At 63.8% G+C, this 229,789-nt stretch carries 202 protein-coding genes, 5 tRNA genes and 3 pseudogenes (2 of these 210 cut by a window edge); 95 read left to right on the top strand and 115 right to left on the bottom strand.

The genetic code is table 11. The annotated features are described in order from the left end of the window. The 12 genes from BEK68_RS09210 to BEK68_RS09265 form a co-directional block, all read right to left on the bottom strand. Positions 1–700 carry the 5' portion of an NADH-quinone oxidoreductase subunit D gene (locus tag BEK68_RS09210; protein ID WP_004630803.1) on the bottom strand. The gene continues 554 nt to the left of window position 1, outside the view, so the window shows 700 of its 1,254 coding nt (coding positions 1–700); it begins with the start codon at positions 698–700; its stop codon lies beyond the left edge, outside the window. A 13-nt stretch (positions 701–713) separates the two neighbouring features. Continuing rightward, entirely contained in the window at positions 714–1,316 is a 603-nt protein-coding gene (locus BEK68_RS09215) for an NADH-quinone oxidoreductase subunit C (protein WP_004630806.1), read from the bottom strand. A gap of 1 nt (position 1,317) precedes the next feature. After that, entirely contained in the window at positions 1,318–1,800 is a 483-nt protein-coding gene (locus BEK68_RS09220) for a NuoB/complex I 20 kDa subunit family protein (RefSeq protein WP_004630808.1), read from the bottom strand. Positions 1,801–1,806: 6 nt separating this feature from the next. Next, on the bottom strand, positions 1,807–2,166 hold the full coding sequence (locus BEK68_RS09225; RefSeq protein WP_004630810.1) for an NADH-quinone oxidoreductase subunit A: 360 nt from the start codon (positions 2,164–2,166) through the stop codon (positions 1,807–1,809). A 163-nt stretch (positions 2,167–2,329) separates the two neighbouring features. Beyond that, positions 2,330–2,414: transfer RNA gene (locus BEK68_RS09230), tRNA-Leu, on the bottom strand. Positions 2,415–2,593: 179 nt separating this feature from the next. Next, on the bottom strand, positions 2,594–2,956 hold the full coding sequence (secG, locus tag BEK68_RS09235) for a preprotein translocase subunit SecG (protein WP_004630811.1): 363 nt from the start codon (positions 2,954–2,956) through the stop codon (positions 2,594–2,596). 62 nt (positions 2,957–3,018) lie between these two features. After that, entirely contained in the window at positions 3,019–3,765 is a 747-nt protein-coding gene (tpiA, locus tag BEK68_RS09240) for a triose-phosphate isomerase (RefSeq protein WP_012436066.1), read from the bottom strand. A gap of 79 nt (positions 3,766–3,844) precedes the next feature. Continuing rightward, positions 3,845–4,849, bottom strand: a complete 1,005-nt coding sequence (locus tag BEK68_RS09245) for an NAD(P)H-quinone oxidoreductase (protein ID WP_012436067.1) — start codon at positions 4,847–4,849, stop codon at positions 3,845–3,847. A 38-nt stretch (positions 4,850–4,887) separates the two neighbouring features. After that, positions 4,888–5,841 carry an HAD family hydrolase gene (locus BEK68_RS09250; RefSeq protein ID WP_004630818.1) on the bottom strand — a complete coding sequence of 318 codons (954 nt, stop codon included), beginning with the start codon at positions 5,839–5,841 and terminating at the stop codon, positions 4,888–4,890. Between the two features lie 100 nt (positions 5,842–5,941). After that, on the bottom strand, positions 5,942–8,116 hold the full coding sequence (gene pnp, locus BEK68_RS09255) for a polyribonucleotide nucleotidyltransferase (protein ID WP_012436068.1): 2,175 nt from the start codon (positions 8,114–8,116) through the stop codon (positions 5,942–5,944). 318 nt (positions 8,117–8,434) lie between these two features. Continuing rightward, the gene (gene rpsO, locus BEK68_RS09260) at positions 8,435–8,704 is read right to left on the bottom strand and encodes a 30S ribosomal protein S15 (protein ID WP_012436069.1); all 270 of its coding nucleotides are present in this window, start codon (positions 8,702–8,704) and stop codon (positions 8,435–8,437) included. Positions 8,705–8,862: 158 nt separating this feature from the next. Further along, positions 8,863–10,122, bottom strand: a complete 1,260-nt coding sequence (locus BEK68_RS09265) for a branched-chain amino acid ABC transporter substrate-binding protein (RefSeq protein ID WP_012436070.1) — start codon at positions 10,120–10,122, stop codon at positions 8,863–8,865. Between the two features lie 183 nt (positions 10,123–10,305). Between BEK68_RS09265 and BEK68_RS09270 the strand changes: the two genes are divergently transcribed. Then, positions 10,306–10,758, top strand: coding sequence for a membrane protein (locus BEK68_RS09270; RefSeq protein WP_012436071.1), 453 nt, complete (start codon positions 10,306–10,308; stop codon positions 10,756–10,758). A 244-nt stretch (positions 10,759–11,002) separates the two neighbouring features. Here BEK68_RS09270 and BEK68_RS09275 read toward each other — a convergent pair whose 3' ends face one another. The 6 genes and pseudogenes from BEK68_RS09275 to BEK68_RS09300 all read right to left on the bottom strand — a co-directional run bounded on the left by BEK68_RS09275 (position 11,003) and on the right by BEK68_RS09300 (position 17,880). Beyond that, on the bottom strand, positions 11,003–12,544 hold the full coding sequence (locus BEK68_RS09275; RefSeq protein WP_004630827.1) for a 2-isopropylmalate synthase: 1,542 nt from the start codon (positions 12,542–12,544) through the stop codon (positions 11,003–11,005). 316 nt (positions 12,545–12,860) lie between these two features. Next, a complete protein-coding gene (pssA, locus tag BEK68_RS09280) occupies positions 12,861–13,733 on the bottom strand; it encodes a CDP-diacylglycerol--serine O-phosphatidyltransferase (protein ID WP_004630829.1) in 873 nt (290 codons plus the stop codon). Positions 13,734–13,746: 13 nt separating this feature from the next. Next, positions 13,747–14,394 (bottom strand): phosphatidylserine decarboxylase, encoded by a 648-nt coding sequence (locus BEK68_RS09285; RefSeq protein WP_004630830.1) that lies wholly within the window; start codon positions 14,392–14,394, stop codon positions 13,747–13,749. Positions 14,395–14,540: 146 nt separating this feature from the next. Continuing rightward, complete coding sequence (ilvC, locus tag BEK68_RS09290; protein WP_004630832.1) at positions 14,541–15,557, bottom strand: ketol-acid reductoisomerase; 1,017 nt, start codon at positions 15,555–15,557, stop codon at positions 14,541–14,543. Between the two features lie 75 nt (positions 15,558–15,632). Further along, entirely contained in the window at positions 15,633–16,124 is a 492-nt protein-coding gene (gene ilvN, locus BEK68_RS09295) for an acetolactate synthase small subunit (protein WP_004630835.1), read from the bottom strand. After that, positions 16,124–17,880, bottom strand: a pseudogene (locus BEK68_RS09300) (acetolactate synthase 3 catalytic subunit). The gene ilvN and the pseudogene BEK68_RS09300 overlap by 1 nt, the downstream one beginning before the upstream one ends. 359 nt (positions 17,881–18,239) lie before the next feature. On the opposite strand from BEK68_RS09300, the gene BEK68_RS09305 reads away from it, so the two are divergent. From BEK68_RS09305 to BEK68_RS09355, 11 genes are all read left to right on the top strand, one after another. Continuing rightward, positions 18,240–18,806, top strand: coding sequence for an RNA polymerase sigma factor (locus BEK68_RS09305; RefSeq protein WP_004630839.1), 567 nt, complete (start codon positions 18,240–18,242; stop codon positions 18,804–18,806). Next, a complete protein-coding gene (locus BEK68_RS09310; RefSeq protein ID WP_012436072.1) occupies positions 18,803–19,243 on the top strand; it encodes a DUF3619 family protein in 441 nt (146 codons plus the stop codon). The genes BEK68_RS09305 and BEK68_RS09310 overlap by 4 nt, the downstream gene beginning before the upstream one ends. Before the next feature lie 11 nt (positions 19,244–19,254). Further along, the gene (locus BEK68_RS09315) at positions 19,255–20,109 is read left to right on the top strand and encodes a DUF3106 domain-containing protein (protein WP_012436073.1); all 855 of its coding nucleotides are present in this window, start codon (positions 19,255–19,257) and stop codon (positions 20,107–20,109) included. A 96-nt stretch (positions 20,110–20,205) separates the two neighbouring features. Then, the gene (locus BEK68_RS09320; protein ID WP_004630846.1) at positions 20,206–20,730 is read left to right on the top strand and encodes an RDD family protein; all 525 of its coding nucleotides are present in this window, start codon (positions 20,206–20,208) and stop codon (positions 20,728–20,730) included. Positions 20,731–20,760: 30 nt separating this feature from the next. Continuing rightward, on the top strand, positions 20,761–21,777 hold the full coding sequence (locus BEK68_RS09325; RefSeq protein ID WP_012436074.1) for an alpha/beta fold hydrolase: 1,017 nt from the start codon (positions 20,761–20,763) through the stop codon (positions 21,775–21,777). A 243-nt stretch (positions 21,778–22,020) separates the two neighbouring features. Then, the gene (locus BEK68_RS09330; RefSeq protein ID WP_012436075.1) at positions 22,021–22,971 is read left to right on the top strand and encodes a UDP-2,3-diacylglucosamine diphosphatase; all 951 of its coding nucleotides are present in this window, start codon (positions 22,021–22,023) and stop codon (positions 22,969–22,971) included. Between the two features lie 86 nt (positions 22,972–23,057). Then, positions 23,058–24,101 carry a glycosyltransferase family 4 protein gene (locus BEK68_RS09335; RefSeq protein ID WP_024541931.1) on the top strand — a complete coding sequence of 348 codons (1,044 nt, stop codon included), beginning with the start codon at positions 23,058–23,060 and terminating at the stop codon, positions 24,099–24,101. Between the two features lie 12 nt (positions 24,102–24,113). After that, positions 24,114–24,578, top strand: coding sequence for a diacylglycerol kinase (locus tag BEK68_RS09340; protein ID WP_004630853.1), 465 nt, complete (start codon positions 24,114–24,116; stop codon positions 24,576–24,578). 137 nt (positions 24,579–24,715) lie between these two features. Next, entirely contained in the window at positions 24,716–25,426 is a 711-nt protein-coding gene (locus BEK68_RS09345; protein WP_004630855.1) for a TetR/AcrR family transcriptional regulator, read from the top strand. Beyond that, positions 25,423–26,007: a TIGR00730 family Rossman fold protein gene (locus tag BEK68_RS09350; protein ID WP_004630857.1), complete on the top strand. Its 585-nt coding sequence runs from the start codon at positions 25,423–25,425 to the stop codon at positions 26,005–26,007. Before BEK68_RS09345 ends, BEK68_RS09350 begins: the two co-directional genes overlap by 4 nt. A 6-nt stretch (positions 26,008–26,013) precedes the next feature. Beyond that, complete coding sequence (locus BEK68_RS09355) at positions 26,014–26,610, top strand: LysE family translocator (protein WP_012436077.1); 597 nt, start codon at positions 26,014–26,016, stop codon at positions 26,608–26,610. A 20-nt stretch (positions 26,611–26,630) separates the two neighbouring features. Here the strand turns inward: BEK68_RS09355 and BEK68_RS09360 are convergent, their stop codons facing one another. The 4 genes from BEK68_RS09360 to BEK68_RS09375 are packed head-to-tail and all read right to left on the bottom strand — an operon-like array spanning position 26,631 to position 31,391. Then, the gene (locus tag BEK68_RS09360; protein WP_004630862.1) at positions 26,631–27,209 is read right to left on the bottom strand and encodes a DUF924 family protein; all 579 of its coding nucleotides are present in this window, start codon (positions 27,207–27,209) and stop codon (positions 26,631–26,633) included. A gap of 49 nt (positions 27,210–27,258) precedes the next feature. Continuing rightward, the gene (locus BEK68_RS09365) at positions 27,259–27,663 is read right to left on the bottom strand and encodes a group II truncated hemoglobin (protein WP_012436078.1); all 405 of its coding nucleotides are present in this window, start codon (positions 27,661–27,663) and stop codon (positions 27,259–27,261) included. A gap of 36 nt (positions 27,664–27,699) precedes the next feature. After that, positions 27,700–30,234, bottom strand: coding sequence for an ABC transporter permease (locus BEK68_RS09370; RefSeq protein ID WP_012436079.1), 2,535 nt, complete (start codon positions 30,232–30,234; stop codon positions 27,700–27,702). A gap of 56 nt (positions 30,235–30,290) precedes the next feature. Further along, complete coding sequence (locus BEK68_RS09375; protein WP_012436080.1) at positions 30,291–31,391, bottom strand: substrate-binding domain-containing protein; 1,101 nt, start codon at positions 31,389–31,391, stop codon at positions 30,291–30,293. A 158-nt stretch (positions 31,392–31,549) separates the two neighbouring features. Here BEK68_RS09375 and BEK68_RS09380 point away from each other — a divergent pair, with 158 nt between their 5' ends. Continuing rightward, positions 31,550–32,398, top strand: coding sequence for a substrate-binding domain-containing protein (locus tag BEK68_RS09380; RefSeq protein WP_012436081.1), 849 nt, complete (start codon positions 31,550–31,552; stop codon positions 32,396–32,398). Positions 32,399–32,442: 44 nt separating this feature from the next. Here the strand turns inward: BEK68_RS09380 and BEK68_RS09385 are convergent, their stop codons facing one another. Beyond that, on the bottom strand, positions 32,443–33,390 hold the full coding sequence (locus BEK68_RS09385) for a LysR substrate-binding domain-containing protein (protein WP_004630872.1): 948 nt from the start codon (positions 33,388–33,390) through the stop codon (positions 32,443–32,445). A 213-nt stretch (positions 33,391–33,603) separates the two neighbouring features. Between BEK68_RS09385 and xdhA the strand changes: the two genes are divergently transcribed. The 6 genes from xdhA (at position 33,604) to BEK68_RS09415 (ending at position 41,741) form a co-directional block, all read left to right on the top strand. Continuing rightward, positions 33,604–35,118 (top strand): xanthine dehydrogenase small subunit, encoded by a 1,515-nt coding sequence (gene xdhA, locus BEK68_RS09390; RefSeq protein ID WP_012436082.1) that lies wholly within the window; start codon positions 33,604–33,606, stop codon positions 35,116–35,118. Between the two features lie 4 nt (positions 35,119–35,122). Further along, on the top strand, positions 35,123–37,489 hold the full coding sequence (gene xdhB / locus BEK68_RS09395; RefSeq protein WP_012436083.1) for a xanthine dehydrogenase molybdopterin binding subunit: 2,367 nt from the start codon (positions 35,123–35,125) through the stop codon (positions 37,487–37,489). Between the two features lie 16 nt (positions 37,490–37,505). Further along, positions 37,506–38,540 carry a xanthine dehydrogenase accessory protein XdhC gene (gene xdhC, locus BEK68_RS09400; protein WP_012436084.1) on the top strand — a complete coding sequence of 345 codons (1,035 nt, stop codon included), beginning with the start codon at positions 37,506–37,508 and terminating at the stop codon, positions 38,538–38,540. A gap of 2 nt (positions 38,541–38,542) precedes the next feature. Next, complete coding sequence (locus BEK68_RS09405; protein ID WP_012436085.1) at positions 38,543–39,580, top strand: adenosine deaminase; 1,038 nt, start codon at positions 38,543–38,545, stop codon at positions 39,578–39,580. 16 nt (positions 39,581–39,596) lie between these two features. Then, positions 39,597–40,931, top strand: coding sequence for a guanine deaminase (guaD, locus tag BEK68_RS09410; RefSeq protein WP_012436086.1), 1,335 nt, complete (start codon positions 39,597–39,599; stop codon positions 40,929–40,931). Between the two features lie 237 nt (positions 40,932–41,168). Beyond that, complete coding sequence (locus BEK68_RS09415) at positions 41,169–41,741, top strand: TMEM165/GDT1 family protein (protein WP_012436087.1); 573 nt, start codon at positions 41,169–41,171, stop codon at positions 41,739–41,741. A 43-nt stretch (positions 41,742–41,784) separates the two neighbouring features. Here the strand turns inward: BEK68_RS09415 and BEK68_RS09420 are convergent, their stop codons facing one another. From BEK68_RS09420 to uraH, 5 genes are all read right to left on the bottom strand, one after another. After that, positions 41,785–43,380 (bottom strand): hypothetical protein, encoded by a 1,596-nt coding sequence (locus BEK68_RS09420; RefSeq protein ID WP_012436088.1) that lies wholly within the window; start codon positions 43,378–43,380, stop codon positions 41,785–41,787. 10 nt (positions 43,381–43,390) lie between these two features. Then, positions 43,391–45,715 (bottom strand): T6SS effector phospholipase Tle3 domain-containing protein, encoded by a 2,325-nt coding sequence (locus tag BEK68_RS09425; RefSeq protein WP_012436089.1) that lies wholly within the window; start codon positions 45,713–45,715, stop codon positions 43,391–43,393. Between the two features lie 30 nt (positions 45,716–45,745). Then, the gene (locus tag BEK68_RS09430) at positions 45,746–48,334 is read right to left on the bottom strand and encodes a type VI secretion system Vgr family protein (RefSeq protein ID WP_012436090.1); all 2,589 of its coding nucleotides are present in this window, start codon (positions 48,332–48,334) and stop codon (positions 45,746–45,748) included. Positions 48,335–49,268: 934 nt separating this feature from the next. After that, entirely contained in the window at positions 49,269–50,525 is a 1,257-nt protein-coding gene (locus tag BEK68_RS09440; RefSeq protein WP_012436091.1) for a urate hydroxylase PuuD, read from the bottom strand. A 17-nt stretch (positions 50,526–50,542) separates the two neighbouring features. After that, positions 50,543–50,896, bottom strand: coding sequence for a hydroxyisourate hydrolase (gene uraH, locus BEK68_RS09445; RefSeq protein WP_004630888.1), 354 nt, complete (start codon positions 50,894–50,896; stop codon positions 50,543–50,545). Between the two features lie 377 nt (positions 50,897–51,273). Between uraH and BEK68_RS09450 the strand changes: the two genes are divergently transcribed. From BEK68_RS09450 to BEK68_RS09475, 6 genes and pseudogenes are all read left to right on the top strand, one after another. Continuing rightward, positions 51,274–52,032, top strand: coding sequence for a GntR family transcriptional regulator (locus tag BEK68_RS09450; protein ID WP_012436092.1), 759 nt, complete (start codon positions 51,274–51,276; stop codon positions 52,030–52,032). 216 nt (positions 52,033–52,248) lie between these two features. Continuing rightward, entirely contained in the window at positions 52,249–53,658 is a 1,410-nt protein-coding gene (locus tag BEK68_RS09455; RefSeq protein ID WP_012436093.1) for a nucleobase:cation symporter-2 family protein, read from the top strand. A 4-nt stretch (positions 53,659–53,662) separates the two neighbouring features. Next, positions 53,663–55,081 carry an 8-oxoguanine deaminase gene (locus BEK68_RS09460; RefSeq protein ID WP_012436094.1) on the top strand — a complete coding sequence of 473 codons (1,419 nt, stop codon included), beginning with the start codon at positions 53,663–53,665 and terminating at the stop codon, positions 55,079–55,081. A gap of 111 nt (positions 55,082–55,192) precedes the next feature. Then, positions 55,193–56,155, top strand: coding sequence for an allantoinase PuuE (gene puuE / locus BEK68_RS09465; RefSeq protein ID WP_004630895.1), 963 nt, complete (start codon positions 55,193–55,195; stop codon positions 56,153–56,155). Next, positions 56,152–56,675, top strand: a pseudogene (gene uraD / locus BEK68_RS09470) (2-oxo-4-hydroxy-4-carboxy-5-ureidoimidazoline decarboxylase). Before puuE ends, uraD begins: the two are co-directional and overlap by 4 nt. 152 nt (positions 56,676–56,827) lie before the next feature. Then, positions 56,828–57,898, top strand: coding sequence for a porin (locus tag BEK68_RS09475; RefSeq protein ID WP_009241107.1), 1,071 nt, complete (start codon positions 56,828–56,830; stop codon positions 57,896–57,898). 98 nt (positions 57,899–57,996) lie between these two features. Here BEK68_RS09475 and BEK68_RS09480 read toward each other — a convergent pair whose 3' ends face one another. Next, positions 57,997–60,318, bottom strand: coding sequence for an NADP-dependent malic enzyme (locus BEK68_RS09480; RefSeq protein WP_009241108.1), 2,322 nt, complete (start codon positions 60,316–60,318; stop codon positions 57,997–57,999). Positions 60,319–60,613: 295 nt separating this feature from the next. After that, the gene (locus BEK68_RS09485) at positions 60,614–61,282 is read right to left on the bottom strand and encodes a DUF4136 domain-containing protein (protein WP_009241109.1); all 669 of its coding nucleotides are present in this window, start codon (positions 61,280–61,282) and stop codon (positions 60,614–60,616) included. Between the two features lie 152 nt (positions 61,283–61,434). On the opposite strand from BEK68_RS09485, the gene pepN reads away from it, so the two are divergent. The 3 genes from pepN (at position 61,435) to BEK68_RS09500 (ending at position 65,352) form a co-directional block, all read left to right on the top strand. Then, positions 61,435–64,137, top strand: a complete 2,703-nt coding sequence (gene pepN / locus BEK68_RS09490; protein WP_009241110.1) for an aminopeptidase N — start codon at positions 61,435–61,437, stop codon at positions 64,135–64,137. A 46-nt stretch (positions 64,138–64,183) separates the two neighbouring features. Beyond that, entirely contained in the window at positions 64,184–65,200 is a 1,017-nt protein-coding gene (locus BEK68_RS09495; protein WP_004630909.1) for a class 1 fructose-bisphosphatase, read from the top strand. 76 nt (positions 65,201–65,276) lie between these two features. Beyond that, a tRNA-Thr gene (locus tag BEK68_RS09500) sits at positions 65,277–65,352 on the top strand. Positions 65,353–65,421: 69 nt separating this feature from the next. Here BEK68_RS09500 and lysM read toward each other — a convergent pair. Further along, complete coding sequence (gene lysM / locus BEK68_RS09505) at positions 65,422–65,907, bottom strand: peptidoglycan-binding protein LysM (RefSeq protein WP_009241111.1); 486 nt, start codon at positions 65,905–65,907, stop codon at positions 65,422–65,424. 302 nt (positions 65,908–66,209) lie between these two features. Here lysM and BEK68_RS09510 point away from each other — a divergent pair, with 302 nt between their 5' ends. Further along, positions 66,210–67,244, top strand: coding sequence for an extracellular catalytic domain type 1 short-chain-length polyhydroxyalkanoate depolymerase (locus BEK68_RS09510; RefSeq protein ID WP_009277481.1), 1,035 nt, complete (start codon positions 66,210–66,212; stop codon positions 67,242–67,244). A 7-nt stretch (positions 67,245–67,251) separates the two neighbouring features. Here BEK68_RS09510 and BEK68_RS09515 read toward each other — a convergent pair whose 3' ends face one another. The 3 genes from BEK68_RS09515 to gcvA form a co-directional block, all read right to left on the bottom strand. Further along, on the bottom strand, positions 67,252–67,557 hold the full coding sequence (locus BEK68_RS09515) for a hypothetical protein (protein ID WP_009241113.1): 306 nt from the start codon (positions 67,555–67,557) through the stop codon (positions 67,252–67,254). Between the two features lie 104 nt (positions 67,558–67,661). Continuing rightward, the gene (locus BEK68_RS09520; protein WP_009241114.1) at positions 67,662–68,099 is read right to left on the bottom strand and encodes a YXWGXW repeat-containing protein; all 438 of its coding nucleotides are present in this window, start codon (positions 68,097–68,099) and stop codon (positions 67,662–67,664) included. 74 nt (positions 68,100–68,173) lie between these two features. Further along, complete coding sequence (gene gcvA, locus BEK68_RS09525; protein WP_009241115.1) at positions 68,174–69,109, bottom strand: transcriptional regulator GcvA; 936 nt, start codon at positions 69,107–69,109, stop codon at positions 68,174–68,176. 148 nt (positions 69,110–69,257) lie between these two features. Here gcvA and BEK68_RS09530 point away from each other — a divergent pair, with 148 nt between their 5' ends. Next, on the top strand, positions 69,258–70,091 hold the full coding sequence (locus tag BEK68_RS09530; RefSeq protein WP_009241116.1) for a DMT family transporter: 834 nt from the start codon (positions 69,258–69,260) through the stop codon (positions 70,089–70,091). A 9-nt stretch (positions 70,092–70,100) separates the two neighbouring features. Here BEK68_RS09530 and greB read toward each other — a convergent pair whose 3' ends face one another. Further along, positions 70,101–70,664 (bottom strand): transcription elongation factor GreB, encoded by a 564-nt coding sequence (greB, locus tag BEK68_RS09535; protein ID WP_004630922.1) that lies wholly within the window; start codon positions 70,662–70,664, stop codon positions 70,101–70,103. 118 nt (positions 70,665–70,782) lie between these two features. Here greB and BEK68_RS09540 point away from each other — a divergent pair. Next, positions 70,783–70,859, top strand: a tRNA-Arg gene (locus tag BEK68_RS09540). Positions 70,860–71,015: 156 nt separating this feature from the next. Here the strand turns inward: BEK68_RS09540 and BEK68_RS09545 are convergent. Then, positions 71,016–73,436 (bottom strand): RelA/SpoT family protein, encoded by a 2,421-nt coding sequence (locus BEK68_RS09545; protein WP_009241117.1) that lies wholly within the window; start codon positions 73,434–73,436, stop codon positions 71,016–71,018. Here BEK68_RS09545 and BEK68_RS25730 point away from each other — a divergent pair. After that, entirely contained in the window at positions 73,435–73,605 is a 171-nt protein-coding gene (locus tag BEK68_RS25730) for a hypothetical protein (protein ID WP_009277478.1), read from the top strand. The genes BEK68_RS09545 and BEK68_RS25730 overlap by 2 nt on opposite strands. 96 nt (positions 73,606–73,701) lie before the next feature. On the opposite strand, the gene rpoZ is transcribed toward BEK68_RS25730, so the two are convergent. The 3 genes from rpoZ to BEK68_RS09560 form a co-directional block, all read right to left on the bottom strand. After that, positions 73,702–73,905: a DNA-directed RNA polymerase subunit omega gene (rpoZ, locus tag BEK68_RS09550; RefSeq protein WP_004630929.1), complete on the bottom strand. Its 204-nt coding sequence runs from the start codon at positions 73,903–73,905 to the stop codon at positions 73,702–73,704. A gap of 136 nt (positions 73,906–74,041) precedes the next feature. Next, positions 74,042–74,707 carry a guanylate kinase gene (gene gmk / locus BEK68_RS09555; RefSeq protein WP_004630931.1) on the bottom strand — a complete coding sequence of 222 codons (666 nt, stop codon included), beginning with the start codon at positions 74,705–74,707 and terminating at the stop codon, positions 74,042–74,044. Positions 74,708–74,729: 22 nt separating this feature from the next. Beyond that, positions 74,730–75,665, bottom strand: coding sequence for a YicC/YloC family endoribonuclease (locus tag BEK68_RS09560; RefSeq protein WP_004630934.1), 936 nt, complete (start codon positions 75,663–75,665; stop codon positions 74,730–74,732). A gap of 151 nt (positions 75,666–75,816) precedes the next feature. On the opposite strand from BEK68_RS09560, the gene BEK68_RS09565 reads away from it, so the two are divergent. The 6 genes from BEK68_RS09565 to BEK68_RS09590 all read left to right on the top strand — a co-directional run bounded on the left by BEK68_RS09565 (position 75,817) and on the right by BEK68_RS09590 (position 80,732). After that, positions 75,817–76,842 carry a serine/threonine-protein kinase gene (locus tag BEK68_RS09565; RefSeq protein WP_004630936.1) on the top strand — a complete coding sequence of 342 codons (1,026 nt, stop codon included), beginning with the start codon at positions 75,817–75,819 and terminating at the stop codon, positions 76,840–76,842. Positions 76,843–76,947: 105 nt separating this feature from the next. After that, entirely contained in the window at positions 76,948–77,862 is a 915-nt protein-coding gene (locus BEK68_RS09570) for a PP2C family protein-serine/threonine phosphatase (protein ID WP_004630938.1), read from the top strand. 96 nt (positions 77,863–77,958) lie between these two features. After that, the gene (gene rph, locus BEK68_RS09575) at positions 77,959–78,675 is read left to right on the top strand and encodes a ribonuclease PH (protein ID WP_004630940.1); all 717 of its coding nucleotides are present in this window, start codon (positions 77,959–77,961) and stop codon (positions 78,673–78,675) included. An 11-nt stretch (positions 78,676–78,686) separates the two neighbouring features. After that, entirely contained in the window at positions 78,687–79,292 is a 606-nt protein-coding gene (gene rdgB / locus BEK68_RS09580) for an RdgB/HAM1 family non-canonical purine NTP pyrophosphatase (protein ID WP_009241118.1), read from the top strand. A 7-nt stretch (positions 79,293–79,299) separates the two neighbouring features. After that, entirely contained in the window at positions 79,300–80,568 is a 1,269-nt protein-coding gene (gene hemW, locus BEK68_RS09585; RefSeq protein ID WP_009241119.1) for a radical SAM family heme chaperone HemW, read from the top strand. A 74-nt stretch (positions 80,569–80,642) separates the two neighbouring features. After that, positions 80,643–80,732, top strand: a tRNA-Ser gene (locus BEK68_RS09590). A gap of 108 nt (positions 80,733–80,840) precedes the next feature. On the opposite strand, the gene BEK68_RS09595 is transcribed toward BEK68_RS09590, so the two are convergent. Continuing rightward, positions 80,841–81,158, bottom strand: coding sequence for a hypothetical protein (locus BEK68_RS09595; protein WP_009277476.1), 318 nt, complete (start codon positions 81,156–81,158; stop codon positions 80,841–80,843). Positions 81,159–81,947: 789 nt separating this feature from the next. On the opposite strand from BEK68_RS09595, the gene BEK68_RS09600 reads away from it, so the two are divergent. From BEK68_RS09600 to BEK68_RS09615, 4 genes are all read left to right on the top strand, one after another. Further along, positions 81,948–82,532 carry a PAS domain S-box protein gene (locus BEK68_RS09600; protein WP_009241120.1) on the top strand — a complete coding sequence of 195 codons (585 nt, stop codon included), beginning with the start codon at positions 81,948–81,950 and terminating at the stop codon, positions 82,530–82,532. A 314-nt stretch (positions 82,533–82,846) separates the two neighbouring features. Further along, the gene (locus BEK68_RS09605) at positions 82,847–83,254 is read left to right on the top strand and encodes a hypothetical protein (RefSeq protein WP_009241121.1); all 408 of its coding nucleotides are present in this window, start codon (positions 82,847–82,849) and stop codon (positions 83,252–83,254) included. A 35-nt stretch (positions 83,255–83,289) separates the two neighbouring features. Then, positions 83,290–83,922: a DUF2968 domain-containing protein gene (locus tag BEK68_RS09610; protein ID WP_009241122.1), complete on the top strand. Its 633-nt coding sequence runs from the start codon at positions 83,290–83,292 to the stop codon at positions 83,920–83,922. 195 nt (positions 83,923–84,117) lie between these two features. Then, the gene (locus BEK68_RS09615; protein ID WP_232295853.1) at positions 84,118–84,843 is read left to right on the top strand and encodes a ribonuclease E; all 726 of its coding nucleotides are present in this window, start codon (positions 84,118–84,120) and stop codon (positions 84,841–84,843) included. A gap of 25 nt (positions 84,844–84,868) precedes the next feature. Here BEK68_RS09615 and pcp read toward each other — a convergent pair whose 3' ends face one another. From pcp to BEK68_RS09655, 8 genes are all read right to left on the bottom strand, one after another. Then, positions 84,869–85,516, bottom strand: coding sequence for a pyroglutamyl-peptidase I (gene pcp / locus BEK68_RS09620; RefSeq protein ID WP_004630986.1), 648 nt, complete (start codon positions 85,514–85,516; stop codon positions 84,869–84,871). 78 nt (positions 85,517–85,594) lie between these two features. After that, complete coding sequence (locus BEK68_RS09625) at positions 85,595–86,620, bottom strand: TRAP transporter substrate-binding protein (RefSeq protein WP_024542209.1); 1,026 nt, start codon at positions 86,618–86,620, stop codon at positions 85,595–85,597. Between the two features lie 141 nt (positions 86,621–86,761). Next, the gene (locus BEK68_RS09630) at positions 86,762–87,718 is read right to left on the bottom strand and encodes a DUF979 domain-containing protein (RefSeq protein WP_004630990.1); all 957 of its coding nucleotides are present in this window, start codon (positions 87,716–87,718) and stop codon (positions 86,762–86,764) included. A 3-nt stretch (positions 87,719–87,721) separates the two neighbouring features. Next, positions 87,722–88,459: a DUF969 domain-containing protein gene (locus BEK68_RS09635; protein ID WP_004630992.1), complete on the bottom strand. Its 738-nt coding sequence runs from the start codon at positions 88,457–88,459 to the stop codon at positions 87,722–87,724. Between the two features lie 55 nt (positions 88,460–88,514). Continuing rightward, positions 88,515–89,258, bottom strand: a complete 744-nt coding sequence (gene pxpA / locus BEK68_RS09640; protein ID WP_004630994.1) for a 5-oxoprolinase subunit PxpA — start codon at positions 89,256–89,258, stop codon at positions 88,515–88,517. A gap of 19 nt (positions 89,259–89,277) precedes the next feature. Next, positions 89,278–90,327 carry a biotin-dependent carboxyltransferase family protein gene (locus BEK68_RS09645; RefSeq protein WP_004630996.1) on the bottom strand — a complete coding sequence of 350 codons (1,050 nt, stop codon included), beginning with the start codon at positions 90,325–90,327 and terminating at the stop codon, positions 89,278–89,280. Next, positions 90,324–90,971 carry a 5-oxoprolinase subunit PxpB gene (gene pxpB / locus BEK68_RS09650; protein WP_009277474.1) on the bottom strand — a complete coding sequence of 216 codons (648 nt, stop codon included), beginning with the start codon at positions 90,969–90,971 and terminating at the stop codon, positions 90,324–90,326. The genes BEK68_RS09645 and pxpB overlap by 4 nt, the downstream gene beginning before the upstream one ends. 275 nt (positions 90,972–91,246) lie before the next feature. Beyond that, complete coding sequence (locus BEK68_RS09655; protein ID WP_024542211.1) at positions 91,247–92,461, bottom strand: multidrug effflux MFS transporter; 1,215 nt, start codon at positions 92,459–92,461, stop codon at positions 91,247–91,249. Positions 92,462–92,948: 487 nt separating this feature from the next. Here BEK68_RS09655 and BEK68_RS09660 point away from each other — a divergent pair, with 487 nt between their 5' ends. The 5 genes from BEK68_RS09660 to BEK68_RS09680 all read left to right on the top strand — a co-directional run bounded on the left by BEK68_RS09660 (position 92,949) and on the right by BEK68_RS09680 (position 98,196). Beyond that, entirely contained in the window at positions 92,949–94,463 is a 1,515-nt protein-coding gene (locus BEK68_RS09660; RefSeq protein WP_009241126.1) for an ABC transporter ATP-binding protein, read from the top strand. Further along, on the top strand, positions 94,456–95,565 hold the full coding sequence (locus BEK68_RS09665; RefSeq protein WP_009241127.1) for an ABC transporter permease: 1,110 nt from the start codon (positions 94,456–94,458) through the stop codon (positions 95,563–95,565). The genes BEK68_RS09660 and BEK68_RS09665 overlap by 8 nt, the downstream gene beginning before the upstream one ends. 13 nt (positions 95,566–95,578) lie before the next feature. After that, on the top strand, positions 95,579–96,499 hold the full coding sequence (locus tag BEK68_RS09670; RefSeq protein WP_004631004.1) for an ABC transporter permease: 921 nt from the start codon (positions 95,579–95,581) through the stop codon (positions 96,497–96,499). A 79-nt stretch (positions 96,500–96,578) separates the two neighbouring features. After that, a complete protein-coding gene (locus tag BEK68_RS09675) occupies positions 96,579–97,736 on the top strand; it encodes a BMP family ABC transporter substrate-binding protein (RefSeq protein ID WP_009241128.1) in 1,158 nt (385 codons plus the stop codon). A 163-nt stretch (positions 97,737–97,899) separates the two neighbouring features. Then, on the top strand, positions 97,900–98,196 hold the full coding sequence (locus BEK68_RS09680) for a YkvA family protein (RefSeq protein WP_009241129.1): 297 nt from the start codon (positions 97,900–97,902) through the stop codon (positions 98,194–98,196). A 9-nt stretch (positions 98,197–98,205) separates the two neighbouring features. Here the strand turns inward: BEK68_RS09680 and BEK68_RS09685 are convergent, their stop codons facing one another. The 4 genes from BEK68_RS09685 to BEK68_RS09700 are packed head-to-tail and all read right to left on the bottom strand — an operon-like array spanning position 98,206 to position 101,385. Further along, complete coding sequence (locus BEK68_RS09685) at positions 98,206–99,186, bottom strand: quinone oxidoreductase family protein (RefSeq protein WP_009241130.1); 981 nt, start codon at positions 99,184–99,186, stop codon at positions 98,206–98,208. Beyond that, complete coding sequence (locus tag BEK68_RS09690; RefSeq protein ID WP_004631008.1) at positions 99,183–99,623, bottom strand: methylglyoxal synthase; 441 nt, start codon at positions 99,621–99,623, stop codon at positions 99,183–99,185. The genes BEK68_RS09685 and BEK68_RS09690 overlap by 4 nt, the downstream gene beginning before the upstream one ends. A 10-nt stretch (positions 99,624–99,633) precedes the next feature. Next, entirely contained in the window at positions 99,634–100,425 is a 792-nt protein-coding gene (locus tag BEK68_RS09695; protein ID WP_004631009.1) for an SDR family oxidoreductase, read from the bottom strand. Positions 100,426–100,467: 42 nt separating this feature from the next. Then, on the bottom strand, positions 100,468–101,385 hold the full coding sequence (locus BEK68_RS09700) for a DMT family transporter (RefSeq protein WP_009241131.1): 918 nt from the start codon (positions 101,383–101,385) through the stop codon (positions 100,468–100,470). Positions 101,386–101,569: 184 nt separating this feature from the next. Here BEK68_RS09700 and BEK68_RS09705 point away from each other — a divergent pair, with 184 nt between their 5' ends. After that, positions 101,570–103,048, top strand: coding sequence for an NCS1 family nucleobase:cation symporter-1 (locus tag BEK68_RS09705; protein ID WP_009241132.1), 1,479 nt, complete (start codon positions 101,570–101,572; stop codon positions 103,046–103,048). Positions 103,049–103,113: 65 nt separating this feature from the next. Next, a complete protein-coding gene (upp, locus tag BEK68_RS09710) occupies positions 103,114–103,764 on the top strand; it encodes a uracil phosphoribosyltransferase (protein WP_009241133.1) in 651 nt (216 codons plus the stop codon). A gap of 69 nt (positions 103,765–103,833) precedes the next feature. On the opposite strand, the gene BEK68_RS09715 is transcribed toward upp, so the two are convergent. Next, on the bottom strand, positions 103,834–105,396 hold the full coding sequence (locus tag BEK68_RS09715) for a helicase HerA-like C-terminal domain-containing protein (protein ID WP_009241134.1): 1,563 nt from the start codon (positions 105,394–105,396) through the stop codon (positions 103,834–103,836). Between the two features lie 173 nt (positions 105,397–105,569). On the opposite strand from BEK68_RS09715, the gene BEK68_RS09720 reads away from it, so the two are divergent. The 8 genes from BEK68_RS09720 (at position 105,570) to rng (ending at position 112,842) form a co-directional block, all read left to right on the top strand. After that, complete coding sequence (locus BEK68_RS09720; protein WP_004631018.1) at positions 105,570–106,295, top strand: YebC/PmpR family DNA-binding transcriptional regulator; 726 nt, start codon at positions 105,570–105,572, stop codon at positions 106,293–106,295. Between the two features lie 95 nt (positions 106,296–106,390). After that, complete coding sequence (gene purD, locus BEK68_RS09725; RefSeq protein WP_009241135.1) at positions 106,391–107,659, top strand: phosphoribosylamine--glycine ligase; 1,269 nt, start codon at positions 106,391–106,393, stop codon at positions 107,657–107,659. A 156-nt stretch (positions 107,660–107,815) separates the two neighbouring features. Then, positions 107,816–108,724, top strand: a complete 909-nt coding sequence (hemF, locus tag BEK68_RS09730) for an oxygen-dependent coproporphyrinogen oxidase (RefSeq protein ID WP_009241136.1) — start codon at positions 107,816–107,818, stop codon at positions 108,722–108,724. Then, a complete protein-coding gene (locus tag BEK68_RS09735) occupies positions 108,721–109,431 on the top strand; it encodes a nicotinate-nucleotide adenylyltransferase (RefSeq protein WP_009241137.1) in 711 nt (236 codons plus the stop codon). Before hemF ends, BEK68_RS09735 begins: the two co-directional genes overlap by 4 nt. Positions 109,432–109,502: 71 nt before the next feature. Next, on the top strand, positions 109,503–110,120 hold the full coding sequence (rsfS, locus tag BEK68_RS09740; RefSeq protein ID WP_004631022.1) for a ribosome silencing factor: 618 nt from the start codon (positions 109,503–109,505) through the stop codon (positions 110,118–110,120). 21 nt (positions 110,121–110,141) lie between these two features. Further along, entirely contained in the window at positions 110,142–110,612 is a 471-nt protein-coding gene (gene rlmH / locus BEK68_RS09745) for a 23S rRNA (pseudouridine(1915)-N(3))-methyltransferase RlmH (RefSeq protein ID WP_004631023.1), read from the top strand. Beyond that, a complete protein-coding gene (locus BEK68_RS09750) occupies positions 110,609–111,232 on the top strand; it encodes a Maf family protein (protein WP_004631024.1) in 624 nt (207 codons plus the stop codon). Before rlmH ends, BEK68_RS09750 begins: the two co-directional genes overlap by 4 nt. 140 nt (positions 111,233–111,372) lie before the next feature. Then, positions 111,373–112,842 carry a ribonuclease G gene (rng, locus tag BEK68_RS09755; RefSeq protein WP_009241138.1) on the top strand — a complete coding sequence of 490 codons (1,470 nt, stop codon included), beginning with the start codon at positions 111,373–111,375 and terminating at the stop codon, positions 112,840–112,842. 26 nt (positions 112,843–112,868) lie between these two features. Here rng and BEK68_RS09760 read toward each other — a convergent pair whose 3' ends face one another. Together BEK68_RS09760 and msbA are read right to left on the bottom strand one after the other, a co-directional pair. Further along, positions 112,869–113,468 carry a peroxidase-related enzyme gene (locus tag BEK68_RS09760; protein ID WP_009241139.1) on the bottom strand — a complete coding sequence of 200 codons (600 nt, stop codon included), beginning with the start codon at positions 113,466–113,468 and terminating at the stop codon, positions 112,869–112,871. A 51-nt stretch (positions 113,469–113,519) separates the two neighbouring features. Next, entirely contained in the window at positions 113,520–115,244 is a 1,725-nt protein-coding gene (msbA, locus tag BEK68_RS09765) for a lipid A export permease/ATP-binding protein MsbA (protein WP_009241140.1), read from the bottom strand. Between the two features lie 232 nt (positions 115,245–115,476). Here msbA and BEK68_RS09770 point away from each other — a divergent pair, with 232 nt between their 5' ends. Further along, positions 115,477–116,259 carry a glycosyltransferase family 25 protein gene (locus tag BEK68_RS09770; protein WP_009241141.1) on the top strand — a complete coding sequence of 261 codons (783 nt, stop codon included), beginning with the start codon at positions 115,477–115,479 and terminating at the stop codon, positions 116,257–116,259. A gap of 15 nt (positions 116,260–116,274) precedes the next feature. Here BEK68_RS09770 and BEK68_RS09775 read toward each other — a convergent pair whose 3' ends face one another. The 5 genes from BEK68_RS09775 to dnaE all read right to left on the bottom strand — a co-directional run bounded on the left by BEK68_RS09775 (position 116,275) and on the right by dnaE (position 123,836). Further along, on the bottom strand, positions 116,275–117,117 hold the full coding sequence (locus BEK68_RS09775) for a glycosyltransferase family 2 protein (protein ID WP_009241142.1): 843 nt from the start codon (positions 117,115–117,117) through the stop codon (positions 116,275–116,277). Further along, positions 117,104–117,877: a glycosyltransferase family 2 protein gene (locus tag BEK68_RS09780; RefSeq protein WP_009241143.1), complete on the bottom strand. Its 774-nt coding sequence runs from the start codon at positions 117,875–117,877 to the stop codon at positions 117,104–117,106. Before BEK68_RS09780 ends, BEK68_RS09775 begins: the two co-directional genes overlap by 14 nt. 12 nt (positions 117,878–117,889) lie before the next feature. Beyond that, positions 117,890–118,939 carry an O-antigen ligase family protein gene (locus tag BEK68_RS09785; RefSeq protein WP_232295858.1) on the bottom strand — a complete coding sequence of 350 codons (1,050 nt, stop codon included), beginning with the start codon at positions 118,937–118,939 and terminating at the stop codon, positions 117,890–117,892. Between the two features lie 227 nt (positions 118,940–119,166). After that, positions 119,167–120,234 carry a glycosyltransferase family 4 protein gene (locus BEK68_RS09790; RefSeq protein WP_009241145.1) on the bottom strand — a complete coding sequence of 356 codons (1,068 nt, stop codon included), beginning with the start codon at positions 120,232–120,234 and terminating at the stop codon, positions 119,167–119,169. Between the two features lie 83 nt (positions 120,235–120,317). Further along, positions 120,318–123,836 (bottom strand): DNA polymerase III subunit alpha, encoded by a 3,519-nt coding sequence (dnaE, locus tag BEK68_RS09795; RefSeq protein WP_009241146.1) that lies wholly within the window; start codon positions 123,834–123,836, stop codon positions 120,318–120,320. 150 nt (positions 123,837–123,986) lie between these two features. On the opposite strand from dnaE, the gene BEK68_RS09800 reads away from it, so the two are divergent. Further along, the gene (locus BEK68_RS09800) at positions 123,987–124,835 is read left to right on the top strand and encodes a sulfurtransferase (RefSeq protein ID WP_024542212.1); all 849 of its coding nucleotides are present in this window, start codon (positions 123,987–123,989) and stop codon (positions 124,833–124,835) included. A 186-nt stretch (positions 124,836–125,021) separates the two neighbouring features. Here the strand turns inward: BEK68_RS09800 and BEK68_RS09805 are convergent, their stop codons facing one another. Further along, positions 125,022–125,594 carry a flavodoxin family protein gene (locus BEK68_RS09805; protein WP_004631035.1) on the bottom strand — a complete coding sequence of 191 codons (573 nt, stop codon included), beginning with the start codon at positions 125,592–125,594 and terminating at the stop codon, positions 125,022–125,024. A 78-nt stretch (positions 125,595–125,672) separates the two neighbouring features. Further along, positions 125,673–126,371, bottom strand: a complete 699-nt coding sequence (locus BEK68_RS09810) for a pirin family protein (RefSeq protein ID WP_004631036.1) — start codon at positions 126,369–126,371, stop codon at positions 125,673–125,675. 106 nt (positions 126,372–126,477) lie between these two features. Between BEK68_RS09810 and BEK68_RS09815 the strand changes: the two genes are divergently transcribed. Beyond that, positions 126,478–127,380: a LysR family transcriptional regulator gene (locus BEK68_RS09815; protein WP_009241148.1), complete on the top strand. Its 903-nt coding sequence runs from the start codon at positions 126,478–126,480 to the stop codon at positions 127,378–127,380. 62 nt (positions 127,381–127,442) lie between these two features. Continuing rightward, positions 127,443–128,387 (top strand): tRNA glutamyl-Q(34) synthetase GluQRS, encoded by a 945-nt coding sequence (gene gluQRS, locus BEK68_RS09820; RefSeq protein ID WP_009241149.1) that lies wholly within the window; start codon positions 127,443–127,445, stop codon positions 128,385–128,387. Between the two features lie 39 nt (positions 128,388–128,426). Here the strand turns inward: gluQRS and BEK68_RS09825 are convergent, their stop codons facing one another. Then, positions 128,427–129,908: a DEAD/DEAH box helicase gene (locus BEK68_RS09825; protein WP_009241150.1), complete on the bottom strand. Its 1,482-nt coding sequence runs from the start codon at positions 129,906–129,908 to the stop codon at positions 128,427–128,429. A gap of 254 nt (positions 129,909–130,162) precedes the next feature. Between BEK68_RS09825 and BEK68_RS09830 the strand changes: the two genes are divergently transcribed. Next, positions 130,163–130,978: an MBL fold metallo-hydrolase gene (locus tag BEK68_RS09830; RefSeq protein WP_009277467.1), complete on the top strand. Its 816-nt coding sequence runs from the start codon at positions 130,163–130,165 to the stop codon at positions 130,976–130,978. On the opposite strand, the gene BEK68_RS09835 is transcribed toward BEK68_RS09830, so the two are convergent. After that, positions 130,962–131,672 carry a TetR/AcrR family transcriptional regulator gene (locus tag BEK68_RS09835; protein WP_004631041.1) on the bottom strand — a complete coding sequence of 237 codons (711 nt, stop codon included), beginning with the start codon at positions 131,670–131,672 and terminating at the stop codon, positions 130,962–130,964. The two genes, BEK68_RS09830 and BEK68_RS09835, sit on opposite strands and share 17 nt — an antisense overlap. Positions 131,673–131,873: 201 nt before the next feature. Between BEK68_RS09835 and BEK68_RS09840 the strand changes: the two genes are divergently transcribed. The 3 genes from BEK68_RS09840 to BEK68_RS09850 are packed head-to-tail and all read left to right on the top strand — an operon-like array spanning position 131,874 to position 138,206. Beyond that, positions 131,874–133,577 (top strand): AMP-binding protein, encoded by a 1,704-nt coding sequence (locus BEK68_RS09840; RefSeq protein ID WP_009241151.1) that lies wholly within the window; start codon positions 131,874–131,876, stop codon positions 133,575–133,577. A gap of 14 nt (positions 133,578–133,591) precedes the next feature. After that, positions 133,592–136,903: a carboxyl transferase domain-containing protein gene (locus BEK68_RS09845; RefSeq protein ID WP_009241152.1), complete on the top strand. Its 3,312-nt coding sequence runs from the start codon at positions 133,592–133,594 to the stop codon at positions 136,901–136,903. A gap of 25 nt (positions 136,904–136,928) precedes the next feature. After that, positions 136,929–138,206, top strand: a complete 1,278-nt coding sequence (locus BEK68_RS09850; RefSeq protein ID WP_009241153.1) for a branched-chain amino acid ABC transporter substrate-binding protein — start codon at positions 136,929–136,931, stop codon at positions 138,204–138,206. Positions 138,207–138,222: 16 nt separating this feature from the next. Here the strand turns inward: BEK68_RS09850 and BEK68_RS09855 are convergent, their stop codons facing one another. The 7 genes and pseudogenes from BEK68_RS09855 to rpoD all read right to left on the bottom strand — a co-directional run bounded on the left by BEK68_RS09855 (position 138,223) and on the right by rpoD (position 147,153). After that, positions 138,223–139,233, bottom strand: coding sequence for an MBL fold metallo-hydrolase (locus BEK68_RS09855; protein WP_009241154.1), 1,011 nt, complete (start codon positions 139,231–139,233; stop codon positions 138,223–138,225). A gap of 215 nt (positions 139,234–139,448) precedes the next feature. After that, positions 139,449–139,937 (bottom strand): annotated as a pseudogene (locus BEK68_RS09860) (hypothetical protein); the annotation flags it as partial. Positions 139,938–140,049: 112 nt separating this feature from the next. Further along, a complete protein-coding gene (locus BEK68_RS09865) occupies positions 140,050–140,874 on the bottom strand; it encodes an OmpW/AlkL family protein (protein WP_009241156.1) in 825 nt (274 codons plus the stop codon). Positions 140,875–140,948: 74 nt separating this feature from the next. Further along, positions 140,949–142,208 (bottom strand): DUF2957 domain-containing protein, encoded by a 1,260-nt coding sequence (locus BEK68_RS09870; protein WP_012436176.1) that lies wholly within the window; start codon positions 142,206–142,208, stop codon positions 140,949–140,951. An 86-nt stretch (positions 142,209–142,294) separates the two neighbouring features. Further along, positions 142,295–143,890: a DUF2957 domain-containing protein gene (locus BEK68_RS09875; RefSeq protein WP_009241158.1), complete on the bottom strand. Its 1,596-nt coding sequence runs from the start codon at positions 143,888–143,890 to the stop codon at positions 142,295–142,297. Between the two features lie 745 nt (positions 143,891–144,635). Beyond that, positions 144,636–144,723: transfer RNA gene (locus BEK68_RS09880), tRNA-Ile, on the bottom strand. 108 nt (positions 144,724–144,831) lie between these two features. Beyond that, positions 144,832–147,153 carry an RNA polymerase sigma factor RpoD gene (rpoD, locus tag BEK68_RS09885; RefSeq protein ID WP_232295854.1) on the bottom strand — a complete coding sequence of 774 codons (2,322 nt, stop codon included), beginning with the start codon at positions 147,151–147,153 and terminating at the stop codon, positions 144,832–144,834. On the opposite strand from rpoD, the gene BEK68_RS26125 reads away from it, so the two are divergent. Beyond that, on the top strand, positions 147,146–147,526 hold the full coding sequence (locus BEK68_RS26125) for a hypothetical protein (RefSeq protein ID WP_232295855.1): 381 nt from the start codon (positions 147,146–147,148) through the stop codon (positions 147,524–147,526). The two genes, rpoD and BEK68_RS26125, sit on opposite strands and share 8 nt — an antisense overlap. Before the next feature lie 108 nt (positions 147,527–147,634). On the opposite strand, the gene dnaG is transcribed toward BEK68_RS26125, so the two are convergent. From dnaG to BEK68_RS09900, 3 genes are all read right to left on the bottom strand, one after another. Further along, the gene (gene dnaG, locus BEK68_RS09890) at positions 147,635–149,446 is read right to left on the bottom strand and encodes a DNA primase (protein WP_009241160.1); all 1,812 of its coding nucleotides are present in this window, start codon (positions 149,444–149,446) and stop codon (positions 147,635–147,637) included. Positions 149,447–149,486: 40 nt separating this feature from the next. After that, the gene (locus BEK68_RS09895) at positions 149,487–149,936 is read right to left on the bottom strand and encodes a GatB/YqeY domain-containing protein (protein WP_024542213.1); all 450 of its coding nucleotides are present in this window, start codon (positions 149,934–149,936) and stop codon (positions 149,487–149,489) included. A gap of 132 nt (positions 149,937–150,068) precedes the next feature. Further along, positions 150,069–151,292, bottom strand: coding sequence for an NAD(P)/FAD-dependent oxidoreductase (locus BEK68_RS09900; protein ID WP_009241162.1), 1,224 nt, complete (start codon positions 151,290–151,292; stop codon positions 150,069–150,071). Positions 151,293–151,387: 95 nt separating this feature from the next. On the opposite strand from BEK68_RS09900, the gene tsaD reads away from it, so the two are divergent. Continuing rightward, positions 151,388–152,431, top strand: coding sequence for a tRNA (adenosine(37)-N6)-threonylcarbamoyltransferase complex transferase subunit TsaD (tsaD, locus tag BEK68_RS09905; RefSeq protein ID WP_009241163.1), 1,044 nt, complete (start codon positions 151,388–151,390; stop codon positions 152,429–152,431). Positions 152,432–152,477: 46 nt separating this feature from the next. Here tsaD and folE2 read toward each other — a convergent pair whose 3' ends face one another. From folE2 to BEK68_RS09925, 4 genes are all read right to left on the bottom strand, one after another. Beyond that, positions 152,478–153,284, bottom strand: a complete 807-nt coding sequence (folE2, locus tag BEK68_RS09910) for a GTP cyclohydrolase FolE2 (RefSeq protein ID WP_004631071.1) — start codon at positions 153,282–153,284, stop codon at positions 152,478–152,480. A gap of 249 nt (positions 153,285–153,533) precedes the next feature. After that, a complete protein-coding gene (dxs, locus tag BEK68_RS09915) occupies positions 153,534–155,444 on the bottom strand; it encodes a 1-deoxy-D-xylulose-5-phosphate synthase (RefSeq protein ID WP_009241164.1) in 1,911 nt (636 codons plus the stop codon). Positions 155,445–155,500: 56 nt separating this feature from the next. Then, positions 155,501–156,412 (bottom strand): polyprenyl synthetase family protein, encoded by a 912-nt coding sequence (locus tag BEK68_RS09920; RefSeq protein WP_009241165.1) that lies wholly within the window; start codon positions 156,410–156,412, stop codon positions 155,501–155,503. Beyond that, complete coding sequence (locus BEK68_RS09925) at positions 156,409–156,693, bottom strand: exodeoxyribonuclease VII small subunit (protein ID WP_009241166.1); 285 nt, start codon at positions 156,691–156,693, stop codon at positions 156,409–156,411. The genes BEK68_RS09920 and BEK68_RS09925 overlap by 4 nt, the downstream gene beginning before the upstream one ends. Positions 156,694–157,107: 414 nt before the next feature. On the opposite strand from BEK68_RS09925, the gene BEK68_RS09930 reads away from it, so the two are divergent. From BEK68_RS09930 to BEK68_RS09940, 3 genes are all read left to right on the top strand, one after another. After that, entirely contained in the window at positions 157,108–158,205 is a 1,098-nt protein-coding gene (locus BEK68_RS09930) for an aromatic ring-hydroxylating oxygenase subunit alpha (protein ID WP_004631080.1), read from the top strand. A 98-nt stretch (positions 158,206–158,303) separates the two neighbouring features. Next, the gene (locus BEK68_RS09935) at positions 158,304–159,293 is read left to right on the top strand and encodes a DMT family transporter (protein ID WP_004631081.1); all 990 of its coding nucleotides are present in this window, start codon (positions 158,304–158,306) and stop codon (positions 159,291–159,293) included. A 21-nt stretch (positions 159,294–159,314) separates the two neighbouring features. Continuing rightward, positions 159,315–160,202 (top strand): sulfurtransferase, encoded by an 888-nt coding sequence (locus BEK68_RS09940; RefSeq protein ID WP_009241167.1) that lies wholly within the window; start codon positions 159,315–159,317, stop codon positions 160,200–160,202. Positions 160,203–160,271: 69 nt separating this feature from the next. On the opposite strand, the gene BEK68_RS09945 is transcribed toward BEK68_RS09940, so the two are convergent. The 4 genes from BEK68_RS09945 to polA all read right to left on the bottom strand — a co-directional run bounded on the left by BEK68_RS09945 (position 160,272) and on the right by polA (position 166,570). Beyond that, positions 160,272–161,078, bottom strand: a complete 807-nt coding sequence (locus BEK68_RS09945) for a ZIP family metal transporter (RefSeq protein ID WP_009241168.1) — start codon at positions 161,076–161,078, stop codon at positions 160,272–160,274. Between the two features lie 149 nt (positions 161,079–161,227). Further along, positions 161,228–162,106 carry a dienelactone hydrolase family protein gene (locus BEK68_RS09950; protein WP_009241169.1) on the bottom strand — a complete coding sequence of 293 codons (879 nt, stop codon included), beginning with the start codon at positions 162,104–162,106 and terminating at the stop codon, positions 161,228–161,230. Positions 162,107–162,214: 108 nt separating this feature from the next. Then, positions 162,215–163,549, bottom strand: a complete 1,335-nt coding sequence (locus tag BEK68_RS09955) for an NAD(P)/FAD-dependent oxidoreductase (protein ID WP_009241170.1) — start codon at positions 163,547–163,549, stop codon at positions 162,215–162,217. 207 nt (positions 163,550–163,756) lie between these two features. Beyond that, positions 163,757–166,570 carry a DNA polymerase I gene (gene polA, locus BEK68_RS09960; protein WP_009241171.1) on the bottom strand — a complete coding sequence of 938 codons (2,814 nt, stop codon included), beginning with the start codon at positions 166,568–166,570 and terminating at the stop codon, positions 163,757–163,759. Between the two features lie 4 nt (positions 166,571–166,574). Between polA and BEK68_RS09965 the strand changes: the two genes are divergently transcribed. From BEK68_RS09965 to BEK68_RS09980, 4 genes are all read left to right on the top strand, one after another. Beyond that, a complete protein-coding gene (locus BEK68_RS09965) occupies positions 166,575–167,528 on the top strand; it encodes a TIGR00730 family Rossman fold protein (RefSeq protein ID WP_009241172.1) in 954 nt (317 codons plus the stop codon). 94 nt (positions 167,529–167,622) lie between these two features. Beyond that, a complete protein-coding gene (locus BEK68_RS09970) occupies positions 167,623–168,051 on the top strand; it encodes a hypothetical protein (RefSeq protein ID WP_009241173.1) in 429 nt (142 codons plus the stop codon). 84 nt (positions 168,052–168,135) lie between these two features. Next, a complete protein-coding gene (locus tag BEK68_RS09975; RefSeq protein ID WP_009241174.1) occupies positions 168,136–169,140 on the top strand; it encodes a homoserine kinase in 1,005 nt (334 codons plus the stop codon). Further along, a complete protein-coding gene (locus tag BEK68_RS09980; RefSeq protein WP_004631101.1) occupies positions 169,131–169,928 on the top strand; it encodes a BPSS1780 family membrane protein in 798 nt (265 codons plus the stop codon). Before BEK68_RS09975 ends, BEK68_RS09980 begins: the two co-directional genes overlap by 10 nt. A gap of 24 nt (positions 169,929–169,952) precedes the next feature. Here the strand turns inward: BEK68_RS09980 and BEK68_RS09985 are convergent, their stop codons facing one another. Continuing rightward, the gene (locus BEK68_RS09985; protein WP_009241175.1) at positions 169,953–172,313 is read right to left on the bottom strand and encodes a UvrD-helicase domain-containing protein; all 2,361 of its coding nucleotides are present in this window, start codon (positions 172,311–172,313) and stop codon (positions 169,953–169,955) included. A 150-nt stretch (positions 172,314–172,463) separates the two neighbouring features. Here BEK68_RS09985 and BEK68_RS09990 point away from each other — a divergent pair, with 150 nt between their 5' ends. Beyond that, positions 172,464–175,340, top strand: coding sequence for a valine--tRNA ligase (locus BEK68_RS09990; protein WP_009241176.1), 2,877 nt, complete (start codon positions 172,464–172,466; stop codon positions 175,338–175,340). A 33-nt stretch (positions 175,341–175,373) separates the two neighbouring features. Beyond that, positions 175,374–176,246: a UTP--glucose-1-phosphate uridylyltransferase GalU gene (gene galU / locus BEK68_RS09995; RefSeq protein ID WP_009241177.1), complete on the top strand. Its 873-nt coding sequence runs from the start codon at positions 175,374–175,376 to the stop codon at positions 176,244–176,246. Between the two features lie 131 nt (positions 176,247–176,377). Here the strand turns inward: galU and BEK68_RS10000 are convergent, their stop codons facing one another. The 3 genes from BEK68_RS10000 to BEK68_RS10010 all read right to left on the bottom strand — a co-directional run bounded on the left by BEK68_RS10000 (position 176,378) and on the right by BEK68_RS10010 (position 178,704). Further along, positions 176,378–177,373 (bottom strand): hypothetical protein, encoded by a 996-nt coding sequence (locus BEK68_RS10000; protein WP_009277459.1) that lies wholly within the window; start codon positions 177,371–177,373, stop codon positions 176,378–176,380. A gap of 471 nt (positions 177,374–177,844) precedes the next feature. After that, the gene (infA, locus tag BEK68_RS10005) at positions 177,845–178,063 is read right to left on the bottom strand and encodes a translation initiation factor IF-1 (protein WP_004631109.1); all 219 of its coding nucleotides are present in this window, start codon (positions 178,061–178,063) and stop codon (positions 177,845–177,847) included. A 347-nt stretch (positions 178,064–178,410) separates the two neighbouring features. Next, positions 178,411–178,704, bottom strand: coding sequence for a hypothetical protein (locus BEK68_RS10010; RefSeq protein WP_004631110.1), 294 nt, complete (start codon positions 178,702–178,704; stop codon positions 178,411–178,413). A gap of 305 nt (positions 178,705–179,009) precedes the next feature. Between BEK68_RS10010 and BEK68_RS10015 the strand changes: the two genes are divergently transcribed. Continuing rightward, positions 179,010–180,119, top strand: coding sequence for an endo alpha-1,4 polygalactosaminidase (locus BEK68_RS10015; protein WP_009241178.1), 1,110 nt, complete (start codon positions 179,010–179,012; stop codon positions 180,117–180,119). Here BEK68_RS10015 and pobA read toward each other — a convergent pair. Beyond that, the gene (pobA, locus tag BEK68_RS10020; RefSeq protein ID WP_009241179.1) at positions 180,097–181,323 is read right to left on the bottom strand and encodes a 4-hydroxybenzoate 3-monooxygenase; all 1,227 of its coding nucleotides are present in this window, start codon (positions 181,321–181,323) and stop codon (positions 180,097–180,099) included. The two genes, BEK68_RS10015 and pobA, sit on opposite strands and share 23 nt — an antisense overlap. Before the next feature lie 119 nt (positions 181,324–181,442). On the opposite strand from pobA, the gene BEK68_RS10025 reads away from it, so the two are divergent. Together BEK68_RS10025 and BEK68_RS10030 are read left to right on the top strand one after the other, a co-directional pair. Then, a complete protein-coding gene (locus BEK68_RS10025) occupies positions 181,443–182,420 on the top strand; it encodes a LysR family transcriptional regulator (RefSeq protein WP_009241180.1) in 978 nt (325 codons plus the stop codon). 137 nt (positions 182,421–182,557) lie between these two features. Beyond that, positions 182,558–183,724: an ABC transporter substrate-binding protein gene (locus BEK68_RS10030; RefSeq protein WP_004631120.1), complete on the top strand. Its 1,167-nt coding sequence runs from the start codon at positions 182,558–182,560 to the stop codon at positions 183,722–183,724. A 3-nt stretch (positions 183,725–183,727) separates the two neighbouring features. Here BEK68_RS10030 and BEK68_RS10035 read toward each other — a convergent pair whose 3' ends face one another. The 10 genes from BEK68_RS10035 to BEK68_RS10080 all read right to left on the bottom strand — a co-directional run bounded on the left by BEK68_RS10035 (position 183,728) and on the right by BEK68_RS10080 (position 192,341). Continuing rightward, complete coding sequence (locus tag BEK68_RS10035) at positions 183,728–184,429, bottom strand: ABC transporter ATP-binding protein (RefSeq protein WP_004631121.1); 702 nt, start codon at positions 184,427–184,429, stop codon at positions 183,728–183,730. Continuing rightward, the gene (locus tag BEK68_RS10040) at positions 184,422–185,195 is read right to left on the bottom strand and encodes an ABC transporter ATP-binding protein (protein ID WP_009241181.1); all 774 of its coding nucleotides are present in this window, start codon (positions 185,193–185,195) and stop codon (positions 184,422–184,424) included. Before BEK68_RS10040 ends, BEK68_RS10035 begins: the two co-directional genes overlap by 8 nt. Then, positions 185,192–186,226, bottom strand: coding sequence for a branched-chain amino acid ABC transporter permease (locus BEK68_RS10045; RefSeq protein ID WP_009241182.1), 1,035 nt, complete (start codon positions 186,224–186,226; stop codon positions 185,192–185,194). The genes BEK68_RS10040 and BEK68_RS10045 overlap by 4 nt, the downstream gene beginning before the upstream one ends. Continuing rightward, the gene (locus BEK68_RS10050; RefSeq protein ID WP_004631127.1) at positions 186,223–187,092 is read right to left on the bottom strand and encodes a branched-chain amino acid ABC transporter permease; all 870 of its coding nucleotides are present in this window, start codon (positions 187,090–187,092) and stop codon (positions 186,223–186,225) included. The genes BEK68_RS10045 and BEK68_RS10050 overlap by 4 nt, the downstream gene beginning before the upstream one ends. An 80-nt stretch (positions 187,093–187,172) precedes the next feature. After that, on the bottom strand, positions 187,173–187,571 hold the full coding sequence (pcaC, locus tag BEK68_RS10055) for a 4-carboxymuconolactone decarboxylase (RefSeq protein WP_004631130.1): 399 nt from the start codon (positions 187,569–187,571) through the stop codon (positions 187,173–187,175). Further along, positions 187,564–188,376: a 3-oxoadipate enol-lactonase gene (pcaD, locus tag BEK68_RS10060; RefSeq protein WP_004631131.1), complete on the bottom strand. Its 813-nt coding sequence runs from the start codon at positions 188,374–188,376 to the stop codon at positions 187,564–187,566. Before pcaD ends, pcaC begins: the two co-directional genes overlap by 8 nt. A gap of 22 nt (positions 188,377–188,398) precedes the next feature. Beyond that, the gene (locus BEK68_RS10065; RefSeq protein WP_009241183.1) at positions 188,399–189,760 is read right to left on the bottom strand and encodes a 3-carboxy-cis,cis-muconate cycloisomerase; all 1,362 of its coding nucleotides are present in this window, start codon (positions 189,758–189,760) and stop codon (positions 188,399–188,401) included. 7 nt (positions 189,761–189,767) lie between these two features. Beyond that, positions 189,768–190,970: a 3-oxoadipyl-CoA thiolase gene (gene pcaF, locus BEK68_RS10070; RefSeq protein ID WP_004631135.1), complete on the bottom strand. Its 1,203-nt coding sequence runs from the start codon at positions 190,968–190,970 to the stop codon at positions 189,768–189,770. Between the two features lie 22 nt (positions 190,971–190,992). Then, on the bottom strand, positions 190,993–191,655 hold the full coding sequence (locus BEK68_RS10075; RefSeq protein WP_004631136.1) for a CoA transferase subunit B: 663 nt from the start codon (positions 191,653–191,655) through the stop codon (positions 190,993–190,995). After that, a complete protein-coding gene (locus BEK68_RS10080; RefSeq protein WP_009277455.1) occupies positions 191,652–192,341 on the bottom strand; it encodes a 3-oxoacid CoA-transferase subunit A in 690 nt (229 codons plus the stop codon). The genes BEK68_RS10075 and BEK68_RS10080 overlap by 4 nt, the downstream gene beginning before the upstream one ends. Positions 192,342–192,674: 333 nt before the next feature. Here BEK68_RS10080 and BEK68_RS10085 point away from each other — a divergent pair, with 333 nt between their 5' ends. The 6 genes from BEK68_RS10085 to BEK68_RS10110 all read left to right on the top strand — a co-directional run bounded on the left by BEK68_RS10085 (position 192,675) and on the right by BEK68_RS10110 (position 197,521). After that, positions 192,675–193,466, top strand: a complete 792-nt coding sequence (locus tag BEK68_RS10085; RefSeq protein WP_009241184.1) for an IclR family transcriptional regulator — start codon at positions 192,675–192,677, stop codon at positions 193,464–193,466. Positions 193,467–193,555: 89 nt separating this feature from the next. Beyond that, entirely contained in the window at positions 193,556–194,134 is a 579-nt protein-coding gene (locus tag BEK68_RS10090; protein WP_004631141.1) for a hypothetical protein, read from the top strand. Positions 194,135–194,490: 356 nt separating this feature from the next. Then, on the top strand, positions 194,491–195,336 hold the full coding sequence (locus tag BEK68_RS10095) for an ABC transporter substrate-binding protein (protein ID WP_004631144.1): 846 nt from the start codon (positions 194,491–194,493) through the stop codon (positions 195,334–195,336). A gap of 48 nt (positions 195,337–195,384) precedes the next feature. Next, positions 195,385–196,080, top strand: a complete 696-nt coding sequence (locus BEK68_RS10100) for an amino acid ABC transporter permease (protein ID WP_004631145.1) — start codon at positions 195,385–195,387, stop codon at positions 196,078–196,080. A gap of 2 nt (positions 196,081–196,082) precedes the next feature. Further along, positions 196,083–196,775 carry an amino acid ABC transporter permease gene (locus BEK68_RS10105; RefSeq protein ID WP_004631147.1) on the top strand — a complete coding sequence of 231 codons (693 nt, stop codon included), beginning with the start codon at positions 196,083–196,085 and terminating at the stop codon, positions 196,773–196,775. Continuing rightward, complete coding sequence (locus BEK68_RS10110; RefSeq protein WP_004631149.1) at positions 196,772–197,521, top strand: amino acid ABC transporter ATP-binding protein; 750 nt, start codon at positions 196,772–196,774, stop codon at positions 197,519–197,521. The genes BEK68_RS10105 and BEK68_RS10110 overlap by 4 nt, the downstream gene beginning before the upstream one ends. A gap of 72 nt (positions 197,522–197,593) precedes the next feature. On the opposite strand, the gene BEK68_RS10115 is transcribed toward BEK68_RS10110, so the two are convergent. The 9 genes from BEK68_RS10115 to BEK68_RS10155 form a co-directional block, all read right to left on the bottom strand. Continuing rightward, positions 197,594–198,517: a glutamate/aspartate ABC transporter substrate-binding protein gene (locus tag BEK68_RS10115; protein ID WP_004631150.1), complete on the bottom strand. Its 924-nt coding sequence runs from the start codon at positions 198,515–198,517 to the stop codon at positions 197,594–197,596. A 112-nt stretch (positions 198,518–198,629) separates the two neighbouring features. After that, positions 198,630–199,898 (bottom strand): D-amino acid dehydrogenase, encoded by a 1,269-nt coding sequence (locus BEK68_RS10120; protein WP_004631153.1) that lies wholly within the window; start codon positions 199,896–199,898, stop codon positions 198,630–198,632. A 511-nt stretch (positions 199,899–200,409) separates the two neighbouring features. Then, positions 200,410–201,780, bottom strand: a complete 1,371-nt coding sequence (gene pelG / locus BEK68_RS10125) for an exopolysaccharide Pel transporter PelG (RefSeq protein ID WP_009241185.1) — start codon at positions 201,778–201,780, stop codon at positions 200,410–200,412. Further along, positions 201,780–203,393: a GT4 family glycosyltransferase PelF gene (gene pelF / locus BEK68_RS10130; protein WP_009241186.1), complete on the bottom strand. Its 1,614-nt coding sequence runs from the start codon at positions 203,391–203,393 to the stop codon at positions 201,780–201,782. Before pelF ends, pelG begins: the two co-directional genes overlap by 1 nt. Next, positions 203,390–204,376 (bottom strand): tetratricopeptide repeat protein, encoded by a 987-nt coding sequence (locus BEK68_RS10135; protein WP_009241187.1) that lies wholly within the window; start codon positions 204,374–204,376, stop codon positions 203,390–203,392. Before BEK68_RS10135 ends, pelF begins: the two co-directional genes overlap by 4 nt. A gap of 25 nt (positions 204,377–204,401) precedes the next feature. Further along, positions 204,402–205,877, bottom strand: coding sequence for a PelD GGDEF domain-containing protein (locus BEK68_RS10140; protein WP_009241188.1), 1,476 nt, complete (start codon positions 205,875–205,877; stop codon positions 204,402–204,404). Continuing rightward, positions 205,877–206,437, bottom strand: a complete 561-nt coding sequence (locus BEK68_RS10145; protein WP_004631160.1) for a hypothetical protein — start codon at positions 206,435–206,437, stop codon at positions 205,877–205,879. Before BEK68_RS10145 ends, BEK68_RS10140 begins: the two co-directional genes overlap by 1 nt. Before the next feature lie 82 nt (positions 206,438–206,519). Next, positions 206,520–210,551 (bottom strand): tetratricopeptide repeat protein, encoded by a 4,032-nt coding sequence (locus BEK68_RS10150; protein ID WP_009241189.1) that lies wholly within the window; start codon positions 210,549–210,551, stop codon positions 206,520–206,522. Beyond that, positions 210,538–213,375, bottom strand: a complete 2,838-nt coding sequence (locus BEK68_RS10155; protein ID WP_249262915.1) for a bifunctional glycoside hydrolase 114/ polysaccharide deacetylase family protein — start codon at positions 213,373–213,375, stop codon at positions 210,538–210,540. The genes BEK68_RS10150 and BEK68_RS10155 overlap by 14 nt, the downstream gene beginning before the upstream one ends. 483 nt (positions 213,376–213,858) lie before the next feature. On the opposite strand from BEK68_RS10155, the gene BEK68_RS10160 reads away from it, so the two are divergent. Continuing rightward, on the top strand, positions 213,859–215,175 hold the full coding sequence (locus tag BEK68_RS10160; RefSeq protein ID WP_009241193.1) for a hemolysin family protein: 1,317 nt from the start codon (positions 213,859–213,861) through the stop codon (positions 215,173–215,175). Here the strand turns inward: BEK68_RS10160 and BEK68_RS10165 are convergent. The 3 genes from BEK68_RS10165 to BEK68_RS10175 all read right to left on the bottom strand — a co-directional run bounded on the left by BEK68_RS10165 (position 215,115) and on the right by BEK68_RS10175 (position 216,409). Beyond that, on the bottom strand, positions 215,115–215,585 hold the full coding sequence (locus tag BEK68_RS10165) for a carboxymuconolactone decarboxylase family protein (protein ID WP_009241194.1): 471 nt from the start codon (positions 215,583–215,585) through the stop codon (positions 215,115–215,117). The genes BEK68_RS10160 and BEK68_RS10165 overlap by 61 nt on opposite strands. After that, the gene (locus BEK68_RS10170; RefSeq protein WP_009277448.1) at positions 215,488–216,045 is read right to left on the bottom strand and encodes a MerR family transcriptional regulator; all 558 of its coding nucleotides are present in this window, start codon (positions 216,043–216,045) and stop codon (positions 215,488–215,490) included. Before BEK68_RS10170 ends, BEK68_RS10165 begins: the two co-directional genes overlap by 98 nt. Positions 216,046–216,184: 139 nt before the next feature. Beyond that, the gene (locus tag BEK68_RS10175; RefSeq protein WP_009241195.1) at positions 216,185–216,409 is read right to left on the bottom strand and encodes a hypothetical protein; all 225 of its coding nucleotides are present in this window, start codon (positions 216,407–216,409) and stop codon (positions 216,185–216,187) included. A 411-nt stretch (positions 216,410–216,820) separates the two neighbouring features. Between BEK68_RS10175 and BEK68_RS10180 the strand changes: the two genes are divergently transcribed. Next, positions 216,821–217,093: a hypothetical protein gene (locus BEK68_RS10180; RefSeq protein ID WP_009241196.1), complete on the top strand. Its 273-nt coding sequence runs from the start codon at positions 216,821–216,823 to the stop codon at positions 217,091–217,093. Positions 217,094–217,154: 61 nt separating this feature from the next. On the opposite strand, the gene BEK68_RS10185 is transcribed toward BEK68_RS10180, so the two are convergent. After that, entirely contained in the window at positions 217,155–218,882 is a 1,728-nt protein-coding gene (locus BEK68_RS10185) for an alkaline phosphatase family protein (RefSeq protein ID WP_009241197.1), read from the bottom strand. A gap of 222 nt (positions 218,883–219,104) precedes the next feature. Between BEK68_RS10185 and BEK68_RS10190 the strand changes: the two genes are divergently transcribed. Then, the gene (locus BEK68_RS10190) at positions 219,105–219,926 is read left to right on the top strand and encodes a MipA/OmpV family protein (protein WP_009241198.1); all 822 of its coding nucleotides are present in this window, start codon (positions 219,105–219,107) and stop codon (positions 219,924–219,926) included. Positions 219,927–220,253: 327 nt separating this feature from the next. Beyond that, the gene (locus BEK68_RS10195) at positions 220,254–220,694 is read left to right on the top strand and encodes a hypothetical protein (protein ID WP_238563796.1); all 441 of its coding nucleotides are present in this window, start codon (positions 220,254–220,256) and stop codon (positions 220,692–220,694) included. An 89-nt stretch (positions 220,695–220,783) separates the two neighbouring features. On the opposite strand, the gene BEK68_RS10200 is transcribed toward BEK68_RS10195, so the two are convergent. Together BEK68_RS10200 and pedF are read right to left on the bottom strand one after the other, a co-directional pair. Then, complete coding sequence (locus BEK68_RS10200) at positions 220,784–221,665, bottom strand: substrate-binding periplasmic protein (RefSeq protein ID WP_009241199.1); 882 nt, start codon at positions 221,663–221,665, stop codon at positions 220,784–220,786. A gap of 95 nt (positions 221,666–221,760) precedes the next feature. Then, on the bottom strand, positions 221,761–222,246 hold the full coding sequence (pedF, locus tag BEK68_RS10205; protein WP_004631184.1) for a cytochrome c-550 PedF: 486 nt from the start codon (positions 222,244–222,246) through the stop codon (positions 221,761–221,763). Positions 222,247–222,513: 267 nt separating this feature from the next. On the opposite strand from pedF, the gene BEK68_RS10210 reads away from it, so the two are divergent. Then, positions 222,514–224,532: a sigma-54-dependent Fis family transcriptional regulator gene (locus tag BEK68_RS10210; RefSeq protein ID WP_004631186.1), complete on the top strand. Its 2,019-nt coding sequence runs from the start codon at positions 222,514–222,516 to the stop codon at positions 224,530–224,532. On the opposite strand, the gene BEK68_RS10215 is transcribed toward BEK68_RS10210, so the two are convergent. Next, entirely contained in the window at positions 224,518–225,462 is a 945-nt protein-coding gene (locus BEK68_RS10215; protein WP_009241200.1) for an alpha/beta fold hydrolase, read from the bottom strand. The genes BEK68_RS10210 and BEK68_RS10215 overlap by 15 nt on opposite strands. Positions 225,463–225,565: 103 nt before the next feature. On the opposite strand from BEK68_RS10215, the gene pqqA reads away from it, so the two are divergent. The 5 genes from pqqA to pqqE all read left to right on the top strand — a co-directional run bounded on the left by pqqA (position 225,566) and on the right by pqqE (position 228,835). Further along, positions 225,566–225,640 (top strand): pyrroloquinoline quinone precursor peptide PqqA, encoded by a 75-nt coding sequence (gene pqqA, locus BEK68_RS26370; protein ID WP_009277446.1) that lies wholly within the window; start codon positions 225,566–225,568, stop codon positions 225,638–225,640. A 143-nt stretch (positions 225,641–225,783) separates the two neighbouring features. After that, positions 225,784–226,701: a pyrroloquinoline quinone biosynthesis protein PqqB gene (gene pqqB, locus BEK68_RS10225; RefSeq protein ID WP_009241201.1), complete on the top strand. Its 918-nt coding sequence runs from the start codon at positions 225,784–225,786 to the stop codon at positions 226,699–226,701. Beyond that, positions 226,698–227,408 carry a pyrroloquinoline-quinone synthase PqqC gene (pqqC, locus tag BEK68_RS10230; RefSeq protein ID WP_004631191.1) on the top strand — a complete coding sequence of 237 codons (711 nt, stop codon included), beginning with the start codon at positions 226,698–226,700 and terminating at the stop codon, positions 227,406–227,408. Before pqqB ends, pqqC begins: the two co-directional genes overlap by 4 nt. Further along, complete coding sequence (gene pqqD, locus BEK68_RS10235) at positions 227,389–227,661, top strand: pyrroloquinoline quinone biosynthesis peptide chaperone PqqD (protein ID WP_009241202.1); 273 nt, start codon at positions 227,389–227,391, stop codon at positions 227,659–227,661. Before pqqC ends, pqqD begins: the two co-directional genes overlap by 20 nt. Beyond that, a complete protein-coding gene (pqqE, locus tag BEK68_RS10240; protein WP_009241203.1) occupies positions 227,633–228,835 on the top strand; it encodes a pyrroloquinoline quinone biosynthesis protein PqqE in 1,203 nt (400 codons plus the stop codon). The genes pqqD and pqqE overlap by 29 nt, the downstream gene beginning before the upstream one ends. A 75-nt stretch (positions 228,836–228,910) precedes the next feature. On the opposite strand, the gene BEK68_RS10245 is transcribed toward pqqE, so the two are convergent. Further along, on the bottom strand, positions 228,911–229,243 hold the full coding sequence (locus tag BEK68_RS10245; RefSeq protein ID WP_009241204.1) for a c-type cytochrome: 333 nt from the start codon (positions 229,241–229,243) through the stop codon (positions 228,911–228,913). 70 nt (positions 229,244–229,313) lie between these two features. Then, on the bottom strand, positions 229,314–229,789 hold the end of the coding sequence (locus tag BEK68_RS10250; RefSeq protein WP_009241205.1) for a PQQ-dependent methanol/ethanol family dehydrogenase. 1,279 nt of this gene lie beyond the right edge of the window; 476 of the gene's 1,755 nt are visible here — the last part of the coding sequence; its start codon lies off the right edge, out of view; it ends in the stop codon at positions 229,314–229,316.

Consider the following 229,789-nt stretch of genomic DNA (forward strand, 5'->3'; position numbering starts at 1 on the left):
GCTCCGGGCTCACCACGCCGATACCAACGAGACGTTGCTTCCAAATCCGGTTGTCGGTCAGCAGCGTCTCGTACTCGTCAACGTACTTCGGGAAGCGGTTGGTGAAGTCTTCAATGAAATCAAGCAGCGAACCCGAACGCGTTTGGTTCAGGGCGGCCAGCGCCTTCTCGTTGCGCACCTTGGACGCCTTGTATTGCGGCATCGTGTCAGGCAGGTCGCGATAGACGCCGCCCGGACGGTAGTAGGCGGCGTGCATGCGCGCGCCCGACACCGCCTCATACATATCGAACAGGTCTTCACGCTCGCGGAAGGCGTACAGGAACACCGCCATGGCGCCAACGTCCAGCGCGTGCGAACCAATCCACATCAGGTGGTTCATGATCCGCGTGATTTCGTCGAACATGACGCGGATGTACTGCGCACGCAGCGGCACTTCGAGACCCAGCAGCCGCTCGATTGCCATCACGTAGGCGTGCTCGTTGACCATCATCGACACGTAGTCGAGGCGGTCCATGTACGGCACGCTCTGAATCCACGTCTTCTGCTCAGCGAGCTTTTCAGTCGCGCGGTGCAGCAGCCCGATGTGCGGGTCGGCACGTTGAATGACTTCACCGTCCAACTCAAGCACCAGGCGCAGCACGCCGTGTGCTGCCGGGTGTTGCGGACCGAAGTTCAGGGTGTAGTTCTTGATATCTGCCATGTTCGGGCGCCCTTCAGTGCTTCAGACCACCGTATTGATCCTCACGGATCACACGCGGCGTAATCTCGCGCGGCTCGATGGTGACCGGCTGGTAGACCACGCGGCGCTGCACCGGGTCGTAACGCATTTCAACGTAACCCGACACGGGGAAGTCCTTGCGGAACGGGTGGCCAATGAAGCCGTAGTCGGTCAGGATGCGGCGCAGGTCCGGATGGCCTTCGAACACAAGACCGTAAAGGTCGAACGCTTCGCGCTCGAACCAGTCAGCGGAATTCCAGATCGTGGTCACCGACGACACCACGGGCAGGTCATCGTCCGGCGCAAACACGCGCACGCGAACGCGCCAGTTGTGCGTGATCGACAGCAGATGCGACACCGCAGCGAAACGCGGGCCGTTCCAGGCACCGTCGCCGTAGTCGGCGTAGTCGACGCCGCACAAGTCCATCAGCTGTTCAAATTTGAGCGAAGCGTCGTCGCGCAGCGTGCGCATGGCGTCGAGGTAATCGGCAGCCTTCACCACGAGGGTGAGTTCACCGACCGACTCGGTCAGGCTTTGAACGCGATTGCCCAGCGCCTTTTCCAGCGCGGCCTTCAGGGTGGCAAGCTTGTCGGTCATGTCAGGCCTTGCGCGCGATGGTGTTGGTGCGACGGATCTTGGCCTGCAGCTGAATGATGCCGTAGATCAGTGCTTCGGCCGTCGGCGGGCAGCCCGGCACGTACACGTCGACCGGCACGATGCGATCGCAGCCGCGCACGACAGAATACGAGTAGTGGTAGTAACCGCCGCCGTTCGCGCACGAACCCATCGAGATGACCCAGCGAGGCTCGGCCATCTGGTCGTACACCTTGCGCAGCGCGGGCGCCATCTTGTTGCACAGCGTGCCGGCCACGATCATCACGTCAGACTGACGCGGCGACGGGCGGAACACCACGCCGAAACGGTCCAGGTCATAACGCGATGCGCCCGCATGCATCATTTCCACAGCACAGCAGGCCAGGCCGAACGTCATCGGCCAGAGTGACCCGGTACGGGTCCAGTTGATCAGCTTGTCAGCGGTTGTCGTGACAAAGCCTTCGTTGAGTACGCCTTCGATCGCCATTTCACATCACTCCCAATCGAGCGCGCCTTTTTTCCAGATGTAGACGAAGCCCACGAGAAACTCGAGAAGAAACACGCCCATCGCAAAGAACCCCGGCCAGCCGATCTCACGCAGCGCCACGCCCCAGGGGAAGAGGAACGCGGTCTCCAGATCGAACAGAATGAACAGGATGGCGATGAGGTAATAGCGCACGTCGAACTTCATGCGCGCGTCTTCGAATGCCTCGAAGCCGCACTCGTACGGCGAGAGCTTGTCAGGATCGGGATTGTTCGGACCGAGGACTCGGCCGATGGTCATCAGAGCAAGGCCGAGGCCAACACCGACAACGATGAACAACAGTACGGGGAAATAGGCTTCGAGGTTCAAGGGACGCCCGCCTTTTTGAATGGTTGCAACAGCACTGCCCGCAGGCGGCGCCTTGTCGCCCCATCGAAGGCGCCGGGTCCGCAGCCTTACGACGCCTCGACTGCACGTCGTCTTGCGGAGGGGCCTGCGCGGAACATCCCGTTGAACAGACCCCGAATTTGATTGGTGCCGACGGCGAGACTCGAACTCGCACAGCTTTCGCCACTACCCCCTCAAGATAGCGTGTCTACCAATTTCACCACGTCGGCTGGGGGAAGAAACTCTATCAGGAACGCGGTTAAGACTTAACGCCCTTGCCGTTTCCCGTATTGTTCCAAGCCTTGCATTCTACCGCAAAGCAACGCTTTTGTTCAATGCACAAACAAAAATCTTATCCCTCGCAACGCGCCGAAAAACCTCAACGGCACGCCACGATCGTTGCATCAAATTACTTCGGCACAGCGGGCGCGGAAGCTGCGCCCGAAGCAGCGGCAGGAGCCGAGGCCGCGGGTGCCGATGCCGTGGACGCAACAGGCGCGACCGAACCCATCACACCCGCCGACACGCCGCCCTTGTTGGTGCCGATCAGCGTCAGCGCAAGCGTGGCAACGAAGAACACGGTGGCCAGCACGGCCGTCGTACGCGACAGGAAGTTGGCCGAACCGGTGGCACCAAACAAGCTGCCCGACGCGCCCGACCCAAATGCCGCCCCAACGTCCGCGCCCTTGCCGTGTTGCAGCAGCACCAGGCCGATCACGCCGAGCGCGCTCAGAATTTGCGCCACCAGCAGCAGAGTCTTCAGAATTGCCATTTCGTTTCTCTCAATAATATGTTGCAGCCGCACATGGGTGACATCGCGACTCGATCGGTTGTTTATGCGCGCCCGATCGCCAGGAAATCTTCTGCCTTCAACGATGCGCCGCCGATCAGGCCGCCATCGATGTCCGCCATTGCAAACAATTCGCCGGCATTGTCGGGCTTGACGCTGCCACCGTACAGAATTGACAGACGCTGCGCCACGCCAGCGTCGCGGGCAGCAACACGTGCGCGCAGAAACGCGTGCACAGCCTGCGCCTGCTCGCTCGTCGCGGTCTTGCCCGTGCCAATGGCCCAAACCGGCTCATACGCCACGACGATACGACCAAGTTGCTCGACCGACAGCGCTTCGAGAACTGCATCGAGTTGGCGGGCGACCACCTGCTCGGTCTCACCTGCTTCACGTTGCGCGAGCGTTTCGCCCACACAGACGATCGGGGTAATGCCATGTTCCAGTGCACGCAGCGCCTTGGTCGCCACTTGCGCATCGGTTTCGCCATGGTACGAGCGACGCTCGGAGTGACCGACGATCGCGTAGCCGCAGCCAAACTCCGACAGCATCGACGCCGCCACTTCGCCGGTAAAGGCGCCCCGCGTTTCAGCCGACACATCCTGCGCGCCCCAGCCGACTGCAGAACCGGCGAGCAAGGACTGGCACTGGGCCAGGTACGGGAACGGCACACACACGGCCAGCGTGGCGTTGGTTTTGCCTGCCGCTTTGATCTGTTCAAGCAGCGCGGCGTTCGTGCTCAGACTGCCATGCAGCTTCCAGTTGCCCACCACCAGCTTCGGTCTTGCGTTCACGTTTTGCCCGGTCGACTGTCAAATAAACCCAGCATTCTACCGCGGCGTCAAAAACGGGGTCAATTTTGGCGTCCTGGCGTCAATCCCAAACCAACATGATCTTGCCGATATGCGCGCTCGATTCCATCAAAGCATGCGCCTGCGCGGCCTGTGCGGCCGGCATGACCTCATGGACGACCGGCTTGATGCGCACAGACGCAAGCAACGGCCAGACCGTTTCATACAGATTGGCCGCGATGGCCGCCTTGAATGCAACCGGACGCGGGCGCAGCGTCGAGCCCGTCAAGGTAATGCGCCGACGCAGGATGTCGCCCAGCGGCACCTCGGCCTTGGCGCCGCCCAGCAACGCGATCAGGACGATGCGGCCATCGTCGGCGGTGCAGGCGATTTCGCGCGCGACATAACTGCCGCCGACCATGTCGAGCACCACATCGGCGCCGCGCCCTGTCTCGGCCTTGACGATTTCAACGAAATCCTCGGTCTTGTAGTTGATGGCGCGCGTGGCCCCGAGCTCGACGCAGGCGTCACACTTTTCGGCGCTACCGGCCGTGGCGAACACGCGGTGACCCAATGCAGACGCGATCTGAATCGCCGTCGTGCCGATGCCGCTGGAGCCGCCCTGCACGAGCAGCGTTTCATCGGCGCCGTGCGCGCCCCGCCCCAGCAGGCCTCGGTCGAACACGTTCGACCACACGGTGAAATAGTTTTCTGGCAATGCAGCGGCTTCGACATCGGACAAGCCGGCCGGCACAGGCAGCACCTGGCCCAACGGCGCCGTGCAGAACTCCGCATAACCGCCGCCTTGCACCAGCGCGCAGACGCGATCGCCTACCTTCAGGCCGTAGCGATTGTCGGCGTGCGCCAGATCACCGCTGACTATCTCGCCTGCAACTTCGAGCCCCGGAATATCCGAGGCACCGGGCGGCACCGGATAGTTGCCCGTGCGCTGGAACACATCGGGCCGGTTCACGCCCGCTGCACGCACGCGGATCAGAACCTCGCCGGCCTTGGCCTCCGGCATCGGGCGCTCGCCAAGCTTCAAGACTTCAGGGCCACCGTACTGGGTGATTTCAATCGCTTTCATGAGAATCGGATCGAGAGGGTTACGGCGCAGTGCGCGGGTTACGAGACGCTACGCCTCGGTTCAACAAAGTGCTGCGGAATGCCGCGCGTGGTTTCGCGCATGATTTCTTGTTTGCCGTGGACGATGCCGTCGGCGATCTTGCCGATATGCAACTTGAGCCACATCTCCGTCGGCGAGCCGGCGCGATAGTCGGCCGGGCCGAGCATGTCGACGCGATCATCGGCACGCAAGTTGTCAGCCTGCTCGAATGAGCGAGGGCTCTCCGGGTTGTAGACCGCATAGGTGCGGCCGCCGCCCTTGCGGGCGACCGAAAACGCCGGAATATCACTCGGCCCATCGGCGACGTAGATCATGTTGGCGAAGGGCACGCGGCGCTCGTCCTCGGCAATCGACGAGTTCACACTTACCGCTTCCGGGTGCTTATTGACGCCCTTGTTGATCTCAAACAGCGCACGCGTCTTGGTGGTGTTATCGATGGCGTAGATGACTTCCGCAATGACCGGCCGGCCATCCGCGTTCGAGTCGGACGCCTCCAGAAATTCGCAGCCCCACACGCCGTCGATGTACGGGGCGATGGGCGAGCCCTTGATCATCTCTGTCAGGCCCGTGCTGACGATGTAGTGTTCGAGCTTGATGTCGAACGCCTGGTAGGTTGCGTTGTCGCGCACCCACGCCTTGCTGCGCTCGAAGAAATCAGTCACGCCGGGGAAGAATTCGAGTTCGGCGCCCAGTTCGCGCAGCGTTGCATTGTCGAGCCCGCCCATGCGGCCGTCGCGCACATGGCGCAGCAGCACATTGAGGTAGAACGTTTCCTGGTTGACCTTCTGACCGCGCGATTCAATTTCGCGCGAGCCTGCAGCCACTTCGTCCCAGAAACCCTGCTCGGCGATATTGAAGCGATCGAACAGCGGCACTTGCATGTAGCGCGGGATCAGTGTCTTGTCGAAATCCCAGACGATGGCGATGCGGTTTTGCTCGAACAGGCGGCTCATGATGGGGCGCGAAGGGACAACAGGAAGAACTCGCGACGCAGTGTAAACAAAAAAACGGCTGGACATCGTCCAGCCGTTTTTCTTGGCGAAAATCGCTCGCTTACTGCTGTTGTTGCTGCTGTTGTTGCGAGGCAGCGTCGCCAGCACCCGGTGCTTGCGGTGCAGCGACCGGCACGTCGCCCTCTTCGGCCTTGGCGGCCTTGATCGACAGGCGCATGCGACCCTTTTCATCGGTGCTCAGCAGCTTCACGCGCACAGCCTGGCCTTCCTTCACATAGTCGGAAACCTGGTTCACGCGCTCGTTGGCGATTTCCGAGATGTGCAGCAGACCGTCCTTGCCCGGCAGGATGTTCACGATCGCGCCGAAGTCCAGCAGTTTGAGCACGGTACCGTTGTAGATCTTGCCCACTTCGGCTTCTGCCGTGATGCCTTCGATGCGGCGCTTGGCTTCTGCCATGCCTTCCGACGAGGTCGACGCGATGGTGATCGTGCCGTCTTCCCCGATGTCGATCGTGCAGCCGGTTTCCTTGGTCAGCGCCTGGATGGTCGAACCACCCTTGCCAATCACGTCGCGGATCTTCTCCGGGTTGATCTTGACCGTGATCATGCGCGGTGCGTGCTCCGACAGCTCGGTGCGTGCGCCGCCCATGGCAGCCTGCATCTTGCCCAGGATGTGCAGACGGCCTTCCTTGGCTTGCGCCAGTGCCACCTGCATGATTTCCTTGGTGATGCCCTGCACCTTGATGTCCATCTGCAGTGCGGTGATACCAGCGTCGGTACCAGCGACCTTGAAGTCCATGTCACCCAGGTGATCTTCGTCACCCAGGATGTCGGTCAGCACGGCGAACTTGTTGTCTTCCAGGATCAGGCCCATGGCCACGCCAGCAACGTGCGCTTTGATGGGCACGCCAGCGTCCATCAGTGCCAGCGAGCCGCCGCACACCGAAGCCATCGACGACGAGCCATTCGACTCGGTGATTTCCGACACCAGACGGATCGTGTAGCCGAATTCGTCGGCGGGCGGCAGCACCGGAATCAGTGCGCGCTTGGCCAAACGGCCATGGCCGACTTCGCGGCGCTTCGGGCTGCCCACGCGGCCAGTTTCGCCCGTGGCGAACGGCGGCATGTTGTAGTGGAGCATGAAGCGATCACGGTACTCGCCTTGCAGCGCGTCGATGATCTGCTCGTCGCTCTTGGTGCCCAGAGCGGCCACCACCAGCGCTTGCGTTTCACCACGCGTGAACAGCGACGAGCCGTGCGCACGCGGCAGCACCGACGAACGGATCTCGATCGGGCGCACCGTGCGGGTGTCGCGGCCGTCGATACGCGGTTCGCCATTCAGGATCTGGCCGCGCACGATCTTCGATTCGAGCTCGAACAGGATGTTGTCGACTTCCACGCCATCGGCTTCCACGCCGGCTTCGGCCAGCTTGGCCGCAACCGACTTGTAGACTTCCTTCAACTTCTGGCTGCGGGCCGACTTCTGGCGCAGCTGGTAAGCAGCTTGCAGATCGGCCAGGCCCAGTTCGGACACCTTTGCGACCAACGCTTCGTTCTTCGGCGCAGCTTGCCAATCCCACTCAGGCTTGCCGCCGTCGCGCACCAGGTCGTGGATCGCGTTGATGGCGATCTGCATCTGCTCATGGCCGTACACCACGGCACCCAGCATGATCTCTTCCGACAGCTGCTGCGCTTCGGATTCGACCATCAGCACGGCACGCTCGGTACCGGCAACAACCAGGTCCAGATCCGAGTGCGCCAGTTGTGCGCGGTTCGGGTTCAGCAGGTACTGGCCATCCTTGTAACCCACGCGGGCAGCGCCCACCGGGCCGTTGAACGGCAGACCCGACACAGCCAGTGCAGCCGAAGCAGCAACCAGCGCCGGGATGTCAGCCGGCACTTCCGGGTTGATCGACAGCACGTGGATAACGACCTGGACTTCGTTGTAGAAGCCTTCCGGGAACAGCGGACGCAGCGGGCGATCGATCAGGCGCGAGGTCAGCGTTTCGTTTTCCGACGGACGGCCTTCGCGCTTGAAGAAGCCACCCGGGATCTTGCCAGCGGCGTAGGTCTTCTCGAGGTAATCGACAGTCAGCGGGAAGAAGTCCTGACCCGGCTTCGGGTTCTTGGCGCCCACCACGGTAGCGAGCACGACGGTGTCGTCCATGTCGAGCAGCACAGCGCCGCTCGCCTGGCGGGCGATCTCACCCGTTTCCATGCGGACCTTGTGGCCGCCCCATTGGAATTCTTTGACGACCTTATTGAACATGGTCATAGCATCTCCTGTTCGGTATTCGCGGCGCGCTTCATTGCGCTTCACCGCGACAAATACGTTCCGTAAGACGGTGCGGTTGCAGAGGTGTGTTTTATGCCATTCCAGCGCAGCGCTGGCATCAATGCCGCGCTGGAATGACACAAGGCCCTGCTTCCTGCCGCCCCCGGTCCTTGGCAGCCGCTTCATCTTGAACTGGCCGACTGCCATCACTCACCGGTTGCCCGGCGCGGCCACAAACGCAGCCGCCAAAAACAAAATGCCTGCATCAGCACGCTGACGCAGGCACTTTTCATCACGCGCAGTGCGTGATACCCACCATTACTTACGCAGACCCAGCTTCGCAACCAGGGCGGTGTAACGGTCAGCGTCCTTGCTCTTGAGGTAGTCCAGCAGGCGGCGACGACGGCTCACCATGCGGAGCAGGCCGCGACGGCTGTGGTGATCCTTCATGTGCGCCTTGAAGTGCGGCTGCAGTTCGTTGATGCGAGCAGTCAGCAGTGCAACTTGCACTTCCGGGCTACCCGTATCGTTGGCGCTGCGGCCGTTATCTTTGACGATGTCTTGCTTTTTGATGTCAGCGACGGACATTTTGATTCCTTTGACTTGCGGACACTGCAGCGCCTGAATCGCCGCCGTTGGTGCCGTGTTGAACAATGATCTTGCTGCCCATCCAAAATCGGTCTGGACAGCAAGACCGCGATTATAGCGCAGAACCGCGCCATGACGACAGTGCTGTGCCGCCCTGCTTAATAGCGCACCATTTTGCAGGTCGTGGGCAATGCGGTTTGCGCCCCTTGAATCACTTTTAGCGTACGAAAACCATAGCCCGAGCCCTCGATATCAAACAGCGCACCGGGCATGCCCGCCCGCTCCATCTGCGCGACGACGAGCGGCTGAATGGCTTGATGGTCCTCCGCTCGCAGCGTAATGCGGTGGAAGCCGTTGTCGAACGATGCGCGTTCTAGCGCACGCGCCACGGCGGCAGCTTCCGTGGTCTCGGCACGCTCGATGGCGGCGGCCAGCATGTCGATCAACATCTGGTCGCGCAGCAATGGGTAATCGTCGGCGGGTGCCGGATAACGCGCACGGAAGGCCTTGTAGAACGCATCGGACTTGGCACCGCCCAGGTTCGGATGCCACTCCGCCACGGCCACCACACGGCCGACGCCGGCTTCGCCCATCGCGCCTGGTGCACCAAGCGAGTTGCCATAAAAGGTAAAGAAGCGCGCCTTGAGCCCGGCATCTCGCGCGGCCTTGACGAGCAGCGTCAGATCGTTCCCCCAGTTGCCGGTGATGACCGTATCCGCACCCGACGCGGCAATACGCGCCACATACGGCGCAAAGTCCTTCACCTTGCCGATCGGGTGCAGCACCTCGCCAACGATCGCGATGTCCGGTCGCTTTTCGCGCAACTGCTGGCGCGCCGATTGCGCCACCTGGCGGCCGAACGTGTAGTCCTGCCCAATCAGGTAGACCCTTTTGATCGCCTTGTCATCGCGGATCACTTCCGTCAGCGCGTGCATGCGCATGTCGGCCGACGCATCGAAGCGGAAATGCCAGAAGCTGCATCCCTCATTGGTCAGCGCCGGATCGACGGCAGCGTAGTTCAGGAACAGCACGCGCGCATCCGGATGGCGGTCGTTGTAGCGCGAGATCGACGTCGACAATGCAGCCGCTGCCGCAGAACTGTTGCCCTGCAGCACGAAGCGGATACCCGCATCCGTGGCGGCCTGCAGTTGCAGCAACGATTCGTCGACGGTGTTCTTGCTATCGAAGCGCACAAGCGCAAGCGGATGGTGGCCATCAGGCAGCTTCACACCACCGCGTGCATTTACGCCTTCGATGGCCATGCGCAGATTGCGCTCCACTGCCTCGCCCGCATTGGCAAACGGGCCCGAAAGCCCTTCAATCAGGGCCAGCCGGATCGGCGCGCCTTCGGGCTGGGCACTTGCCGCGCCGCACAACCCCACAGCCGCCAGCGCGGTCACAAACCAACGAAACACCATGGCAAATCTCCGTGAAGCGCGGATGGTAAAGCGCCGCCGCATGTCGGCACAAGCCCACAAGCCGGCAGAGACCGCACGGCCTCCTACACTGAAGGCATCGGGAGACTATTTGTGAACATTCGATCGACATGGCAGTGCGCGGCACTGCTCGCCGCAGCGCTGACATCAACGTGCGCGTGTACCATGCTGGCGCCCTTACAAACGGGCGAAGCGCTGATCGGCCAACCCGCTTCTGCCGTGGAAGCACGCTTTGGCAAACCACCCGAGCGGTATCCGCGAGCCGATGGCGGCATGCGCTGGCTATATCCGACGCAGCCCTATGGGCAATTCACCTATGCCGCTGATTTCGACGCGAGCGGCAAGCTCGTCTCGTTCCGGCAGATTCTGACCACGATGGATTTTGCGCAGATCCGTGTCGGCACGGCGACGCAGAATGATGTGCTGCAGACGTTCGGCAAGCCCGAGGAGACCGCCTATTTCCGGCTGATGGATCGACAGGTGTGGTCCTATCGCTTTAGGCACGAAGGCGTCTGGCCCTCGCTGATGAACTTCTATTTTGACCGCGACGGCGTCGTGCGGCTCACGCAGGTCAGCCCCGACCCGATGTACGACCACGATCACGATTCAAGCCGGTGAACCAGCGTTAACCGCCAGAACGGCAACTTCCACGCGAGGCGCATCGCCTGGCGTGGACGTTCGGGTCGGCCATGTCGTGGATCGCACAGACATCGCTCTCAAAGACGGCCGGCATGGTGCACGCTCCTGACGTGTCCGGTGCCGCCGCACCCGCTTCGCGTTCCGGTGGATAGCCGGGTGCGCGCTCAGTGGTGATCGTGTTGGGGTCTGGGCTGACTCCTGCCTGTGTTCATGAAACCCGCGATCAGATCTGCGGGTTGAGTTTTTCGCTGCTCTTGTCCTGCAGCTTGTTCAGAGCGGCAAGGTAAGCCTTGGCCGAAGCCGCAACGATGTCCGGGTCAGTACCCACACCGTTGACGATACGGCCCGACTTGGACAGGCGCACCGTCACTTCGCCCTGCGCCTGCGTGCCCGTCGTGATGGCGTTGACCGAATACAGCAGTTGCTCGGCGCCGCTGGCGACCTTGCTCTCAATCGCATTGAGCGTGGCGTCAACCGGGCCATTGCCCTCCGCTTCACCCGTCACTTCCTTGCCATCCGCGACGAAGACGATGCGCGCGTGCGGACGCTCGCCGGTTTCCGAACGCTGGGCCAGCGACACGAAACGGAAGTGCTCGCCCTCGCTGTGCTGCGCTTCGTTCGAGACGATGGCGACGATGTCTTCGTCGAAGATCTCAGCCTTCTGATCGGCCAGCTCCTTGAAGCGGGTGAAGGCAGCGTTCAGTTCGGCTTCCGAATCCAGTTCAATGCCCAGTTCCTGCAGACGCTGCTTGAACGCGTTGCGGCCCGAGAGTTTGCCCAGGACGATCTTGTTGGCCGTCCAGCCCACGTCTTCGGCACGCATGATTTCGTACGTGTCGCGCGCCTTGAGCACGCCATCCTGGTGGATGCCCGAAGCGTGCGCGAAAGCGTTGGCGCCCACGACAGCCTTGTTCGGCTGCACAACGAAACCGGTGATCTGCGAGACCAGCTTGGAAGCCGGCACGATCTGCGTGGTATCGACACCCACGTCGAGATTGAAGTAGTCGCGGCGCGTCTTCACGGCCATCACCACCTCTTCGAGGCTGGTGTTGCCGGCGCGCTCGCCCAGGCCGTTGATCGTGCATTCAATCTGGCGTGCGCCGCCCAGTTTGACAGCGGCCAGGGAGTTGGCGACCGCCATGCCCAGGTCGTTATGGCAATGCACCGACCAGACCGCCTTGTCGGAATTCGGGATGCGCTCGCGCACCGAGCGGATCAGGGCGGCATAACCTTCCGGCACCGCGTAGCCCACCGTATCCGGCAGGTTGATGGTGGTGGCGCCCTCGGCGATCACGCCTTCCAGCACGCGGCAGAGGAAATCCATATCGGAGCGGCTGCCATCTTCCGGCGAGAACTCGATGTCATCGGTGAACTGGCGCGCGAAACGCACCGCCAGGCGCGCCTGCTCGTACACCTGATCCGGCGACATGCGCAGCTTCTTTTCCATGTGCAGCGCCGATGTGGCGATGAACGTGTGGATGCGGAACTGCCCCGCCGGCTTGAGCGCCTCGGCAGCGCGGGAAATATCACGGTCGTTCGCACGGGCCAGCGAGCAAATGCGCGAATCCTTGACCGACTGCGCAATCGCGCGGATCGCCTCGAAGTCACCATTGGAGCTGGCCGCAAAACCGGCCTCGATCACGTCCACCTTGAGCCGCTCCAGCTGCTTGGCGATGCGGATCTTCTCTTCCTTGGTCATCGACGCCCCGGGGGACTGCTCGCCGTCGCGCAAGGTGGTATCGAAAATGATCAGTTTGTCGCTCATGGCGGCTCCTTGGTGGGGTGACGTTTTTGGCGTCGGTCTTAGTGGGTGTCTCGAATGGTTTTTTGCGGCGCAGAATGCAAAACGCCCCGGCGTGCATGGTTGCAGGCCGGGGCGCTGTGAATTCTGGTTCGCGAAAACTTGGCGGTTTTTGCTTGCCTTGTCTTGCGATTTCCTATGCGCGTGTCCCGACCTGACGACCTAGTAGGCCATCAATCGAGACTAGCGTAATCAGAATGGAAATCGGGCGCGAAAGCATACGAATGACTATAGACGAATTCAAAAATTGACGCAAGCGCACAATGGTGCAGCGCATGGGTCACTCATGTGCTTCGTCCGATGCCTGCTTTGGCAAACGGGGGCTACCTTGTTGCCCATGCAGCGCGCGCCACCCCCACAGCAGGTAGCCCGACACCGCGTAGCCAACAAACAGGCCGAACAACGCCACCGGCGGATCGCTGGATATCACGACGAATAACACAAGCACGAGCACCATCACGCCGAACGGTACGCGGTGGCGAACATCGAGCGCCTTGCCGCTGTAAAACGGCGCGTTCGACACCATCGACAGCCCTGCATACAGCGTCAGCCCGAAGGCTACCCACGGCATCCACAGCTCTTTGACCGGCAGCTTGTTGTCGATCGCCAGCCAGACAAAACCTGCGATGAGCGCAGCGGCGGCCGGGCTAGGCATGCCCTGGAAGAAGCGCTTGTCGACCGATCCGATGTTCGTGTTGAAGCGCGCGAGACGCAATGCAGCGCCGGCGCAATACACGAACGCAGCGAGCCAGCCCCACTTGCCCAGATCGCGCAGGATCCATTCATACATGACCAACGCCGGCGCTACGCCGAAGGACACCATGTCCGACAGCGAGTCGTATTGCTCGCCGAACGCGCTCTGGGTATTGGTGATGCGGGCGACGCGGCCGTCCATGCCATCGAGCACCATCGCCGCAAAGATGGCGATCGCGGCCGTCTCAAAGTTCAGGTTCATCGCCTGCACGATGGCGAAGAAGCCGGCGAACAGCGCGGCCGTCGTGAACGCGTTGGGTAGCAGATAGATGCCTCTGCGGCGCGGACGCACGATCTCCAGATCGTCGTCATCCGAGCGCGGCTGGTTGTGCCGCAGCGGACGCAGGTGCGTCACGTTGCCGGCGGTAAAACGCTTCTTGCGTCGGTTGAACGCGGGCATGGCGACCTCCGGATCAGTCCAGCTCAGCAAGCACCGTAAGCGTGGCGGATACCTTCTCGCCGATGGTCACGCGTGGACGCGCCGTCAGCGGCAGGTACACGTCAACGCGCGAGCCAAAGCGGATGAAACCGTAGCGCTGGCCACGCGTGAGTACTTCGCCTGCCTTGGTATAGCAAAGGATGCGCCGCGCGATCAATCCTGCCACCTGCACTGAAGTGACGAGCTGACCATCAGCGCGGCGCAGCACGATGGCGTTGCGCTCGTTTTCCAGCGACGCCTTATCCAGGTCCGCATTGACGAACTTGCCCGGGAAGTACTGCACCTGCTGCACCGTGCCATCGACCGGCGCGCGGTTCGAGTGCACATTGAACACGTTCATGAACACGCTGATCTTCAGCGAGTCGCGATCAGCGTACGGGTCGCGCACCTGCTCGACGGCGACGATGCGACCATCGGCCGGCGACAAAATCGCATTGGCCTGCGTTGGCACAGCGCGCGCGGGATCGCGGAAAAACTGCAGCACAAACAGCGTCAGCACCCAGAACGGCCATGCCCAGCCAAAGCCGGCGGCAGCCTGCACAATGAGCGTGACGATGAAAATCCCGCCCAGGTACGGCCAACCCTCGCGGGCGATGATGGGATGCGGATACGTGTTGTTCAAATCAGACCTCGACAGCGTCTTGAAGGAAATGCGGCATTCTAGCCGACACGGGGCCGCGCCATCACTTGAAACACTGTTTGCCTCCCTGGAAACAGCATAAAAAAAGCCAGCCCGAAGGCTGGCTTTCTCGCACAAGATGCGCTCGATCAGTTCTTCGTCTGGTCGACCAGCTTATTCTTGGCGATCCACGGCATCATCGCGCGCAGCTTGGCGCCAACTTGCTCGATCTGGTGCTCTTCGGTCAGGCGGCGGCGCGAGATCAGCGTCGGCTGGCCTGCCTTGTACTCCAACAGGAAGCTCTTGGCGTATTCGCCAGTCTGGATGTCCTTCAGGCATTGCTTCATGGCCTTCTTGGTCTCTTCCGTCACAACGCGCGGGCCGGTGACGTATTCGCCGTATTCGGCGTTGTTCGAGATCGAGTAGTTCATGTTGGCGATGCCGCCTTCATAGATCAGGTCGACGATCAGCTTCAGCTCGTGCAGGCACTCGAAGTACGCCATTTCCGGCGCGTAACCGGCTTCCACCAGCGTCTCGAAACCTGCCTTGATCAGTTCGACGGTACCGCCGCACAGCACGGCCTGTTCGCCGAACAGGTCGGTTTCGGTTTCTTCGCGGAAGTTCGTCTCGATGATGCCGGCGCGGCCGCCGCCGTTGGCAGTGGCGTACGACAGGGCGATATCACGTGCGGCGCCCGACTTGTCCTGGTGCACGGCGATCAGGTGCGGCACGCCGCCACCTTGCGTGTACGTGCCGCGCACGGTGTGGCCGGGGGCCTTCGGGGCGATCATGATGACGTCCAGGTCTGCGCGCGGGATCACGGCACCGTAGTGCACGTTGAAGCCGTGGGCGAATGCCAGTGCGGCGCCTTGCTTGATGTTGCCGTGCACTTCATTCTTGTACACGTCGGCAATCTGCTCGTCCGGCAACAGGATCATGACGACGTCGGCTTCCTTCACTGCCTCGGCCACTTCCTTGACCTGCAGGCCGGCGTTGACGGCCTTGTTCCACGACGCGCCGTTCTTGCGCAGACCGACCGTCACCTTCACGCCCGAGTCGTTCAGGTTCAGGGCGTGGGCGTGACCTTGCGAGCCATAGCCGATGATGGTGACGTTCTTGCCCTTGATCAGGGAGAGGTCGGCGTCCTTGTCGTAAAACACTTTCATGTTGATGTCCTAATTTTCAAATACTTCAATATCGATGGGGTCCGGCCGCTGTTACACGCTGGTGCACGCGCCGGTTCAAACCTTCAGAATGCGCTCGCCGCGGCCGATGCCCGAGCCGCCCGTACGAACGGTCTCAAGAATTGCAGTGCGATCGATGGCATCGAGAAACGCGTCGAGCTTGCTGCCGTTGCCGGTCAGCTCGATCGTGTAGGTCTTCTCGGTCACGTCGATGATGCGGCCGCGGAAGATGTCCGCGGTACGCTTCATCTCCTCACGCTCCTTGCCGACCGCGCGCACCTTCACAAGCATCAGCTCGCGCTCGATGTGCGCACCTTCGGTCAGGTCGACGACCTTGACGACTTCCACCAGGCGGTTCAGGTGCTTGGTGATCTGCTCGATGATGTCGTCCGAACCGGTCGTGACGATCGTCATGCGCGACAGCGAGGCGTCTTCAGTCGGGGCGACCGTCAGCGTCTCGATGTTGTAGCCGCGCGCCGAGAACAGGCCCACCACGCGCGACAGCGCGCCCGGTTCGTTTTCCAGCAGGACGGAAATGATGTGGCGCATTAGAGGTCCTCCGCGCCGAGCAGCATTTCAGAAATACCCTTGCCTGCCTGAACCATCGGCCAGACGTTTTCTGTCGGGTCGGTCTGGAAGTCGAGGAACACGGTGCGATCCTTGAGTCGGAAGGCTTCGCGCAGCGCGGGCTCGACGTCAGACGTCTTCTCGATGCGCATGCCGACGTGGCCATACGATTCAGCCAACTTCACGAAGTCCGGCAGCGCCTGCATGTAGGAATGCGAGTAGCGGTTGTCGTATTCGATTTCCTGCCACTGGCGCACCATGCCCAGATAACCGTTGTTGAGCGAGCAGATCTTCACCGGCGTGTCGTACTGCAGGCACGTCGACAGTTCCTGGATACACATCTGGATCGAGCCTTCACCGGTGATGGTGACGACCTCCTTGTCCGGGAACGCTTTCTTGATGCCCATCGCGTACGGCAGCCCCACGCCCATCGTGCCCAGGCCGCCAGAGTTGATCCAGCGACGCGGCTCGTTGAACTTGTAGAACTGCGCAGCCCACATCTGATGCTGACCGACGTCGAGCAGATGAATGCATCGCCATTGGTCAGTTCCCAGATCTTCTCGACCACATACTGCGGCTTGATGATCTCGGAGGTGCGGTCGTATTTCAGGCAATCGACACTGCGCCACTGCTCGATCTGCTCCCACCACTTGGCCAGCGCCGTCTTGTTCGGCTTGGCTTCGCCAGACTGGATCTGGGCAATCATCTCCTGCAGCACGTCCTTGACGTTGCCGACGATGGGGATGTCGACCTTCACCCGCTTCGAAATGGAGGACGGATCGATGTCGATGTGGATGATCTTGCGCGGCTGCGAGGTGAAGTGCGCCGGGCTGCCGATCACGCGATCATCGAATCGCGCGCCGATGGCAATCAGAACGTCGCAGTTCTGCATCGCCATGTTGGCTTCGTACGTGCCGTGCATGCCGAGCATGCCCACGAACTGCTTGCTGGTGCCGGGGAACGCACCCAGGCCCATCAGCGTGTTCGTCACGGGGTAGCCCGTCAGCGCAGCCAGCTGGCGCAGCTCTTCGCTGGCCTCGGCAAGCACCACGCCGCCACCCGAATAGATGTACGGACGCTCGGCCTGCAGCAGCAGGCTCACTGCCTTCCGAATCTGCCCCGAATGCCCCTTGTTGACCGGGCTGTACGAGCGCATCTCGATGGTCTTCGGGTACTCGTACTTGCAGAGTTCGCGCGAGACGTCCTTGGGGATATCCACCACCACCGGACCCGGACGGCCCGTTGCGGCGATGTAGAACGCCTTCTTGATGGTCGAGGCGAGGTTGCGCACGTCCTTGACCAGGAAGTTGTGCTTGACGATCGGGCGGGTAATGCCGACGGTATCGCACTCCTGGAAGGCGTCCTGGCCGATGGCGTGCGTCGGCACGTTGCCGGTGATGATCACCATCGGGATCGAATCCAGGTAAGCAGTGGCGATGCCTGTCACGGCATTGGTCACGCCCGGGCCGGACGTCACAAGGGCGACACCGACCTTGCCCGTGGCACGCGCATAGCCGTCAGCCGCATGGACTGCCGCCTGTTCATGGCGCACCAGGATGTGTTCGATCTTGTTTTGCTTGTAGAACGCGTCGTAGATATAGAGCACCGCGCCGCCGGGGTAACCCCAGACGAACTCGACGCCCTCTGCCGCGAGCGCATTGACGAGGATGTCAGCCCCCATCATGTCGGCAGGTGAACCGCTATTGGCGTGGGAAAATTCCGCGCTTGGCATATTCATGTCAGTCCTTTGCAATTTTCGGCAAAAAATTGTTTGGATGCTCTCTACCGGGCTTGTGGCGCGGATTTGAGCGGTGCGCGTCTGCATGGATGGTCCGCCTGATGGGCGGCCAGATGAGACAAACCACAGATGTTGTGAACCAAGGATGATACTGCAATGCCGCATGACGGTCCAGCGCCGGCGCGATTCCCCACTCCCGGCGGCCCGCCCCCCAGTCGGACTGTCCGCGGGGCCGCATTTTTGCTAGCATCGCAACATTTTTTACGGCCAAGGCCGTTGACGCCACGCGGCGTGATCATCACTTCTTGAGAATGTGAATTTTCGCGCGGCTGCCTCACAGGATTCGCACCCGCCGTTGTATGGCCTCTGAACAGGAACTGTCGGCCTTTCTCCTAAGCGTCGAGAAACGCGCCTTCAAGCAGGCGGTCTTCGCGGTGCGCGACGACGATGCCGCGCTCGATATCGTGCAGGACGCCATGATCAAGCTGGCCGAGAAATACGGCGACAAGCCCGGGGCTGAACTGCCCCTGCTGTTTCAGCGCATTCTGCAGAACACGATTCACGACTGGTTTCGCCGCACCAAGGTGCGCAACACGTGGGTCAGCCTGTTCTCCAGCTTCCGCTCGGACGCCGAAGGCGACGACACCGATCCGCTTGAACTGATTGAAAGCGAAGCCGGCACCACAGCGGCGGAAAGCAGCGCCGACAAGGTCGAGCGTTCGCAGATGCTCGAGATTCTGGAACGCGAAATCGAGAAACTCCCCACACGTCAACGGGAGGCCTTCCTGATGCGTTATTGGGAGGACATGGATGTTGCCGAGACAGCCCAGGCGATGGGCTGTTCCGAGGGCAGTGTAAAGACACACTGCTCGCGGGCAACACACGCCCTGGCCCAAGCGCTGCGGGCGCGAGGGATCCGACTATGAACAAGGTAGAACTCCGAGAACGCCGTTTTGTGCATGCCGTCCGAACCGCTCTGAACGAGTCGGCCGGACAGTTGCCGCCCGACGTGCGCGACCGCCTCGCAGCGGCGCGCCGGATGGCGCTTGCGCAAAAAAAAGCGGAAGCGCCGAGCACGGTGCACTCGCCTGCCTTGGCGATGCCGGGAGGCGGCTCGGTGTCCTTCGAGATGGAAGGCGAAGCACCGTCTCCGCTGCAACGTGCCGCTGCAATCCTGCGTCGCCTTGGCCTGCTGTGGCCGACCATCGCGCTGGTGGCGGGGCTCGCGGGCATCTATCAGTGGCAACAGCAGCAACGCGTGGACGAACTCGCGGAGGTCGATGCCGCAATGCTGCTCGACGATCTCCCGCTGGCTGCTTACGCCGATCAAGGCTTTCATCAGTACCTCAAGCACGATCAGTGAAAGGCTGATCGATGAGCAACTTCCAGCACACCCACGGCCAACCACCGCGAGGCGCAAGGACCGTGCGCCTGCGCGCCGGCATCGTCGCGTTGATCGGCGCTGCCGGCCTGATGGCGGGACTTGCGGCGGGGCAGGTTCCGGCCGCTTCGGCATCCGCAGCGGCGCCTGGCGTGACAGTCAATGCGCCGGTGGATCTGCCGACGCCGCCGGCGACCAACCCGCTGCCCGCCGTCCATCCGAACTGGGCCGAGCTGACCATTGTTCAGCAGCGCATCTTCGCGCCGCTGGCACCAGAGTGGAACGGCATGCCGGAATTGGCCCGCAAGAAGTGGCTGCAGATCGCCCAGGCGTATCCGAAGTACACGCCGGTTCAGCAGCAGCGCCTGCAAACGCGCATGGCGGATTGGGTCAAGCTCACGCCGGAGCAACGCCACCGCGCGCGTGAGAATTTCCAGACCACCAAGTCGCTGCCAGTGCAGAAGAAGAGCGAGGCCTGGCAGAGCTACCAGCAACTGACCGAAGAGCAGAAGAAGGCGCTGGTTGCCGCGGCCAAGGCGCAAAAGCACCCTTCCGCAGTGACGGCACTGCCGGGCGGCGCGGGCCTGGCGAAGGACGCGGCCAAATCGATTCATCACGGTGCGCGCACCAAGCCTGGTACGACCAAATCCGCGCCGACGTACAAGACGACCGCCACGGCATCCACGCCGGCCGCAACCCCTGCGCCCGAACCTGCCGCTGCCGCACCTGCCGCTGCCGCACCTGCCCCTGCCAGCGCACCGCTCACGCCGGTGCACCCTGTTGCACCACCCGCGACCACCGGTGGAGAATCGGGCAACCCGCCGCCCTCGACGGTGCTGGGCGGCTGAGGCCGGCAAACCCTTTGGCATAATCCGAACCACGTGCCGCTCGACCTCCGCGCCGGCACATGATGGATTGCGCTCACGGCGCTCACACTCTGTTCGATGGCCACCTCCGTTTCCACGTCTTCACCCGTTGCGGCGCCTGATCCGCTCGCCGCGCCCACGCTGCGCCGCCGTCTTGCCGCGATGCTGTACGAAGGCCTGCTGCTGTTTGGTGTGATGTTTGGCGCCACGGCTGTCTTTCTGTTGCTGCGCCTGATCGCGCCGCCGCTGGCGCGCACCGGCGATGTAGGGCTGCAGGTGTGGGGCTTTCTGTCGCTCGGTCTGTACTTCGTGTGGTTCTGGCGCAAGCGTGGCCAGACACTGGCGATGCAGACGTGGCGCATGCGCGTGGTCAACGCCGATGGATCGCGTATTTCGCTCGGCCGCGCCGTTGCGCGCTATCTGCTGGCGTGGGTATGGGTGGCTGCGGCAGTCGGCATGATCCACCTGAGTGGAGCGTCCCGCTGGGCCGGCGCCGGTGTCGCTCTGGCGTGCCTGCTGGCCTGGGTTGCGCTGGCGTGGCTCGATCCGCAGCGCCAGTTCCTGCACGATCGCCTGGCCGGCACGCGGCTGGTGCGCGACTGATTGACTTCACGCTCGGCGGCCACCTCCTCCATGACGCGCGCCGATCTGCCCACCTCCCCTGTTCCCCTCGCCTTCCTGACCGCGGCTACCGCGCGCCGCATTGCCGTGGCGCTGCAATGTGCGGCGACGCTGGCGGTTGGCTGGGCGGCACATCGCTGGGGCGGATGGAGTTGGCCGGCTGCAAGTTTGCTCGCGGGCGCGGCGCTGGTGCTGGGATATCTCCTTTCGGTCGGGTGGGCGTTCCTGGTGTCACTGAAGAGCCTGGGCACCGCGATACCGGACGACCCCGTATGGGACCGCATACCCGTGCCGCGCGAACACCGCATCGGCATCACCGGCTTCATCGCATGTTGGTTGCGCGAATGTGTATCCGTGGCGTGGATGTTCAACGTGCTGCAACCGTTCCGAGCGCGCGCCGCGTTCGATACACCGGCGGGTGATGGCAAGCGCGTGCCCGTGCTGATGATCCATGGCTATGGCTGCAATCGCGCGGTATGGTTGCCGATGCAGCAGCATGTAGCGGCAGCCGGATACCCGACCGACGCCATCGATCTCATGCCGCTGCTGGGTGACATCGACGACTACGCCCGGGACATGGCGGCCGCCGTCGCGCGCCTGACGCGCATGCACGGCCGTGCGCCCGTTCTGCTCTGCCACAGTATGGGCGGGCTTGCCGCACGTGCTCTGCTGCGCCAGTCGCAGCCCTGCCCTGTCGCCCACGTCATCACGCTCGGCACGCCGCATCGGGGCACGGCAATGGCGCGTACGGGACGCGGCCACAATGTGCGCCAGATGGCTTGGGCGAGCCCTTGGCTGCGCCAGCTTGCGGCATCCGAAATGCCGGCCTCCCGAGCACGCATCACGTCGATTTTCTCGTGGCACGACTCCATCGTCGGCCCGGCTGGTGCATCCTGGCTGGAAGGCGCGCGGCACATCCCATTCGCGGGCATCGGCCATGTGTCGCTGTTATGCGACGCACGCGTGCGTGATGCCGTGCTGGCAGAACTCGCCCGCGTCGAAGGCGTCTCTGCTACCCCTTCTGCTTGAAACGCCCGCCCGGCGCGCTTCTTGGGCGCATCCCCTTCCCTTACCGGCAATCACGTCATGTGACGGTCATGTTTCTGACACGGCTTTTTCATGCAGCGATGGCGAAATCCGTCCAACGCAGCCTCTGTTGCCGACATGGTCCTGCCAAATCTGCCATCGCGCCCTGGTTTCCTCCGCCGCCTCGCGCAACGCTTTCGCGCTGCTCCCCTCACCGGTTCCGACTGGAACGCTCCACCGCCACTGATGCAAATGGCCGCCGGACTCACCGCCGCGGGTGCGCTGGGCTCCGCTGTACCAGCAGGTCGGGGCGATGTCCGCGAGCATGAAGCACCGGTCGCCACGCCGGCTTCGACCTCGGCGCCCGATCGATCGGCTGACACCGACACTGACCCGCCCGCCGAGAAAATCCAGCACTACCGCACGATCTGGCTGTCGGACATCCACCTCGGCACGCCGGGCTGCCAGGCCGACTATCTGCTCGACTTTCTCAAGCACCACAAATCGGACACGCTGTACCTGGTGGGCGACATCGTCGACGGCTGGCAACTGCGCAAGGGCTGGTACTGGCCGCAGGCACACAACGATGTGGTGCAGAAGGTCCTGCGCCGCGCGCGCAAAGGCACACGCGTCGTCTTCATCCCAGGCAACCACGACGAGATGGCGCGCCAGTTCCACGGCCTGAACTTTGGCGACATCGAAGTCGCTGAAGACGCTGTGCACGTGACCGCCACGGGCAAGCGCCTGTGGGTCGTGCACGGCGACCTGTTCGACGGCGTGATGCAGCACGCGCGCTGGCTGGCCTACGTCGGCGACTCGCTCTACACCTTCATCCTCGCGATGAACCGGCACTTCAACCGCATCCGCGTGCGGTTCGGTTTTCCGTACTGGTCGCTGTCGCAATATCTCAAGCACCAGGTCAAGAACGCGGTCAACTTCATCAATTCGTTCGAGCGTGTGATGACGGACGAAGCGCGCCGCCGCGGCTGCGACGGCGTGGTCTGCGGGCATATCCACAAGGCCGAGATCCGCGAGATCGACGGCCAGCTCTACTGCAATGACGGCGACTGGGTGGAGAGCCTCTCTGCCTTGGTCGAAACCATGGAAGGCGAACTGCAGATCGTCTACTGGACGCATCTGCTCGATGCGCCGCGCACTTCCCGCCGCGCACGCCGTGCCGCTGCGGCCGCCGCCTGATGGAAGCCCATATGACCCACACCAGCATCGACCTCGTGCAACCCGTCGCCGTCCAACCTACCCCCCAAGGAGAGCCCGTGAAAGTCATGATCGTCACCGATGCCTGGGAACCGCAGGTCAACGGCGTCGTCCGCACCCTCACCCAGACGCGCCGCGAGCTGGAGGCCATGGGGCACATCGTCGACATGATCACGCCGCTGGAATTCAAGACGGTGCCGTGCCCGACGTATCCGGAAATCCGCCTGTCGATCCTGCCCTCCAAGCGCGTGCGCGAGCGCATCGAAAAGTTCGCCCCGCAGGCCTTGCACATCGCCACCGAAGGCCCGCTGGGCCTGGCTGCACGCGCCTACGCGCTGCGCCATAAGCTGCCCTACACGACGGCATACCACACGCGCTTTCCGGAGTACGTGCAGGCGCGCTTCGGCATTCCGCTGGCGTGGACGTATCGCTTTCTGCGCTGGTTCCACAGCCCCGCGCAGGCCGTGATGGCGCCGACGCCCGTGGTGCTGAAAGACCTTGCTGACTACGGCATCACCAACGGCGTGCTGTGGACGCGCGGCGTGGATCTGGACATCTTCACCGCCCAGCGCAGCAACGTGCTCAACACCGCCCATCCGATCTTCCTGTACGTCGGCCGAGTGGCGGTGGAAAAGAACGTCGAAGCCTTCCTGGAACTCGATCTGCCGGGCTCCAAATGGGTGGTGGGCGAAGGCCCCGCTCTGGCCGGTCTGAAGACGAAGTACCCGAACGTCAGCTACCTCGGCGTGCTCAAGCAACCGGAGCTGGCCAAGGTGTACGCCTCGGCCGATGTGTTCGTCTTCCCGAGCCGCACCGACACGTTCGGCCTGGTCCTGCTGGAAGCGCTGGCCAGCGGCCTGCCGGTGGCCGCGTATCCGGTGACGGGGCCGATCGACGTGCTGGGCGATTCGCCGGCCGGCGCGCTGCGCGAAGACCTGCGCGAAGCCTGCCTGGAAGCGCTGCGCATCGACCGCGTCACCGCACGTTCTCATGCCGAGAAGTTTTCGTGGCGTGCCGCCTCGGAGCAATTCCTTGCGCACCTGCGGCCAATGCCCGCTGCACCCGCCGGCAATACCAAGGCCGCCGAGCCAACTACCGCCGCGGGTGCCTGAGCCTTGCATTCCATGAAGCCCACCACCCCGCCGGACAAGCGACTGGAAAATCCGCCCGCACCGCCCGCGGCCGGTGCGTACTCGCCGGCCGACAACCCGCATAAGGGCAATCGCGGCATCACGCGGGCGTGGTTTGCGCTCAAGAATTCCATCAGCGGCATCCGCTTCGCCATCGACGAGGAAAGCGCGTTCCGCCAGGAGTTGACGCTGTGCGCCATCCTGCTGCCATGCGCGTTCGTGATTCCCGCCACGGTGGTCGAGCGCATTCTGATGCTCGGCACGCTGGTGCTGGTGCTCATTGTCGAACTGCTCAATTCGAGCGTGGAAGCGGCCGTTGACCGCATCTCGCTGGAGCAGCACGGGCTGTCCAAGCGCGCCAAGGATTTCGGCAGCGCGGCCGTCATGCTCGCCCTGCTGCTGTGCGTGGGGACTTGGGTGGCGATCGCCTGGCCGTGGGTGGCGTCGCTGTTGCATTAGGAACACCAGCGAAAAGCCGGCGACAACGTTTGGTAATGCCTGCCCCACAGCATGTGGGGGTCGTTGCACAAGCACGATCTCTTATAATCCGGGCACCAATACGCCACGGAGACAGGGCCACCGGCCTTGGCAGTTCAATGGAAACCAAGCAGCATTCCACCGGCCCGCGCCGCACGCGCGATCGCATTCTCGAAGTGTCGCTGCGCCTGTTCAACGAACTGGGCGAGCCCAACGTCACCACCACGACGATCGCCGAAGAGCTGGAGATCAGCCCGGGCAACCTGTACTACCACTTCCGCAACAAGGACGACATCATCAACTCGATCTTCGTGCAGTTCGAGCAGGAGATCGCCCGTCGCCTGAAGCTGCCGGATGACCACAAGGCCACACTCGACGAAACGTGGGGCTACCTGCAGTACATGTCGGAGTTTCTATGGAACTACCGCTTCCTGTACCGCGACATCAACGATCTGCTCGCGCGCAACCGCATGCTCGAGCTGAACTTCAAGCGCATCGTCGAGCAGAAGCGCCACTTCGCCATGGACATCTGCCACCAGTTCATCGAAGACGGCGAGATGGAAGCCACGGCCGAGCAAGTCGACGTCATCTGTACCAACATCGTCGTGATCGCCACCTACTGGCTGTCGTTCCAGTTCGTACAGCACCCGCGCCAGTACAACGACCCGAACGCTATCCGTGACCACCTGCACGGCGTGAGCTACCACATCCTGTCGATCCTCGCGCCTTACCTGCGCGGCAAGCCGCGGCGAGCGTTTGATTTGCTGGCGGTCAGCCGCAGCAACGATCCGCCCATTGGCAACCCCGGCACCACCACTCCTGCTCAATGAAATCGATCTGCGTCTATTGCGGTTCCAGCCCGGGTGAGCGCCCGGAATACAAAGCCAACGCCATCGCGCTCGGCAATGAGATGGTCAAGCGCGACCTCACGCTCGTCTACGGCGGCGGCAACGTCGGCCTGATGGGCGTGGTGGCCGACGCGGTGCTGCACGGCGGCAGCCCGGTCATCGGCATCATCCCGAAATCGCTGGTGCGCAAGGAGGTCGGGCATAAGGAGTTGACCGAACTGCACATCGTCGACAGCATGCACCAGCGCAAACAGATGATGGCCGACCGTGCAGACGCCTTCATCGCCATGCCCGGCGGCGTCGGCACCTACGAAGAGCTGTTCGAGACGTTCACGTGGCTGCAGCTCGGCTATCACAACAAGCCAATCGGCCTGCTGAACGTGGCGGGTTTTTACGACAAGCTGCTCGCCTTCATCGACCATGCCGTGCAGGAAGGCTTCCTCAAGCGCCACCACGCTGATCTGCTGCACGTGAGCAACGATCCTGCCGCGTTGATCGACATGCTGGCGCGTGCGCCGCGCGAGACGGTCGACAAGTGGTCTGAACGTCGCGAGCGCACGTAGGGCTTCATGCAGGATCCGTTGCTGACGATGGCGCTGTATGTGGCCCTGGTGCTGATCATGCCGGGGCCCACGAACACGCTGCTGCTCTCGTCCGGCCTCAAAGTGGGCGTGCGGCAGACGAGCCCGCTCATTGCCGCCGAGGCGCTGGGCTATGTCACGTCAATCTCGCTGTGGGGATTCTTCCTGAGCGCCCTGTCGGTCAGCCGGCCGTCGCTACCGGCCATCGTTAAGCTGCTGAGTTCTGCTTACATCCTCTACCTGGCCGCAAGGATCTGGCGACAAAGCGGTGCGCTGCAGCACGTTGCGGCAAATCCGGTGGGCTTGCGCGACATGTTCGTCACCACGCTGATGAACCCGAAAGCGCTGCTGTTTGGAAGCACGTTCTTTCCACTTGCGGCATTCCAGACCGCAGCCGATTTTGGGCGGACCATGGCCACGTTCCTGGTCGTGCTGGTGCCCATTGCCATCGGCTGGTCGTATCTGGGTATGCTCCTCACGGCGCGGCGCTCATGGGCGTCTCATACGCCTAAACTGTTGCGCGGCGCAGCACTGGTCCTGCTCACTTTCTCGGGAACGCTGATGTATTCGGTGCTGAGCCGCTAAGCGGGAAAAGCGCCGTCAGCCTAGAACGACGACCCCGGCTGCATCAGAAACACAACTTCCTCGGGCGTGGAAACGCGCCCGAGCGCTTCGTTGCGATGCGGAAAGCGCCCGAAGCGCGCGACGATCTCGCGGTGCTTCTGCGCCCAGATGAGCGAGTCCGCGTCGCCTTCCTGATCATGCAGGCGCGTATAGAGGCGAATCGACTCGTCCTGCGCAGACAGCGCCTCGCTGTGCTCGAACGGCAGGTAGCAGAACACGCGGTGATGGCGCGTTGGCAATTGCGCGTCCCATCCTGCGGCCACGACGATCTGCGCGGTGTGCAACGCAGCCGCATCGCTGGCAAACGCGCGGGCGGTGCCGCGAAACATGTTGCGCGAGAACTGGTCGAGCACGACGATGCGCGCGATGGCTTCGAGCGGCGTGTCCATCCAGGTGTCGGCGTCGCCCGTGGAAAGCGCCTCCCACAGCGGCAGGAAGCGCGCGCGGATCTCGGCATCGAACGCGTCGGATTTGGTGAACCATTCCGGCCTTGCGTCGAGCAGCGGCGCGTTGCCGAACCAGAACGCGAGCACATCGTCGGCGGTGGGCAAACCGATCATCGGGGTCTCCTTGAATGTGTTCTTGTGAGGTGCGGTTTAGCGCGCCACCCTAGCGCTGCACGTTGCGCATCCAGTCGGCGGTCTGCCAGAACGCCTGCATCAGGCGCATCTGCAGGGCTTCGTCCAGGCCAATGTCCTGCATGGCGAGCGCCATGCAGCGCATCCATTGATCGCGCTCCTGCGTGCCGATCTCGAACGGCAGATGGCGCGCGCGCAAGCGCGGGTGACCAAACCGCTCGATGAAATGATTCGGGCCGCCCAGCCAGCCGCACAGGAACCAGAACAGCTTGTCGCGCGAACCATCCAGGCTTTGCGGATGCAGCGCGCGCAGCACGGCAAACTCGGGCTCCAGGTCCATCAGGTCGTAGAAGCGGTCAACGAGTTCGCGCACACGCGCTTCGCCGCCAATGAGGTCGAACGCCAGGGATTCCTGGCCGGAAGTTGCGTCAGTCATACAGCGTCAGTCACATCAAGAAAAATCCAGGCGTCGTCACGCGTCACGAAGCGTTGCCATGGCCGGGCGACGCAGCACGTCGCGCAAGCCCAACCAGCCGCCAACAAAGGCGCACGCCATGCCGCTCACGATGCCCACCGGCAGGATTGCCGGGTTGAAACGATACGGAAAATCGAACACATACGCCGACAGCACCCAGCCGATGGCGATCGCGCCCACGCCGGCCATCAGCCCAGCGAGGCCGCCAACGATCAGCACTTCTGCGTACTGCGTCTGCCGCACCACGCTGGAGCCCGCACCCAGCGCGCGCAGCACGCCGGCATCGCGCAAGCGCTCGTCGCGCGAGCCGGAGAGCGCTGCATACAACACGAGCACACCCGCCGCCAGCGTAAAGACGAAGAGGAATTCCACCGCCGCCGTCACCTGGTCCAGCACGCCCTGCACCTGCTGCAGGATCAGTTCGGTATCGACCACCGTGAGGTTCGGAAACTCGCGCACAAGCTTTGCCGGCAGATCGGCCTGCCCGGCGGGAATGCGGAACGCGGTCACGTACGTCTGCGGCATATCGTGCAGCGCCACGGGCGGCAGGATCACGAAGAAATTCACGCGCATCGAACTCCAGTCGAGCTTGCGCAATGACGTGATGGGCGCATCCACGGTCTGCCCGGCGACGTCGAAGCGCAGCACGTCACCCAGATGGAGATTGAGCGTCTTGGCAATGCCCTCTTCCACCGAGGCCTCGGGCTTTTGTCCACTGAACCATTGGCCGGAAACGATGCGATTTTCAGGCGGCTGCGTGGTCGCGTACGACAGGTTGAATTCGCGTTCGACCAAATTGCGGGCGCGCGATTCGGCATAGGTCTGGCGGTCGATCACCTGACCATTCACCTGCGTCAGGCGCCCGCGCACCATCGGGTAGAGCGTTGGGTCCGCCACGCCGGCTTGGGCGAGGGCCTGGGCCACCGCCTGCATCTGATCGGGCTGGATATTGATGATGAACCGGTTGGGCGCATCGGCCGGGGTGGCGTTGTGCCACGAGCGGATCAGATCATTGCGCGTCATGGCAAGCAATAGCAGCGCCATCAAACCGACCGCAAGTGCCACGGTCTGCAGCACGCTCACGCCACGACGGCGCTCCAGCACGGCGAGCGCAAAGCGCCAACCCACACTGAGCGCTCGACCACGCCCCAAAGACACCGCCAGCGCGCGCAACCCGCCTGCAGCCAGCAGCGCAAAGACGACGATGGCGCCGGCAAACCCGGCAGCGGTCAGCGCGCCAAGCTTCACGTCGCGCGCAGACACGACCAGCAGCGCAAAGAACGCCGCCGCACCCAGCGCATAGCCGATCCATGCGGCAACCGCGCGCTCCGCCACATCGCGCCGGAGCACGCGCAGCGGCGCCACGCGCACAAGGCCCAGCAACGGCGGCACCGCAAAGCCGATGAGCAGCACCAGCCCCGCCGTCACGCCCACGATCGCAGGCCAGGCGGATGGCGCGGGCAATGGCACCGTGACCAGGTCGCCGAGCGACGCCAGTAATAACCAGTGCGCGCCATAACCCAGCGCCACGCCCACCGCCGAACCCATCACGCCGATCAGCAAGAACTCCAGTGCGAACGTGCCGAGAATCTGCCGTTGCTTGAGTCCAAGGCATTTGATGACGGCCACCGCATCGGTATGGCGCGCGGTGTAGCGGCGCGCGGCCATCGTAATCGCCACTGCGGCAATCATGGCCGCCAGCAAGGCGACGAGAGAGAGGAAGCGCTCGGCGCGGTCCAGCGTTTCGCGCATCTGCGGCTGGCCGTTCTGCAACGATTCAACGCGCACGCCACGCAACTGGCGCGTCTTCGCTTCGTTCTCGGCCCAGGTGTGGAACGTGCCGGCAGCGGCATCCGGACCCGCCACCAGCAGGCGATACGTGACACGGCTGCCGTAGGTGACGAGGCCCGTCGAACCGAGGTCCGACATCGGCAGCATCACCCGAGGCGCGAAATTCATGAAGCCCGCGCCGCGATCGAGTTCCTGGGTAATGACATGCGCGATCTTGAAGGTGCGCGTGCCGAGACGTATCGCATCGCCCACGCGAATGCCGAGCGCTTCTAGCAGCGGCGCGTCCACCCACACCGTGCCTGCGGCGGGAATGCCCTGGATTGGCGCGCCCACGGTATCTCGCCCGTCATCGCCCACCTTGAGGGTGCCGCGCAGCGGGTAGCCCATGTCGACGGCCTTGATGGCAGCGAGTTGCGAAGCGGGCTCGCCCGATGCGCCCCTGGTCAACGTGCTCGCCATGCTGGGGAAGGTGGCGGTATGCGTGACCCGCAGGCCGCTCGCATGCGCATGCGCCTCGATGTCGGGCGGCAGCGGCTGGTCGGACACGACAAGCACATCCGCGCCGATCAGCTGACGCGCATCACGCTCCAGGCCGGCATGCATGCGGTCGGCCAGGAAACTGACGGACGCCAGCGCGGCCACAGCCAGCACCAGGGCGACGAGCAGAAGGTTCAGTTCACCGGCGCGCCAGTCGCGGCGCAGCATGCGCACGGCTTGGGTCCAGACGGAGAAACGTGACATGGGCAGAACATGGACGAGGCGCCCGATGGCGCAAACCCCGCCATGTTCGCACGACTTCAGCGGGCGAGCGCGCGGGCCTCGTCAGCGTGCCAGGGCAGCGCCTGCTCTGCGGTCAGCAGCGAAACGTGCTCGGTCGGCCGGTAGCCGGCGAGATGGCCCAGACCTTCGCGGAAGGCCGGCTGCCCGATGCGCTCGATCAGCTCGCGCACCCAGGGCGACAGTGCGTCGTTGCGGCGCACCGCCAGGTAGTACGTTTCGCGCGTCAGCGGCACAAAATGCAGACCGTGCGCTTCGGCGCCAGGGCGCAGGCCGAAGCCGACGTCCGCCCGCCCTTCCTGCACGGCCACGGCGATCTTGTCGCTGGAGAATTCCTGCTCGTCGTACCCGTGGATCTGGTCGGGATACAGCCCGGCCGCCACCAGCAACTGATCGAACAGCAAACGCGTGCCCGAACTGCGCTGGCGGTTAATGAAGCGCGCCTGCGTGCGCGCCAGATCCCCCAGCGACTGCACCCGCCCCGCCCATTCCGCCGACATCATCAGTCCCTGCTCGCGATCGGCCAGGGCGATCAGGCGCACGGCGGTCGGGCGAAGCCACTTGCGCAAGGTCTGGTGCGCGATCGAGCCCGCGCCTTGCTGCGGCGCCACATAGAAGCCGGCTACCTCGCATTGCTTTTCCTGCAGGCAGATCAGCCCTTCAACGGCGCTGCAGAACACGGTATCGATGTGCGCGCCGGGGCTTTGCCGCGCAAACGTCTCGGCCAGCAGTTCCACGGCCGGGTCATGGCTGCCCGAGAAGCGGATGCGCGCCTGCGACTGCGAGGCGTCTTCCAGCTCGGACAGGAATTGGCTCATGGCCTGATGCAGTGCCGGATCGAGCTGCTCGCGCAGGCGCATCTCGGCGCGCAGCATGCGCTCACCAAAAAGCGTGAGGGAGGCGCCCCGGCCCCGCTCCATGTCGAGCAGCGCGCGGCCAAGCATCTCCTCCCACGACCGCATCACGCCCCAGGCGTGCCGGTATGACAGCCCCACCTGTTTCGCCGCGCGGTGTAGCGACCCCGTCTCTCGCACCGCCCGCAGTAACTGGAACACCTTGCCGTTCGCACGCGGGTTGTCGTCCGGCCCCACCACCGGAAATACCTCGAACTGGAATGTCATTATGTTTATGGTTTCCTATTTACTTCCGCCGTACCCCGGGAGAACAATTCTGCTCGTTGCGGGGCGGGCATCTCGTGGTCGCTGGCTGCCCCCGACGTTGCCGCCATCATGCAGCATCCGACATAAAGCGTCCACGCCTTCGCGCTAGCCCCCACAACATGCCCCGATTGTCCAAAGCCCTTCGGCTATCTGCTCTCATCTGCCTGACGCTCGCGGTTGCCACTGCCGCATATGCTAGTGATCTCCGTATGGCTACCACCACCAGCACAGAGAATTCCGGTCTGCTGAAGGTCCTGTTGCCCAAATTTGAGGCCGCCACCGGCGTGCATGTGCAGGTGATTGCCGTTGGCACTGGCAAGGCGGTCAAGTTGGGGGAATCGGGGGATGTGGATGTGGTGCTGGTGCACGCCCGCCCACTGGAAGACGCCTTCGTCGCCTCAGGGGGTGGCATCGACCGCCGCGACGTGATGTACAACGATTTCATCCTCGTCGGCCCAGACACGGACCCGGCTCACGTGCGCGGCCAGAAGAACGTCATTCAGGGGATGGAGACCATCGCTGCGGCTGGCGAGAAAGCCGGCGCCAAGTTCATCTCGCGCGGCGACAACTCCGGCACCGATGTCATGGAAAAGGCCTACTGGAAGACCGCCAACATCGCCCCGAATGGCAAGCCGTGGTACGTGAGCGCAGGGCTCGGAATGGGCGAAGTGCTGAACATGGCCGCGCAGATGAACGCCTACACGCTGTCCGACCGCGCGACCTACGGCGCCTACCGTGCCAAAACGGGTCTCGACATCGTGTTGGCCGGCGACCCGCGCATGTTCAACCCCTACGGCATCATCGCGGTCAACCCGAAGAGATACCCGAGCGTCAACTACACCGATGCAACCAAGCTGATCGAATGGATCACGTCACCCGCCGGTCAGCAGGTCATTGCCGACTTCAAGGTCAACGGAGAGCAGGTGTTCTTCCCGGACTACGGGAAGGCGGTCGCAACCGGAAAATAGCTTCCTGCCTGCCCCGCCGCAGGGCAGGACGACGGCGGTTCAGTTCAGGCCACCGCCGATTCCAACTGCGGATGCTGCGGTAACTCGGCCGCCACTTCGCCGATCATGCGGCGCAGCCACATCACATCGGGCGCCGCGTGGCTGCGCTCGTGCCAGAGCTGATAGAAGCGCATCTTGGGAAATGCCATGGGTGTCGGCAGGATGCGGATCGGCAAATACTGGGCGCAGTGCGCGGCGAACTGGCGGCCGGTGGTGAACACCAGATCGGTGCGCATCAGCACATATGGCACCAGCCCGAAATACGGCAGCGACACCTGGATCTGCCGCTTGAGCCCCTGCTCCGCAAGAGCCTGATCGATCATGCTGCGCTGCATGACGGCATATGGCGCAGGCGCCAGATGGGGCATCTCCACATAGTGCTTGAGCGAGATGCCCTTGCGCGCCAGCGGGTGCTGTGCGCCCAGCATGCAGACGACTTCATCGTCGAACAGCGGTGAAATGTGCAGATGTTCGGGCGGTGAAAGCCAGTTGCCGATCACCAGGTCCATGCCGCCTTGCTCCAGGGCGGCCAGGTAGTCGACCCCGGCATTGAGCGGATGCACCACCAACTTGGCGTGCGGCGCCTGCTTGCGTAGGCGCTCGACGATGTTGGGCAGGAAAAAGGCATCAAGATAGTCCGGTGCACCCAGGTGGAACGTGCGCGTCGTGTTGCCGGGATCGAAATCCTGCGAAGGTCGGGCGATGCGCTCCATCGCCTCCAGGCTTTGCTGGGCCAGCGACAGCAAGTCATGCCCCCGCTCGGTCGGCACCATGCCGTTCTTGCCGCGCACCAGAATGGCGTCGCCGGTGATCTCGCGCAGGCGCTTGAGCGTGTTGCTGATGGCCGGCTGTGACTGGCCAAGCTTGACCGCCGTACGGGTCACGCTCTGCTCGGTGAGCAGCGTGTAGAGAACGCGCAGGAGATAGGTATCGAGGTGATCTTTGCCGTGCATCTGGAGGCGGGTAACGGCTGCGCCGACCCTTCTAAAAAACGTGCTTGAGGACGCTGTCAGTGTATGTCACCTGCACGCCGCGCCGCCAGACCGCTACCGGCGGGTATACCCCGGATTTTGGCTTTCCGATGCGGGTTATCACATGGGCCAAATATTGCATTCCTGGCCCGGTGCTATGGTTCCGTTACACACACAAACAGGCGTAGAACCCCCATGGAGACTCAGCCCATCCGCTTCTTCCACCGCGGCCAGGTCCGCACCGTCACGGACGCCCCGATCACCCGGACGGTGCTTCAATACCTGCGTGAAGACGCGCACTGCACTGGCACCAAGGAAGGGTGCGCCGAGGGCGATTGCGGTGCTTGTACCGTCGTGCTCGGCGAACTGCAGGAAGATGGCAGCGTCGGACTGAAGGCCGTCAACGCATGCATCCAGTTCCTGCCTACGCTTGACGGCAAGGCGCTGTTCACCGTGGAAGACGTGCGCGGCAAGGACGGCACGCTGCACCCGGTGCAAGAGGCCATGGTGGAGTGCCACGGATCCCAGTGCGGCTTCTGCACGCCGGGCTTCGTGATGTCGCTTTACGCCCTGTACGAAAACACCGGCAGCCAGGCGCCAATCCCCTCGCGCCAGACCATCTGCGATTCGCTCACTGGCAACCTGTGCCGCTGCACCGGATACCGCCCCATCATCGCCGCGGGCGAACGCATGTTCGAACTGCCCGCGCCGGCAGGCATCGATCGCACGCAACTGGCCGACACGCTGCGCAAGCTGCAGCGCAACGACACCTTCAGCTATGGGCCCGTCGGCACCGAGAATGCGCCGCGCTTCTACGCACCGCGCACCGCATCAGCTTTTGCCGCCATCAAGGCCGCGCATCCGAACATCCGCATCCTGGCCGGCAGCACCGACGTCGGCCTGTGGGTCACCAAGCAGTTCCGCGACCTGGGCGACATCCTGTACATCGGCCAGGTGGCCGACCTGTACGCACTGCAAAAGCGTGACGGCTGGATCGAGATCGGCGCTGCCGTCTCGCTGGAAAAGGCCTACGAATTCCTGGCCGCGGACTACCCGGAGCTGACCGAGCTGTGGAAGCGCTTTGCCTCGCTGCCGATCCGCAATGCCGGGACACTGGGCGGCAACGTCGCAAACGGCTCGCCGATCGGTGACTCGGCACCCGCGCTCATTGCCATCGGCACGCGCGTCGTCCTGCAGCGTGGCGAAGTCCGCCGCGAGTTGCCGCTCGAAGACCTCTACCTCGCCTACCAGAAGAACGCGATGGAAGAAGGCGAGTTCGTTGCGGGCCTGCGCATCCCCGCACGTGAGGGCCGCGATGCTCTGCGCTTCCGTACGTACAAGCTCTCGAAGCGCTTCGACGAAGACATTTCCGCCGTGTGCGCGGCGTTGGCCATCGAGCTGGACGGTGACATGGTGCGCAGCGCACGCATCGCTTACGGCGGCATGGCGGCAACGTCCAAGCGCGCGACGGAGACGGAAAACGCCATCGTTGGCCAGCCGTGGAACGAAGCGACGGTGCGTGCTGCCATGGCAGCCATGTCGCGTGACTACACCCCGCTGACCGACATGCGCGCCACCGACAACTACCGCCGCGTATCGGCTGCCAACACGGTGTACCGCTTCTGGCTGGAAACCCGCACCGATGCGCCGCTCGGGCCCCAACAGATCAATGTGCGCGCAGTCGAATTGAATACCCTCACGGCAGCCTAAGAACATGAACAAGCAAACCGAAGCCTTCCTGCTGGCGGAAGCCGATATTGCTGCCGCCATGCCTGATCAGCGCGGTGCTGTGGTGGGCATTTCGCGCCCGCACGAATCTGCGCACCTGCATGTTGCTGGCACCGCCACCTACACCGACGACATCCCCGAGCTGGCCGGCACGCTGCACGCGGCGCTCGGCATGAGCACGCAGGCGCATGCGCGCATCGTCAACATGGATCTGGAACGCGTGAAGGCTGCGCCGGGCGTCGTGGCGGTATTCACGTCAGCCGACATTCCGGGCACGAACGATTGCGGCCCGATCATCCATGACGATCCCATCCTGGCGATCGACACGGTGCACTTTATCGGCCAGCCGATGTTCATCGTGGTGGCCACGTCGCACGATGCGGCGCGCCGTGCAGCGCGTCTGGGCAATATCGAATACGAAGTGCTGCCCCCGCTGCTGACGCCTGAAGAGGCACGCGCTGCCGGCAAGTCCGTGCTGCCGCCGATGCACCTCAAGCGCGGCGAACCCGCCGAGCGCATCGCTGCCGCGCCGCACTCCGAAGCCGGCAAGATGTCATTGGGCGGCCAGGAGCAGTTCTACCTCGAAAGCCAGATCTCGTACGCGGTGCCGAAGGAAGACAACGGCATGCACGTTTGGTGCTCGACGCAGCATCCGACCGAGATGCAGCACATGGTGTCGCACATGCTGGGCTGGCACGCCAACCAGGTGCTGGTTGAATGCCGTCGCATGGGCGGCGGTTTCGGCGGGAAGGAGTCGCAATCGGGCCTGTTCGCCTGCTGCGCTTCGCTGGCGGCATGGAAACTCGCCTGCCCCGTCAAGCTGCGTCCGGACCGCGACGACGACATGATGATCACCGGCAAGCGGCATGACTTCCGCTTTGCCTACGAAGCCGGCTACGACGACGATGGGCGCATCCAGGGCGTCAAGGTCGACATGACCTCGCGCGCCGGTTTCTCGGCCGACCTGTCGGGCCCGGTGATGACGCGCGCCATCTGCCACTTCGACAACGCCTACTGGCTGCCTGAGGTGGAAATCGACGGCTTCTGCGCGCGCACCAACACGCAGTCGAACACCGCGTTCCGAGGCTTTGGCGGCCCGCAGGGCGCGTTTGCCATCGAGTACATCATGGACAACATCGCGCGCTCGGTCGGCAAGGATGCGCTCGACGTACGCCGCGCCAATCTGTACGGCAAGGACAAGAACAACGTCACGCCATACGGCCAGACGGTGGAGGACAACGTCATCCATGAACTGCTGGACGAGCTGGAAGCGACGTCCGACTATCGCGCCCGCCGAGAAGCGATTCGCGCGTTCAATGCGACCAGCCCGGTGCTCAAGCGTGGCCTTGCGCTGACGCCGGTGAAGTTCGGCATCTCGTTCAACGTGAAGCACTTCAACCAGGCCGGCGCCCTTGTGCACGTCTACAACGACGGCTCGATCCTCGTGAACCACGGCGGCACCGAAATGGGCCAGGGCCTGAACACGAAGGTCGCGCAGGTCGTGGCACACGAACTGGGCGTGTCGTTCACGCGCATCCGCGTCACGGCGACCGACACCAGCAAGGTGGCAAACACCTCCGCCACGGCGGCATCCACAGGCAGCGACCTGAACGGCAAGGCTGCACAAGACGCCGCACGCCAGATCCGCCAGCGCCTGATCGCGTTTGCGGCCGAGCATTACGAAGCGCCCATCGAGACGGTGGCGATCGTGGGCGACCATCTGGAAATCGGTACGCGCCGCGTGCCCTTCGACGAGCTGATCGGCAAAGCCTACGTTGCCCGCGTGCAGTTGTGGTCCGACGGCTTCTACGCCACGCCCAAGCTGCACTGGGATCAATCCAAGCTCAAGGGCCGCCCGTTCTACTACTACGCGTATGGCGCAGCCGTGTCGGAAGTGGTGGTCGATACGCTGACCGGCGAATGGCGCCTGCTGCGCGCCGACGTGCTGCACGACGCCGGCCGCTCGATCAACCCGGCCATCGACATCGGCCAGGTGGAAGGCGCGTTCATCCAGGGCATGGGCTGGCTCACGACCGAAGAGCTGTGGTGGAACAAGAACGGCAAGCTGATGACGCACGCGCCGTCCACCTACAAGATCCCGACGGTCAACGACTGCCCGCCGGACTTCCGCGTGAATCTGTTCAACAACGCCAACGTGGAAGACAGCATCCACCGCTCCAAGGCACTTGGCGAACCGCCGCTGCTGCTGCCGTTCTCGGTGTTCTTCGCCATTCGCGATGCGGTGGCCGCCGTGGGCGACGGCCGGACGAATCCGCCGCTGAACGCACCGGCCACCAGCGAAGAAATCCTCAAGGCCGTGGATGCTATCCGCAGCGCCCCGCTGTCCGCCTGAGTTCGGAGAACAGACCATGGACCACACGCAACTGCGTCCATTCCGCTTCGCCGACGTGCTCGCCACCGTGCAAGCGGCGCAGCCGTGCGTGCTGGTCACGGTAACGGACGTGCAGGGCTCTGCTCCACGCGAACCAGGCACGCTGATGCTGGTATGCACCGACGGCTTCTTCGGCACCATCGGCGGCGGCCATCTCGAATGGCGCGCGATGGAAATCGCCCAGACGATGATGGACGCGCCCGAGGCCACCGGCGAAGCGCGCCGCCAGTTCGTGCGCATTCCGCTCGGCCCTGCGCTCGGCCAATGCTGCGGCGGCGTGGTGCGGCTGTCGCTTGAACGACTCGACACGCGTGATGTGAAGTGGATCGCGCTGGCCGACGACGCCATGCGCCAACGCCGCAGCCTGCGCCGTATCGTCTCCGCCGATCCGGCGGTCGCGGTTGAAGCGAGCGTGGGCGACGCAGCCGCAGCCGGCGTGCAACTCGACGCCAGCGGCTTCACCCAAACCGTGCTGCCGCCCGACATGTCGATCGTACTGTGTGGCGCGGGCCACGTCGGCCACGCCATCGTGCGCGCACTGGCGCATCTGCCCTGTCGCGTCACGTGGGTTGACGAGCGGGATGCGATGTTCCCGTTTCCCACGGAAGTGCCGCCGAACGTCGTCATCGAATCCACCGATACGCCGGAAGCCGTGATCGACCACGCGCCCGCGGGCAGCTACTTCCTGGTCATGACGCACAACCATGCGTTGGATCTCGCGCTGTGCGAACGCATCATGCGCCGCACGGACTTTGCCTACTTCGGCCTGATCGGTTCCAAGACGAAGCGCGCGCGTTTCGAGCACCGCATGGTCGAGCACGGCGTGAACCCGGCCCGCCTGCCGGAAATGGTGTGCCCGATTGGCGTGGCGGGCATCGTGGACAAGGCGCCGGATATCATTGCGGTATCCGTCGTCGCGCAACTGCTGCAGGTGCGAGAGCTGCAACAGCATGCGCTCACCAGCGCGAGCAGCGGCGCGGCGGTCCCTTACCGAGTCCCCACGCCTGTCTGATCATGCCGATTTCCTCCGCGCTTGCAGAACGCATCGCCACCAGCCCCAAAGCTGAACTGCACATCCACATCGAAGGCTCGCTCGAACCTGAACTGATGTTCGCGCTGGCCGAGCGCAACGGCGTGAAGCTGCCGTATGCGTCCGTGGAAGAAGTGCGAGCAGCCTACGCCTTTGACGATCTGCAATCGTTCCTCGACCTGTACTACGCCGGCGCCAGCGTGCTGCTCACCGAGCAGGATTTCTACGACATGACCGCCGCATACGTGGCACGTGCGCTGGCCGACAACGTCCACCACGCCGAAATCTTCTTCGACCCGCAGACGCACACCGCGCGCAACGTGCCCATGCATGTGGTCATTCACGGTATCGTCCGCGCGTTGGATGACGCCGAGCGCGAGCATGGTTTTTCGAGCGCGCTGATCCTCTGCTTCCTGCGCCATCTGAGCGAGGAAGACGCTTTCGACACGCTCGAAGCGGCCCTGCCCTATATCCAGGATCCGGCCAACCGCATCATCGGCGTGGGGCTGGATTCGTCCGAGCGCGGCAACCCGCCGGAGAAGTTCGCACGCGTATTCGCACGCTGCAAGGAACTCGGCCTGCGCCTGGTCGCCCACGCTGGTGAAGAAGGCCCGGCGCAATACGTGATCGACGCCCTCGACATCCTCAAGGTGGAGCGCATCGATCACGGCGTACGCGCCATCGACGATGCCGCGCTCGTCAAGCGCCTCGCGGCCGAACGCATCGCGCTGACGGTCTGCCCGCTGTCGAACGAAAAACTGAAGGTCTACCCCGACCTGCGCGACCACTCGCTCAAGCAACTGCTGGACGCCGGCTGCGCTGTGACGCTGCATTCCGACGATCCGGCCTACTTTGGCGGCTACATGAACACCAACTGGCTCGCCACGTTCAACGCCCTCGACCTGTCTGCAGCCGATGCCCACGCGCTCGCGCGCAACAGCTTCGAGGCGTCATTCCTGCCCGAACAGGACAAAGCCCTGTGGCTCGCCAAGGTCGACGACCACTGGAAAGCCGCACACTAAAAATCCACGAGACGATATGACCACGATGCCTCCGACTTCCAACACCGTTCACGCCTACCGCGGCCGCGTGCTGCATTTCCTGCACGATCCGCAGTATCGCGAGCGCGATGCCTATGAGTACTGGGAAGACGGCCTGCTCGTGGTCTTGGGCGGCAAGGTGATCAAGGCCGGCGACTATGCCGCGCTACGTGAAGACCTGCCGGCCGGCGCGCAATTGCACGACTACAGCGGCAAGCTGATCGTCCCGGGCTTCATCGACACTCATATCCACTTCCCCCAGACGGACATCATCGCGTCGCCGTCGCCGGGTCTGCTGCATTGGCTGGAGACGTACACCTTCCCGGAAGAGCGCCGCTTCGAAAGCGAGCAGTACGCCGCCGGCGTCGCCTCGTTCTTCCTCGACGAACTGCTGCGCAACGGCACGACCAGCGCGATGGTGTGGAGCACCGTGCATCGCGGGTCTGCCGAGACGCTGTTCACGCAAGCCCAGCAACGCGGCATGCGCATGATCACGGGCAAGGTGATGATGGACCGCAACTGCCCGGAATACCTGCGCGACACGGCGGAATCCGGCGCGCGCGACACGGCTGACCTGATCTCGCGCTGGCACGGCAAGGACCGCCTGGCTTACGCCATCACGCCGCGATTCGCGCCCACGTCGAGCGAAGCCCAGCTGCAGGCCTGCGCCGAACTCGCCAAGCAATACAAGGACGTCTTCATCCAGACGCACGTCGCCGAGAACCCCGACGAAGTGAAATGGGTGGCTGACCTGTTCCCAGACGCGCGCAGCTATCTGGACGTCTACGACCGCTACGGCCTGCTGCGCAAAGGCGCCTTTTACGGCCACGCCATCTGGCTGGACGACGGTGACCGCCAGCGCATAGCCGAATCCGGCGCAGCCGTCGCGCACTGCCCCACCTCCAACCTGTTCCTGGGCAGCGGCCTGTACAACTTCCACAAGAACGACGCACACCGCCTGGCACTCACGCTGGCGACCGACGTGGGCGGCGGCAGCTCGTTCTCGATGCTCCGCACGATGGGCACGGCGCATAAGGTCGCGCGCATGGGCGGTTATCACCTGACTGCGCTGCGGATGTTCTACCTGGCCACGCGCGGCGCCGCTGAGGCTCTGGGCTGGGAAGACCGCATCGGCAGCTTCGTGCCGGGCGCGGAAGCCGACTTCATCGTGCTGGACCCGGCAGCCACGCCGCTGCTGGCCCGCCGCAATGCGCGCTCGGAAACGCTGGAGGAACTGCTGTTCTCATTGGCGCTGCTGGGCGAGGATCGCGCCGTGGCTGCCACATACATCCAGGGCGAGCCCGCCAAATTCGCGGTTGGCGCCAACGCCTGATCCATTTATAATCCTCGCTTCTATTGGGGAGTAGCCGCCTGGGGTCGATACCCCGGGGGCCACGTCAACAGACTTGACCGCCGTCGCAACGACAGGTGGTTATGGCGTGGTCAGCCGCACTCAGGGTGCCACCCCGGCACCCGGTGACGCGCCTGGCGAGACCGATGACAACCCACTGCGGACAGGGCCGGCAGTGGCGCGTCATTGGTTCGCATACGGCCCGGACACCACAACAACATGGAAGCCTTTCTCGTCTCCACCGGCATCGTCGCGCTCGCTGAAATCGGCGACAAGACGCAATTGCTGTCGATCCTGCTGGCCGCGCGTTTTCGCAAGCCGGTGCCGATCATTCTCGGCATCTTCATCTCCACCCTCGTCAACCACGCACTGGCCGGCGCTGTCGGTGGCTGGATCACGCATGTGCTCGGCGAAAACGTGCTGCGCTGGATCCTAGGCGTGGGCTTTATCGCCATGGCCGGGTGGATGCTGATTCCGGACAAGCTCGACGACGACGAAGCGCCCTCCACGACGCAGCGCGGTCTGGGCATCCTGGGGACCACCATCGTTGCGTTCTTCTTTGCCGAGATGGGGGACAAGACGCAGATCGCGACCGTTGCACTGGCCGCCCGCTTTAACGACGTGCTTTCTGTCGTGGCGGGCACCACCGTCGGCATGCTGCTGGCCAATGTGCCGGCCGTGCTGATGGGCAACAAGTTTGCGTCGCGCATGCCGATCAAGCTGGTGCATCGGATTGCTGCGCTGATCTTCCTGGTGCTGGGTGTGCTGGCGCTGCTTGGCGTGAGTAAATAACCAGTCAGCGCCTCATACTTCCAGGCTAGTTTGATTGGCAAACTCAGGATTTTCGGTCACCCGTTTGTTTGCCAAACCACGGCCAGTACGCACGGCCCTCACCCCGCGCACGGTCCCATTTCGTAATTGGCGGCGTCGGCTGCCAGCCCGGCGGGGGGCCGATCAGTACCGCCCAGCTGTCTTTGGCATCGGCCACGCTGGTGACGACGGCACTCTTGCCGCTTTGGTTGGCGTAGGCAGCGGCAAACGCGGCGTTGACCGCGAAGCTGGCGGCACGCACCGGGCCTTCCATGACTTGGGACACGCTGTAGAAATTGCCGATTTGGTCCAGATCCGGCCATTGCTGGTGGACGGCGGCGTGCAGCGGCCCCATCAAGGCATTCACGTTGGTGGTGTGCTTGTGCACGTCGTGGTAGACACGTTCGACCGGGTGATCCTGGGAGGCCTGTTCTTGCAGCGTCTTCATCAACGGGCTCCACGGGCCACCCGGGTTGGCGGCCTTGGCGCCGATGCCGCCTTCGTGATGCTGCGGCGTGTAGATGGACGCGAGCGGCGCGTAGCCCCAGTTGGCGCTGGGGTGGCCGAGGATGAGGAGGGCGGTGTTTTCGTTGGTCTGCTCGCCCATCGGGTAGTTGGGCGCATCCATGTTCCACACCCACACCAGCTTGTTGGGGTTATCGGCCAGGAATTTGAGCGCCTCTTGCAGATCGTAGAAGCCCACGGTCTCGTCGCCAGCCTTGAGCACCACCTGTGGCAGCTTGCCGCTGGGGTTGTACTTCATGCTTTTGGCGAAGGCGGCATCGGCCACCTTGTCGAACATCAGTCTCCGTGCACCTTGCAACGACAGAATGGACTCGCCAACGATCATTGGTTCACGAGTACGCAGGCCGCGCACGGTTTCGCCGGTCTTCGGGTCTTTGTGCAGCTTGACCCAGTAGTCCTGCATGCGTTGCTCGGAATGTGCGGCGTCGTAGGCCAGATAGCTGGGCGCGGGCATGCCCATGGCGGCCTGCTCTTTCAGCAGTTCATCCACGCTCCAATCATCGCCAAGGGCATAGTTCTTCAGGTACGTGGGCGTACCGATCCACTCGCGCGGCATACCCGCGAACACGATGGCATCCATGAAGTCGGGCCGGTCGGTACCCTGCTCCATCGAGTAGAAACCCGAGTTGAAGTAGCGATAACTGAAAGTGCTCAGAGGAACACTCAACAGCTTGCTATAGGCTCCCCAGAACCTGTCGCGCTTGATCTGCGGGTAGTCATCTAGACGCTTCTTGCGCTCTAGCCCGAGCGTTAATTCCCCTACCGCATCCCCAAGCTTGAATCTTGCTGCATCGCGATCATTGGCGTTGGGCTGGGCCAGGCCCTGCGCCCAAAGTAAGTTCCATTGGGTGGGGTAGTCCCGCCACATCAGCGGGTTGATCCATTGCACGCCCAACAGCACGGCAGCGGGGGCTTTCGGGTCGGCCTGCGCGGCGGCCTGCATACGCGGCCAGGCCACGGGCTTGCGGGAATACGAATCGTTGGCGGACATCGACACTCCAGAATAACTAACGGTCAACAGCAGGCAGGCGGCGGCCAGCACGCGCGTGGCCTTCAGCGCGCGCCTGCATGGGCTCAAACAAGACAAGTTGGGCATGGCAGCTCCCTCAGGCATAGGGGGTACCGGTGTCGTCCGGCGTGTGGTGGGAGTACATGCGCCCCGGGTTGCGCTCGCCGGGGATCCCGATCGCCGTGACGCCGCCCTTGGCTTCGACGAACATGTCGTGGTCTTCCAGCTTCTTGCTGTCATACGTGGCTTTCTCGGAGTTGTAGTACTCAAACTCAATATCCTTCGCGGGCTCCCGCCCCGCCGGATATACCTCGCCCCCCTCAGACTGCGGCTCACACCAGCGCCAATCCGCCATCCTGCGGAACTGAGCCATGTGATTGGCGTTGAACAGACACAGGCCCACATCCACGTCATACGCCAGCACGTGTTCACTGTGCGCCGGGTTGGTGAGGATGGTGGAGTGGTTGGTGGGCTGCTGGCGGTCGCCTTCCTTCAACTGCGCCGCGCGCGCCTGCTCCTCGAACTTGCCAAACTCGGTGCCGCGAATCTTGTGATGGTTCTCGTCGTTCATCAGAGCAATGTCGTTTTTATCGAAGGTGGCTCCGCTCTGGAGTTGGCCCCTTTCGTCGTAGGCATTGCGCCGCGCGCGCTGGCGAATGCCGGCGTTCTGGTCGTAGCGCATGGCGGCTTCGCTGGCAGTGCTGCCGTGTCCGGTCGTGCGTTGATGGGCGTAAGGGTCCTCAGTGCCCTGGGGGACTTGACGCGCCGGATTGAGCGCATCACGAGCGGATTCGTAGTGGACATTGAAGGGGCCCAGCGTGTGGACGCCGTCGACGTAGCATTGCTCGGTCGGCAGCGTGCTGCCGTCGCTGCGCGCCAGGTAGACAGCCCGCGGCACGATGCCGCCGCTGGAGATGGCCGGCGCGTTGACACGCACGGCCCAGTCCTTGTCGGGCACGCCATTGACCTTGGCGACATTGCTCACCTGATTGGCAATTGCAGCGCCCGCTCCCATGAATATGCCGATGGTCGAGCCAAAGAACTTGCCCCAAAAACCCTTTCGATCGTCACCCCAGATTTTCTTGAATTGAACGCTCACGCGTTCGGAATCCGGAGTCCAGAAGATGCTGGTCTCGGGATTGGCGCCAATGGTGTCATTCCAGTAGTGGTAGTCAGTACCAGGGGTGCCGCCCACCTTGTACGGCACCCCCGGCTTGGCCTCGGCCCAGACACGTTGGTAGAGCACACCGTCAGCTCCGGTGGCCTCCACATCTTCCTTGTTTAAACCTAGCCAGCCCATACCACGCACGGCGGCAACGGAGATGACCCGATCATGCGGGCTGCAGTACAAGAAGACGCGGGCGCGCGTGTCGCGCCCCTTGCAATCTTGCTCGGCGGTGCAGGCAGCGTCGCCATTCCGAGGCTTGTGGTTGAAGGCGTGCTGGGTTACGAAGTCGGCATCGTAGTGCTGCGCTCGCTCCTTGCCGAAGCCCCGCACGATGTCGAAGAAGTTCCTGAGGCCCTTGGCGCGGGCTTCATAGGTGACACGACCCGCTTCGTTTTTTGAATCGTATTGGGAGACGTTGTCGATCCAGCTCTTGCGCAGGCTGTAGGGCGCACAGGCGAGGACGTAGTTGTCGGCGACACCGTTGCACTTGCCTTCACCGTTGAATTCGGCGTGATGGGCGCCAAAGTACGCCGAGCCGATGCCTATCATGTTGCCTTGGCTATGGCAGACCACGGTAATGGGACAATCCTTGTCAGTGACACCATCGCGCTTCAGCGTCCTATGCACCTCGCGGATGCGGCTCACCAGCTTGGCCAGTCGCCAGGCGGCGAAGGCCTGGTAATGACGGGCCGGAGCACTGTAGACCTGCCGGTCACTGGTTTGAAGGTGGGTCAGGGACAGTGCGCCAAAAACGAGTTCCGCATCGGTGCCTTTGTTGAACATGTCGGGCAAGGCCGAGCAGCCGTTCACGAAGGGGCCGCCGCCCCAGGCGTTCTTCTCATCGAGCAGAATGTTGCCGCCCACGGCATTGAGTTCATCGACACTGGACTTGTAGCCCCAGCGGAACCGAATGACGGGGCTGTAGCCTGCGTCTTTGACAAACGTTGCCGACTTGAGGTCACGCTGGATGTAGCCATCCTCAGTCAATTCGCTCATGTAGGTGACGGGCCTGAGTTGCCCGCTACCCTTGACGCGAAAGACATGATCGTCCTCGCGTTGCAGGCGCGCGTTCAGGCCCTTGCAGAGCCCCTCCTCTGCGGTGTCAAACCATTCGCCCATGGAGTTGACGCCGTGTACAAAGACGATGACGCCCGGCAGTGGCAAGGGCTCATCCACATCTAGGCATGGATTGCCCGGCAGGCAGAGGGCTTCTGCGCGCGGGCCGCCTGAAAAAGATTCGATTGAATCAGTCATTGATGCGTCCTGTCCGATTGATGAGAGCGGTTAGCCAAACTTGATTGCCAGCACGTCTGCTGCCTGAGATTCATGCAGGTCGGTTTCTCCCAGGGCGTTACTGACTCCCCTGATAACGCTGCCGTCTCTCTTGACGATTTCATACGACCGGTTCGCTACGGGTTCATTGTCTGCGGGACGAATCAGCCGGAACTTGCGCCCCGTATCCCCTGAGTCGAACTGCGGTAATGCCCCATCAATCCCCTGCGGCCCTGGCGCATCAAAGTCGGCGGTATGCGCATGCACGCGCGTCGGTCCAAAGATATCCACGCACCCATCCGCGATGCGGATGCCGGCATTGCCACTCATGAAGGTGATACCGGTCTTGCCATTGAGCACGATGGTGCCGTCGGTGGTGGTAATCACCACATCCGTCTTGGCGTTGAGCGCCATGTTCTTGCTCTGCGCCTGTAGCACGAGCTGGCCTTGGTGGGCGGTGGCCTTCCAATCACCACTGTGGGCGAACTGGCTGATGCCAGTGCCAGCGTTGACAATGTATTGCTGACCTGCCGTGTGTTGCTGGTTGAGTTTGGAGATCGTGTCGACGTGCTTGCCGGCGTAGCTGGTCAGCGTCTCGGGTGTGGCGAACGCCATGCCCGCCGGCGCGTAGGCGCCAATGATGGGTTGTCCACCTTGCCCCGGGGCGTCCTTATGGTTGTTGGCGCCAGCGTCCCAGTCCTCGATGGCTTGGGTTAGCTTGGATTGCGGATCGGTGTCGCTCTTGAGCGCTTCGTGCTGACTGCTGTAGTTGCCGAACGATTCGGCGGTCTCAAGCGCTGCGCGCATGCAGCGGATGAATTCCTCTCGCGTGAAGTGGCCACCCACGGCAGCGATTTGCCCTTCTGCGGTAAAGAACAGGCCCTTGGCGCCTCGCACACTGCCCTGCCCATCAGTACGCAGATCAAAACCTTCGCCACGCGGGTCTTTGCGCCCAGGCTGCCCCGGCACACCGGTCAAGTAGCCCAGGTTGAGCTGGGATGTCTGGTGGTCTGACGACAGTTGGGCCTGAATCTGCCCTTGGGTGTCATCCATCAGAAGATGGTTACGCCGCCGCCCGAAGAGTTCCTTGCTGGCAATGCCGGACAACGCATGCTGCGTCGGCAGCGCCCACGGCGGTGTGTTGAGCTGGTTGGGTACGCGACCAACGATGATCGGCGTGTTCGGATCGCCGTTCAGATAGTCGACCAGGACCTCCTGACCAATACGAGGAATTTGCATGGTGCCGAATTGATCGCCGGACCAGCCATTGGACACGCGGATCCAGGGCGAGGAATTCTCGTCGTGCTGGCCGTAGCGGTCCCATTCGAACTGGATTTTGACGCAGCCGTGGTCGTTGGTCCAAATCTCTTGGTTCTCGGGACCGGTGACGACGGCGCGCTGGATACCTTGAACGCGACGCTTGTGGGCGATCCGTTCTGGACGGAAGACTTCGTCCGTGGGGTGAGCTTCGAAGCTGACGCGGCAGGTGTATTGCTGGGTGCCGCCACTGTGGATGCCCACGTCTTCCAACATCAGGTCCGTGCTCACAATCAGGACTTCGCGGTTCAGCGCGTCATGGTCGTGATTGGTGATGTGGTAGGTGTTGCCGGCGGCGACGCCGCGCAGGTTGCCGACACCACGCATGCGTCGCCCCTTGGCGCGCCGCTCTTCCGTATGAATGCGAGCGTGCAAGTTGCCGACATCTCGGCTGTCATAGAGGCCGGGTTCGTATTCGTAGCGTTCGAACTCGGAAAACAGCGTGTCGCGCGGCAGGCTGTCACTGGTGGTGAGGTCGGCTTTGGGCTGGCGTGGGTCGTAATCCTTGAACGTAACCTTGCCGGTACGCAGACGGTTGATGGGCTCGAAACGTGTCAGGTGCTCCTGGTCGATCTTGAAACCTTGCGGGTAGATCGACAGCGCGTGATATGCCCCGCTGGGGAATTTGCGCCAGGCGCCGGATTCGGAGACGAGCACGAGCCGGTGGTGGCTGCCATCGTGTTCGAAGAAATAGCTGATACCCCATTCTTCGGTGAGACGTTGGATGAAGTGAGCGTCGGTCTCGCCGTGCTGGACTTCCCAGATGAGCTTGGGGAAGACACTGGTGTCCAGACGCTTGTCCACCGAATACGGGTAATCGGCCAGCACTTCGTCGAGGATGTCGATGACAGACTTGTTTTGGAACGCTTTGTAATCAGAGGTCTGACTGGCCAACCAAAACCAGGGGCGCAAGGTGTAGCGGTAGAGACGATTGTTGTCCACGCCGCCGATCAGTTCGACGGCGGTGATCAGGCCGGTGATTTCTCGCACACCCGCACCAACACCACCAAGCAGGCCGGTGCCCATGCCGTCCAGTTCGATGGACAAGGTCATCTCGTGGCCAATGGCAGCGTCTAGATCTGATTCGAGCATGGACTGATCGGCTGCCAACGAAACGGGGCGCAGATCCACTGTGTAGGTGAACAACTCGCTCAGCGCTTCGCGGCCCGAGACGCGCACGAATTCCAACTGTGGCTGCCCCAGTAGGTCAGGGATCGCGTTGCTGCTCGCTTTGACTGTGCGGTGGTTGCCGATTTTGTTGGACATGCGTTCTGCTGCGCCCATCTCTGTGCTCCTCGTGCGTGACACGCCAATGTCGTAGTGACGTGCGTGGTGTTATGAGTGGCTATGACGGTAGCGCTCTTTGTCGTGAAATCGAATGAGAATGGCGCGCAACCGCGTCAAAAGTTGTCACACACCAAGGCTCAACTGACTCCCTCCGACACATCGATTCCATCCCAAACTGTTAGCGTCGATATGCCTCTTCTGCAAAGTCCAGACACGTCCACAGGTATTCCGCCTGCCGCGTCTCGTCTATCGCACGAAAATGTTCGAATCCAGTCGCGTGCAGCATGCTCAAGAACGTTCGCAGCTTCGAAAGCTTGTCGAACAAATCAGCATGCGCTTGATAGCGGCGAATATCGGGGAGGGCTTGGAAATCCGTAATGGCGAGGTCTCCGTCGAGCTGAAGGAAACGCGCCACCCGTGGTGAACGGGTGGGCGAGCATTGACAAGGTTGGAACCCGAGTAGCAACTCTCGATCGGCACGAAGCCGTCCCTGCCAAGCTCGCCCATAAGGGGAAGCGGCCACGGGAGAATGACGACAAGGACTTGTGCTCAGTCCTTGCCGGTTGCTACCGAGGGTTCCAGTCCTCGGCCGCTTTCTCTCATGGCACGAAAGCGGCACCGACAAGTCTAGTGGGCCGCTTCCTATTGAGGCAATACAGCACGGAACAAATCAGAATTTGGCTATGCATGCCCGTGCAGTGCTTTGTCCCGTGGAATTTGTGCGGTGGTGCACGAGGCGCGCATTATCGCGCAACGACACCACACCTGCCCGAAATCAGCTGGTAGGCGCTGCTGCATGCAAAGGCTCGCATTCTCAAGGCGAGAAAAAAAACGGGGCCGCAGCCCCGTTCAACCCTCACCGGTCATGCCACCCGCTAGGGAACGAATGGCATGCTCCGATAAACCGTTCTGTTGTTGCTCAGCGTGCGCCTCAGTTCGTCTTGGCGCCGCCTTCGAACCACTTGGCGATGATCGTGCGCTCGTCGTCGGTGATTTGCGTCACGTTGCCCAACGGCATCAGCTTCTGCTGGACGACCTGCTGGTAGACGAGCTGTGCATGCTTGCCCAGTTCTTCCGGCGTATCGAGCAACACGCCCTTAGCCGGTGAAGGCATCAGGGTAGGATGCGCCGAGTGACATTGGTAGCACCGTGCGGTAACGACTGCCTGTACTTTGGCGAAGTCCGAACCGCCACCGGCGGCCGCTGGAGCCGCAGCACCGCCTTCTGCCGCTGTTGCGGGCGCCGTTGCTGCCGCGGTTTCCGCTGCCGGAGCTACCGAACGCGACACCGGAGCGAGCCACACGGCCACACCCAGCAGCACAGCCACGCCAGCTGCCGGATAACCCCAGTTCACGACGCCCTTGTGCTTCAGGATGAAGAACTGACGGATCAGCACGCCGGCCAGCATGATCAGCACGAGCACAACCCAGTTGTAGTTGGCGGCGTACGTCATGCTGTAGTGGTTCGACAGCATCGCGAACAGCACCGGCAGCGTGAAATACGTGTTGTGCACGCTGCGCTGCTTGCCGCGCTTGCCGTGGATTGGGTCCGGCTTTTCGCCAGCCTTGAGCGAGGCGACCACCTTGCGTTGCCCCGGGATGATCCAGAAGAACACGTTGGCGCTCATGATCGTTGCGATCATCGCGCCGATCAGCAGGAATGCTGCGCGGCCCGAGAACAGGTGGCACGCTGCAAACGCCGCGATCACCACGTAGATCGCCACGAGAATGCCGACCACGCGGTCGTTCTTGCCGAACACGCGACAGATCGTGTCGTATACGAGCCAGCCGACCACCAGGAAGCCCAGCGCCAGCAGCACCGCCGTCGTCGCGGTCATGTCGAACACGCTGCGATCGATCATGTAGACGTTGGCGTTGAACAGGTACACCACCGTCAGCAGGGCGAAGCCCGACATCCAGGTCGAATACGACTCCCAGTAGAACCAGTGCAGATGATCGGGCAGCTGCTTCGGCGCCAGCAGGTACTTCTGCGGGTTGTAGAACCCGCCGCCGTGCACGGCCCACAGCTCGCCGTCGACGCCCTTGTCCTTCAGGTCCGGCGCGGTCGGCTTGGTCAGGCTGTTATCGAGCCAGACGAAGTAGAACGACGACCCGATCCACGCGATCGCGACGATCACGTGCAGCCAACGCAAGAGCAAGTTGGCCCAGTCGAGGATATAGCCTTCCATGATGACTCCCTGCCCTGTTAGCTACCGCGATAGGTCGAATACGACCACGGCGACACCAGCAGCGGCACGTGGTAGTGCGCACTGGTGTCGGCCACGCCGAAGCGCAGCGTCACCACGTCCAGGAACGCGGGATCGGGGAGTTTGACGCCGGCGGCGCGGTAGTACTCGCCCACGCCGAAGTCCAGCTCGTACACGCCGGTTTGCAACGCGTCGCCTTCAAGCAGCGGCGCATCGCAACGGCCATCGTGATTGGTGCGGACCGACTTGATCGGTTGCCGCTGATTGTCGACAATTTTGAACAGTGCGATCGCCAGGTTTTGGCCCGGCGTGCCTGCAGCGGTGTCGAGCACATGGGTGGTCAAGCGTCCCATTTGTCTTCCTCTGTAGTTCGAATTTTCAGAAGCGCCGCTGCCTCCACTTGCACCTCGCGCCAAACCCTTGTGTGACAAGGGCTGGCGTCGGGGCCCGCTCGGTACGTGCTGTGCACGCATCCCGGCGCGCGTCCAGCCGGTTTACGCCTGCCGCCCATGTTGGGAGGGTGCATGCCAAACCGGCAAAGCCGTCGCTCGTCCTGGGTCCGACGCCTTGCTTCTGTCGTGTCGCTAGACTCGGTTGAAACAGGGATTTCCCTAGTTTGTCGGATTCCCGAACGCATTTTGTTGACAATATTGAAGGCTGCCACGAATAATTGTCAACAGGTTTTCGCAGTGGCCTATGCTGCGGCGCGTTACTCAAAGGCGGATCTGCCATGTCCAAGAATCTCAAGCTGGTCTCCACGGAAGCGACGTTGAAGTCGGGCGTCAAGGCATCGGGGGCAACACGCATGTCGGTCGAAGAACGGATGTATCACGAGATCTACGACGCGATCATGGAGCACCGCCTGCCCCCGCGCACCAAGCTGACGGAGCATGCGCTGTGCGAAATCTATGCCACCGCGCGTCATACGGTGCGCAAGGTCTTCTCCCAACTGGCCGCTGACGGCCTGGTTGACCTCGAGCCGAATCGCGGCGCGTTCATCGCGGCGCCCTCCATCGACGAAGCCCACGCCATGTTCGAGCTGCGTCAGATCCTGGAGCGTGCGGTGCTCGACAAGGTCGGCCATAGCAGCAATCCCAAGGCAGCCATCGCCCCGCTGCTGGAACTCGTCAAACAGGAACGCCAGGCGTTTGTCACGCAGGACCGCCCGCGCTGGATTCGCCTGTCTGCAGAATTTCACGTAGCGCTGGCCGAGCAGTCCGGCAACCCGCTGGTGGTCGAGATGATGCGCCGGCTGGTGTCGCGCACCACCCTGATGATCGCCAGCGTCGAGGCCCCGGGCAACAACGCCTGCTCGTTCGACGAACACCTCGACATCCTCAATGCACTGGAGCGTGGCGACGCCAGCGCTGCCCAGGCCCACATGGCCCAGCACTTGCAATGCTGCGCCGATCGCGTGCGCCCCGAAGCGCCCGCTGATTTCGATTTGCGTTCGGTATTGGGCCCACGCGGCGGGAAGGACAAAGTCTAGGACCGGTTCAGCTGTATCGGGCGAGCTGGCACGACAGAGGCCGGCCGTCCAAGAACCTGTCCACGATCCGTAGCGACCTGCCGAAGGTTGGCCCCGGGATACACCGCCCGACATCAGGACGGGACGTGTCACAAGGCCAGAATCGGGGCGCGCAGCAGGAACGTGGGCAGGCTCCAAGCCGGACGCCGTCCGGCTTACCACCCAAAGGAGACCTTTATGGCAAGCAGCACCATCGCCGCCCCCACGGCGGATCTGACCAATGAGCGCGTGGCGTACGGACGCCTGCTCGCATTGGGTCTGCAACATGTATTGGTGATGTATGCAGGCACCGTGGCAGTGCCTCTGATTGTGGGCGGTGCACTGCATCTGCCCAAGGAACAGCTCGCTTTCCTGATCAACGCGGATCTCTTTGCCGCCGGCCTTGCCACCCTCATCCAGGCCTTCGGTATTTGGAAGTTCGGCATTCGCATGCCGGTCATGATGGGCGTGACCTTCGCATCGGTGGGCCCGATGATCGCCATCGGCACGGACCCGAGCATCGGCCTGCTCGGCATCTACGGCGCGGTGATCGCGGCGGGGTTGTTCGGCATCATCGTCGCGCCGCTCATGGGGCGTGTGCTTGGACTCTTCCCGCCTGTCGTGACGGGCACCGTCATCACGCTGATCGGCATGTCGCTGATGGGCGTGGGCATCAACTGGGCTGCCGGCGGCCAGCCGACCATGAAAACCATGGTGGACGGCGTGCTCAAGACCGTGCCGAATCCGGCCTACGGCGACCTGAGCGGCCTGGGCATCGCGCTGGCAGTGCTCGTGATCATCCTGTTGCTGACGAAGTACGGCCGCGGCCTGATCGGCAACATCGCGGTGCTGCTGGGCATCGTGATTGGCACGTTCATCGCCATGGCATTCGGCAAGGTCAGCTTTGCCGGCATTACCGAAGCCGACTGGGTGGCCGTGATCACGCCGCTGCACTTCGGCATGCCGACCTTCCACTTCGGCGCCATCGCTTCGATGTGCATCGTGATGATGATCACCCTGGTGGAATCGACCGGCATGTTCCTGGCGCTGGCAGAAATCACCGGCAAGAAGCTCTCCACCGATGACCTCACGCGCGGCCTGCGCGCCGACGGTCTGGGCACTGTGATCGGCGGTGTGTTCAACACGTTCCCGTACACGTCGTTCTCGCAGAACGTTGGGCTGGTGACGGTGACGGGTGTGCGGTCGCGCTTCGTGGCAGCCATGGGCGGCGTGATCCTCATCGCGCTGGGCCTGTTCCCGAAGATGGCGCACATCGTGGCATCGGTCCCTTCGTTCGTGCTGGGCGGGGCGGGCATCGTGATGTTCGGCATGGTTGCCGCCACGGGTGTGCGCATTCTCGGCTCGATCGATTTCAACAAGTACCGCCACAACCTGTTCATCGTGGCGATCTCGATCGGCTTCGGCATGATCCCGACGCTGGCCCCGACCTTCTTCCAGTACCTGCCGCATTGGCTGGAGCCCGTTACGCACAGCGGCATCGTGCTGGGCACGCTGGTCGCGGTCATCCTTAACCTGTACTACAACGGCATGCAGTCGGCCGAGCACGCCATGCGCGACGCTGCCGCCAACACCCACGGCACGGAGTAATTGCATGAACGCCACTGTCGCGCACAACGACCCGCTTCTGATCGCCCGTCATGCGGACGTGCTGGTCACCATGGATGCGCAACGCCGCGAGATCGCCGACGGCGCCCTGGTTGCGCGCGGTGGCGTAGTCGAATGGGTTGGCGCCTCGGCCGATCTGCCGTCGCAGTACCGCGAGGCCATCGGGCAACCCAACGTACGTGTGATGGAACTGCGCGACCACGTGGTCACGCCGGGCTTCGTCAACACGCACCATCACATGTATCAGAGCCTGACGCGTGCCCTGCCCGCCGCGCAGGACGCCGAACTGTTCGGCTGGCTGACCAACCTGTATCCGGTGTGGGCCGGCCTCACGCCCGAGATGGTGCGCGTGTCTACGCTCACGGCGATGGCGGAACTCCTGCTCTCGGGTTGCACGACCTCCAGTGATCATCTGTACCTCTATCCGAACGGCAGCCGGCTCGACGATTCCATCGAAGCCGCACAGCAGATCGGCATGCGCTTTCACGCGGCGCGCGGCAGCATGAGCGTCGGCCGCAGCCAGGGCGGTTTGCCGCCGGACCGCGTGGTCGAAGGCGAAGAAGCCATCCTGAAGGAAACGCAGCGCCTGATCGAAACGTGGCACAACGCCGATCGCCATTCGATGCTGCGCGTGGTGGTGGCGCCGTGCTCGCCCTTCTCCGTCTCGCGTGACCTGATGCGCGAATCGGCCAAGCTCGCGCGCAGCTACGGTGTGTCGATGCACACCCACCTGGCCGAGAACGATAACGACATCGCTTACTCGCGCGAGAAGTTCGGCATGACGCCGGCCGAGTACGCAGAAGACCTCGGCTGGGTCGGCCGCGATGTCTGGCATGCGCACTGCGTGAAGCTCGACGCGCACGGCATCGACGTGTTTGCACGCACCGGCACTGGCGTCGCGCATTGCCCGTGCTCGAACATGCGCCTGGCTTCCGGCATCGCCCCGATCCGCACCATGCGCGATGCCGGCGTGCCAGTCGGCCTTGGCGTGGATGGCAGCGCGTCGAACGATGGGGCGCACATGCTCGGCGAAACGCGGCAGGCCATGCTGCTCGCACGCGTCGGCTTTGGTCCCGCGGCGATGAGCGCGCGCGAGGCGCTGGAGATCGCCACGCTCGGCGGCGCGCGCGTGCTCAACCGCGACGACATCGGCGCGCTTGCACCCGGCATGTCGGCCGACTTTGTCAGCTTCGATCGTCACCAGGTCGGTTTTGCCGGCGCCGACCACGACCCGGTCGCGGCGCTGGTGTTCTGCGCCCCGTCCAACGTGGCGCACAGCGTGATCAATGGGCGCGTAGTCGTCGAAGACGGCCGCCTGACCACGCTGGAACTCGACGCCCATCTCACGGTTCACCGGAGGCTCGCGCTGGAACTCGCGCAGGCTGCCCGGGCAGTCCCGGCCTGACGCGATGGCGCCTTGCCTCGTTCATGACGCCGCTGTGATGTCGTGAATTTGGAAAGCCGCATTCCACTGTCTGACCGGTGTTGTATGAAGTCTCCTCGACATGAAAAAACCATGACAAACAATAACTATCCGCGCGATCTCATCGGTTACGGCAAGAACCCGCCGAACGCCAATTGGCCGGGCGGCGCGCGCGTCGCCCTGCAGTTCGTCCTCAACTACGAGGAAGGCGGTGAAAACTGCGTCTTGCACGGCGATGCCGGCTCCGAGCAGTTCCTCTCTGAGATCATCGGCGCCGCGGCCTACCCGGCCCGCCACATGAGCATGGAGGGGATCTACGAATACGGATCGCGCGCGGGCGTGTGGCGCATCCTGCGCGAGTTTGAAAAGCGCGGCCTGCCGTTGACGATCTTCGGTGTGTCGATGGCCCTGCAGCGCCATCCGGACGTGACGCAAGCCTTCGTTGATCTGGGCCACGAAATCGCCTGTCACGGCTGGCGCTGGATTCACTATCAGAACATCGACGAAGCTACCGAGCGCGAGCACATGCGCATCGGCGTCGAGATCATCCGCGAGTTGACTGGCAATGCGCCGCTGGGCTGGTACACCGGCCGCGACAGCCCCAACACGCGGCGCCTGGTCGTCGAGCACGGCGGCTTTGCGTACGACGCCGACTACTACGGCGACGACCTCCCCTTCTGGACCGAAGTCGAAACCTCGTCCGGCGAGCACAAGCCGCACCTGGTGGTGCCGTACACGCTCGACACCAACGACATGCGCTTTGCCAGCCCGCAAGGCTTCAACACGGCCGACCACTTCTACCAGTACCTGAAGGACGCCTTCGACGTGCTGTACGAAGAAGGCGATCCCAACGGCCTTGCGCAGCCGAAGATGCTGTCGATCGGCATGCACTGCCGCCTGCTGGGGCGCCCGGCGCGCTTCCGCGCGCTGCAGCGCTTCCTCGACTACGTGCAATCGCACGACAAGGTCTGGATCTGCCGCCGTATCGACATCGCGCAGCACTGGATCCAGAACCATCCGTATGCCAAGCAACCCGTTTTGAGCACCACAGCATGAGCCAGACCACCTACACCCTCTCGCAACTCAACGGCATGGACGCGTCGCAGTTCGTGCAAGTCCTCGGCGGCGTCTACGAGCACTCCCCGTGGGTTGCCGAACAGGCCGCCACGCAGCGCCCGTTCGCCTCGGCCGAGCGCTCGCGGCTGCCATGCGCAATGCCGTGGACACCGCCGGCATTGAGCCGCAGCTCAAGCTCGTGCGCGCTCACCCCGAGCTGGCGGGCAAGGCGGCCGTGCGCGGTGAACTGACCGCCGAGTCGACGCGCGAGCAAAGTGGTGCGGGCCTGAACCAGTGCTCGCCGGAAGAGTTTGCACGCCTGCAGGCCCTCAACGCGCAGTACAACGAGAAGTTCGGCTTTCCGTTCATCCTGGCGGTGCGCAGCTATGACCGCCACGGCATCATCGACAACTTCAGCGAGCGCGTGGAAAACGACCGCGATACCGAGCTGCGTGCATCGCTCGAACAGATTCATCGCATCGCGGGTTTCCGTCTGGCCGATTTGATCGCCGCCAACTGATTTCTCAGGTTCAGCAGCAAAAAACAACGCTGTGGGCGCGGTGTCATGGGGCATGGGACACCGTCCGGCATGGAGCCTGACCAGCCGGCCTGTGACTGCATCAAAGAATGCAGCGCAACCTGCAGTGACTTTCAACAACAAAGGAGGTAGCAATGCAGTCGAAATTCAAGCGTGGCATGGCCGCGCTGGCAGTGGCATCGGCACTGGGGGCAGCAAGTGCCGGTGCGCAGGCGCAGTCGTCCGTCACGCTGTACGGCCAGGTGGATGCCTGGGCGGGCGCCACCAAGACCCTGGGCGCATCGGATCGCGCCTGGGGCGTCAACTCGGGCGGTATGTCGACCTCGTACTGGGGCATGAAGGGCAGCGAAGATCTGGGCAATGGCTTGAAGGCGATCTTCACGCTGGAAGCGTTCTTCCGCCCGGACACCGGCAAGTACGGGCGCTTTGACGGCGATACGTTCTTCGCCCGCAACTCGTTCGTCGGCCTGCAATCGAGCACGTGGGGTTCGATCAAGCTCGGCCGCCTGACGCCGCCGTATTTCGTATCGACGATCCTGTTCAACCCGTTCATCGATTCGTACACGTTCTCGCCGATGGTGTTCCACACGTACCTCGGCAACGGCCTGCGCGGCCCCGGCGGTATCTCGGGTCTGGTGGGCGATTCGGGCTGGAACAACGCGATCATGTATTCGACGCCGGACTTCAACGGTCTGACCGCCAACTTCATCTACGGCGCGGGCGAGCAAGCCGGCCACAACGGCCAGAACAAGTGGGGCGGCAACTTCCTGTACTTCCATGGCAACTTCGCAGCCACGGCGGCTTTCCAGCAGGTGCGCTTCGACTCCGCCCCGGGTGACCTGAACGCACTGGTGGCAGGCTTCTCGCGTCAGACGGCCGCGCAGCTCGGTGCCACGTACGACTTTGGCGTGGCCAAGGTCTACGGCCAGTACCAGTACATCAAGAACGCCATCAACTCGGGGGACGCGAAGAGCAACGGCGGCCAACTGGGCATGTCGGTGCCGGTGGGCCCGGGCAGCATCCTGGCGTCGTACGCGTACACCAAAACTTCGGGTGCGGCTGACGTGAAGCGCAACACGTGGGCGGTCGGTTACGACTATTCGCTGTCCAAGCGCACTGACGTGTACGCCGCGTACATGCGCGACAAGGTGACGAGCCTCAGCTCGGCAGACACCTTCGGCGTGGGCATCCGCGCGAAGTTCTAAGCAGTCGGCAGCAAAGAAAAACGGCGCCTGGACTTTCCCCAGGCGCCGTTTTCTTTTGGGCCGCCAACCTTCAGCGGCCCAACAGTTGGATCAACCAATCAACGCGTAGCCGACACGTCTGCCACCGCCAGCGCCGTCATGTTGACGATGCGGCGCGACGTGGCCGACGGGTTCAGGATGTGCACCGGCTTGGCCGCGCCCAGCAGGATCGGGCCCACCGTCACGCCCTGCCCGCCCGTGATCTTGAGCAGGTTGAACGCGATGTTGGCGGCGTCGAGCGACGGCATCACCAGCAGGTTTGCGCTACCCGAGAACGCGCTCTTCGGCAGGAAATGATGGCGGATGTCTTCCGACAGTGCCGCGTCACCCTGGATCTCGCCTTCCACCTGCAGGTCGGGCGCTTCCACCTTCAGCAGGTCATACGCAGCGCGCATGCGGCGGGCCGATGCGTTTTTCGACGAGCCGAACATCGAGTGCGACAGCATCGCCACCTTCGGCTCCTGGCCGAAACGGCGCACTTCTTCTGCCGCCAGCTTGGTGATGTCGGCCAGCTCTTCTGCGCTCGGCAGCTCGTTGACGAACGTATCGGTGATGAACAGCGTGTGCTTCTCCAGCATCAGGCCGTTCATGGCGGCGAACACCTTGGCATTCGGGGCCAGGCCGATCACGTCACGCACGTGTTCCAGGTGGGCGTCGAAGCGGCCAACCGTGCCGCACAGCAGCGCATCGGCATCACCCAGGCGCACCAGCAGTGCACCGATCAGCGTGTTCGAACGGCGCAGCGCCGACTTCGCCATGTCCGGCGTCACGCCGTTGCGGCCCATCAGCTCGTGGTAAGCGGTGTGGTACTGGTGATAGCGGCGGTCGTCTTCCGGATCGACCAGCTCGAAATGCACCCCCGGCTTCAGGCGCAGGCCGGCCTTCTGGATGCGCATTTCGATCACGTGCGGACGGCCGATCAGGATCGGCTTGGCCAGGCCTTCGTCCACCACCGTCTGCACCGCGCGCAGCACGCGCTCTTCTTCACCTTCGGCGTAGACGACGCGCTTCGGGTTGGCCTTGGCGGCCGAGAACACCGGGCGCATGGTCAGGCCCGTGTGGTACACGAAGTCGCTCAGCTGGGCGCGATAGGCGTCCAGATCCTTGATCGGGCGCGTGGCCACGCCAGACTCTTCCGCGGCCTTGGCGACGGCCGGCGCGATCTTCTCGATCAGGCGCGAATCGAACGGCTTCGGGATGATGTAATCCGGGCCGAAGGTCAGGTCCTGGCCGGCATAAGCCTGCGCCACGGCATCGTTCGTTTCGGCTTCTGCCAGCTCGGCAATGGCCTTCACGCATGCCAGCTTCATCTCTTCCGTGATCTTGGTGGCGCCGCAATCGAGCGCACCGCGGAAGATATACGGGAAGCACAGCACGTTGTTGACCTGGTTCGGGTAGTCCGAGCGGCCCGTAGCGATGATGCAGTCCGGGCGCGCGGCTTTGGCCACTTCCGGGCGGATTTCCGGCTCGGGATTGGCCAGCGCCAGGATGATCGGCTTCGGCGCCATGGTCTTGACCATGTCGGCGGTCAGCACGCCGGCGGCCGAGCAACCCAAGAACACGTCTGCATCGCGCACGATGTCGGCCAGCGTACGGGCCGACGTGTCTTGCGCATAGCGCGCCTTGTTCGGCTCCATCTTGGCGTCGCGGCCGGCGTAGATCACGCCCTTGGAGTCGACTACGTAGACGTTCTCGCGCTTGACGCCCAGGCCGACCATCACGTCCAGGCAGGCGATGGCCGCGGCGCCCGCACCCGACACGGCCACCTTCACATTGCCGATGTCCTTGCCGACGACCTTCAGGCCGTTGAGCAGGGCAGCCGACGAGATGATCGCCGTGCCGTGCTGGTCATCGTGGAAAACGGGAATATTCAGGCGGTCACGCAGCTTCTGCTCGATGTAGAAGCACTCCGGCGCCTTGATGTCTTCGAGGTTGATCCCGCCCAGCGTCGGCTCCAGCGAGGCGATGATGTCAACGAGCTTGTCCGGATCGCGCTCGGCCAGTTCGATATCGAACACGTCCACGCCGGCAAACTTCTTGAACAGGCAGCCCTTGCCTTCCATGACGGGCTTGCTGGCCAGCGGGCCGATGTCGCCCAGACCCAGCACCGCGGTGCCGTTGGTGATCACGCCGACCAGGTTGCCGCGCGACGTGTACTCCGCCGCCAGCGACGGGTCTTGCTCGATCGCGGTACACGGATATGCCACGCCCGGCGAATACGCCAGCGAAAGATCACGCTGGTTGATCAGCGCCTTGGTCGGGCGAACCTCAATCTTGCCGCGCGTGGGGGCGCGGTGATATTCAAACGCTGCGCGGCGCAGTTCGGCCTCGGCGCCTTGGTCTTGGGAATCCGGCGAGGCGTCGTGAAGCTTGTCGTTCATAGCAATGCATCCTGATGGGGAGTTCCGCAGACGAGGCGCACATGCGCTCAGGCAGAAACTCCCTGAGACGAAGTGGCAAAAAACAGTGGGAACAGAGAGAAACCGGGGGTGAGGCCGCACGCGTTGTGGGGCACCGTCAGAAGGGTAGCGACGGCGCGGAGGCAGCGCCGGCCAGGGGTGGCGGTCGGCGCGAGACGGGATGAATTGACAACGCTCAAGCGGAGTACGGCTGGCGGCCTACAGATTAGGTCATGCATTCTAACGTAGACCGCCAGCCAAAACCCACCCTGGCGCACTACTTGGGTGCCGGCCCGGAAGCTGGTTTGGCCGCCGGTTTCACCGATGGATCAACAGGCAACTCTACGAGGATGGGCTGCGCGTTCGGCGCCGGGAAATTGGCAAAGGCGCTGCGTACCAGGTAAGGCATCACCGCCGTCAGCGATCCATCCCCACCCTGCGTTTGCGCCGTCACCTGATAAACACGCTTACCGGTGGCTGCCTCGTCAATTTCCACGTGATAGGCGTAGAACGGCACCTGCACGTTGGTATCCACATATTGCGGCCCCCACGGGCCCCAAGGCCCCCAAGGGCTGCGCCATGGCCCCCAGGGCCCCGGACCCCAATACGGGTCCGGATACACGGGCTGGCGCACCTGCACGAGGCGCGTGGCGGTCGAGTAGTCCAGGCGCACCACATAGCGCGCGCTGGCACGCGGCACGCTGGTAAAGCCGTGGGCAGCAAGCTGGTCTGATGTCCAGGCCTCGTAGGTCTGGCGTTCCAGGTCATTTTGCTGCGCTGCGGTGTGCTCGAAGGCATAGGTGCGCGGCGGGTTGTCGGTCCAGCCGGGTTGCCGGAACGCCGTCACCTGGCTGGTGACCGTGCTCGCACAGCCCGCCAGCAGGCTGGCCGCCATCAGCGCACCGGCCATCGGCCCGATGCCCGATGACTTGATCCATTTCCACATGAAAATCCCCCTACTCTCAATCAGACAGATGGCCGCGTGCCCGGAAACTGGCCGCACGCGGTCTGATACTCAGAGTGACGCCCGCCGCGGAAGATTCCCTCCAAGCGCCTGAGTACAATGGCCTTTTGCGTACCTCTACGAGGATGTTACCGATGTTGCGCACCGATACCGCCGTCACGATTTACCGCAAGGACTACACCGCGCCCGCTTTCCGCATTGACGAAGTGGCCCTGGAGATCGATCTCGTGCCCGAGCGCACCCGCGTCGTCAACCGCATGCGCATGACGCGCACGGATGCCGGCAAGCCGCTCGTGCTGGCGGGTGAAGGGCTCGAGCTGGCGGGCGCGACGGTCGACGGCAAAGCGCTGTCCGGCCTGCAGGCCTCCGACGACACGCTCACCATCGAAGCCGTACCGGCCGATGTTGGCACCAGCTTCACGCTGGAACTCACCACCTACTGCAATCCCGCAGCGAACTCCTCGCTGATGGGCCTGTACGTTTCCAACGGCAACTTCTTCACGCAGTGCGAGGCCGAGGGCTTCCGCAAGATCACCTACTTCCTCGACCGCCCGGACGTGATGACCGTCTACACCGTCACGCTGCGCGCATCGAAAGCGGATTACCCCGTGCTGCTGTCCAACGGCAACCTCGTGTCGGAGCGCGACCTGCCGGACGGCCGCCACGAAGCCGTGTGGCACGACCCGTTCAAGAAACCGTCGTACCTGTTCGCGCTGGTGGCGGGCAAGCTCGAATGCATTGAAGAACGCATCCGATCGGCCTCGGGCAAAGAGAAGCTGCTGCAGGTGTGGGTGGAGGCGCAAGACCTGGGCAAGACCCGCCACGCGATGGATTCGCTCATCCACTCGATCCATTGGGACGAATGCCGCTTCGGCCTGGAGCTGGATCTCGACCGCTTCATGATCGTCGCCGTGGGCGACTTCAACATGGGCGCGATGGAAAACAAGGGCCTGAACATCTTCAACACGAAGTACGTGCTGGCCAACGCCGAGACGGCAACCGATGTGGATTTCGCCAACATCGAATCGGTGGTCGGCCACGAATACTTCCACAACTGGACGGGCAACCGCGTCACTTGCCGCGACTGGTTCCAGTTGAGTCTGAAGGAAGGCCTGACGGTGTTCCGCGATCAGGAGTTCTCCGCTGACATGGCCGCGCTGGCCGGCAACGAATCCGCCGCTGCCAGCGCACGCGCCGTCAAGCGCATCGAAGACGTGCGGCTGCTCCGCCAGGCGCAGTTCCCTGAAGACGCTGGCCCGATGGCCCACCCGGTACGGCCCGACAGTTACGAAGAAATCAACAACTTCTACACCGTCACGGTGTACGAAAAAGGCGCCGAAGTCGTGCGCATGTACCAGACGCTGCTGGGCCGCGACGGCTTCCGCAAGGGCATGGACCTGTACTTCCAGCGCCACGATGGCCAGGCAGTCACCTGCGACGACTTCCGCGCGGCCATGGCCGATGCCAACGGCCGCGACCTCACGCAATTCGGCCGCTGGTACAGCCAGGCCGGCACGCCGGTCGTTGCTGTTGAGGGCCACCACGATGCGGCCACGCACACGTACACGCTCACGCTGCGGCAACGCTGTGAGCCAGTCGGCATCGAGACCACCAGCGGCATCCAGAAGCAGCCGTTCCACATTCCGTTTGCGGTGGGCCTGATCGACAAGCAGGGCCGTGACTTGCCGCTGCGCTTGCGTGGCGAGGCCGCATCGCCCTCGCCCATAACCACGCGCGTACTGGACTTCACTGAAACCAAGCAGACCTTCGTCTTCGAAGACGTGGCCGAAGCGCCGTTGCCCTCGCTGCTGCGCAATTTCTCGGCGCCGGTGATCGTGGAATACGGCTATACGACCGAGCAGCTTACGTTCCAGCTCGCGCACGATTCCGACCCGTTCAACCGCTGGGAAGCCGGCCAGCGCCTGGCCACCGACACCCTGCTGCGCATGGTGACCGACATCCAGCACGGCCGCGCGCCGGTGGTGGATCCGGCGCTGGTCGAAGCCCTGCGCGCCGTGGTCGCCGACACCTCGCTTGATCCGGCCTTCCGCGAGCAGATGCTGATCCTGCCGGCCGAGAGTTACCTGGCCGAGCGCATGGACGTAGCCGACCCGGCCGCCATCCACACCGCGCGCCGGACGTTGCGCCGCACCCTGGCGGAACAGCTCAATGCGGAACTGCTGCGCGCCTATCAGGACAACCAGACCGAAGGCGCCTACTCGCCCGATGCCGTGTCTGCAGGCAAGCGTGCGCTCAAGAACATCGCCCTCGGTTATGTGGTGGAAACCGAAGCCCCCGAAGCGCTGGCCCTGGCCGAACGGCAATATGCCGGCGCCACCAACATGACCGACCGCATGGGCGCCCTCTCGGCGATGGTCAACAGCTACGCCCCTGGCCGGGAAGCCGCACTGGCCGATTTCTACACGCGCTTCGCCGACGACGCCCTGGTCATCGACAAGTGGTTCTCGCTGCAAGCCATGCAGCCGGGCACCACCGGCAAGCCAACGCTGGAAACCGTTCGAGCCCTGATGACTCATCCGGCCTTTACGCTGCGCAACCCGAACCGAGCGCGTTCGCTCATCTTCAGCTTCTGCTCGGGCAACCCAGCGCAGTTCCACGCCGCCGATGGGTCGGGCTATGCGTTCTGGGCCGAGCAGGTGCTGGCGCTCGACGCCATCAACCCGCAGGTCTCTGCCCGCCTGGCCCGCGCGCTGGACCGCTGGCGCAAGTACGTGCCCGCGCTGCGCGACGCCATGCAGGACGCGCTCAAGCGCGTGGCGGCACATCCGAGCCTCTCGCGCGATGTGCGCGAGATCGTTGGCAAGGCGCTGGCCTGAATGTCACCGCTTGTATCGTAAAATCGCGCCCGTCTCAGGAGAACCCATGAAGCGCATCAACCTCACCCGCTACCTGATCGAAGAGCAGCGCGAGCACAACACCATCCCGGCCGAGTTGCGTCTGCTGCTCGAAGTCGTGGCCCGCGCCTGCAAGGCGATCTCGCACAGCGTCAACAAGGGGGCCCTTGCCGGCGTGCTCGGCTCGGCCGGCACCGGCAACGTGCAAGGCGAAACCCAGCAGAAGCTGGATGTGATCGCCAACGAAGTCCTGCTCGAAGCCAACGAGTACGGCGGCAACCTGGCCGCCATGGCCTCGGAAGAGATGGAATCGTTCTATGAGATTCCGCATCGCTATCCGAAGGGCGAATACCTGCTGCTGTTCGATCCGCTCGACGGCTCGTCCAACATCGACGTGAATGTGTCGATCGGCACCATCTTCTCGGTGCTGCACATGCCCAAGGCCGGCGAAGCCGTGACGGAAGCCGATTTCATGCAGCCCGGCTCCAAGCAGGTCGCCGCCGGCTATGCCGTGTACGGCCCGCAGACCACGCTGGTGCTGACCGTCGGCAACGGCGTGCACATGTTCACGCTCGACCGTGAAGTCGGCAGCTTCGTGCTGACCCACCGCGACGTGAAGATTCCGGTCGACACGAAGGAATTCGCCATCAACATGTCGAACATGCGCCACTGGGCCCCGCCCGTGCGCCGCTACATCGACGAATGCCTGGCCGGCACCGAAGGCCCGCGCGGCAAGGATTTCAACATGCGCTGGATCGCCTCGATGGTGGCCGACGTGCATCGCATCCTCACGCGCGGCGGCATCTTCATGTACCCCTGGGACAAGCGCGAGCCGGGCAAGGCCGGCAAGCTGCGCCTGATGTACGAAGCCAATCCGATGGCCTTCCTGGTGGAACAGGCCGGCGGCGCGGCTACCAACGGCGAACAACGCATTCTGGATATCCAGCCCGAAAAGCTGCACCAGCGCGTGGCGGTGGTCCTGGGATCGAAAAACGAGGTGGATCGTGTCACGCAATATCACCTCGAGGCCAAGCAAACGCCGTAACAACGTCATATAAGGCCGTTGTTCCAGCGGGCCTTGCAGAGCGACAAAAAGTTCTGTTAGAATCGTTGTTTCCGACGCCGCTGTAGCTCAGTCGGTAGAGCAGCGCATTCGTAATGCGAAGGTCACCAGTTCGATTCCGGTCAGCGGCACCAGAATAAAAAAAGCCCAGTCTTCATCGACTGGGCTTTTTGCTTTGCGCCTCCGAAACAAAGCAAGCCAAATCAAGCCGCCGGAATGCGCAGCTTCTGCCCCGGATAGATCTTGTCCGGATTCGACAGCATCGGCTTGTTGGCTTCGAAGATGGCCGGGTACTTGTTCGCATCGCCGTAGAACTTCTTGGCGATGGCCGAAAGCGTATCGCCGCGCTCCACGGTGTGCCATTGCGATTCTTCCGACTCGGTGTTGACCGACATCTGGTCATCCACCGACTTGATCCCCTCGACGTTGCCGCAGCACAGGATGATTTTCTCGCGCGTGGCTTGATCCGGCGCTACGCCAAACACCTTGGCAGCATCGCCTTCCACCTGCACCGACAGCGCTGTGGCGCTCAGGCCCTGCTGCGCGATGTAGTCCTGGATGGCTTGGCCCTTTGCATCGTCGGCTGCCTTGGCGGCATCGGCATCCGCCGACGCATCGGCCGGCGCGGCTGCAGCGCTGCCGTGGAAGAGCTTCTCGCCAGCCTCTTTGATGAAGTCAAAAAAACCCATAACGACCTCCATAAGTACACAACGGGGAACGGGAACGCAGAGAGGCGGGCCACAGCGGAGCGCGCCTGTCGCGGCAGTGTAGCCGCTTGCCAACGGTGTCTCCATGACAGTCGCGCGCAATTGCAAACTTTGCGCCAAGACCAGGCGCCAATGCGGCGCTTCGCCCACTTTCAATGCTGCATTGCAACAAACTCGCTGGCACACTGTCCTACCAATACCGAAACCCCTTGCGACCTCTCGGAGAGCACGCGCACCATCGTCCTCATCCGAGCAACTTTGCCTCCGCCATGCACCGTAATTGGATGAAATCCATCACCCGCCTGGTCGACGCCTTGACCACACCGGGCTTTGGGCGCCCGTCATGGCCGCCTAAACCGGTTAAGCCGCTCAAGCCAACCACACGCGGCGAGAGCCTGCGCCGCGTACGCCCCACGCCCACCCAGGGCACCTTCGTCCGCGAACAGTTCATCTACGAACCCGAGTCGCCCGCCGTGGTGGCGCGCCGGCCGGAATACTGGCTCTACACACCGCCCACACGCGGCAGCAAGCCCCCGGCACTGATGGTGATGCTGCATGGCTGCAAACAATCGGCGGAAGTGCTGGCGCATGGCACGCGCATGAACGCACTGGCAGACCGCGAGGGCTTTATCGTGCTGTATCCGGAGCAGCCGCGCCGCGCGCATCCGCAATGCTGCTGGCACTGGTATGACCCGGAGCACGCTGGCGCGCGCGAGGCCGACGGCATTGCCCAACTGATCGAACAAACCCTGGCACAAACTGGCGCAGACCCCTCGCGCGTGTATCTGGCAGGGTTGTCGGCCGGCGCGGGATTGGCCGGCCTGATGGCATTGCGTCATCCGAAGTTGTTTGCCGCGTTGGCGCTACATTCGGGCCCGGCCTTGGGCGTGGCACGCTCGCCGGCGTCTGCATTGAACCTGATGCGCCGCGGGGCACGCGTCGACGCCGTCGATGCGCTCTCCAGCGTGGTAAACGTGGCCGCCTATCCCGGCATGCCAACGATGCTGTTGCACGGTCTGCGCGATGAGGCCGTCAACCCCACCAACCAAGCGCAGTTAGCCGCGCAGTTCCGCGCGCTGAATCATCTGGGCGATGGGCGCAACGTCTCACGCGAAACCACGCGCGGCGAAGGCTATGTCCTGCGCAACGACATACGCGACGGCGAATGCATCGTCAGCCTGTGCCAACTCACCGCCACGGGCCACGCCTGGAGCGGCGGCGACCCGCGCTACGCCTTCCACGCGCCGGGCCCGGACGCGACCTGGCTGTGGTGGCAATTCGCACGCCGGCACATTCGCGATACAGCGCTCGCGGCGTAAGCGGACGTTAGAGATCGATCGACTGCTGCACGGCGTTGCGCCCCAGCAATTGATCGATCAAGCCATAGCCGCGCGTGAGCCCGGCGTCTTCGGCGGCTTCACGCGTGGGCAGCGGGCGCTCGTCGTGCGAATGGGCGACGAGCGTTTCGACGGCCGTCGGGTCCGCGCCGGACTCGCAGATGCGCACGACAAAATCCCACTGCGTGGGTCCCTGCCCGCTCTTGTCCGATTTGCGCTCAGCACGCGGAATGGCCAGTACGTAGACGTCAAAGTCTTTGTACAGTTCGGTGCGCCAATTCGATTCCATTGTCATGTGGCCTCCCGGAAGGCGCCGCGGCCTCGCTTTCAGGGGTTGCGGCGTCGACAGACTCGCTTGCAAAAAACAGACCGGTACATGACCGGCCTGTCGTTGCATCATCAGCATTCGCCCTTGCGTGCGTGGCCCGGGGGGCAGTGGTAGCGGTCGTCGCGGTCGCGGCGACCGTGATCCCAGTCGCGATCCCGATCACCGCCACGCCAGCGACCGTCGTCGCCGCGGTCCCAGCCACCGTCATGCATCTGCCAGCCGTGCGGACCCTGCTCCCAACGCGGCTCGCGCCAGTGATAACCCGGGCGGCCGTGTTCACCATAGCCGCGACGCCAGACATAGCGGCCATCGCGCCATTGCCAATAACCCGGCACCCATACGTAGCCCGGCTGCAAGACCGGCACCGGCTCATACTGGGGCGGTGGCGGCGCGTAGCTCGGACCGATCTGCACACCGATCGACACCTGCGCCTGCGCCGGCAAGGCGATCGAACCTGCCACACCGGCAGCGGCCAGGCATGCGGCGAGAATCCACGCGTTCTTCTTCATGTGGGGACCTCCTTTCCAAAGCAATCAAGCTTGGGGGCATCGTAGCATCGCGTTTCGCCTCCGCCTCTAGGGTGTTACGCGGCGTTACCTCCGTTACCGGGGATCGGAAATGTGTTCACGTTTGCGTGACGTTGTGGCCGGTCCTCGCCGAGCCACGCGCAAAAAGCCTGCACCACTTCGTCACCGAGATTGCGCGCAGGGCTGTACCAGTAGTAGCTGCGCGCGCCCAGCGCGAGATTGGGGAACGGTGCCACAAGACGCCCCTCCTCGAGATCATCCGTGATAAGCGCCGATGGCCCCATCGCGACACCCAAACCATCGATGGCGGCTTGAATGGACAGATAGAAATGCTCGAACGTGAGCGCATGCGCAGGCCGCAGGTTTGGTACGCCGGCCAGCACCAGCCAGCTTGGCCACACGGAGGGCAGCGTGTCCGAATGCAGCAGCGTGTGATGCCGCAACTCCGACGGCGTCGACAACGGCAAGCGCTCCAGCAACACAGGGCTGCACACCGGAAAGCGGCTCTCGTCCAGAAAGCGTCCCGATCGAAACCCCGCATGAATCTCCGGCCCGCCACGAATGATCACGTCGAAATGGTCGGGCAAGTCCTCGATCTCTTCGATGGAGGTGGTCAACCGCACCTCCACGCGCGGAAAGCGCATCTGGAACGTGGAGAGCCGCGGAATCAGCCAGCGCATGGTGAACGTCGGGATGCTGTTCACGCGGAGGATGCGCGCCGCGTCGCGGTCGCGCAGCGCCTGGCTGGACGTGCTGATGCGGTCAAGTGCTACGCCAATCTCCGACAGGTAGCGCTGACCCGCATCAGTCAGTTCCACCCGCCGATTCAGCCTGCGAAAGAGCGACACGCCGAGCCACGCCTCGAGTGCCTGAACCTGGCGGCTGATCGCGCCATGCGTGACGTTCAGCTCGTCGCCCGCACGCGTGAAACTCAGATGGCGCGCCGCCGATTCAAAGGCGCGCAAGGCATTCAGAGGAGGCAGCTTGCGCATATCGCGTGATTTTTTCGCACAGATCAGGTCAGTATATATCGATTGTTGATCACACTTCCTGGGACTACGCTGGCGCCTTCTGGCTCTCGCCGACACTACATCGGGTGAGAAAAATCGACCCGATCCTCACTTCGCGCACCACGTCATCGTGACCCCCGCCGTTATCGCCCTGGTTCTCTGCGCCGCCCTGCTCCACGCCTCATGGAATGCATTGCTGAAAAGCGGCTCGGACCGCCTGCGCGCCATCACGCTGATGACACTGGCTTCAGGCGTGGCAGCACTACCGATGGCGATTGCATTGCCATTGCCCGCACCGGCCGCGTGGCCGTATGTGGCGCTATCCGCGGTGCTGCACGTCGGCTACAACGTGTTCCTCGCGCGCGCGTATCGGTTTGGCGAGTTCGGGCAGGTGTACCCGATCGCGCGCGGGTCATCGCCGCTGCTGGTAACGGTGGGCGCCTCGCTCTTCGCGGGCGAAATGCCGGGCGTGATTACGCTCGCGGGCGTGGTGCTGGTGAGCGGCGGCATTCTCAGTCTGGCGCGCGGCCGCAAGGCCGACCTTGGCTCGACGCTGGCGGCGCTCACCACGGGCGTATTCATCGCGTGCTACACGGTGTGCGACGGCATCGGCGCAAGGGCAGCCGGCAATGCGAATGCGTACTCGGCATGGTTGTTCATGCTCGACGGACTGCCGATGGTGCTGCTCTATCGCGTGTGGAAAGGCCCGTTGAACATCGACCTGCGCGACGCCAACACGCTCAAGACGTTTGGTGGCGGCGTAGTCTCGCTCATCGCCTACGGCATCGTCATCTGGGCTGTGACACTCGCGCCGATGGGGCCCGTGTCGGCCTTGCGCGAAACATCGGTGGTGTTTGCCGCGTTGCTCGGCCGGCTGTTCCTGAAGGAGTCGCTCACGGCGCGGCGCCTGTCGGCCTGCTCTGTCATCGCCTTCGGTGCTTACTGCCTGGGGCACCCGGCCTGAGCACAACGCTCAGGCGGTGCGCGGCGGATATTTGACTTCGAGGATGTCGATCTGCTCGACACCTGTGGGCGTGCGCAGCGGCACCGTATCGCCCACGCGCGCCTTGATGAGCGCACGCGCAATCGGCGAGATCCAGCTCACGTGCCCGATGTCCAGATCCACCTCGTCCATGCCGACGATGGTGATCGTCTTCTCTTCACCACGCTGGTTGGCGTAGGTAACCGTCGCGCCAAAGAAGATCTGATCGTTGTCGCCCTGCAAGCTGGCGTCGACAACCTCGGCCTTCTCGATACGGCGCGTGAGAAAGCGGATGCGACGATCGATCTCACGCAGGCGCTTCTTGCCGTAAAGGTAGTCGCCGTTTTCGGAGCGATCACCATTGGATGCCGCCCACGACACGATGCCAACCACTTCGGGCCGCTCGGTGTCGATCAGGTGCATCAGCTCGGTGCGCAGGCGCTCGTAGCCCGCCGGCGTGATGTAGTTCTTGGAACCCGGCGGCAAGGGCGCAGCGCCCTCGGGCAGATCGTCTTCATCGTCGCCGGAATCTTCCCGGACGAAAGCCTTGTTCATGATGGAAGAAGCCACGGTGGATCAAGGCTCCATTATAGAAAGTTGGCCCCTCTCGAAGAAAAAGTGAAGAAGGGGGTTCACACGGCAAAAAATCTCTGTATAATCTCATTTCTCGGTTGCGGCTGTAGCTCAGTTGGATAGAGTACTTGGCTACGAACCAAGGGGTCGTGGGTTCGAATCCTGCCAGCCGCGCCAACCTAATACGAGAATGAAAGGGGCTTCCAAAAATGGAAGCCCCTTTCATTTGTCCGCGCCGGTCGTGCCAAAGCGCTCTTGTGTGTGCTCTAGCAGGCCACAACCAAAAAAGGCGAAGCCATGTGGCCTCGCCTTTTTTTGTTTCCGCTCGGAGCGTCAATCTCCACCGCGATCTCGCGCAATACGAATCACATCCGGGTTGCGCCGCAGCGCGCGCATCACATCGGCCAAGTGCACGCGATCATGCACCTGGATCAGGAACGTCATGTACGTCGCTTCCTGATCGCCCTCTTGCTCCATCGACACGTGCGCCACGTTGGCGTCAGCCGACGTCAGGTCGGCGGCGACACGCGCCAGAATGCCCTTCGTATTGCGCACCAGCACCTTGATCGACACATCGAACGCGCGTGTCGTGTGCTCCGCCCACATGACGTCAATCCAATGCTCGGGATCCTTGCCATGCAGACGTTTGGCCACGCGGCATTCCTGCACGTGGATCTGCAAGCCTTCGCCCTTGCCGATATAGCCGACGATCGGGTCACCGGGAATCGGGCGGCAGCACGAAGAGAACACCATTGCCATGCCTTCGTCGCCACTCACGGTGACGGCAGGGGCCTCGTCGCCAGCGAAGGTATGCACGGCCGCCATCAAGGCTTCATCGCCGTCGTGACCGCCTTCTTGCAGAAGAATTTCGAGACGGCGCGCAACCACGGCGGCCACCCGGCGGCCGAGCGCGAGATCCGCAAAAACGTCTTCACGCGCCTTGTTGCCCGTCCACTGCACGACGCGCTCCCATACCTGGGCGGACACGGCCTTCATGTCGATGCCGATCTGACGCAGCGCCTGTTCGAGCAAACGCTCGCCCAGTTGAATCGCCTCATCCAGCTTGGCCGTCTTGAGGAAATGCCGGATCGCCGCGCGCGCCTTGCCTGTGCGCACGAACGTGAGCCATGCGGGGTTCGGCTTTGAATACGGCGCCGTCACCACCTCGACGATGTCGCCGTTTTTCAGCTCCGTACGCAACGGCAGCAGTTCGTTGTTGATCTTGACCGCCACACACTGGTTGCCCAGATCGCTGTGCACAGCGTAGGCGAAGTCCAGCGCCGTAGCACCGCGCGGCAGCGCGCGGATCTCGCCCTTGGGCGTGAACACGTAGACCGCATCCGGGAACAGGTCGATCTTGACGTGCTCCAGAAACTCCTGCGAATCCCCCGTCTGGCTTTGGATGTCGAGCAGCGACTGCAGCCACTGATGCGCTTGCTGCTGCGCGCGATCGGGCTCGTCGTGGTGCTGCTTGTACATCCAGTGTGCGGCCACGCCGGCTTCCGCAATCTGGTTCATCTCACGCGTCCGGATCTGGAACTCGACCGGTGTGCCGAACGGGCCCACCAGCGTCGTGTGCAGCGACTGATAACCGTTGATCTTGGGGATGGCAATGTAGTCTTTGAACTTGCCGGGCATCGGCTTGTACAGGCTGTGCAGCGCACCCATCGTCATGTAGCACTGCATCTGCGTGTCGACCACCACGCGAAAACCATACACATCCAGCACCTGCGAGAACGACAACTGCTTGTCGTGCATCTTGCGGTAAATGCTGTACAGGGTTTTTTCGCGCCCGGTCATTTCGGCCGGGATGCCCGCGTCGGTCAGCGCGCGCTGGGCCGTTTCCAGAATGCGGCTCACGACCTCGCGCCGATTGCCGCGCGCCGCCTTCACCGCCTTCTCGAGCGTGGCATACCGGAACGGCGAGCCGATACGGAAGCTCAGTTCCTGCAGCTCCCGGTATGTCGTATTCAGGCCGAGGCGGTGCGCGATCGGCGCGTAAATCTCCATCGTCTCGCCGGCAATGCGGCGGCGCTTCTCCGGCGGCACGTGGTCGAGCGTGCGCATGTTGTGCGTACGATCGGCGAGCTTGACGAGAATCACGCGCACATCGCGCGCCATCGCGAGCAGCATCTTGCGGAAGCTCTCGGCTTGCGCCTGTTCGCGGCTCTGGAATTCAAGCTTGTCCAACTTGGTCAGGCCGTCGACCAGCTCTGCGACTTTGGGGCCGAACTTCTCGGCAAGCTCGCTCTTGGTCACGCCCTGGTCTTCGATCACGTCGTGCAGCAGCGCCGCCATGATCGATTGCACATCCAGCTTCCAGCCCGCGCAGATCTCTGCCACGGCCACGGGATGCGTGATGTACGGCTCGCCGCTTTGGCGGTACTGCCCGAGGTGCGCCTCATCGGAAAAGTGGAAGGCTTCCTTCACCAGCTTGAGATCCGCCGGCTTCAGATACGACAGCTTTTCGGTCAGCCCCGAAATGGAGACGACCTGTTGGCGAGGCGGTGCCGCCGGCTGCGAGGTCGGGCCGAAAAGATGCCGATAGGTCTGCTCGAGCACCGCATCAATGAAGAGCGTGTCGGCGCCCTCCGGCTTGGCTGTCGAGCCAGCGGCGTCGGCGCTTGCGCCCTTATGCGATTTGGGCGGCAGGGCTGCCCGCTCCCCTACCAGGTCGGCGCCACGCGGATCAGGCAAGTTCGGCGCACCCGTACGAGGCGACGCGGGGCCGGAGCCGGAAGCGGATGACGGCATGGAAACGATGGAAGCGGTGGAAGACCCGGAAGGGACCGTGGAAGCGCCCGGCTCAGGACCGGACGACCTCGCGGACGATTCCACCGACGGCACGTTGTGTTCGTGCGTGGCGGAATGTTGGGTCCTGGGCGAAGAAGAAACAGGCGAGGTAGGCATGCCGGAGGTCTAGTGCGTTCGCGGCTTTCACATCCACGAAAGATCGCAAGAACGATCAGTGACCGAGGCAGCGTACCACGCCAGGTAATGCCAGGTAACGCGTGTCAGCTCAGGACGGAACCTTCTTGAGCATCTCGATGCCAACCTGGCCCGATGCGATTTCGCGCAATGCGGTCACGGTTGGCTTGTCCTTGGCATCGACCTTGGGCGTGTGGCCCTGCACCAACTGACGGGCGCGGTACGTTGCGGCCAATGCCAGTTCGAAGCGATTCGGAATCTGTTTCAAGCAATCTTCGACGGTAATACGCGCCATGAAAACTCCACCTGGTGGCAAATCTAGTTGATCTCGATATTTTAGCAGCAGCGCAGCACTCCCTTCGGACAGCTCTTGGGCGCAGGCGCTACCACACTTTCGCAATCGCGCTGGAAAACGTGATTGCGCTGCGTGCTCAGTGAATGCCCAGCTCGACGAACAACTCGCCGTGGCGCGCCTTCTGGGCACCGAAGCGCAGGCGCGTGGCCTGCACCACGGTGCGCAGTTCGGCCAATGCGGTATCGAACACTTCGTTGATGATCACGTAGTCGGCCTCGGGCGCGTGCGCCATCTCGGAGCCCGCCGCCAGCAGGCGGCGCACGATCACATTCGGCTCGTCCTGACCGCGCTTCTTCAGACGTTCTTCCAGCGCAGGGAGCGACGGCGGCAGGATGAAGATTTCGACGGCATTGGAAAAACGCTGATGCACCTGTTGAGCGCCCTGCCAGTCGATCTCGAGCAGCACGTCGGTGCCGGCGCGCATCTGTTCTTCGATCCACACGCGCGAAGTGGCGTAGTAGTTGCCGTGTACCTCGGCCCATTCGAGAAACTCGCCGCGATCACGACAAGCCTTGAACTCCTCGACGGTCATGAAGTTGTACTCGCGGCCGTGCTGCTCGCCCGGACGCGGCTTGCGCGTCGTAGCTGAGACCGACAGGCGAATCGACGAATCCTGCGCCAGCAGCGCATTCACCAGCGTCGACTTGCCGGCGCCGGACGGTGCCACGACCATGAACAGGCTGCCGGGAAAATGATTCTCGATGGGCGTATCAACGGCAGAGTGCGCTTGAGAGGATGGCATGTTCTGGTTCTATCGTTTCAAGTTATTCGAGGTTCTGGACCTGCTCGCGCATCTGCTCGATGAGCAGCTTGAGTTCCATCGATGCATCGGCCAGTTCCTTGGCGGCGGCCTTCGAGCCGAGCGTATTCGCCTCGCGGTTCAACTCCTGCATCATGAAATCGAGGCGCTTGCCGATCTGGCCGCCCTTCTCCAGGATGTGGCGCGTCTCGCGCAGGTGCGCCTGGAGGCGCGAAAGTTCTTCGGCGATGTCGATGCGGATGCCGTAGACGGTAGCTTCCTGGCGGATGCGCTCCGACAGCTCGTCGCGCGTCAGTGCCGGCGTGCCTTCGGGCGCGGCCAGGCCAAACGCCTCGCGCAGGCGTTCGGTCAGCTTGTCCTGATGCTGCTGGATCAGGACCGGCACCATCGGCGTGAGCTTGTCGACGATGGCGAGCATTGCGTCAGCACGGTCGAGCAGCACGGCCTTGAGCGCATCGCCTTCGCGACGGCGCGATTCCAGAAGTTGCTTGAGCGCCTCTTTGGCGGCCTCGATCACGGCGTCGCGCAACGCGTCCTGTGTCAGTTGGGGCTCGGCCAGCACGCCGGGCCAGCGTAGGATTTCACCCATGCGCAGCGAACCCGATGCCGGCAGGTGGGGCGTGACCGCCTGCTCAAGCTTGGCCAGTTGTTGCAGCAGTTCCACATTGAGCGCTGCGACATCGCTGGCGGCTTCCTGGCGCTGCAGGTTGATCCGGCACTCCAGCTTGCCGCGCGACAGTGCGCCCATCAGCATTTCGCGCAGGGCCGGCTCGAAGGCACGGCACTCTTCCGGCGCGCGGAACAGCAGATCGAGGAAGCGCGAGTTCACGGTGCGGAACTCGACCGAGACGGTGGCGACGCTCCCGCTGGGTGCGCCATGGGCATCGGTAAAGGCTGCCTGGCGTGTGGCAACGCCGTAGCCGGTCATGCTGTGGATCATGGAATCGTGGTGTGTTGTTCTTGATCGAGTCGGAAAATCCGGCGGCGGTTATTTAACGCCCGGAATTGGCGGGGAATCCCCCACCTTTTGTCGCTTTACAACGTGTGGACTGGTCAGGGAGAATCCGACAGCCATTTCGCCACACAAACCCATGACAGAGTCAAAAGGCTCAGGACAGCCACGCAGTGCACCGTTGCCGGTCGGCACCTTGCTGTCCAATTATCGTATTGTAAAGAAGTTGGCCAGCGGGGGGTTCAGCTTCGTCTATCTCGCCACCGACGAACATGGGACGCCGGTGGCTGTGAAGGAATACCTGCCGTCTTCGCTGGCCCGTCGCGCGCCCGGCGAATTGATTCCTGTCGTGCCCGAAGAAAGCGCGAGTGCGTTCCGCCTGGGGCTCAAGTACTTTTTTGAAGAAGGCCGGTCACTGGCCAAGATTTCCCACCCTGCCATCGTGCGCGTGCTCAATTTCTTTCGGGAAAACGGCACCGTCTATATGGTGATGACGTATGAGCAGGGTAAAACGCTGCAGGAACACATCCTCACCGCGCGCCAGCAAGGCAAGCTGAAGATGCTGCGCGAGCGCTTCATCCGCCAGGTCTTCCATGACCTGATGAGCGGGCTGCGCGAAGTCCACATCCACAAGCTGCTGCACCTCGATATCAAGCCCGGCAATATCTACCTGCGCGAAGATTTTTCGCCGATCCTGCTCGATTTCGGCGCTGCACGGCAGACGCTCACCGCCGAAGCCTCGCGCTTCCAGCCGATGTACACGCCGGGCTTTGCCGCACCGGAGCTGTACCGCAAGCACAACGAGCTGGGCCCGTGGACGGACATCTATAGCATCGGCGCCACCATCTATGCCTGCATGGCCGGCACGCCGCCCCAGGAAGCCACGCAGCGCGAGAAAGACGACAAGCTGGAAGAAGGCCTGGAGCGCCTGCGCAAGGTCTACACAGCCAGCCTGATCGATCTGGTTGGCTGGTGCCTGAAGATGAAGCCTGAAGAGCGCCCGCAGAGCGTGTTCCGCCTGCAAAAGGTGCTGCGTGAAGAAAGCAACGCGCTGACCGAGTTGCAAGCGTTGACCGCCATCACACAGGGTGGCCCGGTGCCGGAAGAAAAAGAGGCGTTGACAACGCGTTTCATGAGCCGGCTGTTGCGCCGCCGGGACAGTTGACCGCCAAGCCGCCACCCATAGGCGGAGTATGATTCCAAAAGGTGCAACACTCGGCGGGACTAGCCGCTGCACCGCATCCCCTCACCGAATACTCATCTAGCCGCAATGCGATTCTCGGTTTATCAGGAAAGCAAGAAAGGCGCGCGACGCGTCAACCAGGACCGCATGGGCTACTGCTTCACGCGCGACGCCATGTTGATGGTGCTCTGCGACGGCCTGGGCGGGCATTCGCTGGGCGAAGTTGCTGCCCAGCAGGCGCTGCAGACCATGGCGCGCCAGTTCCAGCGCCACGCACGTCCGTCGATCCGCAATCCGCGTGATTTCCTGCACGAGAGCATCATGCTCGCGCACCGCGACATCCACCGCTATGCCGAGACGAACGGCCTGCCGGATGCGCCGCGCACGACAATCGTCTGCGCGCTCGCCCAGCGCGGCTCGCTGCACTGGGCGCACGCCGGCGATTCGCGCATGTATTTGATGCGCAAAGGTGAACTGGTGACGCGCACGCGCGATCACTCCAAGATCGAGAACCTGCTGCAACAAGACCGTGTACTGCCGATGCAGGTCGCGAACCACCCCGAGCGCAACAAGATCTACAACTGCCTGGGCTCGCCCAATCTGCCGCTGATCGACATCGGCGGGCCGGTGAACCTTGAGCCAGGCGACGTCGCCATGCTGTGCTCCGACGGACTGTGGGGCAGCGTGCAGGAAGACGAACTGATCGACACCTGCACAAGCTTCTCGGTCACGCAGGCGATTCCTGAGCTGATTGCCCGCGCATTGCGCAATGCCGGCGACTCGGCAGACAACACCACCGCCATCTCCATGATGTGGGAGCTGGACGCTGTGACCACTACGCAGGATTCGGTGCAGACTGACACCCTCCCGCTAAACGCCTTCACCACGTCCATCCTGGACGCGCCGCAAAGCGAATCGGGGCTGATGTCGGAAGAGGAAATCGAGCGCTCCATCGCTGAAATCCGCGCCGCCATCGACAAGACCAGCAATCTGACGCGCTAAGCGCCACAGCGCAGACCCCCTCCTCCGGCCCGCCCTGCCAAGCGCAGCGCGGGCCGGTATCATGTTGGGCTATCCGTTTCTTAAGCGAGACCCCACATGCGACCCAGCGGCCGCCAGCCCGACCAACTCCGCCCTGTCACCCTCACCCGCAAGTTCACGCGCCATGCCGAAGGCTCGGTGCTGGTGTGCTTTGGCGACACGCAAGTGCTCTGCACGGCCAGCGTGCTGCCCAAGGTGCCGCCGCACAAGAAGGGCAGCGGCGAGGGCTGGGTGACAGCCGAATACGGCATGCTGCCGCGCTCGACGCACACGCGCTCCGACCGCGAGGCCGCACGCGGCAAGCAGAGCGGCCGCACGCAGGAAATCCAGCGCCTGATCGGCCGCGCGATGCGTACAGTGTTCGATCTGCGCGCGCTGGGCGAGCACACGCTGCATCTCGACTGCGACGTGCTGCAGGCCGATGGCGGCACGCGCACGGCCAGCATTACCGGCGCGTTCGTCGCGGCATACGACGCTGTCTCGGTCATGCGCGAAAAGGGCCAGTTGGTGGGCGACCCGGTCCGCGACTTCGTGGCAGCCGTATCGGTCGGGGTGGTCGACGGCGTACCGGTGCTCGATCTGGACTACCCCGAAGACTCCGCCTGCGATACCGACATGAACGTCGTCATGACCGGCAGTGGCGGCTTTGTGGAAGTGCAAGGCACCGCGGAAGGCACGCCGTTCTCGCGTGCCGAAATGGATGCAATGCTGGGCTTGGCCGATCAAGGCATCCGCACGCTGATCAGCCTGCAGAAGCAGGCGCTGGGCCTGTGATCGACACGGCCATGCGCAAGATCGTTCTCGCATCAAACAACGCCGGCAAGCTGGCCGAGTTCAACACGCTGCTGGGCACCCTCGGGTTCGACGTGACGCCGCAAGGCGCGCTCGGCATTCCCGAGGCGGAAGAGCCCTATGCGACGTTCGTTGAAAACGCGCTCACCAAGGCGCGCCACGCGAGCCGTGCGTCGGGCCTGCCTGCGTTGGCAGACGACTCCGGCATCTGCGTGCATGCGTTGGGCGGCGCGCCGGGCGTGTATTCCGCGCGCTATGCGCAACTGGTGGGCGAGCCCAAATCGGACGCCGCCAACAACGCCCGCCTCGTCCGCGAACTGGTCGGCAAAGCGGATCGCGGAGCACACTATGTTTGCGTGCTTGTCTACGTGCGCCATGCCGATGACCCGCAGCCGATCATTGCCGAAGGCAACTGGTTTGGCGAGGTGATCGACACACCGCGCGGCGACGGCGGCTTCGGCTACGACCCACACTTCCTGCTGCCCAATCTCGGCAAGACCGCCGCCGAACTGACCAAGGCCGAGAAGAACAGCGTGAGCCATCGTGCACAAGCCCTCGCGCAGCTCGTCGAACGGCTGCGCACCTTTGAAAACGCCTGACGTTCCGATGATCCCGATTTACCCCGCCGGCGCAGCCAAGACGCCTGCCGCGACTGCCGCTGAGACCGGTGACAAGGTCACCTCCGTCTTCCTGCAGCCGGGCAAGATCAACTTGCCCGCTTCGCCGCCGCTGTCCTTGTACGTGCACGTGCCGTGGTGCGTACGCAAGTGTCCGTACTGCGATTTCAACTCGCATGCGGAGCCGGAACAGGGCATCCCGGAAGAGCGCTTTCTGGCTGCCGTGCGGCAAGACCTGGAAGCCGCGCTGCCGATGGTGTGGGGCCGGCATGTGCACACGATCTTCATCGGGGGCGGTACGCCGAGCTTGTTGTCGGCGCAAGGGCTGGACCGCTTGCTGTCGGACATCCGCATGCTGCTGCCAGTTGACGCCGACGCCGAGATCACGATGGAGGCCAACCCGGGCACGTTCGAGGCAGAACGCTTCCGTAGCTACCGCGCCAGCGGCGTGAACCGCCTGTCGATCGGCATCCAGAGCTTCAACGACGCATACCTGCAGGCGCTAGGCCGCATCCACAGCGCCGCTGAAGCGCGCGCCGCCATCGACATGGCCCGCGCGCATTTCGACAACATCAACCTCGACCTGATGTTCGCGCTGCCGGGCCAGACACTTGCCGAGTGCGAGGCCGATGTTGAGGCCGCGTTGTCGTTCGATACGAATCACGTGTCGCTGTACCACCTGACGCTGGAGCCGAACACCTACTTCGCCAAGTACCCGCCCGCGCTGCCGGATGACGACGCGGCGTTTGCAATGCAGGACTGGATTCACGCGCGGTTGGCAGCGGCAGGCTACGAGCACTACGAGGTGTCGGCATACGCCAAGGCCGGCAAGCGCTGCAAGCACAACCTGAACTACTGGCAATTCGGCGATTACCTCGGCATTGGCCCGGGCGCACACGGCAAGCTCAGTTTTCCGCACCGGGTCATCCGCGAGATGCGGCACAAGCATCCGGACACGTATCTGCGCCAGGCCGAGACTGCGGGCGGTGCGGCCGTCATGCAGGAGCAGCGCGAAGTCGACGCTGCCGACCTGCCGTTCGAGTTCATGCTCAATGCGCTGCGACTGACGGACGGTTTTCCCGTCACGCTGTTCCAGGAACGCACGGGCCTGCCGCTGCGCTCCATTGAGCGACAACTCGACGCCGCCGAGCAGCGCGGCCTGCTGACGCGCGACCATGTCGCCATCCGCCCGACCGAACTGGGACAGCGATTCCTCAACGATTTGCAGGAATTGTTCTTGGCCGACGACGAAAACTGACGGTACCCGGTGCCAAGTTGCGCCAGGTACCGTTACAATGGCGCCCTTGCTCGCAACGAGCAGCGCAGTACGAAGGAAGCGTGGCCGAGTGGTTTAAGGCAGCAGTCTTGAAAACTGCCGATGGGGTGACCCATCCGTGAGTTCGAATCTCACCGCTTCCGCCAGCCCCTGGTTCCAAGGCGCTCCAGATTTCTCCCGCACTCTTCCGCGCACCCCAATAGCAACGTCGCAACGGCATGGGGCCGATTTCTATTCCAGCCCGTGCCGTTTTGTCAGTGCCGCGCCGTGGGCCAAAGCGCATCGGCGTCTTCTCCCAGCGCCTCGGCAATGGCGAGGCGAACGCGCTTCGCTCCATTGCCCGCGATGGAAGACGACAGCAATTGCGGCGTGACGTCGTCCAAACCCAGTTTTTCCGAGAGCCCACGCAGAGTGGTCTTCCCGAAACGCTCTTCAAGGAGGCGTTTAACGAGTGGGACAGCGCGGGAAACTTCACGAGGATCCGACGGCAGTCCTCCTGCCGGACTTCTCTTCTTGCGCTCTTTCGGCTTGATCGGAAGATCTACCGATTGAGGAAGAGGATTCTCGGCCATGGAGCGACCCAGATTTGCTAACGCTTCGGCGACGTTTCGCCCGGTGCTGGAGCACATCGCGCCCGGCGCTACCAACACCGCAAAACAATTACCGCGATCTTGGTACAACCTGACCTTGCAAATCAAATCCATATGATTTGAGCGTTAAATCAAAATAGTTTTATTTTTTATTGTTTTATGGAATGAAATAACCTGGCAGCGCTCCGTCATGCCCCGTTGGCAAAGCAGGGACACGAGCACCACCCCAAGCCCCGAGGGGGCTTGAGGCAGGTCGAGCGCGTAAAGACACTCCCCGTTCTTCGAAGTCGGTGTGACTCGTTATTATGTGGTGTTCACCAATCATCTTATTGGTGATCACCCGCGCATCAACGCCGAGCAATATCGCCGAAATGCCAACTCGAAAAAACAGGGTGAATCCGCTCACCCCATTCCTCCGAAGCTGACCTGGCCTGACTAGGCCAAGCGACCTGCTGTTTTCCCCGTTGCTCGCCCTGCGTCGGCTCCATGGAACCGCGCGGGCGCTGAACTTTTTTATTAGGCGTGATGCCGATGCCGAATATTGTCGAGAACGATAACAGACGCTATTCTGGCTGGCACCCTGCTAATTAGAGGGTAAGAACGTGCCGGCACGCCGTTCACGCGAGCCAGCACGCGGGCAATGGGGCAAAGTCGCGGTAATCACAACCTTGTGCAACCGCTTGTCGCTGCCTGAAGACGGCGACCGCACCTGGTAATGCTCCTCGGCGCCTGGCCATCGGTTCTTTGTATTGCAACCCACTGCAGCCGACCATGGAAGTCCTCAAGGATGTAAGCGCGATTGCTTTGGCCAATAGTCTTCCAGACGGCGTCTTTCTGGTCGACGAGCGTGGGCGGATTCGTCACGCCAATGCAGCGTGGGAAGACATTCTTGGTTATCGGCCATCCGAGCTGCTGGGGCAAACCATGCTCGAACTCGTGGCGCCGGACGACCGCGACAGAACGCAAAAGCAAGCGGGTCGGGTTCAGGCGGGAGTGAAGTGCAGCGGATTCGAGAATCGCTATCGGCACCAGTCGGGCACCGATGTCCATTTGTCATGGTCGGCACAGTGGAACGTGGAGCATCGACTGCGCATTGGCGTGGCGCGCAATGTCACCGCATTGAGGACGCTGGCGGAGCCCAGTCCGCTGGCGCAACTGCAGGCGCGTCTGGCGCCTCACGAATCCAGGGTGTTGCAGTTGCTGTTGACTGAAGCCGCAGAAAAGCAGATTGCGGAACAGCTCGGTCTGGCCACGTCGACCACGCACTCTTACATTACGAGCGTCTATCGCAAGTTCGGCGTGCGTGGCCGCGCTGGGCTGATGAGCCTGTGGCTCAAAGAGATGCGAAGCCGCTGATACCCGCCCTGTATCACGGCATCGTCGCATCACCATCTGGCACAAATAGCGCGCGCGCCCTGGGCTATACTGCCGCCCGTCACGCACACAACGTGACCTCGGATTGGCGTCCGAGAGCAGATACAGGCGGGTAACCGCCGGCCGGCGGTTTTTTTACGCCCGTTCATCAAGCGCCTCCTATGGCCGGGCCTTGGTGAGGGAGCGCTCGCGCTCGCCGGTTTCCTGTATCGCCGGTACGCCAACCTTGCCTTGTGCCCGGCCACCCCGATTGGCGTCGGGGTTCGGGTACCTAAACCCGATACAGGAGCATCGAAATGCGCCACGCCTTTGGTCGCCTCGAGGACACACAATCTCCTTTCCCAGATACCCTCGGTAGTCAAAACGACGTGGCCGAGCCGCTTCAACAGCAACGCGCCGACCTCGTGCGAGCGTTGGCAGCGGCCGAAGCATCCGTAAGAACATTTCCCATCGGCTCATTGCAACAGGCCAACGCACGGGCCCGCGTCACGCGTTTGCAGAGAGCGCTGCGGCGCTTGAAAGCCGCGCTTGGCACGTCAAAGCGGCATCAGGACGTTGGCGACTTCCTGATCGAAATGTTTCGCGAGCGCGTTTCTTTCACCGAATGGCAGTCCATCGTGGCCGAGGCGCGACGCCGCCATGATTCAAAGGCGACGGAAGGTCAAATCGGTACGCTCGCTGCGGGGCCGGGCGCACAAAGCTGATATAGTCGCGTCGCCTCCGATTTCTGAACTTTGCGATGTCTCTCGTACTCCGCCGAACCGTTCTCACGTTCGTTGCCGCAGCTTCGGTTGCGGGCGCCGGCCTCGTCCACGCGCAAGCCAGTGCGCCGCAAGCCCCTGCAGTGTCCACGGCTGCATCGGGCGGCACCGTCGCTGAACTGCAGCAGTTGCTGGCGCAGAAGCGCCTGACCGAACTGCGCACGACTTACAACGGCGACTACGGCACGAGCCTGCTGCTGGTCAACGAAGACACCACAGCGTACGTCGCCCTGTCGTATCGCAAGGAACTGTGGCGTGTGTACAAGTTTGCGTCGGTCGCTCCAGCCGAAGGCGCATACGAGACGCTGACCGGTCAGACCCGGACGTGGGCCGAAGATGATCTGCGCCGCGCCGTCACGGCGGGCCAGAAGGCGCAACTGGAGCGCGAAGCCCAGGCAGCTCAGCAGCGCGCCGCATCCCTGAGCCAGGAAGTGCGCATCATGCAGGCGCAGCGCCAGAAAATGCTGACTGAACAGCAGACCATGCGTCAGGAGACGAAGGCGCTGGACATCGAGCGCCGCGCGTATCAGACCCAGGTTGAATCGCTGCAGCAGCAGATCCGCTTGCTGGAAAAACAGCTCAACGATCCGCACTGGTCGCCCGCGCCTTAAACGTCTCGTCAAGGGCTTTGACATTCACCTTCCTGGCCTGGCGCAACTGCGGCAGGCCAGCGACCTCTCCGCCTTCGATGCAACGCGCATCGACTTAAGAGCAATCTGATCGACCACCGTCCATCTGCCGCTTAGCATGGCGCCTGCTTGCGCAGCCGGCTTGGATGCGCGCTGCGGCCATCAGCGGAGACGGATTTGGAATCCCCCAACTTCATCATCGACGGACACCTGCGCCTACCGGGCTTGGTGCGTATGCCGCCGCCTTTCGGGCCTGCACTCGACAGCGCGCAGCCCGGCGCCGCAACACAGGTCAGCGCGTCGATCGATCCAGCAGCCCACACGTGCGGTAGCGCCGGTACAGCCCGCCATAGGCAGTGGCCTCAACGCATGACCGCGCTGTCGGTTGGCATGGCATGCACGCTGGCGGCCGCGCTGCTTGGCTGGCAGACCGGGCAGCATCGCCAGCCAGCCGCAGAGTTTGATCAAGCAACCGTGGCCGCCATCGCCCAGCCGACCACACCGATCGTTCTGCTCGAGAACCCTCCTGCCGAGCCCGTCGCGTCAGCGCAAACCCAAGAGCCCGAGGAATCCGAAACCGCTATCGCAGCCGCAACGGCGGTCGCGCGTGCTCCCGACACGACGTTGGACGGTGCGGAAGTCACTAGGCCGGTCATCGCTGCTGCATCGCCGGTGGTGACGCAATTGCCGGCGAAATCGATCCGGACGCGCATGCTTGTGCGGGCCGTCGAGCCAGCACCGACACACGAGTTGGAACGGCCGGCCACACTGCTCGACGAGGAATCTGCGTTCATCGAATTCGAGTCGGCACCGATCGACACGGCGCCAATCGCTTCAGGCTATGCGGCGCCGGGCGCGCCGGTGCATATCGAACTGCAACGGCATACGCGCTTCACGGACTGACCGGAGCGCGTGCCGCCACGCCGGCTCAGTGCAACTGGCCGCCGGTTTCGCGTACATCGTGCAGCGTGCGCAGCGTTGTCTCGATGGCGATGCGCAGACCGGTGACGATGGTGTCGTGCGCCATGCTCGGTTGCCCCGGGTGCTTGGCGGCCTGCGACGGCAGATACGGGATGTGGATGAAGCCGCCGCGCGTGGGCAGCTTGTGGCGGGAGATGGCATGCATCAGCCCATAGAAAACGTGGTTGCAGACGAAGGTACCCGCCGTCTGCGAGACCGACGCAGGAACGCCACCCGCACGCAGTTCGCGCACGATGGCCTTGATCGGCAGCGTTGAAAAATACGCGGCCGGACCGTCACTTGCGATGGCGATATCGATCGGTTGCTTGCCGGCGTTGTCGGCAATGCGTGCGTCGTCAACATTGATGGCGATGCGCTCGATGGCCATCTCGGCTCGGCCGCCAGCCTGCCCCACGGCAATCACCACCTCCGGCTGCAGCGTCTGCAGCAACTTGCCGAGCACTTTGTTGGATTCGCCGAAGATGGTCGGCAACTGTCGCGCGACGATCTCGGCGCCGGCGATTCCCTGGCCATCGAGGGTGCGCACGGCTTCCCACGACGGATTGATGGGTTCGTTCTCGAACGGGTCGAAACCGGTGACGAGGACGGTAGGCATGATGTTCTCCTGCTTGCTGCGTAAGACAAAAACGATGATAAACGTCCGTCGAACATCATGCCCGAGCGCGTTGCGGCGTCAGTTTGCCTTGCTGCGCTTGTTCTCGAAGTTCAACAGGATGTCGACTTCTTCCGTGCCCGCCGTGTGCAGCCATTCGCGCGTCAGACGCTCGCCCAGGCGGCGCATGTCGCCCTGCAGCGTCACGTCGGGATTGAGCACGCGCACGCCGGTCTTGGCGAGTTCGGCTTCGTCGCGCTCGTAGGTCTGGCGGCTGGAATCCCAACCGCGCGCCTCGTAATCCTTGGCGAGTTTGAGCACGGTCTGCTGCGTCGCGGGCGGGAGCTTGGCGAAGCGCGCCTCATTCACGAACACGGCGTTCTTTGGGATCCACGCGTTGACCTTGTAGTAATAGGTCATGCGCTGGCCAGCCTTCGTCTCCAGACCAGTGGACGGCGAGGTGACCATCGTGTCGATCCGGCCGCCGGCAATCGCGGCAGTCAGATCAGCGGCTTCCACCTGCACGGCCTGTGCGCCGTACAGCTCGGCAATGCGCTTTTGCGCCGCGTTATAGGTGCGCAAACGATGTCCCTTCAGGTCGGACAAACGGGCGATCGGTGTTTCGGAATACAGGTTCTGCGGCGGCCAGGGCACGGCGTACAGCAGGCGCAAACCATTGGCCTTCATCAACGCTTCGATGTGGCTGCGCGAGGCATCCCACAGCAGGCGCGCATCGTTGTAGCCCGACACCACGAAGGGAATCGAATCCACGCCGAAAAGCGGATCGCGCTGAGCCAGCGTCGAGAGCATCACTTCGCCCGCTTCCGCCTTGCCGTCCTTGACGCCGTCAAAGATGGCGGCCGGCTTGAGCAGCGTGCCGTTCGGATAGACCTCGAGCTTGAGCCCGCCATTGGTGGCGCTGCTGACTGCGGTGGCAAAGGCCTGCAGGTTTTGCGTATGGAAATTGACGGCCGGATACGGCGTGGCCACTCGGAGCGTTTCCGCGCTGGCTTGCGCGGCGGAAATCAACGACAGCGCGCTGGCTGCGAGAACACAAAAAAAGCGGCGTCCCGACATGGAACGGCCGCTCGTCATCTGGCTGCTCATGAATCCCCCCGGAGAAAGAGCACGATGCGAGGTCGACACGACTGCATGCCCTTGTCTCCCGGGCAGCGATCGCGCTGGGTGGCGTCCGCCGGCTAAGAACCGCCAGCGTGACGCACACCGCACGCGACGCATTAAACACGATTAGTGGAGCATCAGGAAGTACAAGAGCACGATATTGGCTGCAAGCAACAGTAGCGCGGTCGGGACTTGCGCTTTGATCACAGCGTTCTTATCGGACAACTCCAACAGCGCGGCAGGCACGATATTGAAGTTCGCCGCCATCGGGGTCATCAGCGTGCCGCAGTAGCCCGAGAACATGCCGATAGCCGCCATCACCGCCGGATTGGCATGGAACACGCCCACCAGGATCGGCACGCCCACGCCGCCTGTCATGACCGGGAAGGCCGCAAAGCCGTTGCCCATGATGACGGTGAAGAGCGCCATGCCCACGCAATAGACGACCACCGCGACCAGTCGATAGTCCATGTTGATGTAGGCGGTGGTCAGGTGCGCCACGGCCTTGCCCACGCCGGCATCGGCGAAGACCAGGCCGAGCATGGCCAGCATCTGCGGCAGCACCAGCGCCCAGCCGAGCGACTCCGTCAGCCGACGCGACTCACGCATGGCCTGCACCGGCGTGTCGCGGGTCAGCCAGCACGCCAGCGCGAGCGAGATGATGCAGCCCAGGCCCAGTGAGACGAAGGTCTGGTTCTTCGGATCGAGCAGCAGGTCGCCACCGATCTTCACGTCCTTCAGGAACACGCTGCCGATGACGGTGACCAGCGGAATGGTCAGCGCCGGAATGAACAGACGGTTGCCCAGGCGCTTGGCCGATGCGCGGCGCTCTTCTGCCGGCAGTTCACCGTGCTTGCCCAGCGTCACGCCGCCGGTGCCGGCCAGCAGTGCCATCACCACGGCACCCACACCAACCACGATCGGTGGGATCTTGTCGCCAACAAGGAAGATGACGGCGAAGATCGCCCAGAACAGGCCCGTGGTCCAGCGACGCGGGTGGTTCTTGTCGGCAAAGGTCATCAGCGCGGTGATCGTCAGGATGATCCCGGCCAGCCAGTACAGATAGTTGATCGACAGAATCATGGCTTACCCCTGCTTGGCCGCGGCCGTGTTGGTATTGCCGGCGGCGCCCCGCTGGTTACCCATCTCGCGGGCAAGCCAGCCGTCCAGGCGCTTGAGGCGCACCGAGTGGATCAGGAACGCGCAGACCGCCGTCGGGATGCCCCACACAGCGATACGCAGCGGTTCCACGTCGATGCCCGAGCCGAGCAGGAACGTGTGCATCAGCGCGATGGCGCCGAAGGCCACGAAGATGTCTTCGCCGAAGAACAGGCCCACGTTGTCGGTGGCGGCGCAGAAGGCCAGCAGGCGTTCACGCACCGGCGCCGGCAGCTTGCCGAAACGGTTCTCGGCGGCGCCTTCGGCCATCGGGGCCAGCAGCGGACGCACCATCTGCGGATGACCGCCGAGGCTCGTCAGACCGGCAGCTGCCGTCAGCTCGCGCACGGCGAGGTAGACGATCAGCAGACGGCCAACGGTGGCCGATTGAATGCGCGCGATCCAGTTCTGCGCGTGTTCACGCAAGCCGTGGCGTTCGAGCAGACCCACCACCGCGAGTGGCAGCAGGATGATCAGCGGCAACGTCCGCGTCTTGATGATGCCCGTCCCGATCGCCGTCAGGATCTGCTCGATGGACATCGATGCCGCAAAACCGGTGGCGATGGCGGCCACGGCCACCACCAGCATCGGATTGAATCGCAGGATGAACCCCGCGATGATGACGACCACCCCGATCAGCGGCCATAGATTCACTGCCGTACCCATGTGGTGCTTCCCCCCAAGTTGATAAAAAGCCCCGCTGGAAGGACGGGGCCGTGGCTCAGGCGCCGGCGCGAACAGCGATGCCTTCGCTGCCAAGCCGTTCCCGAATGCGTCGCGCGAACGCCAGCGCATGCGCGCCGTCGCCGTGCAGACAAACCGTTTCCGCGCGGATCGGAACCCACGTGCCGTCGATGGCCTTCACGCGCTGCTCGCGCACCATCGTCAGCGTCTGGTCCAGCGCGGCATCTTCGCTGTCGATCAGGGCGCCCGGCGTACCGCGTTTGACGAGCGAGCCGTCTGCGTTGTAACCGCGATCGGCAAACACCTCTTCCTTGGCCTGCAGGCCAAGTTCACGCGCGGCCTTGACCAGTTCACCTCCCGCCAGGCCAAACACCACCAGCGACGGATCGAAATCGCGGATCGCGTGCACGATGGCCATGGCCAGCGGCCGGTCGCGCGAAGCCTGGTTGTACAGCGCGCCGTGCGCCTTCACGTGCGCCAGCTTGCCGCCCTGCGCACGCACGATGGCTGACAGCCCACCAATCTGGAACAGCACGCCCGCGTAGATTTCATCGGGCTGCAGATGCATCTCAGTGCGGCCAAAGTTTTCGCGATCGGGAAAGCTCGGATGCGCGCCAATCGACACGCCCTGGCGCAGCGCCCAGCCCACGGTCTGGCGCATCGTGTTGACGTCGCCGGCGTGCCAGCCGCAGGCGATGTTGGCGGAACTCACCAGTGCGAGGAGCGCCTCGTCGGTATCGCAGCCTTCGCCGAGGTCGGCATTCAGATCAATTGCGGTCATGGTGTTGTCTTCCGGTGCATCAGGCGTTCAGTCGCGTCTTGGCGGTGCGATGCGCGCTCGACAGAATGCCTTGGCGCTGCCAATCCAGTGCGGTTTCGATTTGCTGCAGATACCGTGCCACGTCGGCGCGGGCGGCTTCGGCCTCTTCCAGCGTGACACGCTCGAAGCGCACGCGCGTGCCGAGCGGAATCTGCGCCAGGCGCCATTGGTCGGCCAGGATGACGGAGCCGATCTTCGGATAGCCGCCCGTGGTTTGCGCATCGGCCATCAACACAATGGGCTGGCCAGACGGCGGCACCTGGATCACGCCCGGCACCACGCCGTGCGAGAGCAGATCGCCGCTGCGCTGCTTTTTGCGCTTGAGTTCCGGCCCCTGCAGGCGAAAACCCATCCGGTTGCTGTTGGGGGTGAGCGTCCAGTCCGATTCCCAGAATGCGGCTTGCGCGTCGGCAACGAAATCGTCGTATTCAGGACCGGGCAGCACGCGCATGACCGGCGTGTCCTTCTGCGCGCGGTCGAACGTCCAGCGGGCGGCCTTCACGGCAACGGTATCGCCGCTGATGTCGGGGGCGTACGTTGTGTCGGCAGGCAGCACGGGCAGCCTGTCGCCGTCTTTCAACGGGCGCCCTTCGAAACCACCAAAGCCGGCTTTCAGATCGGTGCTGCGCGAGCCCATCATCTCGGGCACATCGATGCCGCCGGCCACGCAGAGATACGCACGCACCCCGCCCTGCGCCACGCGCAATGTCAGCATCTGCCCGCGTTGCACGGGGATGGCGCGCCAAGCATGCACCGGTGCGCCGTCGAGCGTGGCGCGGCAATCGGCGCCCGTCAGCGCGATCAGGCCATTGGCGTGGAAGCGCAGCGTGGCGTTGCCCAGCGTGAACTCGATGCCCGCCGCATCGCTGCGGTTGCCAACCAAGCGGTTGCCCACATACAGCGACAGCGGATCCAGCGCGCCCGACGTGCACACGCCAAAACGGCGATAGCCGGTGCGGCCCAGGTCCTGCACGGACGCCAGCACGCCGGCCCGCACGATCTCGATCATGGGTTGGGGTTTCGAACTCATGCGCGCACCTTCGAGGCAACAAAGCGGATGCGGTCTCCGGGCGCCAGCAGCGTGGGGGGATTACGCTGCGGCATGAAGAGCGCCGCGTCTGTGCGGCCAAGCAGTTGCCAGCCACCGGGGGATGCGGCCGGGTAGATGCCGGTCTGCTCGCCGCCGATGCCGACCGAACCGGCCGGCACGGCCATGCGCGGCTCGGCGCGACGCGGCGTGGCGAGTGACTTGTCGAGCCCGCCCATGTAGGCAAAGCCGGGCTGGAAGCCCAGGAAATAGACGATGTATTCCGGCGCGGTGTGACGGCGCACGACTTCGGCCGTGCTGAGGCCGGTGTGCTTGGCGACTTCGCGCAGGTCGGGGCCTTCGTCACCGCCATAGGCGACTTCGATGTCGACGAGTTTGCCGTCGGCCACCAACGCCTGGCTCTCTTCCCAGGCCTCACGCAGCTGCGTGGTCAATCGCTGCGCATCGGCCAGTGGACCGAACACGAGCGTGAGGTTGTTCATGCCGGGCACCACGTCGACCACGCCCGCCCAATTGGACGCGCGCGAAGCCATGGCCCAGATGCGCTGCTGGCAATTCAGGGTGGCCGGTGGCGGCACTTCGCACAACAGCGCGAGTTCGCCCAGCCGGTGAATCGTGCACTGCAACTTAACCCCCGTCTCGTGTGCGCCGTTGGCGGGAAGATCCCTGCAAAACGACGCGCGTTTGAAAACGAAAGCGATACGTTAATAAATTGTCGATAAATTCTGTATAAGAAGTAACCCTTAGTCGTTCAGGGCCAAGTCGCTGCTGAACGCGGTCCGGCTGCACTCATCATAGGTGCCGGACGCGGTTAGCGTGACAGGCATGTTATGCCAAAGTCATATGAAAGGAGGAAGACGCCCCCAGAACAAGAGGCGTAGATCGAGACCGGAACTGAGGGTCAGGCGGCGGGCTCTTCGCGCGTGATGCGCAGACCCAGAACGAGTGCGGCGACGGCGCAGACAGCCATCATGCCCAGCAGCGGCAGCGCCGTCTGGCCGACGGCGGCAACCACCGTACCGGTCACCATGCCGAGGCCAAATTGCATGGCGCCCATGAGCGCCGAGCCCGTACCCGCACGCGCACCCTGCCCCGCCATTGCCAGCGCGCCGGTGTTGGGAGAGATGCAGCCGATCGAGGCGATGTAGCAGAACAGCGCCGCCAGCACGAGCGGCAGCGGCGTAAAACCGGCCGCGGCGGCAGCGGCAGCCAGCACGCTGGTGATGGCCGGCACCCACAGCGCCCGTCGCAGCACGCGCGCCGGCGAATACTTGCGCACCAGCCGCACATTCACGCGCGAGGCCGCGATCATCCCGGCGGCGTTGCTGCCGAACACCCAGGCGTACTGCGACGGCGTCAGCCCATAACCGTCGATCAGCACGAACGACGACACGGTGATGTACGCGAACATGCCCGACAGAAACACGGCGCCGCACCACATATAGGCAGCGTAGTGGTGATCGCGCAGGAGTTCCCAGTAGTCGCGCAGCACGTGGCGGACTGCCAGCCTGCGCGCCTGCTCGGGCGCCAGCGACTCGCGCATCAGGTAATGCACCGCGACCAGCGACAGCACGCCAAATGCCGTCAGCAGAGCAAAGATGACCCGCCACGTTGTGAACTGCAGCACTGCGCCGCCAATCATCGGCGCGAGGATGGGCGCTACACCCATCACCAGCATCAGCGTCGAATACGCCTGCGCGGCGCCGGCCGGGTCCATGCGATCACGCACGGCAGCGCGTGCGATGACCATGCCCGCGCAGCCGCCAAACCCCTGCACGCCGCGCAGCACGGCCAGCATCGTGGCGTCTTTGGCGAACGCGCAACCGATGGACGCCGCCACGTACATCGCCAGACCGATATAGAGCGGCGGCTTGCGGCCAAACCGATCGCTGGCTGGGCCGTAGATGAGCTGGCCGATCGCCAGGCTGATCAGGAACACAGTCAGCGTGAGCCCCGCCGCGGCCGACGACGTATTCAGATCGCGCGCGATGGTCGGCAGGCTCGGCAGGTACATGTCCACCGACAGCGGGCCGATGGCCGTGAGCGCGCCAAGCAGCAGGAGCCAGCCGGGGATCGGGCCGGGCATGCGGGATCGTGCAGGAGCGGGAGCAGTCATGAAGGGAGAACTTGACGCGGCGGCAGACGGGAGGCCCGCGCCGGAGTAAACCGGGAACTGTAGCGCAAAGCGGCGAGCCACGCGCGCGCACTGGTCAGGTGCACGACGGCATGCGCGCCCCACCCGAGGGCTGCACGTGCCACCTGCATACATCGGCATGACAAGCTGGACCCCACAAATCGCCGCGATCGGGCCGGCACGGGATTTGCACTCCGCCACCCCTCGTACGAGGCAGTCCCAAGCCGGCCGAAATCGCCGTTCGGCATGGAGCCGAACGATATAATTCGCGGTTGATGGCAGGCATCACCCAACCATGATGATTGCTGCGATGCGTCGGCGCGAATCTGCGTTGGCGTTGCCTGCAGTGAAGTGTCGTCAACACCCAAAAACGAGACCGCCTCCGCTGCGTACCGGCACGGTGAGCGGCACGGAAACCACGAGCCAACCTGTTGTGACACAACTCCCACCACGCCTGTCGCTGACGGGCATGACCAAGCGCTACCCAAGCGTGGTCGCCAACGACGGCGTGAGCCTGACCGTCGCGCCGGGCGAGATCCACGCCGTACTGGGCGAAAACGGCGCCGGCAAGTCGACGCTGATGAAGATGATCTTCGGCGCCGTGCAGCCTGACGCCGGTGAGATGCTGCTCGACGGCCAGCGCGTCGAGATCGCCAATCCGCACCAGGCGCGCGCACTTGGCATCGCCATGGTGTTCCAGCACTTCTCGCTGTTCGACACGCTCACGGTGGCAGAGAACATCCTGCTCGGCCTGCCCTCGGGCACGGATCTGCGCGACGTGGCTGATCAGGTGCGCAGCACGGGCGAGAAATACGGCTTGCCGCTGGAGCCGCATCGCCATGTGCATACGCTTTCCGTGGGCGAGCGCCAGCGCGTGGAAATCGTGCGGGCGCTGCTCACCAAGCCGCGCCTGCTGATTCTTGACGAACCCACCTCGGTGCTGACGCCGCAGGCCGTCGAGAAGCTGTTCGTGACGCTGCGCCAGTTGGCGGTAGAAGGCACGAGCATCCTCTACATCAGCCACAAGCTCGACGAGATCCAGGCCCTGTGCCACACCGCCACGGTAATGCGCATGGGCAAGGTCACGGGCGTATGCGACCCGCGCCAGGAAACGGCGGCGTCGCTGTCGCGCATGATGATCGGCGGCGAGCCTCCGCGCGAATTGCGACCGCAGACCACACCGGGCGACGTGCGCATGGAGGTGGCCGGACTGTCGCTGCCCAAGGCCCATGCCTTTGCGACGGAGCTGCGTGACATCGCGCTGCAATTGCGCAGCGGCGAGATCGTCGGCATCGCAGGCGTATCGGGCAACGGGCAGCAGGAACTGCTGGCAGCCCTGTCCGGCGAAGACACGCGTGCGTCGGCGCAGACCATCAGCATCGGCAACGAGCCAGTCGCCAAGCTGGACCCGCGGGCGCGCCGCAAGCGCGGGCTGTCGTTCGTGCCGGAAGAGCGCCTGGGGCGCGGCGCCGTGCCGTCGCTGTCGCTGGCCGCAAATACGCTGCTGACGCATCAGCGTGCGCCGCAGGTGCGTGGGGGGCTCATCGACAAGAAGGCCGCCGCCAAGCTGGCTGCCGGCATCATCCGACGCTTTGGCGTCAAGGCCGCCGGCCCGGAAGCATCGGCCAAGAGCCTGTCGGGCGGCAACCTGCAGAAATTCATCGTCGGCCGCGAAATCGAATGCGCGCCGCGTGTGCTCATCGTCGCGCAACCCACCTGGGGCGTCGACGTGGGTGCGGCGGCGCAGATTCACAACGAAATCCTCGCGCTCAAGGCGGGGGGCTGCGCCATCCTGATCGTGTCGGAAGAACTCGACGAACTCTTCGCGCTTTGCGATCGCCTGCACGTGATCGCCAACGGGCGCCTCTCGCCCTCCACGCCCACGCACGCCACCAACCGCGAACAGATTGGTCTGTGGATGAGCGGCATGTGGGACAAAGCCCCGGCTTCGGCGGCAGCGACCTCGGAGGTGGCCCATGGCTGACGTCATGCATGGCAGCCGCCTGGCGCTGCCGGTTTCGCTGGAGCTGCGGGCGATCCCGTCGCGCACCATGGCCTATGCCTCGCCGCTCATCGCGCTGGTGTTGACGATGGTGTTCGGCCTGCTGCTGTTCGCGCTGCTTGGCAAAGACCCCGTGGCCGGCCTGCGCGTGTTCCTGGTCGAACCGCTGGTCAGCAAGCGGGCGATTGGCGAAGTGCTGCTCAAGACCGTGCCGCTGGTGCTGTGCGCGCTGGGCTTGTCGGTGTGCTATCGCACCAACGTGTGGAACATCGGCGCGGAGGGGCAACTGATCTTGGGCGGCATTTTCGCCGCGGCTACGATCGTCTACTTCGATACGCCGACACCCGCCATCCCGGGCGGCTTTGCGCTGGTGCTGGCCCTCGTTGCTGGCCTCATCGGCGGCGCGCTGTGGGCAGCGATCACGGCGCTGCTGCGCGATCGCTTTCATGCCAACGAGATCCTCGTCTCGCTCATGCTCACGTACATCGCGCAGTTGCTGCTGCTGTACGTGGTCAACGGGCCGTTGAAGGACCCGAACGGCATGAACTTCCCGCAATCGATCGTGTTCGACAGCGCGTTCGTTCTGCCGACGCTCGTGGCCGGCACGCGCCTGCACGTTGGCTTCCTGTTCATGCTCGTGATGACGGCGGCGATGACGTTGTTTGTCTTCCGCAGCTTTGCGGGCTATCGCCTTCAAGTCGGTGGCCTGGCCCCGCAAGCCGCGCGCTATGCGGGCTTCTCGTCGCGCGCGGCGCTGTGGACGGCGCTGCTGGTGTCGGGCGGCCTGGCAGGCGTTGCCGGCGCCTTCGAGGTCACGGGGCCGATCGGGCAACTGCTGCCGTCCATTTCCCCCGGCTACGGCTTTGCCGCCATCGTGGTGGCGTTCGTCGGGCGCCTGAATCCGGTGGGCACCGTGCTGGGTGCGATCGTGATGTCGCTGTTCTACATCGGCGGCGAGCTTGCGCAATCGCGCCTGGGCCTGCCGTCGGCCATTACCGGAGTGTTCCAGGGGATGCTGCTGTTCTTCCTGCTCGCCTGCGACACGCTCATCGAATACCGCCTGCGCTGGCGCGCACATCACTGATCGGGCCGCATACATGGAAAGTCTCGCTCCCCTGATCGCCGCGTCGATCAACGCCGGCACCCCGCTGTTGCTGGCCGCCCTGGGCCTCTTGATGAACGAGCGCTCCGGCGTGCTCAACCTCGGCGCCGAAGGGATGATGCTGGTGGCCGCCGTGGTCGGCTTCATGGTCGGCTACCAGACGCAGATTCCGCTGCTGGGTTTTGCCGCCGGCGCGCTTGCCGGCATGGTGATGGCCGCCCTCTTCGCCTGGCTGGCGCTGGTGCTCGTCACCAACCAGGTCGCCACGGGCCTCGCCCTGTCGATTTTCGGCACCGGCCTGTCGGCCTTCATGGGCCAGCGCTTTGTCGGCATGTCGCTGCCGGCGCAGGCGCACGGCATCCCCGGGTTGGAGTCGATTCCGTTTGTCGGCCCCGCCCTGTTCGCGCACCACTGGATGGTCTATTTCAGCCTGCTGCTGTGCGGCGCGATTGCGTGGTTCCTGTTCAAGACGCGGGCTGGCCTCACGCTGCGGGCGATTGGGGAATCGCCGGAGTCGGCTCACGCGCTCGGCTATCCGGTACGCACCGTCCGCTTTGGCGCGCTGTTGTTTGGCGGCGCGTGCTGCGGGCTGGCAGGTGCCTACCTATCGCTGGTCTACACGCCGATGTGGGTCGAGAACATGGTCGCCGGCCGCGGCTGGATTGCCCTCGCGCTGACCACCTTTGCCACTTGGCGCCCGCTACGCATTCTGTTCGGTGCGCTGCTCTTCGGCGGCGTGACGATCCTGCAATTTCACCTGCAAGGGATGGGCGTGTCGGTGCCGTCGCAGATTCTGTCGATGGCGCCGTTTGCCGCCACCATCGTCGTGCTGGCCATCATCTCGCGCAATCCGGATTGGATCCGCCTGAACATGCCCGCATCGCTCGGCAAGCCGTTCCGCCCGGGGGCTGCCTAAACTGCATGCAGCGTCAGCTTCTGCATTCCGCTTTTATTTGCCTCAACACAGTCAACGAGCCACACAACAGGAGAAATCGATGAACGTTACCCGCAGGATCACGCTGGCCGCCCTGGCCGCCGGCGCTGCCCTGACCCTCTGGGGTTGCGGCAAGTCCAACGACAACGCTAGCGGCAATGCCGCGCCGGCCGCATCATCGGCCCCCGCCGCTGCCGCACCGGCGCCGGCCAATGAACCGCTGAAGATCGCGTTCGTCTACGTCGGCCCGGTGGGCGACGCAGGCTGGACGCACGCCCACGACGACGGCCGCAAGGAAGTCGAAGCCAAGTTCGGCGACAAGGTGAAGACCAGCTTCGTCGAAAGCGTGCCCGAAAGCGCTGCGGACGCCGAGCGCGTGTTCCGCGACCTGGCCACGCAAGGCAACAAGGTCATCTTCGGCACGAGCTTTGGTTTCATGGAATCGATGCTCAAGGTCGCCAAGGAATTCCCGGATGTGAAGTTCGAGCACGCCACCGGTTTCAAGACCGCCGACAACCTCGGCCAGTACGACGTGCGCACATATGAAGGCGCCTATCTGGCAGGCGTGGTGGCCGGCAAGATGAGCAAGTCGGGCAAGCTGGGCGTAGTGGGATCGGTGCCCATCCCCGAGGTGATCCGCAACATCGATTCGTTCACGCTGGGCGCACGCAGCGTCAACCCGAAGGCCACCACCCGCGTGGTGTGGGTCAACAAGTGGTTCGATCCGGGCAAGGAGCGCGAAGCGGCCACCACCCTCATCGGCCAGGGCGTCGACGTGCTGATGCAGAACACCGACTCCGCCGCCGTCGTGCAGACCGCGCAGGAGAAAGGCGTCTACGCGATCGGCTGGGACAGCGACATGACCAAGTTTGGCGAGAAGGCCCACCTGGCGGCTTCGATCAACAAATGGGGCGTGTACTACACCAAGGTCATCGGTGATGTGCTTGAAAACAAGTGGAAGCCGGAAACCGTGTGGTGGGGCCTGAAGGAAGGTGCGATCGACCTCGGCGCATACAACGCCGTGGTGCCGGAAGACGTGAAGACGCTGGTCGAGACACGCAAGAAGGGCATCATCGACGGCTCGGCTCCGATCTGGAAGGGCCCGCTCAAGGACAACACCGGCAAGGAAGTCCTGCCCGTCGACAAGGTCGCCGACGACGGCTTCCTGCACGGCATCAAGTTCTACGTGGAAGGCGTGGAAGGCAAGATTCCAGGCTAAGTCGTACCCGTCTCGGCAAAAGCCGGCGTCTCGCGAGAGGGCCGGCTTTTTTCATGGACGATCGCGCCTCTTCTTGAAAACCGGACCGTTTCCCCAAGCTGATACGATGATCCGCCGGCCAAACGGACTCATGTGACGCCGGCTTTTCATCAAGGAGCCCACGATGTTCGGACGACTTTTCCGCCTGTGGAGCGTGGTGCGCAACGACGTGCGCCTGCTGTGGTTTGCGCTGCGCCATCCGGACAAGCCGTGGTGGCTCGCGCCGGCTGCGCTGCTGCTGGTGGGGTATGTGGTATCGCCCGTCGACCTGATCCCGGACGTCATTCCCGTGATCGGCTGGGTGGACGACATCGTGCTGGTGCCCTTTGCGCTGCACATGCTGCTGCGCGGCCTGCCCGACCGCGTGCGCGAGGATGCGCGCTTTGCTGCCGCCCGGCGTGTGAAGCCCTCCGGGCGGTAACGCCTCGACTTATGGCAAGAGGATCGTCGACCCGGTCGTCTTGCGCGCTTCCAGATCGCGGTGCGCCTGCGCCGCGTTCTGCAGATCGTAGCGCTGGTGAATCTCGATCTTGACCTTGCCGCTGCTCACCACATCAAACAACTCTGCCGCCATCGGTTCCAGCAGCTCGCGCCGTGCCGTGTAAGTCATCAGCGTCGGGCGCGTGATCTTGAGCGAGCCTTTTGCGCTCAGCACGCTGAGGTCAACCGGTGGCACTGGGCCAGATGCGTTGCCGTAGGTGACCATCATCCCGCGCGGTGCGAGGCAATCCAGCGAGCCCGTGAACGTGTCTTTGCCAATGCCGTCGTAGACCACCGGCACGCCCTTGCCGCCAGTGATTTCGCGCACGCGTTCGGTAAAGTTCTCACGGGTGTAGACGATGGTGTGGTCGCAACCGTGCGCGCAGGCAAGTTCAGCCTTGGCATCGCTGCCAACGGTGCCAATCACCGTGGCGCCGAGCGCCTTGAGCCACTGGCACGCAATCAACCCCACACCGCCAGCGGCTGCGTGAAACAGCACCGTATCGCCGGGCTGCACGCGATAGCTGTCTCGGATCAGGTATTGCGCGGTCATGCCCTGCAGCATCATCGCTGCGCCGGTTTCAAAGTCGATCGCATCGGGCAGGCGCACGAGAATGTCGGCCGGCATCGTGCGCAACGCAGCGTAGGCGCCGGTCGGACGGCCGGCGTAGGCCACGCGGTCGCCCGGCTTGACGTGCGTCACGCCCTGGCCCACGGCTTCGACCACACCCGCGGCTTCCATGCCGATGCCGCCAGGCAGGGGCTGGGGATACAGCCCGGTGCGGAAATAGACGTCGATGTAGTTCAGGCCGATGGCGTGCTGCTTGATGGTGGCCTCGCCGGGGCCGGGCGCGGGCACGTCGACATCGACGTACTGCATCACTTCGGGGCCGCCGGTTTCAAAGATGCGGATGGCTTTCGCTTGTGTCATGCGTGGATCTCCTTCGGATCGGGCGCCACCCGTTGCAAGGCAGACATCACCAGGTCGGCGGTTGCGAGGTTGGTGGCGCAGGGGATGTTGTGGACGTCGCAGGCGCGGACCAGCGCGTTGATGTCGGGTTCGTGCGGCTGCGGCGTCATCGGGTCGCGCAGGAAGATGACGGCGTCGACACGGCCTTCGGCCAACTGCGCGCCAATCTGCAAGTCGCCGCCCCACGGGCCGGACAGCATGCGCTGCACGGTCAGGCCGACTTCCTTCTCCAGGCGGCCACCCGTGGTGCCGGTCGCCAGCAAGTCGCATTGCGACAGGAAGGCCTGGTGCGTTTGGGCGAAAGCGACCATGTCGTCTTTCTTGTGGTCGTGTGCGATCAGGGCGACGCGGCGTTTGCGAACTGCGCTTTCGGGCGTAGCGGGCGTAAGGGTGGTCATGTCGATTGGCTTAAAAGGTGCCAGGGAAGCTGCCGCCATCCAGCAGGATGTTTTGCGCGTTCAGGTAGCCGGCATGCTGGCTACACAGGAAGGCACAGACGGCGCCAAATTCGGCCGGTTGGCCAAAGCGTCGAGCCGGATTGCCCTGCCGCTTGCGGTCGAAATTCTCTTCTGCGCTGATGCCGGCAGCCTTGGCGCCTGCCTCCAGCGTCTTGGTCAGGCGGTCGGTCTCGAACTGGCCCGGCAGCAGGTTGTTGATGGTCACGCCGTGCTTGGCGACTTCACGCGCCAGGCCGGCAACGAAGCCGGTCAGGCCGGAGCGCGCGCCGTTGGACAAACCCAGCACGTCGATCGGCGCCTTGACGGCACCGCTGGTGATATTGACGATGCGGCCCCAGCGGCGCTCGATCATCTTGTCGACGGTGGCTTTGATGAGGTCGATCGGCGTGAGCATGTTGGCGTTGAGCGCGGCATTCCATACGTCGCGGTCCCAATCGCGGAAGTTGCCCGGCGGCGGGCCGCCTGCGTTGTTGATGAGGATGTCGGGCGAGCCGCCCAGACGCTCGCATGCGAGCAGCGCTTCGGCACGGCCTTCCGGCGTGGTGATGTCGGTCGCCACTGCTTCCACGCGCACGCCGTGCGCCGTGCGGATGCGCTCGGCCGCTGCCGACAACGCTTCGGCACCGCGCGCGACGATCACCACGTCCACGCCTTCGGCAGCCAGCGCATCGGCGCACGCAAAGCCCAATCCCTTGCTTGCGCCACACACCAGCGCACGCTTGCCTTTCAGCCCCAAGTCCATCTTGTCTGACTCCTTGTGATTGCTATTTGGATTGGCCGCCCGTCAGCCGCGACGGCGTGACAGCAGCGCCATACCGGCAAGCACCAGCGCGCTGCCGGCAATCTGCCAAATCGTGATCGGCTCGCCCAGCAGCCACCAGCCCAGCAGCAGTGTCGACACCGGCCCGATCATGCCTGCCTGCGACGCCACGGGCGCACCCACGCGCGCCACCGCCATCATCGTCATCGTGACCGGCGCCACCGTACAGAACACCGAGTTGATGGTCGACAGCCCGTACACCTGCCAAGGCAACACCAGCGCCGACACCGGCCGCAGTACCAGAAACTGGACGATACAGGCCGCGGTCGACACGCACATCGCATAGGCGACGAGCCGCATCGATCCCACGCGTTTGACCAGCTCACCGCTGGCCAGCAGATAGATACCGTAGCTGACGGCGCTGGCGAGCACCAATCCGCCGCCCAGCCAGACGTTGTTACCGCCCAGGTTTAGGTCGTGCGCGAACACCAGCACGATGCCGGCATAGGCCAGCGCCAGCGACACCCACTGCAAGCCTGTAATGCGCCGCTTGAATACCGTCGACGTAATCAGCAGCACGAACGACGGTGTCAGAAACAGAATCAGCCGCTCCAGCCCTGCCGTGATGTATTGCAGGCCGAGGAAGTCGAGAAAGCTGGAGAGGTAATAGCCGATGAGGCCCAAGCCGACGATGCGCCAGCGGTCTGCCACGGCCAGGGGCTGCGCACGGCGCGACTGCCACCACCCCATCGCCATGAACAGCGGTGCGGCCAGGAGCATGCGCAGGGTGATGACCATGACGGCATCCACCTGATAGCGGTACATCAGCTTGGCGACGATGGCCTTGGCGGAGAACAGCACGGCGCCCGCGGACGCAAGCAGCAGACCGCCGGTGTCGGTAGTTCTTACGGGCGTGGTAGACGCAGAAGACGCTGTGGTCACAACGGGGCGAGAGAGAGATGCGGGCGGTGTTGGAGAGCGTCGTCGATTGTATTGGAATTCAACAAAACGTTCCGGCGCGGGGTGCGCTGCACTTGGCACAGCTTTCGCTTGGGCACGCTGGTGACCGCCGTACAATCGCGCCTGCATTCCGAACATCTACAACGACAACGGATCCCACATCGACATGAGCCAAACCACCTCTGCCGCATTCTCTGCGGACGCCGCCGGGGCACCCGACCCGACCCTCTGGAACGAAGACCTCAACCCCACCCCGCCCGCCGCCCGCACCTGGACGGCCACCAACTACGCCGCGCTGTGGGTGTCGATGGTGGTGTCGGTGCCGGCCTATATGTTGGCTTCGGGCCTGATGAGTGAGGGCATGAACTGGTGGCAGGCCGTGCTGACGGTGTTCCTCGGCAACCTGATCGTGCTCGTGCCGATGGTGCTGGTGGGGCACGCGGGTACCAAGTACGGCATTCCCTTCCCTGTGCTGGTGCGGGCCTCGTTCGGCGTGCGCGGTGCGCAGTTGCCGGCCATTCTGCGGGCCATCGTGGCGTGCGGCTGGTTCGGCATCCAGACGTGGCTGGGCAGCCAGGCGATCTACACGATCCTCAACGTCGTCACGGACAACATGCTGGTCGGCAGCAATATTCCGGGGCTGGGCATCAACCCGGGCCAGGGATTCTGCTTCCTGCTGTTCTGGGCGCTGCACATCTGGCTGATCACCAAGGGGCTCGAATCGATCAAGCGCTTCCAGGCGCTGGCCACCCCGCTGCTGATTCTGGCCGCGCTGGGCCTGGTCTGGTGGGCGTATACCAATGCGGGCGGCTTTGGCCCGATGCTGTCGGCGCCGTCGGCGTTTGCGGCGGGCGGCAAGCGCGCCGGCGAGTTCTGGGGCTTCTTTTGGCCGTCGCTCACCGCCATGGTCGGCTACTGGGCCACGCTGGCGCTGAACATTCCCGACTTCACCCGCTTCGCGCGCAGCCAGCGCGATCAGCTTGTCGGGCAGGCAGTCGGCCTGCCGCTGCCGATGGGGCTGCTGGCCCTGGTGGCCGTGCTGGTCACGTCGTCCACGGTGGTCATCTACGGTCAGGCCATCTGGGATCCGGTCACGCTGGCCGGCAAGATGACCGGCCCGTCGGTCATCGTGGCCCTGCTGGCGCTGATCACCGCCACGCTGATGACGAACATCGCCGCCAACGTGGTCTCGCCGGCGTATGACTTCTCGAACCTGGCGCCGCATCGCATCTCGTTCCGAACCGGCGGCTACATCACGGCAGGCATCGGCCTGGCGATAATGCCGTGGAAGATCCTGGAAACCACCAAGGGCTACATCTTCACGTGGCTGGTCGGCTATGGCGCGCTGCTCGGCCCCGTGGCCGGGATCATGATGGTCGACTACTTTCTGGTGCGCCGCACCGTGCTCAAGACCGGCGAGCTATTCCGCGTAGACGGCCCGTACGGTTACGGCAACGGCTGGAACGGCCGCGCTATCGCCGCGCTGGTCATCGGCGTGCTGCCCAATCTGCCGGGCTTCTTCAAGCAGGCGGGATTCGTCGCCAGCGTGCCCGGCGTATTCGAAGCGCTGTACACGTATGCGTGGTTCGTGGGCCTGGCGATTTCCGCCGTGGTGTATGTGATCCTGATGCGCGGCCGCCGTTGAGCGCTTCCAAAATCGACCCGGGGCGCGCCGGTACAATGCGCCCCATCTGAGAATCCGTTGCCGCCATGAAACAAGATCCGCGCTTTCCGAACCTGTCCATCCTCAATCACCCGCTGATCCAGCACAAGCTCACGCACATGCGCGACAAGGACACGTCCACGCGCACGTTCCGCGAGCTGCTGCGTGAGATCACACTGCTGATGGGCTATGAGATCACGCGCAACCTGCCGCTGACCAGCCGCCACATCGACACGCCGATGGGCCCGATGGAAGCGCCCGTCATCGCGGGCCGCAAGCTGGCCGTGGTGCCAGTGCTGCGTGCAGGCGTGGGCATGAGCGACGGGCTGGTGGAGCTGATTCCGTCGGCGCGTATCGGTCATATCGGCGTGTACCGCGATGACCAACACCGTCCGGTGGAATACCTCGTGCGGCTGCCCGACCTGGAAGACCGCACCTTCATCCTGTGCGATCCGATGGTCGCCACCGGTTACTCGGCCGTCCACGCGGTCGACGTGATGAAGAAACGCGGCGTGCCCGACGAGAACATCCTGTTCCTGGCACTCGTGGCGGCGCCCGAAGGCGTGGAGGTGTTCCAGAAGGCGCATCCGGGCGTGAAGCTGTTTGTGGCGTCGCTCGATTCGCACCTGGATGAAAACGCCTACATCATCCCGGGCCTGGGCGATGCGGGCGACCGCCTGTTCGGCACGAAAAACTGATCGCGCATTCTCAGCGCAAACAAAAACAGCCGGCAATGCCGGCTGTTGTCTTTGGTACGTCGGAAGCGCTCAGCGCCTCTTCGATCCGCCCAGAATGCTGCCCAGCACGCCGCGCACGATTTCGCGCCCGACGGTTGAACCGATGGTGCGCATCGTCGACTTGGCCAACGTTTCGACAATCGAATCGCCACGGCCGCTGCGGCCCGTACCCTTTGTGAGGATCGAGCCGACATCGCCCAGCCAGCCGCCGCTCTCCTGTGGCGCGGGCGCGGGCGCCGATGCGGGTGCTGAACCAGTCGATGCCCCGAAATCCGTGCCGATGGAACCCGGTGCAGGCGCCGATGTCGCCCCGCCCTTCGCCACGCGGCCGTTCAGGATTTCGTACGCCGATTCGCGGTCGATTGCCGTGTCGTAGCGGCCGGCCACCAGCGAATTCGTCATCAGCTCGCGGCGCTCGTCGTCCGAGATCGGGCCGATGCGCGACGCGGGCGGGACGACAAACGCACGCTGCGTGATCTCCGGGCGACCGCCCTCGTCCAGCATGGAAATCAGCGCCTCGCCCACGGCCAGTTCGCCGATGGCCTCTTCGATGCTGAACTCCGGGTTCGCGCGCATCGTGGTGGCCGCGGCCTTCACGGCCTTCTGGTCGCGCGGTGTGAACGCCCGGAGCGCGTGCTGCACGCGGTTGCCGAGCTGGCCGAGCACCGTGTCCGGCACGTCGGCCGGGTTTTGCGTCACGAAGTACACGCCCACGCCCTTCGAGCGGATCAGCCGCACCACCTGCTCCACCTTCTGCAGCAGCGACGGCGGCGCATCGTTGAACAACAGGTGCGCCTCGTCAAAGAAGAAGGCGAGCTTGGGCTTGTCCACGTCGCCCACCTCCGGCAGATGCTCGAACAGTTCGGAGAGCAACCACAGCAGGAACGTCGCGTACAACTTGGGCGCGTTGAGCAGCTTGTCGGCCGCCAGGATGTTGATCACGCCCTGGCCGCGCACGGTCTGCATCAGGTCATTGATATCGAGCATGGGCTCGCCGAAGAACTGGTCTGCGCCCTGCTCTTCCAGCGCGATCAGGTTGCGCTGAATGGCCCCGATGCTGGCCGATGAGATGTTTCCGTACTTGTTCGTGTAGTCCGAAGAATGCTCGCCAACGTGCTGGAGCATCGCGCGCAGGTCTTTCATGTCAAGCAGCGCAAGGCCCGAGTCGTCCGCAATCTTGAAGACGAGATTCAGCACACCGGTCTGGATGTCGTTCAGCTCCAGCATGCGCGAGAGCATCAGCGGGCCCATGTCGGACACGGTGGCGCGCACGGGGTGGCCGCGCTCGCCATACACATCCCATAGCGTGACGGGGCAACAAGCCCATTGCGGCTCTTCCAGGCCGCGCTCCTGCAGGCGAGCCTTGAGCTTGTCGTTCGGTTGGCCGGCCTGCGAAATGCCGGCCAGATCACCTTTCACATCAGCCAGGAAAACCGGTACGCCAATCTTCGACAGGCCCTGGGCGATCGTTTGCAGGGTGACGGTCTTGCCGGTGCCGGTGGCGCCGGTGATCAAGCCATGCCGGTTGGCGAGCTGGGGCAACAGCACCAACTCCGCTTTGGCGTTCTTGGCAATCAGGATGGGATCGGTCATGGCGTTTGGACGAGGATCAATCTGGGGGGGCAACACACCGGCCACTCGACCAGACGGACGGGGCGGCGGGCGTGTGCAGCATGCTAAAATCCGCGACCGATTATAGAGCGTGCAGGTGGCGTCAAACCGCCATCTGGGCGCCAGATTCCACTGCATTCCGCTCGGAGAGTTTCATGGCCGGTCATTCCAAATGGGCCAACATCAAGCATAAGAAAGCCGCTGCCGACGCCAAGCGCGGCAAGATTTGGACGCGCCTGATCAAGGAAATCACCGTGGCGGCCCGTCTGGGCGGCGGCGATGCCGACTCCAACCCGCGCCTGCGCTTGGCCATGGACAAGGCCACCGACGCGAACATGCCCAAGGACAACATCAACCGCGCCATCCAGCGCGGCGTGGGTGGCCTGGAAGGCGCAAACTACGAAGAAATCCGCTACGAAGGCTACGGCATCAACGGCGCCGCCGTGATCGTCGACTGCCTGACCGACAACCGCACGCGCACCGTGGCCGAAGTCCGTCACGGGTTCGACAAGTACGGCGGCAACATGGGCACATCGGGCTCCGTCGCGTTCCTGTTCGACCACATCGGCCAGTTCATCTTTGCCCCCGGCACGCCCGAAGACAAGCTGATGGACGCCGCGCTCGAAGCCGGCGCCGATGACGTCATCACGCACGACGACGGCTCGCTCGAAGTCATTTGCCCGCCCCACGATTTCGCCAAGGTCAAGACCGCGCTGGAAGCCGCCGGCTTCAAGGCCGAACTGGCCGAAGTCATCATGAAGCCGCAGACCGAAGTCGTGTTCACCGGCGAAGACGCGGTCAAGATGCAGAAGCTGCTCGACGTCCTGGAAAACCTGGACGACGTGCAGGAAGTCTTCACCAACGCGGTCATCGGGGAGTAAGCCCCGGACACGCGCATAACGGCGATCGACCTCACGATCGCCGTTTTTGTTTTCCAGATTTCGAATCGGATTTTGCAATTTCAGGTAGGTACAGCATGAAAGTGATGGTGGTCGGTTCGGGCGGTCGAGAGCACGCCCTGGCATGGAAGCTGGCGCGCTCGCCCAAGGTACAGGTGGTGTACGTGGCCCCGGGCAACGGCGGCACGGCGCTCGACAAACGCCTGCAGAACCTCCCGATCACGGATCCGGAAGTGCTGGCCGCCTTTGCCGAGCGCGAGGGCATCCACTTCACGGTGGTCGGCCCGGAAGCGCCGCTGGCCGCCGGCATCGTCGACCTGTTCCGCGCCAAGGGCCTGCGCATCTTCGGGCCGACCAAGGCCGCCGCGCAGCTCGAATCGTCGAAGGATTTCGCCAAGGCATTCATGCATCGTCACGGCATTCCGACCGCCAAGTACCAGACCTTTAGCGATGCTGCGCAGGCACATGCGTACGTTGACCAGGAAGGCGCCCCGATCGTCGTCAAGGCCGATGGCTTGGCCGCAGGCAAGGGCGTGGTCGTGGCGATGACGGCTGAAGAAGCGCACAGCGCCATCGACATGATGCTGGCCGACAACCGCCTGGGCGACGCCGGTGCGCGCGTGGTGATCGAAGAATTTTTGGCCGGCGAAGAAGCCAGCTTCATCGTCGTGTGCGACGGCAAGAACGTCGTGGCACTGGCCACCAGCCAGGACCACAAGCGCCTGCTCGACGGCGACGCCGGCCCCAACACGGGCGGCATGGGCGCCTACTCGCCCGCCCCGGTGGTCACGCCCACGCTGCACGCCCGCGCGCTGCGCGAGATCATCATGCCGACCATCCGCGGCATGGAGAAGGACGGCATTCCGTACACCGGTTTCCTGTATGCCGGCCTGATGATCGACGCCGAAGGCAATCCCAAGACGCTCGAATTCAACTGCCGCATGGGCGATCCGGAAACGCAACCCATCATGGCGCGCATGAAGACCGACCTGTACGACGTGCTCGACCGTGCCATCGACGGCAAGCTCGACGGCATGGAGCTGGATTGGGACCGCCGCACCGCGCTGGGCGTGGTGATGGCTGCCCACAACTATCCGGACACGCCGCGCAAGGGCGACGTCATCACCGGCATCCCGAAGGAAACCGAAGACAGCGTCACCTTCCATGCCGGCACCACGCTCAAGGACGGCGTGCTGACCACCAACGGCGGCCGGGTGCTGTGCGTGGTGGGCCTGGCCGATACCGTCAAGGCAGCCCAGCGTGCCGCGTACAACGCCATCGAGCAGATCCACTTTGACGGCGCCCAGTACCGTACCGATATCGGACATCGCGCCATCCGCCATTGAGCGACAGCCCGCCGCGCTGATGCCCCACGATGGGGCAGGCGCGGCATCCGTCACCCCGGGTGATCCCCAACTTGCCCCCGCGGCCCGCCCGCTACAATGGTGACAACCGTATGACTCGGCCCGACTCGCCGCTACGAGCAGCCCCCTTCTGATCGCATGGATACCCAAGCCGTCCGCGCCTACCTGCTGGACCTGCAGGACCGCATCACCACTGCCGCCAGCGCGCTGGACGGCGGCACGTTCGTCACCGACGCATGGGAGAAGCCGCCCACCGAGCGCCTGCGCGGCAGCGGCCGCACCCGCATCCTGGAAGGCGGCGCGCTGCTCGAGCGCGGCGGCGTCGGTTTTTCGCACGTGATGGGCGACACCCTGCCCCCGTCGGCGACCGCCAACCGGCCCGAACTGGCCGGGCGGGGTTTCGAGGCGATGGGCGTGTCGCTGGTCTTCCATCCGCGCAACCCCTACGTGCCGACGGTGCACATGAATGTGCGCTGCTTCGTCGCCGTGCGCTCCGATGCCGCCCCCGTCTGGTGGTTCGGCGGCGGCATGGACCTCACGCCCTATTACGGCTTCACCGAAGACGCCTCGCATTTCCACCGCACCTGCCAGGGCGCCCTTGCCCCCTATGGCGACGAGTTGTACCCGCGCTTCAAGCAATGGTGCGACGACTATTTCTATCTGAAGCACCGCAAGGAAGCGCGCGGCATCGGCGGCATCTTCTTCGACGACTTTGCGGAGCTGGGCTTCGAGCGCAGCTTCGAGATGATGCGCTCCGTCGGCGACGCCTTCCTGCCTGCGTGGCTGCCCATCGCCGAACAACGCCACGCGACGGCCTATGGTGAGCGCGAACGCGCCTTCCAGGCCTATCGCCGTGGCCGCTATGTCGAGTTCAATCTGGTATTCGACCGCGGCACGCTGTTCGGCCTGCAAAGCGGCGGCCGCGCGGAATCGATCCTCATGTCGATGCCGCCGGTGGCCAACTGGCGCTACGACTGGCAGCCGGAACCGGGCTCGCCGGAGGCCGCGCTATACACCGATTTCCTGCCGGCGCGCGACTGGGTATGACGCTTCCCACGTTCGTGCGCCCCACTCTCGATCGCCCCTACCGGCTTGGCTTGCTGGGCGGCACGTTCGATCCGCCACACGTCGGCCACATCGCCCTGGCCGAACTGTGCATTGCCCGCCTCGACCTCGATGAGCTGCTGTGGATTCCGACCGGCGTGTCGTGGCAGAAGGCCGCCGACATCACACCCGCTCCGCTGCGCTTCGCCATGACCGAACTGGCCGCCAAAGCGGTACGCGGCGGCCGCGCCCGTGTCCATGTGAGCGGCATGGAAGTCGATCGCCACGGCCCCAGCTACACCATTGACACCGTGCGCGAATTGCGCGGCGTCTACGGCCCGGACACCTCCATGGCGTGGCTGATGGGCGCCGACCAGCTCGTCGGCCTGGACACCTGGCACGGCTGGCAAGACCTGTTCGAATACGTCCACTTGTGCGTCGCCACACGCCCGGGTTTCGACCTCCAGGCACTGCATGTGCCGGTACAGCGCGAGCTCGATGTGCGCCGAGGCGACACAGCATTGATACAATGCGCACCCGCCGGCCATATGTGGATCGACCAGACCCTGGCCGTCGACCTGTCATCCACCCGCCTGCGCCAGCAGCTGGCCACCGGCGCGCGCTGTGACACCGACCTGCCCGCCGGCGTGGCCGACCTGATCCAATCGCATTCGCTGTACCGCCGTGCCAATGGCACGGTCAGTGCCTGACCGCGTGATTGACCACCTTCACGCGCTTTTTTGACCTTTTTCTCGCCTTTTAAACGTTCTTCTCACTCAGTATGGATATTCGCAAACTACAACGCGTGATCGTCGACGCGCTCGAAGACGTCAAGGCGCAAGACATCAAGGTCTTCAATACGACGCACCTGACCGAACTGTTCGACCGCACGGTCATTGCCAGCGGCACCTCCAACCGCCAGACCAAGGCCCTCGCCGCCTCCGTGCGTGACGCCGTCAAGGAAGCCGGCGGCCACATCATCGCCGTGGAAGGCGAAGACGTGGGCGAATGGGTGCTGGTCGACTGCGGCGACGCCGTGGTCCACATCATGCAGCCGCAGCTGCGCCTGTACTACAACCTCGAAGAGATCTGGGGTGACAAGCCGGTGCGCATCGAACTCGGCGGCACCGGCAAGCGCGGCCTGCCCAAGGCCAGTGAAGGTTACGACGACGAGGAAGACGAGGCCGAAGAGGTCACGCCCGCCAAGCGCCGGACCACCAAGCCGAAGCTGGCTGGTGAGCGCCCGACCAAGGCCGCCGCACCGGCCAAGAAGGCTCCTGCCAAGACCGCCCCCAGGAAGCCGGCCACCAAGCGCGCACCCGGCACAGGCAAGCCCGCCACGAAGACGGCCGCAAAGACGGCCACCAAGCGCGCGCCAGCCAAGAAGCGCGCGGCGTAACGTCTGGCAGACCGTCTCACCATGCAGTTGCTGATCGTTGCCGTCGGGCACAAGATGCCGTCCTGGATCGAGGAAGGCTTCTCTGAATATGCCAAGCGCATGCCGCCCGAACTGCGCATCGAACTGCGCGAGATCAAGCCCGAGCAACGCTCGGGCAGCCGCACCGCCGCCACCGTCATGCAGCTGGAAGCCGCGCGCATTGAAGCCGCGCTGCCCAAAGGCTGCCGCATGATCGCGCTGGATGAGCGCGGAAAGGACCTCACCACCGTCGCGCTGGCTGAATCGCTCACCGGATGGCAACAGGAAGGTGGTGATATCGCGTTCGTGATCGGCGGCGCGGATGGGCTGGACCCGGCACTCAAGGCAAAAGCCCGTACGCTGATCCGCCTGTCGAGCCTGACGCTGCCCCACGGCATGGTGCGTGTGCTGCTGGCCGAGCAACTCTACCGCGCATGGAGCATCACGCAGAACCACCCGTACCACCGCGTATGACCATGGATGCACACGGCGCGCCTCACCTCTATCTCGCCTCGCAAAGCCCGCGCCGACAGGAACTGCTGCGCCAGATCGGCGCGCGCTTCGCGCTGCTGCTCGCCAGCGACGATGAAGATGCGGAAGGGCTGGAAGCCGAGCTCCCCGGCGAGACGCCCGACGACTACGTTCAACGTGTCTGCGCATTGAAGGCTCAGGCAGCTGTGCGTCGCCGCACTGCACGTAACCTCCCCGCTTTGCCGATCCTCACGTCTGACACGACGGTGTGCCTGGGCGGCGAGATCCTCGGCAAACCTACTGACGCAGCCGACGCCCACCGCATGCTGCGCGGCATGTCAGGGCGCGAACACCGCGTGCTGACCGCCGTCACCGTCGTCAAGGCCGACGGCACGCCGATGCACGCGCTGTCCGTTTCGGACGTGCGCTTTGCCGTGCTGACGGACAACGACATCGCCCGCTACATCGCCAGCGGCGAGCCCTTTGGCAAGGCGGGCGCGTACGGCATCCAGGGGCGCGCAGCCGCCTTTGTGGCCCATATTTCGGGAAGCTATTCGGGTATCATGGGTCTACCCCTGTTCGAGACCGCCGCACTGCTCGCACAGGCGGGCATCACGCTGTGAATCACGCTGTAACTCGCGCTCTCTGACCGGCCCCGATGCACGCGCCGGACAGCGTGCGAGGGCCGGTTTCAAGACACGCTTCGGGCAACCCTGTCCGGCCCAGAGGCGGGTGCTGAAACCCGCTCTCCTGGTACCTCTCCATGTCCGAAGACATTCTCGTCAATATCACGCCGCAAGAAACGCGCGTGGCTATCGTCCAGCAAGCCGCCGTTCAGGAGCTTCACATCGAGCGCACGCTGACGCGCGGCCTGGTCGGCAACATTTACCTTGGCAAGGTGGTGCGCGTGCTGCCTGGCATGCAGTCGGCCTTTATCGATATCGGGCTGGAGCGTGCGGCGTTCTTGCATGTGGCTGACATTTGGCACCCGCGCGACGCGAAGGACGCGCCGCCCACACCGCAAGTCGCCATCGAGAAGACGCTCTTCGAAGGCCAGGCGTTGATGGTGCAGGTCATCAAGGATCCGATTGGCACCAAGGGGGCGCGGCTGTCCACGCAGGTCAGCATTGCCGGCCGGACGCTGGTCTATCTCCCGCAAGACCCGCACATCGGCATCTCGCAGAAGATCGGCAACGAGGCCGAGCGTGAAGCGCTGCGCGCACGCGTGACCGCCATGGTGCCCACCGATGAGCGCGGCGGTTTCATCGTGCGCACGATCGCCGAAGAGTCGACCGACGAAGAACTCGCCAACGACGTCGCTTACCTGCGCAAGATCTGGGCGACCATCCGCCACAATGCAACCACCCTGCCCGCCCCCTCGATCCTGTACCAGGACCTGAACCTCGCCCAGCGCGTGCTGCGCGATTTCGTGACGGACGAAACGCGCAGCATCCAGGTCGATTCGCGCGAGAACCATCAGAAGCTCGTCGAGTTTGCGCAGGAGTACACGCCGGCCGTGGTCGAGCGCCTGACGCATTACACCGGCGAACGGCCAATCTTCGACCTGTACAACATCGAGGCGGAAGTCGAGCGCGCGCTGTCGCGCCGGGTCGACCTGAAATCGGGCGGCTACCTGATGATCGACCAGACCGAGGCGATGACGACCATCGACGTCAACACCGGCGGCTACGTGGGCGCGCGCAACTTCGACGACACGATCTTCAAGACCAACCTGGAAGCCGCGCACACCATTGCGCGGCAACTGCGGCTGCGCAATCTGGGCGGCATCATCATCATCGACTTCATCGACATGGAGTCGGCCGAGCATCGCGATGCGGTGCTCGCCGAACTGCGCAAGGCGCTGTCGCGCGACCGCACGCGCATCACGGTCAACAGCTTCTCGCAGCTGGGGCTGGTTGAGATGACACGCAAGCGCACTCGGGAATCGCTTGCGCACGTGCTGTGCGAGCAGTGCCCGGTGTGCCAGGGCAAGGGTCAGGTCAAGACACCGCGCACCGTGTGCTACGACATCCTGCGCGAGATCATGCGCGAGTCGCGACAGTTCAATCCGCGCGAATTCCGCATCCTGGCGTCGCAGTCAGTGATTGACCTGTTCCTGGAAGAAGAAAGCCAGCACCTTGCGATGCTGGGGGATTTCATCGGCAAGCCGATTTCGTTGCAGGTGGAATCGTCGGCGGCGAGCCAGGAGCAGTACGACATCATCTTGATGTAGCGCCACACCCGGCCAGCGGCGCTGGGCTACGCCTTCTTCTCGCGCGGCAGACGGCCTAGCAGGAAGAACTCCTCGTTCGGCCGCATCGAAATCACATTCGCCATGCGATTCGACAGGCCGAAGAAGGCGGTGATGCCGGCGATGTCCCAGATGTCCTCATCATCGAAGCCGTGCGCGCGCAGCGCTTCATAGTCGGCGTCGTTGACGGTGTGCGATGCGGTGCAAACCTTCATCGCAAAGTCGAGCATGGCGCGCTGGCGCGGCGTGATGTCGGCCTTGCGGTAATTGACGGCCACCTGGTCGGCCACCAGCGGATTCTTCTCGTAAATGCGCAGGATGGCGCCGTGCGCGACCACGCAATACAGGCACTGGTTGGCAGCGGAGGTGGCGACGACGATCATCTCGCGCTCGCCCTTGGTGAGGCTGCTGCCTTCCCGCAGCATCAGCGCATCGTGGTACGCGAAGAAGGCACGGCACTCGTCGGGCCGATGCGACAGCGCAAGGAAGACGTTCGGCACAAAGCCGCTCTTCTCCTGCACCTCCAGGATGCGCGCGCGGATGTCTTCGGGAATGTCGGCCAGTGAAGGAACGGGGAACCGGCTGATGGGCGGCGTGGTGGTCGTCACGATGTCTCCTTTGATGTGAGCATCCTGAGCACGCCGCCCGAGAGGAAGGGCTTACTGGGTAGCGAACTGGATGCGATGGAGTCCAGCATACAACCCATCGCGCTCGATGAGTTCGCGGTGCGTGCCGGCTTCGGCAATCTTGCCGTGCTCGAGCACGATGATCCGATCGGCATTTTCGATGGTCGACAGGCGGTGCGCGATCACCAGCGTCGTCCGGCCCTCCATCAGCCGTTCGAGCGCGGCCTGCACCTGGCGTTCGGACTCCGAATCCAGCGCGGACGTCGCTTCGTCCAGGATCAGGATCGGCGCGTCCTTGTAGATCGCACGTGCAATCGCCAGGCGCTGGCGCTGCCCACCGGACAGCTTCGAGCCGTTGTCGCCAACATTGGTATCGATGCCCTCGGGCAGGTTGTCCACCACATCGGTCAGGTAAGCCGCTTCGAGTGCACGGCGCACGCGGGCCATGTCGATCTCGGAGGCGTCGCGCGCGCCATAGGCCACGTTGGCGGCGATGGTGTCATTGAACAGCACCACATCCTGGCTCACGAAGGCGATCTGCCGGCGCAGGTCGTGCAGCGCCAAATCCGCCAGCGCATCGCCGTCGAGCGAGATCGTGCCCGAGGTCGGATCGAAGAAGCGCGGCAGCAGGTTCACCAGCGTGGTCTTGCCGCTGCCAGATGGCCCGACCAGCGCAACGACCTCGCCCGGCTTGACGTGCAGGTTGACATTATCGAGCGCCGCCCGGCCATCTTCCCCATAGCGGAACGTGACGTTGTCGAAGCGGACATCGCCCCGGGCACGATCGATCTTCTTGCCGCCTTCTTGCGGTTCGATCGGCGTGTCGATCAGGCCAAAGATGAATTCGGCGGCGGTCAGGCCGCGCTGCAGCGGCTGATTCACGTCGGTCAAGTGCTTGAGCGGCGAGATCAGCAGCAGCATCGCCATCACAAAGCCGGTAAAGCCGCCGACCGTGGTCTGATTGGCCTGCGCCTGCATCATGGCAATGGCCAGGATGACAGACAGCGCCAGCGCTGCCAGGAACTGCGTCACCGGCTGGTTCAGGCCGCCGGCCACGGCCACGCGCATGGCGTAACCACGGAGGCGGTTCGTCATGGCATTGAAGCGCAGCGATTCATACGCCTCGCCGCCATGCAGCTTGACGACCTTGTAGCCGCCCACGGCCTCTTCGACCACATAGGCGGCCTGGTTGGTCAAGTTCTGGCTTTCGCGGTTGAGCGAGCGCAGGCGGCGGTTGATACGCGACATCAGCAGCCCGATGATCGGCAGGATCACCGCCACCACCAGCGTCAGACGCCAGTTGGTATAGAAGAGGAAGATCAGCAGCGCCAGCACCGTCATCGAGTCGCGCACCAGCGTGATGAACACGCCGGTCAGCACCTGCAGCACCTGGTTCACTTCAAAGATGACCGCGTTGATGATCGACGCGGCCGTATTGCGCTGATAGTACGAGGCCGGCGCCTGCAGCAGGCGCTCGAACATCTTCATCCGCAGATTCAGCAGCACCTTGTTCGATACGAGGCTCAACAGATACGTCGACGCAAATTGCGCGATGCCGCGCACCACCGCAATACCCACCAGCATGGCCGGCACCTGCCACAGCTTGCCGGCGTACTCACCGCCGAAACCCTGATCCAGCAGATCCTTCACGACCTTGGGGATGATCCCCTCCGTGGCCGCCACCACACCCATGGCGACCATTGCCAGGATGAAGGCGGTCAATTCGGGGCGAAGGTAGCCCCACAACCGCTTGAGCATCGGCTTGGCGGGCGCTGGGTGATCAGACTTTGCTTGTATACTCACGGCGTTTTCAAATGAGGGTGGGCAGCTTGCGTCGCATGGCGATCGCATGGCCGCCATAAAGTGCGTTGCAGCGGCTGTCATCCGACAGACGGGCGACCCGGCATTTTAGCGGCAATCCACCACCCGGCCCATCCTGCTGCGCAATGCCCGGTCCAGACTGGCCGACGCATCACCTGACGCTTCCGCAATGAGTTCGCGCGTTCCCACGTTTTTCATCAATCTCGACCACGACGCCGGGCGCCGCGAGGCCCTGGAACGACAACTCGATGCGTTGGGCCTGCCGCATCAACGCTTCCCCGGTGTGTACGGCAAGACACTTCCCGCCGACGAACTTGCGCGCCACTATGACCATGCACGCGCTACGAGCCAAAGCCGCGAATTGACCGTCGGCGAAGTCGGCTGCGCGCTGAGCCACCTCGGCGTCTACCGGGCAATGATCGAGCAGAACCTGCCCTACGCGCTCATTCTGGAAGACGACGCGAAACTCGGGCCGGATGTGCCCGCCGTGCTCGACGCGCTGGCACAGAGCGTGTCACCCGACGAACCCGTCGTCACGCTGCTCACGCACATCGACCGTTACTACAAGCGCAGCGCGCGACCGCTGACAGCGGACCACCGCACGGTCAAACTTGCCAACTACCAGTGGCTCGCGCATGGTTATTTCGTCACGCGCGCCGCGGCCAAGCGCATGGTCGAGCAGCTCTATCCCGTGTGGCTGGCCGCAGACTATTGGTACAAGTTTGAGCGCGAAGGCATCGTGCAGATGCGTGCGGTCGTACCTTATGTGATTGGCGTGCAGGACTTCGATAGCGGCTCAAACCTGGAAGCCGATCGCGCCATCAAAAGCCGCGAAGCCGACGACCGCCTGGGGCTCGGCCATCATCTGCGCCAGATCTTCGTGCGCAAGTTCCTCTATCAGATTTTCGTGCGGCCGTTTCTCGGCATCGTTAAGCAGAAGAAGACCTGGTGAGCAGACGGCGCTCGTTCAGGCGCCCTGCTCTCGCAGTTCTGCAAGCCCGACGTCTGCGCGGATGATGTCGGTATTGCGCCGAGCCATCATGCGTTGATAGTTGGGGCTTTCCTGCTCGCGCGATTGCTCGCGATGCCATAGGTGGAAGACTTCGGTCGCGCAAAAACCGCGCTTGCGCCGCACGCCGGCGTTATAAAGGCGAACCGCCAGATCGGCGTCTTCATGGCCCCATCCGACGAAGCTCTGATCGAAACCGTTCACGCGCTCGAAATCGCTGCGCCACACGCCAAGGTTGCAGCTCTTGATGCCGCGCAGGCTGGTGTCCTTGAGGGTACGCGGCACCGGTAAGCCCGGCACCAATAGCGGCACGAATTTGTTGACGCGGCCGGCGCGCCAGGCGGCAAACCAATACGCGCGATCCTTCAGGTGGATGTCGATCTGCTGGGCGACGACCTCGCGCGTCATCGCCTCATTCAGCAGGATGCGGCTGCCGGACAGCAGGCGCCCCCGCTCGGCCAATGCGCGGTGCCGCGCCACAAAATCCGGACGCGGCACGCAATCGCCATCGAGAAAAACGAGGTAGTCGGCGTCCGTCGCCAGCACGCCGCGGTTGCGGATCTCACCGGCACGGAAGCCGTCGTCGGGATGCCAGACATGGCGCAGCGGATACGGCGCGGTCTTGGCGGCGGCTTCGATGGCAAAGCGTGTGTCATCGCGCGAACCGTCGTCGGCGACGATGACATCGAATGCGCGATCGGTCTGTGCGCTGCAGCCGGCCAGTACGCGAACCAGCGCGTCCGGGCGGTTATACGTCGTAACGATGAGGGCGATGCGACGCGGCGACTCAGAGCTTGCCATAACGATGCAGCATCATCAGCTTGACGTAGCGGTAATACGTGCCCTCGGCGTTCGACACGGCCAGCATGAAGCCCTCGGCGCCATCGAGGAAACCCCGCTGGATGATGTACGTACGGATGAATGCCCATAGCCCGTGGCCGATGGCACTGCCCAACGACGCGCGCTTGCCCTTGGCATAAGCCGCGGCCGCACCTGCGGTCGAATAATCGTTGGCCTTGTCGAGCGCAGCCTTCAGGTCGGGAATCGAATAATGGATGATCGGGGCGCGGAAATCGCCCACCGTACCCTCGAAGACAAGGTGCGAGTGCACCGGCGCATCGAAGAACGTCACCTGCTCGCGCTTGAAGAAGCGACGAATGCGGTCCGGCCACCAGCCCGAATGCTTCATGAAGCGGCCACAAAAACTCGAGCTGCGCGGCATGGAGTAGACAGTGTGCGGACTGCCCGATTCCAGTACGGCGATCATCTCGGCCCGCAACTCGGGACTGATGCGCTCGTCGGCATCCAGTGAGAGCACCCAGTCAGTGCGGGCTTCGCGCAACGCGCGGTTGGACTGCTCGCCGTAGCCGGGCCAGTCGGTCTCGAACACGCGCGCACCGAGTTGGCGACAGATGTCCTGCGTGCCGTCCGTGCTGCCCGAGTCGAAGACGATGACATCATCCGCCCAGTCGCGCACCGAGCGGATGCAGTCGCCGATATCGGCGGCTTCGTTCTTGGCGACGATGATGACGGCGAGCGTGGCTCGATTGGATGCAGGCATGCGAAAACAGTCTCAGAAAACAGGAGCGGCGCCAAGCTGCTGCCGGCGCCGGTGAATATGCGCGGTGAACACGGCCACCATCACGCTATAGAACACGACGGTCTGCGCGATGATCAGCATCACTTCGGTCAGCCCAAACAGTAGAAAGCCGACACAGAGCGTGAGACCCATCGCGCCCGTCGTCCGCAAGACGCGGTCGTCGCACAGCGCGGCGCGCAGAAAGTAGGCGGCGGGCACCAGGTACAACGCCAGCAATGCGCCGATGCCCAGCACGCCAAGCGTGGCGCCATTGTATAGAAACTCATTGTGGGCATGCTCGAAGGCCGTCGCTTCCTGCGTGATCAGGCCCTCGGCGTGAATCGCCTTGAGAGCGGGCCCGAATTGGCCTCGCCCCACCCCGGCTAATGGGTGGCGCGTCAACATCAGCGTGGCGGCTTTCCACAGCTGGAAACGGATGCCAACTGACGTGTTGGTCTGGCCGGCCTGATAGGCGTGGATGTCTTCCATGGCCTGGTCGAAGCGGGTACGGACCACACTGGACGATACGCATACGGCAATCAGGAACACGAAGAACAGCAACAAGGCCGTCAATCGCTTTTTCCAGCTCACATGCCGCAGCGTCGCCACGGCGATCAACAGCAGTACGGGGATTGCAATCCATCCGCCCCGCGCCTGCGACAGATACGATGCATAGAGCCCGGCACAGCCAGCTAACAGACGCAGCGCAATCAGGGCCCAGCCGTCATCTTCCGTCCAACCAATTGACATGAGGGCGAACAACGCCATCAGAAGCGAAAGGTTGCCAAACGGAATGGCATTGGAGAACGCCCCGACCATGCCAACTCGTCCCGCCCGCAATTCGAGATAAGCCCACACAGCTGAGGCAAGCGCGCCCGCAACGCAGCCCCACTGCACGCTCTCCAACTGCTTAGGCCGCAATTGCAACAGCGCAAACAGCGCCAAGCCGAACAGCCAGAGCCGCCCATAGGCAAACGGCACATTGCGCGGCGCGGCAGGGTTCAACTGCGCACTGATCAGCATCGCGGTCGGCATGGCCGCCATCGCCACAATCAACCAACGATGTTCACGCCACATCGCTCGCAGTCGGCTCATGACCGCCGCAGGCGCGGACAGCATCCACCCGAACGCGGCGACCAGCAGCAGCGAAAACGACAGGAAGGCAGCGCCGCGCACAGACAGCATGAAAGCCGGGAGGATGGCGATTCCAAACACGGTCAGCGCCGCCGGTGCGCTTGCTATCAGCGTCCGGCCTCGTTGCATCAAGCTGCTCATCGCAACGTCCCCGCGCCAGGTGCAAGCGCCAGGAGCGCGTCGATGTGCGCAGCGATGCTCGGGTCATAGCGCAGGTGCTCACGCGGATTCGCCAAGCGCGCCTGCCCAGCCTGCGCACGGGCAACAGCTGCCTCAATCGTGCGCGCCAGCGTGGCTGGATCATCCAGGTCGAAGGTGGGTGCTCCTTCGACCGAGATCACCTCGGTGCAAGCGATATTGGCTGCCAGTACGGCAGGCGTGCCGCACAGCACGGACTCCACCCCAATCAGCCCGAACGGCTCGTAGTGCGAAGCGAGGATCGTGTAGTCCGCTGCGCGGTAGACGTTCTCGATGTCCTTGCGGTATCCCAGGTAGCGGATGTTGGGCGAGGACGAGGACACCGGGCGCCCGATGACCACCAGTTGCACCGGCAGATCCGTCTTGGAGAAGAACGCCTCCAGCAGCGGATAGCCCTTGCGCTTGTGGCTCGACGACGGGAACACAAACGTGACCCGATCCTTCGCGAAGCCAAGCTCATCGCGCAGGCGCTGGCGCTCTGCGTCATCCACCGGCGAGAACTTCGTCTCACTCACCGGGGGGTACACCGTCTTTACCTTGGCAGCGGGAATGTCGTAGTAGTCGAGCACTTCCTGCGCCATCAGTCGCGAGTGCGCAACGACGACGTGCGAGCGCACATAGTCTCGGCGCTCCAGCGCGATCTGCTGGCGATCCCAGAAGGCCGCCTTTTTTGAAAAGCTCTTGAGATAGCCGACGTGCGTGCCGCCACAAATAGCGATATCCGAAGCGCCCGTGCGATTGCAGCCGATCATCAGATCGATGTGCTCGCGCTTGGCCAGATGGCGCACGAGCCAGCCGAACGCGTGGTCATTCAATTTGCCGGGCAGCTTGCGCGTTGGCAATGCAACAGCCTTGACCTGGCGATATTCAGGAAGCGCCTTGTCCACCATCTTGGCGAAGAACACGGGACGGATGGCGCGCTCATGCAGGCCGCGCACCAGGTCCATCGCGTAGCGCTCGCTGCCACCGCTGTAGCCCAGCGCGTTGCACGAGATTCCGACGTTCATGGATGCTTTAGTAATAATCGTATTGAGACCGCAGTCGTGCCGAGCCTACGCCCGGCGATGGCGCCCCCCGCGCCATCTTCGAACTACTCGTACACCGTTGCCACGTTCTCGGCATTGAGCGCCTGACGCAGCGCGGCGATCGCCGCTTCGCTCGGAACAATGCGCCACGCATCGCCGAGCACCGCTTCGCAGCGTGCCTGCTCACAAACGTAGTTGATGCGTACCGAGACGCCATTGCCATCGGCCGCCACATGCGGCGAGAGCAGATCACGCAGCTTGGCCGCCGTTGAATCGCCATTCATCGACAGCCGGATCGCCCGCGCGAACTTGGCGCGCGCCTGCGTCATGTCCATGACCGACTCGGCTGTCACGCGCACGCCGCCAGTGAACATGTCATGGCGGGCGCTGCCCTGAACGATCAGCACTTCGTCTTCCTTGAACAGCGCGCGGTTGGCCTCGAAAACTTCGTTGAAGACCGTCACCTCGGTGGCTTCGCTGGCGGAGCCGTCGTCGAGCATCACGATCAGCATCTTGCCGCGCTGCGTCATCTGGGTGCGCTGGCCTACGATCACGCCGGCCACGGTCTTGTTGCGCGCATCGCGGTTGCCGTAGCCGCCCCCGTTGCCCTTGTCGGTCACTTCGCGCGCCAGATCGGCCAGCGTCGTGCGTGCGAAGCGGCGCACCTCGTCACGGCATTCATCGAACAGGTGACCAGAAAGGTAAAAACCCAGCGCCTGCTTTTCTTCCTGCAGCTTGCGCTTGGTGGTCCAGGCCGGTTCGTCGACGAGTTCAGGGCGATGCTGCTCGGCATCGTCGCCGCTCATCAGATCGAACAGCGACACCTGGTTGGCAGCGGCTGCCTTCTGCTCTGCGGCTTCCATGGCCAAGCCGATCGAAGCGAGCAGCTGCGCGCGGTTGGCGTTGAGGCTGTCGAAGGCGCCGGCGCGCACCAGCGCTTCGATCGTGCGGCGATTGACCTGGCGGCGGTCGACGCGTTCGCAGAAGTCAAACAAGTCCTTGAACGGGCCGTCTTCGCGTGCCCGCAGGATGTCCTCAATCGCGCCCTGGCCGCTGCCCTTCACGCCGCCCAGGCCGTAGCGGATGGTCTTGGCGTCGGTCGGTGCAAAACGATACTGGCTTGCGTTGATATCCGGCGGCAGCACGGTCAGTCCGTTCTTGCCTCGGGCATCGTCGTAGAGGATCTTCACCTTGTCGGTGTCGTCCATGGCCAGCGACATGTTGGCTGCCATGAATTCGGCCGGGTGATGCGCCTTGAGCCACGCCGTGTAATACGCCAGCAGCGCATACGCGGCCGCGTGCGACTTGTTGAAGCCGTAGCCCGCGAACTTCTCCATCAGGTCGAAGATTTCATCGGCCTTTTCGGTGGAGAGCCCGTCCTTGGCTGCGCCCGCACGGAACAGCGCGCGGTGCTCGGCCATTTCTTCGGCCTTCTTCTTACCCATCGCTCGGCGCAGCAAGTCGGCGCCGCCGAGCGAGTAACCGCCCACGATCTGCGCCATCTGCATCACCTGCTCCTGGTAGACCATGATGCCGTAGGTCTCCTTGAGCACCGGCTCGACGCGCGGATCGGGGTACTCCACCTTCTCGCGGCCGTGCTTACGTGCGCAGAAGCTGGGGATCAGGTCCATCGGGCCCGGGCGATACAGCGCCACGAGGGCGATGATGTCCTCAAAGCGGTCAGGCTTGGCGTCCTTCAGCATGCCCTGCATGCCGCGGCTTTCCAGCTGGAACACGGCGACCGTGTTGGCCGTCTTCAGGATGTCGAACGCCTTCTTGTCCGTCAGCGGAATGTGGCTGCAGTTCCAATCCGCCTTGGACGGATCGAGCATGCGGATGTAGCGCTCGGCCCAGTCAAGGATCGTGAGTGTGGTCAGGCCCAAGAAGTCGAACTTGACCAGGCCGACAGCTTCCACATCATCTTTGTCGTACTGACTGACGACGCCGGCATCTTCACCGCCTTGCGTGTAGAGCGGGCAGAAGTCGGTCAACTTGCCCGGGGCGATCAGCACACCGCCCGCGTGCATGCCGACGTTACGCGTCATGCCTTCTACGCGTTGGGCGAGTTCCAGGAGCTGCTTGACCTCTTCTTCGTTGGCTTCGCGCTCGGCCAGCAGCGGCTCTTCCTTCTTGGCTTCTTCCAGTGTGACGAGCTTGCCCGGCTTGAACGGGATCAGCTTGGCCACGCCATCAACGAAGTTGTAGCCGAGATCGAGCACGCGGCCCACGTCGCGCACCGCGGCCTTGGCGGCCATGGTGCCGAAGGTGGCGATCTGCGAGACGGCGTCCTTGCCGTACTTTTCCTTCACGTACTGGATGACGCGGTCGCGGCCGTGCTGGCAGAAATCGATGTCGAAGTCGGGCATCGACACACGTTCCGGATTCAGGAAACGCTCGAACAGCAGGTTGTATTTGAGCGGGTCCAGATCGGTAATACCCAGCGCGTACGCCACCAGAGAGCCGGCGCCCGAACCCCGGCCCGGCCCCACTGGCACGCCATTGTTCTTCGCCCAGTTGATGAAGTCCGCAACGATGAGGAAATAGCCGGGGAAGCCCATCTTGATGATGGTGCCGGTCTCGAACTCCAGGCGGGCGTAGTACTCAGCGCGCTTGGATTCGCGCACCGCCTCGTCGGGAAACAGCACTTCCATGCGCTTTTCCAGCCCTTCCTTGGCGAGCTGGACGAGGTAGTCATCCAGCGACATGCCATCGGGCGTCGGGAACAGCGGCAGCTTGGGCTTGCCCAGTTCCAGCTTGAGGTTGCAGCGCTGCGCGATCTGCACCGAGTTGGCCAGCGCGGACGGGATGTCGGCAAACAGCGCGCACATCTCGTCCTGCGTCTTGAAATACTGTTCGGTCGTGAAACGACGGGCGCGGCGCGGATTGGCAAGCAGTTCGCCCTCTGCAATGCAGGTGCGCGCTTCGTGGGCCGTGAAATCGTCCGGCGTCATGAACTGCACCGGATGCGTGGCCACCACCGGCAACTGCATGGCCGAGGCCAGCTTCACGGCCTGCTGAATATAGGCCTCGGTACCGGCGTGCCCGGCGCGCTGCAGTTCGATGTAGAAAGCGCCCGGAAACACGCGCGACCAGTTCGTCGCGAGCTTGCGCGCCAGCGCATCGTTTCCATTGGCCAGCGTCATGCCGATATCGCCCGCCATGGCGCCCGAGAGCGCCAGCAGACCGGTGGCCAGCGGCGCGTTCTCAACGCCCGGCTCGTCGAACCACTCGGGCGCGATTTCCGCGCGGCCGCGATGTTGGTTGGAGAGCCAAGCGCGGGCCAGCAACTGGCACAGGTTCAGGTAACCCTGCTTGTCACGCACCAGCAACAGCAGGCGCGTCGGCTTGTCGCGCTCGTCGTGATTGGTGATCCACACGTCGGCTCCGACGATGGGCTTCACGCCCTTGCCGCGCGCCTCCTTGTAGAAGCGCACCAGCCCGAAGGCATTGGCGAGATCGGTCAGCGCCAAGGCGCCCATGCCATCTTTGGCGGCAGCCTTGACGGCATCGTCGAGACGGACATTGCCATCGACGACGGAATATTCGGAGTGGAGACGGAGGTGGACGAAGCGCGGCGAATTCATCCGCGTATTGTAACGGGTGACACCTTCCGCAAAGCATTCCGGGCGTGCCCGATTGACCCGGAGCAACCCCGCACGGCTGCGCGGGCGGCTATAATTTCGGCTTACGAATCAACGGGTTACCCAAGGCGCCAGAAAATGGCGCGGCAGCACATGCAGATCGTCAATATTTCCGCTTACAAATTCGTCACCCTCGATGACCGCGAGACCTTGCGCCCCGCCCTGCTGGCCGAGTGCCAGGCGCGCGAGCTGAAGGGCACCGTGCTGCTGGCGCCCGAGGGCATCAACATCTTCCTGGCCGGCTCGCGCGAGGCCATTGACGGCATCGTCGGCTGGCTGCGCGCCGACGCCCGTTTTGCTGACCTCGCACCGAAGGAAAGCCTGTCCGACCACCAGCCGTTCCGCCGCCTGCTGGTGCGCATGAAGAAAGAAATCATCACCATGCGCCACCCGCTGATCCGGCCGGAAGACGGCCGCGCGCCGTCGGTCGCGCCGCCCGACCTGAAGCGGTGGCTCGACCAGGGCCACGACGACGAGGGCCGCCCCGTGGTGATGCTCGACACGCGCAATGACTATGAGGTTGCCGTCGGCACGTTCAAGAACGTCGTCGAATACAACCTCAAGAAATTCACCGAGTTTCCTCCCGCCATTGCCGCGCACAAGGACGACTTTGCCGGCAAGACGGTCGTGTCGTTCTGTACCGGCGGCATCCGCTGCGAAAAGGCGGCGATCCACATGCAGGAGATCGGTGTCGAGCGCGTCTATCAACTCGAAGGCGGCATCCTGAAGTATTTCGAGGAAGTGGGCGGCGCCCATTACGACGGCGATTGCTTCGTGTTCGACCACCGCACCGCTCTCAATGCCGAACTGCAGCCAGCAGGGCCGAAGCAGTGCTTCGCCTGCCGCGCCGTTGTCACGCCGGAAGAACAGCAGTCCGCCGAGTACATCCCCGGCCAGCGCTGTCCGCATTGCGCAGGCAACCAAACGCGCGCCGCCGCATGAAGCGCCTCGCCGCCCTCCTCCTCGTCAGCGCGCTTTGCCTTGCAGCATTGGGAGGTTGGGCGACGAACTGCGAGGGCGGATCGAACCGCGGCGTCTTCTGCGGAGCGGGCACGCGGTTCTGATCCTTCATTGCGTGCCAGCAAAAAAACGCCGGACATGCCGGCGTTTTTCTTTGAGCGATCCGGTTTACTGACGGCCGCGCACAAACTGGTTCGTGATCGCAACAATGCGCTCGCCGAACAGCTTGGCGGTTTCCAGGTCGCCCGGCAGCGGACCTTCCTCGGGGCTCGCATCCGACGGCGATTGCGCCAGCGCGCCGCCAAAACCCGCCAGGTAGTTCACGTCGTTGCGCGTGGCGGCTTTGCTGTTGGCCGGCATCATGCCCGTGCCGACCCAGATCATTCCGTGCTGCTGCGACAGCGTCCACAGGTACTGGATCGACGCGTACTTGTCGCCGTTCATCGACGCGGAATTCGTGAACCCCGCGGCGATCTTGTCCTTCCATGCGCCGGTGAACCATGCCTTGGACGACGCATCGGCAAATTTCTTGAAGTCGCCCGAAACGCCGCCCATGTAGGTCGGCGCACCAAAGACGATCGTGTCGACGCCGGCCAGCAGGGCCCACGTGTCGTCATTGACGTCTGTCACCGAAATCAGATGTGCTTCCGCGCCGGCGCCTTGCACGCCTGCAAACACGGCCTCGGCTTGCTTCTTGGTGTGGCCATAACCGCTGTGATAAACGACTGCAACTCGTGCCATGGGAATCCTCTTGGGGTTGGGGTACCGCGGGGGAACAACGGAAAAGAAAAATGGCGCACACAGCGTGCACCACGAACATTACGGCAGATCGAACACCAGCACTTCGCTGTCTTCGCCGCCAGACAGCATCACCGTCTCTTCTTGCGTCAGCTTGGCGGCGTCGCCGCCCACCAGCGTGCGACCGTTGACGCTCACCTTACCGCGCACGACGTGCACATAAGCGCGGCGGCCTGCGGCGATCGGCAGGGACGCAGTTTCTGCTCCATCGAACTTGCCGGCGTAGAGGGCCATGTCCTGGTGCACTTTCACCGATCCGTCACGGCCGTCGGCGCTGGCGATCAGGGCCAGCTTGCCGCGCTTGGCCGCCTCGTCGAAATGGCGTTCTTCGTAACCCGGCGTCAGGTTCAACTGCGCCGGCAGCACCCAGATCTGCAGAAAATGCGTGGTCTGGTCCTGCGCGTGGTTGAACTCGGAGTGACGCACACCTGTCCCAGCCGTCATGCGTTGCACGTCGCCCCGGCGCAGCACGCTGCCGTTGCCCATGCTGTCCTTGTGCGCCAGCTCGCCGTCGAGCACGTAGCTGATGATTTCCATGTCGCGGTGGCCATGGGTGCCAAAGCCCATGCCGGCGGCGACGCGGTCCTCATTGATGACACGCAGCGGCCCGAATTGAACGTGCTGCGGGTCCATGTAATCGGCAAACGAGAAGCTGTGATACGACTTGAGCCAGCCATGGTCTGCGTAACCGCGATCTTGAGAGGGGCGGATTTCAATCATTTTGATGAATCTCCTATCCAAATTACTGCGCTGATGTGTGAATGGTACGCAGATTGGCTATAGTTGAGAGGCAAGGCTTTGATTCAATACATCAAAAATTCTGAACATGGCGCTATCGCTGGAATCTCTGGAAGTGCTGGATGCGATTGAACGCAAGGGCAGCTTTGCCGCCGCGGCGCACGAACTGGGCAAAGTGCCCTCGGCGCTCACTTATGTGGTGCGCAAGCTGGAAGACGATCTCGATGTGCTGCTGTTTGACCGACGCCGCCACCGTGCCGAACTCACGCCCGCCGGCCGCGCGCTGCTCGACGAAGGTCGCCACCTGCTGCAGGCCGCCGACGACCTCGCCCGCCGCGTCAAACGCCTCGCCACCGGTTGGGAAGCCACGTTGACCATCGTAGTCGACGATCTCGTGCACTTTCGCGCACTCATGCCCGTCATCCAGGATTTCTACGCCGAAAACACCGCCACGCGCTTGCGCTTCTGCCGTGAGGTCCTGGCCGGCACGTGGGACGCACTGCTTTCGGGCCGCGCAGATCTGCTGATCGGGCCGGCGCAGGTGATGCAGGTGCAGGGCATTCAGACGCGCACGGTGGGCAACATCCCGTTCGTGTTTGCGGTGGCGGCACATCATCCGCTGGCGCAAATGGAGGAGCCGTTGCCTGCGGCCGCCATCACGCGGCATCGTATCGTTGCGGTGGGGGATACATCGCGCAATCTGCCTGCACGCACCATTGGTGTGATGGCTGGACAGGACACGCTGGTGGTGCCATCCATGACCGACAAGGTGCAGGCACAGATTCGTGGCCTGGGCTGCGGCTGGTTGCCGGTGCCGTTGGCACAACCGTATCTGGATTCTGGCGTGCTGATCGCCAAGGAAACCACCGAAGACAAGCGCGCCGCCACCTTTCAGGTTGCCTGGCGCAACAACATGCGCGGCAAGGCGCTGCAATGGTGGGTCGACAAGCTGGAAGACCCGCGCCTGGGGCAGGCCCTGATGATGCAATAGGCGCCTCGCGCGGACAAATCGCGCACAATAGCGTCATCGACCTCTGCGCCTGGAGCGTTGCGTTGTCCCAAGCCAATCTCGATTTTCCGGAATCCACCACGTCGTCGCGCGGCCAATACCGTGGCCGCTTTGCGCCCTCTCCCACGGGGCCGCTGCATATCGGCTCGCTGGTCACCGCGCTGGCCAGCTGGCTGGATGCACGCGTCCACGGCGGCGCGTGGCTGGTGCGCATTGAAGACATCGATTTCCAGCGCAACGTGCCCGGCGCCGACCGCGATATCCTCGCCACACTGGATGCACTCGGGCTCATTCCCGACGAGGCTCCGCAGTGGCAGAGCACGCACCTGTCACGCTTTGAACAGGCGCTGGAGCAGTTGCAGGCCAACGGCAACCTCTACCCGTGTGGCTGCACGCGCCGCGAGATTGCGGATTCCGTCACCAGCATCGACGCCAACGGGCACCTGCGTCACCAAACCCTCATCTATCCCGGCACGTGCCGCAACGGACTGCACGGCCGTCCGCCGCGCGCATGGCGCGTGCGTGTGCCGGATGCCGATGCCGCGACCATCTGCTTCAACGACCGTTGGCAAGGCATGCAATGCCAGAACCTGGCTGAAGCCGTAGGGGACTTCGTGCTCAAGCGCGCGGACGGCATGTGGGCGTACCAGATTGCGGTGGTGGTGGACGATGCCACGCAAGGCATCACGGACGTCGTGCGCGGCGCCGACCTGCTCGACTCGACGCCGCGCCAGATCTATCTGCAGCAGCTGCTCGGGCTGCCCGCGTTGCGCTATCTGCACGTGCCGGTGGTCGTGAACCCCGACGGCGAAAAACTCAGCAAGCAGACGGGCGCGCGCGCCATCAACCGTAGTCAACCGCTGGCCGCGTTGACGGAAGCGGCCCAACACCTCGGGCTCGACATTCGCGCGGGCGATGTGGAGGGGTTCTACCGGGACGCCGTCCCGGCATGGGCCAATCGCCTGGCACAACCTGCCCGGTGCGATTGACCCCGGCGGCTGGAGCGCCGCCGTTTTCAGTCGACTGACTTAACGCTTGCGCGGCACGCCACCGAGCAGCGCCGCGATCGGGCGCTTGGCGGTGCGCGGGTGACCGGCTGCTTGCGCTGGCTTGGCAGCCTCCGCCGATTCCGCTGGCACGGACGATTCGTACGGGCGATTGAAGAACGGGTCGTCGGAAGGGCGGAACGCCGGGCGCACGATCGTGTGATCGAGCACGCGGGTACCGTTGCGGTCTTCCCGCTCGCGGGAGCGGCGGACTTCGCTGCGGGCACGCTTTTCGTCGCGCTCGCGGCGCTCACGGTCACGCGCCTGTTCGCCGGTCGGATCGAAATCAGCCAGCTGCTCGCGCGGCAGGTTGCGCTTGATCAGCTTTTCGATGTCGGCCAGCAGGCGTTCATCGCCCGGGGCGAACAGCGACAGTGCATCACCGGAAGCACCGGCACGGCCCGTGCGGCCAATCCGGTGCACGTAGTCTTCTGCGTTGAACGGCAGGTCGAAGTTGATCACGCACGGCATCTGCGAGATATCGAGACCGCGCGCGGCAACGTCGGTGGCGACTAGTACATCAACGGTACCCTGCTTGAACGCCTCGAGCGTTTGCATGCGCTCGGTCTGCGTCTTGTCGCCGTGGATGGCGTTGGCGTTGATGCCTTCGCGCTCCAGCGCGCGCGCCAGGCGCGAGCAGCCGATCTTGCTGTTGGAGAACACGATGCACTGGCGCGGCAGGCCTTGCTCCGCGCGCTGGCGCAGCAGGTGCACGAGCGCGGCCTGCTTGTGGTTGTCCGGCACGGTGTAGATGACCTGACGGACGTTCTCTGCCGTGGCGTTGCTGCGTGCCACTTCAATAGTTTGCGGATGACGCAGGTAGCTCGCGGCCAGCCTCTTGATCTCGGGAGAGAACGTGGCCGAGAACAGCAGCGTCTGGCGGTGTGCCGGCAGCAGGTTGATGATGCGCTGCAGGTCGGGCAGAAAGCCCATGTCGAGCATGCGATCGGCTTCGTCCAGCACCAGCATGCGCACCTGCGACAGGTTCACGCTGCGCTGCTGCACGTGGTCGAGCAGGCGGCCCGGCGTGGCAACCAGGATTTCGACGCCGCGGCGCAATTGCTCGGTCTGCGGGTTCATGTCGACGCCCCCGAACACGACAGCGCTGCGCAACGCCGTGTACTTCGCGTACTTGGCAACGTTGTCGTACACCTGGTCGGCCAGTTCGCGTGTGGGCGTGAGGATCAGCGCCCGCACCGGGTGGCGCGCCGGCGACGCGCTCGTGTTGGCGTCGGGCAGCAGGTTATGGATGATCGGCAGCGAGAAACCGGCAGTCTTGCCGGTGCCGGTTTGCGCGGCGCCCATGACGTCGTGGCCGGCGGTCACCACCGGAATGGCTGCGGCCTGGATGGGCGTGGGCTTGGTGTAACCGCTTTCGGTCAGCGCGCGGAGGACGTCCGGATGCAGGCCGAAGCTGTCGAATGTCACCGATTCATTGGCCGGCGCTTCTGACGCTTCAGACATCGTTGCAGTATTCATAGGGGAGATGCGGCATGCCGGTTGGCATGGCGGCGCGCCAGACCCAAGCGGAGAATCCCGCGTGCGGCTCGCGCAAAGCGTTAAAGATCAAAAGTTTATCACGTGAGACCCCACCCGGGACGGATGATGGGCCCACCCAGGCCAATGCCGGCGCCACAGCTGCCTTGACACGGATCAAGTATGGCCGGCACGCGCTGCGCCACCATCCGGGCATTGCCACCTGCGCCCTGCCCTCTCCCATGGTCACCACGCTTTATGAATCGCCCGGACATGCCTGCCTGATGTTTTCCGACCTGGTCGACGATCACGACGACCTGCCAGTGCAGACCAACCAGTTCCTCATCGTCGATCACGGACACGGCGCGCTGATCGATCCGGGCGGCCAGATGACCTACAACGCGCTATTTCTGGCCATGAACCGGTACTTTCCGCCCAAGCAGCTCGACTACGTGCTGGCTTCGCATGCGGACCCGGACATCGTCGCGTCGGCGGGAAGGTGGCTCACGAGTTCCAGCTGCGACATCCTGATCTCGCGCGTGTGGGAGCGCTTTCTGCCGCATTTCTGCGCCGTCGGCAAGACCGAGGGGCGCATCGTGCCGATCCCGGATACGGGCATGGCGATTCCGCTGGGGCAATCGCACTTGCTGGCGGTACCGGCGCATTTCCTGCATTCGGAAGGCAATTTCCAGTTCTACGATCCGGTGTCGCGCATCCTGTTCTCGGGCGATCTGGGAGCATCGATGGTGCACGCCAACGTGGCCGCCAAACCCGTGGACGATTTTGATGCGCACCTGCCGCTCATGGCACCTTTCCACCGTCGCTACATGAGCGGCAACCGCGTATGCCGGCTGTGGGCGCAGATGGTGCGCGGATTGCAGATCGAATGGATCGTGCCGCAGCACGGCCAGCCCTTCCGCGGGTCGGCCATGGTCAACCGGTTCATCGATTGGGTGGAAACGCTCGACTGCGGCATCGACCTGATGACGCCAGAGCTCTTCCGTCTGCCCGCCTTGCCGAACGCACCGGCGGGCGCGACGCTCAGGGCGCGGGCTTAGCTGCCGGGCTCGGGGCGGCGGGCAGGATGATCTTCATCATGGCGCCCGACAGTTCGACGGCCAGCACCTGCGCATCGATGCGCGACGGGTCGTGCCAGGTGTACATGAAGCCCATGACGCCGCCCATCGAGTGCGCCGCGACACGCGCATCGCCAAAGTCGAACACGCCGGCGCGCTTGCCCTCGTCGAGCAGCGCATAGAGATCGCGGTAGTAACCGCGCGACATGCCGTGCAGCCATTCCACAGTTTCGGGGCGCAGGTATTGGCGGTCACGATACGTCAGCGCAGCGGCGTAGTGACAGTCGATGCAACGGCGCGCCATTTCCAGCAGACACGCCTGCAAGCGCTCTCGCACAGGCAGCGCCGGGTTGGCGGTTTCGCGGATGGCCGACAGGCAGATCTGCGCGGCCTCGCGGCACAGGATGTCGAAAATCTCGTACTTGTCGGTGAAGTAGTAGTACACCGCCGGCTTGGTCACCCCAAGCGCGTTGCACAGGTCGCTCATCGTCATGCCGGCATAGCCCTTCGTGAAGAAGAGCTGCGCAGCCGTGTCGAGAATCTGCCGGCGGCGGGCCTCCTGCCGCTCGGCGATGTGGGGGCGCGTGGCCGGCGGTGTGATGCTGGGGGCGTCGGCGGCCCCGATGTCAGCAGACGGATGCGCGTCAGGAACGGCAGATTTGCGGGCGGTGGACATGGCGCATATTTTCGCATGTCGCCTGCAGATGCGCCGGGGCATGCGCGCATCTTGGCGACATCTTCGCTTCCCGATGCTTGACGCATCAAAGAACGCTTTCTATATTCTTACCCGTTGGTATAAAAAATTACTTTTCAGTATAGATAGTGCGGCGCCACGTTGCGAACGCACTGCACAACCCAACGGAGACAAGCTTTGGCGATGGACGAGTCCGAGTATCTCGGCCGCGTTCGCGCGCTCTGGGCGCGCGCATGGCCGGTCGATACCCCACGTGAGCCGCATTACCCGATCGGGCGCGTTGCCCTTACCGACTATCTGCGGCATTGGGCGCGCACCACGCCAGACAAGCCAGCGATCCATTTCTACGGGCACGACACGACGTTCGCCCAGCTTGACGATCTCTCCGACCGCGTCGCCGCCCTGCTCGCGCAACACGGCATTGGCGCGGGCGACCGCGTGGCCGTGTTCCTGTCGAACTGTCCGCAGTTCAATGCGGTGTTCTTCGGCATCCTCAAGCTGGGCGCCGTGTATGTGCCGATCAGCCCGCTGTCGCAGCGCGCGGAGTTGATGCATGCGCTGGGCGACGCGACACCGCGCGCCATCGTCACGCTGGACCGCCTCATGCCGCTCGTGCGTGACGTGCGCGCCGAAACATCGATCGAGCACGCCTTCGTCACACGTTACGCAGACGTGCTCCCCGCAGAGCCGACGCTGCCGCTCCCGGCAATGCTGACCGAACCGCCGCTGGCCTGCGGCGATGCAATCGACTTGTTGCCCGCATTGGCACAGACCACGCCGATCCCCCTGCCGGCGGGTTCGCTCGATGCGGTTGCCGCGCTCAACTACACCGGCGGCACGACGGGGCTGCCGAAGGGCTGCATCCACACCCAGGGCGACATGGTCGATATGGCGGCCGCCTTCTCGACCGTGTCGCTGCGCGCGGATGCGGACACCGTCATGCTCAGCTTCTATCCGCAGTTCTGGATTGCGGGCGAAAACACCGGGCTGATCTTCCCTGCCTTCCTTGGCGTGCCACTGGTGTTGCTCGCGCGTTGGGATGCGGAGGCCTTCATGGCTGGCGTGCAGCGCTATCGCGTGACCAACGGCTCGATGCTGGTCGATAGCGCCGCCGAGGTGATGGCGCATCCACGCGTGCATGCGTACGACTTACGCTCGCTGCGACATACGGGCGTGTCGTCATTTGTGAAGAAGCTGAACCCCGAATACCGCCGCGCGTGGCGCGAACTGACCGGCTCGACGATGGCCGAGAGCGCCTGGGGCATGACGGAAACACAGACTTGCAACAGCTTCACTGTCGGCATGCAGGACGATGATTTCGATCTGCGCTCGCAGCCGATTTTCGTGGGCCTGCCGGTGCCCGGCACCGATTTCAAGATCTGCAATTTCGACACGCACGACCTAGTGCCAATCGGCGCCGAAGGCGAACTCTGCGTACGCACGCCCACGCTGCTCAAAGGCTACTGGAACAAGCCCGAAGCAACCGCCCAAACACTGCGCGACGGCTGGTTCCACACCGGCGACATCGGCTGCATCGACGAACAGGGCTACGTCCACTATCTCGGTCGCCGCAAGGAGATGCTCAAGGTCAATGGCATGAGCGTGTTCCCGGCGGAGATCGAGGCCATGCTGGGCAAGCACCCGGCCATCCTGGGTTCTGCCGTGGTAGGCCGCGCCGACGAACACCGAGGCCAGCTTCCCGTCGCCTTCGTGATGCTGCGCCCCGAGGCCGTCGGCACGCTGGACAGCGCCACGCTCACCGGCTGGTGCCGCGAGAACATGGCCGGCTACAAAGTGCCCATCGTGCGCATCGTCGATGCACTGCCGCTCACGGCCACCGGCAAGGTGCGCAAACAGGATCTCGCGCCGCTCGCTGAACAGCTCTAACCCACATCTGCTCCATGACGTTTCGCAAACTGCTGATCGCCAATCGCGGCGAGATCGCCATTCGCATTGCCCGCGCAGCCGCCACGATGGGCTTGCCCTCCGTCGCCATCTATTCCGAGGACGATCGCGACGCGCTGCATCCACTACGCGCAGATGAAGCCGTGCCCTTGTCCGGGACCGGCCCACGCGCATACCTTGACGGCGCGGCCATCCTCGCCGCTGCACGCGCCGTCGGGGCCGAAGCCGTCCATCCCGGCTATGGGTTCCTAAGCGAGAACGCCGCGTTCGCGCGCCAGTGCGCCCAGGCCGGCGTGCAGTTCATCGGGCCGTCACCGCGTGTGCTCGACCTCTTCGGCGACAAGGCACGCGCTCGGGCCCTTGCACACGAGGCCGGCATTCCCGTCGTCAGCGGCACGCAAGGTGCGACCACGCTGGAAGAGGCGCGCGCCTTCTTCGCCGCGCTGCCGCCCTCGCACGGCATGATGATCAAGGCCGTATCCGGCGGCGGCGGACGCGGCATGCGCGCCGTGCACGATGCGCAGGCGATTGCCGACGCGTACGCGCGCTGCGTATCTGAAGCGACCGCCGCGGGTGGTGGCAGCGACGTCTATGTGGAAGCGCTGGTGCCCGCCCCGCGCCATATCGAAATCCAGATCGTCGCAGACGCGCACGGCCACGTTACGCACCTCGGCGAGCGTGAATGCAGCCTGCAGCGCCGTCACCAGAAACTGATCGAGATCGCGCCCAGCCCCGCGTTGGACGATGCACTGCGCGCACGCATTGCCGAGGCTGCCGTCACGCTCGCCAAGGCGGCAGGCTACAGCGGCATCGGCACCTTCGAATTCCTCGTGGAAGGCGCGGGCACGCCGCACGCCACCTTCTACTTCATGGAGGCCAACCCACGCGTGCAAGTCGAACACACGGTCACGGAAATGGTGACGGGTATCGACCTGGTCGTGACCCAGCTGGCGCTGGCGCAGGGTGCGTCGCTCGCAGATGTCGGGCTTGCTCAGCCGATCGCGCCGCGCGGCCACGCCGTGCAGGTGCGCATCAATGCGGAGACCCTCGATGCAAGCGGTCAGCCGCACCCGTCCACCGGCATGCTCACCGCCTTCGAGCCGCCCAACGGCCCCGGCGTGCGCGTCGACACCTGCGGTTATGCGGGCTACCGTCCGAACCCGCGCTTCGACTCGCTGCTGGCCAAATTGATCGTCCACGCGCCGCACGGCACGTATGCGCAGACGCTGACACAGACGTACCGCGCGCTGTGCGAATTCCGCATCGAAGGGGTAGTCACGAACAAGCGGCTGCTGCAAGACCTGCTGCGCGATGCCGACGTGCAGACCAACGCCGTGCACACGCAGTTTCTCGATGCAAAGCTCGCCGACCTGGCCGCAGGCAACGGTGAAGCGCATCCCGCACTGCACGCCACGTCGGTCACCACCCCGGACCTGACGCCCGCTACGTCATTCATCGACGAGCTTCCTGACGACGCAGAAGTGCTCACCGCGCCAATGGATGGCGCGCTGATCCAGATCCATGCGCAAGCCGGTGCCACGGTCGCGCGCGGCGAGGTGCTGGCCGTCATTGAAGCGATGAAGATGGAGCACGTCGTCACCGCGCCGGCGGCCGGTCGTGTCCTGCAAGTCTGCGCACAGCCGGGCGCAACGGTGCGCGAGGGCCAGCCGCTGGCCGCGCTGCAGCCCGGCGACGCGCAACACGACGCCGCCGCAACCGACGCAGAGATCGATCTCGACCACATTCGCCCGGACCTGCAAGCCGTCATCGACCGCCATGCATTCGGTCTCGACGCGAACCGTCCGGATGCCGTTGCCCGCCGCCGCAAGACCGGCCAGCGCACCGCGCGCGAGAACATCGCACACCTGTGCGACCCAGACTCGTTCATCGAGTACGGTGCACTGGCCATCGCAGCGCAACGCCAGCGGCGCGCACTCGATGACTTGATTCGCTCGACGCCGGCCGACGGCATCATCACCGGCATTGGCACCGTCAACGGCACGCACTTCCCCGATCACGACGCGCGCTGCATGGTGCTCGCGTACGACTACACCGTGCTGGCAGGCACCCAGGGCACCTTCAACCACAAGAAGACCGACCGTGCACTGGAGCTGGCGCAGCAATGGAAGCTGCCCGTTGTGCTGTTTGCCGAAGGCGGCGGCGGCCGACCGGGCGACACTGAAAAGCGCGGCGTCAGTGGTCTGGACTGCCCGACCTTCATCCACTTCGCGCGTCTTTCAGGGCTGGTGCCGACCGTCGGCATCGTGTCGGGCCGCTGCTTCGCAGGCAACGCCGCACTGCTGGGCTGTGCCGACGTGATCATCGCCACGCGCGACGCGACCATCGGCATGGGCGGCCCCGCCATGATCGAAGGCGGCGGTCTTGGCGTCTACGCGCCTGAGGAGGTCGGGCCCGTCAACGTGCAGGCGCCGAATGGCGTGATCGACGTGCTCGTCGAAAACGAGACCGAAGCCGTGGACGCCGCGCGCCGCTACCTGAGCTATTTCCAGGGGCCGCTCGCCGACTGGGAAGCCGGCGACGTGCGCCACCTGCGCCACGTGATTCCCGAAAACCGCATGCGCAGCTATGACATGCGCGCCGTAATCGATGCATTGGCCGATACGGATTCGGTTCTGGAACTGCGTCAAGCCTTTGGTGTGGGCATCATCACCGCGCTGATCCGCATCGAGGGCCGCGCCTTCGGCTGCATTGCCAACAACCCGCGCCATCTGGGCGGCGCCATCGATTCTGCAGCGGCAGACAAGGCATCGCGCTTCATGCAGCTGTGCAACGCATTCGACCTGCCCATCGTCTCGCTGTGCGACACACCGGGTTTCATGGTCGGGCCGGAGGCGGAGAAGACCGCCACGGTCCGCCACGTCAGCCGCATGTTCGTGACAGCCGGCAACTTGCGCGTGCCTTTCTTCACCATCGTGCTGCGCAAAGGCTACGGCCTTGGGGCGATGGCCATGGCAGCAGGCGGTTTTCACGCGCCGCTGTTCACCGCGTCGTGGCCGAGCGGTGAGTTTGGCGGCATGGGCATCGAAGGCGCCATCCGCCTGGGTTACCGCAAGGAACTGGAAGCGGTGGAAGACCCGGCAGAACGCGAGGCCCTGTTCCGCAAGATGGTCGACGCCGCCTACGAGGAAGGCCGCGCGCTCAACATCGCCAGCTATCTGGAGATCGACGCGGTGATCGACCCGGCCGATACGCGCCGCTGGCTGCTGCGCGGGTTGCAATCGGCGCCGCCCGCCCCGCCAAGGCACACACGCGACCCGGCCACGCGCCGCTTCATCGACACTTGGTAGCCGAGAACCCACACAAGGAGGAGACATGCCCGCAGAGATCCGCTTTGCCCGTCCGTTGTCCGCATCGGCTTGTGCGGCAGCGTTGCTGTTCGCACCGCTGGCCCATGCCGCAGACCCGGCACCGATCAAGGTGGCGTTCATCGATCAGCTGAGCGGGCCGCTCTCGAATGTGGGCGAGCAGTTTCTGGCAAATCTGAAACTCGGCATTGACGATGCCAACGCGCAGCCGCAGGGCGTGCTGAACGGCGCGCGCTACGAACTGTCGACGTACGACAACAAGCTCTCGGCGCAAGACAGTCTGTCGGCGCTGCAGAGCGCCATCGATGCCGGAGCGAAGATCGTCTTTACTGGCGGGTCGGGCTCGTCCGTGGTGGCGGCCATGGTGGACGCTGCCACCAAGCACAACGAGCGCAATCCGAACAGCCGCGTGCTGATCATCAACTACGCATCGATCGATCCCGACCTGACCGGCGCGCATTGCAGCTTCTGGCATTTCGCCACCGAGGCCAACACAGCGATGAAGATGCGCGCGCTCGCCAACTTCGTAAAAACGCAGCCCGATATCCGCACGGTCTACTCGCTGAACCAGGACTACGCGCACGGCCGGCTGTGGGCCTCGTTGGGCAAGCAGATGCTCTCGGCCGCGCGACCCGACGTGCAATTCACCGGAGAGACGCTACACCCGATCGGCAAGGTGAAAGACTTCGCGCCTTACGTCTCGAAGGCCAAGGCGACGGGCGCGGACACGCTCCTCACCGGCAACTGGGGGCAAGACCTGAACCTGCTCGTCAGGGCCGCCGGCGACATGAGCTACGACGTGCGTTATCTGAACCACAGCGGCGCAGGCGCCCCGGGCACCGTACTGGGAGTGTCGCAGGCCAAGATTGGCAAGGTGACCTGGGTGTCGGAATGGACGCCAGGCAACGGCAACGCGCAACTGATGCAGATGGATGCGCGCGTGCGGCAGACGCCCGCCGGCGAGCACTTCGCGCCGCGCACCGTGTTGTCTGTCGAACTCGTGACGGACGCCATCCGCAAAGCCGATTCCACCGATCCGCTGAAGATTGCGCTGGCGCTGGAAGGCATGCAGAAGCAGAGCTTCCTCGGCAACGTCACGATGCGCAAGATCGACCACCAGTTGCTGCTCCCGCAGGTCGTATCGACGATCGCACCGGTGGACGGAAAGACCGTGAAGGTCGGCTACGACGGCACCCAGTGGGGCCACAAGACGGAGAGCACAACCGCAGCCAAAGACCTGGACCTGCCGACCGCTTGCAAGATGAAGCGGCCGGCGGGCGCTTAAACGATCAGGCCGACAATCAATCAGCGCGGTCCGTGCGCAGCGGGCCGTATTCGATCGGCACCCAAGCGAAGGCGTTGCCGTCGCGGCGCACGTGGCCCAGGCCCGGGAACGGCAGATGTGCGCCGGCCACCCAGAGCTTGTCCCGCGCCGCTTCCGCTAACAGCTTACGGCGCGTGGCGACAGCAGCCTTCTTGTCGACGTCATATTCGAACGCGACCTCGGGGTGCTGGAACTGCACCGCATGGCTGTGCACGATATCGCCCCAGACGAGCAGGCTGCGTCCCTTCGAGGCAAACAGATAGCCGCTATGCCCCGGCGTATGCCCGTTGGCGACGACCGAGCGCACGCCCTGCACGACCTCGTCGCCCGGCTTGAACTGTTTGAGCTTGCCCGCTGCCGCATACGGCGCCACAGAGTCGCGCGCCATCTTGAAGAACGGCTGCATGTCGCTTGGCTTGGAAGCGGCGATCGTTTCGCTCAACCAGAAATCGGCTTCTGGTGCGGCCACATACACCTGCGCATTCGCAAAGGCCGGTTGGCCTTGCGGCGTCAACAGGCCGCATGCATGGTCCGGATGCAGGTGCGTCAGCAGCACTGCGTCGATCTGCTCGGGCTGGTAGCCGGACGCGCGAACGTTGCCGGCCAGGCCGCCCATCGTCGGGCCAAAGCACGTACCAGAACCCGTATCGACGAGGATGCGTTTATCACCCGTGTCGATCAGGAAACCGTTCACCGCCGTCTGCATGCCCGGCGTGTTCGATACAAACATCCGCGCCAGCAGGCTCTGCACCGATTGCGCGTTCAGGCCAAGCAGGGTCTTAGCAGGCAGATCGGTGTAGCCGTCGTAGAGCGCGGTCACAACGTCGTCGCCCAGCGCCATGCGGTAATAGCCGGGCACCTGGGTGCGTTGCTGCGTAGCGGCGGCGGTGACAGCAGGGCCGGCGGCGCCTGTTGCGGGTTGGGCGTGGGCGAATCCGATGGACGCCGCCATCGCGGTAGCCACGGCGGCAGAGGTGAGCAAACGCATGTCTTGGCTCCTGGAAAAAGACCGCTGCCCCGGTGCAGCGGCGAAAGCCGGATCATGCCACCGCCCAGCACATTGCGTTGCCGCCATTGGCGACAGGGGTATTGCCCAGGGAGAAACATGCCCCGCAGAAAAGAACAAGGCCCGACATGCCGGGCCCATGCTTCAGACCAATCGACGGCGGCTGCGCAACCGCCCGTCAACCAGGTACGTGCTGACTGCACGTGAAACTTCGGCGTCGATACCACCGTGCCGCTGCACCGTGCAGTCCGGCGTGAGCAATGCGTTGGTGAACGTGAGCGACGAGTTCGGATCGTTCCAGGCGGTCACGACCTTGCTGGGGCCGCAGCTGCCCAGCAGGAACACGCTGACGGCTGCGTTGTTGATCGACAGCTGGTGGTGCTGTCGGCCTGGCCAGTCCACGGGGTCGCGCCCGAGATGAGGCCGCACGTCCCGCCGCCGGTAAACGATGTGGACGTGATGTTGACGATGCCCGAAGGCGTGATCGTGCCGGTGAAGGTCGCTGTGCAATTGGCGCTGATGGAGCCTTTGGACAGCGTGGTCGCCCCGGTGACCGAGAATGGCTCGCCATTCGGGTTCATCGGTTGACCATCGACACGCGAAACGGTGACGGCAAGTGCGGGTGTGGCTGCTACGGTGGCAAGTGCGAGTGCAACTGCAAGAGATACGACTTTACGTGTGCTCATTTATTGCCTCACTAGAACTGACGGTAGAAACCGCCTTAAGAATGCGGCGCAAACCGGTTCCCGCTCGATTCACGCCGGGCCGATTAGCCAGGCGCAGACAGCCGACACCCGGCTAAAACTTGTACGACACCCCAACGAACGTGATGATCGGATTGGCCTTGAGCGTGGTCTTGGTGGTGGCCAGCGTGGTGCCGTCCGACGCCTTGATGACGGTCGCCGCTTCGGTCTTGAGCGGCAAGTACGACACCGTTGCCGTCAAGGCCCATTGCTTGTTGATCGCGTAGCTCGCACCGAGGTTGAAGATCGGCGCCCACGACGACGACGATTTCCCCTCGACATACGTCGGCCCCGGCTTGCCCGCCCCCGCTGCCAGCACGCTGCCCAGTTCGCGATTCACCGCAGCCGCAAAGTACGGATTCAGCTCGATGTTGGTGAAGAAGCTGTAGACCACACCCACGCCCACGAACGGACGGAACGTCGACTGCGCGTGCCCGAAGTACCACTGCAGAATGACCCCGGGGCTCCATTGGCGCGCCTTGCGCACGGCCGGCTGGTTGGACGGGTCGTCCAGATCGACGTGGCCGAGCGCCCCTGCGGGCCCGGGTGCGCGGATCACGCCATGCCCGGTCAGCTTGAATTCGGGCGGCACGCCGGCAATCGTGGTCAGCGCAATGTTGTCGGTAAAGAAGTGCGTGAGCGTCAGGCCCAGCGTGTTGGCGTTGCTTACGCGCAGCCCGCTGTTGGGCGACGTGAAGCTGCCGGGCAAGCGCAGCGGATCATTGATCGGCGCATTGATCACGCTGGTGGTCAGGTTGTTGCTCGAGTCCTGCGGCATGATGTGGAACCAGCCCACCGTCGCCACGTTGTCACCGGCCTGCTGCGCCATGGCGCCTGCGGATGCGCAGGCCGCCATCAATGCGACAGTCAGTTGTTTCATGATGCTTCCTCCTGTTGTTCTGAGCGGAGCGCGGTTCTCTGTGCCGCGCCCCGTGGCGTGTGTTTCCGGAAACGTCACTGCACGAAGGCGCCCACGGTGAAGTACGGGTTCTTCGTATCGCTCATGTCCAGGAAGCCGAAGGTCTTGCCGGTGAAGATCAGCTTGCCCGTCGGGGCCGAGCCGGCCGGCGCGCTGGTCTGCGTGGTCCGGATCACGCCCGGGACGGTCTGCGTGAAATCCAGGTTCAGCGGTCGCGCCAGCGCTGCCTGCGACGCGTTGAACGGATCGAGCATCGTGGCCTGCGCGCCCACCAGCGCCGTGGCACGGTAGTTGAACGTGCTGTCCACACCGGTGTATTCGCCGTCTTGCGAGCCCTGCGCGATGTTGCCGACCGGTGCCATGATCGAAATGCCGGACTCGTCGTCTGCCACCGGCGGGCCGGCCGTCAAGTCGGAATTGGCCGCACCGACGCGAATGAAGATCGGCACGAGCTGGCCATACAGCTTGCCCACGATCATCACGCCCTTGCCCGCCTTGGCCGGATCGAGCGACGACACGGTTGCCGGCACCTGCGGCTGATAGTTCAGCGTGGTGAAGGCCGGCGCGTCGCCGCGCAGCGTCAGCTTCTGGTTGACCGTCGCGCTTGACGTCAGGCAGGCTCCGCCGTTCTTCACGCCCAGGTTGTCGCACTCGGTGTAGGTGCCGTCCGCGTTGATGGTGAAACGCGCATCGACCGCCTGCTGCGAGAAGTTCTGCGACGGCACCTGGTGGTAGCCGAGCTGGTTGTAGTTGCCGGCAATCTTGGTCAGATCGGTCTCGGTGTTCGAGAAGCTGATGAACGGGTAATACGGGAACGTGGTCTGCGCAATCTTGCCCACGCCGACAATGCCGTCGAACTGGATCGTCGCCCCCGGAATCGTGCCGCCCAGCACGCCTAGCCCCAGGAAGAACCGCGCCGGACGGCTCGGATCAAGGCTCGCGTTGTTCAGGCGGAACGCGCACTGGTTCAGCTTCTCGGTCGGCAGCGCCGTCTCTTGCGTGAGCGTGCCGGTCTGCACGTTGTTGGGCGCCGTATCGCGCGTGGGCGCCACAGTGCCAGTCTTGACCGGAATCGGCGAGGCCAGATACGTGATCTGGTACGTCATCTTCGTCGTATCGAGCTGAACCTTCACGAGTTCACCTGAGCCCGACCCGCCGGTGAACACGGTGTTGTAGTCGATGGCCTGCGGACACAGGCGCTGGATCACCGGGGGCGGCGGATCATCGCCGCCTCCTCCGCACGCTGTCACCATCGGTGCGCACGCGAGCACGACCAACCATTTACGCCATTGCATTTGCGTCTCCTCCATGTTGTTGTTCAGAGGTGGCGGCGCACACATTGCGCATGCCGCCACCGGATGTGCTTGCATTGATGCGCGCCTCACTGGACAAATGCGCCGACCGTGAAGAACGGGTTGTACTTGTTGTTGTTCATGAGCATCGCGTACACGTTGCCCACCTTGACGGCCACGCCGGTGTCGCCGGCCTTGAACAACGCGACGTTGCCGCTGGCGCCTTGCGCGTTGAAGTCGTTCTGCGCGGTCACGATCAGCTTGCCCGGCGCGCTTTGCGTGTAGTCGAGCCCGAACTGCGCTGTCACACGCGATGTGAGCGGGTTGATGAAGGCCGCGGTGCCGTTCTGGAACAACGTGGATGTGTAGTTGGCGGCGAGTGTCGACACGGCCGTCCCGTCGCTGCAGTTGCCGGCATTGGCGTGGAAGAAGCCCCCACTAAAGGAGCCGGACAGTTCCGGATGATCAACCGTAGCGTTCAAGCCGTTGCCGCTGGCGGGCGCACCACTCGGGCCATTGTTGGTGACCACGCCGCAAGCCGAGCCGCTGGTCGCCCCAACGAAACCGCCCTTGAGCGCATTGGCCGGGATCGCCGTTGCTGGCGAGAGGATCGAGATGCCGATCTGGTCATCCGCCACCGAAGCCAGCAGGTTTGTCGGATCGCTGTGCGAATAGCCAACACGGATCACCACCGGCACGACCTGTCCGTTGAGCTTGCCGGCAATCAGAATGCCCTTGGCCTGGCTCGGCGCCAGCAGCACCAGCGGTGAGACCTGGCCGACATACGGATACGGCACGTTGCTGCTGGTCGGGTTGCTGACAAACACGTTGTCCTGCGAGCCATCGGTGTTCTGACGCAGCGTCCAGGGCGTGCCCGTCGTGTGGCAGGAATAGTCGATCCCTTCGGCCGTACACGAGCCGTCCGCTTTTAACGTTTGCGTCCAGTTGACGGCATCGGGCTGCCAGCCTTGCGGCGCCGAGGTTTGGTTGCCCGAACCCGTGGGCGTGACATGCACGCCGACCTGGTTGTAGCGCCCCGCGACCTGCGAGAAATCCGTCACCGTCTCGGAGAAGCCCAGGAACGGATAGAAATCGAACGTTCGCGACGGCACTGCGCCAATCACGACGCCCGGAATCGGCTGGATGCCTGCGAACTGGATGGTCGCCCCCGGGATGCCGCCCCCCACGATGCCCTGACCGACAAACAGCATCGGCGGATCCTGCGGATTGACGGTGATCGCGTAGCTGTTGTCCGCCGTCTTGCCCGACTGCAGCACGAAAGCGCAGCGGTTCTGCTCGCGGGTCGGTAAGTTGGCCGGATGCACGAACGTACCGTCGATGATCAATCCCTTGCGCGTCGTATTGACCTGGCCCGCCGAGGTCGGCACCGACGACTCGAGGAACTGCATCTGGTACGTGTTCTTGCTCGTGTCGAACTTGACCTTGATGTACTCGCCGCTACCCGAGCCGCCGGTGTACGTAGTCGTGTAGTCCAGCGCCGCCGGGCACAGACTGGTTGGCGTGCTGGGCGTGGTGTTCGCTCCGCTAGGCGGACAAGAACTCCCCGAACACTGCGCAACATCCGACGAGCCGGGGTCGTCTGCCCCGCCGCACCCGCCAATGAACGGCATTGCAACTATGCAACTGGTTGCCATGACAACAAAAAGATGACGTCGACTACCCATGGTTGTCTCCTCATGTTTTGGAACTTGTTGTGTTGTGGGCCGGCGAATGTGTGCAACGGCCGGTCAATACCCCCGCCTGTCGGCAAACGACAGCCGACAGCGCACGACCTGCCCCGTCGGCAGATCGACTTGCAAACATCAAAAACGACGGGCGTGCTTGGGCCGCGCTACCGCTAATCGGCCGGTATCACGCTGATCGGCTGGGCGCCGATCCCAAGAAAAATCGTGGTAATGCTGCTAGCGCGGATGAGCTTCACCACCGCTGCTGCAGTGATGACGATGGCGATGACGCGCGTGGGCACGCGCAGAAGCGAAATGCTGGAAGGGCCCGTTTTGAATGCGTAACATCCTGTGTCTCCGAAGGGTACGCTACTGGCTATTTACTTATCGTTATGGCCGAAACTATGGTCCGCCCGGAGTATGAAGTAAATAGAGATTTCATTCAAAACAGCGGCGGCAATCCCCCGCACAAGCAGGCGCGGCGCGGTTTCGCGGATTTTCAAACGAGGAAATGAAACCGTTTCGTTTGAAGCGTTTTAAACTCCCCCTCCGGTTGGGGGGAATGCCCGCGCAATGCGGCTTATTTAATTATGTCGAAATGAATATATTTCGCCGAGAGCAACTGCGGTAGCAAAATACGATCCCGAAACAATAACGCGCGTAAGAAAAAGAAAAAGAAAAAGCCGCCACATGAAATGGCACACAAACGCGGATGAAAGGGAAGAAAAGGCGGCAGGGGAAAGAATGGTGGGCCGGGTGGGATTCGAACCCACGGTGTCCTTTCGGAGGCGGATTATGAGTCCGCTGCCTGCAACCAGCACGGCGTCCGGCCCTGTAAAACGAGAAAAAAAGAGACCCGGCGCTTAGGCCGGGCCCGATGCAGGATTTTACCTGAAAGTGGGCGCGAGCCCACTCGGAAAATCGCCTGCTTCGCTACAGGATCAGCTTCCCTCGAGGAAGCTCTTCAGCTTGTCAGAGCGGCTCGGATGGCGCAGCTTGCGCAGTGCCTTCGCTTCGATCTGACGGATACGCTCGCGGGTCACGTCGAACTGCTTGCCGACTTCTTCCAGCGTGTGGTCGGTGCTCATCTCGATACCAAAACGCATGCGCAGCACCTTGGCTTCGCGCGGCGTCAGCGAATCGAGCACGTCCTTCACCACGCCGCGCATGGAGCCATGCAGCGCCGCTTCGGCCGGGGCCAGCGTGTTCGTGTCCTCGATGAAATCGCCCAGATGGGAGTCGTCGTCGTCACCGATCGGCGTTTCCATGGAGATCGGCTCCTTCGCGATCTTCATGATCTTGCGGATCTTGTCTTCCGGCATCTCCATCTTCTCGGCCAGCGTTGCCGGATCCGGCTCGTTGCCGGTTTCCTGCAGGATCTGACGCGAGATGCGGTTCATCTTGTTGATCGTCTCGATCATGTGCACCGGAATACGGATGGTGCGCGCCTGATCGGCGATCGAACGCGTAATGGCCTGACGGATCCACCACGTGGCGTACGTCGAGAACTTGTAGCCGCGACGGTATTCGAACTTGTCCACCGCCTTCATCAGGCCGATGTTGCCTTCCTGGATCAGGTCGAGGAACTGCAGACCGCGGTTCGTGTACTTCTTGGCGATCGAGATCACCAGACGCAGGTTGGCCTCGGTCATCTCGCGCTTGGCCTCACGGGCGCGGCGCTCGCCTTCCGACATCTTGCGGTTGACGTCCTTCAGCTCGGTCAGCGGCAGCACCACGCGTGCCTGCAGGTCGATCAGCTTTTGCTGCAGTTCGTGCACGGCCGGCACGTTGCGCTCGACGATGGTGCTGTACGGCTTGCCGTCGGCCACCACGGTCTCGATCCACTTCAGGTTGGTCTCGTTGCCCGGGAAGCGCGCAACGAAGTCGCTGCGCGGCATGCCGCACTTGTCCACCACGATGTTCAGGATGGCGCGTTCGAGCTTGCGCACTTCGTCCACCTGGCCGCGCAGCGTGTCGCACAGGCGCTCGACGTTGCGTGCCGTGAAGCGGATCGTCATCAGTTCGGCCTGGATGGCTTCCTGCGCCTTCACGTAAGGCTTGGACTTGTAGCCTTCCTTCTCGAACGCACGGCGCATCTTGTCGAACTGCTCGCCGATCACACCAAACTTGAGCAGCGCAGCCTGCTTGAGCTCTTCGAGTTGACGGGCCGAAGCTGCGGCAGCGCCGGCACCTTCATCGTCCTCGTCTTCCTCTTCGTCGCCCTCTTCTTCGGCTTCCTCTTCCTCGAATTCCTCTTCTTCCTCAGCAGCAGCGGCTGCATCGGCTTCAGCGTTCGGATCGATCAAGCCATCGATGTACTCGTCGATCTTGGCTTCGTCGTTGGCAACGCGCTCGCCCATGGCGAGGATTTCGGAGATGGTGACCGGGCAGGCCGAGATGGCCATGACCATGTCCTTCAGGCCGGCTTCGATGCGCTTGGCGATCACGATTTCGCCTTCGCGCGTCAGCAGCTCGACCGTGCCCATTTCGCGCATGTACATGCGCACCGGGTCGGTCGTGCGGCCGAATTCGGAGTCAACCGTCGACAGCGCGGCTTCAGCTTCTTCTTCAGCTTCCTCTTCCGTGGTCACGGAAGGTGCGTTGTCGTTCAGGAGCAGCGTTTCGGCGTCCGGCGCCTGCTCGTACACGGCAACGCCGATGTCGTTGAGCGTGGCAACCAACGTTTCCAGCGACTCCACATCGACCATGTCGTCGGGGAGGTGGTCGTTGATTTCGGCGTAGGTCAGGTAGCCGCGCGATTTGCCCAGCTTGATCAGCGCCTTGAGCTTCTGGCGGCGGGCCTCAAGCTCTTCTTCCGAACCGCCTTGCTGCGAGGCAGCGAATTCCTTGAGCAGGGCTTTTTCCTTGGCCTTGCGGTCACGGGCCTTCAGCTTTTCGGTTTTCGGTGCCGGAGCGGCGGGGGTGTCAAATTCTTCAGTCACGTCCGTGCTGCTGTCGTCTGCCTGCGTCTCTGCCTTGGGCTTGCGGCCGCGCTTCTTGGGCTCGGCTGCTGCCTCGGCGCGGGGCGCGGGAGGAGTTGTGGGGGTGGCCTCTGCCTGGGCGGTGCGCTTGGTGTCTTCCGCGGCCGCCTTGGCTGGCTTGGCTGCGGTGTTGGTACGAGCGGTACCCGTCTTGGTTGCGCTTGCGCTGGCAGGGGTCTGCTTGCTCTCGACTTCGGTAACTTTCGATTTCGCCACGGTGGTTGTCTTGCCCTTGAGTGCGACGGAAGCGGCTGTGCCGCCAGGTCTGGCGCTCGTGCTCATCGACGTCGAGACCTTGCCTGAGGTTGAAGATTGGATCGCGCCCTTTGTGCGCGCTGTCGGTTTGACAGTCTTGGCGGCGACGGCGATATCGGCGGTCTGGCGCGGCTGGGTTTTCCCCGTCTTTGCCGGCACAGTGGCCTTCACCCCTGTCGATCCTGCCTGCCCCATATGGATCCGACCATTTGCGACTTTCGCCGTTCCCGCTGGTGGCTTTCCTCCTCCCGAGCCGCGCGCCGATGAGGATCGCTTGGCAGAAACAGAAGCAGGACTGGCCTTGGAACCGGCCTTCGCGGAGGTCTTCACCTTCACCATGGGCACGCTCACTCCCCCAAAAATGGGAAAAAGGACTTGCAATCCAAACCGGCTATTCTAGCACGCCAGACCAAGCCGGTCTAAACGAAAGTCGGGTTTTCGCCTGAAAAATCAAGGGGCTACCCGCAATTGCCCGCCCCGCTTGGAGCTTGCCTCTGCGGCGCATGCGCTACACGAGCTGTCGGCGGCGGCTGATTTCGCCCACCAGCCAGCGCATGCGCTCCTTGTCGTCGTCGCCGGCATGGCCGGCTTCCATCTTGCGCTGCAACATCTCCAGCTCGCGCTTGAGCGGCTCGGCGAGCATCTTTTGTACGGCAGTATCGAATTCGGACATGGCCGGCTCCAGTTCGATGTCGTCCTGGAGCACAGCCGTGCGCAGCCCGGCAAAGGCCTCGGCATAGGGCGTCTGCCCCAAGCGCTCAACAAAGGCGCCGAAGTGCACTTCCGGACCCACAGCATCGCATTCGCCCAGCAGCGCCGCCAATACCTCACCTTGGGGCAATTGCGGCGCTGTCAACTGGGCGCGGGCATCGGCGTCGAGCCGAGCGGCCAGCGCGGGATAGCGCATCAGCAGGCGCAACACCTTCTGCTCAAGCGCCGTAGGTGCGGTGCGCGCCACGCGGGGCCGCTTTTGCGTCATGCGGCCCGCTTGGGCCGGGTCGCTGCGAAGGCCACATAGCGCTTCGATGTCGGCAGGCGTGGTGCCTGTCATGTCGGCCAGGCCGCGCACAATCTGCAGGCGCAGGCCGCCGGCGGGCATGGCGCTCAGCAGCGGCTTGGCCTCGTATTGGGCGCGGGCACGGCCCTCGGGTTGACGCAGGTCGAGATCTTCGGTCACCGCCTGGAGCAGGAAGCGCGACAGCGGCATCGCGTTGTGCACTTCACGGGCGAAGGCCTCGGTGCCCTCTTCGCGCACGAAGCTGTCCGGATCGTGCTCGGCGGGCAGGAAGAGGAACTTGATGGTCTTGTTGTCGGTGGCGTGCGGCAGGCAGGCTTCGAGCGCACGACGTGCGGCGCGGCGCCCGGCGCTATCTCCATCAAACGAGAAGATGACAGTGTCGACCTGCCGCAGCAGCTTCTGCACGTGAGTCGGCGTGCACGCCGTGCCCAGCGTGGCCACCGCATTGGCAAACCCCAGCTGCGCCAGCGCGACGACGTCCATATAGCCTTCCACGACCAGCACATAGTCGAACTCGCGGATGGCGTTGCGTGCCTCGAACAGCCCGTACAGCTCGGTGCCCTTGCTGAACAGCGGCGTTTCGGGGGAGTTGAGATATTTCGGCTCGCCTTGCCCCAGCACCCGGCCGCCAAAGCCGATCACCACGCCTTTGGTATTGCGGATGGGGAACATGATGCGATCGCGGAAGCGGTCGTAGCGGCGGTGCGAGCCATCGGCGCCGGTCTTCTCGCTTTCAATGACGAGGCCGGCTTCGATGAGCGGTGCGGCAGTGGCGTCTTCGCGGTATGGGCCGAACACGGCTTCGAGCGATTGCCAATCGTCCGGCGCATAGCCGAGGCCGAAGTGTGCGGCGATCTCGCCCGTCAGGCCGCGGCCTTTGAGGTATTGGATGGCATTGGGGGCGCTGCGCAATTGCTTGCGGTAGTGGTCGCAGGCACGGGCCATGACGTCGCCGAGTGCGACGGTCTTGGCTTGCTGCTCCGCACGCGCGGCGGGCGGCAGGCCACCGCGCTCTTCGGGCACCACCATGCCCACGGACTGCGCAAGATCCTTGATGGCCTCGACGTACGATTGCCCGGAAAACTCCATCAGGAAGCCGATGGCCGACCCATGCGCGCCGCAGCCGAAGCAGTGATAGAACTGCTTGGTGGGCGACACCGAGAACGACGGCGACTTCTCGTTATGGAAGGGGCACAGCCCCATGAAATTGGCGCCGCCCTTCTTCAACTGCACGTAACGGCCCACCACGTCGACGATATCGACGCGGTTGAGCAGATCGTCAATGAACGGCTGCGGGATCACGCGGGGTGCGCCCCTTGGATGCTGCGAGGGTGGAGGGGATTCAGGCGCCCGCCAGGGCGGCCTTCACGCGTGCCGAGACTTGCGTCATGTCGGCGCGGCCGGCCAGGGCGGGCTTGAGGATGCCCATCACCTTGCCCATGTCTTGCGGGCCAGCTGCGCCGGCCTTGGCCACGGCGTCACGCACCGCAGCGTCGACTTCGGCTTCCGACAGTTGCGCGGGCATATAGACCTGCAGCACGGCCACCTCTGCCGCTTCCTTGGCGACGAGATCGTCACGGCCGGCTTGCTCGAATGCGGTGATGGAATCCTTGCGCTGCTTGAGCATCTTGTCGATCACGGCCAGCACGGCAGCGTCATCCAGTTCAATGCGTTCGTCCACCTCGCGCTGCTTGATGGCAGCCTGCAACAGACGGATCGTGCCCAGACGATCCGTTTCCTTGGCGCGCATGGCGGCCTTCATGTCTTCCGTGATCTGTGCCTTGAGGGACAACTGCGACATTCCGAACTCCGATAAACGGCAAAACCCGCTTGGACGGTGGGCCCAGCGGGTTGCAAACTTTGAAAAATGGATCACTGATCGTAGCACAGAACCCGAACAGTTCCAGGACAGATCCGTGGGGGATCAACGGGCCGAGGCAGCCTCTCCTGCCGCGACGGCCGAAGCCCACGCCCACTGGAAGTTGTAGCCGCCGAGCCAGCCTGTCACGTCGACCACCTCGCCGATGAAGTACAGGCCGGGTGCCGATTGGGCCTCCATGGTGGCGGATGACAGCGCGCGCGTATCGACCCCGCCGCGCGTCACCTCGGCTTTCCGATACCCTTCGCTGCCGGACGGGGTCAATTCCCAGCGGTTGAGTGCGGCGCCAAGTGTGCGCAGCACCTTGTCGGGCAGCTCGGCAATCGGCGCCTGCGGGTTGGCGCCGTGCGTGGCGCACCATGCCTGCGCGACGCGTTCCGGCAGGCGCTGCGCCAGGAACGTACCGAGTTGCTTGCGTGAGCCGGTTTTCTCATCGCACAGCCACTGCCCGGCGTCGGTGTCCGGCAGCAGATCGATAAGAAGCGGCTGGCCGGCATGCCAAAAACTGGAGATTTGCAGCACGGCCGGCCCCGACAGCCCGCGATGGGTCAGCAGCAAGTCTTCGCGGAACATCGTCGCGCTCCCTTTGCGACCGCCCTTGCCGGGAGGCTGCGCAACGGTCACGTCCACTTCCATCGACACGCCCGACAACGCCGAGAACGGCGCCCAATGCTCGGCGTTGAAGGTGAGCGGCACCAATGCCGGGTGCGTCTCAACGATCTTCAAACCGAATTGGCGCGCAATGCGATACCCGAAATCGGTCGCGCCGATCTTGGGGATGGACAGGCCGCCCGTGGCGATCACCACCTTGTTGGCGACGATCTCGCCCGCACTGGTCGACAGGCGATAGGCCTCGCCGTCCTTGCCGACTTCAGCGATCGCGCAGCCGGTGCGCCAGATGACGTTGCCCCGCTCGCATTCTGTTTCGAGCATGCGGATGATGTCTTCCGCACTGTCGTCGCAGAAAAGCTGGCCCTTGTGCTTCTCGTGATACGGAATGCGGTAGCTGGAGACAAGGCTGATGAAGTCCTGCGCCGTATACCGCGCCAGCGCCGAACGGCTGAAGTGCGGGTTGTTCGACAGGTAGTTGGCGGGGCCCGCGTTGACGTTGGTGAAGTTGCAGCGGCCGCCGCCGGAGATGCGGATTTTCTCGGCCAGCTTCGTCGCGTGGTCGATCAGCACCACACGTGCGCCGCGCTGCCCGGCCACGGCCGCGCACATCATCCCGGCCGCGCCTGCGCCGATCACCGCTACATCGCACCGCATCATGATCGCTGCGCCGCCCTATTCTTGAAGAAACCGCGCATTTTAACTTGTGCTATCTTCAGCAGCCTTCCCATTGCATTCCTCACGCCCCGCCTGCCATGCTGGTCCTCGGCATCGAATCCTCCTGTGACGAAACCGGCGTCGCCCTGTACGACACCCACTCCGGCCTGCGCGCGCATGCGCTGTATTCGCAGATCGCGATGCACCGCGAATACGGCGGTGTGGTGCCCGAGCTGGCCTCGCGCGATCACATCCGCCGCGTGATTCCGCTGCTCGAAGAGGTGCTCGGCAAGGCGGGCGCCACACGCGCGGACATCGACGCCATTGCCTATACGAAGGGCCCCGGGCTGGCAGGCGCACTGCTGGTGGGCGCTTCGGTGGCGAACGCGCTGGCATTTGCACTGGGCAAACCGCTGGTAGCCGTGCACCACCTCGAGGGGCACCTGCTCTCGCCGTTGCTGGAGGCCGACCGGCCGGAGTTTCCGTTCCTGGCGCTGCTCGTCTCGGGCGGGCATACGCAGTTGATGCGCGTCGATGCCGTCGGCCAGTACACGCTGCTCGGCGAGACGCTCGACGACGCCGCCGGCGAAGCCTTCGACAAGACCGCCAAGCTGCTCGGCCTCGGCTACCCGGGCGGCCCCGCCGTTTCGCGCCTGGCCGAGTTCGGCAACCCGGGCGTGTTTGACCTGCCCCGACCGATGCTGCATTCGGGCAATTTCGATTTCTCGTTCGCGGGCCTCAAGACCGCGGTGCTCACCCAGGTGCGCAAGCTCAACCTGACCGATAGCGAGACCTGTTATCAGCCGCGCGCCGATCTTGCGCGCGCGTTTGTCGACGCTATCGTCGAAGTGCTGGTCAAGAAGACGCTGCGCGCCGCGCGCGAGCATGGCCTCAAGCGCATCGTCGTGGCCGGTGGGGTGGGCGCCAACCGCCAGTTGCGCGAGGGCTTGAACGCCGAGGGCAAAAAGCGCGGCTTGCGCGTCTACTACCCCGACCTGCAGTTCTGCACCGACAACGGCGCGATGATCGCCTTTGCCGGCGCGATGCGGCTGCAGGCTGACCCCGCACAAGTGCAGGACGGCTACGGCTACGGCGTCACGCCACGCTGGGACCTCGAAGACATCCGCATCCGGCACGCATGAAAAAAAGCCGCTCGATTGAGCGGCTTTTTCTTGGGGCACAGCGCGATTACTTGTCGGAGCGCTTGTCGCGCTCGATCAGCGCATAGGCGCTGTGGTTGTGAATCGACTCGAAGTTTTCCGCTTCCAGCGTGTAGGCGACGATGCGATCGTCCTGGTTCAGGCGCATGGCGATATCGCGCACCAGGTCTTCCACGAACTTCGGGTTTTCGTACGCACGCTCGGTCACGAACTTCTCGTCCGGACGCTTGAGCAGGCCCCACAGTTCGCACGACGCTTCTTCTTCGGCCATGCGAATGAGCGCCTCGACCGGCGTATCGGCCGCCAGCTCGGCGTCGATCGTGATGTGCGAGCGCTGGTTGTGCGCACCGTACTGCGAGATCTTCTTCGAGCATGGGCACAAGCTCGTCACCGGCACCAGCGCCTTGACGCGGACCTTGGTGTGGCCGTCGCGCACTTCGCCAATCATCGTCACTTCATAGTCCATCAGCGACTGCACGCCCGACACCGGGGCCGTCTTGCTGACGAAATACGGGAAGTGGACTTCGATGCGGCCGGCGTCGGCTTCGAGCTTCTCCAGCATCTTTTCCAGCAGCAACTGGAACTGCGCCAGATTCAGCGGCTCGCGCTCTTCTTCAAGCAGCGCGACGAAGCGCGACATGTGCGTGCCCTTCTGGTCGGCCGGCAGATGCACGTCAAGATTGTACGTGCCGACGGTGTTCAGCACGCCTGAAGGGGTTTGCAGCGACATCGGGTAACGCACGCCGCGCACGCCAACACGCTGAATGGGAATCTGGCGGGTATCGTGGCTGGACTGCACGTCCGGCATCGCGAAAGCCGGGTTCATATCGTTCATGATCGGTTTCCTTTACGGTCGCCCGGCCATCGCAGTCGGCCGGCACGCAACGAGTGTGAAACCGCGGAACCTGGCTGACGGTGACCACCCCTCAAGTGATCCAATCTGCCCATCCCGCGACTGCGCACACAATTCAAAAATAAGACTGGCGGAGTGTAAAAGAAATTTCCTACCTTTGCAGTCAACTACTCAAACCCGCGGCTGCAATGCGGGTGATTGATTCTGCCTATGGCACGGCGCCAAAGTGCCTCAGGCGACGCGCGGGGCTGCAGCGCGCGGCTGCACGGCAAAACGCTCGCGGATGGAAGCGAGGATGCCATTGGCATCCAGCCCGCACTGCGCCAGCAGCGCCGCGTGATCACCGTGATCGACAAAGCGGTCGGGCAGGCCGAGCTGCAATACCGGCGTTGCAACACCGGCGGCAGCCAGCGCTTCCAGGCAGGCGCTGCCGGCGCCGCCCATCACGCAACCTTCCTCTGCCGTGACCACGAAATCGTGCGTGCGAGCCATTTCCAGCACGCAGGCCACGTCGAGCGGCTTGACGAAGCGCATGTTGACAACGGTCGCATCCAAACGCTCAGCTGCTGCCGAAGCAGGGGCAACCATCGAACCAAACGCCAGAATCGCAACGCGCTGGCCGGCCGGAGCCGTGGACGTGCGGCGCACTTCGGCCTTGCCCACAGGCAGCGGCTCCAGCGTCGGCTGCACCGTCACGCCCGTACCGGCACCACGCGGATAGCGCACCGCTGTCGGGCAGTCCTGCGCGAACGCGGTACTCAAAAGCTGGCGGCATTCGTTCTCGTCGGCCGGCGTCATCACCATCATGTTGGGGATGCAGCGCAGGTAGGCAATGTCGTAGGCACCCGCGTGCGTGGCGCCGTCTGCGCCCACCAGACCCGCACGGTCCAGCGCGAATACCACCGGCAAGTTCTGCAGCGCCACATCGTGGATCAACTGGTCATAGCCCCGCTGCAGGAACGTCGAATAGATGGCGACGACGGGCTTCAGCCCCTCGCATGCCAGACCGCCGGCGAAGGTGACGGCGTGCTGCTCGGCGATGCCGACGTCGTAATAGCGGTCGGGAAAGCGCTGCTCGAACTCCACCATCCCGGAGCCTTCTCGCATGGCCGGCGTGATACCCACCAAGCGCTTGTCGGCCGCCGCCATATCGCACAGCCACTGGCCAAACACCTGCGTATACGTCACCTTGGCTGGGCGCCCCGAAGGCTTGATGCCTTCCTGCGGGTTGAACTTGCCCGGGCCGTGATAAAGGATCGGATCGGCCTCGGCCAGCTTGTAACCCTGGCCCTTCTTGGTGACGACGTGGAGGAACTGCGGCCCGCCGCCTTCACGCGCGCGCTGGCGGATGTTCTGCAGCGTCGGCACCAGCGATTCGAGATCGTGCCCGTCGATCGGGCCGATGTAGTTAAAGCCGAACTCCTCGAACATCGTGGCCGGCACGAACATGCCCTTGGTGTGTTCCTCGAAGCGCTTGGCAAACTCGAGCACCGGCGGCGCCACCGACAGCAGTTTTTCCACGCCCTTCTTGGTGGCCGCGTAAAACTGCCCGCTCATCAGCCGCGCCAGATAGCGATTCAGCGCGCCCACCGGCGGCGAGATCGACATGTCGTTGTCGTTGAGCACGACCACCAGCGGCAGGTCTTTATAGACGCCCGCGTTGTTCATCGCCTCGAAGGCCATGCCGGCGCTCATCGCACCGTCGCCGATCACCGCAATGGCGACGCGGTCTTCACCCTTGGTCTTGGCGCCCAGGGCCATGCCAAGCGCAGCCGAAATCGACGTGGACGAGTGCGCGGTGCCGAACGTGTCGTACGGGCTCTCGCTGCGGCGCGGGAAACCGGAGATGCCGTCCAGCTGGCGCAGCGAGCCCATCTGGTCGCGGCGGCCCGTGAGGATCTTGTGCGGATAGCTCTGGTGGCCGACGTCCCACACGATGCGGTCTTCCGGCGTGTTGAAGACGTAGTGCAGTGCGATGGTCAATTCGACCGTGCCCAGGTTCGACGACAGATGGCCGCCCGTTTGCGAGACGGAATCGAGCACGAAGGCGCGCAACTCGTTGGCCAGCGGCCCGAGTTGGCGGCGGTCCAGTCGGCGCAGGTCGGCCGGATCGTCGATGGTGTTCAGAAGTTCGTACGTCATGTGGGACCGCCGCTCAGGCGTTTTGGCAAAGACTTCTAACGTCGATGCAATGTTGTTCAGTGGCCACGCCGCACGATCAGGTCGGCCATCTCGGCCAATCGAACGGTACGGGCTCGGCCCGCTTCACAGCCGATCTCGCGGGCCAGTTCCGCGACCGCCGCTCCCGCCGCGGCGTGCAGCTCATCGGCCAGTGCCCGGGCCTTGTCCAACCCAAGGATGGACACGTAAGTCGGTTTGTCGTTGGCCTCGTCCTTGCCCGCAGTTTTGCCCAGCGTGGCGGTATCGGCCGTCACATCGAGAATGTCGTCGACCACCTGGAACGCGAGGCCGACAGCACCCGCATAAGCATCGACATGCTCCAAGGCAGCGGCATTCACCTCAGCACAGAGCGCGCCCATCCGCAGGCTCGCCCGCAGGAGCGCACCGGTCTTCATGCGGTGCATCGCTTCCAGTTCGTCTTGCGACAGCGCAATGCCAACGCTCTGCAGATCGATCGCTTGGCCGCCTGCCATGCCCTGCGAACCCGAGGCGCGCGCCAGTTCGCCCATCAGCACTGCACGCGTGGCCGGGCGCACCGCACCCTGCTCTGCCAGCACGATGAACGCCTGCGTTTGCAAGGCGTCACCTACCAGAAGGGCCGTCGCTTCATCATAGGCGCGATGTACGGTGGGACGGCCACGGCGCAGATCGTCGTCGTCCATGCAAGGCATGTCGTCGTGGACGAGCGAATAGGCGTGGATCATCTCCACCGCGCAACTCACGCCGTCTAGCGCCTCCGGCGATGCGTCGCCCAGCGCACCGGCAGCATGTGCCAGCAATGGGCGCACACGCTTTCCCGCACCCAGCGTGGCGTACCGCATGGCGGCATGCAGACGTTGTGGCGAGACGGTTTCGGCCGGCAGCGCGCGCTCGAGCGCAACTTCCGTCCGCGCGACCACAGACGCCATCCATTGGGCGAAATCGCTCATGCGTCGCCCTGTTCGTTCGTGTTGCTATCGTCGCCCAACGGCTTCAGGGCATCGCCGTCAAGCACGCGCACCTGTTGCTCCACGCGCTCTAGCACCTGCTGGCAGTACTTGACCAGTTCCGCCCCGCGTCGATACGCCGCAAGCGAGGCCTCCAGCGGCAATTCACCGGATTCCATGCTGGCGACGAGGGTTTCGAGTTCGGCCATGGCCGCTTCATAGGAAGCCGGCGTAGCGGAGGGTGTGGCGGACGCGCTGGGGGCGTCGTTTGGGGCACGGGGCATGCCGATTGCGAATCAAAAAAGGACAATCTGGCATTTTACGGCAATTCCGCGTGCGTTCTGCGCACATCCCGCAACGCCTGGGGTAGCGGTTTGCAACGGCAAGGCAGGGCATCGTCAGCCTGGCCACCGAGCGACTGGCGGCAGAAAGCGGTCGAAAATCAGGGACTTATCAATTTCCCTGGGGTACAATCCCCCCCTTTCCTCCAAAGGCCGGGCCGGTGTACGCCGCTCCGCACGATGGTTTGGGTCTGTTGGCCCATTGAACGTATGGTCGTTGGCCCAAGCGGGGGCCAGCAAGCGCTCGTTTCCTACCTCAACAGACCCTAGGCCACCTGCCGATGGCGTCCTTTCCCAAATCGATCTTGTCGATGGTTGGGTTGTTCACTGCTTTCACCGTTATTGGGAGTGGGGATAATGTCCAATCTCAGCGCCGCACTGAATCTGGTGCCGTCTGAAACCCAGCTGCCCGTCTCTGCTTACTTCGACGAGGCGCTGTATCAAACTGAAATCGAACGTCTGTTCAAACATGGCCCCGGCTACGTCGGCCATGAGTTGATGGTCCCGGAAGTCGGCGACTATCACACGCTTGCCGCCGAGGCCGAAGGCCGCGTGCTGGTGCGCAACCCGAACGGCGTCGAGCTGCTCTCCAACGTGTGCCGGCATCGGCAGGCAATCATGCTCAATGGGCGCGGCAATGCCCAGAACATCGTCTGCCCGCTGCATCGCTGGACATACGACCTGCAGGGCGACTTGCTGGGCGCACCGCACTTCGAGAAGCAACCATGCGTGCATCTTTCGCGCTCGCCGCTGCAGAACTGGAACGGTCTGCTGTTCGAAGGCAAGCGTGACGTGCGTGAAGACCTCGCTCGCCTAGGCGTGGCGCGCGATCTCGATTTTTCCGGCTACATGCTCGACCACGTCGAGGTGCACGACTGCAACTACAACTGGAAGACCTTCATCGAGGTGTACCTCGAGGACTACCACGTCGTGCCCTTCCATCCTGGCCTCGGCCAGTTCGTCTCGTGTGACGACCTGGAATGGGAGTTTGGCGAGTGGCACAGCGTGCAGACGGTCGGCATTCATGCCAATTTGCGCAAACCCGGCACACCGGCCTACCAGAAGTGGCACGACGCCGTGCTTCGCTTCAACAACGGCGAGATGCCGAAGTACGGCGCGGTGTGGCTCACGTACTACCCGAACGTGATGGTCGAGTGGTATCCGAACGTGCTGGTGGTCTCGACGCTGCATCCGCTCGGCCCGACCAAGACGCGCAACGTGGTCGAGTTCTACTACCCGGAAGAGATCGTGTTGTTCGAGCGTGAATTCGTTGAAGCCGAGCGCGCCGCCTATATGGAAACGTGCATCGAGGACGACGAGATTGCCGAGCGCATGGACGCGGGGCGCCTAGCGCTGCTCAAACGCGGCACGAGCGAAGTCGGCCCGTACCAGTCGCCCATGGAGGACGGCATGCAGCACTTCCACGAATGGTATCGGCGCACGATGCACTACTAAGCAACGACTGAGGTAGGCATCCGCAGCCTTCCGCGTCACAATAGGAACGGTGCAGCCCCCACGGGCCGCACCGTTTTTTTTCGCCCCTCTCCCTCGCCATGCCTGCCGATACTGCCACCGCTGCTCAGACTGCCGCCCAGACGGTCGAAAGCTCCTCCCGCCAATCGCTGTGGATGATCCTCGCCGCTTTCGCCTTCTCGGCAATGGGCGTGTGCGTAAAACTGGCCTCGGCGCATTACAGCACCGGCGAGATCGTCTTCTACCGCAGCGTGATCGGCATGACGCTGATGGGCGCCGTCCTCGCCAAGACAGGCGCGGGCATCCGCACACCCTATCTCACGGCGCACATCAAGCGCAGCGTGTTCGGCGTAACGTCGCTTCTGCTGTGGTTCACGTCGATCAGCCTGCTACCGCTGGCAACAGCCATGACGCTGAACTACATGTCGCCGGTGTGGATTGCGCTGATCATCGGCGCGGGTGCTGCAATGGCCGGCAAAGCCGCGGGCGCCGACAAGAAGATGGTGGCTGCGATCCTGATGTCGTTTGTCGGTGTGCTGTGCCTACTGCAACCGAGCGTGGGCGGCGGGCCATCCCAGCTCGCCGGCGGCATGGTCGGGCTGGTCTCTGGCGTGTTCACCGCCCTCGCCTATGTAGAGGTCCGCCAACTGGGCGACCTGGGCGAGAACGAGGCACGCATCGTGTTTTACTTTTCCCTGGTGAGCGCAATTGCCGGCGGCGTGTGGATGCTGATCGGCGGGGCGCAATCGCATACGTGGCATAGCGCCGGCCTGCTGCTGGCTGTCGGGCTGCTGGCCACGCTGGGCCAGACCGCCATGACGCGAGCCTACAAGCGCGGTAATACGCTCCTGACTGCCAACCTGCAATACACCGGCATTGTCTTTGCGAGCGGGTGGGGTATGTTGCTGTGGAATGACCACCTGAACGCGCTGTCGTGGGCGGGCATGGCGCTCATCATCGGCAGCGGCATCGTGACCACCGTCATGCGCGCCCGCCAGTCGGGCACCGAGCATCCGACGCCGCAGACAGCCGTGTCGGGCCCGGAAGCCGAGATTCACCCGGAAGTTTGATCGACCCAGGAGATTGCCGCCATGAGCGAACGCGCTCACTACGCCACCCTCATCACCGCACCGCAACTGGCCGCACTGCAGCAGAGCGCACCCGAAGCGGTGGTGGTCATCGATTGCAGCTTTGACCTCGCCAATCCCGCTGCGGGGCGCGATGCGTATCACGCCAGCCATGTGCCCGGCGCGTTCTACATGCATCTCGACAACGAACTGTCGGGCCCCAAAACCGGCACCAACGGCCGCCATCCGCTGCCCGATGCAGAGGCACTAATTGCGCGCCTGCAGGCGCTGGGCGTGAACGATGACACGCAAGTCGTCGCGTATGACCGCCAGGGCAGCATGTACGCCGCGCGCCTGTGGTGGCTGCTGCGCTGGGTCGGCCATGCCGACGTGGCCGTGCTTGATGGTGGCCTGCAGGCTTGGGAAGCGGCGTACTTCCCCGTCGACCAGGTCATCCCGGAAGAACCGCAGCTCAACGCCACGCCCGGCAACATCACGCGCAAGCCCTCGCTCGTGCAGTTGGTGACGGCCGATATCGTGCAGAAATACCTGGGCCACGCCGACAAGCCCGTCGTCGACGCACGTGCCCCCGACCGCTACCGCGGCGAGAATGAAACGCTGGATCCCGTTGGCGGCCACATCCCTGGCGCGCGCAACCGGTTCTTCCGCGACAACCTGCAGGCCGATGGCACGTTCAAGCCCGCGGAACAATTGCGCGCCGACTTCGCGGGCGTACTGGCCGGCGCACGGCCGCAAGACGCGACGCTGCAATGTGGTTCGGGCGTGACCGCCTGCCACAACGCCTTGGCCATGGAGATCGCCGGCCTCACGGGCGCCGCGCTCTATGCCGGCTCATGGAGCGAGTGGTGCAGCGACCCGTCGCGCCCGGTGGCGACGGGGCCGAATCCGTAATCTGCGAATCCGGCGCGCAGCAAAAAGCCCGATATCGACCGGGCTTTTTCTTGAAGCCGATGCGCCGCCTCAATGTGCGTGACCGTGCAAACCTTCGGTCAGCAGAAAGATCATCGCGATGCCCGCCGTAATCAAGGCGACCTGCACCGCCGATTCCTGCCAGCGCGGCCGGCGCTTCATCTGCGGCATGAGATCGCATACGGCGATGTAGATGAAGCTGCTCGACGCCACCACGAGCACGTATGGAATCCACGACGTCAGGCGGTCCAGCAGGTAGTAACCCAGCACCGCGCCCACCAGCGCGCAAACGCTGCAGATCAGGTTGTAGACAAAGGCGCGCGTCTTGGAAAACCCGGCGTTGAGTAGCACCATGAAGTCGCCGATCTCTTGCGGGATCTCGTGTGCAGCAATCGCCAGCGCCGTGACGATGCCGACCTTAGTGTCCGCCAGGAACGCCGCCGCAATCACGATCCCGTCCGAAAAATTATGCAGCCCATCGCCCACGAGGATCATCAGGCCACTGCGCCCGGCTTCCTGCCGGTCATGGCCGTGGTGATGGCCGTGCCCATCACCCTCGTGGTGATGTGAATGGCGGATCAGTGAGATCTTTTCCAGCAGGAAAAAACCCAGCAGCCCGGCGAGCAACGTGGCGAACAACGCATGCGTATTGGGCTCGATGCCGCGATGGGCTTCGAACGCCTCCGGCAACGAATGCAGCAGCGACGTGGCCAGCAGCACGCCCACCGAGAAACTGACCATCCGATCGACCATGCGCGACAGCACGGTCAGAGACAGCGCGGCAGCGCCCGCCATGCTGCCGATGCCAGACAGCGCAGTGGCCAGGAGAATGCCTAACAGGGTGGTATCGAAGGTCATGCGGAGGTGACGCAGCGGGAGCCAATAAACGCAACAGAGTTGCAAGAAGGGCGGATTGTATGCCGCTTTGCCAACCTTTGCCAGTGCAGGCAAAAGAAAAGGCCCCGGGGCGACTCCCCAGAGCCTTTCGCGTTCGGCGCGTCGCGCTGCTACACCACGCCGTGATCCTTGAACCAGGCGAGGCACTTCTTCCAGCCATCTTCCGCATCCGCCTTCACATAGCTCGGGCGGTAGTCAGCGTGAAATGCGTGGCCGGAATTCGGGTACACGATGATGCGCGATGCATGCGCCTTGGGGTTCCTGGATTTTTCCAGCGCGACCTTCATCGTGTCGCGCACGTCTTCCGTGATCACGGTGTCCTTCGCGCCGTAGAGACCCAGCACGGGCGCTTTCAGTTCGTCCACCTTGTCGACGGGCGAAACCGGTTGCAGCGGATTCGGATTGCCCTTCAGCGGCCCGTACCACGCTACTGCAGCCTTGATGCCGGGGTTGCGCTCCGCAGCCAGCCAGACTTGGCGCCCGCCCCAGCAGAAGCCGGTCATGCCAATACGCGCCGCGTCGCCGCCGTTCTCGGTGGCCCATGCGATCGTGGCGTCGATATCGCCCGCCACCTGGGAATCCGGCACCTTTGAAACCACGTTGGCAACGGTTTCCTGCACCGTCCCATAAGCACGCGGATCGCCCTGGCGCACAAACAGTTCAGGCGCGATCGCCAGATAACCGAGCTTGGCAAAGCGCCGGCAGATATCGGCAATGTATTCGTGTACGCCAAAGATCTCGCTGATGACGATCACCACTGGCAGCTTCGTCTTGCCTTCTGGCTGGGCCCGATAGGCCGGCATCTTGAAATCGCCCACCGGCACGGTCACCTCTCCGGCCGTCAGCCCATTGAAATCGGTATGGACGGTCTGCGCCGACACTGGCAGCACCGCCGCCGCAAAGGCTGAGCCCAGCGCCGTCTTCATGAAACCGCGACGATCAAAGCTGCGGCCGGGTACCAGACTCTCCACTTCTGCATCAAGCTGCATCGCACTCTCCTCGCGCCCACGGGCGGTTACGGTGAACGAAGCGGCTAGTCTACCGAAGCAAATGCATTGTTGCCGAGCCAGACATCCGGCTCGGCCACGAGGACGGGCCTAGTGCAGCTTGACGCGCGGATTCGTCTTGCTGCGCAGCCAGTGCATGACCGTATCGACCGACATGCGCACCCAGCCGTGCAGCGCCAGCACGTGCATGCGATACAGCGACGTGTACATCAGCCGCGCCATCAAGCCTTCGATGAACATCGAACCGCCGATCAGCCCGCCCATCAGGCTTCCGACCGCGCTGAAATGGCCGAGCGACACCAGCGAGCCGAGATCCTTGAACGCGAAGGGTTGGACTGGCCTGCCGTCCATGCGCTTGCGCAGCGCATCGAACAGATACGTGGCTTGCTGATGCGCAGCCTGGGCACGCGGCGGCACGCTGGACGACGCCTCGGGCCAGGGGCAGCTTGCGCAATCGCCAAACGCGTAGATCGAATCATCGCCTTCTACTTGCAGCGTGCGCGAAACGATCACCTGCCCCAGCTTGTTCACCGGCAGCCCCAGTTCGCCCAGCACCGACGGTGCACGGATGCCTGCAGCCCACACGGTCAGATCCGCCGGAATGAACTTGCCGCTGGCCGTGTTGACGGCGCTGGCGGTGACTTCGGTCACGCGTTCGCTGGTGATGACGTCCACGTCGAGCTTGCGCAGCAGCTCCGTGGTCGCAGCCGAAATGCGCTCCTTGAGCACCGGCAAAATACGCGGACCGCCTTCGATCAGATGGATGCGGATGTCGTGGCGCGGGTCCAGCTTGTGCAGCCCATAAGCCGCCAACACGTGGGCGGTGTTGCGCAGCTCAGCCGACAGTTCGACGCCCGTGGCACCCGCCCCGACGATGGCGATATCCACCTGCGGACGTGCATCGCCCACACCGTTCTGCGCGCGCATGCACGCTGCGATGAGCCTGCGGCGAAAGCGCTCGGCCTGCCATGCGGTGTCGAGGGCGATGGCGTGCTCGGCCGTGCCAGGCACGCCGAAGAAATGCGTCACGCTGCCGATTGACAGCACCAGCGTGTCGTACGAAATGGCGCGCTCGGGAAGCACCTCGGTGCCGTCCGCGTCAACGCATCCGGACACCATGATGGATTTGGCGACGCGATCGAGGCCCTTCAGCTCGCCCTGCTGGAATTCGAAGCCATGCCAGCGCGCCTGCGCAGCGTATTCGAGCTGATGCGTGTTCGGATCCATGCTGCCGGCAGCAACTTCATGCAGCAGCGGTTTCCAGATGTGTGTGGGGTTGCGGTCGACCAGAATGATCTGCGCCGCGCCGCGCTTGCCGAGCTTGTCGCCGAGCCGTGTTGCAAGCTCCAACCCGCCGGCGCCCCCGCCGACCACCACAATGCGAGGCCCGTTCGTACCGCCTGCGCCACCCGTCTGCCCTGCCATGTGCCTCTCCTGGAGCCGTTGAATCTTTTCGATCACTCGATCTGTCAGGTGCAGTCTGCTGCAACGCAAAATCCGCCGCAACCCCAGGCGCATGGATACGGCGAATCATGGCAACCGCATGCCAAGGCCATCCGCAGGCTGCCTCGGCAGGCAAACTCGCGCCACGCGTTGTTTCACGGTGTGGCGCTGGCGGGGCAAGCGATTGCGTCAGTGCGCTTCTTCCCAGTTCGCGCCCACGCCGACCTCGGCCACCAGCGGCACGCGCAGCGTTGCGACGCTGCACATCAACTCTGGCAGACGCTCGCGCACCACGGCCAGTTCGTCCTGCGGGACTTCCAGCACCAATTCATCGTGCACCTGCATGACCAGGCGCGAGCGCATCGCTTCCGCGTCGAGCCAGCCTTGCACTGCCAGCATCGACAGCTTGATCAGGTCAGCCGCCGTGCCTTGCATCGGCGCGTTAATGGCGGCGCGCTCGGCAGCCTGACGGCGCGGGCCGTTGCCGCCATTGATGTCGGGCAGCCACAGGCGACGGCCAAAGACGGTCTCCACGTAGCCTTGCTCGCGCGCCCGCTGCCGGGTTTCGTCCATGTAGCTCGCGGCGCCGGGGTAGCGAGCGAAGTAGCGGTCGATATAGAGCTTGGCTGCATCGCGCCCAATGCCCAGGTTGCTCGCCAGCCCGAACGCGCTCATCCCGTAGATCAGGCCGAAGTTGATGACCTTGGCCACACGGCGCTGATCGGGCGTCACCTCCAGCGGCGTCACGTTGAACACTTCAGCAGCGGTCGCGCGGTGAACGTCCTGGCCCTCACGGAATGCGCGCATCAGGCCTTCGTCCTGCGACAGATGGGCCATGATGCGCAGTTCGATCTGCGAGTAGTCGGCCGACACGATGACGCTGCCCTCCGGCGCGATGAATGCCTCGCGAATGCGCCGCCCTTCTTCCGTGCGCACTGGAATGTTCTGCAGGTTCGGATCGGTCGAGGCCAGGCGCCCCGTCACCGCCGTCGCCTGACCGTAGGTGGTGTGGACCCGGCCAGTGCGCGGGTTGACCATCTTCGGCAGCTTGTCGGTGTAGGTCGATTTGAGCTTGGCCAGGCCCCGGTAATCGAGCAGCAGCTTCGGCAGCGGGTAGTCTTCGGCCAGCTTCTGCAGTACCTCCTCGTCTGTCGACGGCGCACCGCTCGCGGTCTTCTTGATGACCGGAAGCTTCATCTGATTGAAGAAGATGTCGCCGATCTGCTTGGGTGAGCTGAGGTTGAACGGCTGACCCGCAAGCTTGTGTGCCTCGGCTTCCAGATCGATCAGGCGCAGGCCCAGCTCGTTGCTCTGCTTGGCCAGGCGGTCGGCATCGATCAGCACGCCGTTGCGCTCCATCTTCTGCAGCACGATGGAGGCGGGCATTTCGATCTGCTCGTAGACGTAGCGCAGCTTGTCGTCTTCGGCCACCTTGGGGAACAGCGTGCGATGCAGGCGCAGCGTGACATCGGCGTCTTCCGCTGCGTACTCGGTCGCGCGATCGAGCGGCACCTCGTCAAAGCCGATCTGCGATGCGCCCTTGCCGCACACGGCCTCGTAAGTGATCGTCTTCAAATGCAGCACCCGCTCGGCCAGTGCATCCATGCCGTGATTGCGGTGGGACTCGAGCACGTACGATTCAAGCATCGTGTCGTGCTCGATGCCGCGCAGCGCGATGTCGTGGTTGGCAAACACGTGCGCGTCGTACTTCAGATGCTGGCCGACCTTCTTGCGTGATTCGTCTTCGAGCCACAGCTTCATGCGCGCGAGCACCGTGTCGCGCGAGAGCTGCGCTGCCGCATCAAACCCGGCGACATCCGGGCCACGATGTGCCACCGGGATGTAGCAGGCCTCGCCCGGCTTGACCGACAGCGAAATCCCCACCAACTGCGCGAGCATCGGGTCGATGGACGTCGTCTCGGTGTCGATGCAGACGAGATCCACTTCGTCCAGGCGCTGCATCCACGATTCAAGCTGCGCCTCGGTCGTCACTGTCTCGTACTTGATCTCATCGGGCGGCGCTTCCACGTCGAACAGGTTGGCCTGTGCTTGCAGTTGTGCGGCCTCGCCGGCGTAATTCTTCACGGGCGTCGCGGCGTTGCGCGCGGCCCCGACGCTGCGCGTATCGGGCAGCGCTTCACCGGAAGCCTCGCGCAGCCACGTCTTGAAACCGTAACGCGAGAAGAAATCGACGAGCTTGGATTTATCTTCGCCGCCGTCGATCAGCGCATCGAATGTCGGCACCTCTTTGCTGAGGTTGCAGTCGAGCTTCACGGTCAGCAGTTCGCGGCCCTTGGGAAGCCATTCGAGCGTGTTGCGCAGGTTCTCGCCCACCACGCCCTTGATCTCGCCTGCATGCGCGATGACGTTGTCGAGCGAGCCGAACTCCGTCAACCATTTCACCGCGGTTTTCGGGCCCACCTTCGGCACGCCGGGCACGTTGTCCACGGTGTCGCCAATCAGCGAAAGATAGTCGACGATGCGCTCGGGCGGCACGCCAAACTTGGCTTGCACGCCGGCCGGATCGAGCGTTTCGTTGGTCATGGTGTTGACCAGCGTCACGTGGTCATTCACCAGTTGGGCGAGGTCCTTATCACCCGTTGAGACGATGGTGCGAACGCCTTCGCGAGCAGCCCGTTCAGCCAGGGTGCCGATCACATCGTCGGCCTCGACACCTTCGACCACCAGGATGGGCCAACCCAATGCCCGCACGGCTTCGTGGATCGGTTCGATCTGCGCGCGCAGGTCATCGGGCATGGGCGCGCGATGCTCCTTGTAGGCCGGATAGAGGTCATCGCGAAAGGTCTTGCCTTTGGCGTCGAAAATGCAAGCGCTATACTTGGCCGGGTAGTCGTTGCGCAGTTTGCGCAGCATGTTCACGATGCCGTAGATGGCCCCCGTAGGAAACCCTTCCCCGTTTCGCAAGTCGGGCAGTGCGTGATAGGCACGGTACAAATAACTCGAGCCATCGACGAGCAACAGCGTTTCTTGACTTTCCGACATTCCCATGGACTCTAAAGTGACTGGAACGCCAAAAGGCGTTTCCGATAATGGCGCTTCCGCTGAAGGCGGCGTGGCAAAGCAGGCTGCCGGTGCTTCCGCGTTGGAGGTTTCGGCGACGGAACTGACCGGGGTGAGCCCCTCGCGCCAAGCCACCACGGCCGACATGGATGTCAACGTGACGGTGGGCGTCGAACACGAGCCCAAAGCGGACCTGGCACATGGCCGTACCGATCGCAAGATGATCCCCAGCCTGCGGGCACTCGCCGACGAAGAACGCGCCACCGCAAAGAAAGCGCGCGCCTCCTGGCAGATGTTCACGATTATGGCAGAGTTCATCGAGGCGACCGAGTACCTCTCGGAGATCCGTCCGGCCGTCTCGATCTACGGCAGCGCGCGTCTGCGCGAGGATTCGCCGTACTACGAACGCACCATCGAAATCGCTCGGCTGTTCTCGGATGCGGGCTTCGCCGTCATCTCCGGTGGGGGCCCCGGCATCATGGAAGCGGCCAACAAAGGCGCGCACGCGGGTAAGTCGGCCAGCGTCGGTCTGAACATCGAACTGCCGCACGAACAGCAAGGCAATCGATACCAGGACATTTCGATGCGCTTCCGCCATTTCTTCACCCGCAAGGTCACGTTCGTGAAGAATTCGGACGCGTTCATCGTCATGCCCGGTGGTTTCGGCACGCTGGATGAACTGGCTGAAGTGCTCACGCTCGTCCAGACGGGCAAATCGCGCAGCGTGCCGGTGGTCATGTTCGGCAGCCACTTCTGGAAGGGCCTGCTGGACTGGTTCCGCTTTACGCTGCTGCCGATGGGTCTGATCGCCGAGCACGACCTCGACATCATGCGCATCGTCGACGAACCCAAGGATGCGCTGGATGCCGTCTACGAGTTCTACGAAAAGCGCGAAGGCACCTCGCCGATTCCGCCCAAGGAAGAGATGTTCTATCTGTAACCTCGGGTGTGACATTCGGCGCCACATGAACGGACGATGGCGAGAGGCCGGACTGCTAGAATGTAGGGTCCCAGATCACCTGCCGGAGTCCATGATGGATTCGCTGCTTCACCCGTCCGCCCCCGTCCACTCCGGCTTTGCCAATGCCGCGCGCCTGATGCGGCACGCTGGGCTGCTGGCAGGCGCCGTTTTCTGCCTCGCCCTGCCCGCGCACGCCGAGGTGACTTCCGACAGCGCCGGTCTGGACCTGCCCGACGTCAAGGCCATCAACAATCAGCCGATCTCCAAGCCGACCCGCGGCGCGATTCACAACGAGCGCATCAAGCCGAGCTTCGATTACCGCGACAACGACGGTACGCAGGTCGAGGAATACCGCTTCCAGAAGGGCCAGGCGCCGGACATCCATGTCAAGTCGGGCATGGGCACGTCGTACAACCTGAGCAAGCCCGAAGACAGCTCGCCGCGCATTCGTGAGCGCGGTGATATCGATCGGGTGCCCTCGGTCAACGTCCTGAAGTTCTAAGCCTGCGCCGCAGCTGCGGCACTGCGAGCCGGCTCCGCTGCCGGCCGGTTGCCTTTCCCTCGACCCGTTTCCCATTCCTGAAGCATGGCTGTTTTCACCCCGGTCTCCGACGCCGAGATCGCTCTCTGGCTGGATCAATACGATGTGGGCGCCGTGCGCGCATTTCGCGGCATCCCCTCCGGGATCGAAAACTCCAATTTCTTCCTGACCACGGAAAAGGATGGGCAGACGCACGAGTACGTCGTCACCCTGTTTGAACGGCTGACGTTCGAGCAGCTGCCGTTCTACCTGTATCTGATGCAGCATCTGGCGCAGCACGACATCAGCGTGCCGGCGCCGATTCCGGGGCGCGACGGCGAGATCCTGCGCACGCTCAACGGCAAGCCGGCGACCATCGTGACGCGTCTGGCGGGCCGCTCGAACCTGGCGCCCACGGTGTCGGAATGCGGCATCGTCGGCGACATGCTCGCTCGCATGCATCTGGCCGGGCGCGACTATCCACGCCATCAGCCGAACCTGCGCAGCCTGCCGTGGTGGAACGAAGTCGTGCCCGACGTCGTACCGTTCGTGCACGGCGACACGCGCGCGCTGCTCGAAAACGAACTCGCGCACCAGCAACGTTTCTTTGCCAGCGCCGACTACGCTGCGCTGCCCGAAGGCCCGTGCCATTGCGACCTCTTCCGCGACAACGTGCTGTTCGAGCCGGCCGCTGACGGCCAGCCGGAACGCCTTGGCGGCTTCTTCGACTTTTACTTTGCCGGTGTCGACAAGTGGCTCTTCGACGTGGCCGTCACCGTCAACGACTGGTGCATTGACCTGGCCACCGGCGTGCTGGACACCGAGCGGACACGTGCAATGCTCCATGCGTATCACGCTGTGCGCCCGTTCACCGATGCCGAAACGCGGCACTGGCAAGATATGCTGCGCGCTGCTGCGTACCGCTTCTGGGTCTCGCGCCTGTGGGATTTCTATCTGCCGCGCGATGCCGAACTGCTCAAGCCGCATGACCCCACCCACTTCGAGCGCGTGCTGCGCGAACGGGTTGGCGCGGGCGCCCTGACTCTGGATCTTCCCCAACCATGCAACTGATTGAAGTACCGGCCAAGCAAGGCTACGTCTGGCTGCGCCAGGGTGCGTGGCTGTTTCGCAAGAACCCGATCGGGTTCTTACTGCTGCTGTTCATCTACCTGTTCGCGGTCAACCTTCTGATGCTGCTGGTGCCGCCGATTGGGGTTTTTGCCATCCTGCTGGTGAATCCGGCTATCTTCGTGGGCTTCATGTCGGCCTGCCGCGATACGGTCGCGGGCAAGCGCGTGGGGCCTGCGTCGCTCATCGCCGGCTTTCGTGCATACGGGAAGGATGCGATGCGCAGCCTGCTCAAGCTCGGCGGCATCTACGGCGTGCTGGTGCTGGTGGTCAGCGGCGTGCTGATGACCATGGTGGATGTCGACACGCTGATGACCGTGGTCAGCGACAAACCGCTCACCGCTGACGCCATCCGCGAGTTCTACCTCGCCATGGTGATGGGCTCGGTGCTGTATATCCCGGTGGCGGTGCTGTTCTGGTTTGCGCCGTTACTGGTGGCATGGCACGGCATTCCGGTGGGCAAGGCGCTGTTCTTCAGCTGGATGGCCGTGTGGCGCAACCGCGCCGCGTTCATCGCGTACGGCGTCCTGGTGGCAATCCTGCTGATCGCGGTGCCGTTGTTCATCGATGCGTTGTTCGCGTCGAGCGGTGCCAACAACATCGCCCCCATCATTGCCACGCCGTACCGGATTCTGGTGATGGCCGTGCTGTACTGCTCGTTCTACGCCACCTACCGCGGCTGCTTCAACGTGACGCAAGCGGCCGGCCAGACGGCTGACAAGGCGGTCTGACCGGCACGATGGCCCGGTCGACGCTCAGTTGATCGGGTCCAGCTTGGCGATGCCCAGCGCCAGCGTCTTCACCCCGTGGCGGTTGAACTTGATCTGGGCGCGCGCCTCGGCGCCCTCGCCTTCCAGCGTCGTGATGACGCCTTCCCCGAACTTGTTATGGAACACCGACTGGCCGACGCGGAAGCCGGTGGCCTCTGCGCGCTTGGCGTCGGCGTAGTTCTTGCCGGTGTCCATGCCGCCGGTCGGGCGGCCGGTGTAGGCGTCGTCATCGCCACGCTCTGGGCGCTTGAACCAATCCTTGCCCCATGCGGTATCGCCTTGCACACGACGCGTCGCCTGGTAGCCCGAGTGCTGCGGCGTCAGCCACTTCAATGTGTCTTCGGGCAGTTCGTCAAAGAAGCGTGAGCGAATGTGGTAGCGGACCTGCCCGTGCAGCACGCGGCTTTGCGCGAACGATAGATACAACCGCTCACGCGCACGCGTGATCGCCACGTACATCAGGCGGCGCTCTTCCTCCAGGCCGTCCTTCTCCATCTGGCTGTTTTCGTGCGGGAACAAGCCCTCTTCCAGCCCGGTGATGAAGACGACGTGGAATTCCAGCCCCTTGGCCGCATGCACGGTCATCATTTGCACGGCATCCTGGCCGGCCTGGGCCTGGTTGTCGCCAGCCTCCAGCGAGGCATGCGTCAGAAACGCGACGAGCGGCGTCATCTCTGCAGGCGTTTCGTCGGTGACGAGTTCAGAAGCGGTATCGATCTCGCCGCCTTCGATGCGCAGCATGGCATCGTGGCGCACGGGCAGCGCGGTCGCAATCGCATCCACGCCGTAGCCTTCTTCAGCAACGAAAGCTTGGGCGGCTGTCACCAGTTCCTGCAAGTTCTCGATGCGGTCCTGGCCTTCCTTTTCACCCTGGTAATGCGTGATCAGCCCGCTGGCGTGAATGACGTGCTGAACGATTTCGGGCAGCGTCATCTGGCGCGTGTCGGCACGCATCTGTTCGATCAGACGCACAAACGCCGACAGCTTGGTGCCTGCTGCCCCCGTGAGGTACGGCACCGCCGCTGCGAGCGAAATGCCATACAGCCGCGCCGCATCCTGCAACTGCTCGAGCGAACGAGCCCCGACGCCACGCGCCGGGAAATTCACCACGCGACCAAACGCCGCGTCATTGTCGGGATTCTCAAGAAGCTGAAGATACGCCAGCGCGTGCTTGATTTCCGCACGCTCGAAAAAGCGCAGGCCGCCGTACACCTTGTACGGGATGCCTGCCGAGAACAGCGCGTGTTCGATCACCCGCGACTGCGCGTTGCTGCGATACAGGATGGCGATTTCCGAGCGCGACATGCCGGTCGCAATACGGTCGCGGATCTCATCGACAATCCAGCCCGCCTCCTGCCCGTCCGTCGCGGCCTGATAGACGCGCACCGGCTCACCGTGGCCGGCGTCCGTGCGCAGGTTCTTGCCCAGCCGACGCGTGTTGTGCGAGATCAGGTGGTTGGCGGTATCGAGGATATGGCCATGCGAGCGGTAGTTCTGCTCCAGCTTGATCCGGTGCTCGACGCGGAATTCGCGTTCAAAGTCGACCATGTTGCCGACATTGGCACCACGAAACGCGTAGATGCTCTGGTCATCGTCGCCCACGGCAAAGATGGCGTTGGGCGTGACGCCGGGCTCGCCCAGGCCGGCCAGAATCTTCAGCCACGCATATTGCAGCTTGTTCGTATCCTGGAACTCGTCCACCAGGATGTGCTTGAAACGCCGTTGGTAGTGCGCACGGATGGCGTCGTTGTAGCGCAGCAGTTCGTAGCAGCGCAGCAGCAGCTCGGCAAAATCGACCACGCCTTCGCGCTGGCATTGCGCGTCGTAAGCGGCGTAGAGATCGGCCATGCGCCGGTCGTACTCGTTGGCGATTTCCAGATCGCCCGCGCGCAGGCCCTGCTCCTTGGCCCCGTTGATGAAGTACTGGACGTTCTTGGGCGGGAATTTCTCGTCGTCGATATTGAGCGACTTGAGCAGGCGCTTGACGGCGGAGAGCTGGTCTTGCGTATCCAGAATCTGGAACGTCTGCGGCAGGCCGGCATCGCGGTAATGCGCGCGCAGCAACCGGTTGCACAGACCGTGGAACGTGCCGATCCACATGGCGCGCGTGTTGATCGGCAGCATGGCCTGCAGGCGGGCCGTCATTTCCTTGGCTGCCTTGTTCGTAAACGTGACGGCCAGCACACCCGACGGCGACACCCGCGCGCTTTGGATCAGCCACGCGATGCGGGTGGTCAACACGCGCGTTTTGCCGCTGCCTGCGCCCGCCAGGATCAGCGCCGATTCATCGGGAAGCGTGATGGCAGCGCGTTGTTCGGGGTTCAGATTGGCGAGCAGGTCGGACATGCGGGAGGAGCCTCGGCAGAATCCTGAAATTATACCGGCCGCATTCGCCGCTTCGCCCGTGCCGGACATCGACACGCCGTATAATTCCAAGCTTTCGCCCGCCATTTTCCTGGGCCAAACGTCTTTTTGCGCCCATTGCGCCCCGTCAGCATGACCGATCAGAACCAGTCCCTCGCCAAGAGTTTCGAACCCGCCACCATCGAGCAGAAGTGGAGCGCGGCCTGGGAAGCAATGGGCGTCTCCCGCGCGACGCTCGAGGCCGGCAAGCCCGACTTTTGTATCCAGCTCCCGCCGCCGAACGTGACGGGCACGCTGCACATGGGCCACGCGTTCAACCAGACCATCATGGACGGCCTGACGCGCCACGCGCGCATGGCCGGTGCCAACACACTTTGGGTGCCGGGCACCGACCACGCCGGCATCGCCACCCAGATCGTCGTCGAGCGCCAACTGGATGCCCAGGGTGTATCGCGCCACGACATGGGCCGCGAGAAGTTCGTCGAGAAAGTGTGGGAATGGAAGGAGCAATCGGGCTCGACCATCACGCGCCAGGTGCGCCGGATGGGCGCCTCGATCGACTGGGAGCGAGAATACTTCACGATGGACCCGAAGATGTCGCGCGCGGTCAGCGACGTGTTCGTGCGTCTCTACGAGCAAGGCCTGATCTACCGCGGCAAGCGCCTGGTCAACTGGGACCCGGTGCTGGGCACCGCAGTGTCCGACCTGGAAGTGGTGAGCGAGGAAGAGGAAGGCTCGCTGTGGCACATCCGCTATCCGCTGGCCGAACCGGATACCGTGCATGGCCTGACGCACCTGACGGTCGCCACCACCCGTCCGGAAACGATGCTCGGCGACACGGCCGTGATGGTGCATCCTGAGGACGAACGTTACGCCCACCTCATCGGCAAGTTCGTCCACCTGCCGCTGACTGATCGCAAGATCCCGGTGATTGCCGACGAATACGTCGACCGCGCGTTCGGTACCGGCGTGGTCAAGGTGACCCCGGGCCACGACTTCAACGACTACGCGGTCGGCCAGCGCCACAAGCTGCCGCAGTTGTCGATCCTGACGCTCGACGCGAAGATCGTTGCCGATGCTCCCGCCGCCTATGCCGGCCTGGATCGCTTCGACGCGCGTAAAAAGATCGTCGAGGACCTCGAAGCGCAAGGCCTGCTGGCCGAAGTCAAGAAACACACGCTGATGGTGCCGCGCGGTGACCGGACCGGTGTCGTGATCGAGCCGATGCTGACCGACCAGTGGTTCGTCGCCATGAGCAAGCCGGCACCGGAAGGCACGCGCTTCCCGGGCCGCTCCATCGCTGAAGTGGCGCTGGACGCCGTGCAGAGCGGCAAGATCAAGCTCGTTCCCGAGCAGTGGGTCAACACGTACAACCAGTGGCTGAACAACATCCAGGACTGGTGTATCTCGCGCCAACTGTGGTGGGGCCACCAGATTCCGGCGTGGTACGACGAAGCCGGCAACGTGTACGTGGGGCGCACGGAAGAAGAAGCCCGCGCCCAGGCCGCAGCCAAGGGTTACACCGGCGCCCTCAAGCGTGACGACGACGTGCTCGACACGTGGTTCTCGTCCGCGCTGGTGCCGTTCTCGTCGCTGGGCTGGCCGGCCGACACGCCAGAGCTGAAGCACTTCCTGCCTTCCACCGTGCTGGTGACGGGCTACGACATCATCTTCTTCTGGGTGGCGCGCATGGTCATGATGACCCTGCATTTCACCGGCGAAGTGCCCTTCCACACCGTCTATGTGCATGGCCTCGTGCGCGATTCGGAAGGCAAGAAGATGAGCAAGTCCGAGGGCAACACGCTCGACCCGGTGGACCTGATCGACGGTATCGCGCTGGAGCCGCTGCTGGCCAAGCGCACCACCGGCCTGCGCCGCCCAAAGGATGCGCCCAAGGTCGAAAAGCGCACGCGCAAGGAATTTCCCGACGGCATTCCCGCATTCGGCGCCGACGCGTTGCGCTTCACCTTCGCGTCGCTCGCCACGCTGGGCCGCAGCATCAACTTTGACCCGGGCCGCTGCGAGGGTTACCGCAACTTCTGCAACAAGCTGTGGAACGCCACGCGCTTCGTACTGATGAACACCGAAGGCCAGGACTGCGGCATGCAGGAATGCGTCGGTGATTGCGGCCCCGAAGGCTACCTGGACTTCTCGCAGGCCGACCGTTGGATCGTCTCGCTGCTGCAGCGCGTGGAAACCGAAGTGGAGAAAGGCTTTGCCGACTACCGCTTCGACAACATCGCCAACGCCATCTACAAATTCGTCTGGGACGAATACTGCGACTGGTACCTGGAACTGGCGAAAGTGCAGATCCAGACCGGCACGCCGGCCCAGCAACGCGCGACGCGCCGTACCCTGCTGCGCGTGCTGGAAACCGTGCTGCGCCTGGCGCATCCGATCATTCCGTTCATTACCGAAGAACTCTGGCAGAAGGTTGCGCCGATGGCCGGCCGCGCCAAGGGCGATGGCACCGAAAGCCTCGCGCTGCAGGAATACCCGCGCGCCGTCCTGACCAAGATCGACGAGCAGGCCGAGCAGTGGGTGCAGCAGCTAAAGGCACTGGTAGACGCCTGCCGCAACCTTCGCGGCGAGATGAACATCTCCCCTGCGCAACGTGTGCCGCTGTACGCCAATGGCGAAGCCGAGTTCCTGCAGGTGGCGGCGCCGTACGTGCAAGCGCTGGGCAAGCTGTCCGAAGTGAAGGTCTACACGGACGCTGCCGCCATGGAGCAGGACGGCGCCGGTGCGCCGGTCGCCATCGTCGGCGAGAACAAGCTGCTGCTGAAGATCGAGATCGACGTGGCTGCCGAGCATGCGCGCCTGTCGAAGGAAATCGACCGCTTGCGCGGCGAGATCACCAAGTGCGAAGCCAAGCTCGGTAACGAATCGTTCGTCGCCCGCGCGCCGGCCGCCGTGGTGGAACAGGAACAAAAGCGTGTGGCCGATTTCAAAGCCACGCTGGCCAAGCTGGAAGCCCAGATCGCACGGCTGCCGGTACAGGCAGCCTGAGCGCCCTGAACAACCGATATCAAGGAAACCACGATGCAACGCGTCACCAAAGCCGTTTTCCCCGTCGCGGGGCTCGGCACACGATTCCTGCCGGCCACCAAGGCCAGCCCGAAAGAAATGCTGCCGGTCGTGGACAAGCCGCTGATCCAGTACGCCGTGGAAGAAGCCATGGCCGCCGGCATCACCGAGATGATCTTCGTGACCGGCCGCAGCAAGCGCGCAATTGAAGACCACTTTGACAAGGCCTACGAGCTGGAAGCCGAACTCGAAGCCAAGCATAAGACCGCGCTGCTCGAAGTCGTGCGCTCGATCAAGCCGTCGCATGTGGATTGCTTCTACGTGCGCCAGCCTGAAGCGCTGGGCCTCGGCCACGCCGTGCAATGCGCCGAAAAGCTCGTCGGCGATGCGCCCTTCGCGGTCATCCTGGCGGACGACTTGCTGGACGGCGACCCGCCCGTCATGAAGCAGATGGTCGACCTGTACGACCACTACAACTGCTCGGTGATCGGCGTGGAAGAAATCGACCCCGTGCAGAGCCGCTCGTACGGCGTGGTCGATGGCCGCCCGTGGGAAGAAGACGGCAGCGTGATCAAGATGTCAGCTATCGTCGAGAAGCCGGCACCGGAAAATGCGCCGTCCAACCTCGGCGTGGTCGGCCGCTACATCCTCACGCCGCGCATTTTCGAACACATCCGCAACCTCAAGCCGGGCGCCGGCGGCGAGTTGCAGCTGACGGATGCCATCCAGTCGCTGCTGTCGGCCGAGCAGGTGCTGGCCTATCGTTACAAGGGCGTGCGCTACGACTGCGGTAGCAAGCTGGGGTACCTGAAGGCAACGGTGGAACTGGCGCTCAAGCACAAGGAAGTTGCTGACGAATTCCGTGCCTATCTGGCTGCACGCGGCTGAGCCTAACACGCACGACGCCATGGAAAAAACCCGCGCAGCATGAGCTGACGCGGGTTTTTTGTTGCCGGATCGTGTCTCGTCCGTCCGGCTCGGAGTCCTACCCTTTTGCAAGGAGAGGCTGCAGCCTCTTCTTATTGCGGAGCTGCCAGCGGCTTGATGGTGTTGTTCAGCAGGCTCCAGTATGAACTGGTGCTGTACGGCAGCATCTGCTCAGCGTAGTTCCACCAGAAGTAACCACCGATGAAGCGCCGATCCGCTGCCATCGTGGTGGTACCCATCGGGTAGTACGACTTGAGCAGGTTCTGCTGCACCGAGGCCGGAGCCGAAGTGCTGGACGTACCGATCTCACCAAAACCCACCTTCGCGACCGGGAAGATGCTTTCGAGCAACTTGAAATCGTTTGCCCACGTCGGGTTCAAACCGGGGCAGTCTTGGTAAGGGTAGTAGCTGAACAGTGCGTAGTCCGCACCCTGGCGCACACGTGCGGGCAGATACGACTGTGCCCAGGTACGCCACGAGTCCATCGGCAGCTCGTAGCAGTTGGTGCCCTTGCCGTCGTCGTTGTAGTACATCGTGACAGCAGTCAGGCCGCCCGCAGCTTTGACGATGTCATGCGCCGCCGCCACCATGTTGCCGATGTCCTGCTCCTCACTCGCGGCCACCGAATTCGGGCCGGTCGGGTCCGTGCGCAGCCACTCCCCATTGATCTCGTTAGCGATCTCCCACACGTCCACCACGTTCTTCAGCGTGCCCACCAGCTCATTGGTACGGTCGGTGTACGTCTGCAGATCGCTCGGGAAATAGTACGAGTCCATGATCTCGCCCATCACGTAGGCGACAGCATGAAGCTTGACGAGTGCCGGGTAGTACTGCGCAGCCGTCGTACCCGGGTCAAAGACCACGCGCACGGTAGGCTTGTACGGCAGGTGCGTAAGCGATGCCACGATCGCGTTGATGTTGCTGACGTCATCAACCGTGACGCCGTAGATAGGTGCCTTCGGGCGCGTGGCCTGCGCCGAGGCGGTTTGTATTCCCAGGCCTGTCAGCATCGTTGCCGCCGTCAGACCCACCAAAGCGCGCAGGCTCATGCGCGCCGCCCTCTGTGCTGCTTTTTTGGTTTCCAACATTGTGGTTTTCTATTCCCTCGGACGCAAAACGTTACGCCCAGTACTTCGATGGACAAGCGCCGTCCTACCTGTGCGGTATCCCGATGTGGTGTGACTCTTGTGACACACTGAACACCGAACGGGTGCGAGCGTCAGATGACGCCCCGGTCGGCGAATGGATGCGCGATTAGAGGTCCTGCGGAGTCGATGGATCGATCAGCGGCCGTGCGCTTATTGATGGACTGGTACAGCTGGCGCGCGCTCACCCGAGGGCAGCACGCGGCTTGAAAAATGTGACAAGCCCTGCACTTCAGCTGGCTGCCAACTGTGTTCCCCCCGTTGACAGCCAAGCGGCATGATACCGGATGTTGTCTGGAGATCAACGAAATTTAACGCTGCTTACGCAACAATAATAAAAAAACCGCGGGTCGAGCAGACACGCGGTTTCTTCGAAACGCCCACGGGGTGGACGTCTTGGCGGCACAGCCGTTTTTACTTGTGCCGGTAGTTGATGCGACCCTTCGTGAGGTCGTACGGCGACATTTCCAGCTTCACGCGGTCGCCCGCGAGAATACGGATGCGGTGCTTCTGCATCTTGCCCGATGCGTAAGCCCAGATTTCCACGCCGTTTTCCAACTGCACGCGAAAACGATTGTCGGGTAGTGCTTCAGACACCACCCCTTCAAATTCAATCAGTTCTTCCTTGGCCAAACTCGTTCCTTTGTATGCAGCACGCGGCTGCGCCGATGGTTGCAATGATGTGATGACCCACCCGAACCATGCCACACGCCTCGAAGGGCATGCAGCGGTACGCCGCGATCATCTGCCCGGACAGCGGGCTTGGGGGGTACCGAGCTGCACGGAACACAAATCGCGCCCGCCAATGGCGCGCGCCGTTTCGTGCAAGCGAGAGCGAGGATGGGTGGCGGTCGCAGATGCGCGCCGCCCGACTCGGCGCGGGGTATTCCCCGGTGCTGGACTCAGCCGCCACCGGCCATGATTGGCGCGGCGGCGAGCCGGATTCGCCCGCTATTCTATCACGGGCGGGTTCCGCAGTTTCAGGCGCCGTCGGCAGGAAGCGACAGTTCAGGAACGTCGCCATCGATGATGCTCTCAGCAAAGCGCAGCGCTGCAATGCGCGCAGCACCCACATTGCTGAATTGCCGGTCCCCGGAGAGGCGGAAGACCTGGGTCTGGCCGGGTTCGGGCGACTCCCCAGCCCGACAGATCATCACGGCTGCGTTGTAGCTGCGATCTTCCCTGGCCTCGGGCCAGCGTGCCGTGCGTTCATGTTGGAAAGCCAACGGATAAATGTCGAAGCCTTTGTATTGGCCCGCCGGCGAAGTGTCCATCTGAAATGCCCCCTTCTTGAACGTCGAGTGCTGTCTGACTATACACCCGTGCGTTTTGCATGGCGATGAAAGCGACGGCAACGTTTGACTTCGGGCACGGCACAACATGCGCATGCCGATCACCCAAAGCAAAGCCTTCGGAGCGATCACGAACGCTGGTCCAAAGAAGTTTCATAACGTCGCCATTTCACGGCAATGTCGGCGTAATCCGATTGTGCTAGCTTGGTTTGGTGCTTGCCGTGGCATCCAAACGGATGCGCTCCGTCTGATCAAGGCACTCCTCACCTACCCCTCTCAAGATGACAATGCGCCTGATCTCTCCGATTGCCCTGGTGTGTGCCGGGCTGATGCTGGGTGCCTGCGGTGGCGGCGACGGTGGTTCGTCGTTGAGCCCGCAAACCGGGGCTGCTCCCAACACAGCGAATACCGGGTCAAAAACCGAGGCTGCAACCACCTCAACCACCACACCTGCTTGCGGAATCAACGGCTCCTCGCCACTGGCAGGCGTGCAGACGTGGATGTATCAGCTGCAGGGCATGACCACCAGCGCGCAGATCGATGCACTTGACGCGCAGCCATACGACATGCTGGTGATCGAAGCCAACAACACCGTCAAAGGACTGGAGAACTTCAACACCGTCGACATGGTGGCGCAGCTGCGCACCAAGCCTGACGGCTCCGCGCGCAAAGTGCTCGCCTACATCGACATTGGCGAAGCCGAAGACTTCCGCACCTATTGGACGTCAAGCTGGAAGGCGCCCACGGCTAACGGACCCGGCACGCCAGACTTCATCATCAAGGCCGACCCCGATGGCTGGGCCGGCGACTACCCTGTCGCGTTCTGGGACCCGCGCTGGCAAGCGCTGTGGCTCGGGCCGAACGGCGCCGTCGCACAACTGGCGCGCGAAGGATTCGATGGCGTCTATCTGGATTGGGTCGAGGCGTATGCCGAGCCTTCGGTGGCGGCCGCAGCCCAGGCGGCAGGCATCGATCCGGCACAGGCCATGGTCGATTTCATCACCAAGATCCGTGCGGCGGGTCGCGCCATCAACCCGCAGTTTGCGGTGATCCAGCAGAACGCATCCTCGTTGATTGACGACGGTGGTGGATCAGTGCTGCTCGCAACGATCGATGGCATCTCGCAGGAAGACACATGGTTTGGCGGCAGTTCGGGCGCCGCGTGGGGCAGCGCCTCCGGGGGCGACAGGGCAGCGAGTGCCGATGAAACGCAATGGACCATCGACCAGTTGCAGAAATACTGCGCCGGCAACGTGCCTGTCTTTACGATCGACTATGCGTTGCAGACCGCCAACGCGCAGAAGGTCTACACGGCGTCGCGCGGGCAAGGCTTCCACCCGCTGGTCTCACGCATTGCGCTGTCCAAGCCGACCACTACGCCGCCCTGGAATTACTGACGAGGCTCAACGACGCGCCGGCGGGAGCGTCGGCAAACGGCAGGCCGACGTAGTTTTCGGCCAGCACGCGCGCGCCGGCCGGGGAGCCGGTCACGTAGTCCAGCTCAGCGCGCTGCAGCTTTTGCATGAACGGCGTGTGGTCGTCAAAACGATGCAGCATCGACGTCATCCACCACGAGAAATGCTCGGCGCGCCAGACGCGTTGCAGGCAGCGTTCGGAGTAACTAGCAAGCGGGGCGGTGTCGCTCTGCTTGTAGCGTGCAGTCAGTGCCTGAGCCAGCACGCGCACGTCGGCGACGGCAAGGTTCATGCCTTTGGCGCCAGTGGGCGGCACGATGTGCGCGGCGTCCCCCGCCAAGAACAGGCGCCCGTACTGCATTGTCTCGCAGACAAAGCTGCGCATCGGCGTGACGCTCTTCTGCAGGATGGGGCCTTCCTTCAGGTGCCAGCCGTCGTTGTTCTCCAGGCGCGTGTGGAGTTCATCCCAGATGCGTGCATCGGACCATTCGGCGAGGTTCTCATCCGGCTTGCACTGAAGGTAAAGCCGCGTGATCTTGGGTGAGCGCATGCTGAACAGCGCAAAGCCGCGATCATGGTTTGCGTAGATCAACTCTTCCGCCGCCGGCTTGGCTTGCGCCAGGATGCCAAGCCAGGCAAACGGATAGACGCGCTCGAACACCGCTTGCCGCCGTGCCGGAATCGCCTGCCGGCAGATGCCGTGAAAGCCGTCGCAGCCGGCGATGTAATCGCATTGCAATGTCTGCGGAACACCCTCGTGGACGAACTGCACCGAAGGCGTGGCCGACTCAATATCGTGCACCGACACCTCGCTCACATCGAACAACAGCGGCGCGCCTTGCTCCACACGCGCGGCAATCAGATCCTTCACCACCTCGTGCTGCCCATAGACCGTGATCGAGCGGCCGCCCGACATCGCCGTCAGGTCGATACGATGGCGCTTGCCACCGAACAGCAGGTCGATACCGTGGTGCACGAGCCCCTCGCGCCGCATGCGCTCGCCCACGCCCGCTTCGTTGAGCACGTCGACCGTGCCTTGCTCCAGAACGCCGGCGCGGATGCGCTCTTCAACGTACGCGCGGCTCTTGGTTTCGAGGATGACGGCGTCGATGCCGTTGCGGTGCAGAAGCTGCCCGAGCAGCAGGCCTGCCGGGCCCGCGCCAATGATGGCGATCTGGGTGCGCATGGTGGTTGTCTCCGGATGGATTGGAATCGTTCTGGCAACCATTGTTGGCGTGCATCTTGATATCGCACAATGAAATATTGGCGATAAACTTTATCGCCGATTCAGATAGTGCGATTGCCATGTCCACCCTGCCCAACTTCGATCTGAACCTGTTGCCAATCCTGCTGGCGCTGCATGACGCGCGCAGCGTGAGCATGGCGGCCCAACAACTCGGCATGAGCCAGCCAGGCGTGAGCACAGCGCTGGGCAAGCTGCGCGCTGCGTTTGACGACCCGCTATTCGTCCGGACCTCACGCGGCATGGAGCCGACGCCGCGGGCGCTGGCGCTCATTCCTGCGGCGCGCGATGTCTTGGCGCGTGTGCAGCAGGGCATTCTGGAAACCGGCGCGTTCGATCCGGCCACAACCACCCACACGTTCTCGATCTCGTTGTCGGACGTGGGCGAGATGGTGTTCTTGCCGCGCATTGTCGAGGCGATGGCTCGGCACGCGCCGCGGGCGTCGGTGCAGTCCGTGTCGCTGCCGCCCGCGCAGATCGAGCGCGCGCTGGAGACCGGTTCGCTCGACCTGGCTGTTGGTTACTTCCCCGACCTGAAGAAGAACAACTTCTTCCAGCAGCGGCTGTTTACGCACTACTTCATATGCATCGTGCGCGCCGGTCATCCCGTCACGCGCGGCGGCAACACGAAGCTATCGATGGCGCAGTTTCTGGAATACGGGCACGCTGTGGTGCGCGCGGAGGGGCGCAGTCAGGAACTGTATGAGCGCTTTCTTGAACGCAAGCGCATCCGCCGTAAGCCGTCGCTGCTCACACCGCATTTCATGAGCATCCCGTTCATCCTGGCGCGCACGGACTTGATTGCGACGGTGCCGCACGCGGTGGGCCTGTCGTTCATGCAATCGCACGCCAACATCTGCGTGATGGAGCCGCCGCTGGAGCTGCCGAGCTTCGATCTCAAGCAACACTGGCATCGCAAGTTTCATAACGACACACGCAGCCAGTGGTTTCGCGCGCTGGTGTCGTCGTTGTTCAACGACGAGGCGGATGAATGGCGCGAGCCCGGCCATCGGCCCGCCAAACGCAAGAACACGAAGTAACCGACCCGGCTTAAGTGTTCACAATCCGAACACTCGATTGCAATGCGAACACAGAGCCTTTAGGATCGTCGGCACGCGCAGGCGACGCCACTGTGTTTTTTCGGCTCACGCTTGCCGATCAACCTTTGGAGACCTTCATGAGACGTCGTGTGCTGCTGACTGTCGTTGCCGGTACGCTGATGACCGGCCTGCCCGCCTTTGCGGACGAGCCGATCAAGATTGGCCTGATCGCCCCCTTCTCCGGCCCCTTTGCCGACTATGGCAAGCAGATGGAAGACGGCATCAAGGCGTATCAGAGGCTGCACGGCACGACCGCCGGTGGGCGGCAGGTGCAGATCATCGTGAAGGACACGACTGGCCCCGTGCCGGACGTCGCCAAGCGCCTTGCGCAGGAGCTGGTGGTACGCGACAAGGTGGATTTCCTTGCGGGCTTTGGCCTCACGCCGGAAGCACTGGCGGTGGCGCCCATCGCGCAGCAAGCCAAAAAACCGATGGTGATCTTCAATGCCGCATCGTCGTCGATCACCACCAAGTCGGACTATGTGACGCGTGTGTCGATGACGCTGCCGCAGATCTCCACACCGATCGCCTCGTGGGCTCTGAAGAACGGCATCAAGCAGGTGGCCACTGTGGTTGCCGATTACGCGCCCGGCATCGATGCGGAGAACGCATTCAAACAAACGTTCACCGCCGGCGGGGGCCAGGTCGTGGAAGCCGTGCGCGTGCCACTGCGCAATCCTGAATTCGCGCCGTTCATCCAACGCGTGAAAGATGCCAAGCCGCAAGCCGTGTTCGTCTTCCTGCCGGCCGGCGAGCAAGGCGTGGCATTCATGAAGGGTTTCCGCGAGCGCGGATTGGCGCAGGCCGGCATCAAGGTCATCGCAACGGGCGACCTGACCGACGACCACGTGCTCCCGGCCATGGGCGACGCGACGCTGGGTGTCATCACCTCGTTCCATTACTCCGCCGCGCACGACTCGCCGCAGAACAAGACCTTCCTGAAAGCCTTTGCGGAGGCCAATCCGGGCGCGGGCCGCCCGAACTTCATGGCAGTGGCCGCGTATGACGGCATCGGCGCGATCTACAACGTGATCAACAAGCTCGGCGGCAAGATCGACGGGGAGAAGGCCATGGCCGCCTTCAAGGGCATGAAGATCGACAGCCCGCGCGGGCCGATCACCATCGACCCGGCCACGCGTGATGTGGTGCAAACGGTCTACATCCGCAAGGTGGAAAAGGTCGGCAACGAGCTGTACAACGTCGAGTTCGACAAGTTTGCCGACGTGAAGGATCCCGGCAAGTAAGCACTACGCAACAGCCACGAGCCGTTGCAGTAACGGCGCATCGGCCAGCAGATCGGCGCTGGCTGATGCGTGCACGACGCGGCCTCGATCGAGCACCAGCGCACGCTGCGTGAGCTGCAGCGCCAGACGCGCATGCTGCTCCACCAGGATCACCGCCATACCCCCCTCCTCAACGAGCGCGCGGATAGCGCGGCCAAGCTCCTGCACGATGATCGGTGCGAGGCCTTCCATCGGTTCATCCAACAGCAGCAGTGCGGGATTCGTCATCAGCGCGCGAGCGATGGCGACCATCTGCTGCTCGCCGCCTGAGAGCTGATTGCCGAGATTGCGGCGCCGCTCTTGAAGGCGCGGAAACGTCTTGTAGACGCGCGCCACATCCCAGGCCCCGGGTCGCGCCACGGCTGTCAGATGCTCTTCCACCGTCAGCGACGGAAACATCCACCGCTCCTGCGGCACCCAGCCGAGCCCTGCGCGGGCACGCCGGTGTGGCGGCATCTTGGCGATATCCGCGCCCAGCCAGCGGATACGCCCGCCGTGCAGGCGCGTGAAGCCCATCAGCGTGGCGAGCAGCGTGGTCTTGCCGACACCATTGCGGCCCAGCAGCGCAAGGCTGCCGCCTGCTTCGAGCGCGAACGACACATCGTCCAGCACGACAGCATTGCCGTAGCCGGCGGTCACATTTTCGAGCGACAACAGTTCACGCATGCTCAACCTCCCCGAGGTAGACCTCGCGCACACGCGGGTCGGCCGCGATCTCCTGCGGCGTGCCTTCAGTCAGCACGCGGCCGGCCAGCAGCACGGTGATCCGCTCGGCAAAGCGGAAGACAAGGTTCATGTCGTGCTCGATGAAGAGGATCGTGATGTCGCGCGGCAGGCTGGCGATGACCTCGAACAGTTCGGTGCTTTCTCTGCTCGGGATACCGGCGGCAGGCTCGTCGAGAAGCAGGATGCGTGGGTGCGTCGCGAGCGCCAGGGCGATCTCCACCAGGCGCTGTTTGCCGTAAGGCAACGCATGCGTGGGCGCCAGCGCGTCGGCACCGAGTTGCAAGCGGCATAGCAATGCCATCGCTTCGTCGCGGGCGTCCTTATGCGATGCAACGGTGCGATGCCAATGCCACGACGCGCCCGTGCGCTCGAAGATGGCGAGCATCACCGATTCCAGCACCGTCAATACGGGAAACAACGTGTTGATCTGGAAAGTGCGCGTGATGCCGCGCTTGACGCGCTGGTGTGCGGGCAGGCGGGTGATGTCTTCATCATCCAGCAGCACTTGGCCCGCAGTGGGTGCGAGCGTGCCGGTGAGCAGATTGATGAAGGTGGTCTTGCCCGCGCCGTTCGGCCCGATCAGCGCGTGGCGCGCGCCGGGCGCAAAAGACAGCGAGATATCGGAATTGGCGTGAAAGCCGCCCCAGCGCCTGGACAGGCCACGCGTGCTCAATGTGGGCGGAGGATGGATCGTGGGCGCAGTCATGAAGCACCTCCCTTGCGAGCGCGCCGCGCCCTGACCGCAGACACCGCAGTTTCCAGCCCACCGAGAATGCCACCCCGCGCAAACAACACGATCACCATCAGCAGCAGGCCGATCCAGAACTGCCAGTAGACGGGATTGATGCCGGCCAACACGTCCTGCGCAATCATGAACACCGCTGCGCCAATCAACGCGCCGTACAACCGGCCTGCACCGCCCAGCACGAGCATGATCAGCAACTCTGCCGAGCGCGAGAAGCCCAGCGAATCCAGACCGACAAATTGCGTGGTCTGCGCGAGCAGCCCGCCTGCGACACCGGCAATCGCTGCGCTGACGGTGAACGCCGCCACCAGCCGCATGCGAACATTCGCGCCGATAGCCGGCATGCGCTTCGGCCCCTGTTGAATGCCGCGCAGCGACAACCCAAACGGCGAGCGCACCAGGCGACGCAACCCCACAAACACCAGAAACAGCACGACCAAGCTATAGAAGTAAGCCGTGCGCCCCTCCAGATCGAACTCAAATGTGCCGAGCAGGTTGCGCATCGCCACACCGGAAAGGCCGTCCACACCGCCCGTAAGAAACGCCATCTTGTTGGCCGCCTCATACAGCATCAGACCGATGCCGAGCGTGACCATCAGTCGTGTCAGATCCTGCCCGCGCACGACGAGAAAGCTCACACAGAAGCCGGCCAGCGCAGCGACGACAGCGCCCGCGGCCAGACCGGTGAGCGGTTCACCCCAGCCATGTGCCGCGAGCAGTCCGGCGGTATAGGCGCCAAGCCCGAAGAAGCCTGCATGTCCGAGCGACACGATGCCCGCATAGCCGAGCACCAGGTCGAGCGACAACGCAAACAGCCCGACGATCAACACCTGGCTGCCGAAGACGAGGTAATCGGGAAGAAGAAAGAACACCGCGATCGGCACGCACCAGAACGCGATCTCAAACGGCGACCAACGCGCTTGCGGCAACCCATGCGCCGCAGAGCCCTCAACAGGCCGTGCAGACCGCCTCAATTGCTGCAGCCCGCTCATGCGCGCCTCCCCAGCAAACCGCCCGGGAAGAGCACGAGCAGCACGACCATCAACCCATAGATGACGAACGCGCCCACGTCCGGCACGTAGTACTTGCCCGCCACGTCGAACACGCCTAGCACGAGCGCTGCCAGCAATGTGCCCTTGATGGAACCCGCACCGCCGACGGCCACCACCAGCAGGAAATACACCATGTATTTGATCGGGAAGGCTGGATCGAGCCCGAGCACATCGATGCCCAATCCCCCGCCCAGCCCTGCCAGCCCCGAACCCAGCGCGAACGTTACGGAGAACACCAGGCTTACGTTGATGCCCAGCCCTGCGGATGCCTGCTGGTTATCCACCGACGCGCGCACCTGCGCTCCAAAGCGTGTGCGCTCAATCAGCCATGCCAGCAGCGCCGTCAGCGCAATCACCACCCCGATCAGGAACAGGCGATAGCGCCCGACTTCCAATCCACTGTCAAACACTGGCCATTGCCCACGCAGCATCTCCGGCAGCTCAACGGGTTGCTGCGACGGCCCCCACACGTAGGTCGCACCCGCCATCGCCATGAAAACGAGCGCAATGGAGAACAGCACCTGATCGAGCGGGCTCGCGCGATAGAGCCGCCGGTACAGCGTGCATTCAAGCACAAAGCCGATGATTGCGGTGACCACGAAAGCGATGGGCAGCGTCGCCAGAAACGGCACGCCGAGGCGGTTCATCAGCACCACGCACACATAGCCGCCCGCCATGGCGAACGCCCCGTGCGCAAGGTTGATGAAGTTCATCAGGCCCATCGTGACCGACAGGCCGATGCTGATCAGGAACAGCAGGCTGCCGTAGGCCAGCCCGTCGAACAACACACCCAATGCGCTGAGCATGGGTCTCCTCCTTGGGTTTTTCCAGCTCGGCGGCCGGTTTGCCCGGTGTGTTGCGTGGCGTCTCCCCGGAGACGGCGGTATTACTTTTTCGCAGCGCCCTCCGCATCCATCTCGGCAAACACCGTCTGGGCGAGGTGGAAGGCATGGTTGGCAGCCGGCACGCCGCAGTAGATGGCGGTCTGCAGCAGCGTTTCCTGAATCTCGTCGCGCGTGACACCGTTGTTGGCAGCGGCGCGCAGATGCAGGCGCAACTCGCCGTCGCGGCCGAGCGCGACCATCATGGCGATCGTCAGCAAGCTGCGCGTGTGGCGCGGCAAGCCGGGGCGTGTCCAGATTTCACCCCAGGCGTAGCGCGTGATGAGGTCCTGAAACGGAGCCGTCAGATCGGTCTGCGCGGCGTTGGCACGGTCGACGTGGGCATCGCCCAGCACGGCGCGGCGCACCGCCATGCCTGCGGCGTGGCGTTCGCGATCATCCATGGGCGCCCTCACGTGCAACGCCGGTCGTCAAGAAGCTGACGAGCGCTTCGGTATAGCCGTCGGCCTGCTCCCAGTTGGCGAGGTGGCCGGCTGAAAGCTCGATGTACTGGGCGCCGGGCACGCCGTCGGCAATGAGCTTGGTCTGCGCAGCCGGGGTGGAGATATCGTGTGTGCCGCCAATCACCAGCATCGGCACCCGGATGTTCGGCAGTTGCGCGCGCAAATCTGCATCGCGAATGGCTGCGCAGTTGCCGTTGTAGCCGGCATCCGGCGTGGACAGCAACATTGCCTTGACGATGTCGACGCGGCTAGCGTTGGCATCCCGGTAGCCCTGCGTGAACCAGCGCTCCAGCACCGTTTCCGTAATGCTCGCCATGCCGCCCTGCTCGACCTGTGCGATGCGCGTATTCCAGCTTTGCTGCGTACCGATCAGCGCGGCGGTATTCGTCACGACCATGCGCGGGAAACGCTCGCCGTGATGTGCGGCCAGCCACAGGCCGGTCAACCCGCCCATCGACAGACCGCAGAACAGCGCAAGCTCAATGTTGTAGTGGTCGAGCAACGCGAGCACATCACCGCCGAGTTGAGCAACGCCAAACGGCGCGTCCGGCACGCTCGATTGGCCGTGACCACGCTGGTCATAGCGCAGCAGGCGGAAATGCTGGCGCAACGCTTCGAGCTGCGGCTCCCACATGCCCAGGTTGGTGCCGAGGGAGTTCGACAGCACCAGCACCGGCTTACCCGTGGCGGGGCCGTCATCGAATTCGTGATACAGGCGGACGTTATCGTGTTCAAGCCAGGGCATGGTGTCTCCGTGGAATACGTGTTCAGGGGTGGCGGTGGGCGTGTTCTGCGAGCACGCGGTCAACAGCGGCGCCCGCATCGCCAAGGTAATGGGTGGGATCGAGCAGCGCGCTCAACCGTTGCGGCGCGGTCGCGCCCCAGATGCGAAGGACCTCTGCGTCTTGCGCCAGTACGTCATGCAGCGTCTTGTTCTCTTGTACCGCTTGGCGGCTGGCAGCTTCGACCACATGGTGCGCTTGCAGACGCCCAAGATCCGCACCCAGCGCCAGCATCACGGCTTCACCAAGGATCAGGCCGTGCGTAAGGTCCAGATTCGTGCGCATGCGAGCAGCGTCGACCTGCAAACCTTCAACGATGTCGCGCATGCGATCGAGCGCGCCCGCCGCGAGGCAGGCCATCTCGCGCAACGTCGCCCACTGCGCCTGCCAACCGCCGAGCGCGCGCTCGTGCTCCTGCGGTAGCGCAGCGAGCAGCGTGCTCGCCAAGCCAGGCATGCGCGTGGCCGCCGCCAGCACCGTCGCGCACCCGACCGGGTTGCGTTTGTGCGGCATGGTGGAAGAACCACCCTTGCCTGCACCGGAAGGCTCGGAAACCTCGCCCACCTCTGTCTGCATCATCAGCGAGAGATCACGCGCGAAGTGGCCCAGTGTGCCGGTCAGCAACGCGAGCGTCGTGCCGATCTCGGCGATTCGATCCTGCTCGCCGTGCCACGAGAGCGCCGGCAGCGGCAGATCAAGCTCGTGCGCCAGCGTTTGAGCGACGGCCCGTGCGTGTTCGCCCAGGCTGGCAAGCGTGCCTGCCGCCCCGCCAAACTGCAACGCAGGCACATGCGCGCTCAGCGCGGTAAAGCGATCCTGCGCGCGATGCACCGCTTCCAGCCAACCCGCAACCTTGCGGCCGAACGTGGTCGGCAGCGCCTGCTGCAACCACGTGCGCGCCACCATCGGCGTATTGCGATGGCGTTGCGCGAGTGCCGCGAGCGCGTCAGCCAGCTTCTGCAGATCCGCTTCGATCAGTTCGGCCGATAGCCGCCACTGCAGCATCAGACCGGTATCGATGATGTCCTGGCTGGTCGCGCCCCAATGCACGTAGCGCGCGGCGTTTTCATCATGCTGTGCGACGGCCGCAGTCAGTTGCTTGACCAGGGGAATCGCCAGGTTGCCTGCGGTGGCAGCAGCGTTGCCCAGCGCGTCCAGATCCAACGTCGCCTTGGCGCACACCGCGCGAATCGGCGCGACGGCTTCGGGCGGAATCACGCCAACCGCGCCTTCGGCCTGCGCAAGCGCGGCCTCCACATCGAGCATTGCGCGCACCGTGGCCGCATCGGACCACACCGCCAGCATGGCCGGCGTGGAGAAGGCGCGATCGAGCAATGCGCTTGTCATGGCCGTGTCAAACGCGTTCGATCACCAGCGCAATGCCCTGGCCCACGCCGATGCACATCGTGCACAGCGCATAACGTCCGCCCGTGCGTTGCAACTGATACATCGCCGTCGTAACCAGGCGCGCACCGCTCATGCCGAGCGGGTGGCCAAGTGCGATGGCGCCGCCGTTCGGGTTGACGCGCGGGTCGTCATCACGCAGGCCCAGTTGACGCGTCACCGCTAGACCCTGCGCGGCAAATGCCTCGTTCAGCTCGATCACATCCATCTGATCGATGCTCAAGCCGAGCTGCTTGAGCAGCTTCTGCGACGCCGGTGCCGGGCCAATGCCCATCACGCGCGGCGGCACGCCTGCGGTGGCCATGCCGACAATGCGCGCACGCGGGGTCAGGCCAAAGCGCTTGGCGGACGCTTCATTGGCGAGGAGCAGCGCGCACGCGCCATCGTTCACGCCCGAAGCATTGCCGGCCGTAACGGTGCCGTCCGGGCGCACTACGCCCTTGAGCTTGGCGAGCGCTTCCATGCTGGTCGCACGCGGATGCTCATCGCGGTCCACCACGATAGCGTCGCCCTTCCTCTGCGGGATCGTCACCGGCGTGATTTCCTGCGCGAGCGTGCCGTCTTCCTGGGCTCGCGCGGCGCTGGCCTGGCTGCGCAGCGCGAAGCGGTCCTGATCTTCTCGGTTGACCTTGTAGTCGGTGGCGACGTTCTCGGCGGTTTCGGGCATCGAGTCGACACCGTATTGCGCCTTCATCAGCGGGTTGATGAAGCGCCAGCCGATGGTGGTGTCGTAGATGGCAGCGTCGCGCGAGAAGGCGCTGGCAGCCTTGCCCATCACGAACGGCGCGCGGCTCATACTCTCCACGCCCCCGGCGATCATCAGCGCGGTTTCACCTGAGCGAATAGCGCGCGCCGCGGTGCCGGTGGCGTCCATGCCCGAGCCGCACAAGCGGTTGATGGTCGAGCCCGGCACGCTATCGGGCAAGCCAGCCAGCAACGACGACATGCGCGCCACGTTGCGGTTGTCTTCGCCCGCCTGGTTGGCGCAGCCGAAGATCACGTCGTCGATGGCCGACCAGTCGACCTGCGGGTTGCGCGCCATCAGCGCCTTGAGCGGCACCGCGCCGAGGTCATCGGCGCGCACGGCGGACAGGCTGCCGCCGTAGCGGCCGATGGGCGTCCGGATGGCGTCGCAGATAAAGGCTTCGGTCATGATTGTTCTGTCTCCACTAATTCTAGGCACGACGCAACGGCGCCGCCGTCATCGTCTGCAGCGTATCGAAATCGAGGCCGTCGGCCATCTCGCGCACCACCAGCCCCTCGGGCGTGATGTCGATCACAGCGAGGTCGGTGTAGATGGTATCGACACATCCAATGCCCGTCAGCGGGTACGTGCACGACGGCACGATCTTGCTTTCGCCCTGCTTGGTCTGGTGCTCCATCATGACGAAGACGCGCTTGGCACCGATGGCCAGATCCATCGCGCCGCCCACGGCAGGAATCGCGTCCGGGGCACCGGTGTGCCAGTTGGCCAGATCGCCCGTGGCCGACACCTGGAAGGCACCGAGCACGCAATAGTCGAGATGGCCACCCCGCATCATGGCAAACGAATCAGCATGATGGAAGAACGATGCACCAGGCTTGATGGTGACCGGCTGCTTGCCAGCGTTGATGAGGTCCTCGTCTTCTTGCCCGGGCGCAGGCGCGGGACCCATGCCGAGCAGGCCGTTCTCGGTGTGCAGAATGATTTCGCGATCGGCCGGCAGTTGGTTCGCCACCAGCGTCGGCAGGCCGATGCCCAGGTTGACGACCGAACCATCGGGAATATCGCGCGCCACACGCGTAGCGATCTGATCGCGCGTCCAGCGCTGGATCTTGGCGGTAGTTTCGGCGCTCATGCGGCCTCCTTGGCGGGTTGGGCGGCGGCGAGCTGGACGACGCGCTTCACAAAAATGCCCGGCGTGACGATGTGCTCTGGGTCCAGCTCGCCTAGCTCCACCGTCTCGCTGACTTGCGCGATGGTGCACTTGGCCGCCATCGCCATCACCGGCCCGAAGTTGCGCGCGGTCTTGCGATAGACGAGGTTGCCCCAGCGATCAGCGCGCAGGGCCTTGATGAGAGCGTAGTCGGCAGTCAGCGGCAGCTCGAACACGTAGGGCTTGCCGTCGATGATGCGCGTTTCCTTGCCTTCGGCCAATTGCGTACCGTAGGCGGTCGGGCAGAAAAAACCGCCAATGCCGGCACCTGCGGCGCGGATGCGCTCGGCCAGGTTGCCTTGCGGCACCAGTTCCAGTTCGATCTCGCCGGCACGGTAGAGCGCATCGAACACATACGAATCGGCCTGGCGCGGGAACGAGCAGACGATCTTGCGTACGCGGCGCGCCTTGAGCAGTGCGGCCAGGCCCGTCTCGCCATTGCCGGCGTTGTTATTGATGATGGTCAGCTCACGCGCGCCATGCGCGATCAGCCCGTCGATGAGTTCCGAGGGCATGCCGGCGGTACCGAACCCGCCGATCATGATGGTGGCACCGTCCGGGATATCGGCCAGGGCGGCCTCCACAGACGGACAAAGCTTGTTGATCACGTGCATTCTCCGGCAAGGGCGCCGCACATTCTCGATGGCTGGCGCGGGTCGGAGCATCGCGAGGGGCCGGACATGGCCGAGCCGCAACCGAGCGGCCTGCGAGTCTCCTGTTGAGGATTGGATCGACACAGGCCTTTGCTGTCCGGCCCACGTTTGCTTTCGCTCATTTGTTCGTTATACGAACCTACGTTCGATCCGAGAACTAATCTACGCCTCCCGTCCAGAGCGTGTCAAGGCGTACGCATCCCGATCAACTGTTCGAGTGGCGAAATCGAGGCAATGTCAGTAGTCTTGAGGCCACTGCACCGCTTTTGCCTTCTTTGCCTTCTTTGCATGTCTGCTGCCGAACTGCCCACCGAAAAACCCAGCGATTCCTACGTCCAGTCCTTTGCACGAGGGCTGTCGGTCATCCGCGCGTTCAATGCCGAGCGCCGGGAGCAAACGCTTTCTGAAGTGGCCGAGGCGACGGGCCTGACCCGCGCCGGCGCCCGCCGCATCCTTCTCACGCTGGTCAGCCTGGGCTATGTCACCTTTGAAGGCCGCCTCTTCCGCCTCACGCCCAAGATCCTCGACCTCGGGTTCGCCTACCTCACCTCGATGCCGTTCTGGAACCTCGCCGAGCCGGTGATGGAAGAGCTCGTCCAGACGGTGCACGAAAGTTGCTCTGCCTCGGTACTGGATGGGACGGAAATCGTCTACGTCCTGCGTGTGCCCACGCAGAAGATCATCGCGCTGAACCTGTCGGTCGGCAGCCGCCTGCCGGCGTTCTGCACGTCGATGGGCCGCGTGCTGCTGTCGGGTCTGCCCGAGGATCGGCTGGACATTGCGCTGCGCGAGTCGGACCGCCGCGCACGCACGCAGCGCACCATTACAGACGTCGACGCATTGAAAGAAGTCATTGCCGGCGTGCGCCAACAGGGTTGGGCGCTGGTCGACCAGGAGCTTGAGGAAGGGCTGATTTCGCTGTCGGCACCGATCCGCAATCGGGCGGGCGACGTCATCGCTGCCATGAACATCAGCGGCCAGGCCAACCGAACTTCCGGCAAACAGATGACGAAGCAGTTTCTCGGTCCGCTGCAGCAGGCTGCCGAGCGCATTTCGGCCATGGTGCGCGTACGGACCTGAGCTGAGTTAAAAGAGCCAGCGTCAGTGCGCTGCGCGCCTCGCATCCCGACAGTTTTTTCAATAAAATTGTGGCTCCGTGGGCAAAGAGGATGTCTGTGACTCAACACACCGCCATTCACACCGGTCTGGATGTGAAAGGCCGCCATCGCCGGGCGCGTGCTTCTTGCGTCCTGGCGCTTGCCCTGCCGTTGCTGTCCAGCCTTGCATGGGCCCAATCGACGCCGCTGGCGACAGCCATGCAGGAACTGACGCCACTGGCCCGCATGCTGGTGGGCGCCGCGACGGGTCGCAGCACGGCCGCTGCCGGCGTACCGGCCCTCACGGGCCCTGCCCGCAATGCAGACCGCGCCCTCGCCCAGGCCTGCGCCGAGATCAACCGCTTCACCCCCGTCCCGCTCGACCGAGAGACCGCGCTGGCGCAATGCTCGCTGGCGCAGAAGAAGAACCTCGTCTTCGTCATCACGCTGACCAACTACGCGGCGCACTCGGCCGCATCGCAGGGCTTTCGGCTGAATTTCGTTCCGATCCTGCAGAAGAACATCTGCAACAACGGCGACGTGCGCATCCTCACGCGCCTCGGCCTGAGCCTGGTCTACCGCTATCGCGGCAACGACCACGAGACCGTGGGCGACGTGCCGATCAACGAATCGATCTGCGGCGCGCTCTAAGCCCACGTTCTGCCCCGGGAATCCCCTGATGGAGTGCAGTCGGCTGCCATGTCATTAATGACAGACGAAGTCTCATTTCACGCAACGTCTGCCGGGCTCCTGCCTTGCTGCGCCAGCCTAACCGGGCTGCACGCGCGCAACCCGGCAACCCCAACATCCCGCCTGTGCACCGCACTCCCGCCCTGCTTGTTATCCGCCATCTGTGCCGCGTCGGCATGGACTATAGTTGGGCGTTTCGCTCGGCGTCATATGGTTATCCGAAGTCCGCGCATGCAAACGGCGCATACGCCGGTATGCTCGCGGGCGATTCCGATTCGCACACTGTTCACCACCCAAGTCGTCAAGGAGGAAATCCGATGAAAACAAGCCGACGTCTGACGCAATTTGCAGGGGCCGCCATCCTGGCCGCAGCAACCCTGGCCGCCACCACCGCGCACGCTGATCAAGTTTCCGACATCAAGAAGAAGGGCGAACTTGTCTGCGGCGTGCTCGGCACCGACGAGCCGTTCAGCTTCCTGAAGGACCCGATGAGCCGCGAGATCGTCGGCTATGACGTCGACATGTGCGACGCCATCGCCAAGAGCCTGGGCGTCAAGCCCGTGCTCAAGCAACTGGCCGTGGCGGCGCGCCTGCCCGAACTGCAGCAAGGCCGCGTGGACCTGCTGGCCGCCTCGCTCACGCACAACAAGGAGCGCGAGGCGCAGATCGACTTCTCGGTGTCGACGTTCATCACCGGCCAGAAAGCCATGGTGAAGAAGAGCAGCGGCATCACGTCGCTCGCCCAGCTTGATGGCAAGAAGCTCCTGACGGTCAAGGGTTCGACCATGGAAGCCAACATTGCCAAGACCATCAAGAACGCCGACGTTGTCTCGTTCGACAACAGCCCGCAGGCACTGCTGGCCCTGCAGCAAGGCAAGGGCGTCGCGTACGTGAACGACGAAACCACCCTGATCGGCAACATGGCCAAGATGGGCCCGGCAGCCAAGGATTACGCGCTGCTGCCGCAAAACCTGTCGACCGAACACCTGGCGCTGGGCATCCGCAAGGGTGAGCCGGCCTTCAAGAAGCAGGTTGATGACGTGCTGCTCGGCATGGAAAAGAGCGGCGAGGCGCAAAAGCTGTTCGACAAGTGGTTTGGCCCGAACACCAAGATGGCCTTCCCGCAGCGCACCTTCAAGATTTCTACCGACAAGATCGATTAATCGTTAAAGGTCGGGCCGCCCAGACACCGTTCTGGGCGGTGAATCTCCATGCCCCATTTTGATTTGTCGATGCTGCTCTCGGGGCAGTATCACCAGTGGCTCGTCAGCGGTTTCTTCCTGTCGATCAAGCTCTCCGTACTGGCCTTCGTGTTGGCGCTGCCGCTTGCCATCACGGTCGCGCTGCTGCGCCTGGCGCCGGTCGCGCTGCTGCGCAGCATCGGCCAGACCTATGTCGAAGCCATCCGCAACGTGCCGCTGCTTGCCCACATGCTGTTCTGGTATTTCGGCGCGCCGCAGATCCTGCCGGAGTTCATCCGGGACTGGCTCTACAGCATGAACTACGAGGCCGCGAGCGCCGTCATTGCGCTCGTGCTCTACACGGCCGCTTACATGGCGGAAGACATCCGCAGCGGCATCCGCTCGATTCCGAAGGAACAGCTTGAGGCCAGCCGCGCGCTCGGGCTCTCGTTCCTGCAGGCCATGCGGCTGGTGGTGCTGCCGCAATCGCTGCGCGTGACCGTCCCGCCGCTGGTCAGCCAAACGTTGAACCTGTGGAAGAACTCCAGCATCGCCATGGTGATCGGCGTGGCCGAATTGATGTACCAGGCGCAGCAGGTCGAGTCCGCCACCTTTCGCGGCTTTGAGGCGTTTGCGTTTGCCACCGCGGCCTATCTGACCATCTCGATCGCGATCACGGTGTTCTCCGCCTGGTATCAGCATCGCTACCCTGTCCGAACGCTGTAGCCATGCTCGATCTCATCCAAACCTACGGTATCTATTACCTGATCGGCCAGTACCCGAATGGGCCGCTGGGCGGTCTGGCGCTGACATTCCTGCTGGCGTCCGCCGGCCTTGTGCTCGCGCTGCCGGCGGGCATCATCCTTGGCCTGTGCCGCGTCAGCCCGATTGCCGCGCTGCGCTGGCCGGCCACGGCGCTCGTCTACGTGGTCCGCGGTACGCCGCTGCTGATGGTGATCTTCTGGGCGTATTTCCTGCTGCCCTCCGTTACTGGCCAGCGCACGGACCAGTTCAGCACCATGTTGACCGCGCTGGTGATTTTCGACGGCGCGTATCTGGCGGAGATCGTGCGTGCGGGCATCCAGGGGTTACCGCGCGGGCAGATGGAAAGTGCCCGCTCGCTCGGCCTGTCGTACATGCAGGCGATGCGCCGCGTGATCCTGCCGCAGGCGCTGCGCAACATGCTGCCTTCGCTGGTCAATCAGCTCGTGTCGACCATCAAGGAAACCTCGCTGGGTTACATCATCAGCCTGCCCGAGGTGTCGTTCGTGGCCGGGCAGATCAGCACCGCCGTGATGGTCAAGTCTGCCGAGGTGTACGGCCTGCTCGGCATCAGCTACTTCATCATGTGCTTCAGCCTGACGCGCGTGGCGTTTTACCTGGAGCGCCGCCTTGCCGCGCGTGCCCCGTCCAAACCATGAACATGATCACGATCGAACACGTCGACAAGTGGTACGGCGATTACCACGCGCTGGTCGACATCAACGAAACCGTTGCCAAGGGCGAAGTGGTGGTGGTGTGCGGGCCGTCGGGCTCGGGCAAGTCAACGCTCATCCGCACGCTGAACCGGCTCGAAGCCATTCAGAAAGGCCGCATCGTTGTGAACGGACACGAGGTGCATGCGCCGGGCGTGGACGTCAACGTACTGCGCAGCGGCATCGGCTTCGTCTTCCAGCAGTTCAACCTGTTCCCGCACCTGACCGTCCTGCAGAACTGCACGCTGGCGCCGGTGCAGCTCAAGCGCATGCTGCCGCAGGAAGCGAAGGACTTTGCGATGAGCCTGCTCGAACGCGTGGGCCTGCCGCACAAGGCTGGCGCCTACCCTGGCGAGCTGTCGGGCGGGCAGCAGCAGCGCGTGGCCATCGCGCGCGCCCTGGCCATGAAGCCGCCCGTGATGCTGTTCGACGAGCCGACCTCCGCGCTGGACCCGGAGATGGTGAACGAGGTGCTGCTGGTCATGAAGGACCTCGCCCGTGACGGCATGACCATGGTGTGCGTCACGCACGAAATGGGTTTCGCCCGCGAGGTGGCCGACCGCGTCCTGTTCATGGACCAGGGACAGGTGCTGGAACGCGCCACGCCCGAAGATTTCTTCCAGCGCCCGCAGCACCCGCGTGCGCAGCGCTTCCTGGCCGACATCCGCTCGCCGTGGAGCGAACCCGCCTGAACCTTCAGGCAGCAGGCAAAAAAAACGGGGGATTCAGTCCCCCGTTTGTTTTTTGATGCGCGGCGACGCGGCTTACTGAATGGCCTTGTCGTTCGGGTGCGCGTACAAGTCCTTCATGCCGGCCGTCATCGGGTAGTTCAGGTTCAGGCCCTTCGGCGGAATCGGCGACAGGAACCACTTCTTGTACAAGTCGTTCGCCTTGCCCGATTTCATCAGATCGGCAATCACGTCGTCGGCCACTTTCTTGAACGCCGGATCGTCCTTGCGCATCATGCAGGCGTAGGTTTCGGTCTGCAGCGGCGTGCCGGTGACCACCCAGTCGGCCTGGTTCTTGGCCTTGGTGCGCTCGCCGTACAGCAGCGGTTCGTCCATCACGAACGCCACGGCGCGGCCCGATTCCAGCGTCAGGAACGCCTGGCCGTGATCCTTGGCGAGGATCAGATTCATCTTGTCGGCGTCCTTGGCTTCGCCGTTCATCTTCTGCAGGATGCGGTCTTCGGTGGTGCCGGCGGTGGTCACCACGGTCTTGCCCTTCAGGTCGGGAAAGTCCTTGATGCCCGAGTCCTTCTTCACCAGCATCAGCATGCCGTAAATGAAGATGTTGTTCGAGAACGCGACCTGTTTCTGACGCTCGAGGTTGTTGGTGGTCGAGCCGCATTCGAAGTCGATCGTGCCGTTCTGCAGCAGCGAGATGCGGTTCTGCGACGTGATCGGCGTGAGCTTGACCTGCAGCTTCTTGCCCACCGCCTTTTCCACGCCGGCGACGATCATGTTGGAGATCTCTTGCGAATAGCCGGTGATGGTGTTCGCGTCAGCCTGGTACGAGAACGGAATCGACGACTCGCGATAGCCCACCGAGATCACGCCCGATTGCTTGATCTTGGCCAGCGTGTCGTTCGACTCCGCCTGCGCGCCCGTCGACAGCATTGCCAGCGCACCGGCCGCAGCCAGCGTCAGGCCACACAGAATACGTTTGGTCGAATGCAAGGTCTTCATGCTTCCCCTCCTATGGGTGTGTTCGCTCCAGACTACTTTGGTTACCAATCGGCGCGGGCCGGATACCCATCATCGGACCTGCGCGCTCGGTCTCTTGATTCTCGTTCTTGTGTCACGCGGCCAGCGCATAGGGCACTGGGGAAATCGCGGGCTTGCGGCCGGCAATCAGATCGGCCAGCAAGCCCGCACTGCCCAGCGCTAGCGTAAAGCCCAGCGCACCATGGCCCACGTTCAGCCACAACCCTTGCACCGGCGACGCCCCCACCACGGGCACGCCCGTTGGCGTTGCAGGCCGCATGCCAGCCCACGGCGCCGCATCGGCACCCGCGTCATTGGCGCGCATGGCGCCCGGAAACAGCGCGCGGGTTTCGTCATACAACGTCTGGGCGCGGCGCGTATCCAGCGCCGTTGACCAGCCCACCAGATCCGCCATGCCCGCCACACGCAGCGTCTGCCCAATGCGGGCATAGACGATCTTGCGCGCCGCATCCGTCACGCTGATCAACGGGGCAACATCGCCCTCCTCCAGCGGCAGGCTGATGCTGTAACCCTTGAGCGGATACAGCCCCGGGTCGATGCGCAATGGGCTGAGCAGCCTGGCGCTCGTCACGCCCGCTGCCATCACCACCGCATCGGCGGCAACCTGCTCGCCATCTGCCAGATGGAGACCGCGCACGCGGCGGCCTTCGGTCCACAACGCATCTACGCCGGTATTGAAACGCAGCGTCACGTTTGGCATCGCGCGCAACCGGTTGAACAGGCCGACGCAGAGTTGGTGACAATCGGCCACGTCTTCGTCGGGCGTGTAGATGGCGCCCACGATCTGGTCACGCGCGCCGGCAAGCGCGGGCTCGTGGGCCACCGTTTCGTCGGCGGACAATGCATGCTGCTCGCAGCCGAGCGTCGCCTGATAGCCGACCTGCGCGCGGGCCGATTCAAACGCCGCAGCCTCGCGATGCACCACCAGCTTGCCGCGGCGCGCAAAGCTGAACGCCAGATCCGGCGACGCCTCCCGCAACGCTTCCATGCGTGCGCGGCTGTAGAACGACAGCGCAAGCAGCTCGCGCGTGGTGCGGTCGGCACGGTCACGATTGCAGGCCGCGATGAAGCGCAGCCCCCAGCGCAGCAACGCCGGGTCCAGCGATGGCTTCAGCCGCAGCGGCGAATCGCGACGCAACAGCCAGCCCGGCACATGCGAAAGCACGCCGGGGCCGGCCAGCGGCGCCACATAGCTGTAGCTCAACTGGCCGCCGTTGGCATAACTGGTGCCCTCGCCCGGGCCCGGATGGCGCTCGACCAGGGTGACCTGATGGCCTTCCTGAGCCAGCGCATGGGCCGTGCTGATGCCGATGATGCCGGCGCCGACTACTGCGATTTGCATGAAGAAGCTGCGTATTTTGGAATGTCGTTGCAGCTTAAGGAGCCCGGCGGGGGTTGGGCAAATGCGGAGTTGTTGGGAGGGATGTTGTGGAGCTATGGGCTTTTTTGGACTGGGTGGTCCATCCCCTGTTTCATCCCCTGCCGGGGCTGACTCACTTTCTTTGTCTTGCCAAAGAAAGTCAGCTCAGAGCTCCAACCGTCGGGTAAAAAGCTCGGGACGGCGAGCTTAGAGCTCCGACCGTCGAGATCGGAGCTAGAAATCTTCGAGCAAAAAGCGCCGAGTGCCGAGCTTGAACCCTCACCCGTGGAGCAGGAAACCCCGGGCGCCGGCCTCCAAGCCCCGATGACTGGGCAAAAAGCGTCATGGTGTTGCCGCAAAAAGCAGCAGTCGCCAAGCAAAAAGCCTCACGGCTGGCGCTTGGAGCGCGGTGCGCGAGGCTTGAAGGGTCATGAACGGGGGTTGATGCGTCGCTGGCGTGGTTCCGAACGGCGACTGAGGCTATCGGCCAGCCTTACTGCAACATGAATGTCTCGTACTCCAGCCGATCCAGCTTCCGATCGAGAATCACCAGGCTGGCCATTACCACCAGCAGCAGCGACACGGCAAATCCGTATCCATACCAGGCCGGGCCGAGCTGCAACGTAATCCAGGTCAGCACGCCGTTGAGGGCCACAAACGCCGCCGTCAGTGCCAGCACCACGCGGCGCCGGTCGAGGTAGAAGAAGATGTTCACCACGCCCAGGAACACCACCTGCAAGCTCGCGGCAATGGTGTCGACATACAGCAGCGGCAAGTACAGCTCGGAAATCTGCAGCGCCCGCAGCACCGCAGCGCCCACGGCAAACAGCACCAGCGCGGCCATGGCCTGGATCTTCACGATCTCGTACAGGCCCGCGCGAATGGTCTGCACCATCGTGTTGCGCATGTCTTCGATGTGCTCGAGCGATGCACCGCCCCGCACCGCGTTATAGAACGCGTCGTAGTACTCGACAAAATCCGTCTCGATGCGCACCAGGAAGACGGCCATGCCGGGGATGATGCCGAGGTACGCCAGGAACACCGGAATGTCATAGATGACCGAGGCATTCAGCGGGCCGATCACCTGCTGCCCCGTGCCCGGCGCATACCAGAACATGAACTTGTCGAGCCAGATGCCGAGGTTGTACAGCAGCCCGATCAACATGAGCGACGGATACGCGAACCGCTTGTCGAACACCTCGAACGACAGGAAGCGCCGCCCGCTGAAGTTGCGGTAGATGAGCGCGGCCATGCCGATCAGCAGGAACAGCTGCCCCGTCACGAACCCCAGCAGCAGCCCCTCCAGCCCGAGCCGGTTGAACAGCAGTGCCAGCAGCACGGTGAGCGTGTAGCCGACCAGAAAGATCCAAACGATCGCCTTGTACTGCTTCATGCCCGACAGGAAGATCACCGCGATCCAGATGTTGGCCATGACCACGAAACCGGCCAGCATCAGCAGCCGGTAGATGGCCGACTGCTGCGGAAACGCAAACACGATGACGAGCAGCCCCAGCCCACCCGCGACCAGCGTCATGACAAGCGACACGGCGTGGTAGTTGGGCAGGATCAGGTCGTCGCGCTTCTCGAACAGACGGTCGGACGTAAAGCGCGTGAAGGCAAGCTGCAGCGGCCCGGTCAGGATCAGGCTGACCGCAATCAGGTACGTGACCGACACCTGGAACTGCGTGATGAGCGAGCCGGGAACGACGAACGGCAGGCTCAGGATACCGATCAGCAGAATCCCGACGATGGAGAGAATCCACGGCCCGGAACTGATGATGCCGGCGTAGGTGTAGGCACGCAGCAGCCCGAGCAGGCTGTCGCGCTTGAGCATCTTGCGCAGCTCAAAACCAATGCCGGCCATCAGCGGGCTCCCTCATGCGGCTTGTTCTGCTGGGCGTGGTGCGGGCAGGCTGCGGCAGCAGCCTTGGCACCGTGCTCCGTACTCAGGTCGGGCAAGGTCTGTAGACGCGTGTACAGCTCGCGGTAGCTGCCGACCATCATCTCTTGCGTGTAGTAGCGCTCGACGCGGGCGATGCCGGCTGCCTGCGCCGCATGCCAGCGCGTTTCATCGCGCAGCAGCGTCAGCACTTCGGCGGCCAGGGCGGCGGGGTCGGCAATGCGCACGACCGCGCCGGCCGCGCCCAGTGCCGCGTCTTCGCCCTCCAGGCCGAACAGGAGCTGCCGGCACGAACCCACATCCGTGGTGACGGACGGCACGCCCGCGGCAAACCCTTCCAGCACCACCAGCGGCAGCGCCTCGCTGATGGAACTCAGCACCAGCACGCCCACCTTCGGCAGGATGTCGTCGATCTTCTGAAAGCCCAGGAACTTGATGCGGTCGCCCAGGCCCAGGCTCTCGGCCAGGCTGTGGCATTCCTGCGCGTATTCCGGATCTTCATCTTCCGGGCCGGCAATCCAGCCTTCTGCATCGGGCATCTCGCGCGTGATGGTCAGCATCGCGCGGATGAACGTCTTCACGTCCTTGATAGGCACCACACGGCCGATCAGGCACATCACGCGCGGCACGCTGGCCGGCCGCTTCTCACGCAGCGCGGCCAGGCGCGGCAGGTTGATGCCGTTGGGAATGCTGCGCGTCTTCTCGGCCGGCGCGCCGTCAATGACCTGCCGCTGCCGGTTGCCTTCATACAGCGCAACGATGTCTTCGGCCGCGTCATAACAGACACGGCCCATGGTTTCAAAAAAGCGCACCCACAGGTCGCGGAAATAGCTGATCTGTGCGATGTCCTTTTCGAAGATGCTGCGGTTGTCACGGATCCACTGGCTCTGGAACAGGTCGATCTTGCGTTCCTTGGTGTAGATGCCGTGTTCCGATACCAGCAGCGGCCGCCCGCGCTTGTAGCGCAGGAGCGCGCCCAGGAACCCCGCATAGCCGGTCGAGATGGTGTGGAACACCTTCACCGGGATAAGGTTTTCAGCAGTGCGCACGAGCTGCCACAGCGGCTTGTGCATGATGCGCACGGTCCAGAAATAGTCGGTGAACGACGGGTCGGTGCAGTAACGCCGATAGTAGTCCGTCATCATGTCCCACGCGCGGTGGCTGTAGAGGAACTGTTCCTCGGCCAGCGGGCCATCGTCGCGCAGGTCGGCGATCGAGGCGCGGATCAAGTCGGCCGTCTCTTCCTTGTTGGCCGGATTGCGCAGCGCGTCGTGCAGCTTGCGCGAGCGCTCGAACGCGGCGGCATCGCCACCACTGGCCTGCACCAGCGGCGGCGGTGGAAAGTCGTACAGGTAGTGGCACTCCAGGTGCACCACGTTGTCGGGAATGGCGTAGACGGGCTTGCCGTAATCCTCCCGGCGGCTGCCGATGAAGACGACGGCAAAGCGGATATCCGGAAACGCCCGGATCATCTGGTTGACCCAGCTCGACACCCCGCCGCTCACGTAGGGAAACGTCCCTTCGAGCAGCAGCGCGACGTCGGCCGACTGGGCGCGAGGAAATTGGTCGTTGCTCATGATGTCCAGTAGCGCAGCAGCGGGCGCAGCAACGGCAGCGGAGACCGGCTGGAGAACTGCGCCAGCGCGGCGCGCGCGCCGGCATAGTCGCGGCGCAGGTAGCAGGCTTCGGCCAGCGGCGGCAGCAGGCGGTCACGCGGGAAGCCAAGCGATTCGGCGCGGCGCAGGTGAGACTCCGCCACATCGGGCTCGCGGCGCGACAGGGCAAGCCGGCCACGCATGTACCACAGCGCGGCGTTGTCAGGCTGGATGTCGAGCGCGGCGCTGGCATAGCGTTCGACCTGCTCAGCGGTGTAGCGGTACACGTCGCCCTGCACCAGGTTCTGGTAGATCAGCTCCCAGTAAAGGTCGGCCAGGCGCTTGTTGATCTCGTAGCGCGCTTCGGGCGTGGTGGCGTCTTCCAGGCGCGGCAGCTCGGCCAGGATCTTCTGCGTGAGCTCCTTCTCGGCGTTGTCGAGCATGCCGTAGGCCAGCAGGCGGATATCGTCCACGGGGTCGGCCAGCAGGTCGCGCAGCACAGGGCTGGCGGTGCGCGTGGGCATCGACTGCATGGCCACCAGCGCGGTCATGCGGCTTTGCACCGGCGCACGCTCGTTGCTGAGCTGCGCACGCAGCCGCGCCCCGCCCCCGTGCGTCACGCGCGAGATCAAATGCGCCACGAACACCGGCAGGCCGATCTCGGCGATGTCCTTGTCGTCTTCGGGCTTGGGGAAGAGCTTGCCGAGCAGCAGGCTGCCGAGCACCAACAGGCCACCGGCCACCGGTACGAAAAAGCACAGCGCCGTCAGGTAGCCATACGTCCACACGAACGGCACGCGATAACGGCGCGGCAGCAAGCGCCACGCAGCCAGCCCGATCAGCGCCGCGGCAGTGCCCTGCAGCATCAGGCACGACAGCAGCAGCGCAAGGCTGTTGCCGGCATGCAGCGCCATCGCCACTGCCGCAATCTGGGCCGAGATGCCGCCGAGCGTGAGCTTAAACATGGTCGATCCGCATGCCTATGCGCCCCTATGCATCGAGATGGCAGCGCGAGAGGAAGCGCTGCAGCGCTTCGCCCGGATGCTCGCCGGTCACATGCAACGTCTGCACGCTGATGTGCCCGCCCTCGAAATCGACGCCGAACTGCGCACGCAGGCTGTCTTCAATGCGCACCAGATAGGCCGACACGGCACCCGCGCCCGACAGCGGCATCAGCGTGATGATGGCGCGGCGGCCCTTGCCGCTCGCCTGCCAGACGACGTCCAGCGCGCGGCGGCTGCGCACCACGCTCTCGAACAGCGCATCGCTGGCCTCTTCCTGGTCAAAGATGAGCGCCACCACCGACGAATCGATGCCGGTATCGCGATGCAGGCGCGCCAGCCGGCCGAGGTCGAGCGCAAACTCGTACGGCGCGTCGGGCACGAGATCCAGAATCTCGGAGCTGACGGTGAGATGGCGCACGCCGTCGGCGTAGTAGCCAAGCAGCACCAGCAGGAACTGCAGGTTCTCGTACGACAGCGAGAGGAACGGCATCTGGTGCACGACGACCAGGCCGATCAGCTCGTCCGCACCCGACAGCACGGGCGCGCACGCCACGTAGCGCGAGCTCTCTTCGGGGTTGTTCACATTCCGCAGCTCGGGCGCCTGCGGGTGACCGAGCGTGTGGGTGTCGATGCAATGGCGGATCAACGGATCATCGGCAACGATGTCGAACGGCGTGCCGACGCGGGCCACCGGTTCGGTGTCGATGCGGTTGCCCGTCACGCGCACCATGGCCGCCACTTCCAGCTGGCAGGCCTGCGCCGTCCATTGCAGGAACGGCTCGGCGCCAGGCAGTTGCGCCACGTCAGGCGCGTTCTCGGCTGTGCCGTGCTCGCGCGCAGCCAGCGCAATATTGCGCAGCTGCGTGAGCGTGTCGCGCAGCGTGGTCGGCTTGGCCAGCAGATCGTTCTCCAGGCGCTCGTGCGAGAGGCGCAGCAGGAAGTGGTTCTTGGTGAGCGCTGCCAGCCGGTCGTTCAGATAACCATTGACGGTGCGGGCACGCGACAACCGCGCGCCCCATATGTCGCCGTACTGCCCGCCAATCAACACCAGCATCAGGCCGCCCAGGAAGTACATGCGCGGGAAGCTGCCGGCGGCGGCCGTCTGTCCGTAAAACACGGCCCAGGCGCCCAACACCACCAGCGCGGCCAGCGCGCCGAGCAGCGTGCCGTAGCGCAGCGCCAGGATGAGCGGCACCAGCCAGATCCACGGAAAACCGTAACCGAGCAGCAGCGGATTGTCCGGCGCGAACAGCCAGACGATGCCGATAGCCGCCACCACCGCGCCCAGCGTTTCGAGCGCAGCGCTCGGGCTGGACACGGCGGGCGCAATCAGGCGCCCATACCCGGTCGACGCGCCAATGCCTTGCGCGTTGCGCCGGCGCTCGGTTCGCCCACCCTGGGCGCGCGCATCGGCGGCGGCGCGGCCGGCCGATTGGGCGGAACCTGTCGACTCGGTCTTCATCAGCCCCGGCCCAGCGGCGAGAGCAGTTCGCGCAGCAGCTTCTGCGCCACTGCCGACACGGCATCGCGGCTCCAGCCGGTGCGGCTGCCGGCCGCGCTCCAGATCACATTGCCGGTCTGCACATCAATTACCTGCAGCGTGATGCCGACGGCAGGCTCGCCATCCACGCCCACCTTGTAGCGCCATTCATCCACGGCGCCGGTCAGCGCGTAGCGGGCCTTCTCGCCGCGCGCCCAATCCAGCGCACGCGACACGGCTTCGCGCTCGGCGGGCTCGAACAGCGATTCGCTGTTCAGGTTGGCCGGATACTGCTTCAGGTTGGAGAAGCCGCGCGCCTTGAGGATGCTGGCGGCAATCGTCTCTGCGCGCAGGCCGGCCTGCGGCGTTTCGGTGTAGTTGACGATGGGCAGCACGACCCATGCATCCGAGGCGCTGGTTGCCGGCGCTCGCCCACTGTCGACCACCGCGCAGGCGGACAACGCAAGTGCCGCACCAACGCCCGCTGCCATCGCCAGCCAGCGCCGGCGGCCGGCCTTCATCTTGTTGATCAAGGGTGTCATCGCGTTCTCCTTGCTTGCGTTGTTCTTCATGCTGTTCATTCCCCGTTGTTTCGTCCGATTCGTTTGCTTCGCTTGCGCATCATCAGTACAGCCAGCGGTAGCGCAGCCCGATCTCCGTCAGCGGCGATGTCCCCGCCCGCGTAATCGACTGGTGTTCGATGTACAGCGCCAGATGGTCGTTGCCAAACACGCTGCCTGCCACGCCTATCTGGGCCTGCACGCCCCACCCTTCGCGATTGTCATGCAGCATGCCCGCGTCCATAAAGGGCCGCCAGGCACGCGTGTAGCGGTCCAGATAATCCGTGCCGAAGCCAAACAGCATGCCGAACTGGTTGAACGAGCGCGGCATGATCTGGTCAACGACCGGTGCGGCGCCCGAGGCAAGCAGGCGAGCCATCAACGGGCTGACCGTGCCCGTCGCGTTGTAGCGCGCGACGGTACCGACCACGCGGACCGTGTAGTCCGGATATTCCACCCGGAAGCGGTGGCCGATTTCGCCATCGAACACCATGCCGCTGCCGAGGAACGAGCGATCCTGCCCGTAGAAACGGTTGCCTTCCACACGGGCGCGCACGTACTCGTTCTGAGTCACCCGCCAGTTGTTCCCGATCGAAAAAAGATCCTTCACGCCGCCCACACGCAGTTGCGGCGTTTCATTGGCCGGCTGGTTGCGACCGATCGACAGTTCCGTGCCCACTGGCCCAACCTGCCCCAGCAGACCATCCAGCCGGAACGCGTAAAGCGAGCCCAGCCCTTGGCGCCAACCCACCGTGCCCTTCCACTGGGCGTTCTGCGTCTGGTATTGCGAAATCCAATCCAGCTGCCGATCCTGCGCGGGCACGCCCGTCAACTGCGTATCGTCGGTCGAGCGCTGGTTTCGCTGCGTGGCGCGCACCAGCATGCTGTAGTGGTCAGTCAGGCGGATGCCGGCGGCGGCGCTGGACTCGAAGTAGGTAAGCGGCGCCTGCTTGAACCACGTCTCGCGCGGCTCGAGCGCCTGTGAATTGGTCAGCAGCGTCTCCCGCACACGTTCGTGCAGTTGCTCGTCATCGGGTGCGGTGGTCAGCCCTTCAAACGACAACCGCTGCGCTTCGCCGAGGCGGTCCGTCATCAGGTTGGCATCGATGCGGTTGTAGAGCGGAATGCGGTCGGGCGTGTCGTCCAGCAGCCGGTTGAGCGTCTGCAAATCGCGCTCGGCCAGGGCGATGGAGATCTCGGCATAGGCCGGCCGCGTCATGCGGCGCGTGTATTGCTGCAGCAGCCACGCGCGCGCCAGATCGTTCGCCTCCTGCGAAAGCGCCCAGCCCAGCGCCGCTTCCTTGGCCACAGCGGAAACCAGCTGATCGCTCACGCGGGCCTGCTTGCGTTTGTCGGTGGGGGTCTGTGGCGGCTCGGGCGGCAAGGTGTCGATATCGCCCAGTTCGGACCGATCCATCGCCGAGCGGCCACCTTCGCGGCCCTGCTTCGTGGCGCGGCGATCATCGCGCAGCAACTCGATCAGCAGACGCTGCGACAGGTCGCCGGACCCGAATGTTTGCGCCAGAGAGACGCGCCGGGCGCGCAATTCAGTGCGTGCGTCTTCTTCCAACGGCGCAGCATCGCTATCCCCCACCGTGACGCGCGTGCCGACGCGGCGGCCCGCGGGCGGCTTGGTCTTGCCGCTGCCTGTCGTGTCTTCAGCGCGCCACAGCAGCCACCACGCCTCGCGGCGCAGCGCCCAGGCAGCATCGGCCTGACCGGCCATTTCGCGTGCGTCGGCATAGGCCAGCAACCAGAGCGGATCGGTCTGCATCGACTTGCCCTGGCGGCCCAGGAAGCGCAGCGCCAGGTTGGCGTCGAACAGCTGCAGGCCGGCGGCAGCGTAGGCTCCCCAGTATGCGGAATCGTTTTCGGCCTCGCCACGCCAAAGCGCCAATGCGCGTTTCAGCTCGGCGTTCAGCCCGGAATCCAGCAGGCCCCACAGGAAGGCGGCCTTCACATCGCTGCCCGCATCAGGCAGCGAGACAGCGCGCCGCAGGTCACGCATGGCGGCATCCCACTGGCCGCTCTGGCGGAAATACTCGGCGCGGGCGCCCAACACGCCGGCAGATTGCTCGGCCGCTTTGCGTTGTTCTGGCGTGAGCGAGGCCAGCAACCCGTCGATGCGTCGGAAGGCGCGCGCTCGCGTGTAGTAGTAGATGGCCTGCTGCAGGTGGACCATCGTGCCGTCTTTTCGGAAAGCGAGTTCAGCCAGGCGGCCAGCATCGATGGGGCTGGCGTCGTAGAAGTCGATCATCGTTGTCAGATCGTCTGGCTCAGCCCTGCCGCCGATCAACAACTGTCGATACGCCTCACGCGACAGATCGTCACGCTGGTTCAGGCGCGCGAGCTGGGCGAAGGTCCGCCAGTAAAGGTCGTCGGTGGGCGACGCCACCTTGCTGGCGGCCTCCATGGCAGAGAGCGCCTGCGCGAACTGCCCGCGCACATACAGGATGTTCGCCAGCTTGAGCGCGTACTGCGCGTTGGGGCCGAACTCCTTCTGCAGACGGGCGTAGGTGTCGTAGGCCTGATCATCTTTGCCGGCGCGCTCGGCCAGATTGGCATAGCGCTCCAGCACCACTTGCCGATGCGGACCGTGCGCGATGCTGTTCAGATACGCCAGCCCTTCCACGGGTTCGCCCAGGCGCTCGTATGCCGCGATGACCTGGTCGAGCAACTTCATGTCGCCCGGGTTGCGGCTTGCCTGGTAGCGCAGCCCAGCCAGATAGGCGTGGTCTTCGTTAAGTGCGGGCGCCAGACGCAGCACATGCTGCCAGGCCGCGTCATCGCCGGTGGATTGCGCGTAAGCCAGCCAGTAGTTCAACGCCGCCATCGGTTGGCGGTTCCACTCGGCCACTTGCGCGGCACGTTCGGTCCAGATTTTCAGATCGGGGCGTTGGCGCACGGCGGCCTCGGCCACGCGCATGGCATCGTTCAGATTGCCGCTGCCCATGAAAACCTGGAATGCGAGGTCGTAGTCTTCCGCATTGAACGGGGCGATCCCGCGTGCGATGGCCTGTGCGCCCGACGGTTTTGAAGACGACGTAGCATCGTCTGCCTTGTTCGACCCATCCGCCACCGGGCGAATGCGCGCAGCGTGGCGCTGGCGACGCGCCAGGCCTTCCCAGCCATCCATGAACACCAGGTCTGCAGGGCCTGGCAGCGGCTCAGGCCGGCCGGCGAATGCCCAGTCATGACGTGCGACACCCGCCGCCAGGGCAATGCCCTCCCCCGCCTGATGCCACGACAGTCGCAGCAAGCGGCGCGCATATTGATCGGCAAGATCCGGCCGGTTGCATGCCATCGCCAGGCGCGTGAGAAAGCGCAGCGTTTCGGTATCGTCGATCAGCGGGCCAACCCGGCGCTGCGCTTCCGTCATGGCGTCGTCGAGCAGATTGCCGGCCTGCAGTGCCTTCAACCCTGCGATGAAGTAGCGGCGCTGTTCGTCGCGCGACGTGGCAGTGGCCTGCGCGGCAAAGTTGGCAGCCGCAGCGGCGCGGTATTCGCCCACGCCCAGCGCAATCTCGGCGGTACGTGCCTGCCATTGCGTGGCGCGCGCCACGTCCTGTTTAGCCAGACGTTGATAGAACTGGATGGCAATCGCGCCCTGATCCAAACCACGCGACTTGGCGCCGAGCATCTCCAGCTCAGCCGCAGTCCAGCGATAGTCCAGCGCCTGCTTGAGCAGACCACGCAGGTCAACCAGCATGGCGGCGCGCTGCGGATCGTTCGGCTGCAGCGCGTAGGCGCGTTGCTCCCGGATGGCGATATCAAGCAGCAGCGCTTCACGGTCGAGCGTCTTGTCGTGCAGCGCACGCATGCGAGCGACCATGGCTTCGGCTTCTGCCAGCCGGCCCGTGCGCACATACTGGGCACCCAGCACGCTCAAGAACTCGCCATCGTTCGGGCGCACGCGCAACCAGGCTTCCAGATAGGCCACCGACAGCGCATCGACCTTGCCGCCCTCCAGCAGGCGAGCCTCCAGACGTTCGCGGGGGAACATCAAGGCGAGCGCCAGCCCGATCAGCGCACCCAGGGTACCGATCAGCCAGGCCGGCAGCAGCCGTTCACGCGGAGTCAGGTCAGCAGACCACATCGATATGTTGGTAGGTCACGGTTTGCGCGGCGGCTCCTGTCAGATCAACGCGCACGGTGTTGTCTTGTGCGCGGGCGGTGCGCGCCGGGTTGCCATTGACCTTCACGCGGCAGGCTCCTGCGTTGGCCAGACGAACAAACGGCTTGTAGTAGCCACCCGCCTCGAAACTCAACGCATTGCCGTTTCGTGCGAAGTTGCGCACGAAGGCTGCGGCTTCTGCAATGTATGCAGGCTTCGACGATTCTGCTTCAGGTGCGAGCGTAAAGCGTGCGGCCCCATCATCGAGATGGATATAGATACCGCCCGCTGCCTTGTCATACCCCACCACCCCCTGGGCATCCGCCATGCGCGGCGTGCCGCGGGCCATCCAGCGCAGTTCGCGCAGGTCGCCATCGCCGCGCACCAACCAAGTGTTGCCATCCCCGACTTCTCTGGCGATGGCCATGTTGCGGAAGTCCAGCACCTTGACCACATACTCGGTCGAATAGATCGGGAACACGGGCCGCGACAACGCGTAGTCATAGACCTTCTTCAAGGCCTTGAGCGACGCAAGCTTGGTGCCCGAATACATGTGGTAGTAGATGTTGATCGGCTTGAAGCGATAGGGCGTGTCAGTCAACTGCAGCGTTTCAATCAGGCGGTCGAACCCATAGAACGGTCCGGTCCAATCGTTTGTATAGACGTTCTCGTTCTGGTTGGGCGCAAACACTTGGTAAGCCCCTGGGCCCTTGTCGATGCCCAGTGGCGCAATCTCTGTCCATGATGGCGAACTGCGCGTGATGGTGGTATCGCCCCCGTTCAGGTTGAGCACGCCTGCATCCCAAGCCATGCGCACGGCAATCTCGGGGGGCTGGCAGTCGCCCGACCACTGCAGGAGCTTCACGCGCTTGCCAGGCGGTGCCAGGCGCGCGTTGATGTAGTTGATGGAGCCTGATATCTCGCGGTCGAGACTGAACTTGTAGCCCGGAATGGACAGGGCGAATGCAGTGTCGCCACCGCCCTTGTCCGCACCTGGGCCTTCCTTGGTCCGATCTCCTGCCGCGCCGGGCACCGTGCGGCTCCAATCAAACGGGTGCGAGTAGGTATGCGTGCCCAGCTCGACGTACGGCAACGCGAACATCTGGCGCGCAATCGCTTCCAGGCGCGGCGTCAGCTTGGGGTAAAGGCCGCTTGCGCCCACCTCGCCTTCGATGATCGACAGCGTAGTGGGGATGCGGTACTTCTCCCACACGTCCTGCAGCAGCGCCTCGCCGGAATATTCGGGGCCGGGAAACTCGGCGCGCGAGGCAAAGCCGTCGCCGTCCACGTGCACGAGCATGAGCCGGCGGCCGTTTTCAGAGGTCACGTCGGGGATCGGCATGTCAGGCAGCGCAAGCGCCCGGCGCAGGAACTCGATCGGCTGCACGACCCACCGCGCCTGCTCAACGGTGTCCATCGAGAACACCGCATACGGATTCAGTACGTAGCCGCCCCAATCCGTAATGGCAGCGGCATCAAACTCAAAGTTGCCCGACTTCAGCCGCAGCAGCGACTGCCCGTTCGCGCTCACCTGAATCGGCTGGGCCTCACGGCGCTCCGGTTGCGGCGCCATCTCAAAACCCATCATCTTGTCTTGCGACACCACCGACAGCGGCCCGGTGGCACGGCCACGCACAAGCTGCAGCTTGAACATGTCGGCCATGCTGCCGTCCACCGGCAGGCCGAACTGGTTCAGGAAGGCGATGTGCACACCGTCATGAATACGTTGTCGCACCCACGACGATAGCGCTGCCACCTGCTTGATCGGACTGGTGTTCACCCACACCACCACGCCGGCGTAGCGGTCGGGCGGTACCGCAGCGGGCAGCGGCTTGTTGATGTCGGCGTACTCGACGTCGTAGCCAAGAAAATTGAGCGGCGTGGCCACAAAGCGCACGCCCTCGCTGGTGTCAATGGTGGTCCGCGGGTCGCGGTCCTGCAGGATCAACACCTTGCGCGGCAACACCTCGATGCGCCCCACGCCAATGGTCGACAAGTCTGGATCGGTCACATACGGCACCACGCCCTGCGCCTTGATGCGCTTGGCCGTTTCCCGCGCGCAGGCACGGTCGGTCGGCGGGCAGTAGTCGATGGCGATAACCGGCAGGCGGTACTCGTCGCGAATCTTGCGTACATGGCCCATCAGCCATTCGCGGTCCGCATCGTTCACTTGCTTGTACTGCTTGCTGCCCTGGTCCCAGCCGCGATACAGCGATTCAAACGCCACCGCATAGGCGAGGTCGTGCACCTGCGGCAGGATTTCAAAGCCGCGATTGAAGATCAGCCTGGCCTCCGGATAGCGTGCCTTGATGGCGCGAATCACGCGCACCATGCCGGCTTCCTGGGCCGCACGTGAGGCGTCGTCCTTGGCCACCAACTGATACGAGTCGAGCGTATCGAGGAAAAAGCCACGGTAGCCCTTGTCCCACAGCGGCTTGATGACGTGATCGACATAAAACGCCGGCCACTCGGGCTGGGTCTGGTCCACCACGCGCGACGCCCACGCCTCGTTGCGGCCCAGCAGCCAGGTCTTGGGCAGATCCTTGTACCAGCGGCGCTCGGGCGTGACCTCGCCCACGCTCACGTAGGCGTACCACTGCGTCTTTGGCGTCTTGAACTGCGATGGATCGAACCCGTGGTCAGGCTCCACCACGACCGCATCGAACGCGCGCAACTGCGCCACGGGCGGTTTGTCGCCGTAGAACCACGCGATGTTCGGCGCGTTGACCGAAACTGAAGCTGTTACCCCTGACGCCCCGGAGCCGGTGGTGGCAGGCGCTTGTTGAGCAAGCGTCACACAAGGCATCGAAACGGTGGCGGCCAAAAGAAGCCCAGCCCACCGTGCGATCGTCCCTGCCGTATTCCCCCGTTTCCCCCCGGTGCGCCGCTGTAAACGGCTGAGAACCCACATGAACTGGCACTCCGCTATGCAACTATGTGCATCAATTGGGCCGATCTGCGCCGGCACTGAAGATCGGCGCCTGTGATGACGCCGTTCGAACTGCTATTTTTCTTCACGGTTGCCGCCCGCAAACGCAGGCCCCGCAAGGCATCCCGAGACAATGTGTCCGAAGGTGAAGTATCGCCGATGCCATGGGTACACGGCAAACCACATTTTTGATGACCGGGTACCCTCCTCGGACATAAACAATTGTTTGAGATCACCCGCGCACGCCGCGGTTTGACAAAGCGATTGGGGCTGCACCATGATCAGCCGAAGCCACATTTCACGCGCCCGAGCAGTTGTCGCTGCGCAACGACGCGACTTGCCCGGACGGCCCCTGCCATCATGTCCGCCCTCCTCCTTGCCCTGCTGATCCTGATCAGCGCCTTTTTTTCCGCTTCCGAAATCGCCCTCACGGCATCGCGGCGCACACGTCTGCAAACCTTGGCAGACGACGGCGACACCCGCGCCCTGCGCGTGCTGCAGCTCAAGGACATGCCTGGCAACTTCTTCACAGTGGTGCAGATCGGGGTAAACGCGGTGGCCATCCTGGCCGGTGTCATCGGCGACAGCCAGATCTCGGGGCCGCTGGCCGCGGGGCTGAGTGACTGGCTGCCGGCTGCCCGCGCCGAACGTATCGGCAGCATCGCCGGCTTCGTCATCGTGACGGGGCTGTTCATTCTCTTTGCCGATCTGCTGCCCAAGCGCCTGGCCGTGCTTTACCCCGAGCGCTGTGCGATGTCGATCATCGGCCCGATGCAGTCGTGCTTGCGCGTGTTGCGGCCGGTGGTATGGCTGTTCAACGGCGCGGCCGACATGTTCCTCAAGCTGTTTGGCGTACCGACGCACCGCGTCGACCAGATCACCACCGAAGACATCGCCGCCATGGTGGGCGCGGGCGCGCAAGCCGGCGTGCTGCGCAAGCACGAGCTGGCGATGATCGAAAACGTGTTCGAGCTGGAATCGCGCACCATCACCTCTGTGATGACCGTGCGCGACGAGGTGATCTACTTCACGGTGGACGAGCCGGTGGAGTCAATCAAGATGAAGATCATCGCGCAGCCGCACGCGGAATACCTCGTCTGCCGCGAAGACATCGACTCGGTGCTCGGCTTCATCGCGTCCAAGGACATCCTGCAGCAGATCCTGTCGGAAGAGTCCTCCGCCGTGATCCGCAACATCAGCAAGCATTACGACAAGAACCTGCTCGTGCTGCCGGACACGCTCAACCTGTCACAGGCCCTCGCGCGCTTTCGCGAGATGCACGAGCGCTTTGGCGCGGTGGTCAACGAATACGGGCTGGTGGTGGGTGTGGTGACGCTCGACGACATTGTCGGCGCGGTAATGGGCGACATCCTGTACCTGGGCGAAGACGAGCAGATCGTGCGCCGCGATGACGGCTCCTGCCTGATCGACGGTGTCACGCCGCTGGGCGACGTGAAACGCGCCTTCGACCTCGACGACCTGCCCGGCGAACACCACGTCGAAACCCTCGCTGGGCTGGTCATCTACGCGCTCAAGCGCATTCCCAAGAAAAGCGAGACCGTCGACATCGGGCCGCTGCATATTGAAGTGCTCGACATCGACAACCACCGGATCGATCAGTTGCTGGTTTCGCGGCGCATCGATCCGCTCGCGGCGGCCGCGCCCTCGGCGTCGTGAGCGGCAAACACTTCCTTGGCGGCAAACATGCCGTTGAGTGCCGCCGGAAAGCCCGCGTATAGCGCCATCTGCAGGATCGTCTCGGTGATCTCCTTTCGCGTGAGCCCCACGTTGAGGCCCGCCGCAATGTGCACCTTCAACTGCGGTGCCGCGTTGCCCAGCGCCGTGAGCGCGGCAATGGTGGCGATCTCGCGCTCACGCAGCGTCAGCCCCGGGCGGCTATAGACGTCGCCAAAGCCGAACTCGACGACGTAGCGGCCGAGGTCGGGCGAAATATCGGCCAAGGCCTCGACCACGCGCTCGCCGGCAACATCATCGACTTCCTTGAGCTTTTGCCAGCCCCGTGCGTAGCGGTCGTCCTGCAGATTGGCGTGGTTTGCGGCTTGTGCGGTGTGCGTGGTCGGGGTCATGTGCGTCCTCGTTCGGTTGGCGTTTTGGCTGGTGCTTCGATTTGACAGATGGGGAAGCAGAGCCCTTCGCGCCTTCCGCGGCTTCAATCCGTGCCCGGATGCCGTCGTAGACAACGAGTTTGACGCGCAGCACGGCCAGCGTCTCGGCCCGCGCGCGCAGCTCCGCTTCCAGCGCCGCCGCATGCAACTCCAGCAGGCGTTGGCGCGCCGACACACTGTCCAGACTGTCGCCCTGCCGCCGCAGCGCGGCGTACGCCTGCATCTGCGCGATCGGCATGCCGGTATCGCGCAGGCGCAGCAGGAACTCCAGCCAGGTCATGTCTTCGGCACGGAAGACACGATGGCCGTTATCGCGCCGCTGCACGCTGTCGAGCAGGCCTATGCGCTCGTAATAGCGCAACGTATGCGTCGACAGGCCGGTGGCTTCTGCAACTTGGGCGATGGTCAGGAATGTGGTCATGAACGGAGCTTAGAAGTTAGAGCGCACTCTAAGTCAAGCGACTTTACGCGAACTCTTCCGGCCCGCACAAAACAAAGCGCCGGCCCCTTCTCGGAGGCCGGCGCCTGGGTGTGCAGAAAAATCGGCGGGCTACCGCAGATCAACCGCCCACGCCGTACGCGCTCTTGTCCTGCTGCTTCGGACGATGGTCACGTTTCTTTTTCTTCTTGTGATGTTGCGTTGCCTTTTCGCCCGCGGCAGGTGCCGACGCGGCGGGGGCCGGCGAGGCCGCGGCAGGTGCCGGAGCCGCTGCCGGTGCGGATGCCTGCGCAAATGCGCCGGCGCTGAAGACTGCAGCCACGAGGGCAGCCAGGAGCTTGTTCATCGCTTTGTCCTTGTAGAAGAGACTGGTTTGTAGCGTTTGTAGCGCTTCCGGTGTCGGATGGAGCGTGACCCAATGCGCTCCGCGCCTGCTATGCAATGCGCGACCCGACATCGGAATGGCCCGCGCATCACCACGCAGTGTGGTGTAGGCACCGGCGGTTGTCCACCTGAAGCCTGACGGTACGCCGAGGCGCGTGGCGTTGCCTTGATGTGTCTCAACCCATCGCAACTGACATCGGAAGCCGCGAAACCCACCTTGTTACGCGCGCTTACACCGTGGGCAGAACGCTTACAAACGGCGGTCAGCGCGACCTCAGTGTGGGACGTTTTTGGAGGCATGGATCGCAAATGGGACGAGATCCATGTATCTGGAGTCCCAATATCCCGCTTGTATCTGATTAAGGAGTCTCACATGAAAGTCGCTCAATCCCTGGCCGCTCTGATCGTTGCTGGTGCCTTCGCAGCCCCCGTGTTCGCGGCTGGCACCGCCTCCGCACCGGCCGCCGCACCTGCACCGGCCGCGACCGCTGCAGCGACGACCACCGATGCCGCTTCGGCACCGAAGGCTGAAGCCAAGCACGAGAAGAAGCACGCTCACAAGAAGGCCCACAAGGCTGCAGCCAAGTCGGAAGCCAAGACCGACTCCGCTTCGGCACCGAAGGCCGCTGCGCCCGCCAAGCAATAAGGCAGTCGCGCCATGAAAAACGCCGGGAATCTCCCGGCGTTTTTTTTTAGCGCGAACCGAATCAGTGCAGATGCGGCAGACGCTTCGTGCCCTCGATCTGCACCGCTTGCAGTTCGTGCGGCTTGAGGCCCAGCTCGCTGAGGATGGTCGGCGCAATCTGGTTGGTGTCGACGCGTTCGTCCACGATGCCAGCGTTGACGCCTGCTCCCCACACCACGATCGGCACGTGGCGATTTTCCGGACGGAAGCCGCCGTGCTCGGCGATCTTCGATAGCTTGCTGCCGGCCCACACCGTGCCCTGCTGCGCGATACCGACAACATCCGGAACGCGATCATCGCTGGGCTTCGCGCCAAAGAAGTCAGCCACTTCCTCGCCCAGCACAAAGCGGCTCGCGCCGGCTTGCGTAAAGGGCTTGGCGACGGCATTGCCCGCCGCATCCGAACCCAGCCCTGTACCCGAGTAGCCCAGCAGGAACTGCTTCGTAAAGTGCAGTGCGGCCGGTGAGCGGTCGTTCAACCACAGCAGAATGCCGTCGTCGTCCATCGCGTGCGCAACGAGATGCGGCTTGGTCGCGTCCTTGCACGTTGCAGCGTACTTTTCCCATGCGCAGTTGAGCGCGTCGATCATGTCGCCGTCGTTGATGATGGTGAGGTCTGCACGGCTGTTAGGTGACTGGCCGTGCTTGGCCGACACGATCACCACCGTGTTGGATGGGTCGGCAGCCTTGACCAGCTCGCCCAGCTTGTTGTCGACGAAGGTGAGCGCGCTTTGCAGGACCACGCCCGGCACCGTGCCATTGTTGGTGTAGCCACCCAGGCCACCCGACACTTTGTTGGCAGTGTTGGATGGGTCCGGGTAATACGCCGACTTGTTCAGCTTCTGTGCGGTCGACACAGCCTGGAAGTTCATGCCAAGAATGGCAGGCACGCCCGGCGTGCCGTTGCCGGCGTGGTCGTGACCCTTGAGCCAGTTCAACACGGCCTGCACCTTGAAGCTGTCGTAACGCTGCGTGTTTGTGTTGTCTTTCGTCCAGTCGGCGCCGGGCCCGGCCGGCAGCGACGGGTCGGTCACGGAGCTGTTGATCTCGGGCGCGAACAGATCGTCGATACCCTGGCCGCTCGGTCCGTTGAGGATTTCGTACGCGGCATGCTTGTCCGACCATGCCGTATGCAGGCCGTGCTTGCGCGCCACTTCGAATACCGTGTTGACCTTCAGATACTGGTGCGGATACACCGGCGCGCAGGTGACGGGCGATACCGGTAGAAGCGCCGGATCGATCAGGTCCAGCGCGCGGCCCGTCAGTTGCGAGATCTTCGAAAGATCGGCATACAGGCCCGGGATGCCCTGGCCGCTGTCGAGGCGGTTCGGGTCTTTCGCGATGACCTCGGCATAGAAAACTTCAGCACCCGGCTTGGTGGTGTGGCAGTTGGCGGCCGTCGTGCCGGCCGGAAGCAGGCCGCGGCTGTAAGCGTCGTCGTAGTAGATGCCGGTGGTCTTGGGGTTGCCGCCAGTCACCTGGCCGACCATGCCCGGAAACGAGTCCGACGGGAACGGTGTGCGCGCATTGCGGTAGCTCACGCCCTGGCGCACGAGGCGCGCCAGCGTGGAACCCGGATGGTTGCCGACGTACCAGTCAAGATCGGACTGATGCAAGCCATCGACCGAGATCAGCAGGACATGCTTGGCGTGCGCGTGGCGCGCATCATCGTCATCGGCGTACGCGTGTGTAGACAGACCACATGCCAGCGTGGAAAGCACGGCAACAGCGAGAGTTTTCTGGGGGGACACGGGTTTCTCCTCTGGATTGCCGCCATCAGGCGGCCCGGTCACGCTAGCCTCGTTGTATGTCCGCGCGGCGACCCACCCGTGTCGCTTGCATGACAAATGTAACGTCGGCCCGCCGGCGGGATGAGCCAACGTTTGCACCATCATCAACCGTTCGGGCGGTTCCACTAGAATGGCGTGCCCGTCGTTCCATCCGATCGCTTTTCTCTCCAGTTCCGTTCGCTCATGCCGCTGCCTTCGCGTGCCCCGCTCCGCCTTCTGCTCCGTCTTTCCTTGGTCTTGGTTAGCGCGTTGTCAATCAGCGCTGCCCAGGCACAGACGGCCCCTGCCGCCAACGCGGAAAACAACGCCGAAGCCAGCGACTGGAGCGTCGCTGTCGGCCCGGCGATTTACATGTCACCCAAATATCCGGGCGCGAAATCCAGCTTTGTGTTTCCGTGGATCGATCAGGAGATCGAATACCGGCATCGCTTCTTTTCCAAGGGGATGGACTTTGCAGGCGTGTACCTCGCCAACGACGACACATGGCAGGTGGGCGGCAACTTCCAGTTCGACCCGACGTGGCGCCATGCGCATGACGACGCGCGCCTGAATGGTCTGGGCAATGTCAACGCCACGGTGCGCGCGAAGGCGTTCGCGCAGTACACGGTGTCGTTCCTCACGCTGTCCACCGATGCGGAGCAAGACATCCTCGGCAACCGCCAGGGGTTGATCGCCAACGCCGATGCCTACGCGAGCGCGCCGGTCGGCCGCTGGCTGTTCAGCCTTGGCACCGGCGTGTCGTGGACGAACGGTCAGTACATGCGTTCGTTCTTTGGCGTGGACGATGGCCAGAGCGCGCGTTCGGGCCTGCCGGTATTTGCCACGCATGCGGGGCTGCGCGACATCCACTTCAACGCCATCGTCACGTGCAAGCTCGATGACCGGTGGACGGCCAATGGCTCGCTCACGGTGGCACGGCTGCGTGGCGATGCGGCAGACAGTCCGATCACCCAGCGCCGCCAGCAGACCACGGCCATGGCCTCGCTCACGTACCGGTTCCGCTGACAGCGCGCCCAGAATCGGGCGCGGTGATGTGCGCAATCGCTTGCGCATGGAGGTGAAATTCGCGTGGCAAACCTGTGCACACGAGGCAATCCGCTTATGAGACCAGAACTTGGCCCGCGCGCCTCTCAGCCAAAAGGACCATGCTTCCTTTTCACAACAGGTATGCGGGTGGACTAGCGCAATCGCCCTGTTTTTTTTGCTAGTCTGTTTGGAAAGCGGCGATCACTTCCGATCAATGCACGGGCAGTGAACGGTGTCTTCCCACCGGCGGCGGACACCGCAAGACAGGAGGGCTTGACCATGTTGCGGTGGATTGCAAACTGGGCCTTGAGCCACGCACCCTCTCCCGAGAAGCAGGCCGAACGCGCGCTAAGCGAATTGCGCATGGAGCTGTACCAGGCAGAGCAGCGCGTGATGGATGCACAAATGCACGCGGACTACTACCGCGCCCGTCTCATATTCCTGGAAGACGTCGTCAAGAAGGGCATCGAGCGCGTGTCCGACCAGCGCAAGGGCAAGCAGGAAAGCGCCCACGCATTGCGCGCCGGTCTCAAGTTCACGGCCGAGCTGTGGCGCGAATCGCAATCGCGCGACTCGCATATGCTCCGGCGCCGCACGGCGATGTCGTTCATCGACCCGCACGACGCGCAGGCCGACGACTCGCACGCGCCCAAGATCCACCACTTCTCGAAGATCCCCGTGGATTCGCAGTTCGACGACAACGTGAGTGCGCTGCCCTCCAAGCACGCCGCGGCGGAGAAGGCGTAGCGCGTGAGCTGGCCGGCGCGGCCAGCCGCCCGCAGTGCCCCCGCGTCAGGTGCGTCGACACGTTCGGCTCCGTGCGCGGGCGGTGGCGCCTACGGTGCCACCATCGACACGCCGTATTGCGCAAAGATGCGTTGCAGCTCGCCGCTGGCGCGCAGTGCATTGAGCGCGGTCTCCAGCGCCTGCGCCAGTTCTCGCTGATCCGCCTTGACGGCCATGCCGATCGCCCAACCGCGGGCCGGCAGCAGCGGCGACTGCAATTCGGTCGCCACGAACCGTGTGGCAGATTGATTCTGCATCTTCAGCGCATTTTCATATTGCGCCCGCGTCACCATTGCCGCGGCAATCTGGCCGGAGAACAGCGCACGCAGCGCCTCGTTGGCCTCCGGATAGATCTTCACCTTGTCGCGCAGCGCGCCGTTGGCACTGGAAAGCAGCGCACTCGCCCCGCCCGATCCCTGCTCGGCGCCGGTCGCCTGACCGGCGAGGTCTTCGAAGCTGCTGACCTTGCGGACGCGGTCGCTGTCGTACACCAGCACATAGCCTTCGCGAAGGTACGGCGCGAATATCAGCACCTGGTCGTTCTGGCGAATGAAGTTCGGGTCAACCGGCACATGGAGCATCACGTCGGCCGGGCCATACCCCAGGTAGTGCCCTTTCCAGACCATGTTGCGCAGGTCGCCCGACATGCCATCGTCATCCGCATCAAACGGCAGCAACGACGCCGACAGCCCCATCTGCTTGCCAAGCGCATTGGCAAGCGCCACGTCAATGCCGCTGAACTGGCCCCCGACGTTGTCGGAGAACGGCGGCAGGCCCTTGTACAGCGCGACCTTCAGGGCACCGCTCTGGCGGATCTTCGCCATGTCGGCATGTGCCGGCGCGGCGCTCACCATCATGGCTGCCGCAGCAAGCAGGAGGCCGGCAAGGCGACGGAAAGCCCCAACCGCGGTCAACCGAATACGGGCATTCATGAGAATCTCCTGGTGAAAAAAATGAGCGAGCCGATGCACACGAAGGCAGGGACAGCATCGGCTCGCAAAGCTGCCAACGGGGGCAGGCCGACCTACTACTCCTGTACGCGGCGCGATTCCAGATACGTCTTGATCGACCAGACCGCTTCCTGGGTCAGCACGCCTTCAAACGGGGGCATGTAGACGCGGCCATCGCGGGTGCGGCCGTGGCGGACTGTGGCGGTGAAGTACTGCGACACCTCGCCGTAGCAAGCCTCCTTCTGCTTGGCGCTTGCCAGCGACATGCAATCGGTGTCGAGCTTGCGCAGGTCGGGGGCGATGCCGCCGGAGATGGCCTCCAGCCCGTGGCAGCGCGCACAGTTCTGGTTGAACGCCGAGGTGCCGATACGCAGCGCTTCGTCGTGGGCGGGGCCCGTCCGGTATGGATTGTCCTGACGCCAATCGGCACCGAGTTGCGGTAAGGTGTGCGTGTCTACGGCCTGCGGTGTGACATCGCCGTGAGCGGATGCGGCTGCGGGCAATCCGCCGGCCAGAAGTGCGCAGGCAGAAAGCAGCGCGAGCAAATTGCGAGGCGTTTTCAAGAGTGTCTCCTAGTTGTCGTTGAAACGATTTTTGGAGCCATTTCTGCAAGAGCCATACCAAGGCGCGAACCTGCCGCCAAACCCGGCCTGCATCCGCCAAGCGCGCCGGTTATCCGATGCGAGGGTTGGCACAGGTGCTCAGGAATGCAACACCCTGGCAAGGGTCTTGCTTCATGGCGCAACACTTCCGGTTCGCACCCTGGTTAAATCAGGCGATCCGGGCGACCCGCACACAGATTGCGGGCGAGGTTTAAGGAGACACACACCATGACCCCTCACGCGGCAGCCGACCCGCGCGGTTCCGAAAACGCCCCGGCCACGCTCGGTGACACCCCGAACGATCAGCCTGAACTGATCGCGCAATCCCACGAGCGATCCAAGTCCTACGGCTTGCGCCCGTATGAGTCGCCCGACTTCTGCCCGGTCCTGCACAGCGAGCTGAAAACCGAGATCGAGCGCAGCCAGTCGCTGTTCACGCACGCGCTCCCCGTGATGGAGACGCTCTACAGCCAGATCGTCAACACGCAAAGCATGGTGATCCTGACCGACACGTCTGGCCTGATCCTGCATTCGCTGGGGGACGACGATTTCCTGGCCCAGGCGAGCAAGGTGGCCCTTCAACCGGGCGCGCTGTGGTCGGAAGCGAGCCGGGGCACCAACGCCATCGGCACGGCGCTGGCCGAGGCTAAACCCACGCTGGTCCACGGCTCCGAGCACTACCTGCAGGCCAATCAGTTCCTCACCTGTTCGTGTGCGCCGATCTTCGATCCGTACGGCGCCACCGTGGGTGCGCTCGATGTGACGGGGGACCATCGCGGTTTCCACAAGCACACCATGGCGCTGGTGCGCATGTCGGCGCAGATGATCGAGAATCACTTGTTTGCCAACACGTTCCAGGACGTGGTGTGCATCCACTTCCACTCGCGCCCGGAATTCATCGGCACACTGGTCGAGGGCATTGCGGCCTTCACGCCGGCGGGGCGCTTCCTGTCGGCCAACCGCAGCGGCGAATTCCAGCTCGGCCTGTCGATCCGCGCGCTGCATGCCCATACCTTTTCGTCGCTGTTTGGGCTGTCGATGTCGCAGTTGATCGACCGCGAACGCACCGCAGCGGCAGGTATCGTGCAGTTGCAACTGCCCAGCGGCGTGAAGGTGTTTGCGCGCGTCGAATGGAAGCGGCCGGCCAACCGCATGGTGGGCGGCGCGATTGGCGCTGATCTCTCGACTGACCGCGACGCGGCGCCGCGCCGGGCCTACATCGAGCCGATCCGGCAGCCGGCCAGCCTGGAGGCGCTGGACACCGGCGACGCGCAGATCCAGACCGTCATTGGCAAGCTGCGCAAGGTTATCGGCAAGGATATCCCTGTCATGATCCTGGGCGAAACCGGCACGGGCAAGGAGCTGCTTGCGCGCGCCATCCACGCCGACAGCCCGCGCCACGCCGGCCCCTTCATCGCCGTGAATTGCGCGTCGATTCCGGAAGCGCTCATCGAATCTGAACTCTTCGGCTACGAAGAAGGCGCCTTTACCGGCGCGCGCAAGAAGGGCGGCATCGGCAAGATGGTGCTGGCCAACGGCGGCACGCTCTTCCTCGACGAGATCGGCGACATGCCGCTGCACCTGCAGGCCCGCCTGCTGCGCGCATTGCAAGAGCGTGCGGTCTCTCCGCTGGGCAGCAACAAGCTGATCCAGGTAGATGTGACGGTCGTGTGCGCCACTCACCGCAACATGCGCGAGATGGTGGCCAGCGGCCAGTTCCGCGAAGACCTGTACTACCGGCTCAACGGTCTGGTCGTGCGCCTGCCGGCATTGCGCGAGCGCAGCGACCTCGACGTGGTAGCCGACAAGCTGCTGAAACTTGAACAGGCCGACGCGCCCCCCATCAGCGAAGCCGTGATGCAGATGTTCCGCAGCTACCACTGGCCCGGCAACATTCGCCAGCTCGGCAATCTGCTGCGCACCGCCCGGCTGATGGCCGAAGGCGCTCCGGAAATCACCGAAGACCATCTGCCCGACGATTTTCTTGAAGACTGGCAGGCGCGTCATGGCGACCAGCCGTCTCCGGACAATGCGGTGGCATCGGCAGCGGCTGTACCGCCTGTCACTCAAAACGTGGGCGGCACGCAGCCCAAGCGGCTTGCCGATGTGGAAAGCATGACGATCATGGCGGCCGTGCAGGCGCACAACGGCAACATTTCCGCCGCTGCGAAAGCGCTCGGCATTTCGCGCAACACAATCTACCGCCGGATCGACGAGGCCGGCGGCTTGCCTTCAGACACCGACTGACCACGCCGACGCACGGATGGCGGCGCCCAGCGCTTTCGCCATCTCACCCACCGCCAGGTGCCCACCCGGCACCCACACCAACCGCGCATGCGGGATCGCTACAGACAACCGCAGCGCATTGCCGGGCCGGCAAACCTTGTCTTCCCGCCCATGCAGCAGCGTCACCGGCAAACCCCTCGCCCCGATGCGCGTGGCCGCCCGCAGCAACGCTGCCTTCCCCAGCCCTGCTCGCCGATGCAGGTAATGCGCCTGCAACTGGTACTTGCGCACGAGGGCCATGCGCTGCTGCCAGGTTTGGCGACGTGCCAGCGGCCACAGGCCCAACAGCCGACGTTCCGCACGCTGCCATGCCGTGGCAATGTTCAATTTCTGAACAGTTGTACCAGGCTGCAACATGTCTGTTGCAACGCGAAGACGACCACGGGCCGCAGGAAAACCCTCACCTCGCCCACCGACGCCTCGCAAGAGATCACGACCGGCGCCGCGCGCGTTGAACAACGACTGCACATCGTCGAAACCGGTCAGGAAGGTGCCGCGCAGCACCAGCGCCGATACGGCATGGGGAAAGCGATCGGCATAGGCCAACGCCAGCGCTGCGCCCCATGACCCACCGACCACGCCCCAGCGCGCAATGCCGAGCGCAATGCGCAGTTGCTCCAGATCGGCCAGCAGCGCCGTCACCGTATTGCGCCGTAGCGTGCCGGCGGGTCGCGAGCGCCCGGCACCGCGCTGGTCCGGCAGCACGGCGCGATGCCGCAGCGGATCGAACCACGCAGCCATCGAAGGCGCGCAGCCGCTGCCCGGGCCGCCATGCAGCACCAGCCACGGTTCTCCGCTGTCAGGCCCGCATTGGCGCACATGCAGGCAGTGGCCGTCCGGCGTGCGCAGGTGAAAGCGGGCGGATGTGGTTGGCCAGTCGGAGGTGGGCATGGATGTTGCCTTGAGGACGATGCGGCTGCGTTCGGCAAACGCCTGTGCAACCGCTGAACAACGCTGTGCATTCACTAACTATGCCAACCCTCAAGGAGGAGACATGAACTGGACGACCCCCGCCTACACCGAACTGCGACTCGGGTTCGAGATCACCATGTACATCGCCAACCGCTGACACTGCGCGGCTGAGCACGCAAGGCTCCACGAGCCCGCCGGTTCTTCACGGCGGGCTTTTTTCCGCCTGGAGGCGCGCGTGCCTTCCCGCCATCCCCTGGCCGACTTCTTGCTCAGTCCGCCCCGACACGTTGGATTTGCATCATGACCATACTCAGGGTTCTCGGCTCGGCCGCCGGCGGCGGTTTCCCACAGTGGAACTGCAACTGTCGCAACTGCGACGGTGTGCGGCGCGGCACCGTGCGCGCCACGCCGCGCACGCAGTCGTCCATCGCACTCGGCGACGGCCAACACAACTGGCTCGTGGTGAACGCCTCGCCGGACATCCTCGCGCAACTGCGCAGTTCGCCAGCGCTGCAACCGGCACGCACGCCGCGTGATACGGGCATCGTGGGCGTCGTGCTGATGGATGCGCAGATCGACCATGTGACGGGCCTCTTGATGCTGCGCGAACATCGGCAAGCGCTGCCCGTCTATGCCAGCGCAGCGGTCATCAGCGATCTGTCCACCGCCTTCCCCCTCACCCGCATGCTGTCGCACTACTGCGGTCTCGACACGCGCGCGCTCGCGCTGGACGGCACGGCGTTCTCGGTGCCCCCGCTCGACGACGTGGCGTTGACGGCGATCCCGCTGGAGAGCAAGGCGCCGCCCTACTCGCCCAGCCGCAACGCGCGCCGCGTGGGCGACAACATCGGCCTGCGCATCGTCGATCGCAAGAGCGGCCGGCGTGCATTCTACGCGCCGGGTCTCGCCCGTGTCGAACCCCATGTGCTCGACGAAATGGGCGCGGCCGACGTGGTGCTGGTGGACGGCACCTGCTGGCGCAACGACGAGATGCTCGCCCTCGGTTTTTCCACCAAGACGGCAGCAGACATGGGCCACCTCGCGCAATCCGGCCCCGGCGGCATGATCGACGTGCTCGACCAGCTGCCGGCCACGCGCAAGGTGCTGATCCACATCAACAACACCAACCCGATCCTCGATGAAGACTCGCCGCAGCGCCGGGAGTTGGAAGCACACGGCATCGAGGTGGCTTACGACGGCATGGAAATCTCGCTATGACACATCCTGTTGCCTGGACGGCCGAAGAGTTCGAAGCACGGCTGCGCGCGAAGCAGGCGGGCTATCACATTCATCATCCGTTCAACCTGCGCATGCGCGCTGGCGAATGCACGCCGGAGGAAATCCGCACGTGGGTTGCGAACCGTTTCTACTACCAGGTCAACATCCCGCTCAAGGATGCGGCCATCCTGTCCAACTGCCCCGACCGGGCAACGCGCCGCGAGTGGATCGTCCGCATCCACGACCACGACGGCGACGATGCGCAGCCGGGCGGCATCGAGAGCTGGGTGCGCTTAGGCGTTGCCGTGGGCCTGACGCGCGACGCGCTGTGGTCTCACCGGCATCTGCTGCCGGGCGTGCGCTTTGCGGTGGATGCGTATGTGAACTTTGCGCGCCGCGCGCCGTGGCAGGAAGCAGTGTGCTCCTCGCTCACGGAGATGTTCGCGCCGGACATTCACAAGGAACGACTGGCCGGCTGGCCCGAGCACTATCCGTGGGTGCAGCCGGAGGGGCTGGCGTACTTCCGCTCGCGCATTCCGCTGGCCTCGCGCGACGTCGAGCACGGCCTGCGCGTGACACTCGACTACTTCCGCACGCCGGAGCAGCAACTGCGTGCGCTGGACATCCTGCAGTTCAAGCTCGACATCCTCTGGTCGATGCTCGATGCCATCCAACAGGCCCACGCACATGAGCCCTCCCTTGTCTGATCCGGCCCACCCCACGCTGCACCGGACCTTCCGGCTGCAATGGGAAGACATGCAGCAAAGCTGGGTGCTGCTGTACCCCGAAGGCATGGTCACGCTCAATGACAGCGCCGCCGCGATCCTGCAGCGCTGCGACGGTGCCCATACCCTCGACATGCTGATCGACGACCTGCAATCCACCTTTGGCGTGCAGGGCATCGCTCCGGAGGTCCACGCCTTTGTCAAACATGCATTCGAACGCGGCTGGCTCGTTTGAGGCCGATTCGCTGCTCGCGCCGGCAGCTACGCCGATGCCCGGTCCGCCGCTCTGGCTACTGGCCGAGCTGACCTATCGCTGCCCGCTGCATTGCGCCTTCTGCTCCAACCCGGTCGACTACACGCGGCACGATCAGGAACTCTCCACCGAACAGTGGTGCGATGTGTTCACCCAGGCGCGGGCGCTGGGCGCGGTGCAGCTGGGCCTGTCGGGCGGCGAGCCGCTGTTGCGCAAGGATCTTGAAACCCTGGTCGCGCATGCGCATGGGCTCGGGTTCTACGTGAACCTCGTGACATCTGGGGTGGGCCTGACCGATGCGCGGCTTGGCGCATTGCGCGCTGCGGGGCTCGACCATATCCAGCTGTCGTTCCAGGACTCCACGCGGGAGCTGAACGACTTTCTGTCGAGCACGCGCACATTTGACCTGAAGCGCCAGGTGGCGGATCTGATCAAGGCCCACGGTTATCCGATGGTGATGAACTGCGTGATGCACCGGCATAACCTGCCGCACGTGGGCGCCATCATCGACATGGCGCTGGAGATCGGCGCCGAATACCTGGAACTTGCCAACACGCAGTACTACGGCTGGGCATGGGAAAACCGCCTGGCGCTGATGCCCACCCTGGAGCAACTACGTGACGCCGAAGCCGTCGTGAACGACTACCGGACCCGCATCGGCAGCCGATGCCAATTGCTTTACGTCGTGCCGGACTACTTTGAGCAGCGCCCGAAGAAGTGCATGAACGGCTGGGGCACGACATTCCTCGGCATCGCGCCGGATGGCGTTGCGCTGCCCTGCCACTCGGCGCGCATGCTGCCGGGGCTGGAGCTACCCAACGTGCTCAGCCAGCCGCTGCGCGACATCTGGCGAAGCAGCGATGCCTTTCAACGCTTTCGCGGCACGCATTGGATGCCGGAGCCATGCCAGTCATGCGAATCGCGCGAGGAAGATGCCGGCGGCTGCCGCTGTCAGGCGTACCTGTTGACGGGCGATGCGACACGCACGGACCCGGTATGTGGAAAGTCGGCAGATCACGGCGCGCTGCAGCAGGTGGTGCTGCAAGGTCGGATGGCTGCGATGAACGGGTTCGGGCAGATGCGGGACACGCGCACCGGTGAAGTGCCGATCGTGTTCCGGACGGACGCCAATTCGCGCCGGCTCACGCAACCATAGAACGCAATCCTGGAGAAGAGAAAGGGCCGGACAATGCCGGCCCTCTTCCTTTTCCCCGGCGAGCAACGTAGAAGCCTAGGAGCCTGAACTCAACACCCAGGCCACCAATTGCTTCGCTTCGTCTTCCTTGAGGTTGGAGTGCGCGGGCATCGGGATGCGGCCCCACACACCCTTGCCGCCTTCGCGCACTTTCTGCGCCAGTCTCGCGGGCGCGTCGGCATCGCCCTTGTACTTGGCGGCCACGTCGGCAAAGGCGGGGCCGACGATCTTGGTATGCATGCTGTGGCACGAGAAACAGCCGCTCTTGTCGGCCAGGGCCTGCATGTCCGGCGCGGCGTGGGCGGGCGCCGCCCCGATTGCTGCAGACACTACGGCCAGCAGCGAGAACACTCCATTGCGCATGATCACGATCTGAAACTCCTTGAAGCTGTGCGAGAGGCTGTGCGCCGCAAAGGCGCACAGCGCTCAACCACGCACGTCAGTTCTTGTGCAGCTTGAACACCCAAACCGAACCGCCCTGCTCCAGGAAGTTCACGCGCTTGGCCACTTCACCGCCCCACAGCGGCACTGCACCACCCCAGCCCGACACCACGGCCACGAACTGCTCGCCGTTGTCTTCCCAGGTGACGGGCGGCGCGACGATGCCGCTGCCAGTCTGGAATTGCCACAGCTCCTTGCCGGTCTTGGCATCGGCCGCCTTCAGATAGCCCTCGGGCGTGCCCCAGAACACCAGGCCACCGGCAGTCGTCATCACACCGCCCCACAGCGGCGCGTTGTTCTTGATCTGCCATTCCATCTTGCCCGTCTTCGGATTGATCGCGCGCAGTGCGCCGATGTAATCCTCATTGAGCGGCTTGATGGTAAAGCCAGCTCCCAGGTAGGCGGCGCCCTTCTTGTAGCTCACGGGTTCGTTCCAGATGTCCATGCCCCACTCGTTGGCGGGCACGTAGAACA

The organism is Ralstonia pickettii (genome assembly GCF_001699815.1).
GTDB lineage: Bacteria > Pseudomonadota > Gammaproteobacteria > Burkholderiales > Burkholderiaceae > Ralstonia > Ralstonia thomasii.

What these genes read in the sequence shown, in the direction of transcription:
- BEK68_RS09215 (WP_004630806.1), bottom strand. Translation starts at nt 1,316, where the DNA reads ATGACCGACAAGCTTGCCACCCTGAAGGCCGCGCTGGAAAAGGCGCTG.
- BEK68_RS09220 (WP_004630808.1), bottom strand. Translation starts at nt 1,800, where the DNA reads ATGGCGATCGAAGGCGTACTCAACGAAGGCTTTGTCACGACAACCGCT.
- secG (WP_004630811.1), bottom strand. Translation starts at nt 2,956, where the DNA reads ATGGCAATTCTGAAGACTCTGCTGCTGGTGGCGCAAATTCTGAGCGCG.
- BEK68_RS09245 (WP_012436067.1), bottom strand. Translation starts at nt 4,849, where the DNA reads ATGAAAGCGATTGAAATCACCCAGTACGGTGGCCCTGAAGTCTTGAAG.
- BEK68_RS09250 (WP_004630818.1), bottom strand. Translation starts at nt 5,841, where the DNA reads ATGAGCCGCCTGTTCGAGCAAAACCGCATCGCCATCGTCTGGGATTTC.
- pnp (WP_012436068.1), bottom strand. Translation starts at nt 8,116, where the DNA reads ATGACCATGTTCAATAAGGTCGTCAAAGAATTCCAATGGGGCGGCCAC.
- rpsO (WP_012436069.1), bottom strand. Translation starts at nt 8,704, where the DNA reads ATGTCCGTCGCTGACATCAAAAAGCAAGACATCGTCAAAGATAACGGC.
- BEK68_RS09265 (WP_012436070.1), bottom strand. Translation starts at nt 10,122, where the DNA reads ATGGTGTTTCGTTGGTTTGTGACCGCGCTGGCGGCTGTGGGGTTGTGC.
- BEK68_RS09270 (WP_012436071.1), top strand. Translation starts at nt 10,306, where the DNA reads ATGCTGGCGCCCTTACAAACGGGCGAAGCGCTGATCGGCCAACCCGCT.
- BEK68_RS09275 (WP_004630827.1), bottom strand. Translation starts at nt 12,544, where the DNA reads ATGAGCGACAAACTGATCATTTTCGATACCACCTTGCGCGACGGCGAG.
- pssA (WP_004630829.1), bottom strand. Translation starts at nt 13,733, where the DNA reads ATGCCCGCGTTCAACCGACGCAAGAAGCGTTTTACCGCCGGCAACGTG.
- ilvC (WP_004630832.1), bottom strand. Translation starts at nt 15,557, where the DNA reads ATGAAAGTGTTTTACGACAAGGACGCCGACCTCTCCCTGATCAAGGGC.
- ilvN (WP_004630835.1), bottom strand. Translation starts at nt 16,124, where the DNA reads ATGCGCCACATCATTTCCGTCCTGCTGGAAAACGAACCGGGCGCGCTG.
- BEK68_RS09305 (WP_004630839.1), top strand. Translation starts at nt 18,240, where the DNA reads ATGGCCTCTGAACAGGAACTGTCGGCCTTTCTCCTAAGCGTCGAGAAA.
- BEK68_RS09310 (WP_012436072.1), top strand. Translation starts at nt 18,803, where the DNA reads ATGAACAAGGTAGAACTCCGAGAACGCCGTTTTGTGCATGCCGTCCGA.
- BEK68_RS09315 (WP_012436073.1), top strand. Translation starts at nt 19,255, where the DNA reads ATGAGCAACTTCCAGCACACCCACGGCCAACCACCGCGAGGCGCAAGG.
- BEK68_RS09320 (WP_004630846.1), top strand. Translation starts at nt 20,206, where the DNA reads ATGGCCACCTCCGTTTCCACGTCTTCACCCGTTGCGGCGCCTGATCCG.
- BEK68_RS09325 (WP_012436074.1), top strand. Translation starts at nt 20,761, where the DNA reads ATGACGCGCGCCGATCTGCCCACCTCCCCTGTTCCCCTCGCCTTCCTG.
- BEK68_RS09330 (WP_012436075.1), top strand. Translation starts at nt 22,021, where the DNA reads ATGCAAATGGCCGCCGGACTCACCGCCGCGGGTGCGCTGGGCTCCGCT.
- BEK68_RS09335 (WP_024541931.1), top strand. Translation starts at nt 23,058, where the DNA reads ATGATCGTCACCGATGCCTGGGAACCGCAGGTCAACGGCGTCGTCCGC.
- BEK68_RS09340 (WP_004630853.1), top strand. Translation starts at nt 24,114, where the DNA reads ATGAAGCCCACCACCCCGCCGGACAAGCGACTGGAAAATCCGCCCGCA.
- BEK68_RS09345 (WP_004630855.1), top strand. Translation starts at nt 24,716, where the DNA reads ATGGAAACCAAGCAGCATTCCACCGGCCCGCGCCGCACGCGCGATCGC.
- BEK68_RS09350 (WP_004630857.1), top strand. Translation starts at nt 25,423, where the DNA reads ATGAAATCGATCTGCGTCTATTGCGGTTCCAGCCCGGGTGAGCGCCCG.
- BEK68_RS09355 (WP_012436077.1), top strand. Translation starts at nt 26,014, where the DNA reads ATGCAGGATCCGTTGCTGACGATGGCGCTGTATGTGGCCCTGGTGCTG.
- BEK68_RS09360 (WP_004630862.1), bottom strand. Translation starts at nt 27,209, where the DNA reads ATGATCGGTTTGCCCACCGCCGACGATGTGCTCGCGTTCTGGTTCGGC.
- BEK68_RS09365 (WP_012436078.1), bottom strand. Translation starts at nt 27,663, where the DNA reads ATGACTGACGCAACTTCCGGCCAGGAATCCCTGGCGTTCGACCTCATT.
- BEK68_RS09370 (WP_012436079.1), bottom strand. Translation starts at nt 30,234, where the DNA reads ATGTCACGTTTCTCCGTCTGGACCCAAGCCGTGCGCATGCTGCGCCGC.
- BEK68_RS09375 (WP_012436080.1), bottom strand. Translation starts at nt 31,391, where the DNA reads ATGACATTCCAGTTCGAGGTATTTCCGGTGGTGGGGCCGGACGACAAC.
- BEK68_RS09380 (WP_012436081.1), top strand. Translation starts at nt 31,550, where the DNA reads ATGCCCCGATTGTCCAAAGCCCTTCGGCTATCTGCTCTCATCTGCCTG.
- BEK68_RS09385 (WP_004630872.1), bottom strand. Translation starts at nt 33,390, where the DNA reads ATGCACGGCAAAGATCACCTCGATACCTATCTCCTGCGCGTTCTCTAC.
- xdhA (WP_012436082.1), top strand. Translation starts at nt 33,604, where the DNA reads ATGGAGACTCAGCCCATCCGCTTCTTCCACCGCGGCCAGGTCCGCACC.
- xdhB (WP_012436083.1), top strand. Translation starts at nt 35,123, where the DNA reads ATGAACAAGCAAACCGAAGCCTTCCTGCTGGCGGAAGCCGATATTGCT.
- xdhC (WP_012436084.1), top strand. Translation starts at nt 37,506, where the DNA reads ATGGACCACACGCAACTGCGTCCATTCCGCTTCGCCGACGTGCTCGCC.
- BEK68_RS09405 (WP_012436085.1), top strand. Translation starts at nt 38,543, where the DNA reads ATGCCGATTTCCTCCGCGCTTGCAGAACGCATCGCCACCAGCCCCAAA.
- guaD (WP_012436086.1), top strand. Translation starts at nt 39,597, where the DNA reads ATGACCACGATGCCTCCGACTTCCAACACCGTTCACGCCTACCGCGGC.
- BEK68_RS09415 (WP_012436087.1), top strand. Translation starts at nt 41,169, where the DNA reads ATGGAAGCCTTTCTCGTCTCCACCGGCATCGTCGCGCTCGCTGAAATC.
- BEK68_RS09420 (WP_012436088.1), bottom strand. Translation starts at nt 43,380, where the DNA reads ATGCCCAACTTGTCTTGTTTGAGCCCATGCAGGCGCGCGCTGAAGGCC.
- BEK68_RS09425 (WP_012436089.1), bottom strand. Translation starts at nt 45,715, where the DNA reads ATGACTGATTCAATCGAATCTTTTTCAGGCGGCCCGCGCGCAGAAGCC.
- BEK68_RS09430 (WP_012436090.1), bottom strand. Translation starts at nt 48,334, where the DNA reads ATGGGCGCAGCAGAACGCATGTCCAACAAAATCGGCAACCACCGCACA.
- BEK68_RS09440 (WP_012436091.1), bottom strand. Translation starts at nt 50,525, where the DNA reads ATGGAAGGCTATATCCTCGACTGGGCCAACTTGCTCTTGCGTTGGCTG.
- uraH (WP_004630888.1), bottom strand. Translation starts at nt 50,896, where the DNA reads ATGGGACGCTTGACCACCCATGTGCTCGACACCGCTGCAGGCACGCCG.
- BEK68_RS09450 (WP_012436092.1), top strand. Translation starts at nt 51,274, where the DNA reads ATGTCCAAGAATCTCAAGCTGGTCTCCACGGAAGCGACGTTGAAGTCG.
- BEK68_RS09455 (WP_012436093.1), top strand. Translation starts at nt 52,249, where the DNA reads ATGGCAAGCAGCACCATCGCCGCCCCCACGGCGGATCTGACCAATGAG.
- BEK68_RS09460 (WP_012436094.1), top strand. Translation starts at nt 53,663, where the DNA reads ATGAACGCCACTGTCGCGCACAACGACCCGCTTCTGATCGCCCGTCAT.
- puuE (WP_004630895.1), top strand. Translation starts at nt 55,193, where the DNA reads ATGACAAACAATAACTATCCGCGCGATCTCATCGGTTACGGCAAGAAC.
- BEK68_RS09475 (WP_009241107.1), top strand. Translation starts at nt 56,828, where the DNA reads ATGCAGTCGAAATTCAAGCGTGGCATGGCCGCGCTGGCAGTGGCATCG.
- BEK68_RS09480 (WP_009241108.1), bottom strand. Translation starts at nt 60,318, where the DNA reads ATGAACGACAAGCTTCACGACGCCTCGCCGGATTCCCAAGACCAAGGC.
- BEK68_RS09485 (WP_009241109.1), bottom strand. Translation starts at nt 61,282, where the DNA reads ATGTGGAAATGGATCAAGTCATCGGGCATCGGGCCGATGGCCGGTGCG.
- pepN (WP_009241110.1), top strand. Translation starts at nt 61,435, where the DNA reads ATGTTGCGCACCGATACCGCCGTCACGATTTACCGCAAGGACTACACC.
- BEK68_RS09495 (WP_004630909.1), top strand. Translation starts at nt 64,184, where the DNA reads ATGAAGCGCATCAACCTCACCCGCTACCTGATCGAAGAGCAGCGCGAG.
- lysM (WP_009241111.1), bottom strand. Translation starts at nt 65,907, where the DNA reads ATGGGTTTTTTTGACTTCATCAAAGAGGCTGGCGAGAAGCTCTTCCAC.
- BEK68_RS09510 (WP_009277481.1), top strand. Translation starts at nt 66,210, where the DNA reads ATGAAATCCATCACCCGCCTGGTCGACGCCTTGACCACACCGGGCTTT.
- BEK68_RS09515 (WP_009241113.1), bottom strand. Translation starts at nt 67,557, where the DNA reads ATGACAATGGAATCGAATTGGCGCACCGAACTGTACAAAGACTTTGAC.
- BEK68_RS09520 (WP_009241114.1), bottom strand. Translation starts at nt 68,099, where the DNA reads ATGAAGAAGAACGCGTGGATTCTCGCCGCATGCCTGGCCGCTGCCGGT.
- gcvA (WP_009241115.1), bottom strand. Translation starts at nt 69,109, where the DNA reads ATGCGCAAGCTGCCTCCTCTGAATGCCTTGCGCGCCTTTGAATCGGCG.
- greB (WP_004630922.1), bottom strand. Translation starts at nt 70,664, where the DNA reads ATGAACAAGGCTTTCGTCCGGGAAGATTCCGGCGACGATGAAGACGAT.
- BEK68_RS25730 (WP_009277478.1), top strand. Translation starts at nt 73,435, where the DNA reads ATGGAAACGATGGAAGCGGTGGAAGACCCGGAAGGGACCGTGGAAGCG.
- BEK68_RS09545 (WP_009241117.1), bottom strand. Translation starts at nt 73,436, where the DNA reads ATGCCGTCATCCGCTTCCGGCTCCGGCCCCGCGTCGCCTCGTACGGGT.
- rpoZ (WP_004630929.1), bottom strand. Translation starts at nt 73,905, where the DNA reads ATGGCGCGTATTACCGTCGAAGATTGCTTGAAACAGATTCCGAATCGC.
- gmk (WP_004630931.1), bottom strand. Translation starts at nt 74,707, where the DNA reads ATGCCATCCTCTCAAGCGCACTCTGCCGTTGATACGCCCATCGAGAAT.
- BEK68_RS09560 (WP_004630934.1), bottom strand. Translation starts at nt 75,665, where the DNA reads ATGATCCACAGCATGACCGGCTACGGCGTTGCCACACGCCAGGCAGCC.
- BEK68_RS09565 (WP_004630936.1), top strand. Translation starts at nt 75,817, where the DNA reads ATGACAGAGTCAAAAGGCTCAGGACAGCCACGCAGTGCACCGTTGCCG.
- BEK68_RS09570 (WP_004630938.1), top strand. Translation starts at nt 76,948, where the DNA reads ATGCGATTCTCGGTTTATCAGGAAAGCAAGAAAGGCGCGCGACGCGTC.
- rph (WP_004630940.1), top strand. Translation starts at nt 77,959, where the DNA reads ATGCGACCCAGCGGCCGCCAGCCCGACCAACTCCGCCCTGTCACCCTC.
- rdgB (WP_009241118.1), top strand. Translation starts at nt 78,687, where the DNA reads ATGCGCAAGATCGTTCTCGCATCAAACAACGCCGGCAAGCTGGCCGAG.
- hemW (WP_009241119.1), top strand. Translation starts at nt 79,300, where the DNA reads ATGATCCCGATTTACCCCGCCGGCGCAGCCAAGACGCCTGCCGCGACT.
- BEK68_RS09595 (WP_009277476.1), bottom strand. Translation starts at nt 81,158, where the DNA reads ATGGCCGAGAATCCTCTTCCTCAATCGGTAGATCTTCCGATCAAGCCG.
- BEK68_RS09600 (WP_009241120.1), top strand. Translation starts at nt 81,948, where the DNA reads ATGGAAGTCCTCAAGGATGTAAGCGCGATTGCTTTGGCCAATAGTCTT.
- BEK68_RS09605 (WP_009241121.1), top strand. Translation starts at nt 82,847, where the DNA reads ATGCGCCACGCCTTTGGTCGCCTCGAGGACACACAATCTCCTTTCCCA.
- BEK68_RS09610 (WP_009241122.1), top strand. Translation starts at nt 83,290, where the DNA reads ATGTCTCTCGTACTCCGCCGAACCGTTCTCACGTTCGTTGCCGCAGCT.
- pcp (WP_004630986.1), bottom strand. Translation starts at nt 85,516, where the DNA reads ATGCCTACCGTCCTCGTCACCGGTTTCGACCCGTTCGAGAACGAACCC.
- BEK68_RS09625 (WP_024542209.1), bottom strand. Translation starts at nt 86,620, where the DNA reads ATGAGCAGCCAGATGACGAGCGGCCGTTCCATGTCGGGACGCCGCTTT.
- BEK68_RS09630 (WP_004630990.1), bottom strand. Translation starts at nt 87,718, where the DNA reads ATGATTCTGTCGATCAACTATCTGTACTGGCTGGCCGGGATCATCCTG.
- BEK68_RS09635 (WP_004630992.1), bottom strand. Translation starts at nt 88,459, where the DNA reads ATGGGTACGGCAGTGAATCTATGGCCGCTGATCGGGGTGGTCGTCATC.
- pxpA (WP_004630994.1), bottom strand. Translation starts at nt 89,258, where the DNA reads ATGACCGCAATTGATCTGAATGCCGACCTCGGCGAAGGCTGCGATACC.
- BEK68_RS09645 (WP_004630996.1), bottom strand. Translation starts at nt 90,327, where the DNA reads ATGAGTTCGAAACCCCAACCCATGATCGAGATCGTGCGGGCCGGCGTG.
- BEK68_RS09655 (WP_024542211.1), bottom strand. Translation starts at nt 92,461, where the DNA reads ATGACTGCTCCCGCTCCTGCACGATCCCGCATGCCCGGCCCGATCCCC.
- BEK68_RS09660 (WP_009241126.1), top strand. Translation starts at nt 92,949, where the DNA reads ATGACCAAGCGCTACCCAAGCGTGGTCGCCAACGACGGCGTGAGCCTG.
- BEK68_RS09665 (WP_009241127.1), top strand. Translation starts at nt 94,456, where the DNA reads ATGGCTGACGTCATGCATGGCAGCCGCCTGGCGCTGCCGGTTTCGCTG.
- BEK68_RS09670 (WP_004631004.1), top strand. Translation starts at nt 95,579, where the DNA reads ATGGAAAGTCTCGCTCCCCTGATCGCCGCGTCGATCAACGCCGGCACC.
- BEK68_RS09675 (WP_009241128.1), top strand. Translation starts at nt 96,579, where the DNA reads ATGAACGTTACCCGCAGGATCACGCTGGCCGCCCTGGCCGCCGGCGCT.
- BEK68_RS09680 (WP_009241129.1), top strand. Translation starts at nt 97,900, where the DNA reads ATGTTCGGACGACTTTTCCGCCTGTGGAGCGTGGTGCGCAACGACGTG.
- BEK68_RS09685 (WP_009241130.1), bottom strand. Translation starts at nt 99,186, where the DNA reads ATGACACAAGCGAAAGCCATCCGCATCTTTGAAACCGGCGGCCCCGAA.
- BEK68_RS09690 (WP_004631008.1), bottom strand. Translation starts at nt 99,623, where the DNA reads ATGACCACCCTTACGCCCGCTACGCCCGAAAGCGCAGTTCGCAAACGC.
- BEK68_RS09695 (WP_004631009.1), bottom strand. Translation starts at nt 100,425, where the DNA reads ATGGACTTGGGGCTGAAAGGCAAGCGTGCGCTGGTGTGTGGCGCAAGC.
- BEK68_RS09705 (WP_009241132.1), top strand. Translation starts at nt 101,570, where the DNA reads ATGAGCCAAACCACCTCTGCCGCATTCTCTGCGGACGCCGCCGGGGCA.
- upp (WP_009241133.1), top strand. Translation starts at nt 103,114, where the DNA reads ATGAAACAAGATCCGCGCTTTCCGAACCTGTCCATCCTCAATCACCCG.
- BEK68_RS09715 (WP_009241134.1), bottom strand. Translation starts at nt 105,396, where the DNA reads ATGACCGATCCCATCCTGATTGCCAAGAACGCCAAAGCGGAGTTGGTG.
- BEK68_RS09720 (WP_004631018.1), top strand. Translation starts at nt 105,570, where the DNA reads ATGGCCGGTCATTCCAAATGGGCCAACATCAAGCATAAGAAAGCCGCT.
- purD (WP_009241135.1), top strand. Translation starts at nt 106,391, where the DNA reads ATGAAAGTGATGGTGGTCGGTTCGGGCGGTCGAGAGCACGCCCTGGCA.
- hemF (WP_009241136.1), top strand. Translation starts at nt 107,816, where the DNA reads ATGGATACCCAAGCCGTCCGCGCCTACCTGCTGGACCTGCAGGACCGC.
- BEK68_RS09735 (WP_009241137.1), top strand. Translation starts at nt 108,721, where the DNA reads ATGACGCTTCCCACGTTCGTGCGCCCCACTCTCGATCGCCCCTACCGG.
- rsfS (WP_004631022.1), top strand. Translation starts at nt 109,503, where the DNA reads ATGGATATTCGCAAACTACAACGCGTGATCGTCGACGCGCTCGAAGAC.
- rlmH (WP_004631023.1), top strand. Translation starts at nt 110,142, where the DNA reads ATGCAGTTGCTGATCGTTGCCGTCGGGCACAAGATGCCGTCCTGGATC.
- BEK68_RS09750 (WP_004631024.1), top strand. Translation starts at nt 110,609, where the DNA reads ATGACCATGGATGCACACGGCGCGCCTCACCTCTATCTCGCCTCGCAA.
- rng (WP_009241138.1), top strand. Translation starts at nt 111,373, where the DNA reads ATGTCCGAAGACATTCTCGTCAATATCACGCCGCAAGAAACGCGCGTG.
- msbA (WP_009241140.1), bottom strand. Translation starts at nt 115,244, where the DNA reads ATGCTCAAGCGGTTGTGGGGCTACCTTCGCCCCGAATTGACCGCCTTC.
- BEK68_RS09770 (WP_009241141.1), top strand. Translation starts at nt 115,477, where the DNA reads ATGAGTTCGCGCGTTCCCACGTTTTTCATCAATCTCGACCACGACGCC.
- BEK68_RS09775 (WP_009241142.1), bottom strand. Translation starts at nt 117,117, where the DNA reads ATGGCAAGCTCTGAGTCGCCGCGTCGCATCGCCCTCATCGTTACGACG.
- BEK68_RS09780 (WP_009241143.1), bottom strand. Translation starts at nt 117,877, where the DNA reads ATGCCTGCATCCAATCGAGCCACGCTCGCCGTCATCATCGTCGCCAAG.
- BEK68_RS09785 (WP_232295858.1), bottom strand. Translation starts at nt 118,939, where the DNA reads ATGGCGGCCATGCCGACCGCGATGCTGATCAGTGCGCAGTTGAACCCT.
- BEK68_RS09790 (WP_009241145.1), bottom strand. Translation starts at nt 120,234, where the DNA reads ATGAACGTCGGAATCTCGTGCAACGCGCTGGGCTACAGCGGTGGCAGC.
- dnaE (WP_009241146.1), bottom strand. Translation starts at nt 123,836, where the DNA reads ATGAATTCGCCGCGCTTCGTCCACCTCCGTCTCCACTCCGAATATTCC.
- BEK68_RS09800 (WP_024542212.1), top strand. Translation starts at nt 123,987, where the DNA reads ATGCAGATCGTCAATATTTCCGCTTACAAATTCGTCACCCTCGATGAC.
- BEK68_RS09805 (WP_004631035.1), bottom strand. Translation starts at nt 125,594, where the DNA reads ATGGCACGAGTTGCAGTCGTTTATCACAGCGGTTATGGCCACACCAAG.
- BEK68_RS09810 (WP_004631036.1), bottom strand. Translation starts at nt 126,371, where the DNA reads ATGATTGAAATCCGCCCCTCTCAAGATCGCGGTTACGCAGACCATGGC.
- BEK68_RS09815 (WP_009241148.1), top strand. Translation starts at nt 126,478, where the DNA reads ATGGCGCTATCGCTGGAATCTCTGGAAGTGCTGGATGCGATTGAACGC.
- BEK68_RS09825 (WP_009241150.1), bottom strand. Translation starts at nt 129,908, where the DNA reads ATGTCTGAAGCGTCAGAAGCGCCGGCCAATGAATCGGTGACATTCGAC.
- BEK68_RS09830 (WP_009277467.1), top strand. Translation starts at nt 130,163, where the DNA reads ATGGTCACCACGCTTTATGAATCGCCCGGACATGCCTGCCTGATGTTT.
- BEK68_RS09835 (WP_004631041.1), bottom strand. Translation starts at nt 131,672, where the DNA reads ATGTCCACCGCCCGCAAATCTGCCGTTCCTGACGCGCATCCGTCTGCT.
- BEK68_RS09840 (WP_009241151.1), top strand. Translation starts at nt 131,874, where the DNA reads ATGGACGAGTCCGAGTATCTCGGCCGCGTTCGCGCGCTCTGGGCGCGC.
- BEK68_RS09845 (WP_009241152.1), top strand. Translation starts at nt 133,592, where the DNA reads ATGACGTTTCGCAAACTGCTGATCGCCAATCGCGGCGAGATCGCCATT.
- BEK68_RS09850 (WP_009241153.1), top strand. Translation starts at nt 136,929, where the DNA reads ATGCCCGCAGAGATCCGCTTTGCCCGTCCGTTGTCCGCATCGGCTTGT.
- BEK68_RS09855 (WP_009241154.1), bottom strand. Translation starts at nt 139,233, where the DNA reads ATGCGTTTGCTCACCTCTGCCGCCGTGGCTACCGCGATGGCGGCGTCC.
- BEK68_RS09865 (WP_009241156.1), bottom strand. Translation starts at nt 140,874, where the DNA reads ATGAAACAACTGACTGTCGCATTGATGGCGGCCTGCGCATCCGCAGGC.
- BEK68_RS09870 (WP_012436176.1), bottom strand. Translation starts at nt 142,208, where the DNA reads ATGCAATGGCGTAAATGGTTGGTCGTGCTCGCGTGCGCACCGATGGTG.
- BEK68_RS09875 (WP_009241158.1), bottom strand. Translation starts at nt 143,890, where the DNA reads ATGGGTAGTCGACGTCATCTTTTTGTTGTCATGGCAACCAGTTGCATA.
- rpoD (WP_232295854.1), bottom strand. Translation starts at nt 147,153, where the DNA reads ATGAGCACGAGCGCCAGACCTGGCGGCACAGCCGCTTCCGTCGCACTC.
- BEK68_RS09900 (WP_009241162.1), bottom strand. Translation starts at nt 151,292, where the DNA reads ATGATGCGGTGCGATGTAGCGGTGATCGGCGCAGGCGCGGCCGGGATG.
- tsaD (WP_009241163.1), top strand. Translation starts at nt 151,388, where the DNA reads ATGCTGGTCCTCGGCATCGAATCCTCCTGTGACGAAACCGGCGTCGCC.
- folE2 (WP_004631071.1), bottom strand. Translation starts at nt 153,284, where the DNA reads ATGAACGATATGAACCCGGCTTTCGCGATGCCGGACGTGCAGTCCAGC.
- dxs (WP_009241164.1), bottom strand. Translation starts at nt 155,444, where the DNA reads ATGACGTACGAACTTCTGAACACCATCGACGATCCGGCCGACCTGCGC.
- BEK68_RS09920 (WP_009241165.1), bottom strand. Translation starts at nt 156,412, where the DNA reads ATGAGCGATTTCGCCCAATGGATGGCGTCTGTGGTCGCGCGGACGGAA.
- BEK68_RS09925 (WP_009241166.1), bottom strand. Translation starts at nt 156,693, where the DNA reads ATGCCCCGTGCCCCAAACGACGCCCCCAGCGCGTCCGCCACACCCTCC.
- BEK68_RS09930 (WP_004631080.1), top strand. Translation starts at nt 157,108, where the DNA reads ATGTCCAATCTCAGCGCCGCACTGAATCTGGTGCCGTCTGAAACCCAG.
- BEK68_RS09935 (WP_004631081.1), top strand. Translation starts at nt 158,304, where the DNA reads ATGCCTGCCGATACTGCCACCGCTGCTCAGACTGCCGCCCAGACGGTC.
- BEK68_RS09940 (WP_009241167.1), top strand. Translation starts at nt 159,315, where the DNA reads ATGAGCGAACGCGCTCACTACGCCACCCTCATCACCGCACCGCAACTG.
- BEK68_RS09945 (WP_009241168.1), bottom strand. Translation starts at nt 161,078, where the DNA reads ATGACCTTCGATACCACCCTGTTAGGCATTCTCCTGGCCACTGCGCTG.
- BEK68_RS09950 (WP_009241169.1), bottom strand. Translation starts at nt 162,106, where the DNA reads ATGCAGCTTGATGCAGAAGTGGAGAGTCTGGTACCCGGCCGCAGCTTT.
- BEK68_RS09955 (WP_009241170.1), bottom strand. Translation starts at nt 163,549, where the DNA reads ATGGCAGGGCAGACGGGTGGCGCAGGCGGTACGAACGGGCCTCGCATT.
- polA (WP_009241171.1), bottom strand. Translation starts at nt 166,570, where the DNA reads ATGTCGGAAAGTCAAGAAACGCTGTTGCTCGTCGATGGCTCGAGTTAT.
- BEK68_RS09965 (WP_009241172.1), top strand. Translation starts at nt 166,575, where the DNA reads ATGGACTCTAAAGTGACTGGAACGCCAAAAGGCGTTTCCGATAATGGC.
- BEK68_RS09970 (WP_009241173.1), top strand. Translation starts at nt 167,623, where the DNA reads ATGGATTCGCTGCTTCACCCGTCCGCCCCCGTCCACTCCGGCTTTGCC.
- BEK68_RS09975 (WP_009241174.1), top strand. Translation starts at nt 168,136, where the DNA reads ATGGCTGTTTTCACCCCGGTCTCCGACGCCGAGATCGCTCTCTGGCTG.
- BEK68_RS09980 (WP_004631101.1), top strand. Translation starts at nt 169,131, where the DNA reads ATGCAACTGATTGAAGTACCGGCCAAGCAAGGCTACGTCTGGCTGCGC.
- BEK68_RS09985 (WP_009241175.1), bottom strand. Translation starts at nt 172,313, where the DNA reads ATGTCCGACCTGCTCGCCAATCTGAACCCCGAACAACGCGCTGCCATC.
- BEK68_RS09990 (WP_009241176.1), top strand. Translation starts at nt 172,464, where the DNA reads ATGACCGATCAGAACCAGTCCCTCGCCAAGAGTTTCGAACCCGCCACC.
- galU (WP_009241177.1), top strand. Translation starts at nt 175,374, where the DNA reads ATGCAACGCGTCACCAAAGCCGTTTTCCCCGTCGCGGGGCTCGGCACA.
- BEK68_RS10000 (WP_009277459.1), bottom strand. Translation starts at nt 177,373, where the DNA reads ATGTTGGAAACCAAAAAAGCAGCACAGAGGGCGGCGCGCATGAGCCTG.
- BEK68_RS10010 (WP_004631110.1), bottom strand. Translation starts at nt 178,704, where the DNA reads ATGGACACTTCGCCGGCGGGCCAATACAAAGGCTTCGACATTTATCCG.
- BEK68_RS10015 (WP_009241178.1), top strand. Translation starts at nt 179,010, where the DNA reads ATGCGCCTGATCTCTCCGATTGCCCTGGTGTGTGCCGGGCTGATGCTG.
- pobA (WP_009241179.1), bottom strand. Translation starts at nt 181,323, where the DNA reads ATGCGCACCCAGATCGCCATCATTGGCGCGGGCCCGGCAGGCCTGCTG.
- BEK68_RS10025 (WP_009241180.1), top strand. Translation starts at nt 181,443, where the DNA reads ATGTCCACCCTGCCCAACTTCGATCTGAACCTGTTGCCAATCCTGCTG.
- BEK68_RS10030 (WP_004631120.1), top strand. Translation starts at nt 182,558, where the DNA reads ATGAGACGTCGTGTGCTGCTGACTGTCGTTGCCGGTACGCTGATGACC.
- BEK68_RS10035 (WP_004631121.1), bottom strand. Translation starts at nt 184,429, where the DNA reads ATGCGTGAACTGTTGTCGCTCGAAAATGTGACCGCCGGCTACGGCAAT.
- BEK68_RS10040 (WP_009241181.1), bottom strand. Translation starts at nt 185,195, where the DNA reads ATGACTGCGCCCACGATCCATCCTCCGCCCACATTGAGCACGCGTGGC.
- BEK68_RS10045 (WP_009241182.1), bottom strand. Translation starts at nt 186,226, where the DNA reads ATGAGCGGGCTGCAGCAATTGAGGCGGTCTGCACGGCCTGTTGAGGGC.
- BEK68_RS10050 (WP_004631127.1), bottom strand. Translation starts at nt 187,092, where the DNA reads ATGCTCAGCGCATTGGGTGTGTTGTTCGACGGGCTGGCCTACGGCAGC.
- pcaC (WP_004631130.1), bottom strand. Translation starts at nt 187,571, where the DNA reads ATGGATGATCGCGAACGCCACGCCGCAGGCATGGCGGTGCGCCGCGCC.
- pcaD (WP_004631131.1), bottom strand. Translation starts at nt 188,376, where the DNA reads ATGCCCTGGCTTGAACACGATAACGTCCGCCTGTATCACGAATTCGAT.
- BEK68_RS10065 (WP_009241183.1), bottom strand. Translation starts at nt 189,760, where the DNA reads ATGACAAGCGCATTGCTCGATCGCGCCTTCTCCACGCCGGCCATGCTG.
- pcaF (WP_004631135.1), bottom strand. Translation starts at nt 190,970, where the DNA reads ATGACCGAAGCCTTTATCTGCGACGCCATCCGGACGCCCATCGGCCGC.
- BEK68_RS10075 (WP_004631136.1), bottom strand. Translation starts at nt 191,655, where the DNA reads ATGAGCGCCGAAACTACCGCCAAGATCCAGCGCTGGACGCGCGATCAG.
- BEK68_RS10085 (WP_009241184.1), top strand. Translation starts at nt 192,675, where the DNA reads ATGTCTGCTGCCGAACTGCCCACCGAAAAACCCAGCGATTCCTACGTC.
- BEK68_RS10090 (WP_004631141.1), top strand. Translation starts at nt 193,556, where the DNA reads ATGTCTGTGACTCAACACACCGCCATTCACACCGGTCTGGATGTGAAA.
- BEK68_RS10095 (WP_004631144.1), top strand. Translation starts at nt 194,491, where the DNA reads ATGAAAACAAGCCGACGTCTGACGCAATTTGCAGGGGCCGCCATCCTG.
- BEK68_RS10100 (WP_004631145.1), top strand. Translation starts at nt 195,385, where the DNA reads ATGCCCCATTTTGATTTGTCGATGCTGCTCTCGGGGCAGTATCACCAG.
- BEK68_RS10105 (WP_004631147.1), top strand. Translation starts at nt 196,083, where the DNA reads ATGCTCGATCTCATCCAAACCTACGGTATCTATTACCTGATCGGCCAG.
- BEK68_RS10110 (WP_004631149.1), top strand. Translation starts at nt 196,772, where the DNA reads ATGAACATGATCACGATCGAACACGTCGACAAGTGGTACGGCGATTAC.
- BEK68_RS10115 (WP_004631150.1), bottom strand. Translation starts at nt 198,517, where the DNA reads ATGAAGACCTTGCATTCGACCAAACGTATTCTGTGTGGCCTGACGCTG.
- BEK68_RS10120 (WP_004631153.1), bottom strand. Translation starts at nt 199,898, where the DNA reads ATGCAAATCGCAGTAGTCGGCGCCGGCATCATCGGCATCAGCACGGCC.
- pelG (WP_009241185.1), bottom strand. Translation starts at nt 201,780, where the DNA reads ATGGCCGGCATTGGTTTTGAGCTGCGCAAGATGCTCAAGCGCGACAGC.
- pelF (WP_009241186.1), bottom strand. Translation starts at nt 203,393, where the DNA reads ATGAGCAACGACCAATTTCCTCGCGCCCAGTCGGCCGACGTCGCGCTG.
- BEK68_RS10135 (WP_009241187.1), bottom strand. Translation starts at nt 204,376, where the DNA reads ATGTTTAAGCTCACGCTCGGCGGCATCTCGGCCCAGATTGCGGCAGTG.
- BEK68_RS10140 (WP_009241188.1), bottom strand. Translation starts at nt 205,877, where the DNA reads ATGAAGACCGAGTCGACAGGTTCCGCCCAATCGGCCGGCCGCGCCGCC.
- BEK68_RS10145 (WP_004631160.1), bottom strand. Translation starts at nt 206,437, where the DNA reads ATGACACCCTTGATCAACAAGATGAAGGCCGGCCGCCGGCGCTGGCTG.
- BEK68_RS10150 (WP_009241189.1), bottom strand. Translation starts at nt 210,551, where the DNA reads ATGTGGTCTGCTGACCTGACTCCGCGTGAACGGCTGCTGCCGGCCTGG.
- BEK68_RS10155 (WP_249262915.1), bottom strand. Translation starts at nt 213,375, where the DNA reads ATGCCTTGTGTGACGCTTGCTCAACAAGCGCCTGCCACCACCGGCTCC.
- BEK68_RS10160 (WP_009241193.1), top strand. Translation starts at nt 213,859, where the DNA reads ATGTCCGCCCTCCTCCTTGCCCTGCTGATCCTGATCAGCGCCTTTTTT.
- BEK68_RS10165 (WP_009241194.1), bottom strand. Translation starts at nt 215,585, where the DNA reads ATGACCCCGACCACGCACACCGCACAAGCCGCAAACCACGCCAATCTG.
- BEK68_RS10170 (WP_009277448.1), bottom strand. Translation starts at nt 216,045, where the DNA reads ATGACCACATTCCTGACCATCGCCCAAGTTGCAGAAGCCACCGGCCTG.
- BEK68_RS10175 (WP_009241195.1), bottom strand. Translation starts at nt 216,409, where the DNA reads ATGAACAAGCTCCTGGCTGCCCTCGTGGCTGCAGTCTTCAGCGCCGGC.
- BEK68_RS10180 (WP_009241196.1), top strand. Translation starts at nt 216,821, where the DNA reads ATGAAAGTCGCTCAATCCCTGGCCGCTCTGATCGTTGCTGGTGCCTTC.
- BEK68_RS10190 (WP_009241198.1), top strand. Translation starts at nt 219,105, where the DNA reads ATGCCGCTGCCTTCGCGTGCCCCGCTCCGCCTTCTGCTCCGTCTTTCC.
- BEK68_RS10200 (WP_009241199.1), bottom strand. Translation starts at nt 221,665, where the DNA reads ATGAATGCCCGTATTCGGTTGACCGCGGTTGGGGCTTTCCGTCGCCTT.
- BEK68_RS10210 (WP_004631186.1), top strand. Translation starts at nt 222,514, where the DNA reads ATGACCCCTCACGCGGCAGCCGACCCGCGCGGTTCCGAAAACGCCCCG.
- BEK68_RS10215 (WP_009241200.1), bottom strand. Translation starts at nt 225,462, where the DNA reads ATGCCCACCTCCGACTGGCCAACCACATCCGCCCGCTTTCACCTGCGC.
- pqqB (WP_009241201.1), top strand. Translation starts at nt 225,784, where the DNA reads ATGACCATACTCAGGGTTCTCGGCTCGGCCGCCGGCGGCGGTTTCCCA.
- pqqC (WP_004631191.1), top strand. Translation starts at nt 226,698, where the DNA reads ATGACACATCCTGTTGCCTGGACGGCCGAAGAGTTCGAAGCACGGCTG.
- pqqD (WP_009241202.1), top strand. Translation starts at nt 227,389, where the DNA reads ATGAGCCCTCCCTTGTCTGATCCGGCCCACCCCACGCTGCACCGGACC.
- pqqE (WP_009241203.1), top strand. Translation starts at nt 227,633, where the DNA reads ATGCATTCGAACGCGGCTGGCTCGTTTGAGGCCGATTCGCTGCTCGCG.